Origin of the sequence: Streptomyces spinoverrucosus (assembly GCF_015712165.1) — a bacterium.
Lineage (GTDB): Bacteria > Actinomycetota > Actinomycetes > Streptomycetales > Streptomycetaceae > Streptomyces > Streptomyces spinoverrucosus_A.
Genome location: NZ_JADPZX010000001.1, coordinates 114,432 through 342,554, shown reverse-complemented (window position 1 = coordinate 342,554; position 228,123 = coordinate 114,432). Strand labels below are relative to the sequence as shown.

At 70.3% G+C, this 228,123-nt stretch carries 197 protein-coding genes and 14 pseudogenes (2 of these 211 running past the window's edge); 97 read left to right on the top strand and 114 right to left on the bottom strand.

Annotated features, from left to right (window positions below; genetic code table 11):
- Window positions 1-1,550: the 5' portion of a GMC oxidoreductase gene (locus tag I2W78_RS01580; RefSeq protein WP_196456248.1), read on the bottom strand. 94 nt of this gene lie to the left of the window's left edge; 1,550 of the gene's 1,644 nt are visible here — the first part of the coding sequence; its start codon is at window positions 1,548-1,550; its stop codon lies off the left edge, out of view.
- A 210-nt stretch (window positions 1,551-1,760) separates the two neighbouring features.
- On the opposite strand from I2W78_RS01580, the gene I2W78_RS01575 reads away from it, so the two are divergent.
- Complete coding sequence (locus I2W78_RS01575; RefSeq protein ID WP_196456246.1) at window positions 1,761-2,981, top strand: alginate lyase family protein; 1,221 nt, start codon at window positions 1,761-1,763, stop codon at window positions 2,979-2,981.
- A gap of 50 nt (window positions 2,982-3,031) precedes the next feature.
- Here I2W78_RS01575 and I2W78_RS01570 read toward each other — a convergent pair whose 3' ends face one another.
- Entirely contained in the window at window positions 3,032-3,796 is a 765-nt protein-coding gene (locus tag I2W78_RS01570) for a carbonic anhydrase (protein WP_196456244.1), read from the bottom strand.
- A gap of 297 nt (window positions 3,797-4,093) precedes the next feature.
- On the opposite strand from I2W78_RS01570, the gene I2W78_RS01565 reads away from it, so the two are divergent.
- Complete coding sequence (locus I2W78_RS01565; protein ID WP_196456242.1) at window positions 4,094-5,773, top strand: hypothetical protein; 1,680 nt, start codon at window positions 4,094-4,096, stop codon at window positions 5,771-5,773.
- A 1-nt stretch (window position 5,774) separates the two neighbouring features.
- On the opposite strand, the gene I2W78_RS01560 is transcribed toward I2W78_RS01565, so the two are convergent.
- The 5 genes from I2W78_RS01560 to I2W78_RS01540 are packed head-to-tail and all read right to left on the bottom strand — an operon-like array spanning window position 5,775 to window position 11,251.
- Window positions 5,775-7,580, bottom strand: coding sequence for a hypothetical protein (locus tag I2W78_RS01560; RefSeq protein ID WP_230885292.1), 1,806 nt, complete (start codon window positions 7,578-7,580; stop codon window positions 5,775-5,777).
- Window positions 7,577-8,173 carry a hypothetical protein gene (locus I2W78_RS01555; protein ID WP_196456240.1) on the bottom strand — a complete coding sequence of 199 codons (597 nt, stop codon included), beginning with the start codon at window positions 8,171-8,173 and terminating at the stop codon, window positions 7,577-7,579. Before I2W78_RS01555 ends, I2W78_RS01560 begins: the two co-directional genes overlap by 4 nt.
- Window positions 8,170-9,033: a carbohydrate ABC transporter permease gene (locus I2W78_RS01550; RefSeq protein ID WP_196456238.1), complete on the bottom strand. Its 864-nt coding sequence runs from the start codon at window positions 9,031-9,033 to the stop codon at window positions 8,170-8,172. The genes I2W78_RS01555 and I2W78_RS01550 overlap by 4 nt, the downstream gene beginning before the upstream one ends.
- Window positions 9,030-9,968: a carbohydrate ABC transporter permease gene (locus tag I2W78_RS01545; protein WP_196456236.1), complete on the bottom strand. Its 939-nt coding sequence runs from the start codon at window positions 9,966-9,968 to the stop codon at window positions 9,030-9,032. Before I2W78_RS01545 ends, I2W78_RS01550 begins: the two co-directional genes overlap by 4 nt.
- On the bottom strand, window positions 9,965-11,251 hold the full coding sequence (locus I2W78_RS01540; protein ID WP_196456234.1) for an ABC transporter substrate-binding protein: 1,287 nt from the start codon (window positions 11,249-11,251) through the stop codon (window positions 9,965-9,967). The genes I2W78_RS01545 and I2W78_RS01540 overlap by 4 nt, the downstream gene beginning before the upstream one ends.
- 114 nt (window positions 11,252-11,365) lie before the next feature.
- Between I2W78_RS01540 and I2W78_RS01535 the strand changes: the two genes are divergently transcribed.
- Window positions 11,366-12,673: a Gfo/Idh/MocA family protein gene (locus I2W78_RS01535; protein WP_196456232.1), complete on the top strand. Its 1,308-nt coding sequence runs from the start codon at window positions 11,366-11,368 to the stop codon at window positions 12,671-12,673.
- 150 nt (window positions 12,674-12,823) lie between these two features.
- Here the strand turns inward: I2W78_RS01535 and I2W78_RS01530 are convergent, their stop codons facing one another.
- Entirely contained in the window at window positions 12,824-13,711 is an 888-nt protein-coding gene (locus I2W78_RS01530; protein ID WP_196464356.1) for a LysR family transcriptional regulator, read from the bottom strand.
- A gap of 78 nt (window positions 13,712-13,789) precedes the next feature.
- On the opposite strand from I2W78_RS01530, the gene I2W78_RS01525 reads away from it, so the two are divergent.
- Genes I2W78_RS01525 through I2W78_RS01515 form a run of 3 tightly spaced genes read left to right on the top strand, consistent with a single transcriptional unit; the run spans window position 13,790 to window position 15,719 of the window.
- Window positions 13,790-14,752, top strand: a complete 963-nt coding sequence (locus tag I2W78_RS01525; protein WP_196456230.1) for an EamA family transporter — start codon at window positions 13,790-13,792, stop codon at window positions 14,750-14,752.
- A 35-nt stretch (window positions 14,753-14,787) separates the two neighbouring features.
- Window positions 14,788-15,498, top strand: coding sequence for an NAD(P)-dependent oxidoreductase (locus tag I2W78_RS01520; protein ID WP_196456228.1), 711 nt, complete (start codon window positions 14,788-14,790; stop codon window positions 15,496-15,498).
- Entirely contained in the window at window positions 15,495-15,719 is a 225-nt protein-coding gene (locus I2W78_RS01515; protein ID WP_196456226.1) for a hypothetical protein, read from the top strand. Before I2W78_RS01520 ends, I2W78_RS01515 begins: the two co-directional genes overlap by 4 nt.
- Here the strand turns inward: I2W78_RS01515 and I2W78_RS01510 are convergent.
- From I2W78_RS01510 to I2W78_RS01500, 3 genes are all read right to left on the bottom strand, one after another.
- Window positions 15,716-16,018: a hypothetical protein gene (locus I2W78_RS01510; protein ID WP_196456224.1), complete on the bottom strand. Its 303-nt coding sequence runs from the start codon at window positions 16,016-16,018 to the stop codon at window positions 15,716-15,718. The genes I2W78_RS01515 and I2W78_RS01510 overlap by 4 nt on opposite strands.
- 335 nt (window positions 16,019-16,353) lie before the next feature.
- Entirely contained in the window at window positions 16,354-16,962 is a 609-nt protein-coding gene (locus I2W78_RS01505; RefSeq protein WP_196456223.1) for a hypothetical protein, read from the bottom strand.
- A 130-nt stretch (window positions 16,963-17,092) separates the two neighbouring features.
- On the bottom strand, window positions 17,093-18,118 hold the full coding sequence (locus I2W78_RS01500) for a LacI family DNA-binding transcriptional regulator (RefSeq protein ID WP_196456222.1): 1,026 nt from the start codon (window positions 18,116-18,118) through the stop codon (window positions 17,093-17,095).
- 178 nt (window positions 18,119-18,296) lie between these two features.
- Here I2W78_RS01500 and I2W78_RS01495 point away from each other — a divergent pair, with 178 nt between their 5' ends.
- A complete protein-coding gene (locus I2W78_RS01495) occupies window positions 18,297-20,906 on the top strand; it encodes a PA14 domain-containing protein (protein ID WP_374222628.1) in 2,610 nt (869 codons plus the stop codon).
- A 59-nt stretch (window positions 20,907-20,965) separates the two neighbouring features.
- Here I2W78_RS01495 and I2W78_RS01490 read toward each other — a convergent pair whose 3' ends face one another.
- The gene (locus I2W78_RS01490) at window positions 20,966-22,126 is read right to left on the bottom strand and encodes a S1 family peptidase (protein WP_196456221.1); all 1,161 of its coding nucleotides are present in this window, start codon (window positions 22,124-22,126) and stop codon (window positions 20,966-20,968) included.
- Between the two features lie 176 nt (window positions 22,127-22,302).
- On the bottom strand, window positions 22,303-22,758 hold the full coding sequence (locus I2W78_RS01485) for a hypothetical protein (RefSeq protein ID WP_196456220.1): 456 nt from the start codon (window positions 22,756-22,758) through the stop codon (window positions 22,303-22,305).
- Window positions 22,759-23,005: 247 nt separating this feature from the next.
- Here I2W78_RS01485 and I2W78_RS01480 point away from each other — a divergent pair, with 247 nt between their 5' ends.
- The 3 genes from I2W78_RS01480 (at window position 23,006) to I2W78_RS01470 (ending at window position 24,972) form a co-directional block, all read left to right on the top strand.
- Window positions 23,006-24,400 carry a diacylglycerol/lipid kinase family protein gene (locus I2W78_RS01480; protein WP_307783575.1) on the top strand — a complete coding sequence of 465 codons (1,395 nt, stop codon included), beginning with the start codon at window positions 23,006-23,008 and terminating at the stop codon, window positions 24,398-24,400.
- Window positions 24,401-24,506: 106 nt separating this feature from the next.
- Window positions 24,507-24,758: a DUF6400 family protein gene (locus tag I2W78_RS01475; RefSeq protein ID WP_196456219.1), complete on the top strand. Its 252-nt coding sequence runs from the start codon at window positions 24,507-24,509 to the stop codon at window positions 24,756-24,758.
- The gene (locus I2W78_RS01470) at window positions 24,742-24,972 is read left to right on the top strand and encodes a hypothetical protein (protein ID WP_196456218.1); all 231 of its coding nucleotides are present in this window, start codon (window positions 24,742-24,744) and stop codon (window positions 24,970-24,972) included. The genes I2W78_RS01475 and I2W78_RS01470 overlap by 17 nt, the downstream gene beginning before the upstream one ends.
- A 22-nt stretch (window positions 24,973-24,994) precedes the next feature.
- Here the strand turns inward: I2W78_RS01470 and hypE are convergent, their stop codons facing one another.
- The 15 genes from hypE to I2W78_RS01400 all read right to left on the bottom strand — a co-directional run bounded on the left by hypE (window position 24,995) and on the right by I2W78_RS01400 (window position 39,767).
- Window positions 24,995-26,062 carry a hydrogenase expression/formation protein HypE gene (gene hypE / locus I2W78_RS01465; protein WP_307783574.1) on the bottom strand — a complete coding sequence of 356 codons (1,068 nt, stop codon included), beginning with the start codon at window positions 26,060-26,062 and terminating at the stop codon, window positions 24,995-24,997.
- Window positions 26,055-27,206, bottom strand: coding sequence for a hydrogenase formation protein HypD (hypD, locus tag I2W78_RS01460; RefSeq protein ID WP_196456217.1), 1,152 nt, complete (start codon window positions 27,204-27,206; stop codon window positions 26,055-26,057). Before hypD ends, hypE begins: the two co-directional genes overlap by 8 nt.
- A complete protein-coding gene (locus tag I2W78_RS01455) occupies window positions 27,203-27,502 on the bottom strand; it encodes a HypC/HybG/HupF family hydrogenase formation chaperone (protein ID WP_196456215.1) in 300 nt (99 codons plus the stop codon). The genes hypD and I2W78_RS01455 overlap by 4 nt, the downstream gene beginning before the upstream one ends.
- Window positions 27,503-27,520: 18 nt before the next feature.
- Window positions 27,521-29,881, bottom strand: coding sequence for a carbamoyltransferase HypF (gene hypF, locus I2W78_RS01450; RefSeq protein WP_196456213.1), 2,361 nt, complete (start codon window positions 29,879-29,881; stop codon window positions 27,521-27,523).
- Window positions 29,878-30,573 (bottom strand): hydrogenase nickel incorporation protein HypB, encoded by a 696-nt coding sequence (hypB, locus tag I2W78_RS01445; RefSeq protein ID WP_196456211.1) that lies wholly within the window; start codon window positions 30,571-30,573, stop codon window positions 29,878-29,880. Before hypB ends, hypF begins: the two co-directional genes overlap by 4 nt.
- Window positions 30,574-30,575: 2 nt before the next feature.
- Window positions 30,576-30,971, bottom strand: a complete 396-nt coding sequence (locus I2W78_RS01440) for a hydrogenase maturation nickel metallochaperone HypA/HybF (protein WP_196456209.1) — start codon at window positions 30,969-30,971, stop codon at window positions 30,576-30,578.
- Between the two features lie 129 nt (window positions 30,972-31,100).
- Complete coding sequence (locus tag I2W78_RS41570; RefSeq protein WP_374222627.1) at window positions 31,101-31,217, bottom strand: DUF6893 family small protein; 117 nt, start codon at window positions 31,215-31,217, stop codon at window positions 31,101-31,103.
- 43 nt (window positions 31,218-31,260) lie between these two features.
- Window positions 31,261-31,797, bottom strand: a complete 537-nt coding sequence (locus I2W78_RS01435; RefSeq protein ID WP_196456207.1) for a hydrogenase maturation protease — start codon at window positions 31,795-31,797, stop codon at window positions 31,261-31,263.
- Window positions 31,794-33,248 carry a hypothetical protein gene (locus tag I2W78_RS01430; RefSeq protein WP_196456205.1) on the bottom strand — a complete coding sequence of 485 codons (1,455 nt, stop codon included), beginning with the start codon at window positions 33,246-33,248 and terminating at the stop codon, window positions 31,794-31,796. The genes I2W78_RS01435 and I2W78_RS01430 overlap by 4 nt, the downstream gene beginning before the upstream one ends.
- Window positions 33,245-33,883: a DUF6084 family protein gene (locus I2W78_RS01425; protein ID WP_196456203.1), complete on the bottom strand. Its 639-nt coding sequence runs from the start codon at window positions 33,881-33,883 to the stop codon at window positions 33,245-33,247. Before I2W78_RS01425 ends, I2W78_RS01430 begins: the two co-directional genes overlap by 4 nt.
- Window positions 33,880-34,545, bottom strand: a complete 666-nt coding sequence (locus I2W78_RS01420; protein ID WP_196456201.1) for a DUF5947 family protein — start codon at window positions 34,543-34,545, stop codon at window positions 33,880-33,882. Before I2W78_RS01420 ends, I2W78_RS01425 begins: the two co-directional genes overlap by 4 nt.
- Window positions 34,542-35,102 (bottom strand): hypothetical protein, encoded by a 561-nt coding sequence (locus I2W78_RS01415; RefSeq protein WP_196456199.1) that lies wholly within the window; start codon window positions 35,100-35,102, stop codon window positions 34,542-34,544. Before I2W78_RS01415 ends, I2W78_RS01420 begins: the two co-directional genes overlap by 4 nt.
- On the bottom strand, window positions 35,099-36,877 hold the full coding sequence (locus I2W78_RS01410; protein ID WP_196456197.1) for a nickel-dependent hydrogenase large subunit: 1,779 nt from the start codon (window positions 36,875-36,877) through the stop codon (window positions 35,099-35,101). Before I2W78_RS01410 ends, I2W78_RS01415 begins: the two co-directional genes overlap by 4 nt.
- A gap of 63 nt (window positions 36,878-36,940) precedes the next feature.
- Complete coding sequence (locus tag I2W78_RS01405; RefSeq protein ID WP_196456195.1) at window positions 36,941-38,029, bottom strand: hydrogenase expression protein HypE; 1,089 nt, start codon at window positions 38,027-38,029, stop codon at window positions 36,941-36,943.
- 55 nt (window positions 38,030-38,084) lie between these two features.
- Window positions 38,085-39,767, bottom strand: a complete 1,683-nt coding sequence (locus tag I2W78_RS01400) for a hydrogenase maturation protein (protein WP_196464352.1) — start codon at window positions 39,765-39,767, stop codon at window positions 38,085-38,087.
- 227 nt (window positions 39,768-39,994) lie between these two features.
- Between I2W78_RS01400 and I2W78_RS01395 the strand changes: the two genes are divergently transcribed.
- The 5 genes from I2W78_RS01395 (at window position 39,995) to I2W78_RS01375 (ending at window position 45,136) form a co-directional block, all read left to right on the top strand.
- Window positions 39,995-40,381: a hypothetical protein gene (locus tag I2W78_RS01395; protein WP_196456193.1), complete on the top strand. Its 387-nt coding sequence runs from the start codon at window positions 39,995-39,997 to the stop codon at window positions 40,379-40,381.
- 184 nt (window positions 40,382-40,565) lie between these two features.
- The gene (locus I2W78_RS01390; RefSeq protein WP_196456191.1) at window positions 40,566-42,785 is read left to right on the top strand and encodes a hypothetical protein; all 2,220 of its coding nucleotides are present in this window, start codon (window positions 40,566-40,568) and stop codon (window positions 42,783-42,785) included.
- On the top strand, window positions 42,782-43,783 hold the full coding sequence (locus I2W78_RS01385) for a hypothetical protein (RefSeq protein WP_196456189.1): 1,002 nt from the start codon (window positions 42,782-42,784) through the stop codon (window positions 43,781-43,783). The genes I2W78_RS01390 and I2W78_RS01385 overlap by 4 nt, the downstream gene beginning before the upstream one ends.
- Entirely contained in the window at window positions 43,780-44,643 is an 864-nt protein-coding gene (locus tag I2W78_RS01380; RefSeq protein WP_196456187.1) for a hypothetical protein, read from the top strand. The genes I2W78_RS01385 and I2W78_RS01380 overlap by 4 nt, the downstream gene beginning before the upstream one ends.
- Before the next feature lie 112 nt (window positions 44,644-44,755).
- A complete protein-coding gene (locus I2W78_RS01375) occupies window positions 44,756-45,136 on the top strand; it encodes a winged helix-turn-helix transcriptional regulator (protein WP_196456185.1) in 381 nt (126 codons plus the stop codon).
- A gap of 24 nt (window positions 45,137-45,160) precedes the next feature.
- On the opposite strand, the gene I2W78_RS01370 is transcribed toward I2W78_RS01375, so the two are convergent.
- From I2W78_RS01370 to I2W78_RS01345, 6 genes are all read right to left on the bottom strand, one after another.
- Window positions 45,161-46,771, bottom strand: coding sequence for an alpha/beta hydrolase (locus I2W78_RS01370; RefSeq protein ID WP_196456183.1), 1,611 nt, complete (start codon window positions 46,769-46,771; stop codon window positions 45,161-45,163).
- 142 nt (window positions 46,772-46,913) lie between these two features.
- Window positions 46,914-47,588 (bottom strand): hypothetical protein, encoded by a 675-nt coding sequence (locus I2W78_RS01365; RefSeq protein WP_196456181.1) that lies wholly within the window; start codon window positions 47,586-47,588, stop codon window positions 46,914-46,916.
- Window positions 47,585-49,138 carry a hypothetical protein gene (locus tag I2W78_RS01360; RefSeq protein ID WP_196456179.1) on the bottom strand — a complete coding sequence of 518 codons (1,554 nt, stop codon included), beginning with the start codon at window positions 49,136-49,138 and terminating at the stop codon, window positions 47,585-47,587. The genes I2W78_RS01365 and I2W78_RS01360 overlap by 4 nt, the downstream gene beginning before the upstream one ends.
- A gap of 312 nt (window positions 49,139-49,450) precedes the next feature.
- Complete coding sequence (locus I2W78_RS01355; RefSeq protein WP_196456177.1) at window positions 49,451-50,203, bottom strand: DUF4142 domain-containing protein; 753 nt, start codon at window positions 50,201-50,203, stop codon at window positions 49,451-49,453.
- A gap of 148 nt (window positions 50,204-50,351) precedes the next feature.
- On the bottom strand, window positions 50,352-51,593 hold the full coding sequence (locus I2W78_RS01350; RefSeq protein WP_196456175.1) for a cation:proton antiporter: 1,242 nt from the start codon (window positions 51,591-51,593) through the stop codon (window positions 50,352-50,354).
- A gap of 6 nt (window positions 51,594-51,599) precedes the next feature.
- Entirely contained in the window at window positions 51,600-52,085 is a 486-nt protein-coding gene (locus I2W78_RS01345; protein WP_196456173.1) for a cation:proton antiporter regulatory subunit, read from the bottom strand.
- A gap of 158 nt (window positions 52,086-52,243) precedes the next feature.
- Here I2W78_RS01345 and I2W78_RS01340 point away from each other — a divergent pair.
- Window positions 52,244-52,357 (top strand): annotated as a pseudogene (locus I2W78_RS01340) (short-chain fatty acyl-CoA regulator family protein); the annotation flags it as partial.
- 33 nt (window positions 52,358-52,390) lie between these two features.
- Here the strand turns inward: I2W78_RS01340 and I2W78_RS01335 are convergent.
- Window positions 52,391-52,648 carry a twin-arginine translocase TatA/TatE family subunit gene (locus I2W78_RS01335; RefSeq protein ID WP_196456171.1) on the bottom strand — a complete coding sequence of 86 codons (258 nt, stop codon included), beginning with the start codon at window positions 52,646-52,648 and terminating at the stop codon, window positions 52,391-52,393.
- 107 nt (window positions 52,649-52,755) lie between these two features.
- Between I2W78_RS01335 and I2W78_RS01330 the strand changes: the two are divergent.
- Window positions 52,756-53,141 (top strand): annotated as a pseudogene (locus tag I2W78_RS01330) (BlaI/MecI/CopY family transcriptional regulator).
- A 78-nt stretch (window positions 53,142-53,219) separates the two neighbouring features.
- On the opposite strand, the gene I2W78_RS01325 reads toward I2W78_RS01330, so the two are convergent.
- Entirely contained in the window at window positions 53,220-54,152 is a 933-nt protein-coding gene (locus I2W78_RS01325; protein WP_196464351.1) for a sporulation protein, read from the bottom strand.
- A 339-nt stretch (window positions 54,153-54,491) separates the two neighbouring features.
- On the opposite strand from I2W78_RS01325, the gene I2W78_RS01320 reads away from it, so the two are divergent.
- Together I2W78_RS01320 and I2W78_RS01315 are read left to right on the top strand one after the other, a co-directional pair.
- A complete protein-coding gene (locus I2W78_RS01320) occupies window positions 54,492-55,850 on the top strand; it encodes a hemolysin family protein (protein ID WP_196456169.1) in 1,359 nt (452 codons plus the stop codon).
- A complete protein-coding gene (locus tag I2W78_RS01315; protein WP_196456167.1) occupies window positions 55,847-56,869 on the top strand; it encodes a hemolysin family protein in 1,023 nt (340 codons plus the stop codon). The genes I2W78_RS01320 and I2W78_RS01315 overlap by 4 nt, the downstream gene beginning before the upstream one ends.
- A 48-nt stretch (window positions 56,870-56,917) precedes the next feature.
- Here I2W78_RS01315 and I2W78_RS01310 read toward each other — a convergent pair whose 3' ends face one another.
- The 3 genes from I2W78_RS01310 to I2W78_RS01300 form a co-directional block, all read right to left on the bottom strand.
- A complete protein-coding gene (locus I2W78_RS01310) occupies window positions 56,918-57,442 on the bottom strand; it encodes a hypothetical protein (protein ID WP_196456165.1) in 525 nt (174 codons plus the stop codon).
- 173 nt (window positions 57,443-57,615) lie between these two features.
- Window positions 57,616-58,740, bottom strand: coding sequence for an amidinotransferase (locus I2W78_RS01305; protein ID WP_196456163.1), 1,125 nt, complete (start codon window positions 58,738-58,740; stop codon window positions 57,616-57,618).
- 112 nt (window positions 58,741-58,852) lie between these two features.
- Window positions 58,853-59,260 (bottom strand): RidA family protein, encoded by a 408-nt coding sequence (locus I2W78_RS01300; RefSeq protein WP_196456161.1) that lies wholly within the window; start codon window positions 59,258-59,260, stop codon window positions 58,853-58,855.
- 359 nt (window positions 59,261-59,619) lie between these two features.
- Between I2W78_RS01300 and I2W78_RS01295 the strand changes: the two genes are divergently transcribed.
- The 3 genes and pseudogenes from I2W78_RS01295 (at window position 59,620) to I2W78_RS40050 (ending at window position 61,336) form a co-directional block, all read left to right on the top strand.
- Window positions 59,620-60,291, top strand: a complete 672-nt coding sequence (locus tag I2W78_RS01295) for a dienelactone hydrolase family protein (RefSeq protein ID WP_196464350.1) — start codon at window positions 59,620-59,622, stop codon at window positions 60,289-60,291.
- A 62-nt stretch (window positions 60,292-60,353) separates the two neighbouring features.
- Window positions 60,354-60,779: pseudogene (locus I2W78_RS40055) on the top strand (SDR family NAD(P)-dependent oxidoreductase); the annotation flags it as partial.
- Between the two features lie 41 nt (window positions 60,780-60,820).
- The gene (locus I2W78_RS40050) at window positions 60,821-61,336 is read left to right on the top strand and encodes a hypothetical protein (RefSeq protein WP_230886976.1); all 516 of its coding nucleotides are present in this window, start codon (window positions 60,821-60,823) and stop codon (window positions 61,334-61,336) included.
- A 91-nt stretch (window positions 61,337-61,427) separates the two neighbouring features.
- Here the strand turns inward: I2W78_RS40050 and I2W78_RS01285 are convergent, their stop codons facing one another.
- The 3 genes and pseudogenes from I2W78_RS01285 to I2W78_RS01275 form a co-directional block, all read right to left on the bottom strand.
- Window positions 61,428-61,856 carry a DUF2267 domain-containing protein gene (locus tag I2W78_RS01285; protein ID WP_196456159.1) on the bottom strand — a complete coding sequence of 143 codons (429 nt, stop codon included), beginning with the start codon at window positions 61,854-61,856 and terminating at the stop codon, window positions 61,428-61,430.
- Window positions 61,857-61,895: 39 nt separating this feature from the next.
- The gene (locus tag I2W78_RS01280; RefSeq protein ID WP_196456157.1) at window positions 61,896-62,084 is read right to left on the bottom strand and encodes a hypothetical protein; all 189 of its coding nucleotides are present in this window, start codon (window positions 62,082-62,084) and stop codon (window positions 61,896-61,898) included.
- 158 nt (window positions 62,085-62,242) lie between these two features.
- Window positions 62,243-62,467: pseudogene (locus tag I2W78_RS01275) on the bottom strand (NAD(P)-dependent dehydrogenase); the annotation flags it as partial.
- A gap of 241 nt (window positions 62,468-62,708) precedes the next feature.
- On the opposite strand from I2W78_RS01275, the gene I2W78_RS01270 reads away from it, so the two are divergent.
- From I2W78_RS01270 to tpg, 3 genes are all read left to right on the top strand, one after another.
- Window positions 62,709-63,077: a low affinity iron permease family protein gene (locus tag I2W78_RS01270; protein ID WP_196456155.1), complete on the top strand. Its 369-nt coding sequence runs from the start codon at window positions 62,709-62,711 to the stop codon at window positions 63,075-63,077.
- Window positions 63,078-63,186: 109 nt separating this feature from the next.
- Window positions 63,187-65,400 (top strand): telomere-associated protein Tap, encoded by a 2,214-nt coding sequence (gene tap / locus I2W78_RS01265; protein WP_196464349.1) that lies wholly within the window; start codon window positions 63,187-63,189, stop codon window positions 65,398-65,400.
- 12 nt (window positions 65,401-65,412) lie between these two features.
- Entirely contained in the window at window positions 65,413-65,967 is a 555-nt protein-coding gene (gene tpg, locus I2W78_RS01260; protein ID WP_196456153.1) for a telomere-protecting terminal protein Tpg, read from the top strand.
- An 84-nt stretch (window positions 65,968-66,051) separates the two neighbouring features.
- Here tpg and I2W78_RS01255 read toward each other — a convergent pair whose 3' ends face one another.
- The 3 genes from I2W78_RS01255 to I2W78_RS01245 all read right to left on the bottom strand — a co-directional run bounded on the left by I2W78_RS01255 (window position 66,052) and on the right by I2W78_RS01245 (window position 70,966).
- Window positions 66,052-67,218: an amidase domain-containing protein gene (locus I2W78_RS01255; RefSeq protein ID WP_230885290.1), complete on the bottom strand. Its 1,167-nt coding sequence runs from the start codon at window positions 67,216-67,218 to the stop codon at window positions 66,052-66,054.
- 164 nt (window positions 67,219-67,382) lie between these two features.
- Window positions 67,383-68,669: a hypothetical protein gene (locus I2W78_RS01250; protein ID WP_196456149.1), complete on the bottom strand. Its 1,287-nt coding sequence runs from the start codon at window positions 68,667-68,669 to the stop codon at window positions 67,383-67,385.
- A 56-nt stretch (window positions 68,670-68,725) separates the two neighbouring features.
- Entirely contained in the window at window positions 68,726-70,966 is a 2,241-nt protein-coding gene (locus I2W78_RS01245) for a transglycosylase domain-containing protein (protein ID WP_196464348.1), read from the bottom strand.
- 578 nt (window positions 70,967-71,544) lie between these two features.
- On the opposite strand from I2W78_RS01245, the gene I2W78_RS01240 reads away from it, so the two are divergent.
- The 7 genes from I2W78_RS01240 to I2W78_RS01210 all read left to right on the top strand — a co-directional run bounded on the left by I2W78_RS01240 (window position 71,545) and on the right by I2W78_RS01210 (window position 80,937).
- Window positions 71,545-73,305 (top strand): ThuA domain-containing protein, encoded by a 1,761-nt coding sequence (locus tag I2W78_RS01240; protein WP_196456147.1) that lies wholly within the window; start codon window positions 71,545-71,547, stop codon window positions 73,303-73,305.
- Between the two features lie 296 nt (window positions 73,306-73,601).
- On the top strand, window positions 73,602-74,561 hold the full coding sequence (locus I2W78_RS01235) for an STM4015 family protein (protein ID WP_196456145.1): 960 nt from the start codon (window positions 73,602-73,604) through the stop codon (window positions 74,559-74,561).
- Entirely contained in the window at window positions 74,558-75,778 is a 1,221-nt protein-coding gene (locus I2W78_RS01230; RefSeq protein WP_196456143.1) for an STM4014 family protein, read from the top strand. The genes I2W78_RS01235 and I2W78_RS01230 overlap by 4 nt, the downstream gene beginning before the upstream one ends.
- A 40-nt stretch (window positions 75,779-75,818) precedes the next feature.
- Window positions 75,819-76,682 carry an STM4013/SEN3800 family hydrolase gene (locus I2W78_RS01225; protein ID WP_196464347.1) on the top strand — a complete coding sequence of 288 codons (864 nt, stop codon included), beginning with the start codon at window positions 75,819-75,821 and terminating at the stop codon, window positions 76,680-76,682.
- A gap of 332 nt (window positions 76,683-77,014) precedes the next feature.
- Window positions 77,015-78,511 (top strand): STM4012 family radical SAM protein, encoded by a 1,497-nt coding sequence (locus tag I2W78_RS01220; RefSeq protein ID WP_230885288.1) that lies wholly within the window; start codon window positions 77,015-77,017, stop codon window positions 78,509-78,511.
- Between the two features lie 9 nt (window positions 78,512-78,520).
- Complete coding sequence (locus I2W78_RS01215) at window positions 78,521-79,384, top strand: STM4011 family radical SAM protein (RefSeq protein ID WP_196456141.1); 864 nt, start codon at window positions 78,521-78,523, stop codon at window positions 79,382-79,384.
- Window positions 79,385-79,416: 32 nt separating this feature from the next.
- The gene (locus I2W78_RS01210; protein ID WP_196456139.1) at window positions 79,417-80,937 is read left to right on the top strand and encodes a carboxylesterase/lipase family protein; all 1,521 of its coding nucleotides are present in this window, start codon (window positions 79,417-79,419) and stop codon (window positions 80,935-80,937) included.
- Window positions 80,938-81,004: 67 nt separating this feature from the next.
- Here I2W78_RS01210 and I2W78_RS01205 read toward each other — a convergent pair whose 3' ends face one another.
- The 5 genes from I2W78_RS01205 to I2W78_RS01185 all read right to left on the bottom strand — a co-directional run bounded on the left by I2W78_RS01205 (window position 81,005) and on the right by I2W78_RS01185 (window position 86,263).
- Window positions 81,005-82,342: an aminobutyraldehyde dehydrogenase gene (locus tag I2W78_RS01205; protein ID WP_230885736.1), complete on the bottom strand. Its 1,338-nt coding sequence runs from the start codon at window positions 82,340-82,342 to the stop codon at window positions 81,005-81,007.
- A 64-nt stretch (window positions 82,343-82,406) separates the two neighbouring features.
- The gene (locus tag I2W78_RS01200) at window positions 82,407-83,738 is read right to left on the bottom strand and encodes a flavin monoamine oxidase family protein (protein ID WP_196456135.1); all 1,332 of its coding nucleotides are present in this window, start codon (window positions 83,736-83,738) and stop codon (window positions 82,407-82,409) included.
- A gap of 49 nt (window positions 83,739-83,787) precedes the next feature.
- On the bottom strand, window positions 83,788-84,900 hold the full coding sequence (locus tag I2W78_RS01195) for an ABC transporter ATP-binding protein (RefSeq protein WP_196456134.1): 1,113 nt from the start codon (window positions 84,898-84,900) through the stop codon (window positions 83,788-83,790).
- Between the two features lie 5 nt (window positions 84,901-84,905).
- A complete protein-coding gene (locus I2W78_RS01190; protein ID WP_196456132.1) occupies window positions 84,906-85,754 on the bottom strand; it encodes an ABC transporter permease in 849 nt (282 codons plus the stop codon).
- Complete coding sequence (locus tag I2W78_RS01185; RefSeq protein WP_307783573.1) at window positions 85,751-86,263, bottom strand: ABC transporter permease; 513 nt, start codon at window positions 86,261-86,263, stop codon at window positions 85,751-85,753. The genes I2W78_RS01190 and I2W78_RS01185 overlap by 4 nt, the downstream gene beginning before the upstream one ends.
- Between I2W78_RS01185 and I2W78_RS01180 the strand changes: the two genes are divergently transcribed.
- The 4 genes from I2W78_RS01180 (at window position 86,153) to I2W78_RS01165 (ending at window position 91,055) form a co-directional block, all read left to right on the top strand.
- The gene (locus tag I2W78_RS01180; protein WP_196456130.1) at window positions 86,153-88,240 is read left to right on the top strand and encodes an acetate--CoA ligase family protein; all 2,088 of its coding nucleotides are present in this window, start codon (window positions 86,153-86,155) and stop codon (window positions 88,238-88,240) included. The genes I2W78_RS01185 and I2W78_RS01180 overlap by 111 nt on opposite strands.
- Window positions 88,241-88,271: 31 nt before the next feature.
- Window positions 88,272-89,444, top strand: a complete 1,173-nt coding sequence (locus tag I2W78_RS01175; RefSeq protein ID WP_196456128.1) for an acyl-CoA dehydrogenase family protein — start codon at window positions 88,272-88,274, stop codon at window positions 89,442-89,444.
- Between the two features lie 37 nt (window positions 89,445-89,481).
- A complete protein-coding gene (locus tag I2W78_RS01170; protein WP_196456126.1) occupies window positions 89,482-90,348 on the top strand; it encodes a 3-hydroxybutyryl-CoA dehydrogenase in 867 nt (288 codons plus the stop codon).
- Between the two features lie 95 nt (window positions 90,349-90,443).
- Window positions 90,444-91,055, top strand: coding sequence for a TetR/AcrR family transcriptional regulator (locus I2W78_RS01165; RefSeq protein WP_196456124.1), 612 nt, complete (start codon window positions 90,444-90,446; stop codon window positions 91,053-91,055).
- Window positions 91,056-91,110: 55 nt separating this feature from the next.
- On the opposite strand, the gene I2W78_RS01160 is transcribed toward I2W78_RS01165, so the two are convergent.
- Window positions 91,111-91,905 carry a class I SAM-dependent methyltransferase gene (locus I2W78_RS01160; RefSeq protein ID WP_196456122.1) on the bottom strand — a complete coding sequence of 265 codons (795 nt, stop codon included), beginning with the start codon at window positions 91,903-91,905 and terminating at the stop codon, window positions 91,111-91,113.
- Window positions 91,906-92,112: 207 nt separating this feature from the next.
- On the opposite strand from I2W78_RS01160, the gene I2W78_RS01155 reads away from it, so the two are divergent.
- Both I2W78_RS01155 and I2W78_RS01150 read left to right on the top strand, forming a co-directional pair.
- Window positions 92,113-93,138 carry an alcohol dehydrogenase gene (locus tag I2W78_RS01155; RefSeq protein WP_196456120.1) on the top strand — a complete coding sequence of 342 codons (1,026 nt, stop codon included), beginning with the start codon at window positions 92,113-92,115 and terminating at the stop codon, window positions 93,136-93,138.
- Window positions 93,139-93,255: 117 nt separating this feature from the next.
- Window positions 93,256-94,932: a hypothetical protein gene (locus tag I2W78_RS01150; RefSeq protein ID WP_196456118.1), complete on the top strand. Its 1,677-nt coding sequence runs from the start codon at window positions 93,256-93,258 to the stop codon at window positions 94,930-94,932.
- Here the strand turns inward: I2W78_RS01150 and I2W78_RS01145 are convergent.
- Entirely contained in the window at window positions 94,910-96,154 is a 1,245-nt protein-coding gene (locus I2W78_RS01145; RefSeq protein WP_196464345.1) for a cytochrome P450 family protein, read from the bottom strand. The two genes, I2W78_RS01150 and I2W78_RS01145, sit on opposite strands and share 23 nt — an antisense overlap.
- Before the next feature lie 104 nt (window positions 96,155-96,258).
- Here I2W78_RS01145 and I2W78_RS01140 point away from each other — a divergent pair, with 104 nt between their 5' ends.
- Window positions 96,259-97,536, top strand: a complete 1,278-nt coding sequence (locus I2W78_RS01140) for an FAD-dependent oxidoreductase (protein WP_196456116.1) — start codon at window positions 96,259-96,261, stop codon at window positions 97,534-97,536.
- Window positions 97,537-97,551: 15 nt separating this feature from the next.
- Here I2W78_RS01140 and I2W78_RS01135 read toward each other — a convergent pair whose 3' ends face one another.
- On the bottom strand, window positions 97,552-98,562 hold the full coding sequence (locus I2W78_RS01135) for an Lrp/AsnC family transcriptional regulator (protein WP_196456114.1): 1,011 nt from the start codon (window positions 98,560-98,562) through the stop codon (window positions 97,552-97,554).
- A gap of 49 nt (window positions 98,563-98,611) precedes the next feature.
- Between I2W78_RS01135 and I2W78_RS01130 the strand changes: the two genes are divergently transcribed.
- Together I2W78_RS01130 and I2W78_RS01125 are read left to right on the top strand one after the other, a co-directional pair.
- Window positions 98,612-99,910, top strand: a complete 1,299-nt coding sequence (locus I2W78_RS01130; protein ID WP_196464344.1) for a metal-dependent hydrolase family protein — start codon at window positions 98,612-98,614, stop codon at window positions 99,908-99,910.
- An 11-nt stretch (window positions 99,911-99,921) separates the two neighbouring features.
- A complete protein-coding gene (locus tag I2W78_RS01125; RefSeq protein ID WP_196456111.1) occupies window positions 99,922-101,487 on the top strand; it encodes an AbgT family transporter in 1,566 nt (521 codons plus the stop codon).
- A gap of 62 nt (window positions 101,488-101,549) precedes the next feature.
- Here the strand turns inward: I2W78_RS01125 and I2W78_RS01120 are convergent, their stop codons facing one another.
- From I2W78_RS01120 to I2W78_RS01110, 3 genes are all read right to left on the bottom strand, one after another.
- Entirely contained in the window at window positions 101,550-102,407 is an 858-nt protein-coding gene (locus I2W78_RS01120) for an NmrA family NAD(P)-binding protein (protein ID WP_196456109.1), read from the bottom strand.
- Window positions 102,408-102,485: 78 nt separating this feature from the next.
- The gene (locus I2W78_RS01115; RefSeq protein ID WP_196456107.1) at window positions 102,486-103,163 is read right to left on the bottom strand and encodes a DNA alkylation repair protein; all 678 of its coding nucleotides are present in this window, start codon (window positions 103,161-103,163) and stop codon (window positions 102,486-102,488) included.
- A 72-nt stretch (window positions 103,164-103,235) separates the two neighbouring features.
- Entirely contained in the window at window positions 103,236-103,676 is a 441-nt protein-coding gene (locus I2W78_RS01110; RefSeq protein ID WP_196456105.1) for an OsmC family protein, read from the bottom strand.
- Between the two features lie 117 nt (window positions 103,677-103,793).
- Here I2W78_RS01110 and I2W78_RS01105 point away from each other — a divergent pair, with 117 nt between their 5' ends.
- The 5 genes from I2W78_RS01105 (at window position 103,794) to I2W78_RS01085 (ending at window position 107,425) form a co-directional block, all read left to right on the top strand.
- Window positions 103,794-105,002, top strand: coding sequence for a cation:proton antiporter (locus I2W78_RS01105; RefSeq protein ID WP_196456103.1), 1,209 nt, complete (start codon window positions 103,794-103,796; stop codon window positions 105,000-105,002).
- A 104-nt stretch (window positions 105,003-105,106) separates the two neighbouring features.
- Window positions 105,107-105,706: a sulfite oxidase-like oxidoreductase gene (locus tag I2W78_RS01100; protein ID WP_196456101.1), complete on the top strand. Its 600-nt coding sequence runs from the start codon at window positions 105,107-105,109 to the stop codon at window positions 105,704-105,706.
- Window positions 105,676-106,428 carry a ferredoxin reductase gene (locus I2W78_RS01095; RefSeq protein WP_196456099.1) on the top strand — a complete coding sequence of 251 codons (753 nt, stop codon included), beginning with the start codon at window positions 105,676-105,678 and terminating at the stop codon, window positions 106,426-106,428. The genes I2W78_RS01100 and I2W78_RS01095 overlap by 31 nt, the downstream gene beginning before the upstream one ends.
- 45 nt (window positions 106,429-106,473) lie before the next feature.
- Window positions 106,474-106,746, top strand: a complete 273-nt coding sequence (locus I2W78_RS01090; protein ID WP_196456097.1) for a DUF6510 family protein — start codon at window positions 106,474-106,476, stop codon at window positions 106,744-106,746.
- Between the two features lie 19 nt (window positions 106,747-106,765).
- Window positions 106,766-107,425: an RraA family protein gene (locus I2W78_RS01085; protein WP_196456095.1), complete on the top strand. Its 660-nt coding sequence runs from the start codon at window positions 106,766-106,768 to the stop codon at window positions 107,423-107,425.
- 24 nt (window positions 107,426-107,449) lie between these two features.
- Here I2W78_RS01085 and I2W78_RS01080 read toward each other — a convergent pair whose 3' ends face one another.
- The 5 genes from I2W78_RS01080 to I2W78_RS01060 form a co-directional block, all read right to left on the bottom strand.
- Window positions 107,450-108,919 (bottom strand): dihydrolipoyl dehydrogenase family protein, encoded by a 1,470-nt coding sequence (locus I2W78_RS01080; protein ID WP_196456093.1) that lies wholly within the window; start codon window positions 108,917-108,919, stop codon window positions 107,450-107,452.
- 65 nt (window positions 108,920-108,984) lie between these two features.
- A complete protein-coding gene (locus I2W78_RS01075; protein WP_196456092.1) occupies window positions 108,985-109,458 on the bottom strand; it encodes a VOC family protein in 474 nt (157 codons plus the stop codon).
- Between the two features lie 110 nt (window positions 109,459-109,568).
- On the bottom strand, window positions 109,569-110,486 hold the full coding sequence (locus I2W78_RS01070) for an NADP-dependent oxidoreductase (protein ID WP_196456091.1): 918 nt from the start codon (window positions 110,484-110,486) through the stop codon (window positions 109,569-109,571).
- A 31-nt stretch (window positions 110,487-110,517) separates the two neighbouring features.
- On the bottom strand, window positions 110,518-110,700 hold the full coding sequence (locus tag I2W78_RS01065; RefSeq protein ID WP_196456090.1) for a hypothetical protein: 183 nt from the start codon (window positions 110,698-110,700) through the stop codon (window positions 110,518-110,520).
- Between the two features lie 180 nt (window positions 110,701-110,880).
- Window positions 110,881-111,252, bottom strand: coding sequence for a winged helix-turn-helix transcriptional regulator (locus I2W78_RS01060; protein ID WP_196456089.1), 372 nt, complete (start codon window positions 111,250-111,252; stop codon window positions 110,881-110,883).
- 91 nt (window positions 111,253-111,343) lie between these two features.
- Here I2W78_RS01060 and I2W78_RS01055 point away from each other — a divergent pair, with 91 nt between their 5' ends.
- On the top strand, window positions 111,344-112,183 hold the full coding sequence (locus I2W78_RS01055) for an SDR family oxidoreductase (RefSeq protein WP_196456088.1): 840 nt from the start codon (window positions 111,344-111,346) through the stop codon (window positions 112,181-112,183).
- Between the two features lie 183 nt (window positions 112,184-112,366).
- On the opposite strand, the gene I2W78_RS01050 is transcribed toward I2W78_RS01055, so the two are convergent.
- The gene (locus tag I2W78_RS01050) at window positions 112,367-113,383 is read right to left on the bottom strand and encodes an NADP-dependent oxidoreductase (RefSeq protein WP_196456087.1); all 1,017 of its coding nucleotides are present in this window, start codon (window positions 113,381-113,383) and stop codon (window positions 112,367-112,369) included.
- Window positions 113,384-113,505: 122 nt separating this feature from the next.
- Between I2W78_RS01050 and I2W78_RS01045 the strand changes: the two genes are divergently transcribed.
- Window positions 113,506-114,099 (top strand): TetR/AcrR family transcriptional regulator, encoded by a 594-nt coding sequence (locus I2W78_RS01045; protein WP_196456085.1) that lies wholly within the window; start codon window positions 113,506-113,508, stop codon window positions 114,097-114,099.
- A gap of 97 nt (window positions 114,100-114,196) precedes the next feature.
- Here the strand turns inward: I2W78_RS01045 and I2W78_RS01040 are convergent, their stop codons facing one another.
- On the bottom strand, window positions 114,197-114,616 hold the full coding sequence (locus I2W78_RS01040; RefSeq protein WP_196456083.1) for an SRPBCC family protein: 420 nt from the start codon (window positions 114,614-114,616) through the stop codon (window positions 114,197-114,199).
- A 54-nt stretch (window positions 114,617-114,670) separates the two neighbouring features.
- The gene (locus I2W78_RS01035) at window positions 114,671-115,678 is read right to left on the bottom strand and encodes an aldo/keto reductase (protein WP_196456081.1); all 1,008 of its coding nucleotides are present in this window, start codon (window positions 115,676-115,678) and stop codon (window positions 114,671-114,673) included.
- A 145-nt stretch (window positions 115,679-115,823) separates the two neighbouring features.
- Between I2W78_RS01035 and I2W78_RS01030 the strand changes: the two genes are divergently transcribed.
- Together I2W78_RS01030 and I2W78_RS01025 are read left to right on the top strand one after the other, a co-directional pair.
- Window positions 115,824-116,783, top strand: a complete 960-nt coding sequence (locus I2W78_RS01030) for a LysR substrate-binding domain-containing protein (protein WP_196456079.1) — start codon at window positions 115,824-115,826, stop codon at window positions 116,781-116,783.
- 95 nt (window positions 116,784-116,878) lie between these two features.
- A complete protein-coding gene (locus tag I2W78_RS01025; protein WP_196456077.1) occupies window positions 116,879-117,022 on the top strand; it encodes a hypothetical protein in 144 nt (47 codons plus the stop codon).
- Between the two features lie 109 nt (window positions 117,023-117,131).
- Here the strand turns inward: I2W78_RS01025 and I2W78_RS01020 are convergent, their stop codons facing one another.
- The 4 genes from I2W78_RS01020 to I2W78_RS01005 form a co-directional block, all read right to left on the bottom strand.
- A complete protein-coding gene (locus tag I2W78_RS01020) occupies window positions 117,132-117,629 on the bottom strand; it encodes a winged helix-turn-helix transcriptional regulator (protein WP_196456075.1) in 498 nt (165 codons plus the stop codon).
- 147 nt (window positions 117,630-117,776) lie between these two features.
- Complete coding sequence (locus I2W78_RS01015; RefSeq protein WP_196456074.1) at window positions 117,777-118,838, bottom strand: LLM class flavin-dependent oxidoreductase; 1,062 nt, start codon at window positions 118,836-118,838, stop codon at window positions 117,777-117,779.
- On the bottom strand, window positions 118,838-119,362 hold the full coding sequence (locus I2W78_RS01010; protein ID WP_196456073.1) for an SRPBCC family protein: 525 nt from the start codon (window positions 119,360-119,362) through the stop codon (window positions 118,838-118,840). The genes I2W78_RS01015 and I2W78_RS01010 overlap by 1 nt, the downstream gene beginning before the upstream one ends.
- A gap of 85 nt (window positions 119,363-119,447) precedes the next feature.
- Window positions 119,448-120,545, bottom strand: a complete 1,098-nt coding sequence (locus I2W78_RS01005) for an acyl-CoA dehydrogenase family protein (protein ID WP_196456072.1) — start codon at window positions 120,543-120,545, stop codon at window positions 119,448-119,450.
- Window positions 120,546-120,655: 110 nt separating this feature from the next.
- Between I2W78_RS01005 and I2W78_RS01000 the strand changes: the two genes are divergently transcribed.
- The 3 genes and pseudogenes from I2W78_RS01000 to I2W78_RS00995 form a co-directional block, all read left to right on the top strand.
- On the top strand, window positions 120,656-121,339 hold the full coding sequence (locus I2W78_RS01000; RefSeq protein WP_196456071.1) for an acyl-CoA dehydrogenase family protein: 684 nt from the start codon (window positions 120,656-120,658) through the stop codon (window positions 121,337-121,339).
- Window positions 121,237-121,518, top strand: coding sequence for an acyl-CoA dehydrogenase family protein (locus tag I2W78_RS41565; RefSeq protein WP_374222626.1), 282 nt, complete (start codon window positions 121,237-121,239; stop codon window positions 121,516-121,518). Before I2W78_RS01000 ends, I2W78_RS41565 begins: the two co-directional genes overlap by 103 nt.
- Window positions 121,479-122,096 (top strand): annotated as a pseudogene (locus I2W78_RS00995) (helix-turn-helix transcriptional regulator); the annotation flags it as partial. The gene I2W78_RS41565 and the pseudogene I2W78_RS00995, both read left to right, overlap by 40 nt.
- A 190-nt stretch (window positions 122,097-122,286) precedes the next feature.
- Here the strand turns inward: I2W78_RS00995 and I2W78_RS00990 are convergent.
- From I2W78_RS00990 to I2W78_RS00980, 3 genes are all read right to left on the bottom strand, one after another.
- Entirely contained in the window at window positions 122,287-123,672 is a 1,386-nt protein-coding gene (locus I2W78_RS00990; protein WP_196456070.1) for an MFS transporter, read from the bottom strand.
- A gap of 263 nt (window positions 123,673-123,935) precedes the next feature.
- Window positions 123,936-124,391, bottom strand: coding sequence for an RpiB/LacA/LacB family sugar-phosphate isomerase (locus I2W78_RS00985; protein ID WP_196456069.1), 456 nt, complete (start codon window positions 124,389-124,391; stop codon window positions 123,936-123,938).
- 341 nt (window positions 124,392-124,732) lie between these two features.
- On the bottom strand, window positions 124,733-125,728 hold the full coding sequence (locus I2W78_RS00980) for a LacI family DNA-binding transcriptional regulator (RefSeq protein WP_196456068.1): 996 nt from the start codon (window positions 125,726-125,728) through the stop codon (window positions 124,733-124,735).
- Between the two features lie 213 nt (window positions 125,729-125,941).
- On the opposite strand from I2W78_RS00980, the gene I2W78_RS00975 reads away from it, so the two are divergent.
- Window positions 125,942-127,081, top strand: coding sequence for a methyltransferase (locus I2W78_RS00975; RefSeq protein ID WP_196456066.1), 1,140 nt, complete (start codon window positions 125,942-125,944; stop codon window positions 127,079-127,081).
- A gap of 267 nt (window positions 127,082-127,348) precedes the next feature.
- On the opposite strand, the gene wrbA is transcribed toward I2W78_RS00975, so the two are convergent.
- Window positions 127,349-127,951: an NAD(P)H:quinone oxidoreductase gene (gene wrbA / locus I2W78_RS00970; protein WP_196456063.1), complete on the bottom strand. Its 603-nt coding sequence runs from the start codon at window positions 127,949-127,951 to the stop codon at window positions 127,349-127,351.
- A gap of 372 nt (window positions 127,952-128,323) precedes the next feature.
- Complete coding sequence (locus tag I2W78_RS00965) at window positions 128,324-128,479, bottom strand: hypothetical protein (RefSeq protein ID WP_196456061.1); 156 nt, start codon at window positions 128,477-128,479, stop codon at window positions 128,324-128,326.
- Between the two features lie 605 nt (window positions 128,480-129,084).
- Between I2W78_RS00965 and I2W78_RS41560 the strand changes: the two genes are divergently transcribed.
- Window positions 129,085-129,276 (top strand): peptidoglycan-binding domain-containing protein, encoded by a 192-nt coding sequence (locus I2W78_RS41560; protein ID WP_196456059.1) that lies wholly within the window; start codon window positions 129,085-129,087, stop codon window positions 129,274-129,276.
- A gap of 186 nt (window positions 129,277-129,462) precedes the next feature.
- Here the strand turns inward: I2W78_RS41560 and I2W78_RS00955 are convergent, their stop codons facing one another.
- Window positions 129,463-130,218, bottom strand: coding sequence for an ASCH domain-containing protein (locus tag I2W78_RS00955; RefSeq protein WP_196456057.1), 756 nt, complete (start codon window positions 130,216-130,218; stop codon window positions 129,463-129,465).
- A 133-nt stretch (window positions 130,219-130,351) separates the two neighbouring features.
- Here I2W78_RS00955 and I2W78_RS41025 point away from each other — a divergent pair, with 133 nt between their 5' ends.
- On the top strand, window positions 130,352-130,477 hold the full coding sequence (locus I2W78_RS41025) for a hypothetical protein (RefSeq protein WP_269066289.1): 126 nt from the start codon (window positions 130,352-130,354) through the stop codon (window positions 130,475-130,477).
- A gap of 14 nt (window positions 130,478-130,491) precedes the next feature.
- A complete protein-coding gene (locus tag I2W78_RS00950) occupies window positions 130,492-130,899 on the top strand; it encodes a RacP protein (RefSeq protein ID WP_196456055.1) in 408 nt (135 codons plus the stop codon).
- Between the two features lie 190 nt (window positions 130,900-131,089).
- On the opposite strand, the gene I2W78_RS00945 is transcribed toward I2W78_RS00950, so the two are convergent.
- From I2W78_RS00945 to I2W78_RS00915, 7 genes are read right to left on the bottom strand one after another with little or no spacing between them, the layout of a single operon-like run.
- Window positions 131,090-133,951, bottom strand: coding sequence for a glycosyl hydrolase family 95 catalytic domain-containing protein (locus I2W78_RS00945; RefSeq protein ID WP_307783572.1), 2,862 nt, complete (start codon window positions 133,949-133,951; stop codon window positions 131,090-131,092).
- Between the two features lie 60 nt (window positions 133,952-134,011).
- A complete protein-coding gene (locus I2W78_RS00940) occupies window positions 134,012-134,962 on the bottom strand; it encodes an ROK family protein (protein WP_307783571.1) in 951 nt (316 codons plus the stop codon).
- Complete coding sequence (locus I2W78_RS00935; protein ID WP_196456053.1) at window positions 134,959-136,662, bottom strand: class I mannose-6-phosphate isomerase; 1,704 nt, start codon at window positions 136,660-136,662, stop codon at window positions 134,959-134,961. The genes I2W78_RS00940 and I2W78_RS00935 overlap by 4 nt, the downstream gene beginning before the upstream one ends.
- A 7-nt stretch (window positions 136,663-136,669) precedes the next feature.
- Window positions 136,670-139,330, bottom strand: a complete 2,661-nt coding sequence (locus tag I2W78_RS00930; protein ID WP_196456051.1) for a hypothetical protein — start codon at window positions 139,328-139,330, stop codon at window positions 136,670-136,672.
- Window positions 139,327-140,205 carry a carbohydrate ABC transporter permease gene (locus I2W78_RS00925; protein WP_307783570.1) on the bottom strand — a complete coding sequence of 293 codons (879 nt, stop codon included), beginning with the start codon at window positions 140,203-140,205 and terminating at the stop codon, window positions 139,327-139,329. Before I2W78_RS00925 ends, I2W78_RS00930 begins: the two co-directional genes overlap by 4 nt.
- A 35-nt stretch (window positions 140,206-140,240) precedes the next feature.
- Window positions 140,241-141,131, bottom strand: a complete 891-nt coding sequence (locus I2W78_RS00920; RefSeq protein WP_196456049.1) for a carbohydrate ABC transporter permease — start codon at window positions 141,129-141,131, stop codon at window positions 140,241-140,243.
- A gap of 15 nt (window positions 141,132-141,146) precedes the next feature.
- Window positions 141,147-142,418, bottom strand: coding sequence for an ABC transporter substrate-binding protein (locus I2W78_RS00915; RefSeq protein WP_196456047.1), 1,272 nt, complete (start codon window positions 142,416-142,418; stop codon window positions 141,147-141,149).
- Between the two features lie 167 nt (window positions 142,419-142,585).
- On the opposite strand from I2W78_RS00915, the gene I2W78_RS00910 reads away from it, so the two are divergent.
- Window positions 142,586-143,623, top strand: coding sequence for a LacI family DNA-binding transcriptional regulator (locus I2W78_RS00910; RefSeq protein WP_196456045.1), 1,038 nt, complete (start codon window positions 142,586-142,588; stop codon window positions 143,621-143,623).
- Window positions 143,624-143,807: 184 nt separating this feature from the next.
- On the opposite strand, the gene I2W78_RS00905 is transcribed toward I2W78_RS00910, so the two are convergent.
- On the bottom strand, window positions 143,808-147,458 hold the full coding sequence (locus tag I2W78_RS00905; RefSeq protein ID WP_196456043.1) for a LamG-like jellyroll fold domain-containing protein: 3,651 nt from the start codon (window positions 147,456-147,458) through the stop codon (window positions 143,808-143,810).
- 352 nt (window positions 147,459-147,810) lie between these two features.
- Between I2W78_RS00905 and I2W78_RS00900 the strand changes: the two genes are divergently transcribed.
- From I2W78_RS00900 to I2W78_RS00880, 5 genes are all read left to right on the top strand, one after another.
- Complete coding sequence (locus tag I2W78_RS00900) at window positions 147,811-148,833, top strand: LacI family DNA-binding transcriptional regulator (protein ID WP_196456041.1); 1,023 nt, start codon at window positions 147,811-147,813, stop codon at window positions 148,831-148,833.
- 115 nt (window positions 148,834-148,948) lie between these two features.
- On the top strand, window positions 148,949-150,190 hold the full coding sequence (locus tag I2W78_RS00895; RefSeq protein WP_196456039.1) for a sugar ABC transporter substrate-binding protein: 1,242 nt from the start codon (window positions 148,949-148,951) through the stop codon (window positions 150,188-150,190).
- A 10-nt stretch (window positions 150,191-150,200) separates the two neighbouring features.
- The gene (locus tag I2W78_RS00890; RefSeq protein WP_196456037.1) at window positions 150,201-151,184 is read left to right on the top strand and encodes a carbohydrate ABC transporter permease; all 984 of its coding nucleotides are present in this window, start codon (window positions 150,201-150,203) and stop codon (window positions 151,182-151,184) included.
- A complete protein-coding gene (locus tag I2W78_RS00885; RefSeq protein ID WP_196456035.1) occupies window positions 151,181-152,005 on the top strand; it encodes a carbohydrate ABC transporter permease in 825 nt (274 codons plus the stop codon). The genes I2W78_RS00890 and I2W78_RS00885 overlap by 4 nt, the downstream gene beginning before the upstream one ends.
- A 79-nt stretch (window positions 152,006-152,084) precedes the next feature.
- The gene (locus I2W78_RS00880) at window positions 152,085-153,821 is read left to right on the top strand and encodes an amylo-alpha-1,6-glucosidase (protein ID WP_196456033.1); all 1,737 of its coding nucleotides are present in this window, start codon (window positions 152,085-152,087) and stop codon (window positions 153,819-153,821) included.
- A gap of 310 nt (window positions 153,822-154,131) precedes the next feature.
- On the opposite strand, the gene I2W78_RS00875 is transcribed toward I2W78_RS00880, so the two are convergent.
- Both I2W78_RS00875 and I2W78_RS00870 read right to left on the bottom strand, forming a co-directional pair.
- Window positions 154,132-154,503 (bottom strand): thioesterase family protein, encoded by a 372-nt coding sequence (locus I2W78_RS00875; protein ID WP_196456031.1) that lies wholly within the window; start codon window positions 154,501-154,503, stop codon window positions 154,132-154,134.
- Between the two features lie 153 nt (window positions 154,504-154,656).
- Entirely contained in the window at window positions 154,657-155,202 is a 546-nt protein-coding gene (locus tag I2W78_RS00870; protein ID WP_196456029.1) for a hypothetical protein, read from the bottom strand.
- A gap of 347 nt (window positions 155,203-155,549) precedes the next feature.
- Here I2W78_RS00870 and I2W78_RS41825 point away from each other — a divergent pair, with 347 nt between their 5' ends.
- From I2W78_RS41825 to I2W78_RS00855, 4 genes and pseudogenes are all read left to right on the top strand, one after another.
- Complete coding sequence (locus I2W78_RS41825; protein WP_445330146.1) at window positions 155,550-157,718, top strand: protein kinase domain-containing protein; 2,169 nt, start codon at window positions 155,550-155,552, stop codon at window positions 157,716-157,718.
- A gap of 229 nt (window positions 157,719-157,947) precedes the next feature.
- Window positions 157,948-159,879 carry an FHA domain-containing protein gene (locus I2W78_RS00860; protein WP_196456027.1) on the top strand — a complete coding sequence of 644 codons (1,932 nt, stop codon included), beginning with the start codon at window positions 157,948-157,950 and terminating at the stop codon, window positions 159,877-159,879.
- Window positions 159,880-160,191: 312 nt separating this feature from the next.
- A pseudogene (locus I2W78_RS40040) lies at window positions 160,192-160,359 on the top strand (RNA polymerase subunit sigma-24); the annotation flags it as partial.
- Window positions 160,360-161,512: 1,153 nt separating this feature from the next.
- Window positions 161,513-162,029: pseudogene (locus tag I2W78_RS00855) on the top strand (transposase); the annotation flags it as partial.
- Between the two features lie 6 nt (window positions 162,030-162,035).
- Here the strand turns inward: I2W78_RS00855 and I2W78_RS00850 are convergent.
- Complete coding sequence (locus I2W78_RS00850) at window positions 162,036-162,470, bottom strand: VOC family protein (protein WP_196456025.1); 435 nt, start codon at window positions 162,468-162,470, stop codon at window positions 162,036-162,038.
- Window positions 162,471-162,623: 153 nt separating this feature from the next.
- On the opposite strand from I2W78_RS00850, the gene I2W78_RS00845 reads away from it, so the two are divergent.
- Window positions 162,624-163,292 (top strand): NAD(P)-dependent oxidoreductase, encoded by a 669-nt coding sequence (locus tag I2W78_RS00845; protein WP_230885286.1) that lies wholly within the window; start codon window positions 162,624-162,626, stop codon window positions 163,290-163,292.
- 8 nt (window positions 163,293-163,300) lie between these two features.
- On the opposite strand, the gene I2W78_RS00840 is transcribed toward I2W78_RS00845, so the two are convergent.
- The 3 genes from I2W78_RS00840 to I2W78_RS00830 all read right to left on the bottom strand — a co-directional run bounded on the left by I2W78_RS00840 (window position 163,301) and on the right by I2W78_RS00830 (window position 167,939).
- Window positions 163,301-164,560: an MFS transporter gene (locus tag I2W78_RS00840; protein WP_196456023.1), complete on the bottom strand. Its 1,260-nt coding sequence runs from the start codon at window positions 164,558-164,560 to the stop codon at window positions 163,301-163,303.
- 479 nt (window positions 164,561-165,039) lie between these two features.
- Window positions 165,040-166,563, bottom strand: coding sequence for an acetaldehyde dehydrogenase ExaC (gene exaC, locus I2W78_RS00835; protein ID WP_196456022.1), 1,524 nt, complete (start codon window positions 166,561-166,563; stop codon window positions 165,040-165,042).
- A gap of 107 nt (window positions 166,564-166,670) precedes the next feature.
- Complete coding sequence (locus tag I2W78_RS00830) at window positions 166,671-167,939, bottom strand: GAF domain-containing protein (protein ID WP_196456021.1); 1,269 nt, start codon at window positions 167,937-167,939, stop codon at window positions 166,671-166,673.
- A gap of 382 nt (window positions 167,940-168,321) precedes the next feature.
- Here I2W78_RS00830 and I2W78_RS00825 point away from each other — a divergent pair, with 382 nt between their 5' ends.
- Window positions 168,322-169,671 carry a M28 family metallopeptidase gene (locus I2W78_RS00825; RefSeq protein ID WP_196456020.1) on the top strand — a complete coding sequence of 450 codons (1,350 nt, stop codon included), beginning with the start codon at window positions 168,322-168,324 and terminating at the stop codon, window positions 169,669-169,671.
- 10 nt (window positions 169,672-169,681) lie between these two features.
- On the opposite strand, the gene I2W78_RS00820 is transcribed toward I2W78_RS00825, so the two are convergent.
- The 4 genes and pseudogenes from I2W78_RS00820 to I2W78_RS00810 all read right to left on the bottom strand — a co-directional run.
- Window positions 169,682-170,032 (bottom strand): hypothetical protein, encoded by a 351-nt coding sequence (locus I2W78_RS00820; RefSeq protein ID WP_196456019.1) that lies wholly within the window; start codon window positions 170,030-170,032, stop codon window positions 169,682-169,684.
- A 13-nt stretch (window positions 170,033-170,045) separates the two neighbouring features.
- Window positions 170,046-170,780 (bottom strand): hypothetical protein, encoded by a 735-nt coding sequence (locus I2W78_RS00815; RefSeq protein ID WP_196456018.1) that lies wholly within the window; start codon window positions 170,778-170,780, stop codon window positions 170,046-170,048.
- 807 nt (window positions 170,781-171,587) lie between these two features.
- Window positions 171,588-172,154 (bottom strand): annotated as a pseudogene (locus tag I2W78_RS40035) (bifunctional 3-(3-hydroxy-phenyl)propionate/3-hydroxycinnamic acid hydroxylase); the annotation flags it as partial.
- 33 nt (window positions 172,155-172,187) lie between these two features.
- A pseudogene (locus I2W78_RS00810) lies at window positions 172,188-172,504 on the bottom strand (VOC family protein); the annotation flags it as partial.
- 273 nt (window positions 172,505-172,777) lie between these two features.
- On the opposite strand from I2W78_RS00810, the gene I2W78_RS00805 reads away from it, so the two are divergent.
- From I2W78_RS00805 to I2W78_RS00795, 3 genes and pseudogenes are all read left to right on the top strand, one after another.
- Window positions 172,778-173,653, top strand: coding sequence for a sigma-70 family RNA polymerase sigma factor (locus I2W78_RS00805; protein ID WP_196456017.1), 876 nt, complete (start codon window positions 172,778-172,780; stop codon window positions 173,651-173,653).
- 946 nt (window positions 173,654-174,599) lie between these two features.
- On the top strand, window positions 174,600-175,196 hold the full coding sequence (locus tag I2W78_RS00800) for a hypothetical protein (protein ID WP_196456015.1): 597 nt from the start codon (window positions 174,600-174,602) through the stop codon (window positions 175,194-175,196).
- Between the two features lie 112 nt (window positions 175,197-175,308).
- A pseudogene (locus I2W78_RS00795) lies at window positions 175,309-175,976 on the top strand (class F sortase).
- Between the two features lie 72 nt (window positions 175,977-176,048).
- Here I2W78_RS00795 and I2W78_RS00790 read toward each other — a convergent pair.
- A pseudogene (locus I2W78_RS00790) lies at window positions 176,049-176,297 on the bottom strand (TetR family transcriptional regulator C-terminal domain-containing protein); the annotation flags it as partial.
- Between I2W78_RS00790 and I2W78_RS00785 the strand changes: the two are divergent.
- Window positions 176,298-177,134 (top strand): annotated as a pseudogene (locus I2W78_RS00785) (alpha/beta fold hydrolase); the annotation flags it as partial.
- A gap of 131 nt (window positions 177,135-177,265) precedes the next feature.
- Here I2W78_RS00785 and I2W78_RS00780 read toward each other — a convergent pair.
- A complete protein-coding gene (locus tag I2W78_RS00780; RefSeq protein ID WP_196456014.1) occupies window positions 177,266-177,919 on the bottom strand; it encodes a class I SAM-dependent methyltransferase in 654 nt (217 codons plus the stop codon).
- A 267-nt stretch (window positions 177,920-178,186) separates the two neighbouring features.
- Between I2W78_RS00780 and I2W78_RS00775 the strand changes: the two genes are divergently transcribed.
- Together I2W78_RS00775 and I2W78_RS00770 are read left to right on the top strand one after the other, a co-directional pair.
- Window positions 178,187-179,560 carry a TrkH family potassium uptake protein gene (locus I2W78_RS00775; RefSeq protein WP_196456013.1) on the top strand — a complete coding sequence of 458 codons (1,374 nt, stop codon included), beginning with the start codon at window positions 178,187-178,189 and terminating at the stop codon, window positions 179,558-179,560.
- Complete coding sequence (locus I2W78_RS00770) at window positions 179,553-180,290, top strand: potassium channel family protein (protein ID WP_196456012.1); 738 nt, start codon at window positions 179,553-179,555, stop codon at window positions 180,288-180,290. The genes I2W78_RS00775 and I2W78_RS00770 overlap by 8 nt, the downstream gene beginning before the upstream one ends.
- Here the strand turns inward: I2W78_RS00770 and I2W78_RS41320 are convergent.
- Window positions 180,176-181,027 carry an immunity 49 family protein gene (locus tag I2W78_RS41320; protein ID WP_307783569.1) on the bottom strand — a complete coding sequence of 284 codons (852 nt, stop codon included), beginning with the start codon at window positions 181,025-181,027 and terminating at the stop codon, window positions 180,176-180,178. The two genes, I2W78_RS00770 and I2W78_RS41320, sit on opposite strands and share 115 nt — an antisense overlap.
- A 142-nt stretch (window positions 181,028-181,169) precedes the next feature.
- Entirely contained in the window at window positions 181,170-181,463 is a 294-nt protein-coding gene (locus tag I2W78_RS00760) for a hypothetical protein (protein ID WP_196456011.1), read from the bottom strand.
- Window positions 181,464-181,783: 320 nt separating this feature from the next.
- Here I2W78_RS00760 and I2W78_RS00755 point away from each other — a divergent pair, with 320 nt between their 5' ends.
- A complete protein-coding gene (locus tag I2W78_RS00755; RefSeq protein ID WP_196456010.1) occupies window positions 181,784-185,002 on the top strand; it encodes a Tn3 family transposase in 3,219 nt (1,072 codons plus the stop codon).
- A gap of 18 nt (window positions 185,003-185,020) precedes the next feature.
- Window positions 185,021-185,143 carry a hypothetical protein gene (locus tag I2W78_RS41020; protein ID WP_269066282.1) on the top strand — a complete coding sequence of 41 codons (123 nt, stop codon included), beginning with the start codon at window positions 185,021-185,023 and terminating at the stop codon, window positions 185,141-185,143.
- 837 nt (window positions 185,144-185,980) lie between these two features.
- Here the strand turns inward: I2W78_RS41020 and I2W78_RS00750 are convergent.
- Window positions 185,981-187,057 carry an AraC family transcriptional regulator gene (locus I2W78_RS00750; RefSeq protein ID WP_196456009.1) on the bottom strand — a complete coding sequence of 359 codons (1,077 nt, stop codon included), beginning with the start codon at window positions 187,055-187,057 and terminating at the stop codon, window positions 185,981-185,983.
- A gap of 156 nt (window positions 187,058-187,213) precedes the next feature.
- Entirely contained in the window at window positions 187,214-187,453 is a 240-nt protein-coding gene (locus tag I2W78_RS00745) for a hypothetical protein (protein WP_196456007.1), read from the bottom strand.
- 553 nt (window positions 187,454-188,006) lie between these two features.
- Here I2W78_RS00745 and I2W78_RS40030 point away from each other — a divergent pair.
- The 3 genes from I2W78_RS40030 to I2W78_RS00725 all read left to right on the top strand — a co-directional run bounded on the left by I2W78_RS40030 (window position 188,007) and on the right by I2W78_RS00725 (window position 191,329).
- Complete coding sequence (locus I2W78_RS40030) at window positions 188,007-189,074, top strand: tyrosine-type recombinase/integrase (RefSeq protein WP_307783568.1); 1,068 nt, start codon at window positions 188,007-188,009, stop codon at window positions 189,072-189,074.
- A 1,410-nt stretch (window positions 189,075-190,484) separates the two neighbouring features.
- Window positions 190,485-190,847, top strand: coding sequence for a hypothetical protein (locus tag I2W78_RS00730; protein WP_196456005.1), 363 nt, complete (start codon window positions 190,485-190,487; stop codon window positions 190,845-190,847).
- Window positions 190,838-191,329 (top strand): PH domain-containing protein, encoded by a 492-nt coding sequence (locus I2W78_RS00725; protein WP_196456003.1) that lies wholly within the window; start codon window positions 190,838-190,840, stop codon window positions 191,327-191,329. Before I2W78_RS00730 ends, I2W78_RS00725 begins: the two co-directional genes overlap by 10 nt.
- A 185-nt stretch (window positions 191,330-191,514) precedes the next feature.
- On the opposite strand, the gene I2W78_RS40025 is transcribed toward I2W78_RS00725, so the two are convergent.
- The 4 genes and pseudogenes from I2W78_RS40025 to I2W78_RS00700 form a co-directional block, all read right to left on the bottom strand.
- Window positions 191,515-192,594: an alanine racemase gene (locus I2W78_RS40025; protein ID WP_230885284.1), complete on the bottom strand. Its 1,080-nt coding sequence runs from the start codon at window positions 192,592-192,594 to the stop codon at window positions 191,515-191,517.
- Window positions 192,595-192,950: 356 nt separating this feature from the next.
- Window positions 192,951-193,334: a VOC family protein gene (locus tag I2W78_RS00710; protein WP_196464337.1), complete on the bottom strand. Its 384-nt coding sequence runs from the start codon at window positions 193,332-193,334 to the stop codon at window positions 192,951-192,953.
- A gap of 131 nt (window positions 193,335-193,465) precedes the next feature.
- Window positions 193,466-194,469 (bottom strand): annotated as a pseudogene (locus tag I2W78_RS00705) (transposase); the annotation flags it as partial.
- Window positions 194,470-194,560: 91 nt separating this feature from the next.
- The gene (locus I2W78_RS00700; RefSeq protein ID WP_196456001.1) at window positions 194,561-194,914 is read right to left on the bottom strand and encodes an antibiotic biosynthesis monooxygenase family protein; all 354 of its coding nucleotides are present in this window, start codon (window positions 194,912-194,914) and stop codon (window positions 194,561-194,563) included.
- A gap of 291 nt (window positions 194,915-195,205) precedes the next feature.
- Between I2W78_RS00700 and ltnD the strand changes: the two genes are divergently transcribed.
- Genes ltnD through I2W78_RS00665 form a run of 7 tightly spaced genes read left to right on the top strand, consistent with a single transcriptional unit; the run spans window position 195,206 to window position 202,089 of the window.
- Window positions 195,206-196,129, top strand: a complete 924-nt coding sequence (gene ltnD, locus I2W78_RS00695; protein WP_269066281.1) for an L-threonate dehydrogenase — start codon at window positions 195,206-195,208, stop codon at window positions 196,127-196,129.
- A gap of 1 nt (window position 196,130) precedes the next feature.
- Entirely contained in the window at window positions 196,131-197,411 is a 1,281-nt protein-coding gene (otnK, locus tag I2W78_RS00690; RefSeq protein WP_196455997.1) for a 3-oxo-tetronate kinase, read from the top strand.
- Window positions 197,411-198,070, top strand: coding sequence for a class II aldolase/adducin family protein (locus tag I2W78_RS00685; RefSeq protein ID WP_196455995.1), 660 nt, complete (start codon window positions 197,411-197,413; stop codon window positions 198,068-198,070). Before otnK ends, I2W78_RS00685 begins: the two co-directional genes overlap by 1 nt.
- Window positions 198,071-198,122: 52 nt before the next feature.
- Window positions 198,123-199,430: an MFS transporter gene (locus I2W78_RS00680; protein WP_196455993.1), complete on the top strand. Its 1,308-nt coding sequence runs from the start codon at window positions 198,123-198,125 to the stop codon at window positions 199,428-199,430.
- A 36-nt stretch (window positions 199,431-199,466) separates the two neighbouring features.
- On the top strand, window positions 199,467-200,279 hold the full coding sequence (gene otnI, locus I2W78_RS00675) for a 2-oxo-tetronate isomerase (protein ID WP_196455992.1): 813 nt from the start codon (window positions 199,467-199,469) through the stop codon (window positions 200,277-200,279).
- Window positions 200,276-201,331, top strand: coding sequence for a D-erythronate dehydrogenase (gene denD / locus I2W78_RS00670; RefSeq protein ID WP_196455991.1), 1,056 nt, complete (start codon window positions 200,276-200,278; stop codon window positions 201,329-201,331). The genes otnI and denD overlap by 4 nt, the downstream gene beginning before the upstream one ends.
- 5 nt (window positions 201,332-201,336) lie before the next feature.
- Window positions 201,337-202,089: a FadR/GntR family transcriptional regulator gene (locus tag I2W78_RS00665; RefSeq protein WP_196455990.1), complete on the top strand. Its 753-nt coding sequence runs from the start codon at window positions 201,337-201,339 to the stop codon at window positions 202,087-202,089.
- Between the two features lie 124 nt (window positions 202,090-202,213).
- On the opposite strand, the gene I2W78_RS00660 is transcribed toward I2W78_RS00665, so the two are convergent.
- Window positions 202,214-204,901, bottom strand: a complete 2,688-nt coding sequence (locus tag I2W78_RS00660; RefSeq protein WP_196455989.1) for a LuxR C-terminal-related transcriptional regulator — start codon at window positions 204,899-204,901, stop codon at window positions 202,214-202,216.
- A gap of 130 nt (window positions 204,902-205,031) precedes the next feature.
- On the opposite strand from I2W78_RS00660, the gene I2W78_RS00655 reads away from it, so the two are divergent.
- Complete coding sequence (locus I2W78_RS00655; RefSeq protein ID WP_196455988.1) at window positions 205,032-206,090, top strand: MBL fold metallo-hydrolase; 1,059 nt, start codon at window positions 205,032-205,034, stop codon at window positions 206,088-206,090.
- Window positions 206,091-206,260: 170 nt separating this feature from the next.
- On the opposite strand, the gene I2W78_RS00650 is transcribed toward I2W78_RS00655, so the two are convergent.
- On the bottom strand, window positions 206,261-207,154 hold the full coding sequence (locus I2W78_RS00650) for an oxidoreductase (RefSeq protein ID WP_230885282.1): 894 nt from the start codon (window positions 207,152-207,154) through the stop codon (window positions 206,261-206,263).
- Between the two features lie 479 nt (window positions 207,155-207,633).
- Between I2W78_RS00650 and I2W78_RS00645 the strand changes: the two genes are divergently transcribed.
- The 3 genes from I2W78_RS00645 to I2W78_RS00635 are packed head-to-tail and all read left to right on the top strand — an operon-like array spanning window position 207,634 to window position 210,270.
- Window positions 207,634-208,296: an isochorismatase family protein gene (locus I2W78_RS00645; RefSeq protein ID WP_196455987.1), complete on the top strand. Its 663-nt coding sequence runs from the start codon at window positions 207,634-207,636 to the stop codon at window positions 208,294-208,296.
- A 1-nt stretch (window position 208,297) separates the two neighbouring features.
- A complete protein-coding gene (locus I2W78_RS00640; protein ID WP_196455985.1) occupies window positions 208,298-209,059 on the top strand; it encodes an SDR family NAD(P)-dependent oxidoreductase in 762 nt (253 codons plus the stop codon).
- Window positions 209,056-210,270, top strand: a complete 1,215-nt coding sequence (locus I2W78_RS00635; protein ID WP_196455983.1) for an MFS transporter — start codon at window positions 209,056-209,058, stop codon at window positions 210,268-210,270. Before I2W78_RS00640 ends, I2W78_RS00635 begins: the two co-directional genes overlap by 4 nt.
- A 49-nt stretch (window positions 210,271-210,319) precedes the next feature.
- On the opposite strand, the gene I2W78_RS00630 is transcribed toward I2W78_RS00635, so the two are convergent.
- Window positions 210,320-213,004 (bottom strand): LuxR C-terminal-related transcriptional regulator, encoded by a 2,685-nt coding sequence (locus I2W78_RS00630; RefSeq protein WP_307783567.1) that lies wholly within the window; start codon window positions 213,002-213,004, stop codon window positions 210,320-210,322.
- An 812-nt stretch (window positions 213,005-213,816) separates the two neighbouring features.
- Between I2W78_RS00630 and I2W78_RS00625 the strand changes: the two genes are divergently transcribed.
- Window positions 213,817-215,100, top strand: coding sequence for an epoxide hydrolase family protein (locus I2W78_RS00625; protein WP_230885281.1), 1,284 nt, complete (start codon window positions 213,817-213,819; stop codon window positions 215,098-215,100).
- 76 nt (window positions 215,101-215,176) lie between these two features.
- On the opposite strand, the gene I2W78_RS00620 is transcribed toward I2W78_RS00625, so the two are convergent.
- Both I2W78_RS00620 and I2W78_RS41555 read right to left on the bottom strand, forming a co-directional pair.
- Window positions 215,177-215,761 (bottom strand): ATP-binding protein, encoded by a 585-nt coding sequence (locus I2W78_RS00620; protein WP_307783566.1) that lies wholly within the window; start codon window positions 215,759-215,761, stop codon window positions 215,177-215,179.
- A 15-nt stretch (window positions 215,762-215,776) separates the two neighbouring features.
- Window positions 215,777-216,031, bottom strand: a pseudogene (locus tag I2W78_RS41555) (hypothetical protein); the annotation flags it as partial.
- Between the two features lie 823 nt (window positions 216,032-216,854).
- Between I2W78_RS41555 and I2W78_RS00610 the strand changes: the two are divergent.
- Complete coding sequence (locus tag I2W78_RS00610) at window positions 216,855-219,974, top strand: GH92 family glycosyl hydrolase (protein ID WP_307783565.1); 3,120 nt, start codon at window positions 216,855-216,857, stop codon at window positions 219,972-219,974.
- Window positions 219,975-220,136: 162 nt separating this feature from the next.
- Window positions 220,137-220,352 carry a hypothetical protein gene (locus I2W78_RS00605; protein WP_196455975.1) on the top strand — a complete coding sequence of 72 codons (216 nt, stop codon included), beginning with the start codon at window positions 220,137-220,139 and terminating at the stop codon, window positions 220,350-220,352.
- Window positions 220,353-220,467: 115 nt separating this feature from the next.
- Here I2W78_RS00605 and I2W78_RS00600 read toward each other — a convergent pair whose 3' ends face one another.
- On the bottom strand, window positions 220,468-220,971 hold the full coding sequence (locus I2W78_RS00600; protein ID WP_230885280.1) for a snapalysin family zinc-dependent metalloprotease: 504 nt from the start codon (window positions 220,969-220,971) through the stop codon (window positions 220,468-220,470).
- A gap of 253 nt (window positions 220,972-221,224) precedes the next feature.
- On the bottom strand, window positions 221,225-221,944 hold the full coding sequence (locus tag I2W78_RS00595) for a TetR/AcrR family transcriptional regulator (RefSeq protein ID WP_196455971.1): 720 nt from the start codon (window positions 221,942-221,944) through the stop codon (window positions 221,225-221,227).
- Between the two features lie 128 nt (window positions 221,945-222,072).
- Here I2W78_RS00595 and I2W78_RS00590 point away from each other — a divergent pair, with 128 nt between their 5' ends.
- Both I2W78_RS00590 and I2W78_RS00585 read left to right on the top strand, forming a co-directional pair.
- Window positions 222,073-223,293 (top strand): saccharopine dehydrogenase family protein, encoded by a 1,221-nt coding sequence (locus I2W78_RS00590; RefSeq protein ID WP_196455969.1) that lies wholly within the window; start codon window positions 222,073-222,075, stop codon window positions 223,291-223,293.
- A 364-nt stretch (window positions 223,294-223,657) separates the two neighbouring features.
- Window positions 223,658-223,903, top strand: coding sequence for a hypothetical protein (locus I2W78_RS00585; RefSeq protein ID WP_196455967.1), 246 nt, complete (start codon window positions 223,658-223,660; stop codon window positions 223,901-223,903).
- A 37-nt stretch (window positions 223,904-223,940) separates the two neighbouring features.
- Here the strand turns inward: I2W78_RS00585 and I2W78_RS00580 are convergent, their stop codons facing one another.
- The 5 genes from I2W78_RS00580 to I2W78_RS00560 form a co-directional block, all read right to left on the bottom strand.
- Complete coding sequence (locus I2W78_RS00580; protein ID WP_230885279.1) at window positions 223,941-224,240, bottom strand: hypothetical protein; 300 nt, start codon at window positions 224,238-224,240, stop codon at window positions 223,941-223,943.
- A 287-nt stretch (window positions 224,241-224,527) separates the two neighbouring features.
- The gene (locus tag I2W78_RS00575; RefSeq protein WP_196455966.1) at window positions 224,528-225,037 is read right to left on the bottom strand and encodes a DinB family protein; all 510 of its coding nucleotides are present in this window, start codon (window positions 225,035-225,037) and stop codon (window positions 224,528-224,530) included.
- Window positions 225,038-225,703: 666 nt separating this feature from the next.
- Window positions 225,704-226,246, bottom strand: coding sequence for a GNAT family N-acetyltransferase (locus I2W78_RS00570; RefSeq protein WP_196455964.1), 543 nt, complete (start codon window positions 226,244-226,246; stop codon window positions 225,704-225,706).
- A gap of 236 nt (window positions 226,247-226,482) precedes the next feature.
- Window positions 226,483-227,022: a GNAT family N-acetyltransferase gene (locus I2W78_RS00565; RefSeq protein ID WP_196455962.1), complete on the bottom strand. Its 540-nt coding sequence runs from the start codon at window positions 227,020-227,022 to the stop codon at window positions 226,483-226,485.
- 35 nt (window positions 227,023-227,057) lie between these two features.
- Window positions 227,058-227,489, bottom strand: coding sequence for a type II toxin-antitoxin system Phd/YefM family antitoxin (locus tag I2W78_RS00560; protein ID WP_196455960.1), 432 nt, complete (start codon window positions 227,487-227,489; stop codon window positions 227,058-227,060).
- 83 nt (window positions 227,490-227,572) lie between these two features.
- On the opposite strand from I2W78_RS00560, the gene I2W78_RS41550 reads away from it, so the two are divergent.
- A protein-coding gene (locus I2W78_RS41550) for an aldo/keto reductase (protein WP_374222625.1) crosses the window boundary here: on the top strand, window positions 227,573-228,123 show its 5' portion. It continues 469 nt past the right edge of the window; the window shows 551 of its 1,020 coding nt (coding positions 1-551); it begins with the start codon at window positions 227,573-227,575; its stop codon lies beyond the right edge, outside the window.

Sequence of the window (228,123 nt, the reverse complement as noted above, 5' to 3'; positions counted from 1 at the left end):
GCGCCGTCGATGGCATAGAGGCCGGAATGGCCGTGCAGGCGGCCGTAGTTGTCCGTCGCCTTGTTCAGTACCGCGCCTCCCAGGGGATGGTAGGTGAGGTGGTCGCCCCAGATCTTGTGGATGCCGAAGAGATCGGTGCGGTAGATCGTGCCCTCTTTCGCGTTGATCCGGTCGAATATCGACTTGGCCATGGTGATCGACGGCTGCTTCCAGGACGTCTGCCAGTTCAGTTCCACCTTTCCGTTCGCCGGGTTCCACGAGAACTCCGCGCGGTGCGGATTCTTGGTGATCGACAGATAGAACGAGGCGTACGTCTCGATTCCGGTGGGCAGCGGCGCGACTTCAGCGAAGGCTCCGCCGGCGGCCCAGTTGTCGATACCGGCGGTGGGAATCGCGGACTGCAGGGCACCGGTGGGATCCCACATGTGGTTGGCCCGCCCGCACATGACATTGCCGTTGTCGCCCCAGCCCTTTCCGACCTCGCCGTTCAGGCCGGGTAGTGCGCCGGTCGCCTTCAGCCGGACCAGGAGTTTGCTGGTGCCGACGCTGCCGGCGGCGAAGAACACGCGGTCCGCGGTGACCGTTTTCGTGGCCGTGACGGCGCCGCCGGTGTCGAGTTGCTCCATGCCGACCGTGTAGCCGCCCAGGGACGCGGGAGCGACGGAGACGACCCTGTGCAGCGGCGAGATGGTGACCTTCCCGGTGGCCCGGGCCCGGGCGAGATAGGTCTGCTGGAGTGACTTCTTGCCGTGGTTGTTGCCGTAGAGGATCTCACCGGCCAGCGCCGACTTCGGGACCGTGCCGGCGGCCTCCTGCTTCATGTAGTCCCAGTCGTAGACGTCCGGGACGAAGACGAAGGGGAACCCGGAACGCTGGGCGTGTTTGCGGCCCACCCGGGCGTACTGGTAGCACGCGGCCGTCTCGAACCAGGCCGGGTCGATGGTGCTGACGCCGAGTTCGGCGTTGGCGCGCGGGTAGTACACGTCGTACATCTCGTCCGCGTCGACGGAGGGCAGGACGGCACCGAAGTTCTCGCGCCTCGGTGTCACGGCCATGCCGCCGTTGACGAGTGATCCGCCGCCGACTCCGCGTCCCTGATAGACCGTGATCCCGCCCATTTCCTCGGCATCGAGAATGCCGGTGTAACGGGGCACGTCCTTGTCGAGCGGAAAGCCGAGGAAGTTGCTGAGGGGTTGTTTGGTTCTGGTGCGCAGCCAGAACGACCGATAGTCGGGAGTGGTGGTGTTGGCGAAGATCTTTCCGTCCGGACCCGGGGTGTCCCAGGCCATTCCCATGTCGACCATGTGCACTTCGACACCGGCCTGCGCGAGCCGGAGAGCGGCTACCGAGCCGCCGTATCCGGTGCCGATCACCAGGACCGGAATCCGCACGCCCGGTTTGATTACGGCGGTGTTCTGTTGCGGGGCCGCCAGGGCGTGAGAGTGGTGACCGCCGATCACCGCGGCGCCCGTAATGAAACTCGTTCCAGCGATGAATCGGCGGCGGGAGATTCCGCTTAGTGGGGGTCTGTTCTGGAGGTCAGCGCTCATACGGCACTCCTCGTTTTCGAGTGAATCGAAACGGGTTCTACTGCCGTCGGCATACGAAGTCACGACATACCTCTAGGTAACTTTCCGCGCGTCACCCCAACGCCTCTTCTTTCCTTGCGTCTTGACGGAAGGCTGGTCCGTACCTATGGTCACGGCCAACGCGCGCGTTCAGTCACTCACCCGTCGTTCACATACAAGAACGGACCCCCCATGGCAGACGCACCCGTTCGACCCCGCCGCAGGACTCGGCTCCCGCTCCTGGCCGCGACCACCGCCACCGCGGCCGCCCTGGTGGCCACCGTGCTCGCCGGACCCGGCGCACCCCGCGCCGACGCCGCCCCCGCCACCTTCGTCCACCCCGGAGTGACCGTCTCCAAGAGCCAGTTGGACTTCACGCGGAGCAAGGTTGGTGCCGGCGCCCAGCCCTGGAAGGGTGCCTTCGACCGGATGATGGCGAGCAAGTACGCCGACCTGAACCGCACACCCAAGCCCCGCGCGGTCGTCGAGTGCGGCTCCTACTCCAACCCCAACAACGGCTGCACCGACGAGCGCGAGGACGCGATCGCCGCGTACACCCACGCCCTCGCCTGGTACATCACCCGCGACGAGCGGCACGCCCGCAAGGCCATCGAACTGATGGACGCCTGGTCGGCCGTGATCCGCGATCACACCAACAGCAACGCCCCGCTGCAGACCGGCTGGGCCGGCTCCTCCTGGCCCAAGGCCGCCGAGATCATCAAGTACACCTACACCGGAAACTGGGCGAACTCCGGGCGCTTCGCCACCATGCTCCGCTCCGTCTACCTTCCCGAGATCATCAACGGCTCGAACTCCAACGGCAACTGGGAGCTGTCGATGATGGAGGCCGCGATCGGCATCTCCGTCTTCCTGGAGGACAAGGCCTCCTACGACAAGGCCATGGCGAAGTTCCGCACCCGCACCGCCGCCTTCGTCTACCTCGCCTCCGACGGCGACCTGCCGAAGACGGTGCCGAGCCAGAACCTCGACACCCGCGACAAGATCGTCAGGTACTGGCAGGGCCAGTCCACCTTCGTCACCGGCCTCACCCAGGAGACCTGCCGGGACCTCACCCACACCGGATACGGCATCTCCGCCATCTCCCACGTGGCGGAGACCAGCCGCATCCAGGGCCAGGACCTCTACGGCACCGACGTCGGCGAACGGCTCCGGCACGCCCTCGGCTTCCAGGCCAAGTACGAGATGGGCGCGGCCGTCCCGAGCTGGCTGTGCGGCGGCTCCCTGCACCTCGGGCTCGGGCCGGTCACCGAGGTCGGCTACAACGCCCTGCACAACCGGCTCGGCCATGCCATGACCAACACCCAGGCCCTGACCGAGCGCAACCGCCCGGCCGGCAGCAACAACCTCTTCGTGGCCTGGGAGACCCTCACGCACGGCGACAACCCGAACTGACCCGTGGGGGCGGGCGGATCGCGTGTCCGCCCGCCCCCGTGCGTGACGTGTCAGTCGATGCGGTGCACGCGCTGGGTCGTCAGCTCGTAGCGCGCGCCGACGACGGCGAGTTGCCCGGACGCCACCTTGGCGGCCAGGTCGGGTTCGGCGGCGAGGCGGGAACGGACGAGCCGTACGTTGGCGTCGACGCTCGCGTCGACGCGGGCGTCGCCCTCCTTGGTGTGGTCGATGGCCGGGCTTATCTCGTCGGCCAGGTACTGGATGTGGGCCGGCAGCCGCTGCCCGGACTCCTCCGCCTCGACGGCGGCCCGCACGGCGCCGCACGACTGGTGGCCGAGGACCAGGACGAGCGGTATGGCCAGTTCGAGGACCCCGTAGGCGACGCTGCCGAGCACGGCCTCGTCCAGGACCTCACCCGCGCTGCGCACCGTGAGCAGGTCACCGAGCCCCTGGTCGAAGACCAGCTCCGGGGGGACGCGGGAGTCGACGCAGCTGAGGATCACCGCGAACGGGTGCTGACCGGACGTCAGCGTCTGCCGGACGGCCGGTGACTCGTTGGGGTGCCGCTCACGGAAGGTGCGCCAGCGCAGATTGCCCGCCTCCAGCTCGCGCAGGGCCTGCGCGGGGGTGCTCGGGCGGTGGTGCGGCGCTGCGGTGACGGCGGACGCGGGGGAGGCGTCGAGGGCGAGGCCGGCACCGAGCGCCGCGGCGCCGGTCAGAGCGGCGCGCAGGAGGGCACGGCGGGCGGGCGCCGCCGTGGCGGACGAGGTCGGCTCAACGCCGGTGCCTCTGAGAGGGGTGTTGTCGAGGTTCACGTCCACGAACGTATGTCCGAGGCGAAGCTGTGGGGTTCATACTACTGAATCATGGCCTGGCATGGTGAATTCATGGCCAAGGGTTGAGTTGTGCTTGGGATGCCCGAGGGACGTACTTGGCCCAGCAGCCCACTCCTCCAAGGTCACCGGTACCGCACCCGTGATCCCTCTTTCGTGTCGTCGCTGCCCCCATCGCGTGCGTACGGCCCGCCAACGCCCCGACGGCACCTGAGAATTGCCCGGGTCGGGAGCCGGCGAGCCGGTGCCGCGACGCCCGCGCGATCACAGGAGACACGGATGGACTACTACGACCTCGGCACCCACACCCGCCCGGTGACGACCTCGTCGCCCGAAGCCCAGCTGTGGTTCGACCGCGGCCTGATCTGGACGTACGCCTTCCACCACGAGGAGGCCGTCTCCTGCTTCGAGGCCGCCGTGGCCGCCGACCCCGACTGCGCCATGGCCCACTGGGGCATCGCCTACGCCCTCGGCCCCAACTACAACAAGCCCTGGGACGCCTTCGACGAGCAGGAACTGGTCCGCAGCGTCGACCGCACCCACGCCGCCGTGGAACGCGCGCACGAGAAGTCGGCCGGCGCCACACCCGTGGAGCGCGCCCTGATCGAGGCCCTGCGCGCCCGTTACCCGCAGTCCGAGGCCGTCGAGGACTGCTCGGTGTGGAACGAGCCCTACGCCGACCGCATGCGCGCGGTGTACGAACTCGCCCCCGACGACCTCGACATCGCCACCCTGTACGCCGACGCCCTGATGAACCTCACCCCCTGGCAGCTGTGGGACATCCGCACCGGAGAGCCCGCCGAGGGGACCCGCACCCTTGAGGCCAAGGACGTCCTCGAACGCGCGATCGCCACCGAGGACGGGGCACGGCACCCCGGCGTGCTGCACATGTACATCCACCTGATGGAGATGTCCCCCACCCCCGAGGCGGCCCTGACCGTCGCCGACCGGCTGCGCCCCCTGGTGCCCGACGCCGGGCACCTCCTGCACATGCCCTCGCACCTGGACGTGCTGTGCGGCGACTACCGGCGTGTGGTCGCGGGCAACAGCGACGCGATCGCCGCCGACGAGAAGTTCCTCGCGCAGTCCGGCCCGATGAACTTCTACACCCTCTACCGCTCGCACAACTACCACTTCAAGATCTACGGCGCGATGTTCCTCGGCCAGTCCCGGACCGCGCTGGAAACGGCCGCCAAGCTTGAGGAGACCATCACGGAGGAGCTGCTGCGGGTGGAGAGCCCGCCCATGGCCGACTGGCTGGAGGGCTTCCTCGCCATGCGGGTCCACGTGCTGATCCGCTTCGGCCGCTGGGCGGACATCCTTCAGCTGCCCTTCCCCGAGGACGTGCGGCTCTACTGCGTGACCATCGCGATGCTGCACTACGCGCGCGGCGTCGCCCTCTCCGCGACCGGCCGGATCGACGAGGCCGAGGCCGAGCGGCGGCGGTTCCGCGAGGCCGTCGGCCGGGTCCCGCAGTCCCGCACCCTGTTCAACAACACCTGCGCCGACATCCTCGCCGTCGCCGCGGAGATGCTCGACGGCGAGCTGGAGTACCGCAAGGGCAACCACGCCGAGGCCTTCGCCGCGCTGGAACGGTCGATCGAGCTCGACGACAGCCTCCCCTACGACGAGCCCTGGGGCTGGATGCAGCCCACCCGCCACGCCTACGGCGCCCTGCTCCTCGAACAGGGCCGGGTCGCCGAGGCCGAGGCGGTCTACCGGGCCGACCTCGGACTCGACGCGACCCTGCCCCGCGCCCAACAGCACCCCGGCAACGTCTGGTCCCTGCACGGCTTCCACGAGTGCCTGACGCGGCTGGGCAGGCTCGGCGAGGCCGAGATCGTGGCGCAGCAACTGAAGATCGCCGCCGCCCTGGCGGACGTACCGATCGAGTCGTCCTGCTTCTGCCGCATGGGACAGCCCGCCGATCAGGACGGTTGCTGCGGCCCGGAGCAGTGAGTCACTCGATCGTGAGCCGGTACCGCAGCGGGGACCTCCCGGTGATCAGGACGCGGATGCCGTCCGGTGTGAGGGAGCCGTTCATCCACGAGTAGCGTTCCCCCACGTCGACGACCGGAGGCTGCTTGCCGCCCGCCCCGTTGCCCGGTCCGAACACGATCCGGTCGTCGCCGACGGTGTACACGGCATCGCCGCCGACCAGCTGATAGGTGTCGGCCTGCCCCGCGACGGGCGTGAGCCCGTCGCCGGTCAGCGAGCCGCCGCGCCGGAAGCACAGCTCCAGCGCGAGCGGCACCGCCGACTGCGACACGTCGAAGTCCAACTGCCAGCCACCGCCCTGCACTTGACGCACCAGTACCTCGGTGCGCAGGGTGCGCCACTCCTTGGGCCGGTGCGGGAAGTCCATCGCCGACCAGAACCGCCCGTCGTTGGACAGCGGATAGTCGCCGTCGGCCCGACGGTGCTGCGGCGGCAGCGGCTGGTGGAACGCGGCCCGCACCTCGGCATGCAGCCGCCAGCCGCCGTCCACCCGCCGCAGCCCCTCGGCCCGGAAGTGCCCCAGGGAGAAGAACTGCGGGGACAGCCGCAGCGAGTCCAGGATCGCCGCGCCCTTGCGCATCTTGAAGAACGTCGGATTGGTGGACAGCCCCGAGGAGATCGCCCGCACCTCGGGGAAGTCGGTGCCGCCGAAGATCGTCGCGGTGTCCGGGCCACGCCGCACCCGCACCAGGCGGCAGTCGGGGTCGTGATGCACGAAGTCCTCGGGAAGCGGGTCCGTCCCGGGCAGCGGACGGGCCAGCTCGGGCCGGTCCAGCACCTCCGCCAGCCGGTCGCCGAGCGGCGTCTCGCCGAACGTCTGCTCCGTGCCGCGCTCCTGCAGCAGCGCGGCCACCGCGGCGAACCGCCCGTCACCGTCACGGATCGCCATCTCCCGGTACTGGAGCCAGAATTCCGGCAGATAACGCAACGCCGTCTGGTCCTGACGCCGCGAATGCACGCTCTCCACCTCGCCGTTGGGCTCGATGACGAAGAGGGTCGCCTTGAGGTTGGCCCGCACGTGGTCGTACAGATCCTTACGACCGTAGTGGCGGGCCAGGGTCAGCAGCGCCGGGTTGGTGACCACGGCCGAGTAGGTGGGGCTGCGCTCGCTGTACTCACCGCCCGGGAGCCGGTCGATGCCCTCCGCCAGCCAGGCGTCGACGCGCCGCGCGTACGCCGGGTCGGGCCGGCGGCGGTGGATCCGCGCGAGCGCCGAACACACCAGCCAGCGGTGGTTGGCCGTGTGCACACCGCCGTGCGCCAGCCCCGGCCCCGCCTTGCGCAACACCCCCTCGACCGTCCTGCGCACGCCTTCGGTCGCCGGGTGCCCGTCCCGCTCCAGCAGCGCGTACGCCATGTTCAGATCGACGACGGAGAAGGCGGTGTCCGGCGGCGAGTGCACCGCCCCCTGGTCGTACAGACCGTCGTCGTACTGCTCCGCCGCGAGCACGTCGGCCAACTCGCCGAGCGGACCGAGCAGGTGGCGGGAGTGGTGGTACGCGGAGTCCTCGTGCACGTGGACGGAGGTGAACGTCCGCAGTGCCCGGGCGGCGGCCCGCGCCCGGCCCCGGTCGCGCAGGTCGGTGACCGTCTCGCCGTACGTAGTGAGCAGCCCGGCGACGCGCCGGTCGGCGGCCTCGGTCAGCAGCGCGAGGAAGGCGTCGTCGGTCCGCGTACCGGCCGCGGCGGGGGAGCCGCCGATCCCGGTGGCCGCGGCGGCCGTCGCGGTCGTGGCGGTCGTGGCGAGGAAGGTTCTACGGGCGATCACATGCTCTCCTGTCGTACGTCGACGGCGGTCAGAGCCAGGGCCAGCGGCCCCGGCGCGAGAAGGGCCAGCGGCAGCAGCATCCAGCCGCACAGCACGGCGGCCGCGAGAGCGAGCAGGACCAGACCGCTCCCGCCCGGATCCCGTACGGCGTCCCGGGCCGCCTCGCGCACGGCCGCGGGCCAGTCGGTGAGCGAGGCCGGCCGGGCGCACGCGCGCAGCCCCACGACTGCCGCGCCCGCCCCGATCACCCCCGCCAGCACGGCGAACGGCCGCGCCCCCGGAAGCCCGGCCGCCGCCAGCGCCAGATCCGCGACCAGCAGCAGCACCCCGGCGAGCACCACCGCACCGGCGGCCAGGTCCCCGCCCCGCAACCGCTGCCGCAGCAGGGCGAAGTACCGCCCGGCCGTGGCCGGCCGGTCCTCGCGTACGCCGCGCAGCACCGCGCACGCCGTGGACAGCGCCGCCGGTGCGGTCACCAGCGGCAGACACGCCACGGCGGTGGCGAGGCCCACGCTGAGCACGTCCGCGAACAGCGTCGCGCGGGGACCGAACAACTCGCCCGGCTCCCGGGGCGTATCTGTGGGGGCGCTCATCCCTTGACCCCCGAACTGGCCATGCCCTCCACCAGGAACCGCTGGAAGGCCAGGAAGAACAGCACGATCGGCAGCAGCGCGATCACCGACATCGCGAACATCGGCCCGAACGACGACTGGCTGGAGGCGTCCACGAACGCCCGCAGCGCCAGCGTCAGCGTGAACTTCTCCGGCGAGAAGAGATAGATCAGCTGGGTGAAGAAGTCGTTCCAGGTCCAGATGAAGGTGAAGATGGCCGTGGTGATCAGCGCGGGGCGGGTCAGCGGCAGGATCACCAGGAAGAAGCTGCGGAACGGGCCGCAGCCGTCGATGCGCGCCGCCTCCTCCAGTTCGCGTGGCAGCCCGCGCATGAACTGCACGATGAGGAAGACGAAGAACGCCTCCGTGGCCAGGAACTTGGGCAGGATCAGCGGCCAGTAGGTGTTCACCATGCCGAGCTGGTTGAAGATGATGTACTGCGGGATCAGCACCGCGTGGTGCGGCAGCATGATCGTGGCGATCATGAAGGCGAACAGCGGGCCCCGGAATCGGAACCGCAGCCGAGCGAAGGCGTACGCGGCCAGCGAGCAGGACAGCACGTTGCCGATGACCGCGCCGCCCGCGATCAGCAGCGAGTTGGTGAGCAGCCGGCCCACCGAGACGTCGTTGACGCCGTCCAGGGCCGTGGAGTAGTTCGACCACTCCAGACGGCTCGGCAGCAGCCTCAGGCTGGCGATCACCTCGTCGGCGGGCTTGAGCGAGGTCGCCAGCAGCCAGGCCAGCGGGTACAGCATCACCAGCAGCGCGGCCAGACAGCCGACGTGCAGCGCCACGCGCCGCCAGGGAACGGCCTTGCGGACAGCGGGAGTCGCCGTAGTCATCGGTCCCCCTCGGAGGCGTAGAAGACCCAGGAGCGTGAGGTGCGGAACAGCACGGCGGTCACCGCGCCGATCACGATCAGCAGCACCCAGGCCATGGCGGAGGCGTAGCCCATGTGGGAGGCGACGAAGCCGCGATCGTAGAGGTAGAGCGTGTAGAAGAGCGTCGAGTCGGCCGGACCACCCTTGCCCGCGCTGACCGCGAAGGCCGGAGTGAAGACCTGGAAGGCCTGGATGGTCTGCAACACGAGGTTGAAGAAGAGCACCGGCGACAGCATGGGGATCGTGATGTGCGCGAACTGCCGCCACCGGCTCGCCCCGTCGACGGCGGCGGCCTCGTACAACTCACCGGGTATCTGGAGCAGCCCGGCGAGGAAGATGACCATCGGCGCGCCGAACTGCCACACCGTCAGCAGCGCGACCGCGAACAGCGCCCAGCCCGGCTTGTTGACCCAGCCGCCGGTGCCGAACAGGTTGTCCACCGTGCCGCCGTCGTTGAAGACCGCCCGCCAGACCAGGGCGATCGACATCGAGGCGCCCAGCAGCGAGGGCGCGTAGAAGGCGGAGCGGTAGAAGGCCCGGCCGCGCCGCATCGACTTCAGCGCCAGCGCCACGGCCAGGGCGAGCGCGAGTTGCAGGGGGACGGCGATGACGACGTACGTCAGCGTCGCGACCACCGAACGCCAGTAGCGCGGGTCCTCGGTGAACATCTGCGTGTAGTTGCGCAGGCCGACCCAGCTCGGCGGGTTGAACAGGTCGTAGTCGGTGAACGACAGGTACAGCGAGACGGCCATCGGCAGCAGGGTCAGCACGCACGCGCCGAGCACCCAGGGGGACAGGAACACCCAGGCGGCGCCCTCGCGGCGGCGGCGCGCGGGCCTGCTGGGCGGGGCGACGCCCTTCGCGGGTGCGGCCGTCGGCACTTCCGTTGTGGTCATGACCTCAGCTCCGCCTTCGCCTCGGTGATGTAGTTCTCGGCCGCCTCGCGGGGCGACATCCGCTCGTACGAGACCTGGTCGTAGTCCCGCTGGAACGTCGTCTGCAGGGCGCTGTCCCCGGACGGCGGTGCCTGTGGCGGATCGTTGAGCTCGCCCTCGACGGTGGCGTGGTAGTCGTGGATGACCTTGTCGAAGTCCTTGAGGTCGGGGGCGATCTCCTCGCGCAGGGTCTCGTTGACCGGCATGCTGCGCGTGGCGCCGAGGACGCGTGCGGCGCCCGGGTCGTTGAGCATGAAGTCGATCAGCCGGGCGGCCTCCCGGGGATGTTCGGAGTTGGCGGCGATGCCCATGAACATCGACGGCTTGAAGTACTGGCCGGGCGTGCCGTCCTCACCGGACGGCATCGGCGCCAGCGTCACGCCCTCGCCGACCAGCGCGACGAAACCGCTCGCGGGCGCGTCCCAGTTGATGTCCACGACGGCCTTGCCGCGGCCGAGCGGGGTGTTCTCGACGGTGCCGTCGAGCTGGGTGGTCTGCTCGGCGGGGGAGACCACGCCGTCGCGGCGGAGCCGGTCGGTGAAGGTCCACCAGCGGGTCAGGTCGTCGGCGGTGAAGCCGAGTTCGCCGTCCTCGGTGTAGAGGTCCTTGCCCTGGCCGCGCAGCCACACCTCGAAGGCGTCCTCGCTCTGCCCCGGGTCGGTGGCCGCGGGCTCGCCGGTCTTCTCGGCGAGGGCGCGCATCGCGTCGGCCCACTCGCTCCACGTCCACGCGCCGCTCGGCAGGGGAACGCCGGTGGCCTTCCACCGCTCGGCGTCGTACACCACCGTCTCCGTGCCACGCCCCTGCGGAACGGCGTACTGCCTGCCGTCCAGCGCGCCGGTGGCGAGCAGGCCCGCGTCGATCTCGTCCGTCCGCAGCACGGACTTCTGCCGGCCGAGGTCGTGGAGCACACCGCCGGACGCGTACTGGTCGATCATGCGGTAGTCGAGCTGCATCACATCGGGGGCGTCACCGCCGGCGGCCTGTGTGGCCAGCTTCTGCTTGTAGGTGTCGTAGCCGGAGAACGACGTCTGCACCTCGATGCCGGGGTACTTCTTCTCGAAGAGCCCGATCGCCTCCTCGGTCCTGGCCGCCCGGTCCGGATTGCCCCACCAGGTGTAGCGCAGCACGACCTTGCCGCCCGTACTGCTCGACTCGGTCCCACCCGAGCAGCCGGACAGCACCGCGCACAGTGCGAGTACGACCGCCGTGACACAGGACCTCCTCGTCCTGTTTCCGGGCATGCGGGTCACCTCTCTCCAGACTCTAGAAAGCGCTTGCTCGCTTCTGGGACCCTAGGGACGTCCGGATGTCACGACAAGACCCGTGCACCGCATCATCGGAACGAAAGGCTCCGCATGCCCCTGGACTCCGCGCCCCGACGCCGCTGTGCCGTGGTGGGCCTCGGCGCCCGCGCCCGTCTCTACACCCAGGCCCTGACCGGCCCGCACGCCGACCGGGCCGAACTCGTGGCGTTCTGCGACGTCAACGCGCACCGCATGGCCGTGCACAACACATGGATCGCGCCCGCCGGGCCGGTCCCGGCGTACCGGGCCGAGGACTTCGACGAGATGCTGCGCCGCGAGCGGGTCGACCTCGTGGTGGTGTGCACGGTGGACCGCACGCACGACGAGTACATCGTGCGCGCCCTCCAGGCGGGCTGCGACGTGGTCACCGAGAAGCCCATGACGACCGACGCCGACCGCGCCCGCCGCATCCTGGACGCCCGCGCCCGCACCGGCCGCTCGGTGCGGGTGGCCTTCAACTACCGCTACAACCCCGTCCATTCGGCCGTACGGGAACTCCTCGCGAGCGGCGAGATAGGCGAGGTCGGCTCGGTGCACTTCGAGTGGCTCCTCGACCTGCGGCACGGCGCCGACTACTTCCGCCGCTGGCACCGCGACAAGGCCAACTCCGGCGGCCTCCTCGTCCACAAGTCCACCCACCACTTCGACCTCGTCAACTGGTGGCTCGACGCCCGCCCCGACACCGTCTTCGCCCAGGGCGGGCTCTTCTTCTACGGCGACGAAGCCGGCCGGCGCCGCGGCCTCGCCCGCGACTACACCCGCGCCCACGGCTCCCCGGCGGCCGAGGGCGACCCCTTCGCCCTGCGCCTCGCCGACGAGCCGCTGCTCAAGTCCCTCTACCTGGACGCCGAGCCGGAGGACGGCTACCACCGCGACCAGAACGTCTTCGCGCCGGGCGTGAGCATCGAGGACGACATGGCGGTCCTCGTCCGCTACGACTCCGGCGCCACCCTGACGTACCACCTCACCGCCTACGCGCCCTGGGAGGGCTACCGGATCGCCTTCAACGGCAGCGAGGGCCGTCTCGAACTCCTCGTCGAGGAGACGACCTGGTCCCGCCCCGGCACGCAGACCGCCCTGCACGGCGCCGCGACCGACGAGGACGCCGGGCGCACGGAACTGCTGCTGCGGCGGTTCTGGGAACGCCCGCGCGAGATCAAGGTGCCCACGGGGGAGGGCGGGCACGGGGGAGGGGATGTCCGGATGCTGCACGACCTGTTCGGGCCGGGCGCGTCCGATCCGCTGGGGCGGGCTGCCGACGCGACGGCGGGGGCGCGGTCGTTGGTGACGGGGCTGGCGGCCAACGAGTCGCTGGGCTCGGGGCGGGCGGTGCGGGCGGGGGAAGTGCTGGCGGTTTGAGGGGGTGGGGGAGCGCGCTGACGTCTGGGCGGTGTGGGTGGGGGAGGTGCTGGAGGTTTGAGGGTGGGGGGAGCGCGCTGACGTCCCTTCACCCGCCCAGCGCCCGGTGGTGCCGACAGCACGGAGTTCCGCGCGCCTGTCCGAGCGGATTCACGGTGATCCGACCCCGAGGACGCCGAGCATGGCGCGGGTCGCCGGGCTGGGGTTGAAACGGCTCCACGCCAGATACTCGACCCGGCGCGGGCCGTCGACCACCGGGACCAGCGCCAGTTCCGGATCGTCGGCGGCCAGTGGGCGGATGTACGCCGACGGCATCAGCGCGATGCCGAGCCCCCGCGCGACCAGCCGGGTCATCAGCTCCACGACGGCGGCCTCGTACGCCACGTCGCGGACCAGGCCGGCGGCGGTGAACGCCCGGTCGGACTGGGCCCGCGCGGGTGTCCCCGCCGCGAAGTCCACGAAGGTCTCCCCGGCGATCTCCTCCAGCGTGACCCGGGACGCGCCGGCGAGCCGGTGCCCGGCTTGCACCACCAGCACATGCCGGTCGTGATCGAGGACGACGCTCTCCACCCCGGACGGCCGTTCGCCCTCCGGCAGGCCGAGGAAGGCGATGTCCAGGTCGCCCTCGCGGATCGCCGTCACCAGGTCGTCGCTGCGTCCGGACCGCAGGGCGACGTGAACCTGCGGATGCTGGGCCCGGTACCGCTGGAGCAACTCGGGTACGTCGACGGCGGCCGCGGTCACGATCACACCGACGGCGAGCCGCCCGCGCACCACGCCGGTCGCCGCGGCGGCGTCGGCGGCCGCGCGGTCGGCGGCGGCCAGGCACTCACGGGCGCCGGCGACGAACGCCGCCCCGGCACTGGTCAGCTCGACGCGGCGGCTGGACCGGGCGAAGAGCTGTACCCCGAGCTCGCGTTCCAGACCGGCGATCCGGTGGCTGAGCGAGGACTGCACGACCGAGCAGCGCTCGGCGGCGCGGGTGAAGTTGCGGGTTTCGGCGAGGGCGACGACGTAACGCATCTGCTGGAGGTCCACGTATTCATCGTGTTCGTTCATGGCTGCCATGACAAGCATGCTTTGGAGTCATGGCCCGCGGGGCCGAGACTTCCCCGTATGGAGACTCTGACCGAGCGGCCACCGGGCCCGGCGCGGACCGTGTCCGCGCAGCGGGCGGTGACCGTCGCACTGACCGCCCTCGCACCGGCGGCCTGGGGCACCACGTACGCCGTGACCACGGAACTGCTCCCGCCCGGGCATCCGCTGTTCGCCGGGCTGATGCGCGCCCTGCCCGCCGGACTGGTCGGGCTGGCGCTCACCCGTGTGCTCCCGCGCGGGGACTGGTGGTGGAAGGCCGCCGTCCTCGGCGTGCTCAACATCGGCGCGCTGTTCCCGCTGTTGTTCCTGGCGGCCGAACGACTCCCCGGCGGAGTCGCCGCCACCCTCAGCGCCACCCAGCCGCTGCTGGTCGCCGGGCTGGCGATAGCGGTGCTCCACGACCGGCCGACGGCCTGGCGGTGGTCCTGGGGTGTGCTCGGCGTGCTCGGCGTCGGGCTCGTCGTGCTCGGACCGCAGGCACGGCTCGACGCCGTCGGGGTCCTCGCAGGCCTCGGCGGTACGGCCGCGATGGCCGGCGGGGTCGTCCTCACCAAGCGCTGGGGCCGCCCCGCCGGGGTGGGGCCCCTGACCCTGGCGGGCTGGCAACTGACCGCCGGCGGCCTGCTGTTGCTGCCGCTCGCCCTCGCGATCGACGGTGTGCCGCAGCGGATCGACGCCGGAGCCGTCGGCGGCTACCTGTGGCTCGGCAGCATGGGCGGGCTGATCGCGTACACACTGTGGTTCCGCGGGATCGGGCGGCTGCCGGTCGGCGCGTCCGCACCGCTGGTCCTGTTGTCCCCGCTGGTCGCGACCGTCGTCGGCCTCGGACTGGGCGAGTCGTTGAGTCTGCCGCAGTCCTTCGGTTTCGTCCTCGCCCTGGCCGCGTTGCTCGCCGCGCAGTTCAACGCCCCGCTCCCGCGCGCCGGAATCGCGCACGCAGGGCATGCGGAGCGCCGTGCCAGAGGGGAGCGGATCCCATGACGACAGACCGGATGGATCGAAGGGAGACGGGTGCGATGGGGACCCTTGGGACGATCGCGGTGCTCGGTGCCACCGGCATGGTGGGCAGCCGGGTGATCGACGAGGCCGCTGGACGCGGGCACCGGGTGCTCGCCCTGTCCCGGAAGCCCGCGAGCGAGCATCCGAACGTGACACCGGTCGCGGTCGACGCGAACGACCCGCAGGCCCTGCGCGAGGCGCTGGCAGGCTCCGCTCCTCACGGCGCCGTCCCGGACGCCGTCGTGGTGTCCGTCCGGACCTTTCCGGCCGACCAGGAGTTCCTGGTCGGCGCGACCCGTACCGTGCTGGACGTCGCCGCCCGGCGCGGGATGCGCGTCCTCGTGGTCGGAGGTGCCGGTGCCCTGCGCAGCCCCGGCGACCGGGAGCTGCTGGTCGCCGACAACCCCGCGTATGTGCCCGCCGAGTACCGGGCCGTCGCCGTCGCCGGTGTCGCCCAGTTGCGGGCCTGCCAGGCGCACGCCGGCGCGGAGTGGGTGTACCTGAGCCCGCCGGCCCTGCTCGAACCCGGTGAACGCACCGGCCGCTACCGGCGCGGCACCGACACCCTCCTCACCGCCGAGGACAGCCGCTCGTGGATCAGCGCCGAGGACCTGGCCGTCGCCGTGGTCGACGAACTCGAGAACCCGGGCCGCGAGCGCCACATCACGGTCGTCCACCGGTCTCCCCGGGAGGGGTCCCGGCCGGGCGATGCCAGCCTGTCCCCATGAAGCGTTGGCAGTCCGGAATCGGACTCGTGTTGTGCTTGTCGGCCGTGCAGCAGGCCAATGCGCCTGGCAGCACCCTGTCCTACCCGGCGTTCTGGAACGACATCGGCCTGCTCGGGTTCGTCTTCTTCCTCGTGATGTTGATCGTCGGCCCGAGAGGCCTGAGAAGGAAGCGGCGAGACGCTCCCGAGGAGGACGTCCGACGGCACCATGACGGGCCCTAGGTGTGTGGTCCGGAGAGGTGGGTGACGCTGGTCGGGCTGAGGGTCGTGGAGACAGCGGCAAGTGTCTCGTCCGCCCGGCCCGGAGCGTTTTCGACGACACCGCGCACGATCGCGGCACGAGGCGCGGGCGGCAGAGCGGGCAGCATCCTGCGAAGGTCGGTCAGAGTCTCCTCGGGAGTGCGGGAGGAACGGAAGGCGGCGAGCGCGGCGCTCAGTTCCTCCTCGCCGGTGTACTGCCACAGCGCCGGCATCGCGACCGTCTCCTCCAGGTGCAGATGTGCGAGATACGCGCTGATCACTTCGCCCAGTGCCAGATACAGCGCGTGCTGGGCGTCCGGCAGGGCGTCGGCGGAGGTGTGGGGCAGGGCCCGAGGGTTCGTTCAGCTCGCCTCTGCTCACGCTCACGACTCGCGGCGAGGAGGCGCTCGCCCGAGTGACCGACAGGCGGAGAAGCTGAACCGCACCCTCCTCGCGGCCTTGCCCGACAAGGAGATCCGCGCCACCAGGGCATCACTGCGCAACCTGCCGGCCGAGCTCGACCGCCATGAAAGGGCGCCCGGCAAGCGGTAGGCGCGCAGCGTCAGAAGTCACGGCCCCGGCATTCCTGCAAGCCGGGGCCGCGACGACCACACCTTCAGTGGAGCTTGTTCACGGCCTTCACGGTCGTGGCCTTGAAGTCGGCGACCTGGGCGTGCTGGAACGTGCCCATCTGCGCCCACTTGACGACCGTCACGGTCCTGCCGTCCCGGCCGACCGAGAACAGGGCGATGTCGGAGGCGCCCCACTCGTGCACCGTGTGGAGGCCGTAGACGTGGGCGCCCTCCTCGACGTTCAGCCGGCCGTAGTACTTCTCGGTCGCCGTCATGTCGGGGTCCTGCTCCATCAACTTCTCGGCGCAGTCGGCGAGATCCTTGCGCAGCAGCGCGGCGAACTCCTTGGCCCGCCGCTCGTTCCGCTCCACCACCGTGACCTGAAGGGCGTTGGTGTCGAACTCCGTCCAGTACGAGCGGTGCGTGGCGGTCGACGGCAGCGCCTCGCCCACGCAGATCGGCAGCGGGTCCGGCTGCCCGGCGGTGACGGGCCCGGCGTACCAGGCCGACGTCGGGTGCGGCGGCAGCTCGCCCGGTGCCAGGAACCGGGGTGTGCCGGAGGCGGCCGGGCCGGCGGCCGCCGGGACGGCGGTCAGGGTGACAGCGGCCCCGGCCGCCAGGGCGGCGATGCCAAGTCGGGTACGCGCATTCATGGTTCCCCCATCGTGTCGTGCGCTTTCGCGGCGTTACGTTTCATACGACCCGTTTCGACGGCCGTTCGTTGCCCTGCGCCGATGCCACGACTTCGTCCCGTATGTCATCAAGACGTAACAAGGGAAATGATCAACGCCGCCCCACCGTGCTCTCCCGCACCACCAACCGGAACCCAGGCGTGATGTCCCGCCTGCCGGAACCCTTCTGCTTTTCCGAGCCCCCCGTCAGCGCCCCCAGCACCGACGCCACCGCCAACCGCGCGACAGCCCCCTTGTCCGGCGACACAGTGGTCAGCGACACCGCCCCGAACCGCCCCTCGGCGATGTCGTCGAACCCCACCACGGCGACGTCCTCCGGCACCCGCAACCCCCGCTCGTGCAGCTCCCGCAGCACCCCGACGGCGATCAGGTCGTTGAACGCGAACACCGCGTCGGGCCGCACCCCCGAGTCCAGCAACCGGGCCATCGCCCGCGCCCCGCGCTCCCGTCCCCACCCCTTGCCGCGCACCACCAGGCTCTCCGGCGCAGGCACCCCGGCGGCCGCCAACTCCGCACGCCAGCCCGCGAGTCGCAGCTCGGCCGGACGGTTCGCCGAGTCCGCCCCGGCGCCGACATAGGCGATACGGGTACGGCCCAGCTCCAGCAGATGCCGTACCGCTGTGCGCGCCGCCGCCACGTTGTCGATCGCGATGTGGTCGTAGGGGGCGTCGTACTCCCGCTCGCCGAGCAGCACCAGCGGCACGTCGTCGGGCCGCCCGGCCAGGTCGGCGTCCTGAAGTTCCAGCGGGCTGAGGATGATTCCGTCGATCACCTTGGTCCGGAAGCCCTGGCTGGCCAGCACCTCCTGGTCCCGTCGCCCGCCGGTGCGGTCGAGCAGGACCGTGTACTCGTGCTCGGCCGCCGCGTCGATCACGGCTTCGGCGAGTTCGGCGAAGTAGGGGTTGGCGAGCTCGGGCACGGCCAGCGCGATGATGCCCGTACGCCCCCTGCGCAGATGGCGCGCGGTGGGGTTGGGCCGGTAGCCGAGCGCGTCGATGGCCTGCTGGACCCGGGCCCGGGTGGCGGGCGTGACGTGCGGATGGTCGTTCACGACGTTGGACACGGTCTTGATCGAGACGCCCGCGCGCTCCGCCACGTCCTTCAGGCTCACCGGCATCAGGCCTCCTCAACGGGGATCGCGACTCCGACAAGTAGAGCGCGTTTGTCATGAACCTGGACAGGCGTCGGGAGCCGTGCTGTCATGCCAACTGCTGTGTTTGCAACGTTGTACAGACCGACGCAGTGAGCCGCCACCCTTCCTGAGCCACAGCATCGGCCTCAGCCAAGGAGGATTCGTGCGCATCGGACACTTCAGAATCAGAGACCGCCTCGCACTGCTGTTAGCGGCCGTGCTGGGCACCGCGGGACTGGCCGCCACCCCCGCCGCGACCGCGGCCGAGGACCCCGTCGAGGCCCGCGGCCTCAAGGGCGAGTACTACACCCACTCGGCCCCCGGCACCTTCGACTTCCACGAGCTCAAAGCCACCGGTTTCGACCCCCAACTCGACTTCGACTCACTGGAGTCCCGCCTCAAGGCCGCCACCGGCCGGTCCGACGACGTCAGCGTCCGCTGGACCGGCCGTCTCGTGCCGGAGTGGACCGGACCCACCACCTTCTCGATCATCGGTGACAACGGTTTCCGGCTGTGGATCGACGGCGAGCCGGTCATCGACCACTGGGTGGACGACTGGGACCGCGAACAGACCAGCGCCCCCGTCGAGTTGACGGCGGGACGGTCGTACGACATCAAGGTCGAGTACTTCGAGCACTGGGGAGGCTCCAACCTCCACCTGCGCTGGACACCGCCGAACGGCGTCAAGACGGCGATCCCGCAGTCCGCCTTCCGCCTCCCCGAGGGCTACGACTACGACGGCGCCATCGCCACCACCGTGCTCCAGGACGGCCGTACGCTCCGCCTCGACTTCGCCCAGGAGCTCGCCGCGCCGCCCGCCGGTCTCACCGACCACCTCGACGCCGTGATCGGCGGCGCCACCTGGCCTGTGGGCGCGGCCCGGTTGGACCCAACAGCACCGAACTCGCTGCTCGTCGGCCTCGACGAACCCGTCGTCGGCAACAAGACCGGTACCGCGCCCGGCCTCGCGGACATCCGCTACGACGGCGAGGGCGGCCTCACCGCGCGGGACGGCAACGTTGTCAACGCCTTCTGGAGCAGCGGCCCGAACCGCTCCACCTACCAGCTGCGCACCCCCTGGGCCGACGACGTCACCCCGGCCAACGCCCACCGCGAGTACCCCCGCCCCCAGCTCACCCGGGACAGCTGGCGCAACCTCAACGGCACCTGGCAGTTCGCGGCCGCGAGCGCGGGGGAGGAGCCGCCGTTCGGCCGGAACCTCGACGAGCGGATCCTCGTCCCGTACCCGGTCGAGTCCCAGCTGTCGGGGATCGAACGGCACGAGGACCGCATGTGGTACCGCCGCACCTTCACCGTCCCGTCCGACTGGCGGATCGGCGGCGGAAAACGCCTCCAGCTGAACTTCGGCGCCGTCGACTGGCAGTCCGAGGTCTACGTCAACGGCACCAAGGTCGCCTCGCACCAGGGCGGTTACGACAAGTTCTCCGCCGACATCACCGACGCCCTCGTACCCGGCCGCACCCAGGAACTCGTCGTCGGCGTCTACGACCCCACGGACTCGGCGAACGGCGAGAACCCGCCCGTCGGCAAGCAGCGCCTCGACCCGAGCGGCATCTGGTACACCCCCTCGTCCGGCATCTGGCAGACGGTCTGGCTGGAACCGGTCGCCGCCGACCACGTCGACGGCCTCGAACTCACCCCCGACGTGGCCACCGGCACCCTCACCGTCGAACCCCAGGGCGCCCGCCCCGGCCTGCCGGTCACCGCCACCGCGTACGACGGCGACCGCCCCGTCGCCACGGCCCGCGGCCGCAGCGGCGAACCCCTCACCCTCCGCATCCCGCGCCCACGCTTGTGGTCACCCGACGACCCCTTCCTGTACGACCTGAAGGTGAGCGTCGGCCGCGACCGCGTCGGCAGCTACTTCGGGATGCGTTCCGTCGAGGTGCGGAAGATCAACGGCGTCCCGCGCACCCTCCTCAACGGCGAGCCCGTCTTCCTGATGGCCACCCTCGACCAGGGCTTCTGGCCGGACGGCCTGCACACCGCGCCCACCGACGAGGCCCTGGCGTACGACCTGAGGATGCACAAGAAGATGGGCTTCAACTCGGTCCGCAAGCACATCAAGGTCGAACCCGACCGCTGGTTCTACTGGGCCGACCGCCTCGGTCTCCTCGTCTGGCAGGACATGCCCGCGATGACGGCCGGCGTGAACCCGAGCGCCGCGGCCCGCGCGCAGTACGAGCGCGAGATGAAGGAGATGATCGACGAGCACATCAGCAGCCCGTCGATCGTCATGTGGGTCACCTTCAACGAGGGCTGGGGCCAGTACGACGTCGGCCGCATCGCCGCCCAGGCCAAGGCCTGGGACCCGAGCCGCCTGGTCAACAACCAGTCCGGCCTCAACCTCGGCGCGGACGGCGGCACCGGCGACATCATGGACGAACACGGCTATCCCAGCCCCGCCCTGCCGCCCCACCCCGACGGCGAACGGGCCCTGGTCAGCGGGGAGTACGGCGGCCTCGGGCTCGCGGTACCCGGCCACGCCTGGTCGGTGCAGCAGTCGTACGTCGACGTCGACCCGGCCACGTACACGGACGACTACCTCGGCAAGCTCGACGAGGTGCGCGCCCTGGTGTGCCGGGGGAGCAACGGCGCCGTCTACACGCAGATCTCGGACGTCGAGGGCGAGCTCAACGGCCTGCTGACGTACGACCGCAAGGTCGTCAAGCCGGATGTGCGGCGGCTCGCGGCGGCCCACGAGGCGCTGATCGAGGACGCGTCCCGGGCGACGCCGGCCGGTTGCGTCTGACGGAAACACAGGAGGGTTCCGCCGGGCGACCGGCGGAACCCTCGACTCTCTGTGGTGCCTCAGGCCGTGTGCAGTGTCAGCCCGTACCGGTTGAGGATCTCGTTGACCGGCTGGAACCAGGTCTCCCCGCCGCCGGAGCAGTTCCCCCAGCCGCCGGAGGTGACGCCCTGGGCCTGGTCACCGCTGATGAACGAGCCGCCGGAGTCGCCGGGTTCGGCGCAGACGCTGGTCTTCGTCATCTGATGCACCGCACCCTGGCTGTAGTTGACGGTCTCGTTCTTGGCCAGCACGGTGCCGCAGTGCCAGTGCGTGGTGGAGCCGGACCGGCAGATGGAGGTGCCGACGGGCGCCTCGGCCGAGCCGCGCACCAGCCGGTCGGGGATCTGGCCCCAGCCGAGGACGACCGGGACGGTCCACCAGCCGCTGCCGACGTTGACCCAGGCGTAGTCGTTGCCGGGGAACGAGGAGCCCTGGAACGAACCGATGTGCGTGCCGTCCCAGCCCCGGACGGCGGCGCCGGCCCCGCCGCAGTGCCCGGCGGTGACGAACCCGCCGTGCACCGAGAAGCCGATGGAACAGCGGACGTTGCCGGTGTAGTACGGGTCGCCGCCGACCGTGCCGGCCGCGAAGGTGCGCGGCGCGGCCGGCACCGTCTCCACGGTCACCGGACCGGTCTCCCGGGCGCGGGAGACGAACCGCCGGACATCGTTGTCGCCGCGCCGGCTGTCCACGACGTTCACCACGACCGTGTTGGCGGCCGGGTCGACATGCCAACTGCTCACGCCCTGGGGCGCGTTGAGCCGGTCGAGGCGCGCCAGCGTCGCGTCGAGCTCGCGCGCGCTGTGCTGCACGGTGCGGACGGCCGCGCCGGTGGAGCGGACCGCCCGTACGGTCGAGGCCGCGGCGTCCGAGGTGACGGCCACGGTCAGCCGCTCGGCTCCGGCGTCGAACCACGAACCGCCGTACGCGGCTCCGGCGGCCCGGCGCGCGGCGGGCGCGACGTCCCGGGCGTCGGCCTCGGCCGCGAGCCGCTTCTCGGCCCCGGCCTTCGTCAGGCCGAAGTCCCGCTGCATCGCCTGGATCAGTCCCGTGGAGGCCTGCGGTGCGTCGGCCGTGGGGGAGGAGTCGTTCGCCGAGGCGGGGAGGGTTCCAGCGGCGGTCCAGCTGCCCAGCATGAGGAGAGCGGCCAGACCGGCATGCATGAGTCTCTTGCGTCTCAAGGGAGTTGCCCTTCGTCGTTCCAGCAAGGTGGGGTGGAACAACCGCAGGGTGAGAGCGCTCTCACAGCGTTTGGGCAGAGCTTAGCCAGGCATGCCTATCAGGTCCATGCCAATGCACGCCGTATTGGCATGGACCTTACGTCCGCGGGCGTGTTATCGGGCGAGCCGACCTCGGCTCAGCTCCACAGGGGGTACGTGACCACCTTCGGGAACCCCTCCGGGCTGCCGTCCGTGTAGGTCAGGACGATCTTGCCGTACTGCCGCAGGTCCGGGTTCTTCTTCCACGGCTTCGGGTCGTCCAGCCGCACGGTCACGGCGTACGAGTGGAACCTGCCCGCCGCGCAGTACGGCTTGCAGTCGTTGACCCAGTTGACCCCCTTGGCCACCGCCGCGCCCCCGTCCCAGCGCGACCACTTCAGCGAGGCAAGACGACTGTTGCCGTCACCACAGGCCAGCATGAACTCGGCGGGGCGCACCTCGGGGCGCCAGAAGCAGTCCACCAGCACCGGATCCTGCGCATGCCGCTGCGCCGGGCGCGCCTTCGACGGGGCGCCGGAGGCGGTGCCCAAGGTCGCTACGAGCGCTGCCGCGGCACAGAGCGTGACGATCGCCCTCATGCTGTGCCTGATCATCTCTGCTCCCCGCCGTTGTCCTGCGTCTGCGCTGCGTCGGTGCGCGTCTGTTTCCGGGCCGACTCGTTCCGACGCTACGACCGCGCGCGGGAATGCACCACTCGAACGGAGCACAGGGGCCCCGGTGCGCCGGGATGCTGCGCCGCGCCCCCCGTCCCCTCTACGTCGTCCACCGCCCGCATGAGACCTTGGAACCGCACGGACGGCTGCGCCGACCGGCACCGACCGGCCGCGTGTGGAGGGACCTGTGGGATCGACATCGGTGGAATGGCGGCACGGCCGGCAGATATGGGCCGCCAGGGCAGCCCTCGCGGCGGCGGCCGTGGCGGTCCTGCTGCCGCTGGCGCAGGGCGGCGTGGGCGGCCTCGTCCTGCTCGTCGTGGGGCTCGCGGGCCTCGGCCTCACCTGCGCCGCGCTGTGGTGGACCCTCTCCCGACGCGGGCCCGTGCGGGTAGCCGCCGCGCTGCTGGCCGTCGCCGGCCCCGTCGGTGTCATCGCGCTGTTCGAGCGGGCGAACCTCCTGTGGGTGGTCACCGTCTCCGGGCTGCTGTGGTGCGCGGCCGTGTGGAGCGGCCGGTACGCGCTGCGCAGCACCGGCCTGCGCCAAGGGCGGCTCAAGGAGTACCGGACCCCGCCCCCGCAGCGGCCCTTCCTGCTGCTGAACCCGCGCTCGGGCGGCGGCAAGGTGGAGAGGTTCGCACTGCGGGAGAAGGCCGAGAGCCTCGGCGCCCAGGTTGTCCTGCTCGACCCCGAGCACCACCAGGACGTCGCCGCACTCGCGCGCCAGGCCGTGGCCGACGGCGCCGACCTCCTGGGCGTCGCGGGCGGCGACGGCACCCAGGCGCTGGTGGCGGCGGTGGCCGCGGAGCACGGACTGCCGTTCCTGGTGATCTCGGCCGGCACCCGCAACCACTTCGCGATGGACCTCGGCCTGGACCGCGACGACCCCGCCACCTGCCTCGACGCGCTCACCGACGGCGTCGAACTGCGGGTGGACCTGTGCTTCGCGGGCGACCGCCCGTTCGTCAACAACGCCTCCTTCGGGGTGTACGGCGCGGTCGTGCAGAGCCCCGGCTACCGCGACGACAAGGTCGGTACGGCACTGGAGCTGCTGCCCGACCTGCTCACCCGGCAGCGCGGCCCCCGCCTGACCGCCCACGCCGACGGCACGACGTTCACCGACCCGCAGGCCGTGCTGGTGAGCAACAACCCGTACCGCATCGACGACCCCCTCGGCTTCGGCCGGCGCCAGCGGCTGAACTCCGGCAGGCTCGGCGTGCTCTCCGTGAAGGTGGACAGCGCCATCGAGGCCGCCGAGCTGCTGCTCGACCCGCAGGGTTTCGGGGCGCGCACGGCCCACGAGGTGATCATCGAAGCCGACGAGCCGCAGCTGGAGGTCGGCCTCGACGGTGAGGCCGTGACCCTGAGCACCCCCGTGCGCTGCCGCATCGAACGCCGTGCGCTGCGCGTACGCGTCCCCCGCGACCGGCCGGGCGTCCCCGACCTGCCGCCCCGCCTGGACTGGCGCCGACTGCGCAAGCTGGCGGCCGCGGTGGGGCGTACGGCCGTACCCGCACGCCCTTGGCCGACGATCCGCCCGCACCGCGACGAGCCCGCGCACCGGGAGGACCGGGCGGCCTGACCTCCCGGGCCCCGGGCGATGGCATCCGTCACATCCGCTTCACAGGGCACATCACGCCTGGTAGACGTGGCTGGGCACATACGTTCCCCCGTGAAAGCACCATCCCATGGACGACAGCCCCACCCCCGACCACGTGCCCTTCACCATCGACCTCACGCGGGAGGAAGCCCGCCGGCGGGCCGAGGTGGTGGCGGCACTCGGGCCCGACTGGGACCCGGTGGCCGTGCTGCGGGAGGAGGAGGCCGCCCACGCCCTGCTCTACTCCGGCCTCAGCGAGGAGCAGGAGCGGACGTACGCCATGCTGGTGGCGGCCGGCGTACTGCCGGGACGGGACACGGGCGATGCGCCTTCCCATTGATCCGCACGCCGACCGGGCCCGCCGGGCCTGGGTGCCCTGCCCCCGCTGCGACGACGCCCGCGACTGCGTGACCTGCGCCGCGCGCCGCAACTGCCCGACGCACTGGCGCTACCTCATCGCCAACGAGGGCGCCCGCGTCCACCTCCAGTGCCCCGGCTGCACCCACACCTGGACCCTCGACACCCGCCCGGGCCGACGCGGCCTGACCAGCTGACCGAGCGGCCCCGCCCGGACTCTCAGCAGATGCGCGGCAGCTGTTCGCCCAGCGGCATGTCCACCACCCGCGTCCCGCCGAGCCCGGTGCGGGCCACGACCATGCCCGGATGGTCCGCGACGACCTCGCCGACGATCGCCGCCTCGGAGCCCCGCTCGTGCGCCCGCATCGCCGCGAGGACCGCGTCGGCGTGCTCCCGGGGGACGAAGGCGACGAGCTTGCCCTCGTTCGCCACGTACATCGGGTCCAGGCCCAGCATGGCGCAGGCACTGGCCACAGCAGGCGGCACCGGCACGGCACGTTCCTGGACGACGATCCCGGTCCCCGAGGCCGTGGCGATCTCGTTGAGCGAGGCGGCCAGGCCCCCGCGGGTCGGGTCCCGCAGCACACGCAGGTCCGGTGTGATGGCGAGCATCGCCTCGACGAGCCCACCGAGCGGCGCGCAGTCGCTCTCGATCTCCACCTCGAACCGCATGTTCTCGCGCACGCTCATGATGGCCACGCCGTGCACGCCGACGGCCCCGCTGACGATGACGACGTCCCCCGGGACGACCCGCTCCGGGCGCAGATCCACGCCGGCCGGGATCAGGCCGATGCCGGAGGTGTTGATGTAGACGCCGTCCCCGTGCCCGGCCTCGACGACCTTGGTGTCACCGGTCACGACCCGCACCCCGGCGGCCTGTGCGGCGGCACCGAGCGCCTCGGCCACCCTGGCGACGGTGTCGATCTCGACGCCCTCCTCCAGGATGAGCCCGCACGACAGGACGGCCGGACGGGCCCCGCTCATGGCGAGGTCGTTGACCGTGCCGTTGACGGCGAGGTCACCGATGCTCCCGCCGGGGAAGAACAGCGGCCGTACGACAAAGGAGTCGGTGGAGAAGGCGAGCCGCGCACCGCCGAGCTCGACGGTCGCGGAGTCGGTCAGCGGCGCCCGCTCCCGCCCGCCCAGCGCGGGCAGGACGACCTGCTCGATGAGCTCGGCCGACATGGCACCGCCCCCGCCGTGGCCCATCACCACGCGCGGCCGGTCCCGCAGGGGCGCCGGGCAGGTCCAGGAGAGCATGTCCGGCGCGGCGGTGGTCTCAGACAAGGGAGCTGTCCTCCTGGCTCGGGGTCGTCACCGTCACGGGCGTCGCACGGCCCGGCAGGTCCAGCCGCCGGTACAGGTAGTAGGCCGCGCAGGCCCCCTCGCTGGACACCATCGTCGCCCCCAGCGGCGTACGCGGAGTGCACGTCGTACCGAACGCCTCGCACTCGTGCGGCTTCAGCAGCCCCTGCAGCACCTCACCGCTGCGGCACTCGGCGGGCTCCCGCGTCGTGATGTCCCCCACCTGGAAGCGGTGCTCGGCGTCGTAGTCCCGGTAGCGTTCGGACAGCCGCCAGCCGCTGTCGGGGATGACCCCGATACCGCGCCAGGCCCGGTCGGTGACCTCGAAGACGTCGTCCAGCATGGCCCGCGCCGCCGGGTTGCCCTCGGGCCGCACCGCGCGCGGGTAGGCGTTGTCGACCGTGTGCTCGCCGCGCTCCAGCTGCCGCACGGTACGCCGTACGCCCTCCAGGATGTCCAGCGGCTCGAACCCGGTCACCACGATCGGCACCCGGAACCGCTCCGCGAGCGCGGGGTACTCCTCCATACCCATCACGCTGCACACATGGCCCGCCGCGAGGAAGGCCTGCACCCGGCAGTCCGGGGACTGCATGATCGCCTCGATGGCCGGCGGGACCCGGACATGGCTGACGAGCAGGCTGAAGTTGCCGATGCCGCGCTTTCGGGCCTGATACACCGTCATCGCGTTGGGCGGGGCGGTCGTCTCGAAGCCGATGCCGAAGAACACGACCTGCCGGTCCGGGTTCTCCTCGGCGATCCGCAGCGCGTCGAGCGGGGAGTACACCACCCGTACGTCACCGCCCTCGCCGCGCACCTGGAACAGGTCGCGCCCGGTGCCCGGAACCCGCAGCATGTCGCCGAAGGAGCAGAAGATCACGTCGGGCCGCGAGGCGATCTCCAGCGCCTTGTCGATCACCTCCAGCGGCGTCACACACACCGGACAGCCCGGCCCGTGGATCAACTCCACCTCGTCGGGCAGCAGTTGGTCGATGCCGTGCCGGATGATGGTGTGGGTCTGGCCGCCGCACACCTCCATCAGCGCCCACGGCCGGGTCACCGTGGCCCTGATGTCGTCGAGCAGCCGCGCCGCCAGCTCCGGGTCCTGGAACTCGTCGATGTACTTCACTGCCGCGCCTCCCCGGTCTGCGGCCCCGAAACCTGCTCGGCCTGCTCCCAGGGATCGCCGAACTCCTCCTGGAGCATGCCGAGGTTCTCGAACAGCTCCAGCGTCCGGCGGGCCGACTCCTCGTCCAGCCGTTGCAGGGCGAACCCGACATGGACGATGGCGTACTCACCGACCTGAAGGTCCGGCAGATACTCCAGGCACACCTCCTTGACCACTCCGCCGAAGTCGACGGTGGCCATGCGGGTGCCGTCCCGCTCCTCGACGTCCAGCACTCTGCCGGGTACCGCCAGGCACATACGTGTCTCCTTAGGTCCTCATCGTCGGTCCGCCGCGCGGGCGGCCACGACGAGCTGGCCGAGAGCCAGCCCGCCGTCGTTCGGCGGGACCGCGTGGTGCCGCAGGACGGTGAAGCCGTCCGCGCGCAGCCCCCGGGCACAGGCCGACGAGAGCAGCGCGTTGGCGAACACGCCGCCGCTCAGGGCCACGGTCCGAAGCCCCGTCGCCTCGCGGGCCAGGGCACACACCGCCCGCACCAGCCGGGCGACGGCGAGATGGAAACGCACGGCGATCACGGCCACGGGAACGCCGGCCCGTACGTCGTCGGCGACGGCGGCGAACAAGGGCCCCGGATCGGCCGTGACCGGCTCGACGCCCGCCAGCCGGAAGTCGTACCGAGGGTCCCTCTCCTCGAAGCCGCCGGCGGACACGGCGGCCCCCTCCAGCTCGATCGCCGCCTGTGCCTCGTAGCCGACGCGGTGGCACACCCCCGCCAGGGACGACACGGCGTCGAAGAGCCGGCCCATGCTGGACGTGGGAACGCAGTTCAGGCTCCGTTCCAACTGCCGCCGCAGCAGGGGCAGTTCATCGGCCGGACAAGCGGCGACGCACGGCAGGTCCGGGCCGGGCGGGAGGCCCGCCGCGTGCAGATGCGCCAGCGCCATGCGGTACGGCCGCCGCACCGCCGCGTCCCCGCCGGGCAGCGGTACATACGCCAGGTGCGCGAACCGCCGGAAACCGTCGTAGCCCGCGACCAGGAACTCACCGCCCCACACGGCCCCGTCGTCCCCGTGCCCGGTGCCGTCGAAGGCGACCCCGATCACCCTGCTGTCCGCCTCCAGGCCGTGCTCGGCCATGACGGCGGCGACGTGCGCGTGATGGTGCTGGACCGGGACCACAGCGCGCCCGCCCGCATGCCGCCGCGCCCACGCGCCCGACCGGTACGCCGGGTGCGTGTCGGTGACAAGGAGAGCCGGTCGGACTCCCGTGATCGACTCCAGCTGCCGCTCCGCCCGGTCGAACGCGTGCTGGGTGGCGAGGTCGTCCATGTCCCCGATGTGCGCGGACAGCCACGCCTTGTCGCCCTGGCCGAGGCAGAAGACGTTCTTCAGGTCGCCGCCGACCGCGAGCGCGGGGGACACCGGCACGGGCAGGGTGACCGGCAGCGGCGCGTACCCGCGCGAGCGGCGCAGCACCAAGGGCTCGCCGTCGCACACCCGCACGACGGAGTCGTCGCACGGGACGTGGATGGGCCGGTCGTGCGTGAGCCAGGCGTCGGCCAGACCTGCCAGCCGTTCAAGGGCTTCACCGTCGTCGGTGACGATGGGCTCGCCGGAGAGATTGCCGCTCGTCATCACCAGCAGCCGGGGAGCCTCCTCGCTCGCGAACAGCAGGTGGTGCACGGGCGTGTACGGCAGCATGACGCCCAGGTCCGGGCTGCCGGGCGCAACGGCCTCGGCGAGTACTGGAGGGGTGTGCCGCACGCCCGTGCGCCGCCGCATCAGGACGACCGGGCGCACCCGGCCGGTGAGCAACTCCCGTTCGACGGGCCCGAGACGGACGAGGTGCTCGACGTCCGTGACATCCCCGGCCATCAGGGCGAACGGCTTGTCCCCGCGTGCCTTGCGGCGACGCAGCTCGGCGACCGCGCGCGGATTCGTCGCGTCGCACGCCAGGTGGTATCCGCCGACGCCCTTGACCGCGAGGATCGCCCCCGCGGCGAGCAGGGCCCGCGCCGCCTCGACGGGGTCGCCGCCGGGGCTGTCGCCGTGCCCCACCCGCAGTCCCAGACGCGGGCCGCAGGACGGGCAGGCGACGGGCTGGGCGTGGAAGCGGCGGTCGACGGGGTCGTGGTACTCGCGGGTGCACTGGGGGCACAGGGGGAAGCCCGCCATCGTCGTGTGCTCACGGTCGTACGGCAGACCGGTCACGATGGTGAAGCGCGGTCCGCAGTGCGTGCACGTGATGAAGGGGTGGCGGTGGCGTCGGTCGGCCGGATCCGCGAGTTCGGCGAGGCAGTCGGCGCAGGTCGCGGTGTCGGGGGCGACCAGCGTGCGGACGGCGCCGGTCGTGCGCGAGGGGACGATGGTGAAGCCGCTGACGCCGGTCGGGGGCAGGTCGGTGGCCTCCACCGACTCCACCATCGCGAGCGGCGGGGCGTCGGGCGCGACGCGCGCACAGAACCGTTCGACCGTCTCCGACGCGCCCTCGACCTCGACGAGCACTCCGTCGCCGGTGTTGGTGACGTGACCGGCGAGCCGTAGCTCCGTGGCGAGGCCGTACACGTACGGCCGGAAACCCACGCCCTGCACCACACCCCGCACGACGACCCGGGCCCGCCGTACGACGGGGGCGGTGCGGACGTCCGGGACCGTGCCGACCTCCGGCGTCGTGCTCACGCCTCGGCCCGGGCCATCACCGGTGCGTGGACGCAGGCACCGTCGGCGGCCGCCAGCGCCCGGTCGACCAGCACACCGGCACCCTCGCCGCTTCGTACCGACGTCAGCACCACCTCGACGCCCGGGTTGACCTGCTGGACGTGCGCCCGGAAGACGGCCTCGTCGAACTCGGCCGGTCCGGCCAGGTCGGACTTGGTGACGAGCACCAGCTGGGCCAGCCCGAACGCCGTCGGGTACTTCAGCGGCTTGTCCTCGCCCTCCGTGACGGACGCCAGCACCACGCGCAGCGACTCGCCGAGGTCGTAGGAGGCCGGGCAGACCAGGTTGCCGACGTTCTCCACGAACAGCAGGCGGGTGTCCTCGGGCAGCCACTCGTGCAGATGCCCGGCGAGCATGTCCGCCTCCAGATGGCACAGCCCGTCGGTGAGCACCTGCTTGACCGGCACGCCCGAACGCGCCAGCCGCGCGGCGTCGTTCTCGGTGGCGAGGTCCGCGGTGAGGGCGGCGGTCGCGATGCCGCGCTCCCGCGCGAGCAGCAGCTCCCGCTCCAGCAGGGCAGTCTTGCCACTGCCCGGACTGGACAGCAGGTTGACCACCGTCGTGCCCCGGGCCGTCAGTTCGCTGCGCAGGACGCGGGCCGCCATCGTGTTCTTGGCGAGCACCGCCTGCCGGAGGTCCACTACGCGGCACATGGTCAGCTCTCCTTGAGGTGGGTGGCGCGGGTCGGTGCGGGCGGGTCGTTCCGATCGGCCCAGTGCACCTCGGTGATACGCAGTTCACGGCCCGCCACCAGCTCGGTGGCGGCGCCACCGCAGCCCGCGCAGACCATGTCGGGCGGCATCCCGGTGACCCAGGTCCGCCCGCACGGCGTGCACGACGCCCGGCCGGGCACGGACCGGGTGGTGAGTTCGGCGCCCTCCAGCACGGTCCCGGCACAGGCGAGTTCGAAGCAGAACCCGAGCGCGTCGGGCACCACACCGGACAGTTCACCGATGTCCAGGTGCACTTCGCGTACACCCGGCATGCCTTGGGAGCGTGCCGCTCGCTCGACCTGGTCCACGATCGACAGGGCGACGGACATCTCGTGCATCGGTCTCCGTCCCGGGCCCGCGGATGTCTCCTGGGCGCCCATTACACGGCGGGGGCCCGGTGGCGGGCCGAGTGGCGCGCCGGGGTCACACGGATGCCTGGCCCGTTCGGTGCACCCGCCCGGCCGCTGTCACATGCGACGAATACGCAGGTAGCGCGTGATGTCGGGCATGACGTGCGTGAGGAACGCGGCGAACGCGGTGGCGGCGGTCGCGGCGGCCGCACCGCCGATGAGGCGCTTGTTCATGATGCTCTCCACAGGGTGGGCGCCTCGGCGGGGCCTTCGGCGCTTATACGACGGTTTCATCGCTCTCCTTCACAGGTGCCGGCTCGCGGACCAGCCCGACGACCAGGCGCACCGCTTCCGGCAGCGCGGCGGCCACGGGTGGGCTCAGGCCGATGCCCTCCTCGACGGTGGCGGGTTCGCATCCCACCACCAGCGTGCGCCGCGGCGGCGCTGAGCCGGTGCCCGCGCACAGGGTGTCGAGCAGGGCCAGTACGGCGTCGGGCGACATCCGGTGACCGTCGAGCGGCATGCTCTCCGGCGGCCGGCGACTGCCCGGCTCCGCCGCGTCGATCACGTACAGCGTCCCGGGCTTCCCGCCGCGCGCGGTCGCGTCGAGGAGGACGAAAGTGTCGTACCCGTCGAGCAGTTGGTACGCCAGATGCATCCCGCGGATGCCGATGTCGGCGACCTCGACGCCGGGTGGCAGCTCCTGCCCGCACAGCAGACGTGCGGCCTCGACGCCGAAGCCGTCGTCGCCGAGGAAGATGTTGCCCACCCCGGCGACGAGGGTGCGCGGGCCGGGTGTGGTGGCGGTGTTCACGCGTCCTCCCGGATCTCGGCGAGGGCCACCTCGTCGGGCTGGAAGTACAGGTAACGCCCCTGCTCCCGGCGGATGTCGGCGCCCGGGTCGTCCTCCACGGTGACCGCGATGTGCACGCCGCCGTCGACGTCGTGCAGCACCGCTTCCACCAGGGCGTGCCGCCCGTCGAGGAACAGGTCCTGCGCGTCGGTGTGCCGCAGCCGGGGCCGCAGCACGACCCGGCTGCCCGCACGCACCGGCTCTCCGTCGACCAGGACGTGGTCGCGGGCCGGATCGACGGCGGTGTCCGCGCCCGGGTCCCACCACGGGGTGTCGGGGCGGACAACGCCGCTGTGGTGATCGGTCTCGCCGGGCGTGCGGAACGTCGGCACGCCCTCGACGGCACGTGTGCCCGGCGTGGTGACCTCCCGCAGACGGCGCACCGCGCCGTGCAGCCGCTCCAGCACCTCCGGCGGCATCGAGTCGGCCAGGTCGATCACCGCGGCCGCCCGGTCGTCCGTGCCCCTGGCCTCGCGCTTCTCCTCCTCGGTGAGGGCGGCGGTGCGCAGGGCGAGGATCTCGTCGATCTCCGTGGCGTCGTACAGGGCGCCGGGGCTCTCCGGGGCGATCGCCGGGTGGTCCTCCAGGATGATCGGCGAGGAGAGCACCAGGTCGGTGCGGCCCGGCTCACCGGCCAGCACCGGCCAGGTGTGCAGGTTGCGGCAGGCCGCGGCGGCGCCCCTGGCCCACTCCGGCGGGTCGGTCAGCGACAGGAACCGTCCGGCGTCCAGGCACAGCAGCGTGTGGCTCGCGACCAGCGAGCGGGGCAGGGCCGCGTCCCGGTCGGCGTCCTCGGCGGGCAGCCAGTCGCTGGTGTTCTCCACGACCACGCTCAGCCGCTGCGTCCGGTACGGCCCGTCCAGCTCGCTCACCGACAGGCGCAGGGTCCCGCTGATCTCCTCGCGGCGCCGCACCAGGCGGCCCACGGTCCGGCCCGCGCCGTCCCTCACGGGCTCGGTCTCCTCGCTCGCCGGCCGGGTGAACGGCACGACGGTGTCGCCGCCCGCCAGCTCCGCCACCGGCACGGCGAGCCGCACCTGCTCCTCGTGCCCCTCGTCCCAGGGCACCAGCACCCGGTCCTGAAGGGCCAGTTCGGGCACCGTCTCGAAGCCGCCGCCCGGGCAGGCCCGTTGCACGCGGCGCCGCTGGGCGTGCAGGAAGCGCACCTCCACGGCGAGCGTCGCGCCCGCCCTGGGCTCCATCAGCAGCTCGGTGTGCTGGAAGTCGTGCTCCTCGGTGGCCGCGCTCCACGCCGGGGGCACCAGCACCCCGAACTGCCAGCGCAGCCGGTTCTTCGCGGACGAGGCACGGTACGGGTAGAGCACGTACCCCTCGAAGAGGACGGCGTCGGCGACCTGCCGGGCGACGGCCAGGCGGGCCTCGGTCTCGGGGCGGAACGTCGTCGTGGTCACGGTGTCCTCTCCCCGGCCGCCGTCATCAGCGCCTCGACCGTCGCCTGCCACGAGGGCAGCGCGTGCCGCGACCGGTACGCCAGCAGGGCGTCCATGGTGTCCCTGGGCAGCCGGATCCAGCCGGAGCCCGGGAAGTGCTGTTCGACCATCTCCCGCCAGGTCTTCACCGGCATCCGGTATCCGGCCTCCTTGTCCCACGGGACCGGCTCGACCCGGAAGCCGCCCTCGCCGGTGAAGGCGGTGCCGGAGAACAGCATCAGCAGCGGTACCTCCCCTGACTCCAGGGCGTGGAAGTAGCGGGAGGACGCGATGTCCATGTCGTAGGTGCAGGGCACGGCGACGTCGGTCTCGACCTCGCCGGTGAACCCGGGCACCATCACCTGCACTTGGGCGAACTGCATCGCGTTGAGGCTGCTGCCCCACCGGGACCGTTCACCGAACAGGTCGGTCAGCGCGTCGGCCTCCGCGTCGGCGTAGCCGCGCCGGGCGGGCTCGATGCGGATCTGGCAGCGCAGCGCCAGCGCGTGCACCCGGGTCGGCGGCGAGGCCGTGACCCGCAGCCGGAACACCAGGGTGGGGCCCGCGGCGTACGGGTCGGCGCGCACCCCCGTGCACGCGAACGAGAAGTCGGTCACGACCGGCTCCCTCGCGGCGCGCGGGCCCGCTCGCGGACCTGGTCGAAAAACGCCTCCAGGTCGGCGCGGGCCTCCGCGCCGCCGTCGAAGCCCTGCCAGCGCAGCCGCATCCGTCCCACCAGTTCGTAGCAGATGTCGATCGGCACCAGATAGCACTCGACCCGGCCCTGGTGCCGGCGCAGCAGCAGCGCCTCGACATCGGGCGCGAGCAGCCCGGCCAGTTCGGTGCCGGCCAGCACGGACTGCCAGGACTCCGGGTCCAGTTCGCTCTCGGTCGCGCCGGCCGGGCTCGGGTACAGGGCGACCAGCCGGTCCAGCGCCGAGTTGCGGAAGAAGAAGGCCACGCCGACGGGGATGCCGAGCCGCTCCCAGGCCTGCTCGTCGAGCCGGTGGCCCGGGTCGCGCAGGTACCGGCCGGGCACGGTCAGGAAGCGGCCCCGCGTGCCCCCGGAGCGGTCCAGCAGCTGGGCGCACGGGTCGCAGGCGCAGGCCAGGGACCGCTTCTCGACGTCGACGAGGTGCCGGTGACGCGCCTCGGCGAGCGGCGCCGAGCACAGCTCGCAGCGCTCCTCGCGGGGCCGGCGCGGGGTGGTGAAGCGGCGCAGGCCCCGTGGCCCGGGGTCGTGCCGCAGGAGCCCCGGACCGGTCTGGGGCGCGCTCACCGCGCGGTGGCCGGCGAGCGGCCGCCCGTCCCGGCGCCCGGCGGCGCGGACCCGATCTGGAGCAGGACGGGCTCAGGCGCCGGGGCCTGAAGCTCCACGGACGTCACCTCCGGCGCGAAGCACGCCAGCGCGTCCCGCGCCGCCTGCTCCACTGCCTCGGTACCGCCGCAGCCACAGCCGCCCGAGCCGGTCGGCCGCAGCCGCAGCACGCCGGTCGCCGGGTCGAAGCCGGCGTTCTCGACGGGCTGGGGGAGGCCGTCCAGCGCGCGGGCGATCCGGCTGCGGGCGTCCTCCGGGTGCAGCCCGTGCAACACCAGCAGGCTCGCCACGAGTTCGTCGCCGAGCAGGGCATCGCGGGTGGCGGAGGCGCCCGGGTCGCGTTCGACGAGATCCATGACGCGGGCCAGGCCGGCGCCGTAGAACTCCATGAGGACCCGGACGAGTTCCTCGGCCGCCTCGCACGCCGTGCGGTCGCCGGAGGCGGCCAGCCGGTCGAGGACGTCCTCGACGAGCCGGCCGGCCGTCTCCGCGGTCACCGTGCCGTGCGTCCCGCTCATCCGGCCAGGCCGCTCAGTCCGGTGGGGACGTGCATCGACTTCGTCGTGCGGCCGTCACCGACGTACATGTGCACACCGCACGGCAGACACGGGTCGAAGCTGCGTACCGTGCGCATGATGTCGATGCCCTTGAAGTTCTCCGGGGAGTTCTCCTCGAAGATCGGCGTGTTCTGCACGGCGTCCTCGTACGGGCCGGGGGTGCCGTAGGTGTCGCGGGTGGAGGCGTTCCACGGAGTCGGCGGGTACGGGTGGTAGTTGGCGATCTTGCCGTCCCGGATGACCATGTGATGCGAGAGCACACCGCGCACCGCCTCGGTGAAGCCGACGCCGATCGACTCGTCCGGCACCTCGAACTTCTCCCACGTCTGCGTGCGTCCGGCGCGCACCTCTTCGAGGCCCATCTCCGCGCTGTGCAGCGCCACGGCGGCCGCGTACGCCTGGAAGTAGGTGCGGGCGCGGTTGCGCTCGATGGCGTTGCTCCACTGCGGGATCTTCCACTCGAAGGTGGTCTCCGGCTTGGTGAGGGTGCGCGGCAGGTTGATGATCACGCTGTGGCCGGTGGCCTTGACGTACCCGATGTCCACCAGGCCCGACAGCGCGGTCGACCACAGGCGGGCGATGGGGCCGCCGCCGGTGTCGAGTGGCAGGTAGTCCTTGCCGTCGAACCAGCGCGGGGACATCACCCAGCTGTACTTGTCGTTGAAGTCCCGCTTCTGCGGGGCCGGGATGGTGTGCTGGTTCCACGGGTGGCGCGGGTCGACCGGGTTGCCGAGCGGGTCGTGGGTGACGAACTGCTCCTGGCCGACCCAGTCCTCGTAGTACGAGCTGCCCAGCAGGATGCGGATGCCGAGGTTGATCTCGGTGAGGTCGCTGGTGACGAGCTTGCCGTCGACGATGATGCCGGGGGTGACGAACATCTTCCGCCCCCAGTCCGACATGTTGGCGTACGTGAAGTCGCAGTACTCGGGGTCGTTGAACGCGCCCCAGCAGCCGAGCAGCACCCGGCGGCGGCCGACCTCCTCGTACCCGGGCAGCGCCTCGTAGAAGAAGTCGAACAGGTCGTCGTGCAGCGGCACGACCCGCTTCATGAACTCCACGTACCGCATCAGCCGGGTCATGTAGTCCGTGAAGAGCTGCACGGAGGCGATGGTGCCGACGCCGCCCGGGTACAGCGTGGAGGGGTGCACGTGGCGGCCCTCCATCAGGCAGAACATCTCGCGTGTGTAGCGGCTGACGGACAGTGCCTCGCGGTAGAACTCGCCCTCCAGCGGGTTGAGGGCGCGCATGATGTCGGCGATGGTGCGGTAGCCGTGGTCGGCGGCGTGCGGGGCCTCGGTGCGTTCGGCGAGTTCGAGGACCCCGGGGTTGGTCTCGCGGACCATCTTCTCGCAGTAGTCGACCCCGACCAGGTTCTCCTGGAAGATGTTGTGGTCGAACATGAACTCCGCGGACTCACCGCAGTTGATGATCCACTCACCGAGGTGCGGCGGCTTCACGCCGTACGCCATGTTCTGCGTGTACACCGAGCAGGTGGCGTGGTTGTCACCGCAGATGCCGCAGATGCGGCTGGTGATGAAGTGCGCGTCGCGCGGGTCCTTGCCCCGCATGAAGACGCTGTAGCCGCGGAAGATCGACGAGGTGCTGTAGCACTCGGCGACCCGCTTCTGCTTGAAGTCGATCTTCGCGTGGATGCCGAGGCTGCCCACGATCCGGGTGATCGGGTCCCACGCCATCTCCACCAGGCCGGTGCCGTCACCGGTCGTCGTCGAGGTCATTGTGTCTGTGATGCCTTCCGGTCGGTCGGGTCTGCGGGTGGGGGAGTGGCCGGGGCAGCGCGGTCACCAGGGCGGCCGGTAGCCGGTGGTGATCTCCCGGCCGGTGTGCCGCCACTTGGGTTCCTTGTCCACGGTCTTGGCCGTGATGGACCGCAGCTTGCGGATCACGGCGCCGTAGGCACCGCTGGCGGTGCTGGAGAGCCTGCCGCCGGGCGGCTCGTCCATGAACGGCATGAACTTGTCGGGGAAGCCGGGCATGGTGCAGGCGATGCAGATGCCGCCCACGTTCGGGCAGCCGCCGATGCCGTTCATCCAGCCCCGCTTGGGCACGTTGCACTTCACGACCGGCCCCCAGCAGCCGATCTTCACCTGGCACTTGGGCGAGTCGTACGACATCGCGAACTGGCCCTGCTCGTAGTAGCCGGCCCGGTCGCAGCCCTCGTGCACGGTCGCGCCGAACAGCCAGGTCGGCCGGAGCTTGTCGTCGAGCGGGATCATCGGCGCCGACCCCGCCGCCTGGTACAGCAGATAGGTCAGCGTCTCGGCGAAGTTGTCCGGCTTGATCGGGCAGCCCGGCACGCACACGATCGGGATGCCCGCCTTCGACTTCCAGTCCCAGCCCAGATAGTCGGGCACCCCCATTGCGCCGGTCGGGTTGCCCGCCATGGCGTGGATACCGCCGTACGTGGCACAGGTGCCGATCGCGACGACGGCCAGGGCCTTCGGCGCGAGCCGGTCGATCCACTCGCTGGTGGTGATGGGCTGGCCGGTCTCCGGGTTGTCGCCGAAGCCGCACCAGTAGCCCTCCTGCTTGATCGCCTCGTTCGGAACGGACCCCTCGATCACGAGCACGAACGGGTCGATCTCCCCGCGCTCACCCTTGAAGAACCACTCGATGAACGTGTCCGCGCCGCCGACCGGACCGGACTCGAAGTCGATCAGCGGCCAGTGCACCGCGATCTTCGGCAGCCCGGGCAGGGCACCCAGGGCGATCTCCTCGATGCTGGGCTGCATGGCGGCCGTCAGGGCGACCGAGTCGCCGTCGCAACTCAGCCCGGCGTTGATCCAGAGGATGTGGATCGGTTGCTCGTCCGTGCCGGGTGAGCCGGCCGCGCCCGGCTCCTGAGCCGTGGTCGGCGATGCTGCGTTCATCAACTGCCTCCCGGGGAGGAAAACGGCAAAGCCGATGTATCGGCCCTTGTTGCTGCTAAGCGTCGGTCAGAGCGGCAGCCGTCGCATCCGTGACGGCCGGCGCCCGTTCCTTGCGTACGAAGGCCCTGCGCAGCGCGTGATACGGCGCGTGGGGGTCCCTGAAGATCTTCCGCATGCGGGCCAGTTCCCGCTCCCTGACCGCCGCCGGCGGGGTGACGGCCTCCCGGCGTTCGGACTCGGCCTTCTTCGCGGCGAGACGCGACTGGACGAGCGGGGACGCCGCCAGCCGGTGGGCCAGCAGAGTGACCTCGGCCGTGAACCGGGCCGGGGCGCACTCGACCACCCGGTCGATCAGCCCGATGTCCCGGGCCCTAGCGGCGCTGACCGGCAGCGCCTCCTGGGTGAGCCGCTCCGCCATGGCCGTACCGACCCGGCGGGGCAGGCTGTACGTCCAGTACTCGGAGCCGTACAGCCCCATGCGCCGGTAGTGCGGATTGAGCACCGAGCCCGAACGGCACCACACCTCGTCGGCGGCCAGCGCCAGCATCACGCCGCCGGCCGCGGCGTTGCCGCCCACTGCGCTGACGACCAGGCGGTCGGTGGTGGTGAGCACCGCCTCGACGAGGTCGTTCATCGCGTTGATGTTGGCCCAGGACTCCGCGGCCGGATCGGGGGCGGCCTCGATCACCCCGAGGTGGATCCCGTTGGAGAAGAAGTCGCGCCCGGCCCCCAGGAGCACCACGGACGTCGGCCGCTCGCACGCCGCCCGGTAGGCGGCCAGCAGGCGCCGGCACTGGTCGGTGGACATCGCCCCGCCCGGGAACGAGAACGACAGGACACCGACCGCTCCGTCCTCCCGGTAGCGGATGTCGGACCAGGTGGCGTCCTGTGCGACCGGCAGCGCGGGCAGCCGCCCGCCCAGCGCGGTCACGGCGGGCAGCTTGCACGCGCGCGGGGCACCGGCCGCCGTACGCTCCCGCAGCTCCGGGATCCACACCGCGCCGTCCGTGGTGGCCCGGCAGACGGCACCCGCCCGGGTCGCCAGCAGTTCCCCGGGCCGCCCCCGCAGCCGGTGCTCGGGATGACCGCCGTGCAGGAACCATTCCCCGCCCAGCAGCTCGTCGAGCACACCGGGCTGGGAGTCGGCGGCGCGCAGGGTGCGCAGCACGGTGTCGGTGGAGTCCTCGGCCCAGGAGATACGGCGGTCCCCCTGGCGCATCATCGGCCTGGTCCGCGCGCCGGGCGCCCTCGGCAGGCCGTCCTGCTCCAACGGCACGTACCGGCCGGAGGCGAACCGCTCCACGGCCAGAAGCACGGCCTCGACGGCCGCGTCGGACACCTCGTTGCGGTACAGGTCGCTCTTGCCCACGCGGGGGACGGGGCAGGCGGCCGTCGCCCACACCGGCCCGGCGTCCATCTCCTCGTCGGCCTGGAGCACCGTCACGCCCCACTCGTCGACGCCGTCGTGGATGGCCCAGTCCAGCGAGGAGGGCCCCCGGTCGCCGACGGGACCGGGGTGGACGATCAGGCAGGTGTGGCTCGACCACACCTCGCGCGGTACGACGGCCTTCAGCATCGGCGCCACGACCAGGTCGGGAGAGTGCCGTCGGACGGCCGTCCGCACGTCGTCGCCGCGAGGCGTCACCTCGACGGCGACCCTGTGCCCGCGCTCACGCAACTCGGCGTGCACGCGCTGGGTGAGGCTGTTGTAGGCGCTGCCGATGAGCAGGATGAGCATGCCTGCGATGGTCATACAGGCGTCTTCGCGGACGTCGGCGCGAATCCCGGCGGTCACTCGTAGGAGTCGGGGTTCCCGCCATCTGGGCGGCGGCCGGACCGAGTCCGTTGTAGGGTCGACGGCCGCAATGGACCCGGTATGCCCGATATGTCGATTGGTGGAAGAATCGCTACCGACCGGGCACCGAGGAACGTGCCCCCTCCCACAGTGGACAGGCAGGTCGGCGCATGCCCAAGGAACACAAGTCATCGAAGCCGTCTCGCGGCCGCGGGCCGAGCCGGCACGAGGGGACCGAACAGCACGGCTGGTCTCCCGACGTCGACGAGACGCGACAGCAGGACAACCCCAGCGCCCGGCGTTCCTTCCAGGCCGAGGAACACGCGCCCAAGCGTGGACCGGGCCGCAAGAAGTCCAAGGAGGAGCGCACGTCCGTCCCCGGCGACGTCGCCGGCAGTGAGGGGCGCGGCGGCGAGGACTACGCCGAGGAGTCCGAGAAGGGTATGCGGGGCACCGGCCGCAGGGGCCGCTCCGGCCGTCCCAGCGGAACCAGGGACGACGACGCCTTCACCGGTGTCGACCCGAACGACTCCGAGCCCGGGCACCGCCCGGGCTGACGCCCGGGTAGCCGCACAGGCGACCGGATCGCCTCCCGGGGCGGGGTGACGGTGGCGTCCCGGGCGAAATCGCTCGCATTCCGACACTTCTTGTCATCGCGGTCGCATCTACGGATTTTCCTGTCACCATCGGCGCACCCGGCGGTTCCGCCGCCGGGTTTCGTCGTGTGGTGAGGGGGGCCGCATGTCGCGTGCGGACAGAATCGGGGAGATCCGTCGGCGGCGCGCCCGGCAGGCAGAGGTGCTGGAGCGGGCCCACACCTGGGTGACGGAGGCCCTGGACCGACTCCGCGAACTGGAGGCGTTACGGACGGAACTGCTGGGGCGGGTGCCCGATGACGCCCGGACCCAGCTGGCGGCGCTCGGCGCCGAGGTGAGCGGGCTGCTGGAGGAGCTGCCGGTCGAGGCCGCCGCACTCGACGCCGCCGCGGCCCGGTTCCGGCGGCCGACGCTCAACGTGGGCGTGATCGGCAGGGCCCGGCAGGGCAAGAGCCGGCTCATCCAGAGCCTGACCGGGCTGACCGACCAGGAGGTGCCCACCAGCGACGGCGGCTTCTGCACGGGCGTCACCAGCGTGCTGCGCCACGAGGACGGCGCCCCCACCCAGGCGGAGGTCTACTTCCACAGCGAGCGGTCCTTCCTGCGCGAGGTGATCGCCCCGTACTACGCGGAGCTGGGACTGGGCCCCGCCCCCACGACCCTCGACCGGTTCGCCGGGCCGCTGCCCCCGGAGACCGCCGGGGAGCCGTCCGTCGAGGGCAGCAGGTACTCCCATCTGGCGCAGTACCACACCGCGCTGCCCGAATACCGCCGCCACCTGGGCATGCCGTCGCCGCACCGCGTCGGCCCGCACGAGATCCGCCGGTTCGTGGCCCAGTCCGACGAGCACGACCGTGAGCGGTACCACGCCTTCCGCGCGGTGCGGTACGTGCGGATCACCACGCACTTCACCCAGCAGGACTGGACGGGCCTGTCGTTGATCGACCTGCCCGGCCTCGGCGACACCAACCTCCAGGACGCGCAGCGCATCGTGGCCGCCCTGCGGGACGAGATCGACATCGTGGTCTTCGTCCGCCGCCCCGATCCGCTGGGCGACGGCATCGGCACGCCCGACCACCAGCTCTACGACCACGTACAGGAAGGGCTGCCCGCCACCGGGCTCGACCGGTGCTCGTTCCTGCTGATCAACAAGTGCGCCGTCCCGACGAGCGACAACAGCGCGAACTCCCGCAGGATGGCCGAACAGTGGCTGCCGGCCTCGCGGTTCACCGTGGCCGAGGCGCACATCGCGGACTGCTCCCGGCCGGACGACGTGGCCGCCGCGATGGACCGGGTGGTGGACTACCTGCTGGCCAACCTCGACGACCTGGACGACCGCCACCTCGCGGTGCGCGCCGAGAAGGCCTCCGAACTGCACGAGCGCCTCGGCCACCTGGCCACGCGGGCCGAGCGGCTGGCCGACCTGGCGCAGCCGACGGAGATCTGGTTCCTGCCGTTCACCGCGCTGTTCAAGCAGACGCACGGCCGGCTCGCCCATGGACTCGCCGCACTGGTGGGGGAGTTGCGCGACGAGCGGGACCTGACCGACGACCTGCTCGCCGACGCCGTGGAGACGGTGCTGGAGGCGGCGGAGCGCGACCCGGCCCATCCGACGGTGGACGAACTCGTCGCCCGCGCGGCGGCCGAGGACGGGCTCAGCATGGCGTACGGCAAGTACCTCAACGAGTCCCGGGCCAGACTCTCCAGACGTTTCCTGGAGTGCGACGTGGCCCTGCACGCGCGTACCGCCGACATGCGGCAGCGCGTCGCCCACGTGCTGCGCGGTCCCGCCGGTCTCGGCGGGCTCAGCGGCGCGCCGGACGGCCGGGAGTTCCTGCTGGAGGTGGCCGCGCGTGTGCCGCGGGTGCGGGAGAGCGGCGGCAGCGAGATCCGGTACGCCCTGCGACTCCTGGCCGACTTCCAGCTCACCTACCGGGGCATGCTCCAGCACCGGGTACGAGCCTGCCTGGACGGGCTCCACGCCGACACCCCCGCCATGCCCTTCCCGCACCGACCCGGCCCGACGGCCCAGCAGGTGCGGGAGATGCTCGAAGTGGCGTACGACGAGGCGCTGTACCTGTGCCGGAGCGAGCTGCACAAGGCGCTCGCGGACCCCAGCGCGGCCATCTTCGCGATCGTCGAGGAGTTCTACGACCGGGTCATCGCGTCGGCGGGCGCAGAGGAGGAGTGGCTGGTGTTCTACCAGGACGTCAGAGCCGAGATCTGGCCGGGGAAGTTCGCCGCCCTCGCCGAGGACGCCGCGCACCTGCGGCGCTGGTCCGAGGGCGTGGCCGCACTGGCGGCACTGGCCGTGCCGGGCGGCCCCGGACCGCTCGCACCGGCACGTGAGGAGGTCGCGGCATGAGCATGCCCGCCCGCTACGTCCTGGAGGTCACCATGCTCGGCCCGTCGGGGGCCGGCAAGACCTCGCTGCTGGCCTCGATGTACGTCCAGTACTCCTCGGTGATCGGCGGCACCGACCTCGACCTCACACCGGTGGGCGAGACGGCGGCCCGACTCACCGACGTCGTCGCCGTCCTCAAGTCCCTCTCCCGATCCGTGCAGGTCCGTGACAGGGTCGCCAACACGTCCGCGCTCGACCTGCACCGGTACGAGATCGGGGTCGGCCGCAAGAACAGGAAATCCCGGTTCGTCCTCAGGTTCACCGACTACGCCGGCGGACTCCTGCGCGACCCGAACGGCACCCCCGTCGCCCAGGGCGTCCGCAACGCCCTCGCCGACAGCCCGGTCGTCGTCCTGGCGGTCGACACCCCCTCGCTCATGGAACGCGACGGCCTCTACCACGAGCGCATCAACGCGCCCTACCTGATGTACGAGCAGGTCAAGGAGATCCTGCGGTCCGACGACAGACCGCGGCTGCTGCTCGTCGTCCCCCTCAAGTGCGAGAAGTACGTGGCCACGGAGCACGGCTCCGCCGAACTGCTGAGCCGGGTACGCACCGGATACCAGCCCCTGTTCGACCACATCGCGCACGCCGACGTGCGGCCCCGCGTCGGCTGCGTCGTCATCCCCGTGCAGACCACCGGCTCGATCGTGTTCTCGTCGATCACCGAGTCGCCGAACGGGGAACTCCGCTTCCACTTCCGCAGTCGCCGTGCCGGGGCCGAGTACCGGCCCGTCCATACCGACCAACCCCTGCGCTACGCGCTGCGCTTCGTGCTCAACGTCTATCTGCGTGAGCGGCGCGGCATCTGGCGCGAGACGCTCGACGGTGTGTTCGGGCACGACCAGGCGCTGGAGCGGGCCATCGCCCAGTTCGCCGACGGCACGGTCACCGGTCCCGGCATCGAGGTCGTACAGCACCACCCCCATCTGAGTTCATCCGTGGCGGGGAGGGCATGAGCATGACCACGGCCTGGTTCCTGCACTCCCGCGGCCGGCTCTCCGAGCAGGACTACTCGTGGGTGCCGGCCCAGCCGCGGCAGACCGGTGCGCCCGCACCGGAGGAGCTGCTGGCCAGGGGCTGCGGGGGGCGCTCCATCGGCGAACTCGTCGACGACTCCAAGTCCTCCCTGCTGCTGTATGCCCTGCCCGAGTTCGCCTACCGGCAACAGGTGTGGATCCTGCTGCTGACCGGCCTCGCCCCGGAGAACACCGCCGAGCGCGACCACATGGATCGCGACATCCGCGTCACCGTCCTGGGCGTCGGCACCGGCCCCGTGCCGCCGCGCGCCCTGACCGACGTCGCCGCGCACTTCCTCACCGGCGGCCTGCGGACCGTGCCCCTCTTCCACGGACTTGAGGGCGCCACGGGGTATGGAGTGGACGCCGGGGCGTGGGACGCCGTCGTGGCGCGGGCCGCCGAATTCGAGGCACCACGGTCCGACCGGGTGTCCGGCAAGCACATGGTGGTGGTCGACACGGACTCCCCGGCCAACCGGGAGCGGGCCGCCGGAATGATCGCCCATGCGACCCGCTGCTTCGCGCAGGGAACGTTGTCGGCGAGCGAGGCCCGTCTGGTGGGGTCCCAGGCCCGACCGTTTCTCGTCGTCACGACTCTGCTGGGCACGGAGTCGCTCAAGAGCCTCAGGCCCTGGTACGGCCTCAGCCGGCACGTCGTGCGGCAGGAGGTGGTCGGTGTGCGGCGCGCCCTGGGGGACTCCCTCAAGGACCGTCTCATGGGCATGGGTTCTGCCCTCGCGGTGTGCGCCGTGCTCACCGTGCTGGCCGTGGCCGGCACCATGGCAGCGCTGCTGCGGTGACGCGCCCGCGCCCGCGGTACGGGCCTCCTGGCTCTCTTGCGGTTACTCGGAAACCGTAGGAGAGTGAGCGCTGAACTGGACGAACGCACCCTTTTCGCGACTGAGGAACCTGATGGAGACCAAGCAGCTCAAGGGTTTGCCCGAGAACGCGGACCTGAGGCGCGCGGACTCGCTGGCGCGGGAGATCTTCTCGGACGTCGCCAACAAGTGGGCGCTCCTGATCATCGAGGCCCTCGGTGAACGCACCCTGCGCTTCAGCGAGTTGCGCGACGAGGTCGAGGGCGTCAGCCACAAGATGCTCACGCAGAACCTGCGCATGCTGGAGCGCAACGGCCTGGTCGACCGGAAGGTGCACCCCACCGTGCCGCCGCGGGTCGAGTACACCCTCACCGAGCCGGGCCGAGCCCTGCGGGCCACGGTCGACGGGATGTGCGGCTGGACCAACCAGTACCTCGGCCACATCGAGGCCGCCCGCCGCCGCTTCGGCGACTGACGCGGCGGGCGCCTCGGTTCAGTCCTACCTCCGCGTCCCGCCCGCGCCCGCGTCGACGGCGCCGCGCGGGTGCCGCGCCGAGAAGGGCGGTGTGTCCTGCTCGCACGTCGTACCCGGCGGCGGGAGGGCACCGTCCAGGAGGTAGCGGCTCACGTGGTCGTTGACGCACCCGCTCGGGTTGAGCAGCGCGGTGTGTCCATATCCGCGGTTGGTGAGCAGCCGGGCGTCGGCCAGCGTCTCGGACATCGCCTCGGCGCTCTCGTAGGGAGTGGCCGGGTCGTAGCTGGTGCCGACCACCAGCAGCGGGTGCGCCGTCCGCTTGTTCCAGGGCCCGGTGTACGGGTCGGCGGCCGTCGCCGGCCAGGTGGCGCACGGCTCCGCGGCCCATGTCCAGTGGCGCGCCGCGTCGCCCGAACGCGCGGCGGCGGCCTCCTCCGTCGCGTGGAAGACGCCGGGATCACGCGGACTGGGGCTGTCGCCGCAGAGCACGGCGGCCGCCTGCTCGTCGCCCCCATACGGTGTCGGGACCGGGGGCGTCGTGGCGGGAGCGGCGGGCGCCGCCGGGGCCTGTCCCTGCCACAGGTCCTGAAGCCGGGCCGCCAGGTCCGCCCATCCGGGGTGGACGACGTACAGCGCGCTCACCACGTCCGAGACGGTCCGGGCGTAGGTCCACGACTCCACCGGACGCTCCCTCAGTCGCTCGGTCAGCTCCTTGAACTTGTCCAGGGTGGCCTGCGCGCTGCCGGCCGAGAACGCGCACTCCGCGACGGTGGCCGCCCCGCACAGGGACAGGAACCGGTCCAGGGTGGCGGCCGCCGAACGGTCCGACCCCAGGCGCTGGAAGTAGGGGAGCAGGGCCTGCTCCGACCCGCCGTTCGTCCACGCCGACGGGTCGACGTTGCTGTCGAGCACCATGGCACGGACCTTGTCCGGATAGAGATTGGCGTACGTGGCGCCGAGGAACGTGCCGTAGGAGATTCCGATGTAGGTGAGCAGCGACTCTCCCACCGACCGGCGGAGCTGTTCGAGGTCGCGTGCGGTGTCGGCCGTCGAGACGTGGCGCAGCAGCTCCGGGTCACGCCGCTCGCAGGCCCGGCCCAACTCCCGGTAGGAGTCGACCCACTTCTTCCGCTCCCGCTCGCCCACCGGGAACCCGGCCGGATGGCTCGCGGTCCAGGCCTCGGCCTCCTTGGTGCTCTCGAAGCAGTTCACCGCTGTGCTGTTGCCGATCCCCCGTGGATCCCAGCTGACGATGTCGAAACGCTCCCGCACCTCGTCAGGGAAGGACTCGTAGATCTGCGGCATCTGGACCGAGCCGGGCCCGCCGGGGCCGCCGGGGTTGAAAAAGAGGGTGCCGACGCGGCGCCCCGGACCGGTCGCCTTCCGCTTCACCACGCTGAGTTCGATGGTGCGGCCACGGGGATTCGCGTAGTCCAGCGGCACCGTCGCCGTCGCGCAGTCGTAGTGTCTGTCCTGGGCGCAGGGCTTCCACTCCAGCTGCGGCGCGAGCGCCGTGGAGGCCGTTCCCGCGCCCGTCGCGGCGAGGTGGGGCCCAGTCAGAGCCGTCGTGCAGGCCAGCACCGCGGCGACGACCGCGGCGGTCCTTCTGCGACGGCCGGCTATCGGACCAGTCATACGCAGGCCACGTCCTTTCACGGCCGAGCGCCCGACGCCGCACGGGAACGGGTCGCCGGCACGCATCCGTGACCATCAGACAGCGCCCTGCTCCCACCCACCAGCCGGACGCACCCGAACGGGCGGCCCGGCACGACAGTCCCTAGTCCGGCCACCGGTGTTCGAGGCACGCGCGCAGCACGCGGACGCATGGATCGTCCTCGTAGTCGCGCAGTGCTCGCACCGTGTCCAGGTCGGTGCGCCGCATCTCCCGCATGGGCCGGTCGAGGAGCGCGAGGGCGGCGCCGCGCCGCAGGTCGTACAGGGCCAGGTCGGGGCCGTCGGGCGGGAACTTGGCCAGGAGAGAGGTGCCGGGGACCACGGCCGGGTGGGTTCGGTGGGTGCCGGGGATCGAGGGGAGCCGCTCTCGCTGAGAGGAACGGAAGTCGACGAGCGTCAGCTCGCCCGCGTCTGCCATCACCAGCAGGCGTGCGGGAAAGGACGGGAGTTCGTGCAGCGACAGGTGATGGTGCACGCCCCGCGGAGTTCCCCGGGTGCCGGGGTTCAGGTGGTCCCTGTGTTCCACCTGGGGGCCCCAGACGACCTCCGCGCGGGGCGGGCGCCATGAGTGGGAGTCGGCGTCCTCCTCGTAGGTCTCCGTGTGACCGGGGCCGAAGGCCTGACCGGCACGGGTGAGGTGGCCGTCGGGAGAGACCGTCCAGCGGACCAGCGTCCAGTTGACGGTGACTGTGACGTCGTCCCAGGCCCAGATCTGGTCATGGGTGCTGTCGACACGGCGTCTGCGGTCCTCGCTCCACCCCCGGTGCGCGGTGATCAACGCGTCGCCGAGGAAGCCAATGGACCGCAGGGGGTGGGTCCTCTCGGGGTCCGTCTCGTGGAGGGTCGTCGCGCCGAGGAGCCCGCCTTCCTGGTCCAGGACCACGCGCGCCGGTGGTCGGCGACGGCCAGGCGCGTGCCGTCCGCCGACACGGCGAAGAGGCCGGCGCTCGACCGGAGGCCGAGGCCGGTCAGCCCGACGCGTCGCCAGGAGCGGCCATGTGCCGTGCTGATCAGGAGTTGGGAGGCCGAGAGCGCGGCCCAGCCCTCGGCGGTGGCCACCAAGTCCCGTACGGGCGACGGGTCGAGCAGGATCCGGTCCTCGGGCGTGAAATGCCACAGCCCCGCCTCGCCGCCCGCGACCACGGTGGCCTCCTCGTCCCCGCAGGGCACGGCGAGGCCCGGAACCGTGTCGTCCTCGTACGTGCGATGGCTGAGGAGTTCTCCGCCGGGCAGGGCGTACACGTCGAGGGCCGGCGCGGCGCGCTGATCGGCGGTGCGGCTGAAGACGGCGGCCCGCGCCCTGCCGAGGCCCAGCCGCAGGACGTCGTACTCGAAACGGATGGTTCCGAGCAGGAGCGGGTCGGCCGCCGCCGCGGCGATCAACTCGACGGACACTGAGCGCAGTTCGGTGTACAGCCGGTGATCGGCCTCGGATCCTGGCCGCCAGTGCTCCGGGAACCGCCGGGCCTGCACGACCGCCTCGACGACCGGCGCCTCGGTGACCAGCTCCCACAGCCGTCCCCAGCGTCCGTGCCGGGCGAGGCCCGCGCTCAGCTCGGCGAACTGCTCGCCCCGCAGCAGGTCCACGAACTCGCCCTGGCTCTGAGCCATCCGGCGCACCAGACCGAAGAGACCGCCCTCGATCGCCGCGCTCCTGAAACGGGCGCGAGCGGTGCTGTCGAGCAGCGCGTAGGCCCGTACCGTCAGTGAACCGTCCGGGTCGGCGGCCCGGTAGCGCTCGTAGTGACCGGTCAGCAGCCAGAACGTCGCGAGCCGCACCGGGTTGGTCGGACTCAGCTCGTGCCGCATGCAGAAGTCGGCCAGTTCAGGGACACCGCACGCCAGCAGGCACACGTCCTCGATGACGCCCTGGTCGCCGGAGGCGAGGATCTTGCGCCGGGCGATGTCCGCCAGCGGATGACCGCCCAGCGCAGCGGCCACGGCGAGGACCGGGCGCATGTCCTCGGTCAGGTCGTCCTCGCCGGGCCGCAACACGAGGAGGGCCAAGTCGTCGCTCAGGTGGGAGCCCTGCCGGTTCACCGGGTACCCGAGGCTTCTGAACAGGTGATCGAACAGGGCGGCGGACGTGTCGCGCCGGGCGCCGACGAGGTCGTGCCACACCTGGTTGAACCGGCGGTCGGGACGCGGCCCCGGTCCCGCCAGCGCGCGGAGAGCCGCCATGTCGCCGGCCAGGGCGGACTCCCGCAACTCCCGCTCCGCCGCCTTCCCTTGCCTGGCCACAGCGGGCACGACGAACCACCGGCGTCCCCGTTTCGCCCGCCTCAGCAGCAGGCGCGCCCGGGCCTCGTTCTCGGTCGCGTCCGCCATGCCCCCGCTTTTCCCTCCAGGCCGGGTTGTCGCTCCTGCGGACAGTTTCCTCCGACCGTCTCGGGTGGGGACCCGGACCTGCGGTGCTACCGGCGGGCGCTGCCGGTCGACGTGGGATGAGCGGCGTGGCACGCCGGTTGGGGGTCAGCCGGACGCCGAGGAGGCCTCTGGCTCCGGGCACACCAGGACACGCCGTTGCCCCCTTCGGCGCTGCGGTACGGCGCCTGGAGCCGCGCGCGCCAGGCTGCTGGTCCCCGGCTGTGAGGTACGGCGCCGGTACGCGCGCCGTACCTCAAGCTGCCGATCCCCGGCTCATCCCCCCTGTCCCGCGGCCGACGGGCTCGGCGTCGGCGACGTGGTGTTCACGTCGAGGTCCGGGCGGGGCTTGAGGGCCAGCACCGGAGAGCCCGGCGGCGGCGGCGGCGGGGTCAGCTGGTCCTGGGGCAGCTTCGGCGGCGTGGTCTGCTGGAGAAGGACCTGCTCGTAGTTGACCATGCCGGTCTTCTCCAGCACGGTGATGTGGTCGAGAACGGTGTCGTTGGTCTGGTCGGCCAGCGCACGGACCAGGGAGTTCTTGGTGCTGGCCCGGATCTTGGCGATGGTCGGGAAGATCCCGCCGTGCGCCGCGCGCATGATGTTGACCGCCGTGATGTCGAACTGCTGGCCCGTCTCGGAGTCCACCGTCGCCACGAACTGCTGCTGCTGCGGCGTCGGCTGGTTCGGCAGGGTGATGCCGAGTTCGGGGGCGATCCTGCGACAGGTGGCGTCGAGGGCGGCGTGCCCGACGAGGAGGTGAGCGGCCGCCTCCTTCATCTCCGGCGTCGTGCCGCGCTCCATGGCCATCTCCCCGATCGGGTACTCCCACAGCCCCGCCGAGCGCACCCTGACGACGAAATCGCGGTCGGACTCGGTCAGCGGGCCGTAGGGGGTGTTGGCGACGATGCGGTCCTGCGAGCTGGCGGTGTTCTCGATCCCGAGCATGGCCGGGTAGGCGAGGGTGGCGAGGGTCAGACCCAGCGCGCCGAACACGAAGATGCTCCCCAACTTGCTGGGTGAGACGGGCATGGAGCCTCCTGACGCGAGCGGTTGGTACGTCAGGAGGTACGGATGAGCCGCGCCGATCCATCATCGAGACGGTCAAATTTTGCCCTCCCGCACGTGTTCTGCGTCACACGGCCGAAGATCGGCCGGGGAGGGCGCACGGCGCCGTGGGTCATGCCCGGCCGACGGTGTCCTGGTCGTCCAGGCGCGCGGGACTGGGGTCCTTCCCGGCCTCGGCCGTCGAGGCGGCCTTGCGGCGCCGACGCGATAGGCGGGTGGCGACGGGTTCCGTGCAGCGGGCGGTGAGCGGGCCGAGGAGGACCAGGATCAGCACGTACGCGGTGGCCAGGGGGCCGAGGGAGGGCTCGATCCCGGCGGTGACGGCGAGTCCGGCGATGACGATGGAGAACTCGCCGCGCGCCACGAGCGTGCCGCCCGCCCGCCAGCGGCCCTTCGGCGCGATGCCCCCCTGTCTGGCGGCCCAGTAGCCGGTGGCGATCTTCGTCAGCGTGGTGACGGCGGCCAGGGCCAGGGCGGGCAGCAGGACGGGCGGGATGCTCGCCGGGTCGGTGTTGAGGCCGAAGAAGACGAAGAAGACGGCGGCGAACAGGTCCCGCAACGGGGCGAGCAGACTGTGCGCACCTTCGGCGACCTCGCCGGACAGCGCGATGCCGACGAGGAAGGCACCCACGGCCGCGGACACCTGCACCTGCTGGGCGAGCCCGGCGATCAGCAGGGTCAGCCCGAGGACGACCAGCAGCAGCTTCTCCGGGTCGTCACTGGAGACGACCCGGGAGATGAGGCGGCCGTACCGCACCGCGAGGACGAGCACCAGGGCGGCGGCTCCGAGCGCGATGGCCAGGGTGACACTGCCTGCCGCGAGGCCGATGCCGGCCAGCAGGGCGGTGAGGATGGGCAGGTAGACGGCCATGGAGAGGTCTTCGAGGACCAGGATGCTCAGCACGACCGGGGTCTCGCGGTTGCCGAGCCGGCCCAGGTCGCCGAGGATCTTGGCGATCACACCGGACGACGAGATCCACGTGATGCCCGCCAGTACGACGGCTGCGACCGGACCCCAGCCGAGCAGCAGCGCCAGGGCGGCGCCCGGCAGGGCGTTGAGGGCGGCGTCGACCAGCCCGGCCGGGTAGTGCGCCCTGAGGTTGGAGACCAGGTCGCTGGCCGTGTACTCCAGGCCGAGCATGAGCAGCAGCAGAATGACGCCGATCTCGGCGCCGACGGCGACGAACTCCTCGCTGGCGCCCAGCGGGAGCAGTCCGCCCTCCCCGAAGGCCAGCCCGGCCAGCAGGTACAGCGGTATCGGCGACATCCGCAGCCGCCCGGCGAACCGGCCCAGCAGTCCCAGGGCCAGGATGATCGCCCCGAACTCGATCAGGAACACGGCCGAGGAGTGCACGGCGGCTCACTCCCGCCCAAGGATCTCGGCGGCCGCCTCCACGCCCTCGCGGGTACCGATCACGATCAGGGTGTCGCCGCCGGCCAGCCGGAAGGCCGGCGTGGGGGAGGGGATCGCCTCGGCCCGGCGCAGGACCGCCACGATCGAGGCGCCGGTCGCGGCGCGCATCCGGGTCTCGCCGAGCAGCCGCCCGTTCCAGTGCGAACTTCCGGACAGCTCGATCCGCTCGGCCACCAGTCCCAGGTCGGTCGTGGACAGCAGGTTCGGCGTGTGGTGCGCGGGCAACAGCGCGTCGATGAGCGTGGCCGACTCCTCCGCCGTCAGCCGCACGGACAGGGCGCAGTCGTCCGGGTCGTCCTTGCGGTACGCGCTCAGGGTGCGCTCGCCGTCGCGGTGCGCGACCACCGACAGGTGCCGGTGCTCGTGAGTGGTCAGGTCGTAACGGACGCCGATCCCCGGCAGCGGCGTACTGCTCAGGCGTGGAGCGCCCATGGCGACCCCCTCTCTTACGGGGCACCTACGGCGGCAACCGCGGGGACACGCCGTGGCACCCCGGTCCGGGCCTGTGAGAACCATCGTAGGTGCCACGGCCGGGACCGCACGGCGGCCCGACCCCGGTCGGCGGGCCTCAGCGGGCCCATGGGGTGGGCGCAGCCCGCCGTATCCACGTCCGGATCGCCGAAATTCCGGACGGCCAGCGCTACTTGTGGGCGGCTCGCGCGGTCACCCGCCACCGTGGCGGCCGGGGCGAGCCCGGACGGACGTGAACACGGGGCGCCCCAGTGAAGGGCCTCGCGTCAGCCCCGCGGTCGCGGCTGCTCGTCGCTGTGCGGCTGAGCCGAATCCCGGCCGGTGCGGGTGATCGTCTCGCCCTGGATCACCCGAGGCGCGGCCTGTTCCCCGGCCGGTGTCCGCGGCTCCTTCATCGCGCCTGCCTCCGCCTTGAGGATGCGCGCCGACTTGCCCGCCGAGCGGGCCAGTTCGGGCAGCTTCTTGGCGGCGAGGACCGCTATGACGACGATGAGGACGACGGCGAGTTCACTCAGTCCGAACATGCCCCGCAACCTACAGCCCTGTAGAAGCCTGGAGGGCGTGGGAGACAGCTGGGTGTCCGTACGATGGACCGCCCGTGAAGTGCGCGGCAGCGGAAGGGAGACAGGGCGTGACGGATCACCGACGTCCCCGGCGACGCGGGCAGGGCGAGCTGGAGGTGCAGGTCCTGGCCGCGCTGCGGGAGGCGGACGGGCCCGTGACCGGCGGCTGGGTGCGGGGGCGGCTCGGCGGCGACCTCGCCTGTACGACGGTGATCACGATCCTGACCCGGCTGCCGGCCAAGGGCGCGGTGACCCGGGAGCGCGCCGGGCGGTCGTTCGTCTGGACCCCGGCCTCGGACGCGGCGGGCCTCGCGGCCCGGAGGATGCGCAAGGTGCTGGACGCCGAGCAGGACCGCGAGGCGGTCCTCACCAGCTCGTCACCGCCCTCGAACCGGAGGACGAGCGCCTGCTGCGCGAGCTGCTGGGCCGTGCCAAGGGCGAAGGCGAGGCCTGAAGCCGCATGGGGTGTTCGCCGTGGTCCTCGTCCCGCACCCGGCGACACCGTTCTGAACCCGTGAAGGTCGACTCGCGGTCAGCCCTCTTCTTCCTCGCCCTCGAAGAAGTCGCCGATCTCGTCGACGACTTCGGCCGCGACCATGCCCCCGACGACCCCGGCCGCGACCCCCGCCGCGCCTGCGGCGACAGCGGTGCCCATGCCGGGGCGGCCGGAGTGGTGGTGCCCGCCCTGGCCGTACGCCGTCCGGTGCTCGGCCAACTGCCGGATCCAGCCGTCCACTTCGGCGTTCCAGTCCCGTACGTCGTGATGGCCGACGGTGAAGCGGGTGAGAGCGTCACGGCCGGAGGAGAACAGGCCGCCGCGCCGGTCGGCCTCCAGGACCACCTCCATGCCGCCCGGCGAGGCCAGGAAGGTCAGTTCGATCTGATTGACCTGGTGGGCGTACTGCGGGGCCGGGGTGAGCTCGATCTCCTGGTAGAAGGGCAACTGCTGGCCGGTGCCGCCGATGCGGCCGTACTCCAGGTCGGCGGACCGGAAGCCGACCCCGAGCTGACCGAGCGCTTCGAGGATCGCCTCCTGGACGGGCAGCGGCGCCACGGTCAGCTGGTCGAGGTCGCCCTTGTCCTTCGCGCCGGCCACCGCCAGCTCGGTGCGCACGCCGAGCACGATGCCCAGCGGCTGGCCGTACAGCTCGGTGATCGGGGTCTCCCAGGGCAGCGTCACGTTGAACGGCACGCCGCGCTGCTCGCCCGCCGCGAGCCGGAAGCCCCCGCCGACGGTGAAGCGCTCGAAGACCACGACGCCCTCGCTCTCCCCGCCGTCGTGCTCGGCCTCCACCCGGGCCACCAGCTCCAGGGTGATGTGCTCGATGTCGAAGTCGGCGTCACCGCCCTTGAGGTGGACCTGCCCCGCAAGACTGCCGCCCGGCCGGGCGGGGCCCGGGTCGAGGACCGTGTCCACCGTGGGGCCGCCCACGCCGAGCGAACCGAGCAGCCGTTTGAACACCATCGCGGCGTTCACTCCTTTACGCGCGTCCGTCACGTGGAACATCCGGGAACTCCCGGACGTTCTCTACAGGCGAGTAGAAGCATCGGGCTGCCGGACGCGGCGGACGCGGTGTCACGGGCCCTCGGCGCGGGAAAGTCCGAAAAGGGCCCCGAACTCGCTGCCGACGGGGACTTGACCAGTGTGCTTTGCTTGTCCTTTACCATAGGTGAGGGCTGAACCGATGCCCTCACATCCCGACGTACCGAAAAGGAGCCAGAGTCCCGCAATGGGTGAGCCTCCCAGTACCAGCCGTGCCATTCCCCACCCGCCGCATGTGAGTGAGGGAACGGGGGTTGCACGGTGACCGAGGTCCTGCTGCTCCTGCTGGCCCTCCTGCTCACAATGGCCTGTGCGGTGTTCGTCGCCGCCGAATTCTCCCTGACCACCGTCGAGCGCGGTGACCTGGAGCGGGCCGCCGCCGCGGGCGAGCGCGGCGCCGACGGCGCGCTGAAGGCCGTACGCCGCCTGACCGTCCAGTTGTCCGGCGCGCAGCTCGGTATCACTGTCACCTCGCTGGTGATCGGCATGCTCGCCGAGCCGTCGCTCGCGGCGCTGCTGCGCGGACCGCTGGCGGCGGTCGGCCTCGGCGGCGCGGCGTCCCCCGTCGCGACCGTGCTGGGCGTCGCCGTGTCCACGGTGGTGCTGATGGTGGTCGGCGAGCTGGTGCCCAAGAACTGGGCGATCTCCCGACCGCTGGCCGTCGCCAAGGTGGTGGCCGGCCCGCAGCGCGGCTTCACGGCCGCCTTCGGCCCGTTCATCCGCCACCTGAACAACACGGCGAACCGTTTCGTACGCCGCTTCGGCCTGGAGCCCGCCGAGGAGCTGGCCTCCGCCCGCAGCCCCGAGGAACTGGTCGCGCTCGCCCAGCACTCCGCCGCCGAGGGCGCCCTGGAAGCCGACTCCGCCGAACTCTTCGTACGCACCCTGCACCTCGGCGAGCTGACCGCCGAGAACGTCATGACCCCGCGGGTCGACGTCAAGGCCCTCGAAGCGCACGCCACGGCCGCCGACGCCGCGAACCTCACCCACGCCACCGGCCTGTCCCGCTTCCCCGTCTACCGCGACAGCCTGGACGACGTCATCGGCACCGTCCACATCCGCGACGTCCTCGCGCTGCCGCCGGAGAAGCGCGCGGTCACACCGGTCACCGAGCTCGCCACCGCTCCCCTGCTGGTGCCCGACAGCCTCACCGCCGACCGCCTGCTGGAGCGCCTGCGCGCCGGCCGCACCATGGCCGTGGTCATCGACGAGTACGGCGGTACGGCGGGCGTGGCGACGATGGAGGACATCGTCGAGGAGGTCGTCGGCGAGGTCCGCGACGAACACGACCCCGTCGAGGTGCCCGACCTGCTGCCCACCCCGGCCGCCGCGGACGGGCGCCCGGCATGGGAGGCGGACGGCTCCGTCCGCATCGATCAGCTCGCCGGCATAGGACTGACGGCCCCCGAGGGCCCGTACGAGACCGTGGCCGGTCTGGTCGCCACCCGTCTCGCGCGGATCCCCGTCAAGGGGGACGTCCTGGACCTGGACGACGGCTGGCGGTTGGACGTTCTCGACGTCGACCACCACCGCGCCGACCGCGTCCGCATCACCGCGGCCGCCCGGCTCCCGGTCCAGGCGGGCGCGACGGCCGAACCGATCGGGGAGGCCTCCCGATGACCGTCCTGCAGCTCGCCATCGGCGCCCTGACCCTGCTGACCAACGCCTTCTTCGTAGGCGCCGAGTTCGCCCTGATCTCCGTACGCCGCAGCCAGATCGAACCCCGGGCCAAGTCGGGCAACACGCGCGCCCGGATGACGATGTGGGCCCTGAAGCACCTCTCCGCGATGATGGCCACCGCCCAGCTGGGCATCACCGTCTCCTCGCTGGTGCTGGGCGCGGTCGCCGAACCGGCCATCGCGCATCTGCTGGAGCCCGCCTTCGAGGCGGCCCACATCCCGCACGGCCTGGTGCATCCGATCGCGTTCGTGATCGCGCTCACCGTGGCGACGTATCTGCACATGCTGATCGGCGAGATGGTCCCGAAGAACATCGCCCTCGCGGCACCCGTCCCGACCGCCCTGCTGCTCGGCCCGCCGCTCGTCGCCCTCACCCGCGCCCTGCGTCCGGTGGTGTTCGGCATCAACGCCTTCGCCAACACCCTGCTGAAGCTGCTGCGGGTCGAGCCGAAGGACGAGGTCGAGTCGGTCTTCACCGACGACCAGCTGGCCCGCATGGTCGTGGACTCCAGCGAGGCCGGGCTGCTGTCGCCCGCCGACGGGGAGCGGCTGCGGGACGCGCTGGAGCTGGGCACCCGCCCGGTGGGCGAGATCCTGGTCCCCGTGCACCGGATGCGCACCGTCGGCCACACGGTCACCCCGGCCGAGCTGGAGCGGATCGCGGCCGAGGCGGGCTTCTCCCGCTTCCCGGTCACCGGCCCGAACGGCAGCCTGCTGGGCTATCTGCACATCAAGGACACCCTCGGCGTCACCGACCGCGACCGGCCGTTCCCGCGCGAGGCCCTGCACCGCGTCACCCGGGTCCGTATCGACACCCCGCTGGACGACACCCTCACCGCCCTGCGCGCCGACGGCGGCCACCTGGCGGCGGTCACCGGCGCGACGGGCACGGTCCTGGGCTTCGTGACCATGGAGGACGTGCTGTCCGAGCTGGTCGGCCCGGCACCGGCGAGGGGCTGAGCGGGGCGGCCGTCCGACGGCGGCCGCCCCGGCACAGCGGTGGACGGCTCAGCAGCCGCCGCAGTTGTAGTAGGTGACGTCCCAGTGGTTGCCCTCGTCGGCGTAGATGTTGCCGGAGCCGGAACGCCACTGGAGGGCGCCGTCGCCCCGCGGGCCGATGTAGGTGAAGTTGTTCTTGATGTAGTTACCGATGCAGGAGTACTTGCTGTAGTCGAGCTTGTAGCCGTTCCAGTGCGAGTACGTGCCCGAGGCGTGCCCGGTCTCGGTGCCGCCGGTGATGTTCAGCGCGCAGCCGCTCGCCTGCTTGAGCGTCTGGGCGCCCTGGGCGCTGGCCAGGTTGAGCTGCTCGAACGACGTACAGGTCGGGTTGTTGCGGTTGGAGCAGTTTCCGGAGGACGACCAGGTGATGCCGACCTGCCGGAACATCGAGGTCGCGGTGGCGTGACTGATCTTGGTGGCGGCGTGCGCCGTACCGGCGGTCCCGACGACGGCGGCGCCGGGCGCCACGACGAGCGCGAGAGCGGTCAGCACGGAACGGACCTTGAGAGCCTTCGTGGCCTTGAGGACCTGCATGGGGAACCTTCCTGCGGGGGCCATGCTTCCTGTGGGGGTGGCTGTGCGGGTGGAGCGGCTCGATCGTGCCCGAGGTCTACGCGCGTGCACCAGAGGGCAAAGCGGAACGAACAAGGGCGCCCGCGTGAAGAGTTGAGCCGCCGAGGAGGCCTACGCCCCAAGGCCCGGCCCGATCAAGGGAAGTACGACTCGAGGGTGCCCCGGCGTCGGACGTCGAGCGTCGCGCAGTGGAATGAGCCGCCGAACGGCGCGTAGTGCAGCAGGTCGCAGGGGATCGGCTCGAAGCCCCACTCCTCGAGCGCGCGCAGCATGTCCGTGTGGTGCCGCTCCGCGATGACCCGCTTCTCGTCGACCATGAGCACGTTCATGCTGAGCCACTTGCCGCACATCGACGTGATTTTCAGCAGGCGCTCGTCGATCGGCCTGGGCTCGGGGGCGACCAGGATGTCCCACGAGCTGAGGACGTCCGGCAACCGGTCGACATCGATGTACTCCGGGTTGACCAGCGCCTTGCCGGGCGCGAGCAGCACGAACGTCGTGTCGATGTGCATGGGTGTACGGCAGCGGCTCTCGATCTCGTGGATGCGATAGCCGGGCCCGAGGTGGCGGCGCAACCAGTCGATGCCCATCCGGTTGGTGACATTGCTCGGGGTGACGAACAGGTCGCGTCCCGCGCGCACGAAATCCGCCGCGTCGAAGACGGGCTCGAACTCGGTGAGGATGTAGCGCATGGGCTCACCGGACTTGGGGATGCGGAAGTCCGGCTCGAACAGTTCGTCGGTGAGCTGTGGCTTCGGCGCCGCCGTCCAGCGCGCGCCGCGCCGGAAGTAGTCCTTGAGGATCGGGCGATAGGAGTGGGTCTCGAAATACCGGCACGGCCATGCCATCGGTGTTTCGATGATCTCGTCGCCGATCACCAGCATGCTGTCACGCGGGCAGGTGTTGCAGAAGCCGCGTGACGACCAGTCGGGGGTGCCGTAGCGCCGCTTGTGGTCGACCGCGTCCGGGCGCCTGACCGTGACGTCGAGCGACTCCAGGAGAGTGATGAACTGATCGAGTTCCTGCTGGGCCCGCTCGATCAGGATGTCCGGATACTTGAAACCGGCGGCAAGCCTCTGCAGTCGCGCCGCCCACGGTGGGATGTTGCAGGTCACGACGGGATGCCCGGAAGGGATCGTCGCGCCTTCGAGACGCCCGACGATGATCTCCTCCAGCGGATCCCACTCGTTGTGTGAATTCACCGGCGAAACGAGCGGTTCCTCCGCGGCGTTGGCAGCCACGGCCGACGGCGCCGACATCAGACTGAGCCCTCACAGGATTGTAGTAACTCAATACATTCACCATGTTACCCAAGGTGAAGGAAACTAGCCTGTCTCCGGGTGACCGCCGACCGCGGCTGCAAACGTCTGTTCAGTCGATGACCGCCGTGGCTTCCACTTCCACCAGATGCTCGGGTACGTCCAGTGCCGCAACCCCCAGCAGCGTGCCCGGCGGAACCGGCGTCCCTCCCAGCTTCGCGGCGGCCCGGGCGATCCCCTCCAGGAGCAGAGGCATCTTGTCGGGCGTCCAGTCGACGACGTAGAGGGTCATTTTCGCCACGTCGTCGAAGGACGCGCCGACCTCCGTCAGGGCGGTGCCGATGTTGAGGTAGCACTGCTCGACCTGAGCGCTGAGGTCTCCTTCGCCGACCGTGACTCCGTCGGCGTCCCAGGCGACCTGGCCGGCGATGAAGACCAGCTTCGATCCGGTCGCGATCGACACCTGCCGGTAGGCGTCGATTTCCGGCAGCCCGTTGGGGTTCACCAAGGTGATGGCCATAGTGCCCGCCTCCTCGTCATGAGAGCGCGCCGCTCTCCGATGGTTACTCGGGAACCGTAGGAGAGTGGCCGCTGACATGGAAGAACGCACTTTTTGGTGACTGGGGAACCTGTTGGTGACCCACGGGCGGAGTCGCCTTCGCGTTCGAGTGCGGCGTCCGCCGCGTCTGCAGGAAGTCGTCGAGCGAGTCGGTGTCCAGCAGCCACTGGGCCACGCCACTCCTGCCATTCAGGAACCCCGCGGGGCGATCGTCGGACGTCGGTGCGGGTACGCGGTCGGAGAGAAGTGGACGCACCGATGCGGAAGGCCGGCGGGCCGGGAGCCAAGGCCCGGGCGGGCCGGGGAAGAAGTTGATGTCGATGATTTCCGACATGGTTCTGGTGCCCACCGACGAGGCGATGCTCCCGGGCGATCTCGTCGTGCCGGCGCCCGCGCGGGCGGTGGTGTTGTTCGCACACGGAAGCGGCAGTTCCCGGCACAGCCCGCGCAACCGGATGGTCGCCGCCGAGCTGCGCACCGCCCAGATGGGCACGCTGCTGATGGACCTGCTCAGTGAGCGGGAGGAGCGGCATGACGCGCTGACGGGCGAGCACCGCTTCGACATTCCGTTCCTGGGCCGCCGTCTGGTCGCCGCGATCGACTGGCTGGACACGCAGCCCGACACCCGAGGGCTCCCGATCGTCGTCTTCGGCGCCAGCACCGGTGCCGCCGCGGCCCTGGTCGCCGCCGGCCAACGCCCGGACCGGGTGCTGACCGTCGTGTCGCGGGGCGGACGGCCCGACCTGGCCGACGACGCCCTGGACGCCGTACGGGCGCCGGTGCTGCTGATCGTCGGGGGCGAGGATCAGGAGGTGCTGCGGCTCAACGAGGAGGCGGCCCGACGACTGCGCGCCCCGCACTCACTGCACGTGGTGCCGGGCGCCACTCACCTGTTCGAAGAGCCCGGAGCGCTCGAGGACGTCGCGCACACCGCCCGGCGCTGGTGCGACGAGCGTCTGCGCGCGCAGCGGGAGTCGGTGCGGGGCGAGTGAAGGCGGGCGTGCGGTGCTTCTACGAGGTGCTGCCGGCCGGTCATCCCTGAGGAGGCGGCAGGATGCGGGTGCGCGAATCGGTAGTGGTGATCACCGGGGCGTCGAGCGGTATCGGACGGGCGACCGCGGAGGCGTTCGCCCGCAAGGGCTGTGCCGTGGTGCTGGCCGCCCGGGGTGAGGAGGCCCTCGAAGCGGCCACACGGGAGTGCGAGCGGCACCGGGGCGCTCAGACGCTCGTCGTGCCGACCGATGTCACGGACGTCGCGGCGGTCGACGCTCTCGCCCGGCGCGCGGTCGAGCGGTTCGGACGGATCGACGTATGGGTCAACGCGGCGGCCGTCAGCGTCTTCGGACCGTTCGAGGAGGTGCCGCTGGAGGACTTCCGCAGGGTCATCGACGTCAACGTCATGGGGTACGTGCACGGGGCCCGGGCAGCGCTGCGCACCATGCGGAAGCAGGGCAGCGGCACCCTCGTCGACGTCTCGTCCGTCGCCGGGCGGTCAGCCAGCCGTACACCCACGCGTACGTCATGTCGAAGCACGCCGTCCGGGCGCTCGGCGCGAGCCTGCGGCAGGAGCTGCGGATCAGGGGCGAGGCCGGGAGGATCCACGTGTGCACGGTGCTGCCGGCCAGCATCGACACCCCGCTGTTCCAGCACGCGGCCAACTACACGGGCCGCAAGGTCGTGGCCATGCCGCCCGTGTACAGCGCCGAGCGGGTCGCCCACGCCATCGTGGACGTGGTCCGCGTACCACGGCGTGAGGTGGTGGTCGGTCCCATGGGGCGGGCCATCGCGTTGCAGTCGCGCACGACTCCCGGACTGCTGGAGCGGGCGGCGGCCCGTCAGGTGGACCGGGCTCACCTCGCCGAGGAGCCGGCCCCGGCGACACACGGGAACCTGCACGTACCGGCACCGGGGGCCGGTTCGGTCGACGGCGGCTGGGGCGGGCGGCGTAAGACAGCGTTCCGCCGGCTGGCCCTCGCGGCCACCGTCGTGGGCGTGGGCGTGGCCGTGGGCGCGGGACGACGAGTCGCCTCCCGGTGAGCGACTGGGGCCGTACTGGTCGGCGGTCCAGGCCGCCAGGTCCTCGCCGCTCACTCGGCGCGACCGGTGCCTACTCCGCGGGCTCGTCTGCCTACTCCGCGGGCTCGTCGGCCCGTGCCGTGGGGAGCAGTTCGCGGATGTCGGCAGGGAGGGCGTCGGTCAGCTTCCGCATCTCCTCCGGTGAGACAGCGGCGTCGAGAACCTCCAGAACGGCGGCGGAGTACCCCAAGGCCTTGTCCTCCGTGGTGCCGGCCCGGACCGCGACCCGGCCCGCGAAGGCCGTCAGGTCGAACCGCTCTCCCGCCCCGCTCGACCGCCCGTCCGAGGTGGCCGAGGCGGTCACCTCATGGATGCAGGCCGCCAGATCCCGTGGCAGCTGGGCGGCCACGTGGTCGGCGAGCCCGGTCGGCACCCGTTCCGCCAGCGTCTGCAGCACGGACCGGGTCGCGAGTTCGGTGGACCCACGATCCGGGAGGTGAGCCAGGGCCTGCACCTTGCCGATCATTTCGTCGTGCCGCATGGTGGTACCTCCTTTCCCTGCTTCACGTGGGTCCCCGCTTCAGGTGGGCCTTTCCTTCTCGACGCCGGGCAGCGACCGGTCGTCTTCGTCGTCGCGTTCTCCCTCCGCCTGGGAGGGGGTGGTCCGGGGCGGCTCGGTGGCTCGGTGGCCCGGGTCGCGCAGCAGGGCTTCGATGCCCATGTCGTCGTCCCGCTCGCCTTCGGCCTGGGACGGTGTCTGCTCGGTCATCGGTTGCCTCCCGGTATTCGTCCAGTGCCATTCCTTCGTTGTCAGCCCAGGGCCCTATGGCAGGGGCGTGCCACCGGTCGCGTTGAGGATCGCCGCCGCTCGGCGGGCTGTGCCGGACGGCCCAGCGGGCTCTGCTGGCCGAACCGCACGGTGTCGGGAGCGAGCGCCACGGCCCGGCCGATGCCGGAGTCCCCGTCCGTGATGACGGTTCTGCGATCCGTCAGGCGACCGGCGCCGCGGTAGGACTTCTCACCATGGTCCGGTGGCGGGTCCATGGGACCGGTCCAGCCGGGGTGGGGCCGGTCCTGTGCCGGAAACTCGGGCGTCGGGTGCTGGGTCACCGGGTTCTGGGGGCTGCGCTGCGGGTCGTGCGGGTCGGTCACGTCGGCCTCCTGCGTCCCGTACGAGTCCGGACGAGCGCACGAGTTCCCACCCGGGACCCTTCGGAAAACGCCGTGCCACACAGACCACCCGCTCTCGGTGGAGCGCTCGTCAGTGGCCGACCGCGCTCGGCGCCGAACGAGGGGAACGTGGCCCGATTGCCGCGCTGGGTACCCGGGGGCACGGTGCACACCAGGCGCTCGGAGGGGGCGCCTGCGTTCTTGAGGGCCAGTAGGAGGCGACATGGCGCTGCAGCATCCCGCCGATCGTGGCGGCGGCAAACGCGGCCGGTTCGAACGATTCGCCGAGGCGGCGTCGCTGTTCACCAGCTCTCCGGTCTTCTACGTCCTCTGCCTCGCCCTCGTCGTCGGAGTGGCCTGCGTCCATCTGTCGGGCGTCCCACTGGAGTGGAAGGTCTTCGCCGGTGAGTGCATGACGGCCGTGACCCTGCTGCTTCTCGCCCTGTTGAAGAATTCCGAGCAACGCGCCGAGCGAGCGATTCAGCGCAAGCTGGACGCCATCGCCACCGCGCTCATCGAATCGAGCGTCGGCGACCGCGAGAAGGCGTTCGAGGACCTCAGGTCGGCGATCCGGATGGAGGAGGAGACGTGACAGCCGACCACTCCGCCGCCGACAGCTCGCCCGCGCTGAACGCCATCCGTACGCGTTCGGTACGCGAAAGATGCGCTTCGCGCTAGGGTGACGCCACAGGAGGTGCATGATGTCCGAGCTGTTCAGCGCGGTCGACGCCCTGGTCGCGTCCCGCTCCCCGCTACCGTCCCCCGCGGAGCGCAGGCGGTTGCGCCAGGCGCACGGGCTGACGCTGGACGAGGTGGCCGCCGCGCTCCAGGTTCGACGGGCGACGGTGAGCGGCTGGGAGGCGGGCAGGACGGAGCCGCGCCCGCCGGAGCGGGAGGCCTACGCCCGCCTGCTGAAGCAGCTCGGGGAGCTCTACCCCGCCGACACCAACGCCACGGCCCCCGCGCCGGACACGACCACCGCCACCGCGCCCGCGCCGGACACGACCACCGCACGGCCGGCCTCCACCGCGCCCGCGCCGGACACGACCACCGCACGGCCGGCCCGTACCGCCCCGGCCCCGGCAGCCGCCGCCCCGACGGAGCCGTCGCCGCCGTCGCCTCACCAGGGCGCGAAGAAGGCCTCCCCCAGGAAGGCGGCCCCTGCCCCGGCGGCCGACGCCGACAAACGGTTCGCCAACGGCCCGCTCGCCGTCATCGACGCCGACGCCGGACGGCAGGTCACGGCGTACTGCGTCGGAGGACTGGTCCTGGACGTACCCGCCAAGTCGCTTCCCGCACTGCTGGAGTGGACGCTGACGGAGGCGCTGCTCGGCGCGGAGAAGCTGCACGGTTCCGGCAAGGACTCCGACCCGCTCCTCGTGCTGACCGAGGCCGCCTGCAAGCGGTACGGGCTGCCCGTGACGCTGGCGGAGAGCGAGCGGCTCGCCGGGCGGCTCCCGGACGGGCACAAGATCCTCAGGCAACTGCAGCGCGCGGACTGGCAGCTGACCAAGCGCGGGTTCGGGCCCTGGGCGCGGATCTACCGCCCGGCCCAGGGCCGCCGGCGGCAGTGCGTGCAGTTGTGCATCCCGTCCTGGAACGCCCTCGACACACGCACCTGGGGCAACGCCGCGCAGCTGCCGCCGGCCGAACTCGCCCGGCTGCTCGGCACATACGCGCGGCGGGTGATGACACCGCGCGGCTCCACCGCCGTAACGGGTCTGGAGCTGATGACCGCCCTGAACCCGCCGACCCGCGCGAGCGAGCCGGACGAGACGGGCCGGCGGCACAAGGAACACCGGCCCGGCTCGCTGGGCGAGCACCCGATCGACTGCGCGCCGTGCGAGGCACCCGACGGGCACCCGCTGCTCGCCGATCTGCCCCGCTTCCACCAGCGCGGCCCCGCGGAGATGCTGTTCGAGGAGGCCTACGACTGGGCACGCGAACTCACCGACGCCGAGTGCATGCGGCGCCACCTGGTCGGCATCGACGTCAACCTCGCCTTCGGCGCCGCCGCGAACGGCGTGGTCGTCGGCCTCTCCCAGCCGCCGGCGCACGTCACCAACCCGGAGTTCGATCCGGCGTTGCCCGGTGCGTGGCTGGTCGACCTCTCCCACGTCGACCTCTCCCGTGTCCTGGTCGGCAAGCAGTGGCGGCACCTCGAAGGCGACCTGCTGCCCAGCCCGTTCACACCGACCGGTGAGCGGCCGACGGGCCCGGCCTGGTACGCGACCCCGACCGTGGCGTACGCCGTGGAACTCGGCTACGACGTCGCACCGGTCGCGGCCTGGGTGCGGCGGGAGAAGGGCAAGTACCTGGACGCCTGGTACAAGCGGCTCCGCAACGCCTACGTCGACACCATGGCGGACCTGGGCGTGGGCGAGAAGCTGCCGCCGGGAGAGTTCCTGCGGGCGATGGACGGCTACAAGCAGCGCGACCCGGAGATGGCGATCGTCCTGGACGCGATCAAGTCCACGGTGAAGGGCGGCATCGGCAAGCTGCGTGAGCGGGCGCGCGGCGGCGGCTGGAAGCCGGGCCAGGCGTGGCCGGCCCTGTCCCGGCCCACGTGGCGGCCCGACATCCGCGCGGCCGTCATCTCCCGGGCCCGCGTCAACATGCACCGCAAGATGCTCGCGCTCGCCGCCGCCACCGGCCGCTACCCGGTGGCGGTCCTGTCGGACTGCGCCGTGTACGCCGCCGACGGACCCGGCCCGCTGGATGTCCTGCCGTACGACGCCGAAGGCAGGACCGCGCCCGGCAGCTTCCGGCTCGGGGTGTCGCCCGGCATGGTCAAGCACGAGGGCACCCAGACCACCCTGTGGGCCGAGGAAGTGCGCGAGAGGCACGGCCAGTTGCTCAACCTCGCCCGGTACATCAAGACGGGCGAGGTCACCGCCAAGGACGACGGAGAGTAGGGCGAGGACCCAATGGACACGGTCGGGGACGGCCTCGACGCCGCGCTGCAGAAGGCGTTCACCCGCCCCATCCCGAAGAGCGCGGGTGCGCAAGTGCGGTACCTCGTCAAGCAACTCAAGGGCACGAGGCGGGTGGCCGAGCTGCTCGGGATCACCCAGCGCACCGTCGAACGGTACGTGAAGGACCAGATCAAAAGGCCCCGCAAGGAACTCGCCGACCGGCTGGAGCGCGAGGTGAGGCAGCGGTGGCAGCCGCAGATCCGCGCCAAGGCCCGGCAGACGGCGGCCACCACCGGCGGCATCGTCATCGACACCCGCGCCCGCTTCGGCTACACCGCCGCACCCGGCACGACCGACGACGCCAGACTGCGCCACCTCACCGTGGCGCTGCCCCCGGAGTACGCGGCCCGCCTCTTCGAGGCGCAGCAGCAGGGAGCCACCGAACAACAGCTGCGTCACATCGCGGCCGAGGGTCTGGGTGAGATCTACTTCCGCGACCGCAACCGGCGCGCCCACGGCCTCGACGTGGAGTTCACCGACGTGGAGCACATCGACTTCGACCTCTAGACCGGCCTCGTACCCGGCGGGTCGTACAAGCCGCCGCCCCGGCCTGGCGGGGCCGGAGCGGCGGGGTCGGCCGGGGGAGGCCGGTCAGGTGCGGTAGGCGTAGTACGCGGCGTTCGGGTACGACGCGATGATGCTCGCCACCGACCGGCGGTAGGTGTTGGTGGAGTGGTACGTCAGGTACGGCACGCCCTGCCGGCTGCGGTACGTGACGATCATCGTGTGGTCCTTGGACCCGTCCTTGTCGAAGTCGATCTGGAGCACATCGCCGACGTCCATCTGGTAGACGTTGGCGAGGCTGGTGACGCGCTTGGAGTTCAGCGCGAACCACGACCACTCGTTGACGCCGACGAACGAGTGCGACTGGATGTCGGCGTTGCCGAACCACCGGGTGTAGTCGTACACATAGCCGGGCACGTGCTTCCAGCCGCCCGCCTTCAGGGACTGGCTGACGAAGTTGGTGCAGTCGCCGCCCGCGCCCTGCCCGTTGAAGTCGGGGTAGTCCGGGTTGTAGTTGGTCCAGTACTTCTCCGCGTAGGCGGCCATCGCCTTGTAGTCGTAGCCGCCGGCGGTGAGGTTCTTCGGGTTGGACGGCGCGGGCCGGGTGATGGCCGCGCGCGGGGCCGACGGCATGGTGTCGGTCTTGGCCTTGGTGGCTGCCGCGACCTTCGGCTTGGCCGTCTGGTTGACCGCGAGATAGCCGTCGTCGGTCTCACGGATGTCGGTCAGCCGCCAGTTGCCCTGCCGGTCCGCCTGGAAGGTCAGCCTGTGGTGGGCCTGGAATCCGGTAGTCCGCGGCTCGTCGCCGCGGACCTTCTCGTACGTCAGCGTCGTGGTCTCGGTGACCTTGACGACGGCCTTGCGGCCTCTGACGCTGGTGTGGTCCAGGGTGACGGAGGTGTTCGCCGCGCTGTACTTCTCACCGAGCCGCGCGAGCCCTTCCTTGCGGTCGCCGAGCCGGTCCACGGCGTCGTCCTCGGTGCGGGCGGCACCGGAGGAGACCGCGACCTCCCCGGAGAAGCCGTCGATCAGCGGCTTCTTCCCGTTGTCGCCCGGCTTGTCGACCAGGGCGTTGGTGCGGTCGGTGAAGACCGCGTCGGCCAGGCGCTGAAACGTGGCCTTGGTCCGGGCGTCCACCTCGGGCTCGGCCGGCGCGGACGCGCCCGCGCTCCAGTTGGGCAGCAGCGCCACGCCGGCGACGACCGAGGCGGCGGCTGCCGTGACTATCGTCGCGCGACGCCGCGTACGGCTCAATTTCCTTGACTTCACTGAAGTTCCCCTCTTTCCTCGGCGCAGGACTGCCGAGGCAAGCGGAATCTTTGCATGCCATGTGTGGCTGGTGTGAAGGGGGTTGCACCCCTGAATGCGCGGGAGTTATCGGACCGTCACCGACTCCCGCCGCGCCGGGCGGCGGGCGGTCACTGCACGACCGTCGACCAGTCCGGGGACTGCGCCGGGTCCAGGCTGCGCAGCCGCTCCAGGGTGGCCGGCTTCTGGACGTCCATCCAGTCGGCGAGCTCCTTGAACGACACGCACTTGACGTCCTTCTTGGTGCACACGGTCCTGATCATGTCGTCGACGGCCTTCATGTAGATGCCGCCGTTCCACTGCTCGAAGTGGTTGCCGATGAACAGCGGGGCCCGGCTGCCGTAGTAGACGCGGTTGAACCCGGCCATGTAGGCGTCGAAGGTCTCCTGCTGCCACTGCGGGTACATCGCCGGGTCGCCGTCGGTCTCGCCGTCGGACTGGTTGTAGAGGAAGTTGAAGTCCATGGACAGGCCCTGGTACTTGCCGCCCTCGTACGGGAGCATCTGGAGTGGGAAGTCCCAGATGCCGTTCTTCTTCGTCGGCCAGATCTGGAAGTCGCCGGCGGAGCTGGCGTCGTAGCGCCAGCCGTAGCTCTTGGCCGCCTTCAGCAGGTTGGCCTGGCCCTCCAGACAGGGGGCGCGGCCGCCGGTGACCGCCTTCCTGATGTCGAAGGGCAGCGGGTCGATGTCGGTGTAGCCCGTGGTGGTCTTCCATTTCTCCACGAACTCGTAGAACTGGTCGATCTCGCTCTTCCACTCCTCGACGCTCCAGTCGCCGCCGCCCTTGGCGCCGCAGAAGTGGCCGTTGAAGTGGGTGCCGATCTCGTTGCCGTCCTTCCAGGCGCCGGCGAGCTGCTCCAAGGTGGTGCGTATGTGCTCGTCGGTGGGGAAGCTGATCGCCGCGGTGCCCTTGGGGTGCTGCGGTGGGGAGTAGAGGTCGCTCTTGCTCTTGGGCAGCAGGTAGATACCCGTGAGGAAGAAGGTCATATGGGCGTTGTACCGCTTGGCCATCTCCCGGTAGTGGGAGAAGAGCTCGTCGTCTCCCTGGAGGGCGCCGTCCCAGGAGAAGACGACGAACTGGGGCGGCTTCTGACCGGGTTTGAGGGGCTCCGGCTTCAACTGGTCCTTCTGCGGGCCGGTGTAGGACGTCGAGCCGTCGCCGAGCACCTTGGTCTTGCCGTCCCACTCCGGCTCCTCGGTCGCCCGCGAGGCCGGATGCTGCCCTGAACGGTCCTTGGCGGACGCGGTCGAGGCGGTGTTGCCGGTGCGGGAGAGCACCAGGTAACCGGCGACGAGGGAGGTGACGACCAGGAACGCCGCCAGGGTGATGAACCCCGGACGGGCGGCGGGACGGCGGGGTACGCGGGCCTTGCGGCGGCGGCCCGACGGCTGTTTCATCTTGCGGCTCAATCTCTTGGGGACAGGGGCTGGGGCGATGCCGGTCGCGTCGGTGATCAGCCGAGGGGACTCATGGCACCTGACCAGATGCCGTACGGGACACTGTTGGTTGCGGTGCCGCCCAGGCCCTGGAGCGGTAGGGGTTCGAGGCTCTTGTTCAGGTCGATGCGGTAGACCACGACCGCGGTGGCCACCTTCTTGGCGGTGCCGACGTACCACGCGGCCGTGTCGTCCTCGGTGGTGCCCAGCTTCCCCGCGACCTCCGCGGAGGTGGTCGCGGCGTCCGGGTGGGCGGTGCGGAAGGCGTCGGTGAGGGCGGACTGGACCTCACGGGCGGCCTCGGCGCCCATCGCGCGGCGGGTGGGCGGTGCGTCGAGGGCGACCTTGTGACCGTTGAGGGTGATGCGCCGCACCGAGTAGGGCTCGACGTGCACCCCGTCGGCGGCGAAGGTGGCGTAGCCGCTGGCCATGCGGATGGCGCTCGGTGTGGAGCTGCCGGTGGACAGGGTCGGCACCTGGGCGCCGATGCTGGAGGGCAGCAGCCCCGCGGCCTCGGCGGTGGCGCGCACCTTCTCCAGCCCGGTGTCCATGCCGAGCTGCATGAACGGGGTGTTGACGGACAGGGCGAGGGCCTGGTGCAGGGAGATCTGGCCGTAGGACCTGCCGCCGTCGTTGCGTGCGGCGACCTTGCGGCCGCTGCGGTCCCAGTACGGGCCCTCGGGCGTGGTGACGGGCACCTCGTCGTCGCCGTTGTAGAGGGACTCCCCGGTCACCGGCGTGCGGTCGCCGTCGCGGGTCTTGCGCACGCCGTGCTCCAGTCCGGCCGCGTAGACGAACGGCAGGAACGCCGAACCGGCCGGCACGGTGGTCGCGTTGGACTCGTTGTAGCCCTGCGTACGGTGGTCGGGGCCGCCGTAGACAGCGAGGATCCGGCCGTCGGTGGCGATGGAGGCCGCGCCGTAGTGGGCGGCCTTGGCGGCCTTCGGATCGTCCTTCTTGGCCTCGTTGCGGGCCTTGGTGACGGCCTCGGTGAGCTGCGCCTCGCGATCCTTGTCGAACGTCGTGTAGATCTGGTAGCCGCCGAGGTCGAAGTCCTTGTCCGAGAGGTGCGCGTTCTTCTTGGCGTACTGCGCGGCGAGTTCCACCAGGTAGTCGCTCTGCTCGCCGGTGTCGTACAGCGGGTTGCTCTTCAGCGGCGCGGGGAACGTCCGGTACTTGGCGCGCTCCTGCGGCGACAGCTTGCCGATGGCCACCATCCGGTCCAGGATCCACGACCAGCGCTCCACGGCCCGCTCCTGGTTCGCCTTGCTGAGCGTGGGGTCGTACAGGCCGGCGCCCTTGAGCAGGGAGGCGAGGAAGGCGGCCTCGCTGACGTTGAGTTCGTTGACGTCCTTGCCGTAGTAGGCCTGGGCGGCGCGCTGGATGCCGTAGGTGCCGCGGCCGAACCAGCTGGTGTTGAGATAGCTCTCCAGGATCTCGTCCTTGCTCATCCTGTTGTCGAGCTTGAGGGCGATCATGGCCTCGGTGAACTTGCGGCTGAGCGTCTGGTCCTGGTTGAGGTAGACGTTCTTGACGTACTGCTGGGTGATGGTCGAGCCGCCCTGGGTGTCGCCCGCGCCGAGCGTGCGGAACAGGGCGCGGGTGATGCCCTTGAAGGAGACGCCGGGGTCGCTGTAGAAGCTCGCGTTCTCGGCGGCGAGCACCGCCCAGCGGACGTCCTCCGGTACGTCGTCCAGCGGCATCGCCTGCCGCTGCACCCAGCCCGTACGGGCCATCGGGGTGCCGTCGGCCCAGAAGTACACGTTGTCCTGCTGAGTGGCGTAGGTGTTGAGATTGTCCGGGATGTCGGTGGCGGCGTAGGCGACGACCAGGAAGAGGGTGCTCAGTCCGAGGGAGGCGAGGAAGCCGCCGAGGGTCTGCCGCCAGGAGGGGATCCAGCGGCGCCAACCGGTGCGGCCCGGCCGGGGGTACAGCGGGCGCAGCCGGCGGACGTAGGGGCCGAGGAAGGCGACGACGGGGGCGAGGACGGGGGTCAGCCGAGGGCCGAGGGCCGCGGTGAGGCGGGCGGCGGGGGAGGGGCGGGGGGCTTTGCGGCGGCGACGGGAGGGCGTACGGGAATTCTCGGATGCGGGGGAGGCGGCGTCGGGCGCCTCGGGTATGTCGGATATCCCGGATATCCCGGAGGCGTTGGAATCAGCGGATATGTCGAATCCGGTGGGTATGCCGCCCTCGGGTATGCGCAGCTGCATGGTCTCGTCCGCGGCCGCAGTCGGCTGCGCCGGGACCTTCAACTGCATGGTGACGTCCGGCTCCAGAGGCACCTCGTCGCCACTTTGACGGCGGCGTCCCCCCTGCCCTCCCTGGGCCACGACTGTGCCTCCCTCCGCACTACGTGTTGCTCGCGCAGGCAGACCGTACAGACGTACGAGGTTTGATGTTGTTGCCGCAGCAGCGGCCGCAAATCATGACTCCCCCTCCCCGGCTTCGCGGGGCATCGCGGCGCTCTCAAATTACCAGCGTCCTTCGCAAAGTCTCCACACAGAACCGGGCCGAAAAGGTCACATCTGAAATGAGAAAACGGTAAGCGGGCGCGGGTGCGGCGGAAGGGTGGACACAGCGCCACCGATCTGTCCCCCGCGCGCACTTTGTCCCCACCCGGGAAGAAGTAACGAGATCTTGCGCAAAAGGACTTACGTCCTCGAACGAACGCCGCTAACTTCCTTCTGACACGCCCGCCTGCCGCTACCCCCACACCCGGGAGGCACCTGTGCGCACAAGTCCGTTAAGTCGCAGACCTCTTCGATGGCTCGTACCGACGGTGGCAGGCGCCGTCGGTGTCGTTTTGCCCGCCGCACCCGCGGGAGCCGCCGAGGAAGTGCGCAACAAACTGAGAGCGGCCACGGCCCTCCTCGGAGCCGCCCTGCTGGCCGGAACACCTCAGGCCATCGCCCTGACCGGCGCCGCGGACCACGCCACCGGGGCCGACGCGGCGTTCTCGTCGCCGGTATCAGCGGCGGACCCCGCGTACGAGGTGCTCGTCTTCTCCAAGACGGCCGGTTTCCGGCACTCCTCGATCGACGACGGCATCACGGCCCTGCGGGACCTGGGCGCCGAGCACAACTTCACCGTGGACGCCACCGAGGACGCCGGTGCCTTCACCGGCGCCAACCTCGCCCGGTACGAAGCCGTCGTCTTCCTGTCCACCACGGGCGACGTCCTGAACGGCGCCCAGCAGACCGCCTTCGAGCAGTACATCCAGGGCGGTGGCGGATACGTCGGCATCCATGCCGCGGCCGACACCGAGTACGACTGGCCCTTCTACGAGGGGCTGGCCGGAGCCCTGTTCCACTCGCACCCGGCGATCCAGTCCGCCACCGTCAAGGTCGAGGACCGGGCCCACGACGCCACAGCTCACCTGGGCACGTCCTGGCAGCGCACGGACGAGTGGTACAACTACCGCTCGAATCCGCGCACCACCGCCCGCGTCCTGGCCTCCCTGGACGAGTCGAGCTACAGCGGCGGCAACATGTCGGGCGATCACCCGATCAGCTGGTGCAAGGACTACCAGGGCGGCCGGGCCTTCTACACGGGCGGTGGGCACACCGACGAGTCCTACGCCGAGCCCGCCTTCCGCCGCCACCTCCTCGGTGGCCTCCGCTGGGCGGCGGACCGCACACAGGCCGACTGCCGACCGGAGACGGGCTACCAGACGCTCTTCGACGGATCCAGCACCAACGGCTGGAAGCAGGCGGGCCCGGGCGGCTTCACGCTCGCCGACTCCACCCTGACCTCGTACGGAGGCCTGGGCATGCTGTGGTACTCCGCGCAGGAGTTCAAGGGGGACTATTCCCTGAAGCTCGACTGGAAGATGGCCGGGGACGACAACTCCGGCGTCTTCGTGGGCTTCCCGGCCTCCGACGACCCCTGGTCCGCGGTGAACAACGGCTACGAGATCCAGATCGACGCCACCGACGTTCCCGAACGCACCACCGGGGCGGTCTACGGGTACAAGTCGGCGGACATCGCCGCACGTGACGCGGCGCTGAACCCTCCGGGCGAGTGGAACACGTACGAGATCCGGGTCACGGGGGAGCGGCTGGAGGTCTTCCTCAACGGCCAGAAGATCAACGACTTCACCAACACGGATCCGGCACGAAGCCTCGCCCAGGGGCACATCGGCATCCAGAACCACGGCGACGGCGACGACGTGTCCTTCCGCAACGTCCGCATCAAGCACTCGGGTTCCACTCCTGGGCCGCGTTCGGGCGAGGTGAAGGGCGTCAACGGCAAGTGCCTGGACGTCGACGGATCGCAGACCGCCGACGGTACGAAGATCCAGCTGTGGACGTGCAGCGGCTCCGACGCGCAGAAGTGGACCGTCGCGGACGGCACCATGAGGGCCCTGGGCAAGTGTCTGGACGTCTCCGGCGGCGGCAGCGCCGACGGTACGAGGATCCAGTTGTGGAGCTGCAACGGCACCGGCGCCCAGCAATGGTCTCCGCAGGCCGACGGCTCCGTCCGTAATCCGCAGACCGGCAAATGCCTCGACGCGTCCGGCGGCACCTGGAACGACGGCACGCCAGTGCATCTGTGGTCCTGCCACACCGGACCCAACCAGAAGTGGACGCTCCCCTGATCGACGGGAAAGTGACGGGGAATGACGAGAGGGCCGGGACGCGTTCCCGGCCCTCGAGTATTCGGCGCCCCTGTTGCCGGAGGTCGTCTCCTCATGGCCGCGGCCGCCGCTCAGCTCGTGGAGTGGGCCGGGACGTCCGCGAGGCTGGGCCGCCCCGGTCAGGTCTCGTGCACCGGCGCGTCCCCCCCCCCGGCGCAACGGCCGGAACCACGGCCCCCCGACGGGCTTTGTCAGTGCCTGTTGGTAGAACAGCGGTCGCCACGGAACACCCGTTCTCTCTTCACAGGAGCAGCCGCATGACCATCGGTGACCACCTCGACGCGCTGTACCGGCTGCCCGCCTACACCTTCCCGGGCCCCGATCACCGGCCGGACGACCTGCCCGACGCGGACTCCTCCGCCTGGCGCATCGGCAGCGGCGTGTACGACGCCGAGGAGGACTGGACCGACGCCTTCGCCCGGTTCTGCGCCGCCGTCGACACCACCCGCGTCCGCGCCCTGATCGTCGGTGCCTGGCAGGAGGCCTACGACACCGACCCGTCCGCCGTCATCGAGGCGCTGGTGGCCGCCCGGGACCGTCTCCCGGCGCTGCGGGCGCTGTTCGTAGGCGACATGGTGATGGAGGAGTGTGAGATCTCCTGGATCAACCAGACCGACGTCACCCCCCTTCTCACCGCCTTCCCCGACCTGGAGGAGTTCGGCGTCCGCGGCGGATCCGGGCTGCGTTTCCCCGCCCTGCGCCACACCGGCCTGCGCAAACTCACCATGGAGTCCGGCGGGCTGCCCGCCGACGTCGTGCGCGGTGTCGCGGGCAGCGACCTGCCCGCCCTCGAAGAACTCGACCTGTGGCTGGGCACGCCAGACTACGGCGGCGACAGCGAAGTCGCCGACCTGGAGCCGATCCTGTCCGGCGCCCGCCTGCCGCGCCTGCGCCACCTGGCCCTGCGCAACAGCGAGATGCAGGACGCCGTCGCCGCGGCCGTCGCCGCCGCTCCCGTGGTCGCCCGCCTGGAGGTGCTGGACCTGTCCATGGGCGTCCTGACCGACGACGGCGCCGCCGCTCTCCTCGCCGGCCAGCCGCTCACTCACCTCAAGCAACTCGACCTGCACCACCACTACATGACCGAGCCCCTCCAGGAGCGCCTGCGGCAGACCCTCGAACCCGCCGGCGTCGCCCTGGACCTGGACCACGGCGACGCCGACGAGGACCACGACCACAACGGCACGGTGTGGCGATACGTCGCCGTGGGCGAATGAGCGCGCCGACCATGCGACCGGCCCGTGTCCCCAGCGCCCGTTTCGCCGTCGTGGGCAACCCCGAGAACCGCCGGGTCACCCTCTTCGCCGAGGCGGTGCGCGCGGCCGGCCTGCCCGCCCCGCGTGTCGTCGCCTGGTCGGACGTACTGCGCGCGGGCGGAGCCGAGTTCGACGCGGCGGAACTCGTCCGCGTCGACTCGCCGGGCGAGAACGCCGACGTCGACCGGCTGCTGCGCGGCACCCAGGACCCCACCCGGGTGGAGGGCTCGGCCCGCTGGTACGCGGGGTTCACGGCGGCGCTGCGCTCCCTGCGCGGCGGAATCCGGCTCGACGACCCCGACGACCTGGCAGTGCTGTTCGACAAGCGGCGCTGCCACGCCGTCCTCGACGCGGCGGGCGTGCCGGTCCCCGCCTCGCCCACATCGGGGCCGGGAGCCGCGCCGATACGTGGCTGGGACGACGTACGGGCGCTGATGCGGGAGCACCGGATGCCCCGGCTGTTCGTCAAGCCCGCGCACGGCTCGTCCGCGTCGGGTGTGCTGGCCGTGGAGTCGGGCGGGGGCGGGCGCCTCCGGGCCACCACCTCGGTCGAACTCGCCGCGGACGGGCGTCTGTTCAACTCCCTCAGGGTGCGCCGCTACGAGCGCGAGCGGGACATCGCGGCCATCGTCGACGCGCTCGCCCCCGACGGCCTGCACCTGGAACGCTGGCTGCCGAAAGCCTCGCAGCAGGGCCGGGCCGCGGACCTGAGAGTCGTGGTGGTCGCCGGCCGAGCCACCCACGCGGTGGTCCGCACCAGCCGCTGGCCCCTGACCAACCTCCACCTCGGCGGCAGCCGCGGCGACCTCGACACGGCCCGGCGGGCCGTCGAGGCGGCGGGCGCCCGCTGGGCCGACCTGCTCGACGTGTGCGAGCGGGCCGCGGCCTGCTTCCCGGGCACCCTGTGCGTGGGCGTCGACCTGCTGCCGGCCGTCGGGTGGCGCAGCGCCGCCGTCGGCGAGGTCAACGCCTTCGGCGATCTGCTGCCCCGGCTCACCGGCCTGCCCGGCAGCGGAGCCGAAGGCCTCGACACCTACGCCGCCCAGGTCACGGCCGCACTGCGCACGTATGACGGTCGGCCCGACGAGGACCACGGACCCCACGGGCCCCCACAGCACCACCCGCACGGCAAGAGAACAGGAACACGCGCCCATGCCCTCGCCCGCCCCCATCAGTGAGCCGATTCCGCCCACCCCGTCGGCAGCGGGCGAGCCGGACATGAACGAGATCGTCGGCAGCCACGACCTCCTCCTCGTCACCCTCGACACCCTGCGCTACGACGTAGCCGCCGAACTCGCCGCCGCGGGCCGCATACCGAACCTGACCCGCCACCTGCCCGGCGGCCGCTGGGAGAAGCGGCACGCCCCGGGCAGTTTCACCTACGCGTCCCACCAGGCCATGTTCGCCGGCTTCCTGCCCACCCCGGCCGCCCCCGGACCGCACCCACGGCTGTTCGCGGCGAGCTTCGCGGGCAGCGAGACCACCGCACCGAAGACCTTCGTCTACGACACCCCCGACCTTGTCTCCGGCTTGGCCGAGGTGGGCTACCACACCGTGTGCGTCGGCGGAGTGGGCTTCTTCAACAAGCAGGGTCCGCTCGGCTCGGTGCTGCCCGGCCTCTTCCACGAGTCGTACTGGGAACCGGACTTCGGTGTCACCTCGCCCGCGTCCTTCGAGAACCAGGTGGCCCGCGCCGAACGCGTGATCAGTGAACTGCCCGCCGAGCAGCGGCTGTTCCTCTTCGTCAACGTGTCCGCCCTGCACCAGCCGAACTGGTTCCATCTGCCGGGTGCGACCCGAGAGGACGGCGACACACGCGAGACGCACGCCGCCGCGCTGGAGTACGTCGACCGGCACATCGGTCGGCTGTTCGCCGCGGTGAGCAGCAGACGCCGCTGCTTCGCGATCGTCTGCTCCGACCACGGCACCGCCTACGGCGAGGGGGGCTACACCGGCCACCGCCTCGGTCACGACTGCGTCTGGACCGTGCCCTACGGCCACTTCTTCCTCGAACCCGCACCCCCCACGACCACACCCGCGACGCTCCCCGAAGCCACCCCGACGGAGGCCACCCGACGATGACCACCGCCGAAGCCTCGACAACCCGCGCCGAGCCCCTGATGACTGCTGGCGAAGTCTCGGCGGCTCGCGTCGAGACTCTGATGACTGCTGGCGAGGTCTCGGCGGCTCGCGTCGAGACTCTGATGGCTGCTGGCGAGGTCTCGGCGGCTCGCGTCGAGACTCTGATGGCTGCTGGCGAGGTCTCGGCGGCTCGCGTCGAGACTCTGATGACTGCTGCCGAAGCCCCGACAACCCGCGTCGAAGCCCCGACAACCCGCGCCGAAGCCCCGACAACCCGCGCCGAAGCCCCGATGACCACCGCTGAAGCCCCGATGACCACCGTTGAAGCCCCGATGACCACCGCTGAAGCCCCGACGACCGCCGCTAAAGCCCCTACCACCCGCGCCGAAGCCCCGACGACCACCGTTAAGGCCCCCACGACCCCCGCCGAAACCTCGGCAACCCCCGCCGGATCCCTGCTGACCGCCGCCGTATCGGCCGCGCCCTCGGGTGCCACCACCGCACCGGACGCGCTCGAGGGCGGTCCCTACCAGCACTACGTCTACGCCTACCCCCACAAGACGGCCTACCGCCCGCTTCCCCACCGCCCCACGCTCGCCTCCCTGTGGGCCGCCGAGCCGAAGGACGCCCTCTCCCTCTACCTGCACATCCCCTTCTGCGAGGTCCGCTGCGGCTTCTGCAACCTGTTCACCCGCATCGGCGCCCCGGACGGACTGACCGGGGCATACCTGGACGCGCTGGACCGCCAGGCGGCCACCGTACGCGAGGCTCTCGGGGACACCGACGAGGTCCGCTTCGCCACGGCGGCCTTCGGCGGCGGCACCCCCACCTTCCTCACCGCCGGCGAACTGGACCGCCTCTGCGACATCGCCGAGCACCGCATGGGCGCCGACCTGCGTGCCGTCCCGCTGTCGGTCGAGGCGTCACCCGCCACGGCCACCGCCGACCGGCTGGCGGTCCTGGCCGCCCGCGGCGCCACCCGCCTCAGCCTGGGCGTGCAGAGCTTCGTCGACTCCGAGGCGCGGGCCGCCGTACGCCCGCAACGCCGCGCCGACGTGGAGTCCGCGCTCGGACGCGTCCGCGACGCCCGCATCCCGGTGCTCAACATCGACCTCATCTACGGCATCAACGGCCAGACGGAGGACACCTGGCGCCACTCCCTGGACGCCGCCCTGTCCTGGCGACCCGAGGAGCTGTACCTCTACCCCCTGTACGTCCGCCCCCTCACCGGCCTCGACCGCCGCGGCACCGGCCCGGACCCGGCGTGGGACGAGCAGCGGCTGCGGCTGTACCGCGTCGGCCGCGACCACCTCCTCGCCCACGGCTACACCCAGCAGTCCATGCGCATGTTCCGCCGGACCGACGCCCCGCCGCAGGGTGCCGACGACTACGCCTGCCAGACGGACGGCATGATCGGCCTCGGCTGCGGCGCCCGCTCCTACACGGCCGGGCTGCACTACTCCTTCGACTACGCCGTCGGCATGCACGAGATCCGCGCCATCATCGACGACTACGTCCACACCACCGACTTCTCCCACGCCGAGGTCGGCTACGAGATGGACACCCACGAGGCGCGGCGCCGTCACCTGCTGCAGTCGCTCCTTCAGGCCGAGGGACTGCCACTCGACGCCTACCGGGCCCGCTTCGGCGTCGCCCCCGCCGACGACTTCGGCCCCGCACTGGAACGATTCGCCGACCGCGGCTGGCTGGCCGACGACTCCACGACCCTCCGCCTCACCCCCGAGGGCCTCGCCCACTCCGACGCGATCGGCCCCGCCCTGTTCTCCCCGGCCGTGCGGGCCGCGATGGCCGCCTACGAGAGGAAGTGACCGGCCCTCATGGACCTCACCCTGCTCTACCGTGGCCCACTCGCCTCCTGCGACTACGACTGCCCCTACTGTCCGTTCGCCAAGCGTCGCGACAGCGGCGCCGAGCTGCGCGCCGACCGCGCCGCTCTGGAACGCTTCGCCGCCTGGGCCGCGGACCGTGGCGAGGACCGTCTGTCGATCCTGTTCACCCCGTGGGGCGAGGGCCTGGTCCGTTCCTGGTACCGGCGCACCCTCGCGGACCTCTCCCACCTCCCGCACATCCGGCGGGTGGCGATCCAGACCAACCTCAGCTGCCGCACCGACTGGCTCGCCGACGCGGACGCCGACACCCTCGCCCTGTGGTGCACCTACCACCCGGGCCAGACCCCCTACGACCGTTTCCTCTCCAAGTGCCGCGAACTGGCCGCGCGCGGCGTCCGGTTCAGCGTCGGCGTCGTCGGACTGCCCGACCACCTCGAAGCGGCCCGCCGCCTGCGCGCCGACCTGCCGGACCACGTCTACCTGTGGATCAACGCCGCCGAGGGCCACACCTACACGGACGCCGACGCCGACCTGTGGACGGCCCTGGACCCGCTGTTCCCCTACAGCCGTCACCCCCACACCAGCGCCGGTCTGCCGTGCCGTACCGGCGACTCCGTGATCTCGGTCGACGGCGACGGCACCGTCCGCCGCTGCCACTTCGTGCGCACCCCCCTGGGCAACCTCTACGACGGCTCGTACCGAGATGCCCTGCGCCCGCGCCCCTGCCCGCTGGCCACCTGCGACTGCCACATCGGCTACGTACACCTCGAGACGCTGCCTCTGTACGACGTCTTCGCCGGTGGGGTGCTGGAACGCATCCCCGCGGGCCGTACCCTGATCAGCACGAGTTGACTTCCGTTTCGCCCTCCCGTGAGGAGCCATCGATGCGCGGACACGAATCTGCCCAGGTCACAACGGATTCCGGCGTGGTCCGCGGTCGCCTTGAGGGCGGTTTGACGGTCTTCCGGGGCATCCCCTACGCACAGCCGCCCGTGGGTGAGGCGCGCTTCGCGGCCCCGCGGCCGGTGGAGCGTTGGGACGGCGTCCGGGAGGCGTTCGCGTTCGGTCCGCCGCCTCCGCAGGAGCCCATGGGTCCCGACATGGCTCCTGCCGGGGATCTCCCGGCCGGTGACGACTGGCTGACCGTGAACGTCTGGACGCCGGACGCGGATCCGGCGGCGCGGCGCCCCGTCATGGTGTGGATCTACGGCGGCGCCTACAAGTTCGGCTCCTCCGCCGACCCCGCCTACGACGGCAGCCGCCTCGCGCGCGAGGGCGACCTCGTCGTGGTCACGCTCAACTACCGGGTCGGGATGGAAGGCTTCGCGTGGATCGAGGGCGCGCCGGCGAACCGGGGACTGCTCGACCAGGTCGCGGCCCTGGAATGGGTGCGTGAGAACATCACCGCCTTCGGAGGCGACCCCGACCGGGTCACCGTCTTCGGTGAATCCGCCGGCGCGGGATCCATCGCCTCGCTGATGGTCATGCCGCGCGCCCGGGGCCTGTTCCGGCGGGCCATCGCGCAGAGCGTGCCCGGCACGTTCTTCTCCGGCGCGCTGGCCGCGGACATCGCGGCCGCCCTGGCCGGTGAGCTCGGCCTGCGTCCCACGGTGGCCGACCTCGCCGGCGTGGACCCGCGCGAACTCCCCGGGGCGGGAGCCGCGTTGACCGCCCGGATGCGCGAGTACGCGCACCGCTGGGGCGCCGTCGCCCTCACCCCGACCCCGTTCTCGCCCGTCGTCGACGGTGAGGTGCTGCCCACCACGCCGTGGGAAGCCCTCGCGAGCGGTGCCGCACGGGATCTGGACCTGGTCGTCGGGCACAACCAGGACGAGTACCGGCTGTTCCTGCTGCTCGGCGGGCTGCTCGGCCGGGTCGACGAGGGCCTGGCCGCGACGGCGCTGGGCCTGTTCGGGCCGACGCCGGACGCCGAGAAGGACTATCGCGCCGCGTTCCCGGACGCCTCGGCGGAGTACCTGTTCGAACTGGTGCAGTCGGACTGGCTGTTCCGCATGCCCTCACTGCACCTCGCAGAGGCCCAGGTGGCCGGTGGTGGCCGGGCGCACCTGTACGACCTCACCTGGTCCGCGCCGGTGAACGAGGGCGCGCTGGGCGCCTGCCACGGCCTCGACGTACCGCTGACCTTCGGCGTGTACGACGGCATCGGCGCCATGCTGATCGGGCCCGAGCCCTCACCCGAGACCGAGACGCTCTCCGCCCACGTCCGCTCCGCCTGGACCGCGTTCGCCACCACCGGCGACCCGGGCTGGCCGGCGTACGACACCGAGCGCCGCCTCGCCCAACTCCTCGACACCGAACCCACCGTCGCCGCCTACCCGGAAGAGGCCTCCCGTCGCCTCTGGGAACAGCACGTCTTCACCGCCCTGCCGCTGCCGACCGCGTAAGGCGGCATGTTGCGCGGACTCTTCCACGACACTCCGGCCGGCCGCGCCACGTCCAGAAGGTGCGGCGTCACAGCATCACGTGCTTGACCTGTGTGTAGTCCAGCAGGCCCGCCATCGACAGGTCGCTGCCGTAGCCGGAGTGCTTCACGCCCCCGTGTGGCATCTCCGACACCGTCGTGCCATGGGTGTTCACCCATACGATGCCGGCGTGGAGCGCCCGGGTCGCCCGCATGGCCCGGTCGTGATTCGCCGTCCAGACTCCGGCGGCCAGCCCGTACCGCGCGTCGTTCGCCAGCCGCAGCGCCTCACTGTCGTCCGTGAACGACTGGACGGTCACGACCGGACCGAAGATCTCCTCCTGCACGAGCTCGTCCCGCTGGCGCAGCCCGGTCACCACCGTGGGCTCGTGGAAGAAGCCCGGCCCGCCGGTCGCCGCGCCGCCCAGCACGATCTTCGCGTGCCCCGGCAGCCGGTCCAGCAGCCCCTTTACGGTGGCCAGCTGACCGGCGTTGTTCAGCGGCCCGAAGTCGCTGCCCGCGCGCAGCGCCTCGGCATGCCCGACGAACGCGTCGACGAACGCGTCGTGGACGTCCGCCTGCACCAGCAGCCGCGTCGGTGCGGTGCAGTCCTGACCGGCGTTGTAGTAGGCGATCGCGGCCAGCCGCGCCGCCGCCTCCTCGACATCGGCGTCGTCATGGACCAGGACCGGGGCGTTGCCGCCCAGTTCGAGGTGCACCCGCTTCAGGTCCGTGGCGGCGGCCGTGGCGATCTCACGGCCCGCCCGCACACTGCCGGTCAGCGCGATCAGCCGGGTCGCCGGATGGCCGACCAGCGCGCGGCCGGTGTCGCGGTCGCCGCACACCACGTTCAGCACGCCCGGCGGCAGGTGCTCCGCCGCGATCCGGGCGAGCAGCACGGCCGAAGTGGGCGTGCTGTCGGCCGGTTTCAGCACGCTGGTGTTTCCCGCGGCCAGCGCCGGGGCGATCTTCCACACCGCCATCATCAGCGGGTAGTTCCACGGCGTGATCTGCGCGCACACGCCGACCGGCTCCCGCCGCAGCATCGACGTGCGCCCCTCGGTGTACTCCCCGGCCGCCGTGCCGGGCAGGTTCCGCGCGGCGCCCGCGAAGAAGCGCAGGGTGTCGGTGATCGCGGGCAGTTCGTCGGCGCGGAACAGCCGCTCCGGTTTGCCGGTGTCGGCCGTCTCCGCCGCTACCAGTTCCGCCGCGCGCGTCTCCAGCGCGTCGGCGATGCGCAGCAGCGCCCGCTGCCGCTCGGCGGGCGTGGTCACCGACCAGCGCTCGTACGCCGTCTCCGCCGCCGCGCAGGCCGCGTCGGTGTCGGCGCGGCCGGACAGCGGCGCGGTCCGGTGGGAGACGCCGGTCACCGGGTCGACGAGCCGCATCGTCGCGCCCGTCGCGGCGGGGACGTCCCGCCCGCCGATGTGGTTGAGCACGTCCGGACGTCGTTCAGCCACGGCGCAGCGCCTCCTTCGCGGCGGCGCGCCCGGTGCGCACCGCGCCTTCCATGTATCCGGCGACCCACTGGTCGGAACCGCACACGTAGAACGGCGGTTCGTGGGTGCCGTGCAGCGGCCCGACCGCCGTCACGTCGCCGGGCGTCCAGTGCGTCACGTAGCCCTGGGTCCACGGGTCGGTGCCCCACAACCGCGTCCAGCAGCGGACGGGGTCGTGGGCCTCGTCGCCGTACAGACGGGCGACCTCGCCGAGCAGTTCGCCCTCGCGCAGGCCGGCGGGCATGCCCAGCAGCGCGCCGTAGCGCTCGGGCGGGACGAGCGCGGAGAGCACGCCCTCGTTCTGCGGCCAGGTGCTGCCCAGCACGCCCTCGCACTCGGACAGGCCGCTGAGCCCCGACGCACGCCAGAACGGCTTGTCGTACGCCGCCACGAACTTCGCGGCGACCGCCTGGCGCTGCCGGTGCAGCGAGGCGAGCCGCTCGGCGGAGACGCCGGTGACCCGGACGGACCGCAGCGGTCCCACCGGCAGGGCGCTCACCACCGCGTCGGCGCGCAGCGTCTCGCCGTTCGCGAGGAGCACCGCGCACCCGCCGGGGCGTACGTCGACTGCCCGGACCGGCTCGCCGAGCCGGATCCGTCCGTCCAGTGCGGCGGCCATGCGCAGCGCGACCGTCGCGGAGCCCTCGGCGACCCGCAGGCCCTCCCAGTCGTCGTAGTCGTAGTGCTCACTCGCACCGGCGCCCGGGTCGCCGGGCACCGCCGCGTGCTTGCGCAGGGCGGACAGCAGGGAGGTCCGCTCGTACGAACCGCTCGCCAGCGCGAGTTGCCCGATCTCCCACAGCCGTACGACGCCGGGCGACGCGCCCTCGGCGCGCAGCCAGTCGCCGACGGAGACGCTGTCGAGGGCGTCGGCCTCCGGATGGCTCCAGGGGTCGTCCGGCTCGACGGTACGGGCCAGGGCGTCGAACGCCTCGGTGACCCGACGGTGGCAGGCGTCGTCGCCCGGAGCGAACCAGTGCGGCGGGTCACCGGCCGAGAGGCCCTCCGGCGTGGCCCGGGCGATGACGCCGGGCTCGGCGACATAGCTGGGGACGAGGATGAGGCCGAGTTCGGCGGCCAGCGCCAGGTAGGCGGTGTGGGCCCGGCCCACCACCTCGCCGCCGAGCTGGACGATACGGCCGTCGGGGAGGGCGGTCTGCTCGACCCGGCCACCGACCCGGTCGCGGGCCTCGACGACGAGGACGTCGGCGCCGCCCGCCGCGAGGTCCCGCGCGGCGGCGAGACCGGCGAGGCCGGCGCCGAGCACGATCACGTCATGATGCATGAGAAACGTTCCTTCTCTGGAGGACGCGGGCGTCGGTCAAGAAGTCACGTCAGTCGAGAACCAGGCAGTGCTCCGGACGCCAGCCGATCTCGACGCTCTCGCCGCCGCACCACCGGTCCTCCATCCGGGACCGGTAGGTGTTCTGCTCCAGCACCGATACCGTGACGCCCGGGGCGAGTTCGATCAGGTAGGTGGTCGTCGGGCCGGAGTACACCGTCTCCCGCACCACACCCGTGACGCGTGCCATGTCCGGGGTGAGTTCGGAGAGCCAGATCTTCTCGGGACGGATCGCGACGCTCACCCGGCTGCCGTCCGCGACCCCTTGCTGCGGGCCCACCGGCAGCGCCGGACCGGCGTCCATGACGACCTCTCCGGCACGGTAGGTGCCCGGGACGAGGTTCGAGGTGCCCATGAACGAGGCGACGAAGCTGTTCGCGGGCCGCTCGTAGACGTCCTCGGGGGTTCCGCACTGCCGCACATGGCCGTCGTTCATCACGCACACCCGGTCCGACATCGTCAGCGCCTCGTCCTGGTCGTGGGTGACGAACACGAACGTGATGCCGATCTCCCGCTGGATCTGCTTCAGTTCGACCTGCATCTGCCGACGCAGCTTCAGGTCCAACGCCGCCAGCGGCTCGTCAAGCAGCAGCACCTGCGGCCGGTTGACCAGGGCACGGGCCAGGGCGACGCGTTGGCGCTGGCCGCCGGAGAGCGTGGCCGGCCTGCGCCCGGCCAGCCCGCCGAGCTGCACCCGCTCCAGCATCGTGCCCACCCGCTCGCGGATCTCGGCCCGCGCCACGCCCTTGCGCTTCAGCCCGAACGCCACGTTGTCGGCGACGGAGAGATGGTCGAAGAGGGCGTAGCTCTGGAACACGGTGTTCACATCGCGCCTGTTCGGCGGCAGCCCGGTGACGTCCTCGCCGCCGAGCAGGATCCGCCCCTGCGTCGGATCGGTGAAACCGCCGATCATCCGCAGCGAGGTCGTCTTGCCGCAGCCGGACGGTCCGAGCAGCGAGAAGAACTCGCCCGCACCGATGTCCAGGGACAGGTCCCGCACGGCGTGGGAGTCGCCGTAGCACTTGCGGATCCCGTCGAGTCGGACGGCGGGCGTGCCGCCCGTGCCGGTCTCCGCGGTCGTGATGGTGGTAGTCGTCGTGGTCACGGGTCTCACTTCCCGGAGAGGAGGTCGATACCGCCGCGCCGGCCGAACAGTCGCGGGATGAACAGCGCGAGGGCGATGAGGGCGATCGAGCCGAACAGCATCAGCGTGCCCACCGCGTTGATCGTCGGCTGGACACCGAAGCGGATGGCCGAGTAGATCCGGACGGACAGCGGCTGCGGATCGACGCCGGTGGTGAAGTAGGCGAGCACGAAGTCGTCGAAGACCAGGGCGAAGATCAGTACGGCACAGGCGAGGATGCTCGGCAGCAGCGCCGGCAGCGTCACCAGCCGCAGCGACTGCCAGCGGGTGGCGCCCAGGTCCATCGCCGCCTCCTCCACCTCCGGGTTCAGCGCGGCGATCCGCGAGCGCAGGATGACGGTCACGTAGGAGATCGAGAAGGTGATCTCCGCCAGCATCACCGTGCCCGTGGACAACGGCACGTTCATGCCCTTGAAGAGGAGCATCGCCGCGACGCCGGTGACGATCTCCGGCGTGATCAGCGGAACGAGCATGATCAGTCCGGCGAGCGAGCCGAGCCGGTTGCGGCAGCGGACCAGGCCGAGCGCCAGCGCGACACCGAGGACCAGCGAGCCGGCCGTCGCCACGAGCGAGACCCGCAGGCTCATGCCGAGCGAGTCCAGCAGCAACTGGTCCCGGAAGAAGGCGGAGTACCAGCGGAGGCTGAAGTCCTTGAACACGGTCAGCGACTTCTGCGAGTTGAACGAGAACAGCACCACCACGCCGATCGGCAGGTACAGCAGCGCGAAGAAGACGGCGGTGACGCCGATCGCGAACCGCGGCCTGCGGTCGGTGCCGCGGCGAGCACGGCGGGCGGGCACGGGACGGAGTGTCATCGGACCGCCTCCGCCTCGTCCTTGCGGGCGCGCCGAAGGTAGCCCAGCATCCCCAGGAACAGCACCGCCATCATCAGCATCGTCAGCGCCGAGCCGAGGGGCCAGTTCTGGCCCTGGAAGAACTTGTCCTGGATCAGGTTGCCGATCATGATCTGGTCGGGACCGCCCATCAGTTGCGCGCTGACGAAGTCGCCCATGGCGGGCAGGAAGACGAGGACGCAGCCGGCCGCCGCCCCCTGCCGGGTCGCCGGGAGCGTGACGTGGACGAAGGTCCGCAACGGCCCGCCGTACAGGTCGCGTCCGGCCTCGATCAGGGAGACGTCCATCCGTTCCAGCGCCGACCGCCCGCGCCTGCGCCGACAGCTGCCCCAACTCCGCGCTCCGGCTGGTGAAGTGACATGGCCCCTGCCCCCTTCGGCCCGGCGGCCGGACGCGACCTCACCCCGCTCTTCGACCCCAAGTCGGTCGCCGTCGTCGGCGCCAGCGACGACCCCGCCAAGTACGGCCACGCGATAGCCGCCCAGATGCTGCGCGCCCCCGACCGCCGCCCGGTCCACCTCGTCAACCGCCGTGGCGGCACGGTCCTCGGCCGCCCGGCCGCCACCAGTCTCGCCGCCGTCGGCGAGCCCGTCGACCTCGTCGTGGTCTCCGTACCGGGGGCCGGATTCGAGGCCGCCGTCGACGAGGCACTGGCCTGCGGCGCCCGCGCGATCGTCGCCATCACCGCCGGCTTCGCCGAGACCGGGGCGGCCGGCCTCGCCCGGCAGCGGGCCGTCACCGCCCGCGTCCGCGAGGCCGGGGCCGCCCTCGTCGGCCCCAACTGCCTCGGGATCGCCGACAACACCACCGAGCTGTACCTCGCCTCCGACACGTTCGCACCCGGCGGCATCGCCCTGCTCAGCCAGAGCGGCAACCTCGCCCTCGAACTCCAGCTCCGCCTCACCCCCCACGGCGCCGGCTTCTCCCGCTTCGTCTCCCTCGGCAACCAGGCCGACGTCACTCTCGTCGACCTGATCGACGACTGCGCACGCCACGACGGCACCTGCGCCATCGCCGTCTACGCCGAGGACTTCGGCGACGGCCGGGCCTTCGCCGAGGCCGCGGCAGCGTCCGGCAAGCCCGTGGTGCTGCTCACCGCCGGCCGGGGCACCGCCTCGGCGCGCAGCGCCCAGTCCCACACCGGCGCCCTCACCACGTCCGCCGACGTCGTGGCCGCCGCCTGCCGCGACGCGGGCGTCCACCTCGTCGCCACGCCACGGGAGATGACGGTCGTACTGGCCGCCCTCGGCGCCAGGAACCGTGGCGCGGGCCGGCGTACCGCCGTCTTCACCGACGGAGGCGGTCACGGCGCCATCGCCGCCGACGCCGCCGAGTCCGCCGGGCTCGACGTCCCCGAACTCGGCACCGACACCCAGGCCCGGCTGCGTACCGTGCTCTGGGACCAGTCAGCCGTCGGCAACCCCGTCGACCTCGCCGGAATGGGGGAGCAGGACCCGGGATCGTACGCCGCTACGGTCGGCGCGCTGCTGGCCACCGACGACGTCGACTCCGTCCTGATGACCGGCTACTTCGGCGGCTACGCGGCCTCCACCGGCGGCCTCGGCGGCGGCGGAACGGCCCTGGCCGAGGGCGAGCTCCGGGCCGCCCAGGACATCGCCCGCGACTACGCCGGCCGGCGCAAGCCCCTGGTCGTGCAGTCCATGTACCCGGCCTCGCCGAGCTGCCGCGTCCTCGCCGACGCCGGCATACCCGTCTTCGGCGCCACCGAGGACGCCGCCCGAGCCCTCGCCGCCCTCACCGTCACCGACGCGGCGGGTCCTGTCGGCGTACCACCCCTCCCGGAACCGGCAGCGCCCCTGACCGACCCCGGCTACCACTCCGTGCGCGCCCTGCTCGCCGCCGCCGGCGTCCGCTTCCCGGCCGCCCGTGAAGTGACCGACGAGGCCGAACTGCTCGCCGCCGCAGCCGAGTTCGACGGTCCCTACGTGCTCAAGGCCCTGCACCTGTTGCACAAGTCGGACGCCGGCGGCGTCGCCCTGAGGCTGCCGCACCGGGCCGCGCTGCTCACCGCCCACCGGGAGATGCACGCCCGGCTCGGCGCCCCGGCGTACTCCGTCGAGGCCATGGCCGACCCCACCGACGGCGTCGAACTGATCGTCGGCGTCAACCGCGACCCCCGCTTCGGGCCCGTCGCCATGGTCGGGCTCGGCGGCGTCCTCACCGAGACCCTGCATGACGTCGCGTTCTCCCTGGCGCCCGTACCCGCACCGCGCGCCGAGCGACTGCTGCGCGGCCTGCGCACCGCCGGACTGCTCGCCGGCGTCCGCGGCCGTCCGGCCGTCGACGTGGCCGCCGCGGCGGAAGCCGTCGCCCGCATCACCGAGGTCGCCGCGGCCCACCCCGAGATCGCCGAGATCGAGGTCAACCCCCTGCTGGTCCGGCCGGACGGCGCGCTCGCGCTGGACGCCCGCGCCGTACTCGCCTGATCAACCAGCCGAAGAACACACAAGGACACTCATGGACTTCCGCTACAGCCCCGAGCAAGCCGACCTCAAGGCCCGGGCCGCCGCCTACGCGCAGCGACTGATGCGGTTCGAGGACGCCTCCGAGGAGGCCGGCGGCCCGCTCCCCGCCGACACCGTCCGCGAACTGACCCGCGAGGCCATCGACGCCGGCGTGTTCGCCATCAACATGCCCGCCGAGTGGGGCGGCGCCGGCCTCAGCCTGCTCGACCAGGTCATCGTCGAGGAGGAGTTCGGCAAGGTCACCAACTGCCTGTGGGACATCCCGTGGCGCCCGGCGAACGTCCTGGCGTACGGCACCGAGGCCCAGCGCGAGAAGTACCTGCTGCCCGTGATCCGGGGCGAGCGGTTCGACGCGTTCGCCGTCACCGAGCCCGGCGCCGGATCCGACCCGGCCTCCGGCACCAGCACCGCCGACCGGGTCGACGGCGGCTGGCTGATCAACGGCGAGAAGTGGTTCGTCACCTGCGGCGACGTCGCCGACTTCCTGCTCGTGCAGGCCGACGCGGGCCCGGAGCGGCAGCCGACGCTGTTCTTCGTCGACAAGCAGGCACCCGGCGTCACCATGACCCGCGAACCCCGCTTCATGCACACCGCGGTCAACGGCCACCCCGAGTTCGTCTTCCGAGACGTGTTCGTCGCCGACGAGGACGTCGTCGGCGGCGTCGGCAACGGCTACGAGCTGACCAAGGAATGGTTCACCGACGAACGCCTCATGATCGCCGCCCGCACCACCGGCGCCGCCGAACGCGCCCTCCAACTCGCCCGCGACTGGGCCCTGGAACGACGCCAGTTCGGCAGCCGCATCGCCGACTTCCAGCTCATCCAGGGCATGCTCGCCGACTGCGCCGTCGACATCGCCGTCAATCGCGCCTACACCCACCAGGTCGCCTGGGAGGTCACCGAGGGCACCTGCGACCGCAAGACCCTGCACGCCAAGGCCGCCATCGCCAAACTCGCGGCCGGCGAGGCGTCGGGCCGGGTGATCGACCGCTGCGTGCAGATCTTCGGCGGCCGCGGCTACGACCGCTCCTACCCCGTCGAGCGCCTCTACCGCGAGCTGCGCGTCGACCGCATCTGGGAGGGCACCTCCGAGATCCAGCGCCTCATCGTCGCCGGCGAACTGATCAAGCGCGGCACCGGCGTCCTGCGACTGCCCACCACCTGACACCACACCCAGCCGCACCCACCCCGAAGGAGCAGACATGACCGGTACGACCGTCGCCCGCGTCGGCGTGGTGGGCTGCGGCCTGATGGGCTCCGGCATCGCCGAGGTGTGCGCCCGGGCCGGCCTCGACGTCGTCGTCGCCGAGGCCGGCCGGGCCGCCGCCGACGCGGGCCGGGCCCGCATCACCGCCTCGCTCGACCGGGCCACCGCCGCGGGCAAGCTGACCGGCGACGACCGGGACGCCGCCCTGGCCCGCATCACCGTCACCACCGGCCTGGAACCGCTCGCCGACCGGGACCTCGTCGTGGAGGCCGTCGCCGAGGACGAGACGGCCAAGGTGGACGTGTTCACCCGACTCGACGCCGTCGTACGCGACACCGACGCGATCCTCGCGACGAACACCTCCTCCATCCCCGTCATTCGCCTCGCCGCCGCCACCTCCCGGCCCCAGCAGGTCGTCGGCCTGCACTTCTTCAACCCCGTACCGGTCCTGCCGCTGGTCGAGCTCGTGCCGTCGCTGCTCACCGCCGACACCACCGTCGAACGCGCCGAGACCTTCGCCGCCGGCACCCTCGGCAAGCAGGTGGTGCGGGCCCGTGACCGGTCCGGCTTCATCGTCAACGCCCTGCTCGTGCCGTACCTCCTCGCCGCCGTTCGCATGGTCGAGTCGGGGACGGCGTCGGTCGAGGACATCGACCGTGCGATGACCCTCGGCTGCGCCCACCCCCTCGGCCCGCTGGCCCTCGCCGACCTGATCGGACTCGACACCGCCCAGGCCATCGCCGAGTCGATGTACGAGGAGTTCCGCGAACCCCTCTACGCCCCGCCGCCGCTGCTGGCCCGCATGGTCGACGCGGGCCTGCTCGGCCGCAAGTCCGGCCGGGGTTTCCACACCCACCGATGACCACCACCCGCATCCGTGCAGGAAGATGGAGACCGCGAGGCCGGGTCCCGCACCGGCCACCGCGCCGACCGCCGACAGAACAGGGGAGCCACGAGTTGTCCAGCGCCGAACGCACGCGTGAGACCCGCGAGCGGATCCTCGAAGCCGCCTGCGAAGTGATCGCCGACGTCGGGTTCGAGAAGATCCGCATGCGCATGGTCGCCGAGCACGCCGGGGTGTCGACGGCTCTGCTCCACTACCACTTCGACACCCGGGAGAAGCTCTTCGCCGAGGCGATGACGCACTCCTTCGCCCACACCGGCACCGAACTCGAACGCGACGCCGACTCCGTCCCCGCCTCCGTCATCCTCGCCCGCATCCTGCACAGCCTGCTGCCCACCGACCCCGAGCTGCGCCAGGACTGGCGCCTGTGGCAGGAACTGTGGGTCCGCGCCCTGCGCGACGGCACCGCCCAGGGTCTGGCCATCGACCTCTACGACCAGCTGCACGCCTGGGTGGGCCAGGCCATCACCCGTGGTATCGACTCCGGTGAGTTCGCCGACTGCGACGTGGACGCGACGAGCACCACCCTCCTCGTCCTGTGCGACGGTTTCGGCATCCGCCTGATGCTCGGCGACCCGCGTGTGACGCTCGCATCGGCACTGGCGGTGATCTGGGGCACGGCGGCGCGGGAACTGAAGATCGCCCCCGAGTTCCCCCGGCTCTGACGAGAACCGCTCGCGCCTCCCCGACCAATTCACGCGCGCGCGGCGGTCCCGGCCGTCAGCGCGGCGCGCGGCCCCACGCCGTCAGCATGCCGGGGGACAGCCCTGTGAACGCGGGGGAGTCGAGGCAGCGGACGGCCTCGTCCACACCGGCGTCGTCCACCAGCCCCGTCGCCACCATCGCCCCTCGCGCCCGCTGCCACGTCTCGGCCCAGAACCGGCTGATGGGGGTGCCGGGCACCAGTGGCGGCACGTGGATCTCGGCGGCGACGGACTCCAGCCCGGCGTCCTGAAGCAGTTGCGGGCAGCGCGGAACCCACGTGATGTCCGTGCCGATCGTGTCCCGCAGCCCCTGCCACATGGCCCGCATCGCGGCCGCGTACGGGCCGTCCGGGGCGTGTGCGGTCGTCAGGTCCACCGCGTCGCTGACCACCTGGATCCCGCCCGGCGTGAGCAGACCCGCCAGCCGGGAGACCACTCGTGCCCGGTCGGGCAGGTGCATCAGCAGGAAACGCGCGTGCACCAGGTCGAAGCGGCCCGGCGCGAACTTCTCGGACGCGACGTCCGCCTCGTACGGCGTCAGCCCCGGCAGCGGCTCGGCGCTCAGGAACCGGACGTCCCGGTCCGCCGCCACGACCTGCGCCACCCCGGCCTCCCGCAGCAGCCGCCGGGCCACACTGCCCGTTCCGGCTCCCACGTCGAGACACCGCCATCCGGGACCGACGCCCAACTGCCGCAGCCGATCCATGGTGACCACGTCGTAGGCGAGCGCCCCCAGGTCGATCCGGTCGTCCTCGCCCCTGTCCTCCGGCCGGAACACCTGCTCGCCGTAGCGCGAGGCGTGCTGTGCCATACGCCCATTGTCCCGCCGGCCTTCGGCCCGGCAACCGAACGGGCAGGCTGCCCGGCCGGAAACCGGCATCTGTTGCCGGTCCGACCGGGCAGTGGTGGGATGGGAGGTGGCCGCCAGGCGATGAGTGCGTGCGCCGGACTTAACAGCACCTGATTCGACGGCCGTAGTCGTGGTTCGGCGCCGCAGAGGCCCGCCCCGGAGAGACACATGGACACCTATCGAGTCGCGCAGGTCGCCGCCGCGAGCGGGCCCTTTGAGATCGTCGAGCGTGAGGTACCCCGTCCCGGCCCCGGCCACGTACGGCTGGCCGTTGAGGCCTGCGGCATCTGCCACAGCGACGACTTCTTCGTGAGTGGCGCCATGCCCGGCGTACGGTTCCCGGTGGTTCCCGGTCACGAAGTCGCCGGGCGCATCGATGAACTCGGCGAAGGAGCCCAGAACAGCCACTGGAACCTGGGGGACCGGGTCGCGGTGGGCTGGTTCGGTGGCAGCTGCGGTCACTGCACTCCGTGCAGGCAGGGCGACTTCATGGTCTGCGACAACGTCAAGATTCCCGGCTGGGTCTACGACGGGGGCTTCGCCGAGGCGATGGTCGCGCCCGTCGACGCCCTGGCCCGGATTCCCGACGCCCTGTCGGCGACCGACGCGGGGCCCATGGCGTGCGCGGGCGTCACGACCTACAACGGGCTGCGGCGCAGCTCCGCCCGGCCCGGCGATCTGGTGGCCGTTCTGGGCATCGGAGGCCTTGGCCACCTGGGAGTGCGGTACGCGGTGGCCATGGGCTTCGAGACGGTGGCCATCGCCCGGGGACCCGAGAAAGCCGACATCGCGAAGCAACTCGGCGCTCATCACTACATCGACAGCACGGCAGCCACCTCGGTCGCGGAATCCCTGCAGTCCCTGGGAGGCGCCAAGGCCGTACTGGCCACCGCCGGCAGCTCCGACGCCATCGCGGCAACGGTCGACGGCATGTCGCACCGTGGTGAACTCGTGGTCATCGGAGCGACTCCCGAACCTCTGGGAATCAGCCCGTTCCAGCTGATCACGCGCGCCAGGACCGTGCGCGGCCACCCGTCCGGTACCGCACAGGACGTGCAGGACACCATGGCGTTCAGCGCTCTGCACGGAATCCGCCCCATGGTGGAGGCGGTGCCGCTGACCGAGGCGAACACGGCTTATCAGAAGATGCTGTCCGGCACCGCCCGCTTCCGCATGGTGCTCACTACCGGCTGACCCATCTACGTCTGGCTGACCCTCATCTACGTCTGGGTGACCATCAGGTGACCACTCCGTATACTCCGCCGGAGCATCGCCCACCCGAACGCCCGGCCAGAGAGTCCGCCTGCCCCCATGAAGAATCTTCTGCCTCCGCTGTCGCCCAACTACGCAACACAAAAAAACCGCGCCTACAAGGAGAGCGTGGAGGTGCATGGGAAGTGGCCGGTCGAATTCCAGTTCCGCCCGGCCCAGGGTGACCACCGCCACCTGCTGGTCGTGTTTTCGTCCGTGGGCAGCAAGTACGGATTCGGTAACGCGCTGGAGAGCGTCAAGTGCAACATCCTCAGAATTCGTGACCACTTCGACGGTGGGGCCTCCTACTATGTGGCCAGAAACATGGACTTCAGTGTCACGGATTCCATACAGGCCCTCATAGCGGACCACATGCGACGGCTGCGGGTGACCCGGGACGAGGTGACTCTCCTGGGTGCGTCCAAGGGCGGAAGCGCCGCGCTCTACTACGGCCTGAAGTACGACTACAAGAACATCGTGGCGTCAACACCCCAGTACTTCCTCGGAAGTTACTCGAAGGGCCACGCTCAGCTCGGAGACGCCGTCCTCGGTGAGGGGCAGTCCGACGAGAACGTGGCCGTCATGGACGCCGTCATGAAGGACCTCCTCAAGAAGGAAGCGGACCTCAAGAGGAACATATACGTGGTCTCCTCGCCCGGGGATTACCAGTACGAGCAGGAAGTCAAGCACTATCTCCCCGCGCTGCGGGAGTACGAGAACTTCAACTTCCTGTTCGTGGAATCTCCCACGGTGCGACGGCACGACGAGGTGGTCCGGCAGGCGCTGCCGTCGATTCTGAGCATCGTGTACTCCCTGACCGAGGGCGCCGCACCGCGATGGGGCGAGGTCCGGATCGGGACCGATCCCGGGGACCCGGAGGTGGCTTCGGACTACCTCGCCGAGCTCCGCAAGCGCGACACCGCCCTGGCCACGCTGACTCGTGCCGAGTTCGCGGACGGGCAGCTGCGGCTGAAGGGGCACGCCTTCCTGCCGGGCGAGTCGGCCGACGGTCCGACTGCCGAGACCAAGCGGCTCGTCCTGGAGAAGGACGGCGAAACCCGGGCGTACCCGCTGGAGACGACCAAGGAGATCAGGCTCTACCGGGACTACTTCGACGAGTACTTCTGCGAGTACGCCATGGGTGGGTTCGCCTCTCAGGGCGACCTGGCCTTCACCGAACTGCCCAGGGGCACCTATGACGTTTCCGTCTGCGTCACGAGCGAGGACGAGGGCATCGAGCGGCGAACCCGGCTCATCTCACAGAACGCCGTTGACCGACGCCAGAACTGCGGTGACTCGGAGCTTCTCCTCCGAGGCGGCAAGGGCGGCCTCAAGCTGGTCAAGAGGGACATCGTCGGAATCGACTCCGACGGGGTGTGCTTCTCTGCTGTGAAGGCGGAGCTGCGCGACCGCACGGTCCATGCGGAAGGTGTCTTCTTCCTGCCCGGAAGGAACGCCGACCGGGACACGCACGCCGTCTATTACCTCGTACTCCAGGGCAGGTCCGGATGCCACTCGTTTCCACTGGCCGTGAAGAAGAACCCCGGCGCCGTGCGGCCGCACAAACAGCCCGGGGACCTCGGTAACTACGACTCCGGATACTTCAGCACGGGAGCAGCGGGAGTCGACGTCTCGGCGATTCCGGCCGGAAAGTACAGCGTGCTGGTCTCCATGAGCGTCGGTGGTGCCCTGTTCACCAAGAAAGCCGGGAAGGTCACCCTGAAGAACGTGCGCTGACGCTGCCGCCGGGCGTGAACGTGACGGGCAGCCGCACCGGGCCGCGAAGCCCGCCGGGTCGCCAGTTCAGCTCGCTCGGCGGCACGGCCAGGGCCAGGTCAGGAAGGCGGCGCAGCACCGTGCCGATGGCGATCTGGCCCTCCAGCCGGGCGAGGGGCGCGCCCAGGCAGTAGTGGATGCCGTGCCCGAATGCCAGATGGCCGTTGTCCTGCCGGGTGACGTCCAGCCGGTCGGGATCGGGGAACCGGTCCGGATCGCGATCGGCGATCGCGGACGCGATCAGCACGGTCGCGCCACGCGGGACGGTCACGCCCGCGATCTCGACGTCCTCGCGCGCGAACCGGACGATACCGGGGCTGACCGGGCCGTCGTAGCGGAGGAACTCCTCGATCGCGCCGGGCAGCAGTTCGGGATCGTCCCGCAGCAGCTCCAGCTGGTCGGGGTGGGCCAGCAGCGCGGCGATGCCGCCGCCGATCAGGTTGACCGTCGTGATGTACCCGGCCACCAGCAGCAGGAACGTCATGGAGATCAGCTCGTCCTCGTTCAGCCGCTGCTCCTCGTCGCGGGCGCTGATCAGCGCGCTCAGCAGATCGTCCCCGGGCCGGGCGCGCTTGGACTCCAGCAGCTTCGTGAGGTACCCGCGCATCCGCTGCCACGACTCGTTCACGACCGCCGGGTCGGGCATCTGCTCCCCGCGCAGCAGCATGTCGTCGGTCCACCGCTGGAAGTCGTACCGGTCGTCCACCGGCACACCGAGCAGTTCGCTGATCACGGTGACCGGGAGCGGCAGCGCGAAGTCCGCGACGAGCTCCGCACGGCCCGCCGGCACCACCGCGTCCAGCAGCCGGTCGGTGATCTCCTGGACACGCGGCCGCAGCTCGGCGATCCTGCGCGCGGTGAACGCCTTCGAGACCAGGCGACGCAGCCGGGTGTGGTCGGGCGGGTCGGCGCGCAGCATGTTGCTGATCATCGACTCGCGCTCGAACTCCGGCAGTTGCTCCATGAGGCGGGGATCCGATGCGTCCCGGATGTCACTGCTCAGCCGGGGATCGGACAGGGCCGCGAGACCGTCCTCGTAGCGCGTGACCAACCAGGCGTCCAGACCGCCCGCGATGACCGCGCGCCGGACCGGACCGTCCTCGCGCAGCTGTCGGTACAGCGGAAAGGGATCCGTCACGAAGGCGGGGTCGGAGTAGGGGAGAAGGACGGGCTGCTGGCTCATCATGCCTCCCGGGCACGTGGCAACCATGCGCGAAGGTTTGCCATTACTTGTGGGTATGTATACCAGTGTGACCGATCGGTGGCGCGACGAAGGGACGAAGCGCGATGGACGCGAAGGACGCCCACGGGGCGAGGGAGCGGACCACGTGCTGTGTGGTGGGCGGCGGGCCCGCCGGAATGGTCCTCGCGCTGCTGCTGGCCCGGGCCGGGGTCCAGGTGACGGTCCTGGAGAAGCACGGTGACTTCCTGCGTGACTTCCGCGGCGACACCGTGCATCCGACCACCCTCGCCCTCCTGGACGAGCTCGGCCTCAGCGAGCGGTTCGCCCGGCTGCCGCAGCGCCGGGTCACGACGATCCAGCTGCCGCTCGGCCCCGACCGGTCACTGGTCACCGTCGGGAACATCGCCGCGCTGCGGCGCCAGTACAACTACATCGCGATGGTGCCCCAGTGGGACCTGCTCGACCTCCTCGCCGACGAGGCCGGGCGGGAGCCCGCCTTCTCCCTGCGCATGAACACCGAGGCGACCTCGTTCCTGGTGGAACGGGGCCGTGTCACCGGCGTGTCGTACCGCACCTCCGACGGCCGCACCGGCGAGCTGCGGGCCACCCTCACGGTGGCCTGCGACGGCCGGGGCTCGCTGGCCCGCTCGATGCCCGAGCTGGGGCTGCGCACGTTCCCCTGCCCGATGGACGCCTGGTGGTTCCGGCTGCCGCGGCGTGACAGCGACCCGCACGGACTCGTGGGAGGGGTCGGCGACCGGTTCCTCAGCGCCATGATCGACCGCGGGGACTACTGGCAGTGCGCCGGAATCATCCCCAAGGGCAGCGACGCCCGACTGCGCGCGGCCGGTCTCGACCGGTTCAGGGACATGTACGGCGCCGCCGTCCCGTGGATCGCGGACCGGATGCACACCCTCGCGTCCTGGGACGAGGTGAAACTGCTCGACGTACGGCTCGACCGGCTCCGGCGCTGGCACCGGCCCGGGCTGCTGTGCATCGGCGACGCGGCCCACGCCATGTCCCCGGTCTTCGGCATCGGCATCAACCTCGCCGTCCAGGACGCCGTGGCCGCCGCCCGGCACCTCGTGGGACCGCTGAGCGACGGTGCGGCCGGCCTGCCGGCGGCCGTACGCCGCGTCCAGCGCCGCCGCTGGCCCACCACGGCCCTCACCCAGGGCCTGCAGCGCTTCGCCCACACTAACGTCATCGAGCCGCTCCTGCTGGGCCGACCGCCCCTCGGCGACCCCAAGCGGGCCAAGCGCCTGACCGAGCTGGTCACCACCTCGCGCTGGGTGAACCGGGTGCCGGCCTACTTCCTGGCCTACGGGGCCCTGCGCGAACGCCCTCCGGCAGCGTCCGTGCGCCGTGGACAGAACACCTAGCGCTCCTGCGGCTCGTCAGGCGAGCCGTTCCAGTGGAACCGCCGCCACGCTGTGGCCGCGCCGGTCGAGGATGCGGCCGACGTTCTTGTCCGTGCGCAGGACCACCGCGCGGTCGCCGACCCGGAAGCCGAGGTGGGCCATCTCGTGCTCCAGGTGCGCCTCGAGGCGGTGCACGTCGTGGACGCCGCGCAGCCACGCGTCGAGGATCAGATTGTGCGGCCCGGCGGTGACGGTGCACAGCCGCAGTTCCGGCAGGGTCCGCAGCGCCGCCTCCGCCGCCTGAAGGTGCTCCGCCGGTACGGAGGCGAAGTAGACGGCGGTGACGGGCCAGCCGGTGAGCGGGCGGGCGAGGCTGCAGCGCAGGACCAGCCCCCCCGAGCCGAGCAGCTGGCTCAGCCTGCGGCGGGCGGTGGCCACGCTCGTGCCGGCGCGTTCGGCGAGTTCGCTCAGCGGCATGCGGCCGTCCTCGCCGAGGGCCACCACGATGCGGCGGTCGAGCGGGCGCAGCGGCTCGGCAGGCACGGGCGGCCGCTCCGGCGGGCGCAGCTGGGCGCGCTGCTCCGCGGAGAGACTGCGCAGCCGCCAGCGGCTTCCCTCGTACGGCGCGTCGGTGACGACGTGCGAGCGGGTGGCGCGGACCCCGGGGCAGCGGGCGATGCGCTCGCCGATGTAGTCGGCGAGTTCGTCGAGGCTGTACGCCCAGACGATCGCCAGGATGTCCCGGGCGCCGGAGGTCTGCTTGACGCTCAGGGTGGAGATGTCGCGGGCGAGGATCTCGGCCACCCGGCCGGTCTGAGCTGCCGCCGTGACGATCTCGACCTGGGCCATCACCCGGTCGTCGGTCCCCGGTGCCATGTGGCCGCTCACCCAGGCGGCCCCGCTGTCGCTGAGCCGCTTCCAGCGGCGGGCGACGGTGACGGCGTCCACGCCCAGCACCCGGCCCACCAGGGACCAGGGGGCGCGGGGCTGGATCTGCAGGGCGTTGACGATCGCCAGATCCAGCTCGCTGAGTTCCTGATCCTGCATTTCGGGCGCTCCGATGAACGAATCCTGCAATCCGGCGTCCGTGCTGCCGATGGACCTGAGGCTACCGCGACATCCGACAGCACGAGGAGCGGTAGCAGTGGCCCTGAAGATCATCAACGCCCGGATCGTCGACGGCACCGGCCGCGCGCCCGTGGCCGACGGCGTGGTCGTCACGGACGAGCACGGTGACCTCGTCCATGTCGGCCGATCCGAGGACGCCCCGGCCACCGCGCCGGACATCCGCGTCCTGGACGTGGCGGGCCGCACCGTACTGCCCGGTTTCATCGACTGCCATGTGCACCTGAGCGCCGAGAACGCCAAGGCACTGTCCGGGCGCTACGCCCTGGACGACACGGTGGAGACCTTCCGCACCGCCCGCCGGCTGCGCCGCACCCTCGACGCCGGCGTCACCACCGCCCGCGACCTCGGCGGCCTGCCCGCCGGGTTCCGGACCGCGGTCGCCGAGGGCCTGATCGAGGGCCCCCGCCTGCACACCGCGGTCCGCATCATCGGCCACACCGGCGGCCACGCCGACTTCACCACCCCCTCGGGGTTCGACCCCAGCGGTGGCGTCGGCGAGATCGCGGACGATCCGTACGAGGTCCGCAAGGCGGTACGGCGGCTGCTGCGCGAGGGCGCCGACGTCATCAAGCTCTGCGCGACCGGCGGCATGGGCAGCCCGCACGACCAGCCCGAGGACGAGGGGCTGATGGAGGAGGAGATCCGCGCCGTCGTGGACGAGGTGCGCCGGCACGGAGGGCGCCCGGTGGCGGCGCACGCGCAGGGCACCGCGGGCATCCTCAACGCGATCCGGGGCGGCGTCACCAGCATCGAGCACGGCTACGGCCTGGACGCCGAGGCCCGTGAACTGGCCGGGGAGCGCGGCGTGTTCGTCGTCCCCACCCTCTCCACGGTCTTCGACGGCATCGACCGGGCGACGATGGCGCCGTACCACTACGAGAAGAAGATGCGCTGGTCCGGCATCACGAAGGAGAACATCTCCGCCGCGATCGCGGACGGGCTGCGGATCGCCATGGGCACCGACGCCGCGATCAGCCCGCACGGCCAGAACCTGCGCGAACTGATGCATCTCGTCTCCCTCGGGATGTCCCCGACGGACGCGATCGCCGCCGGCACCAGGGTCGCCGCCGAACTGCTCGGGCTCAGCGAGCGGCTCGGCACCCTGGAGGCCGGCAAGGCCGCGGACCTCGTCGTGTGCGAGGGCGATCCGCTGGCCGACATCTCGGTGCTCGCCGACCCCGCGCACATCCGCTGTGTGATCCAGCAGGGCGTCGTACGCAAGAACACCCTCACCCAGCAGATCAAGCCAACCCACGGCACCGACTGAGAGGCGACGCCATGCAGGACACCCTCGCATCGCCATCCCCGACCAAGGGCGACGGCGGATACGGCAGCGGCCGGCTCGACCGGCTCATGGCCGCCCTGGAGCGCCTGGGCAACAAGCTGCCGCACCCCTTCTATCTCTTCACGGCCCTCTTCGTCCTGCTCGCCGTGGTCTCCACCGCGCTGGCCTGGGCCAACGTCGGGGTGACGGTGCCGGGAAGCGACGAGCGCCTCGAGATCCAGGGGCTGTTCACCTCAGGCGGCATCAGCTGGTTCCTGGAGAACGCGCTCACCAACTTCACCGGCTTCCCGCCCCTGGGCACCGTCCTGCTGATGATGATGGCCGTCGGAGTCGCCGAGCGGACCGGACTGCTGGAGACGGCGGTCCGGGCGACCATCGCCAAGGCGCCGGCGTGGCTGCTGCCGTACGTGGTGGCCTTCGTGGCCTGCCAGGGCCACGTGATGAGCGACATCGCGGTGCTGGTGATCCCGCCGCTGGCCGCGCTGGTGTTCAAGGCCGCAGGCCGGCACCCGGTCGCCGGACTCGTCGGGGCCTTCGCCTGTGTCTGCGCCGGCTATTCGGCGGGCTTCACGGTGGGCGCCCTGGACGCGCTGTACGCGGGCATCACCGAGAAGGTCGCGGCCGTGCTGCCGACCGGGCCGGACGCGCCCACGCACCTCCTGGTCAACTACTTCTTCACCGCCTCGGCCAGCGTGGTGCTCGCCCTCATCGGCGGATTCCTCACGGCCCGGGTGCTGGAGCCGAGGCTGCCCGCCCCGGTCACGGCCGAGTCGTCCGAGGACGAGTCCGCCGGGATCAGCGCGGAGCAGCGGCGCGGACTGCTGTGGGCCACGGTGGCGACCGGTGCGTACGCGGCGGTCGTGCTGGTCGCCTGGCTGCTGCCCGGCAGCCCGCTGCGCGGCGAGGGCGGCGCGCTCGTGCCGTCGCCGGCGCTCAGCGGCATCGTGCCGCTCCTGTTCGGTGCCTTCGTGATCGCGGGCGCGGTGTACGGGGTGAAGGCCCGCACGGTGACGCATCGCAACGACATCCCGAAGATGATGGGCGAGTCGGTCACCTCGATGGCCGGCTACATCGTGCTCATCCTCGTCATCGCGCAGTTCATCGCGGTCTTCACCTGGTCCAACCTGGGCACCCTGCTCGCCGTGGAGGGCGCGGAACTGCTGAAGTCCGCGGGGCTGACCGGCTTCACCGCCCTGGTGCTCTTCGTCCTGGTGGTCAGCGCGCTGAACATGCTGATCACCTCCGGGTCGGCGCTGTGGTCACTGATGGCCCCGGTCTTCGTACCGACCTTCATGCTCATCGGGATGTCCCCGGCACTGACCCTCGCGGCCTTCCGGATCGCGGACTCGGCGACCCAGATGATCTCGCCGCTCAACCCCTATCTCTTCCTCTCCCTGGCGCTGGTCCGCCGCTACGAACCGGGCGCGCAGCTGGGCACCTTGATGTCCCGGCTCGCGATCTACGTACTGCCCTTCATCGGGGCATGGCTGGCCGTGCTCGGCGTGTTCTACGCCTTCGACCTGCCGCTGGGACCGGGAGCCGGGATCCACCTGCCGTGATCGACCAGGAGCCGCGGGTACGCCCGCGGCTCCCGCCGTAACACCTCGGCGCGGGCGCCGGGTTACGCCGTGGCGGCGGGCCGTTCCGCCGTGAAGGCGTCCGCGTGCTCCGCAACCCACTGACCGAAGGTGCGGGCCGGGCGGCCGGTGACCTTCTCGACGGTGTCGATGACCGTGCGGCCCACCTCCGGGGTGTTGCCGTACACATCGAGCAGGAAGTCGATCAGGTCCTGGGGTTGGCCCGCCGCCCGCCACTCCTCGGCGGCCTGTTCCTCGGTCAGCTCGACGAGGGTGATCTCCCGGCCGCGGGCGGCGGCGATCGCCGCGACCTTGTCGCCGACGGTCAGCACCTCGGGACCGGTGATCAGGTACTCCTGGCCCCCATGGCCCGCCTCAGTGAGCGCGACCGCCGCGACAGCGCCGATGTCGCCCTCGTGGACCATGGCGCTCAACCGGGAGACGAACGGCTCGCGGACCTCGTCCGAGGCCATGATCCGGTCCGCCCACTCCAGGGCGTTGGCCATGAACTCGACCGGCATGACCACGGTCCAGTCCACGGCGTCGTCGGCACGCACCGCGTCTTCCAGCGGGGACGGCCCGCCGCCGTTCAGCACGGTGACCCGGCGTACGCCGGCCGCGCGGGCCAGCTTCAGGATCCGCGGGCCGGTCTCGAGGGGGGCGAAGTAGGGCCCGCCGAAGGTGATCAGATGGAGGCCGGTGACACCCTCCAGGGCCGGGACCAGGCTGTCGGGGTCGGTCAGGTCGCCCTGGACGACCTCGACTGATGCCGGGAACGCGGCCCTCGCCGCATCCCGGGTGAGGGCGCGCACCGCGTGGCCGCGAGCGAGGAGTTCGGCGACGACCTGGCGGCCGACGGTTCCGGTGGCGCCGGTGACAAGAATCTTCTGCGTCTGCGTCATGACACGACCGTAGGGAGACTTGCGGTCAGCTTCTGTCCGCAAGTCCGGCGACCGAGGGACAACCCTGCTGAGGGCTTCCTACCGTTCGTGCTGTCGGCGGACCATCTCGTTGATCCAGATGGGCGCGAAGGGAGACGTGCAGCCCCGGGGAGTCGGGTAGTCCTTGAGCACCTCCAGGCGCTCACCGATGTCGATCGCGCGGGTGCGGTGCTCGGCGTGCTCGATCCCGATCTGGGCCAGGCAGTTGTTCATCGCCCACTGCAGGCGGTCCGGGGCGTCCTTCATCTCCGCCTCGATGACGTCGAGCAGTCCCGCGAGGTCGAGGCCCTGGGGCTTCTTCGCCACGCGTTCGGCGGTCAGCGCCCAGCCGGCACTCGCGATCACGGGATCCGGATCGGCGGACCAGGCCAGGCGCAGCTCTTCGGAGTGCGGGTTCTTCTTCACCACGTAGTTCACGAGCCAGTCGTGCACCTTGGGTGTGCGCGCCTGACGCAACATGGCGTCCAACTGGTCACGCTCGAACGCCTTCGGGCGGCAGATCAGGAGCGCCAGCAGTCTCGCCGCGGTGTCATCCGTCTCCCAGAGCCGGCACGCGAGGTCCTGCTGCGTCTTCAACCGCTTCGCGAGCGCGCGCAGCTTGCCGAGGTTCACGCCGTGATCGTCACCGTGTTTCTCGTTCACCTCGCGGATCTTCGGGTCCTCGAGTTCGGCCAGTTCGGCCATCACCTCGGCCACCGTCGTCCCGGTCAACGTCATGCCGGTCACCTCGGCCTCCTGTCCTTCACGTGCGAGAGGCACCCTACGACGGAAGTCGGCCCCTGTCGTTTTTCAGACATCCTTGATCGTCGCGGTCACGGGCGTGCCGATCTCGATCGTGCGGCTGACCGTGCAGAGACGGTCATGGGACGACTTGACCGCCCGGGGAAGAATCGCGCGGGCGCGCTCGGCGCCGTCGCCGTCCGGGAAGGTGACGGTGAAGGTGGCCGCCATGTTGATCATGCGGTTGCCGAGTTCGTCGTTGATCTTGTCGCCGGTCACCGCGACGGAGAACTCGCTCGGCTCCGCGTGGCGGCTGGTGGCGGCATCGACGTCCGCGGCCGTGCAGCCCCCGATCGCGGCGAGGAGCAGCTCGACCGGGGTGAACTCGGTGTCGCCGTCGGCACCGGAGGCCGTACCGAAACTGATCGTTCCGCCACGGGCGTTGGTTGCGACGAAGTGGCCACTGCTGGTGCGCTCGACGACAACGGAACGCTTGGAGTTCTCGCTCATGCCGTCGACGGTAATGCCGCGCCGATCAGTCGGGAATGGCCGGCAGCACATAGTGTCGCGAAATAGGGCAACGTTGGTCATAGCCAGTGCACCGCACGTCGTGCCGCCGGAGTCGCGATGTCGTACGACAATCTGGTCATCGTTCTCGCGGTAGCCGCCTGCGTCCCGTTCCTCCTCGCCCTGGTACCCCGTGTACGTCTCCCGGGCCCGGTCCTGGAGATCCTGGCCGGCGTGGTCCTCGGTCCGGCGGTGCTGGATCTCGTGCAACCGGACGCCACCGTCGAGGCGTTGTCGATCATTGGACTGAGTTTCCTGCTGTTCCTCGCCGGGCTCGAAATCGATGTCCAGCAACTGCGCGGGCCACGGGGACGGCTGGTCGCCCTCGGCCTGGCGGGCACGCTCGCACTGGCCGGGGTCGTCGGCTGGGTGCTGGACCTCGCCGGACTGGTCGAGAGCCCGTTGCTGATCGGCACCGCGTTGGTGGCCACGTCCCTGGGGCTGCTGATCCCGATCCTGAAGGACGCCGACGCGGTCGACCGGCCGGTCGGTCAACTGACCATCGGAGGGGCCTCCGCAGGTGAGATCAGCGCTGTGCTGCTGCTGTCGCTGTTCTTCTCCGAACATGCGTCGGGCCCGGCCTCCAGAGTCCTTCTCTTGCTCGGCCTTGCCTGCCTGACGGTGTTCATCGCGGTGACGTCGATACGTGCGGGGCGCACGATGTGGCTGTCCGAGGCAGTGATGAATCTGGCTGACACGAGCGCTCAAGTACGGGTCCGTTTGACCATGGTTCTGGTCGTCGGCCTGTCCGCGGTCGCCATGCATTTCGGGTTCGAGGCGATTCTGGGCGCCTTCATCGCGGGGGCCGTGCTGCGGCTGGTCGACCCCGCCGCGGAACGGACGCATCCGCAGTTCCACGTCAAACTGGAGGGCCTCGGCTATGGATTCCTCGTCCCGGTCTTCTTCGTGACCAGCGGTATCCAGTTCGACCTCGGGGCGCTGTTCGCGGACGCCGGGGCGGTGCTGCGGGTGCCGATGTTCCTTGCCGCGCTTCTTCTCGTTCGTGGACTGCCCGCTGTGGTCTACCGCAGGGCGGGTCTCTCCAGGTCGGAGGTCATGGCCAGTGGACTCCTGCAGGCCACGTCCCTGCCCGTGATCGTGGCGGCGACAACGATCGGGCTGGAGTTGGACGCGATCCGACCGGCCAACGCGGCAGCACTGGTGGCAGCGGGCCTCTTGTCCGTGATCGTGTTTCCTTTGATCGCGCTGCCCTTGCTGAACCGCTCACGGGCATCCGTAGGACCGGGGCCGGGGGAGAAGCCGGACTGAGGCGTTTCCCGCGGCTCTGCGGCCCCGCAGGCGGTGCCGAGATGCTGTGGCGTGCGATGTCCTGAAGAATGGGAACTGCCAGTGCGGAGAAATGGGGGCACACCATGCCCATAGTTTCACGCGGATTCCACGGCCGAGCGCGGGACACTCGGCACAAACTGCCTCCCGGGCAGTACGAGACCGCCGACTTCCCCGTTCTGTCCGCGGGACCCACCCCCAGGGTGGACCTGGACGAATGGGAGTTCACGATCCGCACCGAGACAGGCGCACGGCACAGTTGGAGTTGGGCGCAGCTCATGGCGTTGCCCAGCCAGACGCCGACCGTGGACCTGCACTGTGTCACCAAGTGGTCGAAGTTCGACACGGAGTGGCAGGGAGTGTCGTTGGACGTCCTCCTGGAGGACGTGGAGACCAGTGCCGAGTACACGCTCGTTCACTCCTACGGCGACTACTCCACCAACGTGCCTCTGGAGGACCTCCTCGACGGGCAGGCCTGGATCGCGTACCGGTACGACGGCGAGGAACTCGCCCCGGCCCACGGCGGCCCCGCCCGACTACTGGTCCCGCACCTGTACTTCTGGAAGTCCGCCAAGTGGGTGCGCGGCATCCAACTGCTCCACGAAGAGGAGCGGGGCTTCTGGGAGAACATCGGCTATCACGACTACGGGGACCCATGGCGCGAGCAGCGGTACCAAGGCGACTAGGCGACCGGCTGCGTTGGCGGCCCGCCCGTTTGACCGACCGGCGCGCCGAGTCCGAAGCCGCGCGCACCCTCGTCCTCGAGGTGCCCGGCTGGCCGGGGCATGTGGCAGGGCAGCATGTCGATGTGCGGCTCACGGCGGAGGACGGCTACAGCACACAGCGCAGTTACTCACTGGCGTCGGCACCCGACGGCGACAGCGTCGAGTTGACCGTTCAGCGTGTGGACGACGGCGAGGTCTCCCCGTACCTGACGGACGTACTGGCCGTGGGCGACCTCGTGGAACTGCGCGGACCGGTGGGCGGCTGGTTCGTGTGGCGTCCCGAGCAGAAGGAGCCGATTCTGCTCGTGGCCGGTGGCTCCGGCATGGCGCCACTGATGGCGATGATCCGCACGCGTCGCGCCGTCGGCAGTCGTACGCCTTTCCGGTTGGTGTACTCCGTGCGCAGCCCCGAGTACCAGCTCTTCGTACCCGAGCTGAGACGGGACGAGCCGGGCCTCGACAAGACGTACGTCTACAGCCGCTCGACCCCACCACAATGGCCGCGGCCCCCAGGGCGGTTCACCGCTTCCGACCTGTCGAGCGCCGGGTGGCCGCCGGACTTCGAACCCACCTGCTACATCTGCGGCTCCACCGGTTTCGTCGAGACGGCCGCCGGTCTGCTGGTGGCCATCGGCCACCACCCTGGCCGTATCAGAACCGAGCGTTTCGGCCCCGGCGGGTAGTGCGACGACGCGGCCGCAACGGTTCTCCACGGGAGGTGAATCCCCATGACTGTGCCGCCCGACTTCCTTGACGGCAACGCTGCCGCCGGTGACCTGGAGGCGCTGTTCGGAACCGACATGACGACAGCTTCCGGACGGTGCCACGGATGCGGCGCGCAGATGGTGCTGGCCCAGACGCACGCCTATCTCGGTGGTCCCGGGATGGTGCTGCGCTGTCCGGACTGCGACAGCGTTCTGCTCCGCCTCGTCCGTTCGCCCACCCGGATGTGGCTCGACGCCGGCGGGCTGGACTACGTCGCGATCCCCGCACCGGCGTGACTCCGGCTCGGGAGACCTGATGGCAGAGAAGAACGACCGCCTGCACGATCTGGCGGCGCGAGTGCGTACCCCTGACGTCGTCGATGCCATGGGACGGACGCACCGGCACCGATGTCACATCAACGATCTGGTGAGCCCGACTCCTGGCCGTGTCCTTCTGGGCCCGGCGGTGACCATCTCGTTCCTCCCTGCATGCGAGGAGGCGCTCCCGCCTGAGCAGTACAACTTCTTCCGGCTGTTCGACGACGCCATAGGAAACGGCGCACAGGGGCGGGTGTTGGTCCTGGCCGGCCACGGGCACACCGGCGTATCGCTCGGAGGCGGGTCAAAGCTCTCGATAGTGGCAGCGCGTGGTCTGGCGGGCGTTCTGGCCGACGGGCGCCTGAGGGACTTCACCGAGCTCGCGACGTACGACTTCGCCGTCTACTGCCTGGGCGAGACGACCAAGTGGGGCGGCGATGTCGTGACGCCGTTCGAGGCCAACCGGCCGGTCGTCGTGTCCGGCGTGACCGTCCGCCCGGGGGACTGCGTGTTCGCGGACGCGGACGGCGCTGCCGTCATCCCCGCCGCACAGGTTCCGAGCGTGTTCGAAGAAGCCGACCGCATCGCACAGACCGAGGCGGCCTTCGTCGAGAGAGTCCGTCACGAAGGCGCGGCCGATCACAGAACGGTGCGGTGACACCCACGGAGTTCGCCGGCGCCGCTATGACGGGCCGGGCTGGTGCCGGTCCCGGTAGGTCTCCAGCAGCCTCAGCCATACCTCGCTGATCGTTGGGAAGGCCGGAACGGCGTGCCAGAGCCGTTCCAGCGGCGCCTCGCTCACCACCGCGACGGTGGCCGAGTACAGCAGTTCACCGACGCCGGGACCCACGAAGGTGACGCCCACGACGGTGCCACGGTCCGGGTCGACCAGCATGCGGGCCTTGCCGCGGTAACCGTCGGCGTACTGGTGAGCGCCCGCGACGTTGCCGATGTCGTAGTCCACCACCTCGACCCGGCGCCCCGCCCGCTCTGCCTCGCGCGTGGTCAGACCGACGGCCGCGACCTCCGGGTCGGTGAAGACGACCTGCGGTACGGCCGCGACGTCGGCGGTCGCGACATGCGCGCCCCACGTCGTCTCGTCGGCCTGCTCTCCCTTGGCCCTGGCCCCTATGGCGGCGCCGGCGATTCGGCCCTGGTACTTGCCCTGGTGGGTCATCAACGCCCGGTGGTTGACATCGCCCACCGCGTAGAGCCAGCCGTCCTCGACGGCGGTCACGCGGCATGTGTCGTCGACCGTCAGCCAGGTGCCCGGCGTGAGACCGATGGTCTCCAGGCCGAGATCGGCGGTCCGCGGGACACGACCGGTCGCGAAGAGGATCTCGTCCACGGCCAGTTCACCACCGTCCTTCAGCGTGGTGCGCACCTCGCCGTTCTCGCGTGCCAGGGACGCCACGGAGGCCCCCAACCGGACGTCGACGCCAGCTTCGCGTAGCGCGTCCGCGACCAGTTGACCGGCGAACGGCTCCATTCTGGCGAGCAGTCCGGCGTCGCCGCGGACCAGCATGGTCACCTGAGAGCCGAGCGCCTGCCAGGCGGTGGCCATCTCGACGGCCACCACACCGCCGCCGACCACGGCCAGGCGGCCCGGTACGCGGTCGGCGCTGGTGGCCTCGCGGCTGGTCCAGGGGCGTACGGCGTCGATACCGGGTATGTCGGGTACGGCCGCGCCGGTCCCGGTGCAGACGGCGACAACGTGTCGCGCGGCCAGCGGCACCGTGTCGCCGTCCGGCGTCCGCACCGTCACCTGACGGGGGCCGTCGAGCCGTCCGTGGCCGCGGACCAGATCGACGGCGACCGAATCGAGCCAGTCCACCTGGTTGTCGTCCTGCCAGTGGAAAACGATCTCGTCGCGGTGGTCGAGGACCGTGGCGACGTCCAGTGGCCCCTTCACCGCCTGGCGCAAGCCGGGCACGCGGCGTGCGTCGGCCCGGGCCAGCACTGGCCGCAGCAGCGCCTTGCTGGGCTCGCAGGCCCAGTACGAGCACTCGCCCCCGAGCAGTTCGCTTTCCACGATGACGGTGCTGAGCCCGGCGGCGCGGGTGCGTTCGGCCACGTTCTCACCGGTCGGGCCCGCGCCGAGGACGATCACGTCGTAGGTGCGCCGGTCCTCGTTCGTCGTTGCTTGGTTCATCACTGTTCCTGTGACTCGGTGAAATGTTCCGCACTTCGGCGGGAGCGGGTTTGCCTGAAGCGGTGTCAGCGACCGGGAGCCCGCTGCGTGACCTCCTGGAGCACCCAGCCGTTGCCGTCGGGGTCGCTGAAGGTGGCGTAGGAGCCGTAGGAGGCGCGCTCGGGGTGCGGACCGGCCGCCCGCCCCTGGCCCTTGCCGTCATGGACGATCGCTCCGGCCTCGTGGCCGTGGTGGAAGACCCCTCCGGCGTCGTGGAACACCTCGCTCACCTCGATGCCCCGGCCGACGAGCTCCGCGCGGGCCTCCTCGATGTCGAAGACGATGAGGTACAGGCCCTGGAGCGAGCCCGGCGCGGCCGACGTGAGGCCCTTGCCGAAGATGATCGAGCACTCCGATCCTGGTGGCGTGAAGTGCACCGCGCGCCAGTCCTCGCCCACGTCGGCATCCAGATCCAGGCGGAAACCGGCGGCCTCGTAGAAGGCCTTCGCCCGGTCGACCTCGGAGACGGGCAGCACGATGAGTTCGAGCTTGAGGTCCATGAGGGTCCAACTTCTTCCTTCTCGTCGGGAACAGCAGCCGGTGCCGCCTTACACAGCGACCTGCGGACAGGGCATGGTGACGGCAGGACGCGGATCAGGTCGTGCGGCGCTCACGCGACCTGGATGACGGTCTTGCCCACGGTTCCCTTCTTCGCGCGGAACGCCTCCGGCGCACGGTCCAGAGGGTGGACGGCGCCCACCAAGGGCCGCAGCCGGCCCTCCCGGTGCCTGCCGATGATCTCCAGGAGGTGACCACGGTCGGGTTCGACGATGAAATACAGGGCCCGGCCGTCCTCGGGCCGCACGGTCGGGGGTTGGGCGATGGTCACCAGGGTGCCGCCGGGCCTCAGCACGGCGGCCGAGCGTGCGAGTACCTCCCCGCCGACGGCGTCGAAGACAAGGTCGACATGGCCCACGGCCTCCTCCCACGCGGGCTGTCCCAGATCGAGGAACACCTCTGCGCCGAGTTCGAGCACGAGATCCCGGCTTCTCCCGCGCCCCGTGCCGATCACGCGCGCCCCGGCATCGCGGGCCAGCTGGGTAGCGGCCATGCCCACGCCCCCTCCCGCGCCGTGCACCAGCACGCTCTGCCCGGCCTCGAGCCTGCCGTGGACGAACAGACCCTGCCAGGCGGTCAGGCCCGGCATCGGCAGCGCGGCCGCCTGCACGTGGTCGATGCCCGCGGGCAGCGGCGCCAGATTGCGCGCCTCCACCGCCACGTACTCCGCGAGCGTGCCGTCCCGGCTCCAGTCCGTCAGCCCGACGACGCGCTGACCGACGGACAGCCCGGTCGTGCCGACCGCCACCTCGGCCACCTCACCCGACACCTCATGGCCGGGAATGACGGGAGCACGGTCCCGGCCACCCCGGTCGACCCAGGTGCCCGGCCAGGTCAGCTCGTCCGGGGTGAAGCAGGCCGCACGCACCCTGACGACGACGTCACCCTCGCCCGCGTACGGATACGGCGCATCCTCCACGACCAGGCTGTCCGCCGACGCGTCACGATCGTGGGCTCGTACGGCCTTCATCACCCCTCCTTCAGACAGCGAGGAGAGTCGCCTACTGTTCCAGGATGACGGCGTGACGCCCTCGGGGCGATCCGGGACGGCCACCCATGCCTGCGGCACGAGCACGCAGTCGGCACCTGGTGACGATGTGCTGCTCGATGCGCCGCGGCAGCCCCACCCGGGCGAACACCTCGGTGCGCCACTGGTCCAGGGGCACATCCGCGTAGGTGATCATCGAGGGCAACGAGTGATGCCTCGACTGAGGGGCCGCGAACCTGCCCTCGTTCTGTCCCCATGGGCCAAGACGAAGAACCGCCCACGAGTTGGTGGCCGCACCGCGCGATGTCGGACTCTGCCACCGAGCGGCCGCCTCGACGCGGACCGAGCGTGGCTCAAGCCCTCGGCCGCTACGACGCTATCCCGCGTCGCGCGGCGACAGCCGCCGTGTGATCCGGTCGAACAACTCCGTCAGCGGCTCGCCGACATCCCGACCGAACTCGGTCAGCCCGTAGGTGACCTGAGGCGGCGTCGTCGGCTCGACCTCCCGCCAGACCAGGCCGTCTTGGACCAGCGCGCGCAAGGTCTGGGCGAGCATCTTCTCGCTGATGCCCTGAATGCTCTCGCGCAGCTCGTAGAACCGAAGGTCGTTGCTCCGCAAGGAGATCAACACCCAGACGCCCCACCTGCTGGTCACGTGGTCGACCACATCGCGCGCGAGGCAGTCGGTGTGAAACACCTCATACCGCTGCCCCGCCCCGCCCTGTGTGTGCTGCGCGCCTCCCGCCACGTGGGGAGCTTACCTCTGGGTATGTCCTAACCAAAAGTTAGCCCGGCTCCTAACGTCATGGCCACAGAGGACATCGGACAAGGAGCTGATCATGATCGTGGTGACCGGGGCTACCGGAAATGTGGGCCGGCCGTTGACGCAGGCGCTGGCCGAGGCGGGCCAGCAGGTGATCGCGGTGTCACGGCACGCGGCGGCCGTGCCGGACGGCGTCCGCCACGTGACGGCCGACCTGGGCGACCCGGCCGGCCTTGAGCCCGTGCTGGCCGGGGCGAAGGCGCTGTTCCTGCTGCTGTCCGGCGACCTGCACGCCGCCGGAGCCGGCCCGGCCGACATCATCGACCAAGCCGCGGCCGGCGGGGTTCGCCGGGTCGTCCTGCTCTCCACACAGGGCGTGGCGACCAGGCCCTTCGGCCCAACGCGGATCGCGATGCGCGCGGTGGAGGACGCGCTGCGGGAGTCCGGCCTGGACTGGTCCATCCTGCGGCCGGGCGGCTTCGCCTCCAACGCCCTGTGGTGGGCCGAGTCCATCCGCGCGCGGCGCGTCGTCGCCGCCCCCTTCGGCGACGTCGGGGTGCCGATCATCGACCCGGCGGACATCGCCGAGACCGCGGCGGCCTGCCTGCTGGATGACCGGCACACCGGCGGCGTGTACGAGCTGACCGGCCCGGCGGTGATCACGCCGCGCCGGCAGGCGGAGGCCATCGCCGCCGCGCTGGGCTCGCCCGTGCGGTTTCACGACCTCACCCGCGACGAGGCCAAGGCCGCGATGGCCCAGAACATGCCGACGGAACTCGCCGAGGACACCCTGGACATCCTCGGTTCCCCGAGCCCGGCCGAACTGCGTGTCAGCCCGGACGTCCAGCGGGTCCTCGGCCGCGCCCCGCGCACATTCGCCGACTGGGCCGCCCGCAATATCGCCGCTTTTCGCTGAGACTGGCCGGTGTTGCGTCGGTCCCCGTGACCATGCGGACGAGGGGGTCGACGAGCCAGTCGGAGGTGGTGTGCAACTCGTCTGTGTCGAGGTGGCCGCTGACCTCCATGTCCGCGATGCCGTCGGCGCTTGTCAGCAGCAGGGCGCCGTAGTGCCGTGCGTTCTGCTTCGGGAGGCGGCTCGTTACTGAGGGACCGTGAGTACGATCTTGCCCTGGATGTGCCCTCGGGCGGCGCGTTCGTGCGCTGCTCGGGCTTCCGGGAGCGCGAACGTGCTGTCGATCGCGACGCGGACCGTGCCCGCGTCGAGCAGACGCCCCAGTTCAGCGAGCTGCCTGCCGTTCGAGCGGACCTGGGCGGTCGAGACAGTGACGCCCAGCTCCGCGGTCTCTTCTTCGTCGAAGTCCCCCGGAAACACGGGGAATTGGGAGCCGCCGCGCTTGAGCGTGCGCAGGAAGCGCCGGCTGTCGGGGCCACCGACGGTGTCGAGAACGAGGTCGACGCCCTGCACCAGCTCCTCGGGACGGCTCTTGGTGTAGTCGATGAACTGGTCGGCGCCGAGCTCGCGCAGGAACGATTCATGGGCGCCCGATGCCACCGCGATGACGCGTGCGCCTTTCCACTTCGCCAGCTGTAGCGCGAAGTGCCCCACGCCGCCCGCGGCGCCATTGATGAGCACTGTCGTGCCGGCGTCGAGCGCCGTCGGGTGATGCGGTGCCTCCTGGAAGGGCGAGGGCTGATCGTGTCCGAGCTCGATCAGGAACTGCCACGCGGTGAGCCCGGCCATGGGCGCCCCGGCGGCGCGCACGTGGTCGATGCCGGCCGGCTTGCGCGCGAGGTCCGACGCGGGCGCGGCCACGTACTCGGCGTATGCGCTGCCGTCGAAGCTGGGAAAGCGCAGAAGGCCGAAGACTTCATCGCCTACGGCGAGGTCGTCCACGTCCGCGGCGACGGCCTCGACGACGCCCGACACGTCCGTCCCCGGAATCACGGGCAGGCTGACCGTCGATTCCGTCTCCCCGGGCATCCTGGTCAGCCCGCCGCGCAGATACCAGTCCGGAGGATTGACGCCGACCGCGTGAACGCGAACGAGCACCTCGCCCGGCCCGGGCTCGGGAATCGGCACTTCGTCGTCGTAACGCAGAACTTCAGGGCCGCCGTGCTCATGGAGCCGGGCCGCCCCCATCGTGTGTGTCGGCATCGTTTTCTCCTGCTCCTGCCAGCAGATACGCTTATCCGGATCAGCGGTCCACATAAATGGACCACTGATCCGAATATATGGATCACTGATCCGGATAGTCAAGAGGGACACAAGAGGGGCAGATGCGGGCCGACGCCAGGAAGAACCGCGACCACCTGCTCGCCGTAGCGGGCACCGCCATCACCGAGCAAGGTGTCGACGTGTCACTGCGCGACATCGCGCGCAGGGCGGATGTCGGACTCGCGACGCTGCTGCGGCACTTCCCGACGCGCGAGGCGCTGCTCGAAGCCCTGCTCCGCACGAGCTTCGACGAACTGACGGCAAGCGCAGGCGAGTTGGAGACGTCGAGCTCGCCCGAAGACGCGCTGGTTTCATGGCTGCGCGACTGCGTCGCGTGGACAACCGAGTACCGGGGCGTGACCGTGCTGATGGCAGCCGCCATCGAGGACACCGAATCCGCACTCCATGCTTCGTGCGTCACCCTGCGCGCAGCCGGTGCGCGGCTCCTCACCCGTGCCCAGGCCGCAGGCGTGGCGCGCAGCGATATCGACGGCGCCGACCTGTTCGCGCTGATTGCCATGCTCGCCTGGCTCGGCGATCAACCCTCGCTCGCGCCACGCGCCGATCGCCTCTTCGAGGTGGTCGCGAGCGCGATTCTGACCAGCGCGGGGAGCAGTCAGGCCAAGGGGGAACGCCGCCCTCAGACCCGTATCTGACATGGCCACACGCTGATCAGCGGACTCGGCCGCGGCGTGGAGTATCGCCGAGCACCGCCGGCGGGAACCGGCGGTGCTCAGCAGACCATGTCGTGCTTCAGGCGCTCACGGTCTTCAGAAGCGCGGCGAGGCCGTCGGTGTAGATGCCGTGGAAGAGGTCCTCGGCCTCGGCGTCGCTGACACCGACGGGGGTGAAGCTGCCGGACCACTCGACGCGCGAGGCGTCGGGGCGGCCGGGCACGGCATGCACGGTCAGGGTGGAGAGGTAGCCGGTCACCGGGAACGGCGCCTGCTCGATGGCGTAGGAGTAGCTGCGCGTCTCCTGGTCGAAGGCCTGGAGGCGTTCGACGATGGTGCCGCCGTCCTCGTTGGTCAGCGTCCGCACGCGGCCGCCTTCGCTCAGTTCGCTCGCGGGGATGTAGGGGAGCCAGTCGGGCAGGGATCCGAAGCCGCCGATCAGTTGCCAGACGCGGTCGGGGCTCTGCGGGATGTCGAGGGATGCGGTGGTGGTGGCCATTGCGGGTCCTTCTTCGGTACGGCGGGAGTGTTGGGCGACAGGGGCGTTGATGTGTCAGGCGGTAGGGGCGGAGGCGTCGGTGGCGATGAGCTCCTGGTCCCGCAGGTCTGCCCAGAAGGCGGCCGGGATGGTCTCCTCCAGTGCGGCGACGTCTTCGGCGATGCGGCTGGGCCGCGAGGCACCGGGGATGACGGCTGCGACGGCGGGGTGGGCCAGGGAGTGGAGTGCGGCGGCCTTGATGCTCACGCCGTGCTTGGCGGCGAGTGCCTTGATCCGCTCGACCTTGGCAACGATCTCCGCCGGGGCCTTCTGGTACTCGAAGTGCTGCCCACCGGCGAGAATCCCGGAACTGTAGGGGCCACCGACGACGATGTCGACACCCTGCTCGGTGGCATCCGGCAGCAGCCGCTGAAGGGCCCGGCCGTGGTCGAGGAGGGTGTAACGGCCGGCCAGCAGGAACGCGTCCGGCTTGGGCTCGTCCAGGTCCAGCGTCAGTTCAAGAGGCTCCACACGGTTGACACCGAGGCCCCAGGCCTTGATGACACCCTGGTCACGGAGCTCCTGCAGGACGCGGAAAGCACCGGTGCGGGCGGACTCGTACGCGGCCAGCCACTCGTCACCGTAGAAGTCCTGGGCGACGTCGTGCACCCACACGATGTCCAGGCGGTCGGTCTTCAGACGCTCAAGACTGTCCTCGATGGAACGCCTCGTGGCGTCCGCCGTGTAGTCGTTGACCATCTTGTTCGGACGGCCGTGCTCGAACAGGCCGCCCTTCTCGCCCAGATCCCGGGAAGCAGGGTCCTCCACCTCATTGAGGATGACGCGGCCGACCTTGGTGCTCAGGACGAACTCGTCACGGGGCCGGCCCGCCAGAGCGTCACCGAGACGGATCTCCGACAGCCCCGCCCCGTAGAAGGGGGCGCTGTCGAAGTAGCGGATGTCGTGATCCCAGGCCGCGTCGACGGTGGCGGCGGCCTCCTCGTCGGGGATGGCACGGAACATATTGCCCAGCGGCGCGGTGCCGAAGCCGAGGGAACCGGTCAGAAGTGACTTGATGCCCATGAGGAAGATCCTTCGCTCTCTATGGCGTAACGCGAAGTTTGAGAGGTTTCACCTACTCCGCGGCTCTTGCTCTGTCGAGGTTAGGATCGATACATGAGACGGTCCAAGACTTGCTTGGACACACTTGAGTCCCGAGAGGTCTCACATGCTTGACCTGCGTCAATTGCGCTATTTCGTGGTCGTCGCCGAGGAGGAGCACGTCGGCCGGGCGGCCGACCGCCTGCACATCTCACAGTCGCCGCTGAGCCGCCAGATCGCGCAGCTGGAGAAGAACCTGGGGCTGACGCTGTTCGAGCGCAGCCAGCAGCGCATCCGGCTCACCTCGGACGGCCGCGTGTTCCTGAGCGAGGCCACGGCCCTGCTGCGGCACGCGGACCGCCTGGAGAACCTGGGCCGGCGCCTCGGCCGGGGCGAGGAGGGCGGGCTGTGCGTGGGGTACGTGGGCGATGCCATGCACACCGGCCTGCTGCCCCGGGCCCTGCGCGCCCTGCACTCCGAGCGTCCCGGGATCCACGTGGCGCTCTACGACCTCCCCGCACCCCAGCAGTTCGAGGGACTGCGCCAACGCAGCCTGGACATCGCCCTGGTTCCGGAGGCGCCGCCGGAGACGGACCCCGACCTGCGCAGCACCCTCCTTCTCGAGGACCCGCTGCTGCTGGCCATGCCGAGTGGCCACCCCCTCGCCGACGGCGCTGAGATCCTGCCGGCGGATCTGGACGCGCAGCCGTGGATCGCCATCGAGGACAGTCAGGATCCCGCCTGGCGTGACAGCTTCGTCGCGTCCTGCGCGGCCGCGGGGTTCACGCCCGACATGCGGCTCGAGGCCCCGGAGTCCTTCACGGCGCTCGGTCTCGTCGCCTCCGGGCTCGGGATGGCGTTCGTCCAGAAGAGCGTGCTACGCGGTCGCACGCAGGGCATTACGGTGCGTGAACTCCCCTGGTTCCACGGGTCCGTGCGCTTGTGGGCGGCCTGGCATCGGATCGATCTCCGACCCATCGTCGCTTCCTTCCGCGCGACCGTCCTGGACACCGGGAGTGAGGAGCAGAGCGCACCGGACGAGGCGGTTGCCGGCGACGTCCCTCTTCCTGCAGTGCCGGGGAACTGACGTATGTGAACGGCCCGGCGCGGATACGTATCCTTTCCTTGCCCGCACCATGGTCTACGCACCCCTGCCCGCCCAGTACTGCGAGCAGTCTGTGGATGGTGATCGGTTTCGTGATCGTGACGACGCTGATCGCGATGCCGGCGATCGCGTTCGCCCCCGACTGCCGCGACCGCGAGCTGGATGAGATCGGTGCCCTCCTGACGTCCAAGGACGGCGCACTGGCTGTGTCATCACGCTGATGCGCATGCCGGAGACAGTGCCGCCTGCTCCAGCGGCTGTCGTTCCGGCGCCGACGGTCGACCGGGCGGGCCGGGGAGAGGCCCGCGCTGTCGATGAGGGTCACGCCTCTCAGGCGGTAAAGCGACTCCGGATGTCCGGGCGCTCGGCGAGGTGCTGGGGATAGCCGGGGCCGAGGCGAGGATGGGTGTCGTCGGCCGTCATCGGTTCCTTGCAAGAGGCGCACACCACCTCGGCGTTGCTCTCGTGGCCGCAGCGGTCGTGGTGGAAGACCACCGGCGGTCCCTGCTCGCCGCTGAGCCAGCGGTTGCCCCAGGTGTTCATGGCAGCCAACACGCCGAAGAAGTCGCGCCCCTTCTCCGTGAGCACGTAGTCGTAGCGCACCGGCTCGTGCTGGTAGGCCTGCTTCTCCATGAGGCCCTCATCGACCAGGCGGCGCAGACGGTCCGTCAAGGTGTTGCGAGCGATGCCGAGCTCCCGCTGGAAGGCGTCGAACCGCTTGATCCCGTAGAAGGCCTCCCGCAGGACCAGCGGCGTCCACCAGTCCCCGAGCATGTCCATGGTGCGCGCGACGGAACAAGGCCAGTTCGCGAAAGAGGTCCGCCTCATGACCCTCAGCATATAGGTCTCACCATAGGACTCAGCATTTCGGACGTGTGGAATCGGCAAGCCGAGCGGCAAGCAGCCGCAGTGGTGGGTGCCGCCCCCGGTCCGGTGCCCTCGCCGGACCGGGGGCGGTGTCTTCGCGCGCCCGGGTTACCGGCCCGGCTCGCGCTCCATGTCACGGACCAGGTCGAGGGCCCGGCCCAGGGTGGTGAGCCGGGCGTCCAGCGTCTCCCCGGCGGGGTAGAAGCGGACGGTGTCGACGCCGGCGTCGCGCCACACCCGCAGCCGGTCCCGCACCATGTCCTCGGTGCCGATGAGCGTGGTGCCCAGCACCATCTCGTCGGTGACCAGGTCTGCCGCGCCGTCCCGGTCGCCGGCCTGCCAGCGCATCCGGACCTCGGCGGCCACGTCGGCCCAGCCCTGGCGGCTGTAGGCGTTGTTGTAGAAGTTGGTGCTCGTGGAGCCCATGCCGCCCAGGCTGAAGGCCAGTTCCTTCTTCCGGCCCGCCACCATCGCCCGCAGCGCGTCCTCGTCCTCGGCGAAGGCCACCTCGGCGCCCTGGCAGATGTCGAAGTCCGCGCGTGAGCGGCCGGAGGCGGTGAGGCCCGCGTCCAGGTGGTCGAAGTAGGCCTCCTTGGCGCCCTCGGGAACGAAGCTGGTGCCGAGCCAGCCGTCGGCTACTTCGCCGGTCAGGTGCAGCATCTTCGGCGAGAGGGTCGCCAGGTAGACCGGGATGTCGTGCTCGGCGCGCATCGACAGACGCATGGGCTTGGCGTCCCCACCGGGCAGCGGGATCCGGAACTCCCGCCCGGCGTAGGAGACTTTCTCACCCGCGACAGCCTGCCGCACGATCTCGACGGTTTCCCGCATCCGTGACAACGGTCGGCCGAAGGGGACGCCGTGCAGTCCCTCGATCACCTGCGGGCCGGACGGGCCGAGTCCCAACAGGAAGCGCCCCTGGGAGATCTGCGACAGGGTGATCGCCGCTCGGGCGATGGCCATCGGCGTGCGCGTGGCGAGCTGGATGATCCCGGAGCCGAGCAGCATGCGCTCCGTCCGCGCGGCGAGATACCCCAGCGGCGAAGGCGCCTCGGAGCCCCAGGCCTCCGCCACCCAGCAGATGTCCAGGCCCAGCTTCTCCGCCTCGGTGACGAAGTCCACCGTCTCCGGCCAACTGCCCCCGGATGCCTCGATCGTGGTCGACGTACGCATCACACACTCGCCTTTCCGGACTCTTCCGCAAGCTTCTTGATTGCTGTGAGGGTGACGCCGATGTTGCTCTCGAACTCCCTCATCCGCACGAAGACGATCTTCTGTTCCTTCTCCGGCATGCGGTCGATGGCGAAGGAGAGACCGGAGCGGCCCGGACCCAGCTGCATCCACTGCCGCAACAGCGTCCCGCCGTCCTTGGGGTCGAGGGTGAATCGCCAGATCGCCGACGGCTGCTCGGGGTCCTCGACCGCCCAGGCGAACACCCTGGGCGGCTCGTACTCCACAACGTGGGAGGTGGTGGCCCACTCACCGAACGCCTCGTGCTTGCTCCGGCCCACGAAGCGGGCCCCTGGCGCGGGTCCTGTTCCCCCGTCCAGCCACTCCACCGACTGCAACTCCGCGCTCATGCGCGGCATCAGCTCGATGTCGGTCACCAGCCCCCACACCCGTTCCGGCGGGGCGGCGATCCAGATCGGCACCTCGACCGTCGGCTTGTCCGCGTAGCGCGCGCCTGTCCACTCCATGGCCTGCGGCCTCCTCGTTCAGTAGCGAAGATCTCGTAACAAAGTGCTCTAAAGATGCACGGATTCGACTCATTGGTCGGGGCAGTTACGCCGACCCGAGGAGACGGTCGGCGAGTACGTCGAGCCGGTGGGCCGAGGGGCCGAGAAGCGAGCGCCGCGCACGGGCCCGCCTGAGCAGTACGTGGGACGGGTGCTCCCAGGTGAAGCCGATGCCCCCATGGGTCTGCAGGGCGTCGGCCGTCACGGACTCGACCGCGTCGGCCGCCGCCGCGAGCGCGGTACGAGCCGCCACCTCGGCGTCGGCGCGCTCGCTGTCGACGGCCTGGGCCGCCCCCTGGACCAGCATCCAGGCGGCGTCGAGCTGGACAGCCCGGTCCGCGAGGACGTGCTTGATGGCCTGGAACGATCCGATCGGCCGACCGAACTGCCGCCGCTGCCCGGCATACTCAACGGCGCCCTCCAGCGCGCGTCGCCCGGTGCCGATGAGCTCGGCTGCCAGCACGGTGAGCAAGCGGGCGACCGTATGCGCGCCGAGCGGTCCAAGGGGTACGGCGGGCGCACCGGTCAGCCGCAGGCTCGCCATCGGCTCGGTGACGTCCAGCGACTCCACGGAGGTCCGTGCGGTGGCCGGTTCGGCGAGTTCCACGAAGGCCGCCCGCGCCGGGGCGTCGCCCTCGTCGGCGAAGACCAGCAACAGTTCGGCGTCGAGGCCGAACGGCACCGCTGCCAGTACGCCGTCCGCCGCCGCGCCGTTCAACGTCAGCGATCCCGCTCGCCGGCCGGGCACCATGTCGGCGGGGAAGGTCTCCCAGGCCGGTACGGCGACGGCGGAGCCGCCCATGACGTCGGCCAGCGCGGCCCGCGCGCCCGGACTGTCGGCGTGCTCGACCAGCACCGCGGCGACGGTCGCGGTGGCGGCGAACGGGAGGGTCGGCAAGGCCGATCCCATCCGCTCGGCCAGGACACACAGGTCCGCGACACCGCCACCCGAGCCACCCAGTTCCTCGGGCACGCCCAGGCCGAGCAGCCCGAGGTCGGCGAGCGAGGCCCACAACTCACGGCTGAGGGTCTGGGGGATGGCGCCCCAGGGCGGAGGCAGGGCATTCCTGCGGGCATGGGCGGCGAGCAACCGCTTGGCGGTTTGGCCCAGTTCGAGCTGTTCGTCGGTCGGTGTGAAGCGCATCGGGGCCCTCCTCACGTCGGGGGGAAATCCACGGCGCCCAGCATTGACTAGTGAGTCTATCTACGCAACTGTTCTGGTCGTCCGCTTACCGAAGACACCAGGAGGCCGCGGTGGAACCGCACAGCAGCGAACCGGCCGAGCGCTTCCGCGCTTCGGTCCAGGCGTTCGTGGCGGACCTGGTCCCGCCGGACTGGCGGGGCATCGGCGCCCTCGACCCGCTCGAGCGCGAGACGTTCCAGGAGGACACACGGGCCGCGCTCGCCGGGCGCGGCTGGGTTGCCCCGGCATGGCCCCGGGAGTACGGCGGCGCCGGCCTCGGGCCGACCGAACTGGCTGTCCTCATCGAGGAGTTGACCGCTGCCGGGATTCCGTTCGGCTCGGACAACGACGAGTTCGGCATCACCATGCTGGGCAACACCATGCTGCGCTGGAGCGACCCGAGCCTGCTGCGCCGGTTTCTGCCAAGGATCGCCTCCGGCGAGTACGTCTTCGCGCAGGGCTTCTCCGAGCCGGGCGCCGGCTCGGACCTGGCCTCGCTGTCCCTGCGGGCCGAGCGGTCCGGCGACCAGTGGGTACTGAACGGGCAGAAGCTGTGGTCGTCCGGCGCACACAAGGCGAACTGGGCGTTCGTCCTGGCCCGGACCAACCCCGACGCCCCGGCGCACCGCGGCATCAGCATGCTCCTGGTCCCTTGGACCAACCCGGCATCGACATCCGCCCGATCCGCAACCTCACCGGCGAGGCGGACTTCAACGAGATCTTCTTCGACGACGCGACGACCGAACTCGGCCTGATCGTGGGAGAGGTCGACCGCGGCTGGACGGTTGCCATGACGCTGCTGGGCTTCGAGCGCGGCGCGACCGCGCTCAAGGCGCCGATCCGCTTCCGCAACGAGCTGGACCGGTTGATCGAGCTGGTCCGCGAGCGCGGGCGCGCACTTGGGCCACCGGCGACCCCGACGGGGCAGCAGTGATGCTGATCGGCAAGTACCAGATGAGCGGCGAGATCAGTCACCGGCTCCTGCGCACCCTGCCGCCCCATCTCGTCCTCCCACACGACGCTCAGCCCTCCTCCCTGCTGATCGGCATGCTCATCGAAGAAGTCACCAAGGAGGAAGCCGGCCAACAGGTCGTCCTGGACCGACTACTGGACCTCCTGCTCGTCACCACTCTCCGGACATGGTTCGCGCGCCCCGAGGCCGAGGCCCCGGCCTGGTACCGCGCGCTCGCCGATCCCGTGATCGGCCCTACGCTCCGGCTCCTCCACAGTGACCCCGCCCACCCGTGGACCGTCGCCACGCTGGCGGCCAGGGCCGGTGTCTCCCGCGCGGGTCTGGCTCGCCGGTTCACCGACCTGGTTGGCGAGCCCCCGATGGCCTATCTCGCCGGCTGGCGGCTGGACACCGCCGCGGACCTGCTCCAGGAACCGGACACCACCATCGCCGCCGTGGCCCGCCAGGTCGGCTACGCGAGCGCCTCCGCACTGAGCACCGCGTTCAAACGAGAACGCGGGAGCAGCCCCCAGCAGTACCGGCGCAGTCGGGAACTTTGATCAACTTCAACGCCGAGCAGCTGAGTCAGATGCACGGCCGAGCCGGATTCCCGAGCGCTGCGAGCCGCACCTGCGGACGCCCGCGAGCTGTTCAACGCGATGGGTGCAGCGGCATGGTGGGACCGGACCGATCAGGAGCTGTCGGTGTCGGGCGAACGGTCCCAGGGCCCCGCACCAACCGGTCGCGAACTCACCGAGAGCCGGGCGAGGGCGGCAGTACGGCACTCACCGGCGTGCCTGCCGCGGTCTGGGCACGGCCTTCTTCTGCGACGAGGCGGAGCACGCGCTCCCGCTCATGGCGGCCCCAGGTCTCCTTGGTTGCGAGGATGCCGACGAGACCGATCAAGGCCGCGCCGAGATAGAGCAGCGCCGCGCCCGGCCATCCGAAGGCGCCTACCAGGGCGGCGGCAAGCAGCGGCGCGAAGCCGCCGATGGCCGCGGCGACTTGGTAGCCCAGCGAGGCACCCGAGGTGCGAGTGGCGGTGCGGAACTGCTCGGTGAGCAGAGAGCCCTGGGTTCCTGTCAGTGATGCGTGGATGAGGCCGATGCCGATGATGAACACCGTGACTACCAGGGCGGGTTGGGCGGAGTTGGTGAGCAGATACATCGGGAAGGCGAAGAGGATCGCCGCCGTACAGGCCGCTATGTAGATGGGGCGGCGTCCGATGCGGTCGGTGAGTGCGCCGGCGAGGAAGGTGACCGCGATGGCGAGGACGCTGGCGGCGGTGATCGCGCCGAGGGCCACGGGCCGCAGGTGGGGGTGGCGTTCGGTGATGTAGTTGAGCAGGTAGGTCGCGGTGGAGTAGTAGGCGAAGGATTCCACGACGCGCAAGGCGATGACGCGCAGGATGCCGCGCCAGTCGCCGGCCAGGGTCGCGAGGAGGGGGTTCTTCTCGGTCTTGCCGCTGGCCTGGGCCTCCTGGAACTCGGGGGACTCCGAGAGGCGGGAACGTACGATCAGCGCGACGATCACAAGGACGGCGCTGAGCAGGAAGGGGGTCCTCCACTGCCAGGAGCCGTCGAGGGTGTCACTCCACGCGAACACGCCGCTGGCCAGGGCAATGCCCAGGGGGTTGCCGGACTGGGGGATCGCGGCGAACATGCCGCGGCGGTGCCACGGCGCGTGTTCGTAGGCCATGGTGATCGCACCGCCCCATTCGGCACCGAACGCAAGGCCCTGAAGCATGCGGAGGACCACGAGCAGGATCGGTGCGAGCACACCGACCTGTTCATACGTCGGCAGCGCGCCGATGAGGAAGGTTGCGGCACCCATGACGAGCATCGCCGTGACGAGGACGGGTTTGCGGCCGACCTTGTCGGCGAAGTAGCCGCCGATGGCCCCTCCGAGCGGACGCATGACGAAACCGACGGCGAGGGTGGCGAAGGAGAGCAGGGTGCCGACGAACCGGTCGCTCTCGGGGAAGAAGACCGCTCCGAAGTAGAGCGCGGAGGCGGTGCCGTATGCGATGAAGTCGTAGTTCTCGACGCTGGTGCCGAGGCCCGCGGCGACTGCTGTCTTGACGCGGTCCTTGGAGCCGAGCACGCTTCGCCGTCCGGCGAGGTCGCTGGTGGACATGGGGATCTCCTTGGTGGGTCGCCGGGGGGAAGCCGGCGTCTACGGAGTGAGGAGGATGGGGCCGTACAAGGGGGAGGCCGGATCCTGTGACTGGGTGCTTCTGGGCATGACGAGGAGGCGCCCGGCGCGTCGTCCGCGAGCGGGGCGTTCGGCGTCAGCGAGAGAGTCAGAGAAAGAGTCAGCGAGAGAGTTCAGAGAAAGAGTCAGCGAGAGAGTCAGAGAAAGAGAGAGTTCACCCGCTCAAGGGGTGCGCGGGCGGCTTGTCAGGGAGCCGGGGTCAGGGCGTCGAGCGCGTTGAGCTTGGCGACCCGGCGGCGGGTCTCTTCGTCGTCGTCGAAGACGGCACCGAGGAACTCACGGACGATGTCGGGCACGAGTGCGTGCGGGACCAGCCAGGCCCCGATGGCGATGGCGTTGGCGTCGTCGTGCTCCACTGCCTGGTGGGCGGAGTACGGCTCGTGGGCGAGGCCGCAGCGGACGCCGGGCAGTTTGTTGGCGGCCATGACGGCGCCCTGACCGGTGCCGCATACGAGCACCGCCCGATCGGCGGAGCCGGAGAGCACAACCTCGCAGGTGCTGCGGGTGATGTCCGGGAAGTCGACAGGGTCGCGGCTGTGGGTGCCGCAATCGATCACCTCGTGACCGAGAGCCTCAATGGCCTGGCGGACGGCATCTTTGAGCGGATATCCAGCGTGGTCCGCGCCGAGGGCGACCTTCAATTTCGGTTTTTCCTTTCAGGAAGGGCGCACTGCCTCCCGCCGGACTGGGGACGGAGGTCGCAGTGCTGGGTCGGGTGTGACAACGGCGATGAGCGCGCCGTGCGGCCGTTGGTCGCACGCCGCACGATCGCGTAAGCGCCGGCGACGGCCCTTCCGGGCATTGCACGCTCGCCAGTGCAGACGCCGGGATCGCGAGCGAGGTAAGGGGCAGTGCAGGGCGGCATCAACGTCGACCGCGCCGGCCTCGGCCGAGTGGACTGCGACAGACACACCTTGACGACGCCGATGGCTGAGGGAGTCGGCGTCCTGGGTGACGGCGGCGCCGAGGGCGATCCGCGTGCTCATCCGACGTTCTGCGCGGACCGGTCGACGAAGGTCGTGGACACGCGCTGTCCGAGTGCGGCGCGACCGGCGATGACGTCGACGAGCCCGCGTACACCGAGCCGGCCGATCGACGACGCGTCGTTGCGCACCGCGCTGATGGGCGGCGAGACGAACTCGAACCAGTCGAGATCGTCGAAGGAGACGACTTCGATGCGCGCGGCCTGTTCGGCGCCGAGCCGCTCACGCAGTGCGCGCACGGCTCCCAGGGTGGTCAGGCCGTTCGCACCGAACACGGCCGTGAACGTGACGCCACGGTCGAGGATGCGGCCCATTGCCTCGGCCGCTCCGCCGGCCAGGAAGTCACCGGCGTCGACCAGCCTGTCGTCGGTGCTGATGCCGTGCGCCTGGCGCCCGGCGAGGTAGGCGGCTCGGCGCTCGGCGCCGGTGGAGATCGAGTCCGGGCCGCCGATGAAGGCGACGTCGCGGTGGCCCCGGCGCTGCAGCCAGGCGAGCACCTGCTGTACGCCCTGAGCGTTGTCCGTGCCGTACAGCGGGGCGTCGACGCCCTCGATCGTGCGGTTGAGGAACACCACCGGCAGTCCGGACGCGAGCATGGCGGCGACCTGCGGCGAGACGGTGCCCTGCGGTGAGAACAGCAGGCCGTCGATGCGCTGAGCGGCGAAGGTCCGAAGGTAGGCGTCGGCCTGCTCGGCATCCTCGTTCGCGTTGGCCAGCAGCACGGTGTACCCGTGGCGGCGCGCCTCCTGCTCGGCGGCGTGCGCCAGCTCGGAGAAGAACGGGTTACGGATGTCCGAGACGAGCAAACCCAGCACGTCGGTCCGGGCACGCCGCAGCGAACGGGCGGGGCCGTTGGCGATGTATCCCAGCTCGGCCGCGGCCGCGAGCACACGGGCACGGGAGTCGGCCGAAGTCTGACTGCTGCCGCTGAGCACACGGGATGCGGTACCGAGCGCGACCCCGGCCCGTGCCGCGACATCCTTGATCGTGGCCATCCGCCCCACCTCCTCGTGGAAACGTTTCCATGAACGGAATGAAACTAAGATCGCACATCGATCGCGAAGTGGGCAAGGGTCGAAACAAACGCAGCACCGCAGGACCTGCCGCCGCGCGTAAGACCACCGGGGCAGGGCATCCGCCACCGCGACGTCGGCCGGTGACCGTCCCGGCCCGGTCGAAGTCGGCAGCGGCGCGGGGATGATGAAGAGGTGAACAAGGAACAGACCATTCGCTGGCCGGAGAGTTCGGGAGAGGAGCGCCGCGCCCTGTGGCGGTCGGAGAGTGGCGCGCCGCCGCCGAAGCGGGTGTTGGTCGCCGATGACCGGATGAACGCCGACACCGCGTTCCGCCTGGCGTGCGAGGGAACCTCGCTGTTATGGCGCGGTGACTTCCCCAACGCCCGTCAGCTGCTGCGGGCGATGGCACGCCGCGTCGACCGTAAGCCGCCGAAGGCCGGGGCGTCACCGGAGCAGAGCTTCCATCTGTACCGTCAAGCGCAGTCGAGGCGTGCGCGGATCCTGGGCATGCTGCTCGTGCCGGTCGAAGGGGCGCATGTGATCCCCCTGCGCCGGGCCCCGGACGTGCGACTGGCTTGCGAGCAGGCGTACGGACAGTGCCACGAATCTTATGTCGTGTCACTGCGCGAGCTTCAGGGGGTACTTGGGGCCGGAGAATGGCGCAGGAAGGGAGTCCGCGTGCCGGCGCTCGGCGAGTCGATCACGCCGCACTACGGTGTGTTCTCTCCGGTGCGGGGCGAGTACGTCGACCTGGTGGCCGAGGCGCCGCTGCCGTCCCAGGGCACGGCCTTCGACATCGGCACCGGCACGGGGGTACTCGCCGCCGTCCTCGCCCGGCGCGGCGTCCGGCGGGTGGTGGCCACGGACTTCGACGCGCGTTCGCTCGCCTGCGCGCGGGAGAACATCGACCGCCTGGGCCTGACCTCCACCGTGGACATCCAGCAGGCCGACCTGTTCCCCGCCGGCCGGGCATCCCTGATCGTCTGCAACCCCCCGTGGCTTCCCGGCCGGGCCCGGACGCCGCTCGAACACGCGGTGTACGACCCGGGAAGCCGGATGCTCCGCGGCTTCCTCGACGGGCTGTCCGTCCATCTGGAACCCGGTGGTCAGGGATGGCTCGTCATCTCCGACCTCGCCGAGCGCCTGGGGCTGCGCTCCCGCACCGAGCTGACCGAACTCTTCGCCCAGGCCGGCCTGACGGTGGTGGGGCGCCTCGACGCCCGGCCGCTGCATCCCCGCGCCCACGACACCGCCGATCCGCTGCACTCCGCCCGGAAGGCGGAAGTGACGTCGCTGTGGCGGCTGACGGCGAGTCCGGGCGCCGTCGGCTGAACATGCCGGTACAGGCCGCATCGGGGCCTGACGGTCCGTCAAGCTCTCGCGGGAGAGCCTGGGGGCCTGCGCCTTCAGATCACGCCCGGCCCCTCACCGTACGGCCCGGTCAACGCACCGGATCGGGGTCAAGGGGGAAGCGGTCCTGCACCCTTGAGACCGAGGCAGGCGCGACGACAGCCGGATCCCGGTGCCCCTCCCACGCAGCGACCGTGTGCCGACGACAGCCCCCGCCGCCGGCACACGGATCGTCTGCGCCGCCGCCGGTTACGCGGCCTTGAACTGCGCGGTGACGGCGGTCACCCGCTTGCCCTGGTACACGGCGGCGTTGCGGGCCGTGTCGTCGACGGGGATCGCTCCCTGGCCGTTGACGTGGCTGGTGCCGTACGGGTTGCCGTCGATGAACTTGATCGGGTCCGTGTAGCCCGGGGTGACGATGATGCCGCCGAAGTGGTGCACGGAGTTGTACAGCGCGAGCAGCGTGGACTCCTGGCCGCCGTGCGCGGAGGCGGTGGCCGTGAATCCGCTGTAGACCTTGTCGGCCAGCTTGCCCTGCGCCCACAGCCCGCCGAGGGTGTCGATGAACTGCTTCAGCTGGCTGGCGATGTTGCCGAACCGGGTGGGGCTGCCGAAGATGACCGCGTCGGCCCACTCGATGTCGGCAGGGGTCGCCACCGGAATGTCCTGGGTGGCCGCGGCGTGCGCCGCCCAGGCGTCGTTCGAGGCGATGGCCTCGGCGGGCGCCAGTTCGGCCACGCGCAGCAACCGCACCTCCGCACCCTCCTTGCGGGCGCCGTCGGCGACGGACTCCGCGAGCTCGTGAACGGTGCCGGTGGACGAGTAGTAGACAACCGCGATTTTGGGAGCCATGGAAAATACCTCTCGCTGTTCTGTGATGTCGGTGGCGGAAGCCGCCGTGGTCTCGACGGCCTGAGCCGTCGCGGCGGGGTCGGTATGAGGGTGGGCGACGGCGGACAGGGAGAGCCGCAGCAGGCGGGCCGCGAGTCCCTTCGCCGCGGTGAGGCCATGGCGGTACCGGTCGACGGTCGCCGAGGCCGAAATCCTCAGTGAGCCGTTCTCGACGGACAGGGAGTACCGCGTTGCCGCGCAGCGTCGCGCCCGAGGTCTGCACGGCCCAGACCTGGCGCTCCCAGAACTGGTAGCCGCAGGCCACCGCCAGGTCCAGCCCCTCCAGCCGGGTCGGGGTGTCCGGCGTCTGCCCCGACTCGGCCAACCGATGGTTCATCTGGTCCGGTTGGCCGCGGTCGTGGCGGCGAGGAAAGCGGCCTCGACCAAACGGTGGGACCGGTCGACCGGGTGCGGACTGAGTTCACCGGCGCGCATGAGCGCCGTGACCACGGCGGACGAGGCGATCCGCCGGGCGGAGATCAGCGCCACGATCGGTGGCGATAGGTCGGCGGGGGCACGGGTGCCGCTCCGTCAGGTGGTCAGCGCCGCCTCGTCCAGCGCTCGCGCCACCGATTCGTCGGGCCCGGCGGCGCCCTCCGTGAGATGCCGGGAGGAAACGGCGATGCCTTGATGGAACGTACGAGCACGCCCAGGGCGCCGGTCCCGGTGCGGTCGGCGGATCGACGCAGGAAACACTCGTGGACGGCCCCATCGCGGGCTACCCCACGGGCAGTAGCCCGCCGAGGACCGTCGCCACGCCTGGATGGTTGCGGCGGGCGCCTACCGCTTCCGGGGTTGGAGGAGCGTGGCGGTGAGCGTGTCGGTCAGCCACTGTTCGTACGTCTTGGCGGACCAGCCCCGGCCTGCCGTGAGCTGGGTGTACAACTTTGGGCCAGCCAGGGCCCAGAGAGCGTCCGTCAGCTGGGCAGGATCCGCCTCTGGGCGCAGCAGTCCGGCCGCGTCGAGGTGGGTGACGAACTCGGCGACGCCGATGAGCCGTTGTCGACGTTCAGTCGCGGTGCCTGGTCTGGCGGCGGACCACCGCCAACTACACGGGCCTGACGGCGGGTTACAGCTGGGCGTGGAACGTCCACTTGGGCGCGGGCGATTCGGGCGACCGCGTCCGCGAGGTCCAGTGGCTGCTCGACTGGTGGGGCTACTACGGCGATCCTCTCGACGGCCGTTACGGCCCGGTGACGTCTACCGCGGTCGAGAACTTCCAGTGGGAGTACGGCATCGTCGACTCCGCTACATGGCGGTGCCTCCGAGACGGCGGGGAAGTCTGAATCCTGCTCGCCGTGATGCGCCGCCTGCACATCGTGTGCTCCCGGCTGAAGAGGTGAGGTGGGCCCTCCCGGAGAACGCGGGAGGGCCCTCATTGTACTGGCCCGTCAGGGGTAGGCCGTCGGGTGTTTCTCCCGTGCTGCCCGGACTGGGTGGTTGTGGCTGTCAGCCGTACGGTGGCCGCAGGTTCAAGCGGCGCCCGTCTTGTCGTTGATCTGGAAGGTGATGACGTCGACTTCGTCGGTTCCCGCCAGATCTGGGTAGTGGCCCTCGAGGGCTTCCCGGAGTTCGGCTGCGGTCGTCAGCCCCTCAGCTTGGGCGTCCTGGTTGGTGAGGTCGCTGACCAGGCAGTGCCTGATACCGGTCACCTCTGCCGGCAGGACGACTTCGGGGTCGCTCTCAAACACCAGCCGTGCCGGGCCGAGCTGCGCCGGGTCCCGGAAGCGGGTGGTCTTGGACTTGGCGCCGGAGCGGACGACTTCGAGGTAGCGGGGGTTGAACCGAATGATCGGGGGACCGGCCGTCTCGGGGTCTTGGTAGAGCGATGGGTCGAGACCGTTCGTGCCCGACTCCGGGGTCCATCGCTGCGCCAGCGGCATCAGGTCGGCGGCGAGCACGGACCTGAGCCCCGCGGGGGTGGGCACGATGACGCGCATGGTGGGGTAGTAGTCCACGAAGACCTGCCGATCGCGCCCGCACGGGCCGACGACCCCGCGCCCGTGGTTTCCCACGGCGACGATGCAGCGCATCTGGCGGGCGCCCTGGGCTCGCGCGGCTCCCAGAGCCACGAGTTCGGCGCAGGGTCCGCCGGTGAAGTGGTAGAGGTTCACGCCGGCGAACATCCGGTAGTCGGCGGCCATGACCGCGGCGCCCATCGTGTGGATCCCGTCTTCGTCGGGCCCGGCGTCGGTATGCGCGTCTATGGTGCGGCGTGCCAGCTCCACGAGCTCACGCTCATCAGCATCGAGAGCTCGTGCAGATGACGGGACGTACACCTTTGTGACCTTCCCTTCCTTCAGCAGTCGCCCAAGAGCATTCCACGTCACGCAGGCGGGCTCCACAGGGTTTCGGCTTACTTTGGCTGGACCCCCATGGTGGTCCCGTGGGCGGGGATGCAGCGCCCAGGCCGAGAACGCGGTCACCCGCGGCGAGGTCGACCTGGACGAGCAGCTTCAGAAGCTGCTGAAGGGCTCGGGCGAGTAGCCATGGGGCGGGGCGTGCCCGCTCACGTCCACGCCGAAGCCGTCCTGTCCGCCCTGCTGGAGGCCCGTCCTGCCGGCCTGACGATCGTCCAGCTGATGGCGGCCACCGAGCGCACCCGCGCTCAGGTCCACACCGGGCTCGCTCACCTGCGCCAGGTCGCCGCCGCGAAGGGGCTTCCACCGGTGACCTGGGACAAGGCGTGGGGCTACCGGATGCTGGAGGACGCGCCGGAGGTCTGGGTCGGCTACGAGCGGGCGTTCTTCGAGACTGTCCATCACCGGGTGGAGTACTTCATCGCCGGGATCCTCCTGCCGCACCAGAAGGAGAAGCGGAAGAAGCCCGACGACCCCTACATCCGCACGGTCATGGCGCAGATGGGCGCGATCGAGTCCACCCTGCACCTCCTCGCAAGCCTGGAGTGAAGCCCCGGAAACGCAACGGGCCGCGAGCGCCCGGCAGTTGACTCGCCTTCAGGTCGCGGCCCGGCACCCCGTCATGCCGCTGCCCCGCTACCGCTAGACCTCGTGACCTGCGGAAAGAGGATGTGACACAGGTACTTGGCGGGGGTGGGCCGGCAGCAGGTGCCGGCCCACCGGTCGGGTGTTGTGGGTGTCAGCCGATGCTGACGTCGTCGATGTAGCCTCGGTAGCCGCCGGTGGCCCCCGGCCGGTCGTAGCCGACGAGGATCTTGCTGATCGTCTGTCCGGCCTTGACCTCGCCGATGTTCACGGTGACGTGGTTCCAGGTGTCCAGCTCCAGTCGGCCGCACTGCCGGACCGGATGGATGCTGGTGCCGGACTGGTCGACGGCGCCGGAGTCCCGCAGGTTACTGCCGTCGGTGAAGATCAGGTCGACGGCGACGCAGGTACTGTCGTCGGAGCCCTCGGCCACCCAAGGAGTGGTGGCGTTTGATTGCGGGAAGATCCAGTAGCTCAGCGTCGTGTCGTCGCGGACGGTGAGCGGGGCGCCGTTGAAACCGTAGACCTGCATGTACGCGTGGTCGTAGGGACCGCCGCCTGCATAGCCCGAGTACATCAATGTCGCTTCGCCCGTGTGGGCCCGCTCACCGATGCGCACGGCCGCCTGGGGGCCCAGGAGACCGCAGCACAGGCCGGTGACGCCGTAGGAGCCGCCGCCCTTGGTGTCGACGGTGTCGGTCCAGGTCGGCTGGGTCTGTCCGGCTTCGAAGCCCGTGGCGAACGATTCGGTGGTCGAGGACTCGGCGGGCTGGGCCAGCTCATGGCGGATGGTGGCCAGGCTGGTTCCGGCCGGGGCGAGCTCGATCGTCTGGCCCACGGAGGTGTTCAGCTTGATCGTGGTGCCCGAGAGGGTGCCCTTGCGGACGCCGCCCGCGTAGTACTCCATGGAGCGTCCCGGCCAGGGGTTGGTGAAGGTGAGCTTCCCGCCGGACTGGCTCTTGATCCGGACGTATTCCACGGTGTTGTCCCGGATGCTGCTGGAGACCAGGAAGTTGCCGTAGGCCAGCAGGTCGCCGAACTTGGCGTTGGAGTTGGCGGGCCAGTTCGGGAAGACCTTGATGTCCTTCTGGAACGACTGGAGCAGCATTTCGTCGAGCCCCGAGGTGATGACGTTGAGGTTCTCGACACCGCCGCCGAAGTGGTGCACCGCCATGTTCGGATAGGAGTACGTGGTGGCCTCGGCGTGCAGTTCGTCCATCAGCGTGCTCGGGTTGTAGCCGACCATCGCCGCGGCGGCGTACAGGGTGGCCGGCGAGTTGTCGCTGTGCCAGTTGTTGAGCTGCGTGATGGTGTTCCGCGCGATCTGGAGCAGCTCGTCAGAACTGTTCAGGCCGACCTGTAGGCCGGGGTAGACGGCCTGAATGGCGATGTCGTTGCCGTCGCTGACCCAGCCGGCGCCCTCGGAGGTCTGCCGGAAGACGGTCTGCCCGTTCCTCGTCATCGTGGGCAGCGGCGCGAGTTTGCTGTCGATGTTCTGCCAGACGGGGATGAGCGAGTCGTTGACACCGAGGTCCTTGCTCATGTCGACGAGGCCCTGGAACAACAGGTGCACCAGGCCGAGCGAGAGAATGCTGTTGGTCTGCGGGTAGACCCCGCCCTCCTGCGGCGCGTCGTTGTGGATGTTGTACGTGCCCGAGGCCTCGTCCCAGGTCAGATAGTTCTCCCAGAAGAGCGCGACCTGCTTCAGGTAGGGAAGGACCTTGCGCGCGTAGTCGGCACTGCGGGTGTACTGGTACCGCATGACCATGACGCTGGCCAGGTTCACGGCGTTGGACTTCTGGTTGTAGAGGTCGTCGGCCGCGCTGGTGCCGTGGGGCGAGATGCCCACCGGGTAGAGCACGCCCTTGTAGCCGTGGGCCGCCGCCTTCGCCTTGCCCCGTTCCATCCAGTCCAGAACGGGCTTGTCGTAGGGCTCCATCTGCGCGATGCGGTTGGTCGACAGCGCCGGGTAGAAGCCCGCTTCGTAGTTGTAGTTGGTGTGGTAGTCGCCGTACCAGTTCATGTTCCCGGTGATCCAGTTGCCCCACAGGCCCGGCGCGTACTTCCCGGCCCGTGAGACCGAGCCGAGCAGGTAGAGCGAGCCGTACCAGCCCTTCTCGACGGCCTGGTCGGGGATCTGGACGAACGACCGGGACCAGTAGTCCCGCCACCAGGAGGCGTGTGCCGTGCGCAGCTTCGTCAGCGCGCCGCCGGTCAGCGAGGCGGCCATGGAGTGGGCGACGGACTGGTAGCGGGGGGTGTCACGGCTGCTCTGTATCGCGGCGGCGACGGTGTAGGTCACGCCCGGTTCCAGGGTCAGGCTGATCCGGTTGCCCGACGGTCTCGCGGATCCGTCCAGCACGGTCGCCGCGATACGCGCGTGGGGATTGCCGGGGGCGTCGGTGGTACCGGCCTGTACGTCGGCGTCGAGTACCCCACCCTTGACGGAAGTCGCCGGGGTCTGGCCGCGCCCGTCCTGCACAGTGACGGTGGCGGCCTGCGCGCGCGATCCGGACAGACGCAGGGTCGTCACGAACAGGTTCCGGGTCGCCGAGACCCAGCTCGTCGCCGAGAGCGTCTCGTCGCCGAGGGTGTAGGTGCCCTCGACCTGCGCCTTGGCGATGTTCTGTACGACGTGATGGCTGGAGCCCGCCAGGCCCGGCACGGACAGCCCGATCCGGCCCAGCGGCTCGATGCCGTTGGTGGCGGTGGAGAAGAAGTCGTTCTTGCCGAGATAGAACGTCTGGTCGTCGATGGAGCCGCCGACCGCGACGCCGACATCGCCGTTGCCCAGCAGCGGGGCGTCGACGGTGCCGCCGTTGTGCAACGTGGTGGGCGGGGAGTCCCACTCACCCTGGAACTGCGCCACGGTGCGCAGAGCCTGAGCGGCGGTGGGATTGCTGACGGTCTGTACGGCGGCGGAGGAGCCGCTGGGAACGGCGGTCAGGCCGACGGCCACGAGGGCCGAGGCCAGCAGGGTGCCGACCCGCCGCCGGTGGCGAAGTTTGAATGTCACTGCGGTGTGACCTTTCTTCTCATCCGGTGGTGCCTTGTCCCGCCTGATCGAGCGGGCGTTTCAGAGCGGCCCGGTACGGCCGTACGGCCCACCGGACGCCGTGGCGACCGCGGCCGTGGCCAGGTACGCCGCGCCGAGCAGCGCGGCGTCGGCCGGGCGCCGCGCCGGTGTGATGACGATGCGTCCGGTGCGGGCCGGATCGGTCTCGGTGAGGCCCGTGCGCAGGGGCTCGGCCACCAGGTCCCACGCCCCCGCGATGGCACCCCCGACCACGACAACCGTCGGCTCGAAGGCCGCGAGCGACGGCCCGAGCACCCTCCCCAGGACCCCGAACGTCTCGAAGAACACGCCGGCCGCGGCCCGGTCCCCCTGTCGCGCTCGCCGCGCGATCTCCCGGACATCGGGCGGCACTTCGCCGGTGACCTGGGCGTAGGCCCGCCGCAGGGCACGTCTGGACACCGTCTCCTCAAGGGGCTTGTCCGCGTACCGCACGGCGTGCACCCGCCCTTCGGGCGGTACTCCGGGGCCGTGCCGCACGATGCGGCCGTCGCGCAGGAAGCAGGAGCCCACACCGGTGCCGAGGGTGATCCCGACGGCCGAGCGGTGCCCACGTGCCGCCCCGGCCCACCATTCGCCGAGCGCGAAGGCGTCCGCGTCGTTGCAGAAGCCGATGGAGCGGGCGTCGGGCAGCGAGGCGGTCAGAGCGGCTCGGAGATCGAAACCGCGCAGTGCGTCGAACTTGCCCACCCCTTCGTACCGGCCTATGCCGCGTTCGTAGTCGAAGGGGCCGGGCAGCGCGACGGCCCACCGGCCCGCGGGCTGCGCGGGCAGCCGGGCGGCGCACCACACGAGGGCCGACACGATGTCCTCGGCGCTGCCGTCGCCGTCCAGCGGCTCACGGAACGACAGACCGGAGCGGAGCCCGCGGGTCCCGGTGTCCACGCTCGCCGCGGTCACATGGGTGCCGCCGACCTCCAGCACCGATACGACGGTCCCGCTGCCGACGGTCACCGCACCAGCGCCTTGACATAGCGGACCGGGCCCGTGCCCAGGGCCCGCACACGGTAGGCACCCACCGAGGCGGGCACGGTCAGCGTCTCGGCGTAGGCCAGCTCGTAGCGGTGTCCGCCGCTCGTCTCCAGCAGGATCCCGTCGCCCGCCACCACGTTGACGACGTGGAACCGGTGATCCGTCGCGTCGTCCACGGCTGCGTCCGCCACCAGTTCGACGCGCCGGACCTCGAAGAACATCTCCGGGAGGCGGCCGATGACGTCCTCGCGCCAGCCGTCGCCCGAGCGCAGCGTCCGCGGCTTCTGGACCAGGTCCCTCGCCACGGCCTCCCCCGACCGGGCGGCATCGAGGTTCTCGAACGCGTGGCCGACATGGACGGGCCGCTGCCGGCCGTCGCGGTCGGTGCGCAGCCAGTCGTAGAAACGAAGGCTGTACAGGTAGGGCGTCGCGCTGATTTCGAGTACGACATTGCCCTCGCCGCTGCCGTGCGGGGTGCCGCCCGGGATCAGGAAGAGCTGGTGCGGCTCGGCGGGGAAGGTCTGGACGTAGCGTTCGATGTCGAACGGCACCCCGTCGTGGACCGCCCGGTCCGCCTCGCGTCGGAAGGACACCAGATCGGCGTCCTCGCGCAGGCCCAGGAACACCTGACGGCCGGGTCCGCCGACCATCATGTAGTACGTCTCGTGCTGGGTGTAGGGCCACCCGAAGACCCGCCGCATGTAGTCGGACTGCGGGTGGCAGTGGACGGACAGGTTTCCGCCGCCGACGGTGTCGAGGTAGTCGAAGCGGATCGGGAACGACGTGCCGAACATCGCGTGCACGGGTTCTCCGAGGACCTCCTCGGGGTGCAGTGCGACCAGCGCCTGCAGCGGGACCTCGACGCGAGGGCCGTCGGGAGCGCCGACGAGGATTCCGCTCTCCGGCGCGATGAGTTCGTAGCCGAGGGCCGTGTTGGGTGCCTCGCGGTTGAAGCCGAGCTGCTCCTGGGCCCAATGGCCGCCCCAGGACGTGGTGTTGAAGGTGGGGCGGGTGCGGAAGGGCCGTCCGGCCAGGTCGGCCATGGCTGCGCGCAGGGCGGGGCCCGTCAACCAGGCCGGAGCCCCGGGGTCCTGGGTGTCCAGCCACAGGTCGACGCCGGTGACGAGAGTGTCGCGGTGCCGGTCCAGGACGGGCCAGTCGATGTAGAACAGGCGGCGGGTCGTGCCCGGTCCGGTGCCGGCCGGCTGCCCCAGATTGCGGCCCGTGCCGCCGGTGATCTGCGCCTCGGCGTACCGCTTGGGCAGATCCGCGTACCAGAGCCTGTCGGGGGCGACCAGGGCCGCCCCCGGTCCGAAGACGACGGTGACGCAGTGCACGGCCGCCTCGGGCTCCGGCACCTCGGTGAAGAAGTCGGCCAGACCGGCCCGGGACAACGGGGCGAAGTCCGGGTCGTGCTCCAGCTCCGCGGACGCGGTGCGGGCGAGGATCTCCTCCCAGGGGGCGGAGTACTCGCGCATGTCGAGCTGCTTCGCCACGATGTCATGGGCGGCCAGCGCCTCGTGGATCCCGGCGGTCACCGTCTCCCAGTCGACGGCCACCGGGCCGTCCACGGCGAGGACCAGCCCCGGTGCGAGGCCGGCGACCGCGTCCTGGTAACCGGTGCCGACCTCTCCTGTGATGCTGTGGCAGGGTTCGGCTTCGTAGCCACGAACGGGCGGCATGGCGATGTCAGTCCTTCTGTGAGTACGGGTCGGTCGGGCTGAGAGGCGTGAGCCTCCCGACCCCCTCGACGGACAAGGCGGCGGGCAGCCCGCCGGACGCGAAGGTCGGGTTGATTCCGAACAGGGCCGAGAGCACCGCCTCGGCTCCGGCCGCGCCCGCGATGTTGTCGCGCGTGGCCACACCGCGCTCGGCCACCCGGGCCCGGTACCGTCCGTCCGGGCCGTTGACGATCTCCATGGCCTGGCCCCACAGACCGCCCGAGGCGGCGGACGACAGATCACGCAGGAGGTCGACCGCCCGGTCGCGGTATCCGAGGCCGGCCAGGCCGTGGGCGGTGACCCCGGGCCAGGCGGCGAAGGCGCCGGCCGCGCCATGGTCGGGGCGGTCGGAGGCGGCGGCGATCGGATCGTCGGGACTCAGCGCCCGCATCCAACCGCCCACCAGCAGACGGTCGGTGACGAAATCGGCCATCTCGCGCCGGGTCTCCTGGGGGAGTTCGCGGTGGAGGGCGGCCGCGACGAGGCCGAAGTCCAGGCAGTGCCCGATCGTGTCGGTGCCGTCCGGGCGGCGCACCTGCCAGCGGCCCGCCCCGGCATACAGGTCCAGGACCGCTTCGGCCAGTTCACCGGCCTCGGTGTCGGCCCGGTCGGCGTCCGCGTGGCGGCCGAGCCGCCGGTACAGCCCGGCCAGCGAACGCGTCGAGGCGACATAGGCGGCGTTGAAGGAGGCGACGACCCCGGTGTAGGTGGGAACGCACTCCAGCAGGTGCCACGGATCGGCACCGAAGTCGGCGAGCACACCACCGGTGGCCGGGCTGCGCCGATCGCGCCACCCGAGCCCGAGCCGCTCCAGATGGTCGAGGACGGTCGCTCCACCGGTCGACTCGTCGAGGAAGGCGAAGTCGCCGGTGAGACAGACGTAGTGCTCGATGAGCCGGAACAGGGCGTAGTCGTTGGCGCTGTAGGCGTTGCCCAGGGGACCGCCGCCGAGGTTCTCGACACCGAAGGAGTCGTGGTAGGGCCCGGCCAGGACGCGCAGCAGCCAGGAACGCAGGCCGGCCGGCTCCAGCAGGGCGTACATCCGGCTCCACTCGGCGTGGTCCCAGAAGTAGGTGGTGGTCGGCCCGAGCCGGGGGCCGCCGGTGAGGAACACCGGTTCGCCGGGCCGGATGCGGGTGTTGCGCAGGTACAGCGCCTGCAACGCCCCCATGTAGTAGGTGCGCGCGAGTCCGGAGTCATCGGTGGTGAAGGTCGGCAGGTGCCCGGAGAAGTCGGGGTTGCCCGGCGTGAACATGCTCGTCCACAGCCGTCGCCAGCCGTCTTCCCCCGCACGCAGGGTCGCCTCGAAGTCCTCCGCGGCGGCGCGGGCCTCCGCCGATACGGCGCCCGGGTCGGTTCCGTACGCGCAACTGATCCCGATGGTCACACTCTGACCGGGCTCGATCCGGCAGGTCCAGGTGGCGCGACCGCCGGCGCCCTCGGTCCGCAGCTCGGCCGACGGGCCGGCGAAGGCGTAGGCGGCGTGGGCCGGCGACCGGGAGTCGGCGAACGTGACCGTGCCGTCCTCGACGCGGGACGTCCAGCGGCGCGACTCGGTCCAGTGCCGGGTACGCGCGATCTCGGCTTCCGCGAGACGCAGTACGACGTGGTCGGCTTCGACGTCCACGCGTACGCGGTGCCAGTCCCCGTCGGTGAGTTCGACGTCGGCGAACTCCCGCTCGCCCGTGATGCCGAGCCACAGGCGGCCGTCGTCGAGGCCGATCTGGAGGGAGTCGGGATGGTTGCCGTGGGTGAGGACGGTCCCGGACTGCCCCGCCCCGTCCAGCCGCAACTCGAAGGCGATCGTCAGACCGGGGGAGAGGGCGAAGGCGTCCAGACCGGCCTCGTCGTCCGGCGTCAGCGTGATCGGACCGTCGGCCCGCAGGGTCAGCGTGCCGTCGGCGGCCTCGACCCGGAGCCCGCGTACGGTCCCCGCCACGCCGGTCCGCGGCTGCGGCTCCTTGTCATGGCTGACGTGCGCCGGGAGCGCGTCGTCCAGGAGCATCGGACCGTCGTCCTCGTCGCGCTGGATCCCGGGGATACGAGGCCTGCCCAGACGCAGCCGCCGCGGCGCCGGCGAGAGCAGATAGTGCCGGGCGCGTCCGCCGGTGGTGGCCCGGATGCGTTCCAGTGCCATGAAATCGTGGTGCATGCCGTGGTTCCACGGGCAGTCGTACAGCCAGCCGTAACCGACCTCGCAGTGGGCGACCAGCGCGAACAGGTCCTGGGCCAGCTCGACCGTCCTGGCCTCGCCGGTCTCGTTCGTGACGGTGAGGTGCCACAGCAGCAGGTCACGGGAGAGCGCCATCCGGGTTTCGGTGGTCAGCAGCAGCCCAGCGCCGCGGTGCTCGCGGGTCACGCCCCACTGTTTCCACCGGAAGCGCTGCGCGGCGGGCGTCGTACCGTCCACACGCAATTCGCCGGTGTGGTAGCCGAAGGTGAACGGCGGGGCGGCAAGCCAGGACAGGGAGGTCAGGTCGTGGTTGACGTGGCCCTGGCCCTGCTGGTTGCGCAGCGAGGGCAGATGGGCGATGTCGTCGAGGGCGACCCAGTGCCCGGCCACGTCGTCCAGGTCCGGGACGCCGGCCCGGCCGATGCCCACGGGGCCGGCGGCGGTCTGTGCGGTCACTTGGTGGCTCCCGAGGTGAGACCGGCGATGAACTGCTTCTGCAGTGCGAGGTAGCCGGCGACGGGGACGACCGCCGCCAGGAGCATCACGCCGAACAGTTGGGCGTAGTTGGTCGAGTACTGGCCGACCGACAGATACAGCCCCGTGGTGATGGTCTGGCCGTGCAGCGGTCCGAGGATGAACTGCGGGTTCATGAAGTCGTTCCAGATCCACAGGGACAGGAAGATCGCCACGGTCGCCGTGGCCGGGCGCAGCAGCGGCATGACGATCGTCCGCCAGATCCGCAGCGTTCCGGCGCCGTCCACGGTCGCGGCCTCGATGATCTCGCCGGGGATCGAGCGCAGGAATCCGGAGTAGACGAAGACCGCGAACGACAGGTAGCCGCCCCCGACGTTGGACAGGATCAGCCCTGCATAGCTGTGGTCCAGGTGCAGGAAGGTCAGAATGCGGAGGGTCGGCAGGAGGATCACCGCGGGCGGGATCATCAACCCGGCCGCGAAGCCCGCGAGGATGATCCGGCGCAGCCGGGCCGGGCGGCGGGACAGCCAGAAGCTGAGGGCCGCGCCCAGCGGGATGATCAGCAGCACCGAGACGACGACGGTGACCGCCGAGTTGGTCAGGCCGATCTGGACGATCCGGTCGGGTCGGGCCAGGGCGTCCGTCAGATTCTGTGTGGTCGGCGGAACGGGGGGAGCCGCCGGGTCGCGGATGATCTGGTCCTGCGTCTTGAAGGCGTTGACAATCGTGAGGTAGATCGGGCTGACGAAGGCCAGGATGATCAGTCCGGCCGAGACGAGATGCCCCTTCCTGGTCCAGGCACGGCGGTTCCTGGGCGGTGCGGGTGCCACCTGCGGGGCGATCCGGCTCCGGGACACCGGCCTTTGCGTCGGCCGGTGCGATGTCGATGCGCTCACAGGTCGACCTCCCGGCGACGCAGCAGGGCGGTCACGGACAGTGCGATGACGATGGAGACGACGAGAAGGAGCATCGCGACCGCCGAGGCGTAGCCGTAGCGGTTGTCCGTGAAGGCCAGCTGGATGATGTACAGGGCCGTGGACTGGGTGGAGTTGGCCGGACCGCCCGAGGTCAGCACCGCGATGATGTCGTACAGCTTCAGCATCGTGATCAGTGAGATCGTGACGCTGATGGTGGTGCCCGGTGCCAGCATCGGGAACGTGATCCGCCTGAACCGCTGCCAGCGGCCGGCCCCGTCCACCAGCGCGGCCTGGTACAGCTCCACGGGGATCGACTGAAGCGCGGCCAGATGCACGACCGTGGTGAACCCCGTCAGGACCCACGCCGCGACGATCCCCACGGAGAACATGGCCAGGCGCGGGCTGCCGAGCCAGGTGATCGGTTCACCGATGATCCCCAGGGAGACCAGGACGTTGTTGAGGATGCCGTCCCGGGCCAGGATGTAACGCCATACGTAGCCGACGACGACACCGGACAGCACCTGCGGCAGGAACGCGACGGTACGCATCATCCGGTAGCTCAGCGACGTCCTGTTGAGCAGCATCGCGAAGCCGATGCCGACCACGTTGGCCACGATCGTCACCGCGCCGGCCAGGAGCAGCGTGAAGCTCAGGCTGGCGGCCAGGTCACTGTCGCGCGTCATCTCCGTGTAGTTGGAGAGGCCGACGAAGTCCGCTTGGGCGAGGAGCGGGTTCTCGTTCGTCAGGCTCTTCCAGCCGCTCATGATCACGGGGATGACGATGAACAGGACGTACAGGCCCAGCGCGACAAGCGCGATCGACCCCAGGGCGGGGTCGCCACGGCGCGGGCGGACTCGGGTGGTCATGCGTCTCCCTCGGGATTACTTGGTCGCCGCGTCCCAGGCGGCGTCCAGCTTGGCCAGCTCCCCGTCGATGTCGTCCGACGAGAAGAGCGCCTGACTGGCCGCGTAGAAGGCGTTGTTGAGCCCGGAGGGCATGGAGTCGTCGTTGGTCGCCCAGCCGAACGCCGAGACCTTCTCGTTCTGCGCGGTGACGTAGGAGTACGAGTCCTTGAAGACCTTGGTGACGCTGACGCCGTAGTCGTCCAGGGTCTTGTCCTTGAGCATCGGGAACGCGCCGTCGCCCTCGATCAGGGTCTTGTAGTTGGCCGGGTCCAGCGACCAGGCCTGCGCGAACGCCGTCGCCTTGGCCGGGTCGGCCGCCTTGGCGCTGACCGCCATGGAGCCGCCCACCGAGAACGGCACGACGAGCGAACCGTCGTCGGTGGGGGTGAGGAAGGCCCCGAAGTCATCGGCGCGGTCCTTGGGCACCGCACCGAGGAACCAGCTGCCCATGATGTACATCGCGGCCTTGCCGGAGGTGAAGTTGGTGATCGAGTCGGCGTACTTGACCCCCAGGGCGCCGTCGTTGAAGTAGCCCTTCTCGACCATCGTCCGGTACTTGGTCACCGCGGCCTTGACGTTGGCGTCGGTGAACTTGACCTTCCCGGCGTAGCGTTCCTTCAGCCAGTTCGGGTTCTCGCCGAGCACGTCGGCGGAGAGGATCCCGACCAGCGGCATCGACGCCGAGAACGGATCGCCGCCGCCCAGCTCGACGGGGGTGATACCCGCGTCCTTGAGCTTGGCGCACACGGCCATGAACTGCGACCACGTCTTCGGAGGCGCGCTGATGCCGGCCTCGGCGAACAGCTTCTTGTTGTAGAAGACCTCGGGGATGATCTGCGAGTTGGTCGGCGGGATGTAGACCTTGCCCTTGTAGGCGTTGCCCATGGGCAGCAGGAATTTGGCGTCCACCCACGTCTGGTCGTACGGCTTGAGCAGCCCGGCCGTCGCGAACGTCGACGGGGTGATCGACTGGAGCAGATCCGGGAACTGCCCCGACGCCTGCAACTGCTTGGCATACGCGTCCCGGTCCGTACTCGGCGCGACGATCTTGTTCACCTTGACGCCCGGGACCTTCTTCTCGGCGTTCGCGATCGAGGTGTCCCAGAACTTCGCGGTCAGGCTGGGAGTCTCGAAGGTGAGGTAGGTCAGGGCGCTGTCGCCCTCCCCACCTCCGGTCGACGCGGCAGAGCATCCGGTGAGGGCGAGCGCCGCGGCGAGGCAGACAACGGTCGGACGTTTGCGCCTCATGGCAGTCTCCTGGAGGGACGATGCGGCCCGAGGGACTGGGCGGACGGGACAGGATCGACGCCGCGGCATCCTTCGAGATAACGTTATCGCGAGGATAGAAGCGCGTTGCGGGAATGTGTCAAGAGTCGGTCTGATATCGGTCCGATGTTTCGAGGAGGAGCTGCCGGATGACGCGAGCACGGCGTGGGAACGGGGGACGGCCCAAGCGCCCGACGATGGTCGACGTCGCACGCGAGGCCGGGGTGGCCCTGCGCACCGTGTCACGGGTGGTCAACAAGGACCCCACGGTGGGCCCGGAGTACGTCACCAAGGTCGAGGCCGCGATCGCCGCGCTCAACTACCGCCCCGACGAACGCGCCCGGCAACTGCGCACCGGTGTCACCGGAACCATCGGCGCCGCCGTCCGCCGTATCGCCGAGGTCAACCCGGAACTGGCCGCCATCGAACGAACGGCCCGCGACGCCGGCCTGACGCTCCTGGCCGCTTCCACGGACTTCGACGAGACCAGGGAGCACGACATCCTGATCTCCATGTGCCGCCAGCGCCTCGACGGCATCATCGTCGAGCCCTTCGGCGAGAACCACGCCTACCTTCAGCCCGAACTGGACGCCGGCATGCCCCTGGTGGCCATGGACCGCCCGATGAGCGGCATCTCCGTGGACTGCGTCATGTCCGACAACGCCTCCGGCATCGGCATGGCCTTCCACCACCTCCACCAGCACGGCCATCGCCGCATCGCCTACGTCGGCGACAGCGAACGCGTCTTCTCCGGCCGCGAACGCGCCGCCGCCTTCCGCGCGGCCCTGCGCGCCCACGGCGAAGCCGTCGAAGGCCTGGTCCACCCCGGCGAGGTCACCCCCGAACGCGTCGCCGCCGCCCTCGACACCGCCCTGAACGGCCCGGAACCGGCAACCGCCCTGGTCACCGGCAACATGGACACCACCCTCACCGTCCTGCGACACCTGGGCCCCCAGGCGGCCTCCCGCCTGGCCCTCGTCGCCTTCGACGAAGTCCCGCTCGCCGACCTCCTGCAACCCGCCCTCACGGTCATCGCCCAGGAGACCGCCGAGATCGGCCGCACAGCCGTCGAACTCCTCCGCGCCCGCATGGCCGACCCCACCCGCCCGGTCCAGACCGTGATCGTCCCGGTCACCCTGAAGGTCCGCGGCTCCGGCGAGGTGCGCGTCCGTGGTGCGGGAGAGTAGGGGAGGGATGTGCGATAACGTTATTCGAAACTAGCCGAAGCCCTGAGGTTGTCGTACGTCGACCGGCGAGGGCGCTGCCGCGTCCTCGCCGGTTGTGCTTCATGCTCCTGCCGCGGAGGTCAGTTGAGGGTCCACTTCTGGTTGTTCTGGCCGTCGCAGGTCCACGCGGTAGGCGGCGGTTGTCTCACCGCACCTCCTGGGCGTACGGCGCCACGGTGATCCTGTCGATCAGCGGCGCGTAACGGGAGCGGAGCAGGACGCCGGGGAAAGTATCCGAAGCGTAAGTGGTGCCGTCGAAGTTGGGCAGTTCCTGGGAGCGGAAGACGATCGTGTTCTGCCCCTTCTTGAGATGGAACGGGACGGTCAGCTCCCAGAAGTTGTTCTGGTGGAAGCTGTGCGGGAAGTTGACGCGCCGCGTCTCGCCGCCGTTGACGGCAATGTCGGCGTGGCGGGCGAGTGGGTCCGGGTTGTAGTGAGTGGCTTCGGACTGCTCGGGGTTGGAGTAGCGGATACGCAGCGCGTAGAGGCCTGCCCGGTCCGCGGCGACCGTGAACGTGGCGGTGTTGTCGTTGCCGGGGTCGCCGCCGACGCCGGTGATCGCCGTGCCGTCGGTGGCCAGGGAGAGCGGAGTGAGCGTGGCCGAGCCGGCGAGCTCGGCGTCGCCGGCCTCGTATGCGCGGGTCGGAAGCCTGCCCTCGCCAGGTGTGACCGTGATGCGGTCGACGAGAGTGGGCGACGATCCTCCGGTCACCGTCACCTTGTTGACGCCACCGGACAGGGAGACCGCCGCACTGCTGCGGCCCTTGACCAGACGCAGGACGTCATGCCCGTTGACGGAGAGCCGGGCGTTCGTGCCGCCGAGGGTGTCGACCCTCAGGGTGGCCTCGCGCTCGGCAGGGGAGTACACCCAGAACGTCGCGGTCTGGCCCTTCTTGAGCTGGGCGGCCCCCGATCCCGTGACCGCCCGCTTCGGCAGGTCGTACACGGGCGTTGCCCCTCCGCCCAGCCAGGCCAGTTCGCCCTCGTACACCTGAGTGTCGGCCGACGCATCCGGCAACGACAAGGTGAGGCGGTCGACAATGGCGTCGCCCTTGGTGGCGCGCCTGCCGTCGAGGCTCTTCGCGGCGAGTGTCAGGGTGTGCCTGCCCTTGGTGAGCTTCACCTTGGTGTCGGTGTGGTCCCACACCACCCACTTGTAGCCGAGTGGCAGGTGCAGCTCCTGCTCGCTGTCGGCCTTGCCGTCGACGCGCAGGAAGACGTTGGTGGGGCCCTGCTCCTTCACCCTGTCGAAGGTGTTGAGGGAGTTGGCGAAGACGCTCAGGTCGTAGGTGCCGTCCTGGGGTACGTCCACGGTGAAGTCGAGAGCGACATCCGAGCCGGTGCGCAGACCGCCCACGTCGTAACCGCCGGAGGTGTAGAACTTCGACACATCACGCGGCGAACCCTCCGGGCCGTTCTTCGAGTACCCGGACCCGCTGTGGGCGGCGTCCTCCGCTTCGTAGGAGCCCTGCCAGCGCACGGGCGGAGACTGGGTGCCCTTCGCCTTGCCGGCCGGGCTGAGGACGATCTCGTAGGCCGAGGACTCCTTCAGCGTCGGAAGCACGCCGTCGCCGAAGTCGACGACCACCGTGCCGTCGGCACCGACCTTCAGGTTCTGCTCGGCGAGCAGCTTCGGGCCGGTGCTGTCACCGACCTGTCCGCTCCACTCGACCTCCTTCACCCACGCGTGCACCCGCTCCCCGAAGACCTTCTTGGGGACCTTGGCGAAGGTGATGTGCCCCTTGCCGGTGGAGCCGCCGAAGATCAGCCGCGCCTGCTTCTTCTTCTCGTCGAGCGTGGCGACGCCCTGCATGGTGTAGTTCTCGCCGGGGAACGGCGGATTCACCTTCACCGTGTGGCCGCTCATCGAGGCGTACGAGTTCAGCAGCCACCACTGGCCGTTGCCGCGGCCCGACTGCACCGCCGAGTCGGAGAGGTTGCCGTCGATGTTCCAGTACGCGATGTCGGCGTCGACCTTGGACTCCTCGATCGCGGACACCCACTGGATCATCTGGCCGGGGACGGAGGTGTGGTAGTTGAAGGCGTACTCGTTGATGTTGACGGGGAGTTGGGTGCCCTCGCGGTCGGTGCCCTTGAACAGGTCCTGCTCCCACGCCCGGTACTTGGCGACGCTCTGCCGCACCGCCTCCGGGTGGCTCAGCTCGTGCCAGGTGATGACCTCCGGGAGGGTACCGGCGGCCAGGGCGTGTGTGAGGAAGCCCTTCACCTGGTTGTAGAGGACGCTGGTGTTGGGGCCGGCGATGCGAGCGTCCGGCATCCTGCCCTTTATGAGCCTGTACACGTCGTCCCAGGCGGCGAAGAAGTCGTCCGGGTCGTCGAGCCAGCTGGTCTTGTTGTAGCTCCACTCGCCGGTGCCGAACATGTTGCCCTCGGGCTCGTTGAACGGCACGAAGACGATGTTGTCCTGGTACTGCTTCGGCAGCTTCAGGACCTGGTCGACCTGCTGTGCGATCTTCTCCTTGTAGAGCTTGACCTTCTCCTCGGGCGTGTCGCCCGGCCACTGGTAGGGGAAGCCGCGGTGGATGTCGGTCATGTAGATGTACACGTCGCCGTCGGTGGAGTCGGCCAGCGGCTTCACCACCTCCAGGGCGTCGGCGCCGGGGTGCTGCGGACCGTCCTGCGCCTTGGTGGAGACCGTGCGCAGCCCCATGCCCTCGATGAGGTTGTTCGTCGGGACGTCCGGTCCGTACACGCCGTAGAGAGTGCCGGAGGCGCCACCGTGGAACGCGCCGGTGTCCGAGCCCAGGTCGACGGTGAGCTGCCCCTCCCGGACCACGGTGACGGTGGCCTCGACCGCGCGTCCGGCCGCGGTACCGGCGACCGTGAACGTCCCCGGCTTCGCGTACTTCTCGGACGGTACGGGCTCCCAGGTGACGGGCGTGTCGCGGTCGTAGCCGTCGGAGAAGGAGGAGCGGACGGCGGCGGGCAGGGACGGGGCGGTCCCGGTGGTGGTACGGACCTCGAAGGACGTCCGTGAGAGCTCCTGGACGGTCGGCACGGCATCGACCGTACCGGCCACCTGCTCGGGGCTGAGCGCCGCGTGCCACACGGTGAAGTCGTCTATCGCGCCCTTGAACAGCGGATCCGGATAGAAGGACTTGCCGATGTATCCGGCGGCCGTGGCCGAACCGTCCAGCAGTTCCCTGGCCTTGACGCCGGTCGCGGCGGAGGAGACCGCAACGCCGTCGAGATAGGTGGTGACTTGGCCGGCGGAGCTGTCGAGGGTGACGGTGACCGTGCGCCACTCGTCCGCGGGAAGCGGCGCGTACCCGGAGACCTGTGCTTCCGCACCCCCGCCTCCGGTGGTGACGGCGGTACGCAGCACGCTTCCGTTGTACGGCGTGGTGAACAGGTACTTGGTGCTGTTGGTGCCCAGGTCGAAGATCCGCTGCCAGGAGGACTTGTCTCCGCTCCATTTCACCCGGGCGGAGATCGTCAAGTCGCTCGCGTCGCCGAGCACTTCGCGGGGCAGGCGGACATACGCGCCGTTGGAGGTGGGTGCCCCGCCGGGCAGAGCCAGGGCCTTGCCTCCGTTCGTGCCCGCGACGGACTGGGCGGTGGAGCCGTTCACCAGCGTGGCCGTCACGCCGTTGCCGGAACTGTCGGTGATCCTCCCGGAGGCGAGGTCGTCCTGGTCGAAGCTGTAGCGGGCGGCGGGCTGGGGCGCCTCGGCCGCTTGGGCGGGGGCGGCCGGCGCGCCCAGCAGGCCGGCGCCGAGGGTCAGCGCCACGGCGGCCGCGGCTCGGCGCCGTGTGGATCTGTCGGCGGATGGCATGGATTGCGTCCTCAGTCCTTGAGTGGCGGAGAGTCGAATCGGTTCGAATCGCGCGTCCCCGGAACGCAGGGCGTTCTCGGGGTACGGGTCGGCTGCCGCGCACCTGAGCGGGGAGGCCGAATGCGCGTCCCCGGTTGCCGGAAGGATCGCCTCATCGAACCGGTTCGGCGAAGCTAGCACCGGGGCACTCGGCCAGCAATCCCTCTGACGCCAGGTTGTCGCGGCCTGTTTTCGGGCCGTGGGAAATGTGGACAGGGGTGTTGACAGGCTCCGAGAAGGATTCCTACCTTCGCTTCACGCGAACCGGTTCGACGACCGGCTCGCTATCGAACCGGTTCGACGAAGGAGTGCCGTGAACATCGGTGAGATCGCCCGGCGGGCCGGTGTCTCGCGGAGCACCGTGTCCTACGCGCTGAGCGGCAAGCGCCCCGTTTCGGACGGGACACGCCGGAAGATCCAGGAGGTCATCGACGAGCTGGGCTACCGGCCCAACGCGAGCGCCCGCGCCCTGGCCAACGGCCGGACCAGCACGATCGGCCTCGTCTTCCCGCCGGCCGGCAACCACTACACCGGCATGCAGCTGGACTTCATCGGCAGCGTCGTGGAGGCCGCCGCGGCCCACGACTACGACGTGCTGCTGTCGCCGAGCGGCGTGGACAGCGACCGCTCGTTCCAGCGGCTGCTGGGGGAGCGGCGGGTCGACGGCGCCATCCTGATGGAGATCCGGCTGGCGGACGACCGGGCCGATCACCTGGCCGCGCTGGACTTCCCCTTCGTCGCCATCGGCCGCACCGCACACCCCGAGGACGGCTGGTGGGTCGCCCTGGACCACACCGCACTGGCGGCGGCGTGCGTCCACCACCTCGCTGACCTGGGCCACCGCAGGGTCGCCTTCGTCAACCGTCCCGAGCAGCTGCTGCGGGCCGGGTACGAGTCCGCGCACCGCGGACTGGACGGGTTCACCAAGGCCGCGGCCGAGCGCGGGCTGACGGTGCGGACGTACTGCTGCGGGGACGACGCCGCTTCGGGCCAGGCCTGCCTGGAACAGATCCTCCATGACGACCCGGCCACCACGGCGCTGGTCACGTTGAACGAGGCCGCCCTGGGAGGCCTGTACCGAGGGCTGGCCCGGGCGGGCCGCCATGTGCCGCGTGACTTCTCCGTCACCGGAGTCGTGGCAGCCCGCTGGGCGGAGACGGTGACCCCGCAGCTCACCGCGGCGGATGTGCCGGCCGAGGAGATGGGCCGGCGTGCCGTGGAGCTGCTGGTGGAGCGGCTGGGCCAGCCCGACCTCCCTGTCCGGCACCATCTGCTGGCACCCCCGATCTCCCTGCGGGCCAGCACCGGTCCCGCCTCCGGCGCCTCGCAGCCCTGACCCCAACCGCCTTCCTCCGGTACGCCGGCCCGCTCACTGCCTCCGTTCGGTGTACCCGTCATCCCCACGTCGCCCCTGCCTCGGCACCTCCATGCCAAGAACGAAGGAACCCGCGATGCACAGCAGCTCCAGACGGCGCCTCGCCGCCGTGGCCCTGTCGACCGTCCTCGCCGCCGCCGGCACCGCCTGCTCCTCCGGCTCGGGCAGCACCGGAGCGAAGGGCGCGGACAGCGGAACGTACACCATCTGGGACCCCTATCCGCAGTTCGCCAAGGGCTCGGCGTGGACCGAACTGCTGGACAAGTGCGGCACCGAGGCCGGCGTGAAGATCAAGCGGACCGGGTTCGACACCAGCGACCTGGCCAACAAGACGCTGCTGGCGGCACAGCAGGGCAACTCCCCGGACGTCCTCATTGTCGACAACCCGGTCGTGTCGACCCTGGCCGAGGCGGGGGTGCTCACCACGACCGACGACAACAAGCTGGACACCTCCAAGGTGGACACCAACCTGCTCGCGGCCGGTCAGGTGGGGGGAGAGACCTACGGCACTCCCATCGGCGCCAACACCCTCGCCCTCTACTACAACAAGAAGGTCCTGAAGGAAGCCGGGGTGGACATCGCGTCGGTCAAGGACTGGAAGTCGCTGACGGCGGCCCTGGAAAAGGTCAAGAAGGCCGGCAAGAAGGGCATCACGTTCTCCGCCATCGGGACCGAGGAAGGCAGTTTCCAGTTCCTTCCCTGGTTCTGGGGCGCCGGCGCCGAGCTGACCGAACTCGGCTCCGTCCAGGGCGTCTCGGCCCTCACCCTGTGGAAGGACTGGCTGGAGCAGGGCTATGCCCCGAACTCCGTACTCAACAACACCCAGACGACCAGCTGGCAGGAGTTCACGAGCGGCGACTACGCGTTCGCGGAAAACGGCACCTGGCAGCTGGCAGGCGCCGAGAAGGCCGGATTCGACTACGGCGTCCTGCCCATACCGGCCGCTGACGGAGGCAACGCGGCCGCCCCGACCGGCGGCGAGTTCGTCACGCTCCCGGTCCAGGAGGACACCGGCCGCTACACCACCGCCCAGAAGCTGGCGGCCTGCCTGACCAGCACTCAGAACCTGTACGACACCGACACCACCCTGTCCTACGTGGCCCCCACCAGCGAGGTGCAGGACAAGCAGGTGGCGGCGAACCCCGAGTTGAAGCCCTGGGTCGACGCGGTGAAGGCAGCCAAGGGGCGCACCAGTGACGACCTGGGCACCGAGTACCCGAAGATCTCCGAGCAGATGTGGAAGGCGGTCCAGTCGGCCCTCAGCGGGACCGAGTCGCCCAAGGACGCGTTGACTTCGGCCCAGGCAGCGGTCAAGTGACATGGGCCCGATGAAGCCGACGACACATCCGCCGGACCGCTCAGCCGTCCGTACCCGGAACGGGGCGGCAACCGTCGCCCCGCCCCCGGCCCGCGGCGCGAAACCAGGCCGCCCCGCCTCGACGCAGTGGGCCGCCTGGGCCTTCCTCGCCCCGGTGACGCTCTATCTCGCCCTCTTCTACGCCTATCCGCTCTACCGCAACATCGACCTCAGCCTGCGCAACTACACCGTCCGCTCCTTCGTTCAGGGCAACGCACCGTTCACCGGTCTGGAGAACTACCGCACGGTCCTCGACGACCCGACCTTCGGCCCGGCGCTCACCCACACCGTGGTGTTCACCGCCGTCTGCCTGTTCTTCCAGTACGCCATCGGCCTGGCCCTCGCGGTCTTCTTCAACCAGCACTTCCGGCTCTCCGCGACCCTGCGCGCCCTGTTCCTCGTACCGTGGCTGCTGCCGCTGATCGTGTCGGCGTCCACCTGGTCGTGGATGCTCAACAGCGAATCCGGTGTGGTGAACGCCTTGTTGAGCGCGGTCGGCATCGACCCGGTGAACTGGCTGACCTCGCCCTCCTGGTCGCTGACCTCGGTAATCATCGCCAACATCTGGATCGGCGTCCCGTTCAACCTGGTCGTGCTCTACAGCGGACTGCAGTCCATCCCCGCCGGCCTGTACGAGGCGGCGGCACTCGACGGGGCGAACGCCTGGCAGCGGTTCTGGCGCATCACGTTCCCGTTGCTGCGCCCGGTGTCCGCGATCACCCTTCTGCTGGGCCTGGTGTACACGCTCAAGGTCTTCGACATCATCTGGATCATGACCAAGGGCGGCCCGGCCGACTCGTCCACCACCTTTGCCACCTGGTCCTACCAGCTCGGCTTCGGCAACCTCCTGCCCGCCTTCGGCCCCGGCGCGGCGGTCGGCAACCTGCTGGTCGTAGCCGCCCTGGTGTTCGGCCTCGTCTACGTGCGGGTCCAGCGAAAGCAGGCGCTGTCATGAACCGAAGCTCCAGCCGTACACCGTGGAAGACAGCCGTCGCTCTGCTGCTGACCGCGATCATGCTCTTCCCGGTCTACTGGATGCTCAACGTGTCCCTCACCCGCGACCAGAACATGCGCAAGAGCCCGCCTGACCTGCTGCCGATCCATGGCACCCTCGACGGCTACCGCACGGTCCTCGACGAGCAGCTGCCCTACCTCGGCACCAGCCTCGTCATCGGCCTCGGGACCGTCGTCCTGACCGTGGCCCTGTCCGCCCCGGCCGGCTACGCGCTGGCGAAACTACGACCACGCGGCGGGGGACTGCTCGGCTTTCTCCTCCTGGTCGCCCAGATGATCCCCGGCATCATCATGGCAATGGGCTTCTACGCCATCTACCTCCAGCTCGGCATGCTCCAGTCCGTCCCCGGGCTGATCGTCGCCGACTCCACCCTGGCCGTCCCCTTCGCGGTGCTCATCTTCACCGCGTTCATGTCCGGCATCCCCGGCGAACTGCTCCAGGCCGCGAAGACCGACGGAGCCGGCGCCCTGCGCACGTTCTGGTCGATCGTCATGCCGATGAGCCGCAACGCCGTCGTCACGGTGTCCTTGTTCGCCTTCCTGTGGTCCTGGTCCGACTTCGTCTTCGCCAGCACCTTGGTCAACGGCGGCAGCCACGAGCCGATCACGCTCGGCATCTACCACTACATCGGCAACAACAACCAGGAGTGGAACGCCATCATGGCCACCGCTGTCGTGGCATCGCTGCCCGCCGCGGTGATCCTCGTCCTCGCCCAGCGTTACGTCGCCGCCGGCGTGACCGCCGGTGCCGTCAAGGACTGAGCCCGTACGACCCGTCACGACCGACCCGGCTGCGCGCCAGCCGGCCGGTGCCCCCTGCTCGAGAAACGAGTCACGCTCCATGACCGCCGCCCGATCCGGCCCGGCTTTCTCCGTCCACGACATCCCGTTCAGCACATACGGCTCCTGGTTCGACGTCTCGCCGGTGGTGGGGGAGAAGACGTACGCCGAAGACCTCCACCTGGTCTCGCACCAGAACGGCATGCACGCCGTCCTACGCCTGGTCCCCCTGGACCGAACCACGGGCCACCGCGTCGACACCCGCTTCGAGGCGACAGCGGCCCTCCTCAGCTGGATCGGTTCGGCCGGGCGCATCGACCTCGCCTACGAGTCACCCGACACCGTGCGCCTGCGGGGCACCGGCCTCGGTATCAGCGTCTCCGCGGCCGCCGAGACGCTCACCCCGTTCAGCGGAACGTACTTCTTCCAGGACCCGGCAACCGACGCGTACGTGTTCACGTCGTACGAGACCGGACGCCGATACCGCGTCACCGTGCTGTCCGGCTTCCTCGCCGACACAGCCGGTGTCCAGGGACTGGGCACCCGCGACCGCGGCCTTGTCGTGACACCGGAGGCGGGCGGAGCCTGGGAGATCGTGATCGAGGAACTCGACACCTCCCGCCCTCCGTACACGTCCTCGGCGACCTTCGGTGAAATCGTGCAGGCCGCTGAGCAGTCCTTCGCGGATTTCCTTGAAACGGTGGCCCCGTGGCGTTCGCCCGCCACCCCGGCCGCCGAACTTGCCGCCTACGTCATCTGGTCGGCGACCGTAAGCCCGACGGGCCTCGTCACCCGGCCCGCCGTGCTGATGTCCAAGCACTGGATGGACAAGGTCTGGAGCTGGGACCACTGCTTCAACGCCCTTGCTCTGGCACCTGGTTGCCCCGAACTGGCCCTGGACCAGTTCACCCTTCCCTTCGACCACCAGGATGACACCGGCGCCCTGCCGGACTCCGTCACCCACTCCGAGGTCCTCTACAACTTCGTCAAACCCCCCATCCACGGCTGGGCATACGGCCATCTGCGCCGCCGCCTGCCGACGCCTCCCGACCAGGCCGAACTGGCCGAGGCCTATGACCGGCTGGTCCGCTGGACGCACTTCTGGCTCACCGCCCGGCGCGCACCCGGCGCTGCCCTGCCCCACTACCAGCACGGCAACGACAGCGGCTGGGACAACGCCACCACCTTCGACCCCGAGCGGGTTGTCGTCACCGCCGACCTGGCCGCGTTCCTCGTCCTCCAGTTGCATGAACTCGCCGACCTCGCATCGGAGTTGAGCAGGCCGGACGAGGCACGCCGGTGGCAGCGAACGGCCGAGGAGATCCGGACGGCGCTGCTGGACGAGCTCTGGACCGGCGAGCGCTTCGTCGCCCGGGGCTCAGCCACCGGGAACACGTGGAGCAGCGCCGGCCTCCTCGACCTGATGCCCATCGTGCTGGGCGAGTATCTGCCCGACGGCGTCAGCAGCGCACTGGCCGGCCACATCAAGTCTCATCTCACCCCGTACGGCCTCGCCACCGAACTGACCACCTCACCCCACTACCTCGCCGACGGCTACTGGCGCGGCCCCATCTGGGCCCCGGCCACCGTCCTCGTCGAAGACGGCCTGCGGCGCGCCGGCCACCGCTGTCTGGCGGACGACATCAGCGCCCGCTTCCGCGCCCTGTGCGAGACCCACGGCTTCGCCGAGAACTTCGACGCCCTCACCGGCACGGGACTGCGCGACCGCGCCTACACCTGGACCGCCAGCAGCTACCTCCTCCTCGCCGAAGCACACGCACACCGAGCCAGGCACTGATCCAGGCCCGAACTACTACCGGCGGCGAACGTTCCTCCCGTGCGGTCCTGCGAGGCCTGACGTGCCGCAGGCCTGTCGGATGGTGGTAGCGAAATGGGCCCGTCCCGGTCGTCCTCGCGGCGGACAACCTCCCAGGCGCCGCAGCTTGCCCCATAGACCTGGGTGCGCGGCCACCGGTGACCTCCAGCGGCAGGGTGCGTGGGGCTGCCCACCGGCCCCGGAACCGTCCGAGGTCGTTCGCGCCTATCTGCTGGGCACCGACCCGTATGCGCGACGCGCAGCCGCGGTCGGGGTGGGCGGCCCATGCCGCTCAGCGATCCGTCGTCTTGCCGGACACCGCCGCGACGAACCGGTCCCGGTCCACGATGGCACGGTCGATCTCGCCCGTCGCCACGAGTTCGCCCGCGCCGTCGACCGCCTGAACCTTGAACGTGAGACGTCGGGCGGCTGGGCCAGCAGGGCCCTGGGCGGACACCTCCACCACACCGCCCACCCCCGTGGCGCGCAGATGCCGGACCCGGACCGCGGTTCCCACCGTCGTCAGGCCGGTCGCGACGAGCGGTCGGGCCGCTCGCGTGGTCGCCGCCTCCAGCCACTCGATCAGTCGCGGGGTGGCCAGGACGGGCACGTCACCGCTGCCTACCCTGACGGCGGTGTCGGCTTCGGTCACTTCATGGCGCATGCCTCCACGCTATGGCCGTACGCCTACGCCTACGCCTACGCCTCGCGCCGACCGGTGCCGGGCCGTCAGTCCGATGCGGTCCTCCGAACCCGTCACTATCACCACAGACGGGAATCCCATGACGTTCGAACTCTGGCGCAACAGCAACAACCGTTACGCGTCCCTCATGGGCCATTTCCCGCCTTCGGCATGATGGTCTGGCGCCGACCGCCTCGGGGTCGTCTTCGAGAGCCTCCCGTTCGTCGTCGATGAGGTCGAGCTGTTCGAGCATTTGGTCGATGCCGTCCTTGACGGCCAGGAGTTGGCCGCGGGTGGACTGTTTGGGACGTAGAACGGGCAGTGTGCGCAGGCCAGTCGGTGGGGGCACTTGGCGAAGAAGTCGTAGCCGCAGTAGCCATCGCCCAGGTCGTAGTACTTCCAGGGCTGTTCGCCGCCGGTGGCAGCGCCGGTGCGGATGGACTCGCGGTCGATGAGGACCTGGATGGTGCCGAGCCACTGCTGGAGATTGACCAGGGTTAACGGCTCCCGGGCGTTGAGGAGTTGGGTGGCGATGGTGGCACGGGCCCGGTGGCTGGTCAGGGCGTCGTGCGAATCGGAATGGGGCACTTCGGACTTGCGGCAGAGTGCGGGAAGGATCTTGTTGTTGAGGTAGTCCTTGCCGACGAGCCGCCCGCGGTGGCAGAAGCAGTGCTCCCGCATCTGGTCAGTCTTCGCCGAGCACCCTGGACCCGGCCCTGCGGGAACTCCAAGCCACTTTGACCGGTGCGGAGTGGGCCGAGGTCGCTCACCGTCTCGCCGGTGCTAGCCCTTCCCCCGGTTCGCACTTCACGAACATCAGGTGTGTGATCATACTCTCAAGGGCTGTGTCCTTCGCCGCCGGCCGCGTGACGCGTCGCCGGTCCTTCCGTGCCGTACAGGGGGACGGGAGGTCCGGAGGGACGTCCGGCCGTGGCCGAACCGAAGGGACCCCGCCCCGGCAGGCCACGGATCGGACGGGGGCGTCGCCACTCCTCGGCCGCTCGCAAAGGACAGGGAGTAGGGCCCTCATGCCACAACAGGACGCGGCGTCGCCGAACGCGGGAGCCGAACGACTGGTCGCCGGTCGTTACCGCCTGCTATCCGTTCTCGGCGAGGGCGGTATGGGCATCGTGTGGCGCGCCCGCGACGAGGTACTGCACCGCGAGGTCGCCATCAAGGAGGTACGCGCTCCCGTCGGACTGCCCGTGGAACGGGTCGAGCGGATGTACACCCGCTTGGAGCGGGAAGCTTGGGCGGCGGCGCGCATCAGTGCGCGTGGTGTGGTGACCGTCCACGACGTCGCCACCGACGACGGCCGACCCTGGATCGTGATGGAGTTCGTCCGCGGCCGGTCGCTGGCCGACGTGATCGGTTCCCAGGGTGCCCTGACGCCGCGGGAGACCGCGCGCATAGGTGCCGAGGTGCTGGCCGCGCTGCGCGCGGCGCATGGCGCCGGAGTTCTGCACCGCGACGTGAAACCCGCCAACGTCCTGCTCGCAGACGACGGCAGGGTGGTACTCACCGACTTCGGCATCGCCACCATCGAGGGGGACTCCGCGCTGACGATGACCGGCGAGGTCATCGGCTCTCCCGAGTATCTGGCGCCGGAACGGGCACTGGGCCGGACTCCCGGCCCGGCGTCGGACCTGTGGTCTCTCGGAGCGCTGCTCTACACGGCCGTCCAGGGCCGTTCGCCCTTCCGCCGGACCACCCCGCTGGCCACTCTGCGCGCCGTCGTCGACGACGAGTTGCCCCCGCCGCACCGGGCCGGACCGCTCGTGTCCGTCATCGAAGGCCTGTTGCGCAAGGACCCCGACGATCGAATGCCGGCCGAACAGGCCGAGCAGGAGCTGAGCCTGGCTGGTGCTGATGGCACCTCCCGCGCCGATACGGCCACGCTGTCGGCCCCGCTCCCCGCAGCGGTCACCGAAGAGCTGCCCACCGCCGAGTCCCCGCTCGGGGGGAGCGCACCCACGGCCACGGCCGGGGCGTCGACCGTCTCGGCGTCACCGCCTGTCCCTGAAAACGCCACGGACACCAGGGACCTGGCGGGGACCGCCGATGCCCCCACAGCAAAGGGACCTGCGGCTTCCGGGGCGTCGGCGAAGACCGCCTCCGCCCCCTCCGCACCAGAAACGGGGACGACGGCCACGGTCGACGTACCCACGGTCGACACACCCACCGCCCCGGCTGACCTACGCACGGGGGCCGATACACCTATCGCCCCGGCTGACCTACGCACGGGGGCCGATACACCTATCGCCCCGGCCGGCCTACCCACGGGGGCCGACACACCCACCGCCCCGGCTGACCTGTCTACGGCCGCGGCACAACCCGGCGCCCCCGCCGCCCCGGCACAGCCCACGCTTCCCGGTACCGTACCGGCGGTCACCGCCGAGACTGCTGCCCCGGCGCCCCGCTCGTCCGGCGACGCGGTCGGTCTGCCCACCGTGGACAGCCCCGCCATCCCTGGCGTTCCCGCTGCGCCCGCCCCGCCACCTTCCTTGCCGGAGGCCGCCTCGGCTTCGGGTATCGCAGAGTCGCCCACCGGATCGGCAGGCCCGGCATCAGAGCCCGTACCCACGGCCGTTTCTGCGGTACCCCCCTCGTCGGCGGCGCTCGAGCCCGAGGGCGCCGAAGCGGGTCACGGCCCTACCCGGCGGAGGCGGCGCATCGGGTACCTGACCGCGGCGGGAACGGTCGTGCTCGCGCTGCTCGTCGGCGGCCTGGGCTATGCGCTCGGCGGCGGCGACGGTGAGGGCAACAAGGGCACCGGCTCACCCACGGGGCAGGCACAGGCCTCCGCCTCCGGTGCTGCGAGCAGCGGGTCGGATGACACCGCCGCACAGCCCGTCTCGGTCACCGTGACGGGAGGCGCGACCACGTACGTCGGAGACTGCCCCCCGGCGGAATCCAAGGCTCCCCGATTTACCGCGACCTTCACGGTGTCCGAGTTGCCCGTCCAGTTCTCGTACCGGTGGGTCTCGACGAACGGGTCCGTGATCGACCGGCAGTGGAGGACGCTGGCGTTCCCGGAAGGCGGCCCTCGCACCCATCAGGAGACGGTGCGGCTGTCGACGTATGCGCAGACCGGAACGCTCCACAGCCAGATGGCCGTGGAGATCCGCTCACCGTTCGAGGCGGTGTCCAATTCGGTGCCGTTCCTGGTGACATGCGCCTCGACGGCGGGCGGCTAGTCAACCGGCCATCAAGGCAACGCCATGCATCCGAGTCAGCCCCGCGCATACGCCATACTTCAACGAGTACGAGTTGGACCGCTGCCGGGCCGACTCGTACATCGTCTGTCAAGTCACACTCGATGGGCCGGAGTTCAGTGGGAGTGACGTACGACTCTCTCCCTCACAGCGGATCAACCGCAGGGTGCGGTGCCTCTGCCCGCACCCGAGACTTTCGCAAGGAGTTTCTGTGTCGTCGGTCATCGTGGGACGCACGGGTCCCTTCGCCGGTCAGAGCGTGGTTCTGGGCAACTCTCCGCTGCGATTCGGGCGCAAGAGCGACAACGACGTGATCATCGTCAGCGTCAGTGCCTCCCGCCTGCACACCGAGATCGTGGCGGAGGACGGCGCGTTCGTCCTCTACGACCGCAGCAAGAACGGAACCTTCGTGAACGACCGGCGCGTCACCCGTCATGTGCTCGTGCCCGGCGACTCCATACGCATCGGCGACGAGACCTTCCTGTTCGAAACGCAGGAGGCCGTTGAGACGGTCATGGACCTCTCCCAGTTCGACCTGCCCCGTGCCGATGCCTCGGCGAATCCGGGCGTGCTGCGGGTCACGGTGACCGGAGGTGGCCCGGTCGGCCTCGCCTTCGCCCTGCTGCTGGAGAACGCCCTGCCGGGGAGGGTGGCCATCACCGTCTACGACGGCCGGTGGACCAGAAACGGCTCCACTGTGGTCTGGAAGGGCGAGGACCAGGGCAACGTCCGCCGCCAGCAGGTCGTCACCGTCCAGAGCCGGCAGTATCTCGCGCTCACCGAGGAGATGCAGTCGACGCTGTTCGACGTGGGCGGATACTCCGAGATGTGGCCCCTGGGACCGGACTCCGTGGACGGCCGTCCGCCCCGCAACATCCGGATCGCCTACATCGAGGACAAGCTGCTGGAGCTGGCCAACACCAAGTCGGCGATCCACCTGGTGCCGAAGCGATTCGATGCGTCGGAGCAGCAGCACCTGCTCTCCCAGGAACACGTCCTGGTGGTCTGCGAGGGCGGCCGTTCGCGCACCCGGGAGCACTTCGGGGACCGCTTCGGCACGGCCGATTCCTCGATCTACTCCCTCAACGGGGAGCACCTTCAGGACGTGGTGCTGGGACTGCGGGTCAAGTCCCAGCTCCCGGACCCCATGAGCGTCCTGCTGACCGTGGCGCAGAACCGGTTCCTGCTCAACTCACTGCGTGGCGAGGGGTTCCTCAACATGAGGCTGACCCGCAAGGAGGCCCGCAACGTGATCGGCATCGACCCGGTCCGGCAGGTCTTCGAGGAGTGCATCGCGGCCCGGCCCTGCCTGATGAGCCGCCACGAGGACAACGAGTTCGTCTGCCCGACCCATGGCACTCTGTTCCTGCCCGCGCTGCTGCGCAGCTCGCCGCTGTGGAAGCAGATCCAGGAGGGTCTGAGGCTGTTCGGCGTCCCCGAGGACGATCTCAGCGCCATCACCTCGTTCCGGCTGGACATGGTGCAGCGCCCCCGGTTCACGGCCCAGCTCACCCGCCCCACGGCCACGAGCCCCGGAACCTACGGCTTCCTGCTGGGCGACGCGGCCAACGCCATCCACTTCTGGCCCGGACGCGGGCTCAACAGTGGCCTCGCCTCAGCCGTTTCCCTCTCCCGCTCCCTCAGCCGGGTCTGGCAGGGCCGTCCGCTGCGCGACGCCGACTTCATCCGGCACGAGGCGGCGATGTCCATGCTCCAGTACCGGCACAAGAGCCGGGCCTGGAACGCGATGGTCACCACCGACGAACGAGGCGTGACCCGCGCCATCAAGGACATCATCGCCGACAGCGTGGAAGGGGACCGGGGCGTCGCCGAACCCGCCGCCGAGCGGTCCGATCTCGACGTCTTGCTGGACCGTATGGGCTCGATCCGCGAGCGCCTTGCCCCCCGCCTGCCCGGAATGCCCAGTGACGAGGAACTGCGCAGCCACCTGTCCATGCTCGCTCCGTCGACCCTGCGGACCCTGCAAGAGAGCGGTGCCTGGGACACGCTGATCGTCGGCGGCGAGGAGGCCGACATCGACATCTTCTACCAGTCGGACGCCCCGGTCTTCGTCGCCCGCCCCATCGATCCGCGCATCCAGGCGGCAGGACCGCTGCAGCCGGGGGCGCTCGACCCGGCGTGATGCGGGCACTCCGTCCCTGAGGCCGAAGGTTCACACCCTGTCCCCGCCACCAGAAGAAGGGGCCCGGCGCGGCTGGGCCCCTTCCGCGATCCGCCGCTGGGGGCACGGCTGTCAAGCCAGGTGCTGGCTTCCGCCACCGCATCCCCGACGCCCCAGGCGGCCAGCTGACGGGCCACGTGGTCGCGGGCCTCGGCGACGACGGAGGGATCGGTGGGCAGATCTCAGGACTGGCCGACCCCTGCCCAAGCTCTTCGAGCAGGGGATACCCCATGCGGGACACGAAGGGCCGGCTGGTCACCGTGGCTGGGCGGGCGACAGTTCCTCTACGCGACCCGGGCGGACGCCGCCCGCCGCCGGCCTGAGGACCTCGTCGACGAGGAGCCCTGGCCCGGGCGCCCGCGGTGGACGACACGCTCCGGCTCTACTTCCGGTGCGCCCATCCGTCGCTGACGCCGTCGTCGGCGGTCGCGCTCCCGCTGCACGAAACTCACGCGCCTGACCGGCAGGCCGGTCGTCCGGCTCGACCCCCGCCGGTGTCGCTGACAGGTCGTGCTCCGCTCGATCCGACTGGCCGTCAGGTGTCAACGTGCGGGTGTGCGGGCCTCCTCTTCGGCTGCTGGACCTTCCCGGCGGTGACGACGAGTGCCCGACCATGCAGGCATCGGCCGTCGACCAGGTGTTGAGGATAGGGTGCCGAGATCTCGTCGGGCGGGGTAACCGCCCTGCGTGGGTGCTGTGACAAGACCGCGACGAGGCAGTTGGCCCCCGCGCGGCCCGCCGTTCCGGAACCGGCGGGCCAGCGCCTCGAAAGGCACCGTCGCGGGGTAAGCGGAACGTACCCCTCCGCTGTCCAAAACGGAAGCCCCTTGTTTCCCGCGGCGGTCAGGCCGCCGGTGCGCGTGAGGCCGGGCCGGGGCCTCCTCAGCGCAGTTCTCCGGGCTCGTACGCCCCACCAGGACGACGCCGGGCAGCGCACGGCCGATGCCTGAGCTTGATCTTTAATCCCGTGGCGCTTTCGTGGAAGTGCCTCTCCGCAGTGCGAAACTTCATGGAACGCCCTGTCACGGTCACGACAGAGTGACCGTAGGGGTGTGCCTCCCCGGGGGAAACGGCGCGGGAAACGAGGTAATCGTCCGCCTGAGCACATTAGGCAGACGTCTCCGGGCGTTAACGGTGGGAGTCGCGGCCGTGGCTGTCGCGGTGGTAGCGGCCGGCCCGACGCCAGCGGTGGCGGCCCCGCGATGGGGCAGCGTACGAAGGCGCGGAAGTGACCTTCGCCGTCGCCGGTGCGAGCTGTACCGCCACGACCGCAAGCAACGGCTCGGCGTCCTGTGTGGTCGCGCCGTAGAGCGCACCTGGCTGGTGCGGCCTGAGCGTCAAGGCTCTGATCGACGGCTGAGACATTGCCAACGCCGACCCCGCTGTGCTCAAGGCCAGTTGCAGGACGCCGCCGACCAGGCTGTGGTCGGACGAGCCGTCGAACTTGAGCTGGGCGTAGGGGCGTCCGCGCAGAAATGTCGCGCCACTACGGATCGTTTCGGGCGTCGCCACGTGCACGGTGAACGAAGTGGACCAGCCGCTGAACGAGGACGGCAGGGTTCCGGTGACCGCGGCCTTCGCCGGGGACGACTACATGCGGAGCGAAGGTGCGGACCAGGTACGCAAGGGGCGACCGTGGAGCTTGACTCCGGCGGACCGGATCCTGCTGGTAGCGGCTTACTGGCGTACGAACTTGACGCTGAGGCAGCTCGCCCCGCTGTTCGGGGTGTCGAAGTCGGCCGCTAACCGCATCATCGGCGCAGTCGAAGAACTACCGGTATTCGACCAACCACCAGGTCGTCATCGACGCCGACTCCCAACTCATTGTCGCCGTCGGCCGACCGGTCACGGGCAACCGCAACGATTGCAAGGCGTGGGACCTTTCCGGTGCGAAGGCCGCCGTCGGCCGGGCCACGGTCATCGCGGACGGCGGCTATCGGGGTACCGGCCTGCTCATCCCGCACCGCCGTGAACGCGGCCAGACCGAACTGCCGACTTGGAAAGAGGAGCACAACGCCTCCCACCGCAAGGTCCGGGCCCGCGTCGAGCACGTCTTCGCGCGGAGACCAGAGAGGCCCAGGGGAGACGGCTCCCCGCCTCCCCGGCTCGGAGAGCGCTCAGTCGATACAGAATTCGTTGCCCTCGATGTCCAGCATTGGGATGCAGGACTCGTTTTCCTCATCGGCATACAGCGTTTGCACGTGGGTGGCGCCGAGCGCGACCAGTCGTGCGCACTCGGCTTCGAGCGTGGCGAGGCGCTCGTCCCCCACGAGCCCGGTGCCGACCCGGACGTCGAGATGCACCCGATTCTTGACGATCTTGCCTTCGGGGACGCGCTGGAAGTACAGACGCGGGCCCACGCCTGAGGGATCACTGCAGGCGAACCATGATCCCTGCTTCTCGGGAGGCAGGGTGCTGTTGAAATCGTCCCAGGTGGCGAACCCCGCCGGTGGCGGCGGTATGACGTACCCCAACACCTCGCACCAGAAGCGAGCGAGGCGCTCAGGGTCTGCGCAGTCAAAGGTGACTTGGAACTTCTTGATCGCTGACATCGGCGCACCGTACCGCGTACCACGGGGACCATGCCGCTCATTTCCACAGGCGGTTCCGCCCGCCACTCGTCGCATCCTGGGCCGCCGTGGATACCAAGTGATCAAACCGGACAGTCCACCAGAACGACGCGACCGTGGCGGCGGAGCGCCCCAATGGTTTTGCCTGAGCAGTTCAGGCTCAGACCTGAGGACATCCCGGACGACCCCGAAGACACCGAGGCGGGCCGCGACCTCCTGGCGGACTTCACCGATTTCGACTGCTGGAGCGCACCGGCTGCCCCCGCCGTGGAGTTGTCAGAACTGACGTTGGGAATCGTCGGGTTGGGCCGGATCGGCCTGGCGCTGGCCGAACGGGCTACCGCCCCGGGCATGGCGGTCCAAGGCCTCGCGCGGCGCCCGACCGAGACTTCGGTGCCCCGGGCCAAGTCCCTCAAGGCTCTGCTCGCCACCAGTGACGTGGTCTCCCTGCACCTTCCGTTCACGCCGCAGACCCGGGGAATGATCGGGCGCGCGGAGCCGGCGGTGACGCGGCCGGGGTCGATCCTGCTGAACACCGCCCGGGGCGGATTCGTCGACGAACAGGCGCCGGCCGATGCGCTGCGTGACGCGGTACACCCGCTCGCGGCGGCAGCTGTCGACACGTTCGGGCACGAGCACGCCGCCGTCGCCTCGCCGCTCTTCGGTCTGTCGAACGCCCTGCTGACCCCTCATGTCGCCGGGATGACCAAGGGCGCCATGGCCACGGCGGCCACCCGGCGCGCGGACCACATCGCGGCCTGGCTCGCCGGCTGCCCGGACGGTGTGCCCGTGGTGACCGCCTGACGCCCCGGTCAACGCTCTGAGAGGGCGGTCTGCGACTGTTTGACAGGCTCTCGGGGCGCACGGTTCTTGGCCGGTGCACAGTCGACGATCCAGATGTTGCGACCCCGGTCGGCGAGGCATGCCCAGAGCGCGAGCAGGAGTGCGCCTGCTGCCACGACGAGAGCCACCAGCAGGGCGCCCTCGACGCCGTGACCTTCTGCGAGGTTGCCGGACACGGCCTGTCCGCCAGCCGTTCCCAGGGGACCACCGGCGCACAGGATCGTCATGGCGACCGCTGCACGTTCCGTGGGGGCAAGTCGTTCGGTCAATGCGTACAGGCTGATCATGTACGGCGCGACGGTGAAGCTCGCCAGCGCGACGGCGACGGGAAGGGACACTAGCTGGGCTCCGGCGAAGAGGATCAGCATGCCGGCGCAGAGCGTTGCGGCGAACGAGACGTAGCGGGCGCGCAGGGAGAACCGCGGCGGGAGCCAGGCACAGGCGGCACCCACCAGGGCACTGCCGATGCCGAACTCGGCGTACACGAGCCCCGAGGCGCCGGGTTCGTCGATCGTGTCGGCATACACGGTGACAGCTGTCTGGATCGCTCCGAAAACCGCCCCCATCGCGGCCATCGCCAGGAACATGACGGCCAGCGGACGACGCGGCAAGTACGGCTTCCCACGGTCGCCCGAAGCGGGCTGCTGCGTGGCGCGGTGGGAGTAGAGGAGAGCGAAGGGGAGGGTGCTTGCTGCGATCAGAGACATGGTCGCCACGGCGGGCGCAAGCGGACTGACCGACGCGAGCAGCCCGACGAGCGCTGGTCCGGCGACGAAGCTCATCTCGTCGGCGGATGCCTCATAGGACAGAGCCGCGGACAACAGGTGGTGTTCGTTGTGCGAGCGCACCAGACGCGACCAGTGCACGCGTACGAGCGGGCCGACTTGGGGTTGGGTCAGGCCCACCAGGGTGGCCGCAGCGAGCATGCTTTCCTGTGTTCCCCGGCTCGCGGCCAGCAGTGCGGCCCAGGCAGCGAAGTTGGCGATAGCGGCGGCGGCTCCGACGGATCGGTGGCCGTAGCGGTCGGCCAAGGCCCCGACCAGGGGGCCGCCGATGGCGATGGCGATGCTTTGGGCCGCACTGGCGAGGCCGGCGAAGGCGTAGCTGTGGGTCGATGCCTGGACCAGGATGAGCGTGGAGAGAGCCGAGGCGGCGTATGGCAGGCGGGCGAGGAATCCCAGAGGGAAGAAGCCGACGCCGGCGAGGCGCAGCAGGGAGCGGTACGACACTGATGTCTCCATCGGGCACGTCGACGAGACGCGCCACCCAGCCACCAACGCGTCGACGAGCCCGATTCTGACCGTCAACGTAGTGCTGGCTGCTGATGGCTGTACAGGTCCCTCGACCGAAGTGAATCGACGCCCCGGCAAGGCCCGAACGGCTGACCTCCCCCGATCTGGCGACAACACCACACCTGTCGCGATGGACAAGCGCAACAGGCTGAACCCCCGGAGAACGTACGTTTTCCAGTTGGGCTTGACGCCTTGTGCCGCAAGGTCGACGGGAGTGCCGCCGTCGAGAAGGGGTACTTCGGGCAGAAACCACTTGCAGGCCTCCGCTGAACCGCTCCCGAAGTTGCCGATGAAGTTGATCCGGAATGTGTGCCGAACCCCGTGGTCCGCATCTGTACGCCTTCTTCGGTTGCATGTACTACGCCGCGATGCGTCCCGCCGAGGCCATCCACCTGCAGAAGCCCCGTTTTTTGCGTCTAGAAGAAGCCCAGCTTCTTCGGCGAGTACGACACCAGCAGATTCTTCGTCTGCTGGTAGTGGTCGAGCATCATCTTGTGTGTCTCCCGCCCGATCCCGGACTGCTTGTACCCGCCGAACGCCGCGTGTGCGGGGTAGGCGTGGTAGCAGTTCGTCCAGACGCGGCCTGCCTGGATGGCCCGGCCGGCGCGGTAGGCGGTGTTGATGTCGCGGGTCCACACGCCCGCGCCAAGGCCGTACGACGTGTCGTTGGCGATCTTGATCGCGTCGTCGAAGTCGTCGAACGAGGCCACCGAGACGACCGGACCGAAGATCTCCTCCTGGAAGACGCGCATGCGGTTGTCGCCCTCGAAGATCGTCGGCCGCACGTAGTAGCCGCCCTTCAGGTCACCGTCCAGGTCGGCGCGTTCGCCGCCCGTGAGCACTTTGGCGCCTTCCTGCCTGCCGATGTCGATGTAGGACAGGATCTTGGTCAGCTGCTCGCTGGACGCCTGCGCGCCGATCATCGTGTCGGTGTCGAGGGGATGGCCGGGTTTGATCAGCTCGGTGCGGGCGATGGCCGCTGACAGGAAGTCGGGGTAGTTGCCGCGCTGGATCAGCCCGCGGGAGGGGCAGGTGCACACCTCGCCCTGGTTCAGCGCGAACATCGTGAACCCTTCGAGGGCCTTGTCGCGCAGCTCGTCGTCCTTCTCCCACACGTCGTCGAAGAAGATGTTCGGCGACTTGCCGCCCAGCTCCAGCGTGACGGGTTTCAGGTTCTCCGCCGCGTACTGCAGGATCAGTCGACCCGTGGACGTCTCGCCGGTGAAGGCGACCTTCGCCACCCGGGGACTGGAGGCGAGCGGCTTTCCGGCCTCAGGACCGAAGCCGTTGACGATGTTCAGCACACCCGGCGGGAGCAGGTCGGAGACGATGCTGAGCCAGTAGTGGATGGAGACCGGGGTCTGTTCGGCGGGCTTGAGGACGACCGCGTTGCCCGCGGCGAGGGCGGGCGCGAGCTTCCATGTCGCCATCAGAATGGGGAAGTTCCACGGGATGATCTGGGCGACGACGCCCAGCGGCTCGTGGAAGTGGTAGGCGACCGTGTCCTCGTCGACCTCGCTGAGCGAGCCCTCCTGGGCGCGTACCGCGCCGGCGAAGTAGCGGAAGTGGTCGATGGCCAGCGGGATGTCGGCCGCGAGGGTCTCGCGTACCGGCTTGCCGTTCTCCCAGCTCTCCGCGACCGCCAGTGGCTCCAGGTGCGCCTCCATACGGTCGGCGATCTTCAGCAGAATGTCGGACCGCTCGGTCGCCGACCTGCGCCCCCAGCCCGGTGCGGCCGCGTGCGCCGCGTCGAGCGCCGCCTCGACGTCCTCCGCCGTGCCACGGGCCACCTCGGTGAAGGGCTGCCCGTTCACCGGACTCGGGTTCTCGAAGTACTGCCCCCTCACCGGGGGCACGTACGCGCCGCCGATGAAGTGGTCGTAGCGGGACTGGTAGGAGACGATCGCGCCCTCGCTTCCGGGCGCCGCGTATCGGGTCATGCGGAACTGGCCTCCTTCGGGCAGCGTTCCCCGCCGCCTGGCAGGTTGTGCGCCGGAGGCTAGAAAGGCGGACGTTGCATCCACGTTGCGACTGCCCGTCTCAAGACCTAGACGTCTGACCAGCCGCCCGGGCCGGCCAGCTCCGACTCGAGTGCGGCCAGGCGAGCACGGATCGCTGCCGTCGGCCGGGCCGCGGCCAGTGACCGCCACACCTCCAGGTCGTCCTCGCCCCACGGCGCGTGCGCCCAGTCGGCCAGCAGGTCGGCATCCCCGCGGGCGATCAGTGCCGCGCGCACGGTGTCCGCGAGACGGCGCCTGAGCCGTACCACCGCCGGTGCCTGGGAGGCGGGCAGCAGCGGGCCCGCATACGCCGCCAGGGCCGCGGTCACCGCGCCGGCCGCCAGCTGACGTTCCACGACGGCGACGTCCGAAGCGACGGGTGCCGTGAGCCGGTACGGACGCGAGGCGAGCAGATGGGGGCCGAGCACCTGACGCAGCCGCGCGACTTCCGCGCGCAGAGTCACCGGCGTCACCGACTCGTCCTCGTACAGCGCACACAGCAGCTCGTCGCCGCTGAGGCCGTCGGGGTGGCGGGAGAGCAGGACGAGGATCTCGCTGTGCCGGCGGCTGAGCCGGATGCTGCGGCCGCCCGTCGTCAGCAGCGCCTGGTCGCGGCCCAGCGCCGCCAGTTCGGGCCCGCCCACGTCGGGGCGGCTGGGGGTGAGCAGCGCCAGCTGGGACTCCGCCGCCCGTGCCACGGCCGTAACGAAGCCCAGGCTGTGCGGGTGCGCGAGGCCGTCGCCACCGGTGATGTCCACGGCACCCAGCACCCGCCCCGTGCGGGGATCGTGTACGGGGGCCGCCGCGCAGGTCCACCGCTGCACGCGCCGGGCGAAGTGCTCGGCGGCGAACACCTGTACAGGGCGGTTCACGGCGATGGCGGTGCCAGGCGCGTTCGTCCCGACCGCGCTCTCCGCCCACCGCGCACCCGGCACGAAGTTCATCCGCCCCGCCCGCCGCAGTGTCGTTGCGTGGCCCTCGACCCACAGCAGCCTGCCATGCGCGTCGCACACCGCCATGAGGTGCCGGCCGTCGAAGGCGAACGTCCCCATCAGCTCGCGGAGCAGCGGCATCACGGGAGCCAGGGGATGCTCGGCGCGGTGGACGCCGAGGTCACCGCCGGTCAACTCGATGTCGGCGGTGCCCTCCGGGCGGACGCCGGCCCGCGCCGAGCGCCGCCACGAGTCGGCGACCACGCCTCGCACCCGCCGCGGCACCGTGCCGGCCTCGGTGAAGGTCTCGTACGCGGCGTGCAGCACTCGTACGCGCTCGGCAGGGTCGGCCCCCGACTCCAGAGCCACCCAGGGATCGGTCAACACGGCCTCCCACAGGGCGATGTGCTGAGGACATCGTCACTCGCGGCGTGCGCGGCGACAACCGTTCCGACGGGGGTCGGCGACGGCGTGTGCCTGCTGGGCGGCACCGCGGAGCCATCCGCGAAGACCGATGACAGCCCCCGTCCCGGTGTCCGCTGAGCGGACAGTCGTGACCGGAAATAGCTCTTGACGGAGCATCAATACCTGACTGAGCATCAGGCCCACACAGCACCCGCAGCACGGAGCACCCGCAGCACACAGCACCCGCAACACACAGCACCCACACCACGCAAAGCACCCCACCGCACCCGCACAGCTCTGGCACCACCGATCCAGGCATCGCTCGACTCCCCTTCATCGACGAGAAAGTGCGGCTCCCCACATGACCCATCAGAGATCCCGCCTGCCCAGGACCATCTCCAGACGCCTGGCAGCCGTTGCCCTCGCGGCCACGGCGGGCCTGCTCGCCGCCCCGCCCGCGTCCTCGGCCACCCCCGACCGGATCCAGGCGGCCACCGGCGTCGGGACCCTGGCGGCACCCGACATCCCGATCAGCAACGTCAAGGCGCACCTCGCGCAGTTCCAGTCCATCGCCGGCGCCAACGGCGGCAACCGGGCTCACGGCCGTCCCGGCTACCGGGCCTCGCTCGACTATGTGAAGGCCAAACTCGACGCGGCCGGATTCACCACCACCGTCCAGCAGTTCACCTCCTCCGGCAGCACGGGGTACAACCTGATCGCCGACTGGCCCGGCGGCGATGCCAACCAGGTCCTCATGGTCGGCGCGCACCTCGACTCGGTCTCCTCCGGCGCCGGGATCAACGACAACGGCTCCGGCTCCGCGGCCGTACTCGAGACCGCCCTCGCCGTGTCCCGCGCCCACCTTCAGCCCACGAAGCACCTGCGGTTCGCGTGGTGGGGCGCCGAGGAACTGGGGCTGGTCGGCAGCAGGTACTACGTGAACAACCTGGCGGCCGGCGACCGCGCCAGAGTGTCGGGATACATCAACCTCGACATGGTCGGCTCACCGAACCCCGGTTACTTCGTCTACGACGACGATCCGGCGATCGAGAAGGTCTTCAAGGACTGGTACGCGGGCATCGGCGTAGCCACCGAAATCGAGACGGAGGGAGACGGCCGATCCGACCACGCGTCCTTCAAGAACGTCGGCATACCGGTCGGCGGACTGTTCACCGGCGCCAGTCGTACGAAGACGGCGGCGCAGGCCGCCAAATGGGGCGGCACCTCGGGCCAGGCGTTCGACCGGTGCTACCACTCCTCCTGCGACACGTCGACCAACATCAACGACACCGCACTCGACCGCAACAGCGACGCCCTCGCCCACGCTGTCTGGACGCTGGGAACGACGGAGCCGATGCCGCCCGGCGAGTCCTACGAGAACGCCACCGACGTGGCCATCCCGGACAACGCGGCCGCGGTGACCTCGGCCCTGGCCGTCTCCGGCCGCACGGGAAACGCGTCGGCGGCGCTCCGGGTCGGGGTGGACATCAAGCACACCTGGCGCGGTGACCTGGTCGTCGACCTGGTGGCGCCGGACGGGACGGCCTACCGGCTGAAGAACTCCAGCAGCTCCGACTCCGCGGACAATGTCATCACCACCTACACCGTCGACGCCTCCAGCGAGGCAGCGAACGGGACCTGGCGGTTGCGGGTGCAGGACGTCGCCTCGCAGGACACGGGCTATGTCGACAGCTGGAAGCTGACCTTCTGACCTACCGCGGTCAGAACCAGTCGCGGGCGTCGACGATCAGCGCACCGCCCTCACCGGTCCCGGTGACCGTGTTGTGGTTGATTCCGTCGGTCAGGACGAATTCGAGGACCTCCATGGCGGGGTCCTCGTAGGCCGGGCCGTCCGCGTTGGAGAGTGCCGTCACGATGGTGACCGGCTGCTCGGGCCAGTGCAGCAGCGCGGCGACGCCGACGGGGGGCCGGCGGAAGCGGAGCGTCGTATGGACGGTCTCCGAGTCCGCACGGCTCACCCGCAGCACGGTGAAGATCTCGTTGTCCAGCTGGGAAACCAGCCGCGCGAAGCGCTCGAACCCCGACTCCGAAGACTCCTCACCCGTGGTCATGCGTCGCCCGTTGTCACAGACCGAATTCGTTCATGGCGGAGGGGCACAGCGTCTTTCCCTTGCACCAGGCGGTGATCACGCCCACCGGGAGACCGTCGGGGCTGTTCTGCTGGAGCGAGTGGGAGAAGGGTTGCGCATTGGTCCCGATGACCGTGTTCTCATTCACGTACTGGCCGCTGCGGCTGTATCCGACGACGAAGCCGGAGAAGGTCGGGCCGCCGAAATTGCCCGGGGGAATCTTGTCGCCGCGCTCGATCGCGACCTGAATGATGCTGACGCTGCGGAAGTTGTGCTTCTCCGAGTACTTCAGATATCCGAACCCCTTCTTGAAGTTGGTTCCCTCCCCGCGGATTCCGTCGCGCACCGGCCACGGCAGCCCCTCACGGTCCTTCGGCGTTGCCAGCGTGAACCAGGGGTTCATGCTCACCGTCCGGGGTCCTGCCGCGTTGTTGACCACATCGGCGGTCCTCGCCTGAACCGTCGTCAGGGCCTGCTCGGCCGCGTCCGTGGGGGCCATGCCGCGTTCCTGGTTTTCCGCGCGCAGCGTCTGGTACTTGTGGTGCGTCGCCTTGTTCATGAAGACGAGCCCGGTGTCCTGCGCGGCTGGAGCACTGTCCTGCGCCTGAGCGGCGGTGGCGGGAAACGCCAGCACAACTGCTGCCGCGCCGGCCACGATCTTTGCAGCCTTCGCGGCAGCCCGTGTGCGGGGTGCGCTCGCGGTCCGGGGCAGCCTGGCGGTCTTCCTCATGATTCCCCATTTCTCAGCGTGTGCCCGTGCGTTCGGCAGACCGGCTCTCCCGGCCGCGGGATCTGCAAGGTCTGGGGAAGGCTTGCTCGAAATCGATCGGAATCGGCACGAGAACCATCAGTCTTTCCAAGGGGTTGCCACGACAGCGGCCGCTCTTACCACTGCGTGGGCATGCGCACAGCATGCCTTGACGCTAGGGGGTGGTCAGCGGCCGGTGGTGTTCTCGGTGTAGGCGGCTCAAAACGATGACGTGAGGCATCAGTTACGAGTGCGGCGCAACCGGACGACAGGGCTCAAGGCGGTGCGCGCAGGCACGACACGCCGCTCCGGTTTTGCCCAGTCGCTCCCGTTACGGCGTCTCACCGGGTTGAGGACTTGCTCGGTGGGCGCGCCCTGGCGCCGGTGCAAGCCCATGGCGCGGACGGCCGACAGATCGTGCACGGACGGGTCGATGCCGAACTTGGCCATGCCGAGCAGGTACTGAGGACTGGTGCCAGCTCCCACAGAGGTCGGGCCGTGGGAAGGGGGCTGGGCTGCCGTCGTACGTGCACGAACCCTTCAAGGTCGGTGACGGACCAGCGCTGGGGGGCTTGGTAGTCGGTGGGGTCGCGGACGGTGGACGCCGTCGGCGTCTCGGCGTCGGGCGGCCCACCGGGCGAAGTCGGCGATGCGGCAGCCGGCGGCCGCCTCCGGGTCGGGGGTGAAAAAGGGCTCCGGTGCGGCCTGGGCTGTGGACTCGTCACGTCTGGCGGGGTGGCCATGGTGTGGTGGTGCTCCTCGGCAGGGTGACCGGGGTCGGACATCGGCCGGACGGCGGGCCGTGTGCAGCAGCGGTGCCCAGGCGGCGGCGTCCGTGAAGTCGCCGGCGCCGACGGGGACGGTGTCCATCACGACGCGGTCGGGCCGCAGCAGGACGGCGTCCGCCCGGCAACGTGCCGGCCAGGCGGCCAGGGTGCCGTCGTCATGGAGGTCGTCGACGTGGAACATGCGGGCGCCCAGTGCCGCGGCCACGACCGTCATCCGCGGGGTGGGCGGGGCAGTGGTCAGGACGGTGAAGGAGTCCCCGAGGACGTCGTCGAGCCGTACACGCTCGCCGTCGACGATCACCCAGGGCTGCGGGCAGCAGGTGCCGGCCGGATCGCGGCCGGTCAGCCGGGGGCGCCGCCGTACCAGTGGGCCGGTGGTGAGGGCGGGGCTGAGGTCGCGGCCCACCGCCGCGGTCAGGCCGGGGATGCGGCAGGCCGCGCCCGCGACGGCTCGGCGGATGGCCGCGGCGCGGTCCTGGCCGCCGGTCACGGCCCAGCCGAGGGCGACCGCGGTGCGGATCATGTGGCGGGCGTGGGGCCTGCGTTCGCGCTCGTAGGTGTCCAGCAGTCCGTCGCCCGGGTCGAGGATCTGGAAGCGGGTGAGCGGCTGCTGTTCGGGCAGCGCGGGCAACTGCTCGGCCACGTGCACGACACGGACCGGGACGCCGGAGGGGTCGAGCAGGGCGACCGGCTGTCCGCCACCGGGTACGTCGATGTCCCGGACGGTGTTGCCGTGGCGCGGGCCAGCCGGTCTAGGTCACCCCGCTCGGCGGCGCGGAACGCCGGACCGATGAACCGGGACGCCTGCCCCTGCCGGATGACCATGCACGGTGAGCCCGCGAAGGTGCCGCGCAACCACAGCTCCCGCTCGGTGCGGGCGGCGACCGCGAACCCGAAATCACGCGCGAACACCTCCGATGGGGCTCGACCAAAGAATTGACGAAGTCATCAGGATTGGCGCTCGCTGCGGCCGCGCACCCCCGAGGACAGACCGGCGGCGTTCCCGGGGCGATGAGCCGTCTCCCGACGAGCTCAGTCAGTGGGTAGGAGCCACGCTGGGCTCAGCCCCAGTTCTGCGAGTTCTTGCTCTTGAGTCGGTTTTCCATGGGGAGTGCTCTCCTTCATCGGGTTACGTTGCGGGGCTTGTGCCCGTCACCCCTATGACGGAGCAGCTTCAGGGGAGGTAACAACATGCCCGGTACCGATCCCACGGATCCGATCGTCGAGGCCTTCGAGTCCCAGCGTGACCGGCTCCGAGCCATTGCCTATCGCGTGCTCGGATCACACGCCGACGCGGAAGACGTGGTCCAGGAGGCGTGGCTGCGTCTGTCCCGTCAGGACGCTGACACCATCAACAACCTCGGCGGCTGGCTGACCACCGTGGTCGGCCGCATCAGCCTCGACTACCTGCGGTCGGGCCGGACCCGCCCTGAAGTCTCCCTCGACGACAAGCTGCCCGAATTCACGGTGACGCTCGACGACGCTCCCGCTCCGGAAGAGCTCGTCGCACTCGGGGACTCCGTCGGCCTCGCGCTCCTGACGGTCCTTGACTCGCTGCGCCCGGACGAACGACTGGCGTTCGTGCTGCACGACGTGTTCGCCGTGCCCTTCGCGGAGATCGGCACCATCCTCGGCAAGTCCGCCGACGCGACCAAGATGCTCGCCAGCCGCGCCCGCAGGAAAGTACAGGCCGCCCAGCAGCCGGCGAGCGCTGGACGGCACCAACGCGAGGTGGTCCAGGCCTTCCTGGCCGCGGCCCGCGACGGTCAGTTCGAGCAGTTGCTGCAGGTTCTCCACCCCGAAGTGAAGTTCACCGTCCACACCCCGAACGGCCGGTTCGTCACGCTCGGAGCCACCGAAGTCGCCACCCGCGCGCGCGTGGCCGGCAGCGCGGCACGAGGACATGCGGCGACCGTCAACGGCCGGCCCGGCGTCATCTCCTGGAGCGAGGACGGCACCCCGCTCTCCCTCCTCGTCTTCACCGTCGCCGACGGCCACATCACCGAGATCTCCGCCGTGATCGACCCGGACAGGCTCGCGCTCATGGACCTGCCGGACCCGGTGTGACTCCCTGCCGGCTCCCGCCGAGACGGTGAACGCAGCCATCAGGTGGGCGAAGCGTGCGGGGCGGTCCTGGGATTGTCCTGAGCGCCCCGCACCGATCGGCGGGGCCGGTGCCGGGCGGTCAGCATCCCATCGTCGTGGTCGACCGCCCGGCAAAACCTCGTCCTGGACGAGGCCGGGCTCGACTCGACGACCCCGTCCTCTGCGAGGAGGCGGCCAGCACCTCCAGCCGCTCCAGCGCCCGAAGCTCGGCGAACTGCTCACCTACGCCCGGCCGGGCGACCCCGCGCACATCTCCGAGATGTTCTCCCGTGGCCGCCTCACTCCCGGCCGCGACCTGATGGAGATTTGCTACGGCGGCGGGCCCGCGGCTCTCACCCAGGACCGCGACCAAGTGACCGTGCGCCCGACCGACGGCTCCGTGGAGAGCACGGCCCTGGTCATCGGCGCCGACGGCATCCACTCCACCGTCCGCTCCCTGTCCTCTTCGACCAGGTCAGTCAGATTCCCTGACCCTGCACTCCGGGCAAGGTTCCGGCACGGGCATCGCGGGTGGCGAACTACTGGCCCGGTTGCTCACCGAACACGACCGCCTGCCCGCCGCCCTCAGAGTGTGGGAGCAGCGGCTGCCCCCCTCATCACCCGCCACCAGAAGGAGGCCCCGCGCACGCAGCACTTCTTCATGCCCGTCCACCGCTTCGGATACCCGGAGGCCCGTGAGGCGGGCGGCGGCGCGGCCGGCGGACTGGCATGCCGTCGGGTGACGCCGGATTCACCCCTACGGGAGGCGTATGCGCGTGTTGCTGGGACAGACGGGTGGAGCGATGACACGGCTGGGCGGCCCGGATGGTGCGTCGCGAGGGCCTGACTGACGGTGGTTCATGTCGAGGCCGGGTTCATTCCAGCTGATGCCCTGTCCGCTGCCCGGCCACGGCGGAAGGACACCGATATGTGCTCTGCCCGCATTCTTCTCGCCACGGCGGCCGCCTCCGCCGCGCTCGCCTTCGCCGCGCCCGGCGCCGCGTTCGCCGTACCTGCGGGGGACGACGGAGGCCGCGACGACTCCTCGTACAGCAAGGAGTACGACAGCGATTCCGGCCGCGACCACGACAAGGGCTCCGACAAGGAACACGACAAGGACTACGACAAGGACTACGACAAGGGCTACGACAAGGACTCCGAGAAGGACTACGACAAGGACTACGGCAAGGACTGGGACAAGGACAGCAGCCACGACGGACCGCGCGGCGGAATGCACACGGGTGGCGGTGCGCTCGCCGCGGTGCGGGGTGACGACTGGAGCTCGGACCACGACGGCGGCAAGTACGAAGACGATTCCTACAAGGACAAGGGCGGCAAGGACGGCGGGCACGGCAAGGAGGGGTGGGGCGGTGACGACCACGACAAGCCGCGCGGCGGTATGCACACCGGCGGTGGCGGCCTCGCCTCGCCCGGGGTCACCACGGGCGGACTGGCCATGCTCGCCGTAGGTGCCACCGGCGTGTACGCGCTGCGCCGCAAGAAGGCTGCCGAGTCGGCGTCCTGACCGGTGTCCCGCGCTCCAGGGATGCGGCCGCCGCCGGCGCACACCGTGGTGGCGGCCCGCGCTCCCGAAACACCGAAGCCCGTGCTGCCGTACCCGAGTGAGGTGGTGCCCGATGGCAGCAGATCCCTCCTCCACGCCTCCCGCCGAGCGGGCGATGGACGGGCACCAGGCCGGCAACGGCGGGCGGCTGACCCTGTGGGGCGTGGCCATCGTCATCCTCGCCGTCAGCGTGTTCGGCGGTCACGAAGAGTCGGCCAGCACCCCGAAAACCTCCCCTTCCCCGCGCCCGACCGTCGCTCTCACGGACACGCGCGAGGCCGCGCGGCCGCTGCCCCGCTCCGAACCGACCCGACTGCTCATCCCGAAGATCTCCGTGGACGCCCCCTTCATCCCCCTCTCCGTTGGAGCCTCCGGCCAGCTCGAGCCGCCGCCGGCGGCTGACACCAATCTCGTCGGCTGGTACGCCGAGGGCGCCTCGCCCGGCGAGCCCGGCACCTCGATCATCGCCGGGCACGTCGACACGGCCACCTCGGCGGCCGTCTTCGTCGGCCTCTACGAACTCCGGCGCGGCGACCGGTTCTCCGTCGAACGGGCCGACGGGCGCAACGCGGAGTTCGTCGTGGACGCCGCGGAGACCTTCCCGAAGGACGCCTTCCCCAGCAAGCGCGTGTACGCCGACACGGCGCGCCCCGAGGTTCGGCTCATCACCTGCGCGGGGACTACGACCACTCGGTGAAGGACTACACCGAGAACCTGGTGGTCTTCGCCCACCTCGTGTGAGGCCGCTGGTGTGATGCGGCCGCCGGCCGGTATGGGCCGGCGGCCGCGCGGCGACGCTGCTTCGCGGTCAGGTCACGTCGACTTCCGTGTCTGCCGAACCGGGGACCGGCGTCCACCGGGGGAGAAGATCCGGTCCAGGTGGTACTCCAGGACCGCGGCGGCGGACTCCGCGCTGCGCTGGCCGACGAGGATGCTGGTGCCGAGTCCTGCGGACATGGCCAGCAGGCTGACCGCCTCCGACCGGGTGTCCACACCGGGCCGCAGCAGACCGGCCTCCTGTGCCTGGCGGAGGAGACCGGTCACGGTGGTCTCGGCGGCCTCGCGGCCTGCGACGCGGTCTACGCGCTGGGTGCCCCCGCATTGGCGGAACAGGACGTGGAGACGTCCTTCGGCACCACGCACGTCTACCGCTACGGCCCCGCGGACCCGGCCGCTCGCGACCGAACCCCCGTCGTCCTGGTGCACGGAGCGGGCTCCTGCTCGGCCATGTGGTACCCGAACACCCCCACCCTCAGCGCCGAGCGCCCCGTCTACGCGATCGACACCCCGGGCGACCCCGGCCGCAGCGTGCAGCGCGAACCCATTCACCAACCCGAACGCGCCGCACAGTGGCTGGACGAGACGCTTGCCGGGCTCGGGCTCGACCGCGTACACCTCGTCGGAACCTCGTACGGTGGCTGGCTCGTCCTGAACCAAGCGCACCGCAGGCCCGGCCGCCTCGCCTCGGTCACGCTGCTCGACCCCGGCGGTCTGGAAAAGGTGGGGCTTCGCTTCTTCGTCTGGATATTCGCCGGCCTCTTCGCGACCTTCGCCCCCAAGGCGCTCCGCCCACGACTGGCGGCCTTGCTGGAACAACCGGTCCTGGTCATGCCGGAGCTGCGCACGATGATCAGAACAGCCGTCCGCGCCTACCGCATACGCCGTCCGGCTCCACAGCCCCTGTCCGAGGTCGAGCTGTCGACCATCAGCACCCCGCTCTACCTGGTTCTCGGCAAGCGCAGCCTGCTGGTGCACCCGGAGCGGCAGGTGGAGCGTGTACCCCGCCTGGTGCCGGGCGCCCGAGCCGAAATCATCTCGAACACCGGCCACGGACCGCAGATCGACCACGCGGAGGAGATCAACCGCCGGATGCTGGACTTCATGAACTCCGTCGACTGACGCGAGGCTTGACGAGGGTACTGCTCGTCACGCTGTACGAGCAGTACGGTCACCAGGGCTTGCGCCGGCGGGCAGTTGCGACGCCTGTGCCGGGACCGCCCGGTTGCCGCAGCGACCGCGGGTGCTGCTTCTCAGCCCGCGAAGGTCGGCGGTTCCGCTACACCGACGAAGTTTCCGGCGACCGGCCGGATACGCGCTGACCACCCCAGGGCCGTGAGGTCGTCGGTCAGGGTCCGCGGATCGTGGAAAACCTTCACGATGCGGTACCGACTGCCGTCGTCGAGCCGACGCACCGCCGCGGGGACGGGATGATCCGCCAGGACCTCCTCTCCCCGTGCCCCGGCAGGACCGTCGTCGACAAAGACCGCCCTACCACCAGGCCCGAGCGCGGCGGCGACGGTCTGCCAGAAGTCGGGCAACCGCGTCGGCGGGACATGGGAGAGCCAGAAAGCGAAGAACACCGTGTCGTAGCGCCGCTGCGGCCGCCACTCGAACAGGTCGGCCCGAACGAAGCGAACCTTGGCGGACGTGGCACGCACCCGAGCGATGGCCAACACTTCGGCGGACGCGTCGACCGCCGTCACCGAACGCGCCCGCGTGGCAAGCAGCGGTGTCCACTGGCCCGTCCCACAGGCCAACTCCAGCACGTCCCCGGCAATAGGGAGGTCATCGACGACGGCCAGCAACTCCCGCAGGTCTTCGCGCTCCGCGTAGGGCCGGTCGTATTCGGCCGCGCCGTCCCTGTAGTAGGCCATCTGCTCCGCCAGAAGGGCGTCGTCATCCATGCAGGCTCCTCCCATACCGCTACCGCCATGACGACCGTGCCGTTGCCTCTGTCGTCTGCGACGACCCGCCGGCCGCCGCCGGTTCCCTGCGGTCTCGGGTCGGCTCCCGCCTGGCCCGCGCCCGCGCCTGCCCGGCTTCTTTTGCCGATTCCCGTCAGCCCTCGACGCCGTGCCGCGTTCCATGCGCTCCCGTCGGCAGGGATGCTGTCCACACCGCGGCGATCATGGGCGCCGCTGAGCATGGCGTCGGGTAACGGGAGGTGAGTGATGGTCAGTGGTACGGCTTCGGGCTGGTGGTTTCGGCTGGTCGCCCACCCCACCCGCGGTGTCGTCCTCGCCTTCGCGTTCGTCATCGTCGTCGGCGCGGCTCTGCTGACGCTGCCCGGTGCCGCCGAGTACGGCAGCCGCACCAGTGTGCTGACCGCCCTGTTCACGTCCACGGGAGCGTTCAGCGGCGGTCTCGCGATCGTCGGCACCGGCAGTCACTGGAGTACGTTCGGTGAGGTCGTGGTCCTTGTTCTGATCCAGGTCGGCGGGTTCGGCATCATGACGCTCGCCTCGCTGCTGGGTCTGGTCGTCGTCGGCCGGCTCCGGCTGCGTACGCAGCTGACCATGCAGGCGGAGACCGGGGGCGTCGGCGTCGGTGACACGCGCCGCGTCGTGCTGGGCATCGCGGGCACCACCCTCGCCATCGAGCTGGCCGTGGCCGCGCTCCTCGCGCTGCGCTTCCGTTTCGGATACGGCCAGGCAGTGGGGGAGGCGGTCTACCACGGCGTCTTCCACGGGATCTCAGCGTTCAACAACGCCGGGTTCGGGCTGCGCGACGACAACCTCGTCCGCTACGCGCACGATCCCTGGATCGTGCTGCCCGTCACCGTCGCCTGCGTGCTCGGCGCCCTTGGCTTTCCCGTGCTCCTCGAGTTGTCGCGGGGTGGGCGTAAGCGTGCACACGGCAGGGCGGGGCACCGCTGGTCCCTGCACACCCGGCTCACCCTCGCGACGTCCGCCGTCCTTCTCACCGCCGGCACGCTGATGACCTGCGCCCTGGAATGGGGCAATCGCGCGACGCTGGGCCCCATGGCGTGGGGGACCAAGGTGATGAACGGGTTCTTCTACGCCGCGAGTGCGCGTACCGCGGGCTTCTTCACCGTCGACACCGGCGCCATGGAACCGGCCACCCTGCTGGGCACCTGCGTGCTGATGTTCATCGGCGGCGGCAGCGCGGGCACCGCCGGTGGCATCAAGGTGACCACGTTCGCCGTGCTGGGGGCCGCGATCCTGGCCGAGGTCCGTGGTCGTACCGCCGTGGACTTCCTGGGCCGCCGGATTCCCGAAGCGGCGTTGCGCCAGGCACTGACCGTGGCGCTCCTGGGCGTGGCGCTCGTCATGTCGGGGGCACTGGTCCTGCTCGTCGTGACCGAGGAATCGGCCGAAGCGGTCCTGTTCGAGAGCGTCTCCGCGTTCGGCACGGTGGGGTTGACCACCGGCATCACCGGTGATCTTCCCGCGGTAGGCCAACTCACCGTCATAGCCCTGATGTTCGCCGGACGCCTCGGCCCGATCACGCTCGCTTCCGCGCTCGCCCTGCGCCAGCGCGACCGCCGGTACACACTGCCCGAGGAGCGACCCGTCATTGGCTGACTACCTCAAGACCCTGCGCCGACGCCGCCGGCACCGCGCCGAGGAACCACGCCCGGTCAGCGACTCCAAGGTCGCCGTGCTCGGGCTCGGCCGCTTCGGCCACTCTCTGGCTCTTGAGCTGGTGCGACGTGGGTGGGACGTGCTCGGCATCGATGTCGACCCCGCAGTCGTGCAGAAGGTCGGCGACGAGCTCACCCATGTCGCCGCGGCCGACTGCACCGACGCCCAGGCGCTGGAGCAGCTCGGCATCCGACAGTTCACCCGGGCCGTGGTCGGCATCAGCACCGACCTGGAGGCCAGCATCCTGAGCACCTCCAACCTCGTCGAGGCGGGCGTCCCCAACATCTGGGCACGGGGGACCACCCGCCAACACGGTCTGATCCTCGAACGCGTCGGCGCCCACCACGTCGTACTGCCCGAGCACGAGATGGGCGAGCGCGTGGCCCACCTGGTCACCGGTCGCATGCTCGACTTCATCGCGTTCGACAGCGACTACGCCCTGATCAAGACCCTCGCCCCGGCGGTCGTCGGCGGCGTCCCGCTCGGCGAGAGCCGGGTGCGCAGCAGGTACGGCGTGACCGTCGTCGGTATCAAACGCCCCGGCGCCGACTTCACCTACGCGACCGCCGAAACGGTCGTCCACCCCGGTGACGTCATCGTCGTCACCGGCAGGACTCGGGCGGTGGAGACGTTCGCGGAGCTGGAGCCCGCCGCGCCAGTCAGGGGATGACCGGCCGGCCGACCCGGCGAATGCCTGCCCTTGCTGTGGGGGAGTGGGGCCGGGCGTGGGAATGAGTGACCGTGGTCCGCCCGCTCCTGCCAGTCTGGTCGGCGCTGGCCGGCCTCGCGGCCGTGCTTGACCGTTCCTGCGGCATCGGTACGCTGAGCATCGGCCTGGCGCCGCGCGGGCACCGCGTCACCGGGACCGACCTGAGCCCCGTGCCACCACCCGCGCTGCCGGTGAGGCCGCCGGCGGGAGCCTGAGCCTGCGCGCGGCCGCCGCCGACATGCGAGCCCGCTGCTTCCCGACGGCGGATTTGACGTCGTCGCCTGCGTCGGCAACGACGACACCGGTCCAACTGTGCGGCGCCGTGCCCGCTGTCCATGGCGCACTACCGAGGCTCGGCCGCCTGCAGAAGCCGGTGGGGCAGGTATCCGGTGGGGCAGGTATGGGGAGCTGACTCGGATCCGCCAGCCCCTGCGGCGGGCGTGGCAGGTCAGAGCCAGGATGCCCACGTCGATCGCGGCATCGGCGTCGTTGCCGCGGTCGGCCACGGAGAAGTGGTCGCGGTGGGCCTCCAGGGCGTCGACGAGGGCGAGGTTGAAGCTTTCCTCGTCGCCCTCGACGAGTGGGGAGAGCAGAATGGCGGGTGGTAGCTGAAAGCCCCACCTGGCCACCTTGTCCAGGTCCGCCAGAGCGCGATCCATGGCGGGCTCGGGATCGTCGGCGCGCAGGTAGGCGTGCACCGCCTGGTAGTACGACGCGTAGGCGGAGCCGTCCGCGAGGGCGCCGGGGGCTCACCCTAGATCAATGTGCGAGGTCACGGCCTTGGGCCTGAACGGCTGCGTACAGCTCCTGGCCATACCGGGTGAGGAAGCGGCAAGTTGCTCAGCCGATGCGGCTGATCTTGATCGTCGCACGGGTCCCGTCGGTGTGTACGGTCTCGATGCGGAGTCCGTGATTGATCTCGATCACACCGTACGCCGTCGTCGTCATGCCCGAGGACAGCGCCAGGGTAGGGCCCTCGGCATCGACGCTCACCACGAACAGGCTGTCGACCCGCGGCTCGGTCGTGACCTGGCTTCCGAAGCTGATGGCGTCACCCGCCTCGATCTCGACCTCACAGGCACCATCAGTACAGGCATCGAGATTCCTGCCATCCGCCGCCTTCTTCTTCGGCACCGGCGCCTTTGAGGACGGCGAGGGCGGAGGGGAGGACGAGTGCGATGCGGTGGTGCCGACCGACGGAGGTGCGCTGGAGGCGGGCTTGTTCCCCGCTGAGGTGTCCGACTCGCCGTCGCCGCCGCAGCCGGCGAGCAGTGCGGTGGCTGAGAGCAGCGCTACGACGACAGCATGGCGGTGAGCAAATGGGGGGATCGCCGAGATAAGCCCAAAAGGGGCCATGAAAGGATCTTGAAGCGTTGAGCGCGTACCCCGTCACCCGTTCGGCCCGGCTTCGTTGGTGTGATGTTGGGCTTGTCGTCTGGGGCCGGGGCGGGATTGTGACCTCGATCGAGCGGACCGCGTATCCGCGGTTCAAGCGGCTGATCACCGCGCATGAGCTGCATCTGTTCTTCGCTCCGACCCGGGACGAGGTCGAGTGGGCGTCCGGCGCCACGGACTGCGACGAGCATTTGCTGGCCCTGCTGCTGATGCTGAAGTCGTACCAGCGCATGGGGTGTTTCCCGAAACTGGAGGACGTCCCGGAGATGGTGGTGGACTTCGTACGGCGGGCGGTGGAGCTGCCGGAGGGCACGCTGCCGCTGTACCGGGCGGTGAAGACCGCGAAGAACCACCGGGGCCTGGTGCGGCAGCGGGTCGGGGTGGTCTACGACCAGGCGGAGGCCCGCCGGATCGCCGAGGTGTCGATCCGGAAGGAGGCCGCGGCGAAGAACCGCCCGGCCGATCTGATCAACATCGCGCTGGAGAAGGTGGTGGGGGCCGGCCTGGAGTTGCCGGCGTTCTCCACCCTCGATGCGATGGCCTCGACGGTTCGCAAAGAGGTGAACGCGTCGATCTACACGGGCATCCACGACCGTATGAGCGCGGTGGAACGTGCGGGGCTGCCGCGGCTGCTGGAGGAGCGCGACGCGGACGGCACCACGCAGTACAACCGGCTGAAGAAGTCGGCGCAGAGTCCGACCTGGTCGCACTTCAAGCGGCTGATCACGCACTTGGATTGGGTGGATGCCCTAGGCGACACCGGGGTGTGGATGGACGGTGTCGCCTCGCGGAAGGTCACGGACTTCGCGGGGGAAGCGGACGCGGCGGATGCCTCTGAGCTGAAGGCGTACGTGCCCGTCAAGCGGGTCGCGCTGATGGCGTGTCTCGCACACAAGGCCCGGATGCGGGTCCGCGACGAGCTGGCGCTGATGTTCTGCAAGCGCATGGGGACGAAGGTCAAGAGAGCGAAGGAGGAGCTGGAGGAGATCCGGCTCGCTGAGCGGGAGATGACCGAGGCTCTGATCGGCAACTACCGCAGTGTGCTCAAGGACATCGACGACGGCGGCCCGGCCCAGGCCGCGCTCGCGAAGGCCGCCGAGATGACCGCCGGGGCCGTGGCCGCCCTTGAAGGGCTGGACGAACAGGCGTCGGCCGAGGAGGTGGCCCGGCGCCTGGGCGGCGAGGTCTCCCCGGCCGTCCTGGCGCTGATGAAGGCCCTGCTGGTGCTGGCCGGCGGGCTCGGCACGGTCACGAAGACCGTGGAGGGCTTCGGCGGGTTCGCCAAGCAGTACGAGCAGATCGAGAAGGTCTCCGCCCACCACGGCAACTTCTGGGAGGTGCTGCTGTACGGGCAGATCGGCCGGGACCGGGCGCTGATGTTCGACCTGGCCGAGAAGCTGGAGTTCACCGCCACCTCGGAGGACGGGCGGGTGCTGGACGCGCTCGCGCACGCGCGGCGCAACGAGGCGGCCCGCGGCGAGTACATCAGCGCGATCGGCGAGGACGGCAGGCGCATCGACATCTCGTTCGCCACGCACAACTGGCAGAAGGCCGTGGTCGACAAGAGTCGGCCGGGGCAGTTCGTCCGCCGGCACTTCGAGGCGATGGTCTTCACCTACCTCGCCGAGGAACTCCGCTGCGGCGACATCGCCGTGTCCGGCTCGGAGGAGTACGTCGACTGGTCGGGGCAGCTGCTGCTGTGGGAGGCCGTCGAGGAGAAGCTGCCCGCCTACCTGGTGGAGGTCGGGCTGGCCGAGGACGAGGACCAGGCCGCCGCCTTCGACGACGCCTCCTTCCGCCGCCAGCTGGAGGACCGGCTGCGGGCCGCCGCCGCGGCGGCGGACGCCGGATACCCGGACAACGAGAGCCTGGTGATCGACCCGGTCACCGGCATCCCCTCGCTCAAGCAGCACCGCTCGGAGGGGCAACGGCCGTCGGCGAAGCGGCTGGAGCAGGAGATCAAAGCTCGGATGCCGGAGCGCACGCTGATCGGGATCTGTGCCCGGACCGCGTACTGGGTGGAGTGGTGGCGCCGCTTCGGCCCGCCCTCGGGCAACGACCCGAAACTCACCGACCCGTTCGGCCGGTACGTGCTCACCACCTTTGTCAAGGGCACCAACATGGGCCCCTACGAGGCGGCCCGCCACATGCCCGGCGTGAGCGGGCACGAGCTGGCGTACACGGCGAACCGGCACTTCTCCCTCGTGCTGCTGAACGAGGCCATCGCCGACCTGGTCAACGCCCACGCCCGCCTGGACATCTCGCAGGCGTGGGGCGACGGCACCGCCGTGGCCGCCGACGGCACCCACATGGACACCTACCTCGACAACCTGCTCGCCGAGACGTCCGTCCGGTACGGCAAGCCGGGAGGCATCGCCTACCACCACATCTCCGACACCTACATCGCGCTGTTCACGCACTTCATCCCGTGCGGGGTGTGGGAGGCCGTCTACATCATCGAGAGCCTGCTCAAGAACGCCTCCGAGGTCAAGCCCACCACCGTGCACGCCGACACCCAAGGCCAGTCCCTGCCCGTCTTCACCCTCGCGCACCTGCTGGGCTTCGACCTCATGCCCAGGATCAGGAACTGGAAGGGCCTGACCTTCTACAGGCCCAGCAAGACCACCGAGTACGTCCACATCGACGCCCTGTTCGGCGAGCCCGGCAAGAACACCATCGACTTCGACCTGATCGAGTCCCAGTTCCGGCACCTGATGCGGGTGGCGGTCTCCGTCCGCGAAGGCGTCATCTCCTCGGCGACACTGCTCAAGCGCCTGCGCTCCGGGTCGCACAAGAACGCCACGTACGTTGCTTTCCGCGAGGTCGGCCGCGTGATCAGGACCGTGCAGCTGCTGCGGTACCTGACGGACGCACCACTGCGCCGGCGGGTGACGGCGGCGACGAACAAGGTCGAGTCGTTCAACCGGTTCTCCCAGTGGGTCGGCTTCGGCAACCAGGGCGTCATCGCCGACAACGACCCCGTCGAGCAAGAGAAGACGATGAAGTTCAACTCTTTGCTCACGAACGCCGTGATCTTCCACAACGCCCTGGACATCGCCGAGATCGTCCGCCAACTGCTGAAAGAAGGATGGGAGATCGACCCCGAGGACCTGGCGCACATCTCGCCGTACCTGACCGAGCACATCAAACGGTTCGGCGAGTACAGCACACACGAACTCGGCATCGAACCCGAGGCGTACGACCCGAAGCTCGACGTCGACTTCACTCCGCTGCGCGAGCAGGACCTGACCACCGCCAGCCTTGGCCGCGCAGCCTGAATGCCGAGGGACTCCGCCATGTACGCCACCGTACGCACCGGCCGATGCCTCTACAGCGCCGAGCGCTCCTACGTCGGCGAGGACGGCACGACCGACGTCATGGCCAGGCTGCTCGCACAGGCCCAGGATGAAGGCGCGTGACGTCCCCACCCAGCCCCGCTCAACGAACAGCCCGACCACCCGTCACATCAACTGCGGCCGCGGTATCAGCCTGCCCTCTTCGCGATTCCCGCACTCGCACCGTCGGACATAGGGGGGCAGAAGATGTAGGAGGTGACGCCGCTGCCAGCATTCCTCCATACTGGCGCTTCACGCCAAATCAGGGGTCCCCCGGCCCAGGGGTCGCAGATTACCACCGCTTTGTACTGCCCTGAGCCTGAATCGCACTGCGCTGCAGCGCCTTGTCCCCTCAGCTCGTACCAGCAGTCCTCCGGCCATGCAGCGGCCGTGCCCGCAGCAGCCGCGGACGGAAATGCTGCGACAATTCCGGCTGTCAGTGCGGTAGTGCAGAACAGCGACAAGAATCGCTTCTTCATGAAGAAACTCCTCACCTTACCGGCGCAGAAAAATCTCAGACCCGGGTTTCGAAACCGGCGCTCGTAGCTCGGCTGTCGCCATTGCAGTAGGCGATCGAAACCGCCCCGTCCCAGTTCCGCCATGGGCCGTATCCCCACGTAACGTCTCCATCAGACGGGCTGGTGCACACGGCGATGGCTCGAAAGGATCCCCCGTTGGCTTTGTCGCAGGTGGCTTGCGCCCCCCAGTCGCCCCATACGGCGGACTTACAGCCGGTGGGCCGACTCATAGCCCCAACATCCGTCGCCTCAGACGAGGCTGCGGCGTTCACGGAGATGTGTTGGCCGGCCAGCGCAGGAGCTGCGGCTCCTGCCACGAGTGCCGCGGTCAACATACCCGCAGCCCATAAATGTCCTGCATGCACGCTTTCGCCCCTTCTGTGTTGGTCAGGGCTTCAGGCTGTCAGGTCCGGGTCTGCTGAGTCGTTGACTTGGAGTGGCCGGTTTCTTGACGATCCGTTGCCAGCGGCGCAGGCGACGCATTCCGGGCGAGCTGCGCGAGTTCCAGGTGACGGTAGTCACGAGGCGGGATGCCGTAGGCCGCGCGGAAGGCGCGGGTGAAGACGACATGGTGGGTGAAGCCCCAGCGGTGCGCGATCTCGCCGACCGGCCGGGTCCGCAGCGCCGGGTCCGCGAGGTCGCGCCGGGCGCGTTCCAGGCGCTGTGCGCGGATGTAGCCCATCACCGTGCTCGGCCCGCCCTCCGCCAGAGCCCTCTCGCGGAAGATCCGGTGCAGTTGGCTGACGGAGATGTGGTGCACGGCGGCGATGGCGGTCGGCGTCAGCCCGGGGTCGTGGAGGTGCTGTCGGATGAAGGCGCGGACGCGGAGCAGGAGCGTGCGGTGGTGGGTCTCCGGCGGCAGGGTTTCGACGACGTCCAGCTCGTGCGCGAAGAGGGAGGCTAGAAGATCCAGCAGAATCGGTTCCAGGCGGGCGGCGTCGGCCGGGGTGTAGGAACCTGGTTGTGAGGTCAAGGTGTTGAGGAAAGCAGCCAGAAGGGCGCCGGTCCCTTCCATGGCGGTCATCGGGCGGCCGATCACCCGTTCCATCCGGGCCGGGGGGAGCGGGAACGCGGCGCGGGATATCTCCATGCTGACGCATTCCACCTCGGTCCCGTCCGCGCCCAGATTCACTTCGATGGGGCGGTAAGTGAGGTTGGTGCGTAACGCGCAAGGGCCGTACACAGCTTCCTGATCGTCTATCGTCGCGACCACGGTGCCCCGCCTGATGAGGGAGAGGTGGTAGCGGTCGGGGTCCGAGAGATGGATCAGGGCCTGGTTCCTGCGGGCGAAGGCGGGCTGCCACTGCATCGTGTGCACGGTCAGCTCATTGAACTGCAGGAGATGTTGTGTGCCGCGATATCCCGCCTGGTGGGCACTGGTCAGGTCCGACGGCGCGTGAGTCAGGGCCAAACGTTCGCACCAGGCGTCGAAGCGGTCGGCCGACGGTAAGTCCTCGGTGCGGAACATGGTCTCGATCATGGGGCTCCCCGTGGGTGGACAGCTGAGGAGTCCAGTCTGCGGGGAGGCCAAGTCGTGGTAAACAGGGGCCTGTTGGGAGTGGACCTGGTTCCCGGGCTACGGCCCGGGAACCAGACGTGCGCGGCGCGCCGTAGGACGCGTGAGGCGTCGAAGGAGTCAGGCGGCGCCCCAGACGCTGCCGAGGGGGACGACAGTGCCGTAGCTGTCGCCCTGCGGCGAGACGGTGATCCAGTCGTCGAGCGGTGCGACGGTACCGTAGTTGTTGCCTTGCGGCGTAGCACTGACGGGCTGGCTGGTGCTCCAGTTGTCGACGAGCGCCGGGGTTGCCGCTCCCATGACGAGGGCGGCGGCCACCACGGCGACGCCGAGTACGCCGCGCGAACGGGAAGTCCTCATTCGCGGTCATCTCCTTTCCCTGACGCTGCGTGATGTCCTGAGGATTCCCGCAGAATCCTGATGTACTCCAGCCTGCCGGGACTTTCCGCGTATCGCTTTGTCCCTCGCTCGCCGATGGCTTGACCCTCCGTGCACAGAGGAGAGGGACACGCCTCTCCAGCCTCGACACTTTGCCCCGCGACCCGTGTCGCCGAAGCGGCGATTGCCGAGTACGTTGCCGCAGTCATGCCGGGCCTGACCCTGGACGGCCTCGCCAGAACCTGTAGCGAGCTGCGCACGTACGGCAAGGCGACAGGCATCGTCACCGAAGAGCGCGGAGGGGTACTCGTGTATAACCCCCGACAAGTAGCTGCCGATAATCACCGCTGCGATCTGCGACGTCCATACACGCCTTCGGAGCACTGCCGCAGTAAATACCGGATTTACTGCGGCAGTGCCGGTACGGTCCCCTCGGCGCTCCATCGATGGCCTCGCGTGTTCGACCGAGCATGATCACGAGGGCTGGGCGCGAGGTGTACGCATTTACTGCGACAGAGCTGGAAGGGGTGGACGGGTGGCAATCGAACGGGCGGCCGTGCCGGAGAACGGGGGCGCGTTGCGGGTGCCGCACGCCCGGGTCGTACCGCTGTCCGCCCCGCCGCCGTCGTACGCCGCGGCGGTCGAGCGCTACCTCACCGGCGCGGGCATCGCGAAGTCCTCCGCCCGGATCTACCGCATCTCGCTAACCACCTGGGGGTGGATGCTGCGCGGAGAGTCGGCGCCGACCGGCCCGGCCCGCCGCGGCGCCAAGCCCGACCCCTTCGACCTCGCAGCCATCGACGACCCCGGCCTGCCGCCGGTGCTCGCCGAGCTCGCCGCGGCCCGCGCGGACGAGATGGACGCCGACACCGTCAACCGCGAACTGTCCATCGCGCGCAAGGCGATCGGCTGGTGGCAGCCCCAGGGCTGGATCATCGGCGACCCGACGATCGGGATCGAGCGCCGCCCGGCACCCCCGGACCGCACGAAGGCGTTGTCCAAGCCCCAGATCACCACCCTGTGGCAACTGGAGGCGTCCGTACGGGAGAAGACGTTCTGGAAGCTCCTCTACGAGAGCGCCGCGCGGGCCGAGGAGATCCTGTGCCTGAACATCGAGGAGCTGTTCCCCGCCGACAAGCGGGGCCGGGTCGCCTCCAAGGGCGGCGCCGTGGAGTGGATTCACTGGCAGTCCGGTACCGCCCAGCTCCTGCCGCGGCTCATCGCCGGCCGCACCCACGGCCCGCTGTTCCTGACTGACCGCAAGGCCCCCGCCCGCACGCCGACCCTGGACACCTGCCCGGTCACCGGCCGCGCGCGGCTGTCCTACCGGCGGGCGGAAGAGATCTTCGAGGAGAGTACCCGGCTGCTGGCCAACCCCCTCGCCAGCCCCGACGACTTCGACGACCTGGAGGGCTGGACGCTCCACCGGCTCCGGCATTCTGCGTTGACACAAGACGCGGAGGACGGCACCTCAACACCGTTGCTGCTGGCCCGCTCCCGCCACGCCTCCGTACGGTCCCTGGAGCGGTACGCCCGCCCCGGGGTGGACGCGGTCGCGGCGCACGTCGCCGCGAGCGCCCCGGCCGCCCGGCGCCGCGGCTGACTGTGGTCAGCCGTCCGGCTGTAGCTGACTCAGTCGTAGGGCTGGCTCCCATGGCCCAGACGCGAAGCGCAAAGGCCGTATGGAGGGCTGGGGTCGGTGGTGCGGGCTCCGCAGCCCAGCAATGCCCGTGGTCGCGAGCGGTGCACGAGTCGGGACACTCGTCAGGATCGGGCTTCCCGATCACCGGGTTCCGGGTGTCTCGGCCGTCTCGTTCCACGGCACCAGTCTGCGCCGATCTGCAACCACCCGCACCGTCTCAGGGCTTCAAGATCATTCTATGGCCCCTTTTGGGCTTATCTCGGCGATCCCCCAATGTGTTCCGGCGCATGGTCCCCCCGTTTCCGTACGCATTCCAAGACAATCCCTTGGCCCAGTTGTACCGGCCCTGCACCCCACATCGGCCGAACCTGCCATCACTTCAACCTCATTGAGCGAATCTCCACACTCCGGCTACGTGCTCGTGATCCCAACTCCCGGGCCGGCAGCAGGACTCCGACGAGCGCGCTGGTATCGATCGCCTCACCGTGGCGGCCTGCGTCCCGGTCCACCGTGGGCCGGAGGGCGAAACGGCGGTAGGCGGGGGCGAAACGGCGGTCACGCACCGCAGATGCGCTGTGCCTGGGATGCCGTCCTGTCACGATCGGCCTTGGCGTCGGCCACTGCCTGCCCCCCGACGATGCCCGGGTGCCCGCCTTGAACGATGAGGTCCTTGTACGACTTCAACGAACAGGCGTAGGGACACCACGGGAAAACTCCGGAAGGGGAGGGCGTCGAGACTACGACGTAAGTTCGACCCACTGGTTCGGGTCGGCGGTGGCTACGCACCTGTCGATGGGGTTGGGGTCGCCCTGTTGCTCCTGGCAGCGCCAAGTGGCCTCGCCGACGTGGACGGTGACGGGGGAGCTGTTTGAGCCGTGTGCTTGGTAGGCGTTGGCGATCTGAAGAGCGGTGGAGCATGACGTGTTGGCGCTGCCGTACACGGCGAGTCCGTGGATACTGTCCGATCCGCAGTACCCTTCGGGCGCCGCGTCCGCGCTCCCCGAGAGTGCAGTCAGGGCCGAGACCGTCAACATTGCGACGACCGCCAGACCGGCCCTTGCGGCTCCTTTGAACGAATCCATGCTGAAGTCGTCCTTCCTCGGTATCGGCGGCTACGACATGAGCGAAGCCGCGTCTGTGCCAGGCCGAGCGAAGTACCAACTGGGCATCAGCGCCGGGACCGTGGCCGGCCAGCCGCCCCGGCCTGCACGAGCGCACCTCCACCACCATCACTCACTCGGACCATCCCTGCCACTCGGACAGAGTCCGCAGTGGAGGAGCGGAAGCGGACGATTACTGTCAGCTGCAGCCCTTCGCTATTCCTTCCGGCCGAGTGTTTTTCCAAGACGCAGCCCATGTGAGACTTGACGGATGGATCCGAGTGAAGGACCGGCAGGGCCGAATCTCTCGGTGGCGCGCATCGCCGTGGTCGGCGCGGTCGCAGCAGCGGTGACCTGCGTCGTGGCTGTGTGTACCGTTCCGCAGCCGTCGACTGGGGTCATTGTGGTCGGATTATGCTTGCCGACATCTGTGGGGGTAGTGATGCTCTGGCAGGCATCGGTCTACACCTGGCGGCGGGGCGCTATGCGTCCACGGGCATTCGTCGTCGATGAGGGCCGCGCATTCGTCCTGCTGCCGGACCATGCGACGACACGCGCCATCGGCCTTGTACTGATGTGTACCTTCGCGGTGGGCTACCCCATCATCGAGGCGCGGGAAGCCTCGTGGGGCTGACCGGGTGGGCGGTTCTGGGACTGGCCCTGATCATCGTGTCCAACGCTGCCCTGCATGTCGTGTTCCTCTGCAGGGGCACCCCCCGCCCGCTCGTGGATGTGACGCCCGCCGGTGTCACAGCTCGCGGATTCTTCGGATCGGTGCATGTGGCATGGGAATCGTTCAAGCCCAACTACGCTATTTGGCCCAACCGGCAGATGCGTGTGGGACTGCCGGTCTACTCACGAAGAGCCGTATTGCAGCGCGGGCCGCGACCGTACGGCGTCCGACTCCCGGCGAAGCGGGAACCGTTCTACGACCCGTTCGAACTGTCCGGGGCATGGGCGACTAACCCCTGGTGGGCCGGCCAGGCCATTGCGTGGTATTGCAGGTTCGGTCACAGCCGCAGCCAGATCGGCACCGCTGTCGAGCACGATCTGCTCGTCTCCCGGCTGCGCGTGCACCGGCGCGAGATCGATGAGCAGCTGAGCAGCTACCAATGAGCGCTCAGTGGCAATCGGCCCATGTTCGCTGCCGGAGAGCGCTGCGTTAGTTGATGTCCGTTCCGCTCTTTCGGGAGGGGTAAGTGGGCCGGCCACGGTGTCGCCGGGAGGCTGGGGCTGCGGCTGGACGAACAAGCCCTGCTCGGTCTCAGTCAGGATTCCGCACTCGACGCGCCGCTGGAGTTTCAGGCTGGTGTTGTTGACGGTATTGGGCGCGATCTCCAGATCCATCGCCTCGCACACCTGCCGCGCCCGCAGTGAGGCCACGGCCGCGGCGAACACCGCCCTGAACTGCTGGTGGGCCGGGTGGTCCGGCAGCTTCGGGGTCGGCGGCGTGGACGGCTGCGGATCGGGCAGCTCCAGCAGTGTCTTGCCTTGATCCGGATCTCCTCGGCGGCCCGGCCAAGTTCGTCCAGCCGTGCTGTCAGCTGCGCGATCTGCTCTCGCGTCGTCCCGGCCTGGGCGGCGATCTCCCGTTCCCGCTCCTCCAGGTGTGCCGGCACCGCGCCTAGGGTGTGCTGATCGCCGGTCATGTGCTGTGCCAGGCCGGTGCGGTGGTCCCGGTCAGCCCGCGCACTATCACCGCGGTCATCGCCCAGTACACCCGCGACTCGGAGGTGCGGGGCTGGTGCTCGTAGCCGCGCACCAGCCCCAAGATCCCGCAGCATCTCCGCGGCCTCACCCAGCGTGCGATCCTCATCCCGCGCGGCGCGCTCGCGCGCCTGCCCGTCGTGACCGTAGCCGTGTCCCGGGAACGTGAACACACCCACGACATCCAGGCCCGCGTCGGCCGTCGCCTTACCGACTTCGCCAACAGCGGCAGGCTGCACTCCCGTGCGACGGCTGCCGCTGTCGACCTCGACGAGCACCTCGACCCGCCGGGCGCTGTCGCGCACCGCCTTCCCCAACCGCTGCGCGCCTTCGACTGATTCAACGCCGACTTTCAGGGACACCTCGTCCGCCAACCGGCGCAGCCGCTGCGCCTTGCCGGCATCGAGCCACACCGGGTACGTGATGAACAGGTCATCCACGCCGGCCCGGACGAATGCCTCGGCCTCGCCGATCGTGGCCACCGACAGCCCGCGGGCACCTGCCCGAAGCTGTCGGTTCGCGATCTGCGCACACTTGTGGGCCTTGGCGTGCGGACGAAGCGAGAACCCTTGAGACTGCGAAGTCTCAGCCATCCGCGAGATGTTCCTGTCCAGAATCTCCGGATCGGCCACGAGTACTGGGGTCGCCAGCCCATCAGGCAGCGGTATCGCCATCTCGTGCCTCCCACCATGAAACATGTCGCGATGATCATGGCAGGTCGGCGAAACGGGCCAGCAGGGTCATCGCGGACGACGGGATCCACTGCACCATCCCGGACAAGGCCGATCACGTCCGCAACCACAAGAGGCCCGGCCCCGCGGCGGCCCCCCGCCGGCCATCGACAAGCCCGACAACCGTCGGGGTCACGCGGCCGAGTGGGGCATCAACCGCCTCAAAAGGCACCGGGCCGTGGCCACGAACGGTACGGCAAACTCGTGTTCCGCAAGGAGGCGACCGTTCGCATTCGCGGCCATCAACGAGTGGCTGTGACCAGCTGTCATACGAAACCGGCCTGGATGGCGCGTGAGCCTCAGGAAGTCATCGCGGCTCGGTCGGACTCGCTGCGCAGAACGCAGAATTCGTTGCCTTCGGGGTCGGCAAGGACTGCCCAGCCAGAGCCATCGGGATTCCGGTGATCGGCGACGAAGGTGGCACCGATCTCCAGCAGCCGTGCCACCTCCTGCTCACGCGAGGTCTCAGGGCGCAAGCACAGATGGATCCGGTTCTTGATCTTCTTCGGCTCGGGCACCTGGTTGAAGTGCAGCACTGGGCCCTCCGTCAGAAGCACTTGAGTCTCCTGATCACCCGGTTTGTCCTCGGGGTGCAGTGGACGGCCGGTCACCCTGCTCCAGAACCGGGCCAGCTCGTAGGCATCCGCACAGTCAATCGCCACGTTCTGCAATACCGAAACCATGCGCGCCAGCCTCCCTGATTTCCACTCCAGAAACCAACGAGTCGCGCTCATCGTTCGCGCACACATCTTGGTGACGGGCCAGTGCTTTACGAGCCGGAGGGTGCGTCGGCGGCCGGTGTTGAGCAACTGGGGGCGGTGTGGTCCAGGGGGAGGTTACGCAGGCCGGTGGTGCGGGCGGCGCGTATGTGGTCCTCGGCCCGCGCGCCGGCGGTGCCGCAGTTCAAGCGCGGCGATGGAGACGTCCTTGGTGTTGATGGCGAACGCCGTGAGGCGCATGCCGTCGGCGTCGGTGAGGCCCAACTGGGCGCTGGGCTGCGGGCGTTCCTCGCGGACGATCAACCGCGTCTCCTTGGGCCGGTCCGTCAGGCAGTCACCGCCGAGTTCGGCGACCCATGCCACGTCGCGGATCTCGCCGTCCGGCTCGACGGCTGGCGTCCAGGCCGATGCCGGGACCTTCGGAACGGCCTGCTGGATGGCATCGGGGATGGTCATACCGACCGAGTCGGTCAGCCACCGGCCGCGGGCGGACAGCAAGTCGACGAACTCGTGGATCCCCCCGCCCGAATCGGTACGGATGAGCGTCTGACGTCCCCGTCGGTATTACTTCGGCAGCTGCTTCAGGGCGAGCCGGGAGGCCACGATATGGTCCGCGGCGGTATTGCTTCCCGCGTTCCCGGGCCCGAGCAGGGCGGCAACCGGCTCCCCGGATCCGCCCCGGCCGTGGTCGACGAACTTCATCAGCAGATGGTGGCCGAAGCTCTTCTTCCGGCTCGCGGCGGGCATCCTGCTTCTCGGAATGAGCGATCACGAGCACTCCGTCCAAGTCCACGACCACTGCCCGCTCGCGTCCGATGCAGGGTCACCGGCCAACGTCCATGCATCTGCCCGGACTTGAGCGCGAGCCTGCCGCGGCGCGGGCGGGCCGGCGCACGCTTCCCGCCCGCTGCCGGCGTGTCGACCAGCCGGGACACCGTCGGATCGGAGGCCACCGGACCGAACACCGACGGCGCGCCCCGCAGCATGCCAACGTCCGCCGGACCGTCCCCGCCCAGCGCGACCGCGAGCGCCACATCCACCAGAACCTCGCCTGGATCATGCACCGCCCGCGGCCGCGCCACGGCGCCAACGCCGCCGATGACGATCTGGACCCAGACAAGTCTCATCGTTGCAGGTCAGAAGCGCTCTTCGCGTTTCTGATCATCCACCGGACGGGCCGACACGGGCTCTTACGTGCGCTTGAACCCTCGGCTCCGCTCCACCTTCGCGACATGCAGCGTGTAGCTCTGGTACCACTCGACTCGCCCGCGCTTCTGTGCCGCGCGGTGCTCGGCGTTGTTCCTCCACTCCGTGAGGGCGTCGGCGTCGCGGAAGTACCCGACCGTGATGGACAACCCACCAGGCGTGTGCGCGTGGTCCATCCCCAGGAACCCAGGGACGTCCTTCACCAGCTCCTCCATGCGGGCGGCAGTCTCGCCGTAGCCGCTCTGGTCCTCGGCATGCACCGAAGTGAAGACAGCGGCGTAGTAGGGGGGTTCAAAGGCTTCAACCGGTGTGACAGGCGCTTTGGAGTGATCGCTCATGTTGCCACTTTGAGGCAGGACGCGGCCAAGGATCCAGGGCTTTGCCCGGACGGGATGCACAAGGGGTCCAGCTGTTGAGACTCATCGGCACTCAAAAAAACGGACTTCTCTCCCTTCGCCAGTCCCCGCCCGACGCCGCGAGTTGCCCGCCTCCTACTGATCACTCACCACCCGGCCTCGCGAATGTGATGTACCTCACAGGGTGACATCCTCCATCCTCAGGTCATCATATGACCTGACCACTCACAGCCGAGTGTGGGCCGCAGCCCTGCCCGGCGCAGCAGGACGAGGATGGGCATGAACGACCAGGACAGGCCGGCGCGGCCGCGCGTGGGTGTAGTGGGTCTCGGGGCCATGGGGCTCGGCATGGCGCGTAGCCTGCGCGGAGCGGGCTTCGACGTGGGGGTTCACGATCTGCGTCCGGAGGTGGCCGCGGACTTCGCCCTTGACGGCGGGACGGCGTTCGCCTCCCCGGGCGAGCTGGCGGCCACGGTGGATGTGCTGGTCGGCGTGGTGGTCAACGCGGCCCAGGTCGAGGCGGTGCTGTACGGCGCCGCCGGGGCGGCCGGGCGGCTGCGTCCCGGTGCTGTCTTCGTGATGTGCTCCACCGTCGATCCCGGCTGGTCCGCGGCGCTCGAAGGGCGTCTGGCCGAGCAGGGCGTGCTGTACCTGGACGCGCCCATCTCCGGCGGCGCCGCCCGGGCCGCGACCGGCGAGCTCACCATGATGACGTCGGGCTCCGACGCGGCGTACGCGGTCGCGGACCCGGTGCTCGAGGCGATGAGCAGTACCGTCTACCGTCTCGGCGAGCAGGCGGGGCTCGGCTCGAAGGTCAAGATCGTGAACCAGCTGCTCGCGGGCGTGCACATCGCCGCGGCGGCCGAGGCGATGGCGCTGGGCATCAAGGCCGGCGTACCGGCGGAGGCGCTCTACGAGGTCATCACGCACAGCGCCGGCAACTCCTGGATGTTCGAGAACCGCATGGCGCATGTGCTCGCCGGTGACTACACCCCGCTGTCCGCGGTGGACATCTTCGTCAAGGACCTGGGCCTGGTGCTCGACGCCGCTCGGCCGGAGCGGTTCCCGCTGCCTCTCGCCGCCACCGCCCATCAGATGTTCCTCCAGGCGTCGGCCTCGGGCCTGGGAGCGCAGGACGACAGCGCGGTCATCAAGATCTTCCCGGGCGTGGACCTGCCCGAGCCGAAGGAGGGCTGACATGGGAATCCGACTCGGCTGCATCGCCGACGACTTCACCGGCGCCACCGACCTCGCCAACAACCTGGTGCGCGCGGGTATGCGCGTGATCCAGCTGATCGACGTACCGGCGACCGGCCCCGAGCAGGCGGTGGACGCGGACGCAGTCGTCATCGCGCTCAAGTCGCGGACCGTCCCCGCCGCCGACGCCGTGGACTCCTCGCTTCGCGCGCTTGAGTGGCTGCGGTCGGCGGGGGCCGAGCAGATCTACTTCAAGTACTGCTCCACCTTCGACTCCACGCCCGCCGGAAACATCGGACCGGTCACCGAGGCCCTGATGGACGCGCTGGGCACCGACTTCACCATCGCGACGCCCGCGTTCCCCGACAACGGGCGCACCGTCTTCAAGGGACATCTCTTCGTCGGCGACGTGCTGCTCAGCGAGAGCGGTATGCGCCATCATCCGCTCACGCCGATGACCGACTCCAATCTGGTCTCGGTTCTCGCGGCGCAGACGAGCAGGGCGGTCGGCCTCATCGATCACAGGGCGGTGGCCGAAGGCGCCGAGGCGATCCGGGGGCGGGTCGGCGCCCTGCGCGAGGAGGGTGTCGGGGTGGCCGTCGTCGACGCCGTGTCCAACGACGACCTGGTGCGGCTGGGCGCGGCGGTCCGGGGGATGCCCCTGGTGACCGCGGGTTCGGGACTGGCGATCGGCCTGCCCGCGAACTGGGGGTTCAAGCCGTCCCCCGCCGCGGCGCACCTTCCGCCGGCCGACGGTCACGCGGCCGTCGTATCGGGATCGGTGTCCGTGGCCACCAACCGGCAGGTGCTCGCATTCCTGCGCAGCGGGCGGCCCGCCTTCAGCGTGGATCCGCTGCGGATCGCGGGCGGCGAGGACGTGGCCGGCCAGGCCCTCGCCTTCGCCGAGTCGCACCTGGCCGACGGACCGGTCCTTGTCTACTCCACTGAGGAACCGGACGCCGTCCGTACGGTCCAGGGACGGCTCGGGGCCGCTGAGGCCGGTGAGCTCGTCGAGCGGACCCTGGCCACGGTCGCGCAGGGGCTCGTGGAGCGTGGCGTCCGCCGTCTCGTCGTCGCGGGCGGCGAGACCTCGGGGGCGGTCGTGCAGGAGCTCGGTCTCACCGGGCTGCGGATCGGGCCCCAGATCGACCCCGGCGTGCCCTGGTGCGCGGCACCCCTTCCCGACGGCAGCACGCTCCACATCACGCTCAAGTCCGGCAACTTCGGGGGCCCCGACTTCTTCAGCTCCTCCTTCGCCCTCCTCGAGGAGGAGACGCCGTGATGGATCCTGTCGAGCACGCCCGCCACGAGATCGTCCGCGTCGGAACCAGCCTGTTCACCCGAGGCTACGTCCACGCCAGCGCCGGCAACATCAGCGCCAAGGTCGGCGACAGCCACCTGATCACGCCCACGGACGCCGCCCTCGGCTTCCTCGAACCCGACCGTCTCGCCCTGGTCGACGCGCGGGGCGAGCAGACCACCGGCGACCGCGCCAGCAAGACCCTGACGCTCCACCGGCGGATCTACGAGGCCGACCCCACGGCCCGGTACGTCGTCCACACCCACTCCACGCACCTGGTCGCGCTCACGCTCGCCGGCGTGTGGAGCCCGGACGACGTACTCCCGCCCATCACGCCGTACTACGTCATGAAGGTCGGGCACGTCCCGCTCATCCCCTACCACCGGCCCGGCGACCCGCGTGTGGCCGACCTGGTGACCGACCGGATCGCCGCCCACGCGGCCGACGGCACGCCGATCAGGGCCGTGCTGCTCGACCGGCTGGGCCCCGTCGTCTGGGGCCCCGACGCGGCCACCGCCCTCGCCGTACTCGAAGAACTCGAGGAGACGGCCCGCCTGTGGCTCCTGACCGACCGTCGCCCCGAGCCGCTCCCCGCCCACGCCGTCGACGAACTGAGGAACGTGTTCGGCGCCACGTGGTGACCAGCTCCACCCCTGTCAGAGAATCCCCTGAGCCGCACGAAGGATTCCGCTCATGTCCATGCCCACAACGGCGGCCGGCGTCCCCGATCTCGCTCAAGAGAGCGCCGTCTTCCGCAAGGTCGTCCGCCGCATCGTCCCGTTTCTCATCCTCTGCTACGTCGTCTCCTACCTGGACCGGGTCAACGTCGGCTTCGCCAAGCTGCAGATGTCCGACGACCTGGGGTTCAGCGAGGCGGCGTACGGTCTGGGTGCCGGCCTGTTCTTCATCGGCTACTTCTTCTTCGAGGTCCCCTCGAACCTGATACTCCAGCGCGTCGGCGCCCGCAGGTGGATAGCCCGGATCATGATCAGTTGGGGCCTGGTCTCCGCGTCGTTCATGTTCGTCACCAACGAGGCCACCTTCTACGTGCTGCGTTTCCTGCTCGGCGCCGCGGAGGCGGGCTTCTACCCCGGCGTGATCCTGTACTGCACCTACTGGTTCCCCTCGCAGCGCCGGGCCCGGGTGATCGCGATGTTCATGTCCGCCATCCCGGTCGCGGGGATCTTCGGCAACCCGCTCTCCGGCTGGATCATGGACCGCTTCCAGGGCGTCAACGGCTGGCACGGCTGGCAGTGGATGTTCCTGCTCGAGGCGATCCCCGCGGTCCTCATCGGCGTGGCCACGCTGTTCTACCTCGACGACGGTGTGCGCAGCGCGAAGTGGCTCAGCGACGAGGAGAAGGCCGTCGTCGAGCGGGCGATCGCCGAGGACACCGCGCACCAGACGGTGCACGGCCGGGTCTGGGACGCGTTCCGCGAGCCCAGGGTGTGGCTGATGTGCTTCATCTACTTCTGCTTCGTGATGGGCCAGTACGCGCTGACGTTCTGGATGCCCACGTTCGTCGAATCAACGGGCATCGAGGGACCGCTCGCGATCGGCGTGCTCAGCGCGGTGCCGTATCTGGCCGCCCTGGTGGCGATGAACCTCTTCGGCCGCTCGGCGGACAAGCGGCGCGAACGCCGCTGGCACCTGGTCGTACCGTCCCTCATGGGCGCCGTCGGCTTCTCGCTGGCCGCCGGCTGGTCCGGCTCGACCGCACTCTCGCTCGTGGCCCTGTCCTGCGCCGCCGCCGGAGTGCTGACCTGCGCGCCGCTGTTCTGGTCGCTGCCCACCGCGTTCCTCGGCGGTACGGCCGCCGCGGCCGGCCTCGCCGCGATCAACTCGGTGGGCAACCTCGCGGGGTTCGTCAGCCCGTACATGATCGGCGCGCTCAAGGACTCGACCGGCTCGACGTCCCTGCCGATGTACGTCCTGGCCCTCAGTCTCGTCCTTGGTGCCGCCGCCGTGCTCAGCACCGACAAGCAGACCGTCAACCGCTGACGGACCCCCTGAGGGTCCTCGATCAGGAGAGCCGGCATGCCGAGGTTCGCCGCGAACCTGTCCATGATGTACACCGAACACGATTTCCCCGACCGCTTCGCCGCGGCCTCGGCGGACGGCTTCGAGGCCGTCGAGTACCTCTTCCCCTACACCTACGACGCCGCAGAGTTGCGCCGCCGGCTCGACGACCACGGCCTGCGGCAGGTGCTCTTCAACGCGCCCCCCGGAGACTGGAACTCCGGGGAGCGCGGCGTGGCGGCGCTGCCCGGACGTGAGGCGGAGCTGCGCTCCGGGTTCGACCGGGCGCTGGAGTACGCCGCCGCGCTGGGCTGCCCCCGGCTGCATGTGATGGCCGGGCTCGTACGACCGGACGCGACCGCGGGGGAGCGGGCCAAGCACCGGGACACCTACCTGGCCAACCTCGCCTGGGCGGCGGGACGGGCGGCCGACGCCGGCGTCGACGTCCTGATCGAGCCGATCAACGGCCGCGACATGCCCGGATACTTCCTCACCACGCAGGGCGAGGCGCACCGCCTGGTCCAGGAGGTCGGGGCCCCGAATCTCAAGGTGCAGCTCGACCTCTACCACTGCCAGATCGTCGAGGGCGACCTCACCACCACGCTGCGCCGTGACGTGCCGACCGGCCGGGTCGGCCATCTGCAGATCGCCGGCGTGCCCGACCGCCACGAACCCGACCGCGGGGAACTCGACATCCGGCACCTGTTCGACGTCGTCGACGAACTGGGCTTCGACGGATGGATCGGCTGCGAATACCACCCCGAGTCCGGCACGAGCGAGGGGCTCGGCTGGCTGAACGACTACCGAAGCAACCGGAGGGACCAGGCATGAGGATCGTCATCACGGGCGGCTTCGGCTTCCTGGGGCGGCAGCTGGCCGCCGCACTGCTCCAGGCCCGGACATTCGAGGGTGCGCCGATCGACCGGCTCGTGCTCGCCGACCGATTCGTGCCCGCGGGGTCGCCGGAGGCGGACGATCCCCTCGTGAACGTCGTACCGGGCGACCTCCGCGACAGTCTCGACGAGGTGTTCGCCAAGCCGGTGGATGTGCTGATCCACCTCGCCTCCGCGGTCTCGGCCGAGTGCGAGGCCGACTTCGACCTCGGCATGAGCGCCAACCTGGACACCACCCGCGCTCTGCTCGAAGCCGCCCGGACGCAGTCCGCCGCGGGCGGGGCGACGGTGCGCGTGGTGTTCTCCAGCAGCGTCGCGGTCTACGGTTCCGACCCGATGCTGCCGCTGCCGCAGGTGGTCAGCGAGTCGACCCTGCCCACACCACGGTCGAGCTACGGCACCCAGAAACTCGTCTGCGAGCAGCTGATCGCCGACTACACCCGCCGTGGATTCGTCGACGGACGCGTCGCCCGCCTGATGACCGTGGCCGTGCGGCCGGGCAAGCCGAACGCGGCCGCCTCCGGTTTCCTGTCCGGCATCATCCGCGAACCTCTCTCCGGCCTGCCGGCCACCTGCCCGGTCGACCCCGGCCTGCGGGTGGCCCTGGCCTCGCCACGGCGCACAGTGGAGGGCATCCTCCGCATCGCCGAGGCCGTACGAGGAGCCGGGCCGGGTCGGCTGGACGGTGGCGTGCCGGTCAACCTTCCCGCGCTGACGGTATCGGTCGCCGAGATGCTGGCCACGCTGCGGCGGGTGGCAGGCGACCCGGTGGCCGACCTCGTGACGGTCACGCCCGACCCCGGGGTCGAGGCCATCGTCGGCTCGTGGCCCGCCGTCTTCGACAACGCGCGCGCCGCGGCACTGGGGCTGAAGCCCGACCCGAGCTTCGAATCGGTGCTGCGCCAGTACATGGAGGACCACGCCAAGGCGGTGGTCATCGATGCGTCGGCCCACTCCGCCCGGGTGGAACGGTCCGTGCCGATAGACTGAAAACCATGTTTTCCAAGGTGAGCGGTCCCGTGCGGCTCGCGGACCAGGTCGCCGCGGTACTCGCGGACGAGATCGAGTCCGGGCGGCTGGCCGAGGGCGACAAGCTGCCGACCGAGGTGGAACTGGTCAAGCAGCTGGGCGTCAGCCGTACGGTCGTACGAGAGGCCGTGTCGCGGCTGCGCAACGCGGGCCTGGTCGAACCACGGCAGGGCCGCGGCGTGTTCGTCCTGCCCCGCCGCACCAGGCCGCTCGACCTCGAGGCCGAGGCCGCCGACACCAAGGCCAAGGTGCTGCAGATCGTGGAGGTACGCCGCCCCATCGAGGGCGAGGCGGCGTACCTCGCGGCCGCCCGAGCCACCCCGGACGACCTGGCCCGGATGAGCCGGGCCCTCGACGCGATCGACGCGGCCGTGGCGGCCGGCGGTGACGGCGTGGACGAGGACCTCGCCTTCCACCAGTCCATCGCCGAGTCGACCGGCAACGCCGTGATGGTCTCGACCGTCCGCTACCTGGGCGAGGTGCTGCGCGGCGGCATCCGCGTCACCCGCGCGAACGAGGCGCGGCGCCAGGACTTCATAGAAGCCGTCCGCCACGAACACCACGCCATCTTCGCCGCCATCGAGGCCCGCGCCGCCGAGTCGGCCCGCGCCGCCGCACGCCTCCATCTGAAGCACGCCGCGTTGCGGCTCCAGGACGCCGACGACGGATTCTGGAACGACAGCCCGGACCTCGCCGTGGACCTCGACACAGCGCCCTGACCGCGGGCAGGTCCGGGGAGGGGCTGAGTCGGCAGTGCCACACCATGACCTACGTACGTCCGCCACTGCGCCCTGGTGAGTCCTGTGCCGGTCCGGTCGCACAGGCTGCGGGCAAGGGACCTGATCAAGCCGAACCAGGGGCGAGCAGCCCGACCTCCCGTGCCCGTCGGACCGCCGAGGAACGGTCGGTGGCGCCGAGCTTGGCGTAGATCCTGCGTATGTGGGTGTTGACGGTGTTCGGTGAGACCGACAGCTCGTTCGCGATCTCGGGCCGGGTGAGGTTGGTGGGCAGGTAGCGGAGCACGCGGAGTTCGCTGGGGCTGAGCTCCTCGGCGGGGAGCGGGGACGCCCACTCCGCGGGGCCGAGTGTGCCGTCCTGGACGGCGTCGAGGATGTCGGCGATCAGAGCGGCGTGCGATGTTCCGTGGGCGGGCAGGGTTGGCAGCAGCCTCCAGGCGCCGGTCATAGCGAAGGGGAGGATCAGCCTTTCGGGTTCGGCCAGATTCAGCGCCTGTGCCAGGGCCAGGTCTACGGCGGCCTCGTCGCCCAGTTCGCGGCTGGCGAGCGAGTCCAGGAGATGCGCCTCGAGCCGGGTGAGGGCGTGGTTGACCGGCGCGGTTCCGTCCAGGATCGTCTGAAGCTCGCGGCGGGCGCGGTCGGGGTCGTGCTCCGCAAGGCTGATGGCTGCGGCGGCGTTGCGGACCTCACCGAGGGCGGCCTGCTGGGCGTCGAGCGCGGCAAAGGTGCTGCGGGCCTCGTCGATCATGCCGAGGCGTGCCTGGGTGGCGATCGTCCAAGCGGTCACCCGGGTGGACAGCGCGTGCCGTCCCGGCATCGACGCCTGGACTTCGCGGGCGGCGGCGAACTCCGCCAGGGCCTCGTGGTGTTGGCCGCGCGCGGCCGGCAGGACGGCGGCGATCAGGCGGAGGAGCAGCCGCAGGCCGGGTTCGCTGTCCGGCGAGGTGACGCGTCGGGCGCGCTCGAGCCACCCTTCGCCGTGATCGAACGCGCCCGTCCAGATCAATGTGCCGGCGAGGGTCACCAGCGCCGGTGCGATCACCGGTTCGGTGTCCCAGCCGTGGCGTGCGGCCCGGGTGATCGCCTCTTCGCAGCGATGGCGGGCGAGGGTGAGGGAGCGAGTTGTCGAGGTGAACCCGAGGTGAGCGAGGCACGCCACCTCCAGGTACGGCCGGCCGATGTCGCGGGCGAGGGCGGCGCCCTCCAGCAGGTGCCGCTCGCTGTCGGCCAGCCGCATGGACCACGCCTCTGTCACGCCGAGGTTCAGTAGCGCGACGGCTCGCAGATCGCTGCCGAGCGCCACCTCGGCGCCGGAGTGGCCGGCCACCACGGCGGGCACGGCGCCGACCTGCTCGAAGACGCTGTCGAAGTCGCCGCGCAGCCGCGCGTACAGCAGGTTCAGGGACGCGAGGGCCAGGAACAGCCTCTGTCGGCGGTCCTGCGCCGCCGTGTCGGCGGAGGAGCGGGCGACCTTCAAGTGTGCGTGCGCCTCCTCCAGGCGGAGGTGGGTGAGGTCGGCGATCGCATGGACCAGTGCCAGGTCCGGGAAGTCCTCACCGGGCTGGGCGGGGAAGGAGCGCAACAGCTCCGCGACGGTTCCGGCCTGGCCGTCCAAGGTGAGGCTGAGAGCGTGCTCGGCGAGAAGACCGGCGGCATCCCTCCAGTCTCCGGCGGCCTGCAGGTGGCGAATCGCGTCAGCGGTCTCGGCATGCTCGACGCACCAGCGCGCGGCGACCCGGTGCAGGTCCGGGATGTCCGCGGCGGCCGTTCGACGCAACTCCAGCCGCAGAAGGCCGTTGAACAGACGGTGGTAGCGAAACCAGGTCCGGTTCACGTCGAGCGATACGACGAAGGCGTTGGCGTCCTCCAGGTCGAGCAGGATCCGCTCCGATCCCGTGGCGCCGGTGAGGAGGTCCGCCAGTTCGCCGTTGACCCGGTCCAGCACGGAGGTCCGCAGCAGCAACCGCTGGACCTCGGGCGGCTGGCGCTCCAGCATCTCCGCCATCAGGTACTCGCCGACAGCACGGTCACTGCCGGAGAAGCCGGCGACGAACCCTTCGGGGTCGGGGTGACCGGCCAGCGACAAGGCCGCGAGACGCAACCCGGCCGCCCAACCCTCGGTCCGTTGATGCAGCGTGACGACCGCCTCGTCGGACAGCGTGATTCCGGCGACGGTCAGCAGCTCGCGGGTCTCGTCCACGGTGAAGGGCAGCTGCGCGGCGCGGATCTCCGCCAGCTCCCCGGCAAGCCGCAGCCGGTGCAGACGCAACGGCGGGTCGTGGCGCGTGGCCACGACGGCGTGTACGCCGGACGGGAGTCGCATCAGCAGCGCCGCGAGCTGATCGACGGCCGCGGACGAGGTGAGTTCGTGCAGATCGTCGATGACGAAGACGAACGGCCGCTCAGCCGCAGCCAGTTCAGACAGCACCTTGTCCACCATCGCGTCGGCGTTGAAGCCGGGTGCCACCGGGGGCGGTTCCGTGGGCCCGTCGGCGCCGGCGGCCGCACGGATGGAACTCAGCAGGGCCAGCCAGAACAACTGCGCGTCCGCCTGTCCGGGCCGCACGGTCATCAGGGCGATCCGGCGATCCCGGCCCGCCGCGTCGGCCCAGCCGCGCAGCAGCGAGGTCTTCCCGCTGCCCGCGGGCGCCGAGACGACCGTCACCTGGTGCTCGGCGGCGCGGTCCAGCGCGTCGAGCAGGCTGTGGCGGCTGATCAGACTTTGCAGGACCGGAGCGCCGCCCGAGTCCGCGGCAGGCGCCAAGCGGCGGATTGCGCCCTCTCGTTCAGGCATGAGGCCAGCGTAACCCCCGGCGATCACCGCAATCAGGTGATGTGCGCTCACCTTTCCGCCGGGGAGCCTGAGCACATCTCGCGCCATTTGCTGACGAGTCCCCAGCTCTGCTCAGGTGAAAGGATCTCCGATGTCATCCCACTCCGCTACCGACCGCCGCACCTTCCTGGCCAAGGGGGCGGCGCTCGCGGCCGTCCCGGCGGCCGCTGCCCTGACCGGCGGACCCCTCGCCCAACCGGCGTTCGCCGACGATCTGCCCGACTACGCGCCCATCCCGCAGGCGGCGCTCGGCCCGGCGGTCAACGAGCAGGGCTACTACGTCGGCAGAGTGCGCAAGAACCTGTACTACGTCACCGACAGCGCCTACCAGGCCGCGTTCCTGACCACCCGCGACGGCGTCGTGCTCTTCGACGCGCCCCCGACCATCGGGCACAACCTGCAGCGGGCCATCGACCAGGTCACCGCCGCCAACGGCGTGTCCAACAAGGTGACCCACATCGTTCACTCCCACCACCACGCCGACCACCTCGGTGCCTCGTCGCTGTTCGGCAAGGACGTGACGCGGCTCGGTCACACCGAGAACAAGCGGCTGCTGATACGCGACAACGACCCGACCCGCCCCGTGCCCGACATCACCTTCGACAAGCACTACACGCTGCGCGTCGGCGGGGAGCGCATCAAGCTGACCTGGCACGGCACCAATCACACCGCCGACAACATCTACATCCACCTGCCGGACCACGAAACCCTCATGCTGGTTGACGTGAACCTGCCAGGCTGGGTGCCGTTCGACACGTTCAACATCAACGAGGACGTCCCCGGCTCCCTTGCCGCCCCGGGCAAGGCGCTGGCCTACCCGTGGAAGCACTACATCGGCGGACACATGGGGCGGCTCGGCACCCGCGACGACATGGTCGTCTACCAGCAGTACCTGAACGACATCGTCGCCAACGTCAAGAAGGCCCTGGGCGCGGTCGACCCGACACCGTTCTTCGTCAAGTACGGCAACAACACCTGGGCCGCGGTCAAGCACTATCAGGCCGCTCAGGTCGACTACGCCGCCGCACCGGTGATCAAGAAGTACACCGGGGTCCTCGCCGCCGCCGACGTCTACACCGCCAGCACCACCTTCCTCATCCTCGAGTCCATCCGCCTGGATCTGGGCGTGGGCTCGCAGGTCCACGCCTGACCGGACACAGCATTCCGGGCCGGTGCCCGACTCCCGCAAGGCGTCGGGCACCGGCCCGGTCGAGGCCACCGGACGCCGAAGCCGCCCCGGTAGCCGGCGCCGAACAGACAGGTGGTTGGCGAGTTCGCGGAACTCATGACCGCGAAGCTGCGCAGGCGACGTCGTACGGGTCAGCGGGCCGGGAATCGTGCGGCCAGTTCCGCCCGCGCGGCCTCGTCGAGTCGGACCTCGGCGGCGCCGAGGTTCTCGGCGAGATGTGCGCGGGTACGGGTGCCGGGGATGAGGAGGATGTTCGGCGCGAGGTCGAGCAACCAGGCCAGGGCGATCTGCGCCGGCGTGGCACCGAGCTTCTCGCCGACGGCGGCAAGCGCGGGGCTGGTGAGGATCTGGTTCTGAACACCCCGCGGCCATCCCAGCGGGCAGAAGGGAACGAACGCGATGCCTCGCGTCGCGCACTCCTTGAGCACGTCCAGAGACCGCTGATCCGCCAGGTTGAAGAGGTTCTGCACGCAGACGATGTCCGTCTGTGCGAGTGCGCGCAGCAGTTGCCGTCGGGAGACGTTGCTCAGGCCCACCCCGTCTGTCAGGCCCTCGTCCCGGGCCCGGATCAGGGCTGCCAACTGGGCGTCGAACCGTTCGCCGTCCTCGGACGGGTCCATCATGCGCAGATTGACGGCCGCCAGGCGGCTGATGCCGAGCGTGACCAGGTTCTCCTCGATCCCCCGGCGCAACTGGTCGGGCGCGTCATAGCGCAGGACCGCGCCGGTGTCGTCGCGACGGGCGGCGACCTTGCTCACGATCGCCAGGTCGGCCGGGTAGGGGTACAGGGCCTCGCGGATGAGTTCGTTGACCACGCCCGGTCCGTAGTACTGCGCGGTGTCAATGTGGTCGACCCCGCGGTCGACCGCCATCCGCAGCACCCGCAGGGCTTCGTCCCGGTCGCGGGGCGGGCCGAAGACGTTGTCGCCGGCCAGTTGCATCGCGCCGTACCCGACGCGGCGGACCTGCCGGCGGCCGAGGGCGCCCGTCCCGACGGAGCCAGGGTCGGGCATGCGGTACGTCATGCTGCCTCCGATGGTGTGACGCGACGCCGAGCACCGGGCAGCTCCAGCGGGCCGGTGTGAGTGCCCTGCGGCGAGAGCTGGACGATGACGGTGTCCTCGATGGTCATGCCGAGCTCGGCCGACCGTGGTAGGTGCGCGGGATCGACTCGTCGGTGAAGGTTCCGTCCTCGGTGAACATCGCGAACCAGCCGACGACGTCCTGTGCCCCTCGTCAGCGCCCATCCTCGCGCGCGGCCAGGTGAGGGGCCATCGCCAGAATCCGGTGAGCGCGTGCGCCGCCCCGCCGGCTGCCCGTGGGAGCCGCGGGGAGGGTTCGGGATCGACGCGGCCACGGGTCCGCTCCGTGCACTCCGGCCGAATCACCGGGTTCAGGTGATGTCCGCTCACCTGCCCCAGCCAGACCCTGTGGCCGCAGCACACGCCATGCAACTCGCCCCGCGGGCCACCCCCTGCGGCTGACCGAGACAGAGGAGAACTCGATGACGAAGGACTTGGGCGTCTGGACCGCCGAGGACAGCGCCTTGGTGCTGATCGACTACCAGAACGAGATGTTCGAGGTCATCCGCTCGGAGACCGACGCCGACCTCGTCGAACTGAACGTCCGGCTGCTGGCCAGGGCGGCCAGGGCATTCGACATGCCGATCGTCCTGTCGACCGTGGGAGTGCGGTTCGGCATCAACGGGCCGACCCTCCCGTCGATCGTCTCCGAGCTCGACGGCATCAAGCCGATCGACCGCTCGTCGATGAACGCCTTCGAGGACCACGCCTTTCGCGAGGCCGTCGAAGCGACCGGGCGCAAGAGGCTGATCATCGGCGGACTCCACACGGAGATCTGCCTGACGTTCGCAGCCGTCCAGGCGCTGAAGGACGACTACGAGGTCATGTACGTGACCGACGCCGTCGGCGGGCGCTCGCAGACCGCGCACCGCACCGCCATCGACCGGCTGGCGCACGCCGGCGCGGTTCCCACCACGGCGCTCGCGGTCACCACCGAACTGTTCCGCGACTGGGCGTCGCCGTTGGCCGGCCCGGCTCGTGACGTCATCTTCTGGTACTTCAACGAGGTTCCCCAGCTGACCGCCGACATCGGCGTCGCGGAAGCGGAGAAAAGCGCCGCAGCCGCGTCCCAGCAGGGAGCCTGACATGACGGGCCGACTCGCCGGCAAGGTCTGCGTCATCACGGGCACCGGCGGAAGCGTGGGCCGCGCCACCGCTCTGGCCTTCGCCCGCGAGGGCGCCCTGGTCATCGGCTGCGATGTGGCGGTCGAATCGGCAGAGGAGACCGTCAAGATGGTTCATGCCGAGGGTGGCCGGATGGAGTCGCTCCAGCCGTGCCACCTCGACGATCCCGCCGAAAGCAGCCGGCTCGTCGAGTTCGCCGTGAGCCGGTTCGGCCGCATCGACGTCCTGTTCAACCTCGCCGCCAGAGCCCACTTCAACTGGCTGGAGGACGTCACCGACGACGACTGGGACGACGCACGCCGCGACGAAGTCGACCTGGTCTTCTACCTCACCCGTGCGGCATGGCCGCACCTGAAGGCCAGCCGCGGAGTCGTGGTGAACATGGCTTCCCTGAACGGATCCCTCAGCTTCAAACAGCTTCCAGCCCTGTCCCACACGACCAACAAGGCCGCGATCATCGGTATGACGCGCCAGCTCGCCCTGGAGGGAAGCCGGCACGGGATACGCGTCAACTCGATCTCGCCGGGGCTGATCGAGAGCAACGCCACCCGAGGGGAGCTGGCGGACGGCGAATGGGCCCGCCAGATGGTCGACCGCACTCTCCTGGGCCGGTTCGGCCAGCCGGAGGACGTGGCGAACGTCGCCCTGTTCCTCGCATCCGACGACAGCTCCTACGTGACCGGAATCGACCTCGTCGTCGACGGCGGCATGAGGGTCTGGTGACCGATGCGGTCTCCCGGAGAGGGAGGTTCGACGGCTTCTGGACCGTCGCGTTCGCGTTCCTGATCGTGATGGCCTTCGCGACCCTGCCCAGCCCGCTCTACGGCCTCTACCGTGCACGAGAAGACCTCTCGGCCTTCACGATCACCGTGGTCTACGCGGTCTTCGCCGCCGGTACGATCGCCACCCTGCGGGTCGTCGACGCCGTGGCCAGGCGCATCGGGCGGCGGGGCGTGATGCTCGGCGCCGTGGCGACGATGATGGTGGCGTCGGGCCTGCTCGCAGCCTGGAAGGACCTGCCCGGGCTCCTCGGCGGGCGCCTGCTCACCGGGGTGTCCGTCGGCCTGGCCGCCGGCACCGCGATCACCTACCTCGTCGAGCTGCGGGTGCGCGCGGATCCCACGGCCTCGGTGGCCCGGGCACGGACCATCGGCACGTCGGTGAACGTGGGCGCACTCGGCGTCGGGCCACTGATCGCCGGCTGTCTCGCGCAGTGGGCGAGATGGCCACTGACTCTGTCCTACCTCCTGTTCGTCGTGCTGGGGGCAGTCGCCCTCATCGGCCTGGCCGGTACGCCCGAGACGGGTGCGCCGCCCCCCGGGCCGGTCGCCGACCGCGGTGCGGCTGATTCGCCCGGCTCGGTCCGGCTCCCCGTTCCGGCCGCGGCCGCAGCCCTGGCGGCCTTCTCCGCGATGGGCTTGTTCGCCGGGCTGTCGGGACTCTTCCTCGCCACCACCCTGCACCGACCGTCACCCGCGCTGTCCGGCGCGACACTGTTCCTGGTGTTCACCTGCGGGGTGGCTTCCCAGCTGGCAACGGCCAGGATGCGAGCCCCACAGGTGCTCGCTTCCGGGACGGCCTCCATGCTCGCCGGTCTCGTCCTGCTTGTGGTCTCTGTTCGTCTGTCGACGCCCAGCCTCACGCTCTTCCTGCTCGGGGGTGCGCTGATCGGCGCGGGCGCCGGTGCGGTCTTCAGGGGGACCACCGGTATCGTCCTCGAGGCCACCGCGCCCGAAAACCGTCTCGCGATGACATCAGCTCTGCTCATCGCACTCTTCGTGGGACTGTCCGTACCTGTGATCGGCGCGGGAGTCGCCCTGAACCAGGGGGCGAGTCCGCCCGATACCGTCCTGTGGTTCGCCATCCTTGTCGGGCTGGGCATCTCCCTGTCGGGGTGGGTGTTGTTGGGACGCCGGCCCTCCGCCGAGCGCTGAGCGGCCCGCGACAGGTGTCCCGTCATCGCCGGGATCCGATGACAGTCGGCTACCGCGGGACTTCCCCGTCAAGCAGCTGCAGTTCCCGCGCACGGCGCACCGCCGAGGAACGTTCGGTGGCCTGAAGCTTGGCGTAGATGTTGCGCACGTGGGTGTTGACGGTATGGACGGACATGGACAGCTCGCCTGCGATCTCGGGCCGGGAGAGGTTTGTCGGGAGGTAGCGCAGGACCCGCCGTTCCGTGGGACTGAGTTCCCGGATCGGCGGCGCCGGGGGCATCGCGGCCAGGGACGATCCCTGGATGACATCGAGGATGTCGCTGCGCAGAGCGGCATGGGCCGACCGGCCGCGCGGCATCGCTGCGAGGAGGTCGCCTGCGCCGCTCATCACGAAGGGCAGGACGAGCCGTTCGGGCTCGGCGAGCGCGAGGGCCTGTTCGACGGCTTCGTGGGCTTGCTTGTGCTCTCCGAGTTCGCGGTGCGCGAGCGCCGCCAGTATCCGCGCCTCCACGACGGTGGCGACATGGACGACGGAGGCGCTTGCGTCGATGACGGATGCGGTCGCGGCGAGTGCCCCGGCCGGGTCGCCTTCGGCCAGGCAGATCGACGCCCGGGCGTTGCAGATCTCACCCGAGTCCATCAGTGGGCTGCCGAGCGTCTCCAGAGCGATGCGGGCGTCAGCGGATGCTCCGAGGCGGGCCCGGGTGGCCAGCAGCCACCCGGTCACATACCCCGCCAGGGCGTGCGGGTGTGACAACTGCGCTTGCAGATCCTGCGCCCGGGCGAACTCCCGCGCGGCCTCGCGTCGCCGGCCGCGACCGGCATGGAGCATGCCCTTCACGAGGTGGAGCAGGGTTCCGACGTCCGCTCCGCTGTCCGCCTGCAGAGCCACATCGGCACGCGGCAGGGTGCGCTCTGCGTCGTCGAACTCACCCATCCAGATCATCGAGCAGACCAGGGTGATCAAGGCCGGCGCGACAATCGAGGCCGTGCCCCAGCCGTGCTCCTCGGCCAGGGCGATCGCCTCCTGGCAGCGCCGCCGCGCGTACACGAAGTTGGTCAGCTTCGAGGCGAAACCCAACTGGGCCAGGCAGGCCACCTCGAGGTACGGTCGGCCGATCACGCGGGCCAAGTCGGCGCCTTCGCGAAGACGGCGCTCGCCGTCGGAGGCCCCCAGCGCCCAGGCTTCGACGGTTCCGAGGTTCATCAGGGCCACGACCCGCAGGTCTCCGGCCAGCGCGATCTCTTCGTCGGATTCGCCGTCCGGCGGGGAGATGAGGGACTCCGCGTGACGTATGACTTCCGCGAGGTCTCCGCGCCGCCTGGCCAGGGACAGGCTGAGCGCGGCGATCACAGCCCGGAGCCCTTGTTGGTCGACTTCAGCCGCGGATGCGACGCAGGCGTCGGCTGCTGCCAGGTGAGTGGCGGCCTCGTGGAGGCGTCCGTGGACCAGGCCGATCATGGTGCGGACGACGCTCAGTTCCGGCAAGCCTGCCCCGGTGCGCGCCGGGAAAGCGTCCAACAGCGCCTGCATGGTTTCTTCCTGGCCGTCGAGCATCAGGCCGAACGAGTGTTTAGCGAGTAGTGCCGCGGCCTCGGGCCAGTCTCCGGCGGCCTGCAGGTGCCGGACGGCCTCGATGGTCTGCCCGTGTTCCGTGAGCCACTCGGCGGCCCGTTGGTGCAGGGCGGGCACTTCGTCCGGCAGGAGCCGGCGCAGCTCCAACCGCAACAGGTCGGCGAACATCTGGTGATAGCGGAACCAGGTCCGCTCCGGGTCGAGCGAGACGACGAACGCGTTCGCGTCTTCCAGGCCGAGCAGGATGCGTTCGGAGCCGGGCCGGCCGGTGAGCCTGTCGGCCAGCTCGCCGTTGACGCGCTGCAGGATCGAGGTCCGCAGCAGCAGGTTCTGCACCTCGTGCGGCTGCCGCTCGAGCATCTCGGCGAGCAGGTACTCGGCGACCGTGCGGCTGCTGCCGGTGAACTCGGCGACGAAGCGCTCGGGGTCGGGGTGGCCGGTGAGTGAGAGCGTGGCGAGTCGCAGACCCGCGGCCCAGCCTTCGGTGCGCGCGTGCAGCCGAGCCACGGCGGTGTCCGACAACGCGATTCCCGTCACGCCGAGCAGCGCTCGGGTCTCGTCCTTGCTGAAACGCAGGTCCGCCGCCCGCAGCTCCGCCAACTGGCCGGCCAGGCGCAGGCGGTGCAGTCGTAGCGGCAGATCCCGGCGAGTCGCCAGGATCGCGTGGACGTCCCCGGGGAGGTTGGTCAGCAGCCGGCTCAGGTGGACGAAGGTCTCCGGGGAGATCAGTTCATGGACATCGTCGATCACCAGGCAGATGCGACCGGTCTGCGCGGCGAGCTCCGACAGGATGCGGTCCACCACCGCCGCCCCGCTGAAGTCGGGTGATGCCGTCGATGGCTCGGCACTGACGGGATCTTCCGACAGGCCGCGTACCGCGTTCAGCAACGCCGGCCAGAAGATCTGGGCGTCCTGCTGGTCGCGCTGCACCTGAACGAAGACCAGCCGGTGCTGCTGCCCTCGGTGATCGGCCCAGGCCCGCAACAGCGACGACTTCCCGCTGCCGGCCGGCGCCGTGAGGACGGCCACCTTGCTGGACGCGGCGCGGTCGAGGGCAGCCACAAGATGCTTCCGATCGATGTGCCGCAGCCGACCGGACGCTCCTGCCGAGCCGCGGCGACCGGGTTTGTGCTGTGGCTCTCCTGTGGGGACCGACACGGGCCACTGGGTAGCAGCCGCGTGATCGGCCTGTCAACCAAACGACCCGGTTGTCCAGGCAGGAATACTCGCCGTCAATGTGGCCTGCTGGTTGGGGCGAGTGACGCCCTCGCCCCAACGGGGAGAGGGATGGGGACCGTAGGCAATGGTCCGAACCGGCCGCGGGCCGTCGTCGTCGGCGGCGTCCTGACGTGCTCCTCGTTCGGCGAAGGAACCTAGATGTTCAACGTTCAACCTCTAGGATACATGTGGATGACGTGAATGCTCAAGTGATTGGTCTGGGGTCGTGGTGCTCGCGAAATGGCCGCCCCTGACGCGTCGCGGCAGGTCGACGAGCGCGTCGACCCGTGGCTCACGTCGGCGGAGTCGGCCTCCTGGATGTCGGTGGTGCGCCTGGTCGCCCGGCTCTGCGAGTCATCGACGCCCAGCTGCAGCGGGACGCGAAGCTGGGCATTGTCGAATGCATGGCCTTGGACACGCTGTCCGGGGTCTCCGGTGGACCCTGGGGGTGAGCGTGTCGGCCGAGCGCACCGGTTTGTCGCCGTCCGGCTTTCCCGCATGCCGAGCGCATGCGGTGGTGGATCGGCCCGCCCGTGCGCCGAGAGCTCCGCGCCGATTGCTCGCGCTGGGGGTCTTGCGCGCCTGGATTACTTGAGTGTTAAAGTGATTGAGTCTGAGGGACCTGCGGGGCCTGGCTCATCGCCAGCCGCCCGGGGCCCGGTCAGGAGCCGTTCCGCCAGTGACACCCGGCCTCACCCGGTAATGAGCCCTCACCTCTGTATCCCGTTCAACGATTCTCAGGAGCAGCAGTCATGACCAAGCCCTTCGCGCGCCGCAGCGTGCTGCTGGCGACAGGAGCCGCGACCCTGGCAGTCTCAGCCGGGGTCGGGCAAGCCGCTGCGGCGACCTCCGCCGGTCTGCGAGATCTCGTCGAGGCCCTGCCCACCCCGTCAGGCGACGAGATCGTCCCGTTCAAGGTCCGCGTTCCGCAAAGTGCCATTGACGACCTGCGCAGCAGGTTGGCCGCCACCCGCCTGCCGGACCGGGAGACCGCCCCCGGATGGGTACAGGGCGCCCCGCTGTCCCGGGTTCGGGACCTGATCGGATACTGGCACGACCACTATGACTGGCGGCGGCTGGAGCGCCGGTTGAACGGCCTCCCGCAGTTCCGCACCACGATCGACGGCCTCCCGATCCACTTCATCCACGTTCGCTCGCGCCATCGCGGTGCTCTGCCGCTCCTCCTCACCCATGGGTGGCCGGGCTCCATCGTGGAGTTCCTCGACGTCATCGGCCCGCTCACCGATCCCGTCGCGTACGGCGGCAAGGCCTCCGACGCCTTCGACGTGGTCATCCCGGCGCTGCCCGGCTACGGCTTCTCCGGCAAACCGACGGAGACGGGCTGGGGGCTGCCCAGGATCGCCACCGCCTGGGACACCCTCATGACGCGGCTGGGGTATTCGAGGTACGTCGCGCAGGGTGGAGACTGGGGTGCCGGTGTCACCACCTGGATGGCCAAGCAGCAGCCGGCCGCCCTTGCCGCCGTCCACCTCAACCTTCCCATCCTGTTCGGCCCGCCGCCCCTGGAGGGCGACCCCACCCCCGCCGAACAGGAAGCGCTGAAGCAGCTCACCGCCTACTCCACGGACGGCTCCGCCTACGCGCTGCTGCAGGGGACCCGGCCGCAGACGATCGGGTACGGTCTGGCCGACTCTCCCGCCGGCCAGGCGGCTTGGATCTACGAGAAGCTCGGTCAATGGTCCGACAGCGACCTGGACCCCGACCGGCTCTTCGGCCGTGACCGGATTCTGGACAACATCAGCCTCTACTGGCACACGAACACGGCCGCATCTTCGGCCAGGCTGTACGCCGAGAGCTTCAGCACCGACTTCCGTACCCTCAACGTGGACGTGCCCGTCGGGGTCAGCGTGTTCCCCAAGGAGCTCTACCAGGCGCCGAAGGTATGGGCCGAGCGGACTTACAGCCACTTGTTCTACTGGAACGACGACATCCCCAAGGGCGGCCATTTCGCGGCCTTCGAGCAGCCGGATCTTTTCGTAACCGAGCTGCGCAACTGCTTCCGTTCCATGCGATAGCCGGTCCGCCTCTCGGCGACCACGGGGTTGGGAAAGAGCGGATAGCGGTCGCTGGGCGCCCGGTCGCTCGTCAGGATCAGGGACCGGCCCTGCCGCTCGCTGACCCGTTCGTTGAGGTCGTCGGCCTGGGCGGCGGTGAGTCGGCGCGTCGCGAAGTCGGCGAGGATGAGCACGTTGGGACGTACCAACTCGCGCAGTCGGCGAGGATGAGCACGTTGGGACGTACCAACTCGCGCAGTCGGCGGTCCCAGGCGCGGTCCGCGTGGCCGCCGGCCAGGTCCGCCAGGACCTGACTGGTCTTGGCGAAGCGGAGGTTGGCGCCCTGACGGATCGCGAGATGCCCGAGCGCCTGGGCGACGTGTGTCTTCCCGACGCCGACCGGCCCGAACGGAATGACGGACTCTCCAGTGCGCAGCCAACGCAGTGCGGCGAGGTCGCGGATCCGGGCGGCAGGCAGCCTCGGGGAGGCTGCGAAGTCGAACTCCTCCAGGGTGACCTGCTGCTCGAACTCCGCCGGGTGCAGGCGGGGTTGAAGGCGACGGTGTCGCGGCGGGCGTCCAGGGTCTCCAGCATGCCGGACAGCTTCAGCGCGCGCAGTGCGTCGCGCAGGGCGGTGTCCATGATGGTCATCACGCCACTCCTTCGTCGTGACGGTGGTCATCACGGTCGTCGTTCGTCATGTCGGCGGTCGCGGCGGTCGCGGCGGTCGCGAAGAGCCGCGCGGGGCCGTGCAGGAAGGCGGCGGCGGCTCGCCGTTGCCCGCGGTCTCGGGTGGGGGTTCGGTCTCGGTGCCGGCGACGAGGACGCGCTTGATGGTGCGGTAGGAGGGGTTGTCGACGAGGGTGGCCTTGGCGCAGGCGGCCTCCAGCCGCTCGTCGCGGTACTTCTTGCGCACACCGAGGACGCCCTGGCGTGCTGCGAGCTCCGCGATGTCTCGCTGCTGGGGAGTGAGTGGGAATCCGGTGGCGCCCGAGTCGCTCTCCCGGTGGGCGCCGGTGGCCCGCGGTTCCTGGGTCGCTCGACGAGCCCAGGGCATGGCGCCCAGCTGCTGGAAGGTGTCCACCGCGGGGGCCAGGTGATGCCGGGCCTGGGTGGTCGCTTTGGCACGGCGCAGGTGCTCGCCGGGGTAGAAGTGGATCCGGGCCAGGTCGAACCAGCCACCGCTCTGCGGACCCTCGGCAGCGAGCGCCGTGGAGGCGAGGAGCAGCATCTTCAACCTCGGGGAGGTCACATCGAGGCCGGCCGTGCGGGCGGCAGCGATGTGGGCGCGGGCTTCGGCGCGCCGGCCGGCATGCACGGCGGCTTCCGTGAAATCCACCGGACGGCGCCAAGGCGCCCGTGTCCTCGTCTGAGAGGCAGGGCCCAGGCAGCCGCCTGCCCTGGTTACCGCCCTCATTGCCCCGTTTGCCTCACTGGCATCCGCATGCACCACATCTCCACCACATACTCCTGGATAGCGGGACAGCCTGAAAGGCAATTTGATCAAGGAGTGTCTCCATGACCGGGTCGAGCCGCCTGCGTGACCAGCGAGGTGGAGGTCCAGTGCCGCTGGTGGCGCGGAGTGAGCAGCTCGGGCTGAAGATCAGAGGCCATGTCCGCAGCCACCCCCGGCCCTGCCGGACCGCAGACATACTCGGGGGCTTCTGGGACTTCGCATGCCGGTGACGGCGGGAGCGAGACGATGGGGTCCGTTACTCCTGGCCCTGGCCGCCGCTGCGGGAATACCGGCAGCCGCGGCCAGGGGCCCCGTCGGGGTGATACCGGATGGCGGTACCAGCCCCCCGCAGGACCTCACCCAGTACGTCAACCCGTTCATCGGCACACGACCCGCCTCGAAGCACGGCGCGGGCAACACCTTCCCGGGCGCCGACGCGCCCTTCGGCATGGTGCAGTGGAGCCCCGACACCCACAGGTCGCAGCCCGGCGGCTATGCCCACACCGACGACAAGATCCGCGGCTTCAGCCTGACCCACCTCTCCGGCGCCGGCTGCGACGGCGCCCAGGACCTGCCGTTCATGCCCTACGCGGGCACAGTCACCACATCGCCGGCCACCGAGCCCGACACCTACCTGGACGGTTTCTCGCACGACGCCGAGTCGGCGCGCCCCGGCTACTACGGAGTCGAGCTCGCCTCCGGCACCAAGGTCGAGCTGACCGCGACACAGCGCTCCGGCGCCGGGCGCTTCACCTACCCCTCCGGCAGCACGGCGTCCCTTCTCATCAACGTCTCCGGCTCGATCGGCGGGGCGTCCGACGCCCAGGTGACCATTGACGAGGACCGCCGCACCATCACCGGCTACGTCGCCAGCGGCCACTTCTGCCGCAGTGACAACCGCTACCGCGTCTACTTCTCGGCCACCTTCGACCAGCCCTTCGCCACCGTCGGCACCTGGCACAACGACATCGTGACGCCCGGCGGCAAGGGCGACAGGAAGAGGCACGAGAAGGTCAGCGTCTCGGGGACCGGCTCCGGCGCCTACGTCACCTTCGACAACGCCCGGTCGAGGCCGGTGGGCGTCAAGGTCGGGCTGTCGTACGTGAGCATCGCCGGCGCCGCCGAGAACGCGAAGAAGGAGCAGGGACCGGCATCGTTCGACGCGATCGCCGAAGAGACCCGGATGAAGTGGAACTCCCGTCTCCGCCAGATCGAGGTCAGCGGCGGCACCGACGCCCAGCGGACCACGTTCTACACGGCCCTCTACCACTCGCTCCTCCAGCCCAACGTCTTCGACGACGTGAACGGCGAGTACATCGGCTTCGACGGCAGGATCCACAAGGTCGCCCACGGCCACCACCAGTACGCCAACTTCTCCGGCTGGGACATCTACCGCTCCCAGGTGCAGCTGCTCGCGCTGCTGGCGCCGGACGTGGCGTCGGACATCGCCCGCTCCATGTACAACCAGGCCCACCAGGCCGGTGACGTGTGGGACCGGTGGTCGGTCAACAACGACTTCGCGGGCGTCATGAACGGCGACCCGTACCACTCGATCCTCGCAAGCATGTACGCCTTCGGGGCCACCGACTTCCCTGCCAAGGCAGCCCTGGCTTCCATGGTCAAGGGTGCCACCACCCTCCAGAAGTCCAGCGCCCGTTACGTCGAGCGGCCCGGTCTCGCCGACTACCAGTCGCTCGGCTACGTACCCGGCGACGTGTCGACCACCCTGGAGTACACCACCGCCGACTTCGGCATCGCGCAACTGGCCGGACGGCTCGGCGACACCAGGACCCGGGCGAGGTTCATGAAGCGGGCGCAGAACTGGCAGAACCTGTTCAACCCCGCCAACTCCTGGCTCCAGCCCCGCAACCGCGACCGCTCCTTCGTCACGCCTTTCGACCCGGCCGATGCCAGTCGATATGTCGAGGGCAACGGCGCCCAGTACCACTGGATGGTGCCGTACGACCTCGCCGGGCTGTTCACGGCGATGGGCGGCAGCGACAGGACTGTCGCCCGCCTCGACGAGTTCTTCACCGAGCTCAACGCCGGGCCGCACAAGCCACATGCCTTCCTCGGCAACCAGCCGTCCCTGAACTCCCCCTGGACCTACGTCTACGCGGGCGCCCCCTATCGCACCCAGGACGTGGTCCGCCGCGCCGTCAACACCCTGTACGGTCCCGGCCCCGACGGCGAGGCGGGCAACGACGACCTGGGCACCATGTCGTCCTGGTACGTCTGGTCGGCGCTCGGCATGTACCCGCAGGTGCCCGGCCGCGCCGAACTGGTGCTGGCCAGCCCCCTTTTCCCGGCTGTCACCGTGCACCGCGACGGCGGCCGGTCAATAACGATCAAGGCACCCGGGGCGGACACGGACACGCGCTATGTGCACGCCTTGAAGGTCAACGGCACCCCATCCTCCAGGGCTTGGCTCCCGGAATCCTTCGTCCGGGACGGCGGCACCCTCGACTACACGCTCGGGGACACACCCGACAGGACCTGGGGCGCGGCACCGGAGGACGCCCCGCCGTCCTTCCGCGCCGGCGAGACCTCGTACTTCACCAGCACCGGCCCCGGACACGTGAAACTCCGGCCGGGTGGCGACGCCCAGCGCGCCAAGGTCACCGTGCGGTCCCTGAAGGACACCGGTACCACCGTGCACTGGAAGGCGGTCCCGCCGGACGGCGTCACCGTCACCCCGGTCGAGGGCGACATCACCGTCCCGCCACGCGGTACGGGCACGGCGAGCGTCCGACTGGCGGCGGCCGCGGGTACGACGGAGGGCTTCACCTCAGTACCGCTCACCCTCACCGGCCAGGACGGCACCGCGTTGCCCAGGACGGTGCTCGACGTCGTCGCCGGCAACCCGGGCAGCGTGCTGTGGAACCTCAACAACAACGGAATCTCGCCGGACGTCGCCAACCCGACCGGCGACTTCGACGGCGGCGGCGTCAGTTACTCCGCCAAGGCGCTGGCGGACGCGGGGGTCAGACCGGGCGGCAAGGTCACAGCCGGCGACTTCACCTTCACCTGGCCCGACGTCGGCCCCGGCGACCTGGACAACATCGTCGCCGGAAGTCCCCGCCAGACCCTCAACGTCAACCAGGGCAGCGGCACCCGGCTCAGCCTCCTCGGCGCCGCGAGCAACGGCTCCGCCACCGGCACGCTGACCCTTACTTTCTCCGACGGAACCGTCCAGAAGGAGCGGATCGGTTTCAGCGACTGGACCCTCGGAGGCGGCAGGCAGCAGCCCGAACACGACAACACGGTCGCCGTCACCACGGCCTACCGCATCGGAGCCGACGGCAGGGACGAGGTCGACACCCACGTCTTCGCCACCGCACCGATCACCCTCCCCAGCGGCAAGCGACTCGTCAGCGTCACCCTCCCGGAGAAGGCGGAGGGCGGGGCGATGCACATCTTCGCGGTCGCGACCGGCTAGCAGCGCGGCGTACGGCCGCGGGCCGATCCAACTCCGTGTGAGCGAAGCCAGGAACGGAGGGCCATCAGGGTGGTCGCAGGCCGTGTCGGGCGTCCGGCGCGGGCTTGGTTGCCCATGCTGGCCAGGAGCGGCGGCACTCAGTCCAGCGACAAGGAGCACGGCATGCCGGCAGATTCGGTCGGACGATTCCTGATGGCTCTGGACCCGGATCACCGGGAGGCTGTCAGGGCCAGGCCTCGCGAGGAACAGGAACGCCTCGCGGCCGCCTGGGAGCGGGAGCTCGAAGCGGACGACGAGCTCGACACCCTGGACGAGTTGTCGCCTCCGGCGGCGGAAGCCGAGGCCGCCCGCCGCGTCATGGAGCGCGGGACCGACTGAGGGCTTCTCAAAGAGAACGCTTCAGAACTTCAGGATCCCGCCTCCACCGATGCGTTGTGCCAGCTCATTCGGCGAAGTGCGCGGGGACGGCCGACCCGCCCCGCACCTCGGTGTGTCAGTCGACCACCACATCGCCCACGACGCCTGCCGGATGCGCGAGTGCGAGACCGAAGTTGTCCTCGACCTCCGCCCTCTCGGCCGCGTCGGGATACGGGTTGGTGCACGACACGCCCGCGCTGGAACCGGACATGAGGCTGGTGCAGGGGCCGGGCTTGCGGTCGGGCAGGCCCAGGATGTGGCCGAGTTCGTGCGCCGATATCCGGACCGTGTCATAGCCCTGGTCGACGGCCTGCCGACCCATGTAGACGGTTCCGTTGCCGAGCGAGGTGGTCACGGCCCGGGGCCAGCCGTTGTCGGCCAGGATCCTGATGTTGGCGCGCTGTCCGGCCGCGGCGGGGCGCAGCTCGACACTGTCCACGCTCTCGTTCCAGACAGCCGCACCCCGGTCGACGGCGGCCCTGAACTCCGCCGACGCACTGGCGTCGTACGTGACGACGCGGGCCGCGAGGGCCGACGCATCGGCGTCCGTCGGCGCGGCGTGCGCCTGACCGGCGGTCATCAGGGCCGCTGCTAAGGCTGCGGTGAGGATGGGGACGAACGTGCGTGCGTGCAAGGTCGGCCTCCTGTGGGGGAAGGTGGGCGTGTTCATGTCACGTTCTGCCGTGCTGCCTGCCCATGCCCGGCGAGCACCAATCCCTCAATCGGCCCGCCCGGCGCGGAGTCGACGCAGCTCCGCGGAGACGCTCACCGCGGGACCGACGAGCCCGGCGACCGTGGTGGCAGGCCGACAGAACGGACTCGGCGACGGCCGCTCACCGGCCGTCCCTGCCTCGCAGCCGCTCCCGCTGAGTGGCCACGCCGTCCAGGAGCATCCGCAGGGCGGTCGGGAACGCACTGGTGATCATGCGGGAGGCAAGGAGGGGCGCCGCCTCGGCGATACGGGGGTACGCGCTGGCGGGCAGTGTCGCGTACGTCGAACGCCACATGTCCTCGTCCGCGCGCAACGACTGCTTCGGCAGGGCCAGCGACGCGGCGTCGAGGGCGGCGAAGGCCAGCGTCTGGTCGATGAACGCGTGGTAGATGCGCACGGTGTCCGGCATGGGGAAGCCCGCCGTGCGGAGGACGTCAAGGACCGCCTCGTCGGCGGCCAGCTCGTTGGCCCGCCCCGAGACACGGCTCGCGGTCAGCTGGGCCGCCTGAGGATGGGCGACGTACGCGGCGTGGATGCGCAGGCCCACGTCGTACAGATCCGGCCGCCACTTCCCCGTGGGCTGCCAGCCGTCCAGCGCCTGCCCGATGAGTCGGTCGCCGATGGCGAGGATCAGATCGTCCATTCCCCGGAAGTAGCGGTACAGCGTGCTGGGGTCGCAGTCGAGGACCAGGCCCAGGCGACGGGCGGTGAGCCCTGCGCTGCCGTGCTCCCGCAGCAGACGCAGGGCCGCCTCGACGAACAGTTCCTCGGACAGGACGGTGCCGCTCCTGGTGGGGCGGCGGCGCCGCCGGAGTTCCTCGGGGACGACGGGCTTCGGCAACTTCAGGCTCCTCAAACGCGGGCGCGTCTTATGCCAACGCGATTGACCTTAAACGAGCGGGACGCCTTTGATTCCGTTCAGGTCCCGCTCAACTCCGATCGACACACAACTGAGAGGCGATACCGACCATGCGCGTACTTCTCGTGGGAGCCGGTGGCGTGGGCACGGCGATCACCCGGATCGCGGCCCGCCGGCCGTTCCTCGACACCATGATCGTGGCCGACTACGACCCGGCACGGGCCGAGGCGGCCGTCGCGTCCCTGGGGGACCGCGGCGACCGCTTCCGGGCGGAGCAGGTGGATGCCGGAGACGAGCAGGCGGTCGCGTCACTGCTGCGTCGCCACTCGTGCGACGTCCTGCTCAACGCCACCGACCCGCGCTTCGTGATGCCCCTGTTCCAGGCGGCGCGCACCGCGGGCGTCACGTACCTGGACATGGCCATGTCGCTGTCCCGGCCGCATCCCGAGCGCCCGTACGAGGAGTGCGGGGTGAAGCTCGGCGACGCGCAGTTCGCGCAGGCGGCCCAGTGGGAGGAGAGCGGCGCCCTGGCGCTGGTCGGCATGGGCGTGGAACCGGGCCTGTCCGACGTCTTCGCCCGCCACGCGGCCGACGAACTCTTCGACCGGATCGACGAGATCGGCATTCGCGACGGAGCCGATCTCACCGTCGACGGCCTCGCCTTCGCGCCGTCCTTCAGCATCTGGACGACGATCGAAGAATGCCTCAACCCGCCGGTGATCTACGAGGCGGAGCGCGGCTGGTTCACCACCGCGCCCTTCAGCGAACCCGAGGTCTTCGACTTCCCCGAGGGCATCGGCCCGGTCGAGTGCGTGAACGTCGAGCACGAGGAGGTCCTGCTCGTGCCACGGTGGATCGACGCGCGGCGGGTCACCTTCAAGTACGGCCTGGGCACCGAATTCATCGACACCCTGAAGACCCTGCATCTGCTGGGACTCGACCGCACGGAACCCGTCACCGTACCCGGCCCCGACGGCACGGTCGCCGTCTCGCCCCGTGACGTCGTCGCAGCATGCCTCCCCGACCCCGCCACACTGGGCGAACGCATGCGGGGCAAGACCTGCGCCGGCACCCTGGTGCGCGGCCTCAAGGACGGGAAGCGGCGCGAGGTGTACCTGTACCACGTCGTCGACAACCAGTGGTCCATGGCGGAGTACGGCTGCCAGGCCGTGGTGTGGCAGACCGCGATCAACCCCGTCATCGCCCTGGAACTCCTGGCGTCGGGCAACTGGACCGGCAAGGGCGTGCTGGGCCCGGAGGCCTTCCCGGCCCGCCCCTTCCTGGACCTGCTCACTGAGTACGGGTCTCCTTGGGGCATGCGGGAGCAGTGAGGGGAGCGCACCGAGGCCAAGGACTGACGGGGGACCACTTGTCGGTGGCGGCTTGCGACCGCGCCACCGGCTTCGGGCGCCCGGCTCAGCGCGTGGTCGATGAACCGTTGCGGGGCGGGGGCCGGGGGCCGGGAACGGGGAGCCGGGCGCGGGAGGTCAGCCTGCCGATTGCATCCGGCGTAGCTGGGATCAGGTCACGTTCCGCACGGCAGCCGGCGCGATCCGGACGACTGTTGGGGGGTCCGGACGTCGAAGTGATGCGCCCCCTGAAGTAGAGGAGCGTCGGCCCCTTCAGCCGCGTCCCCGCCGGTCACGTCGGGGGCTCGGCCGCTGGGTCGATCGGCTGAGACATGGTCGCTGACTGGTGGACACTGTGTTGCGGGCCGCCGGAGTAGCCGTTGGGCTGGGCGTTGCTGTGTTCCTGGCGGATCGGGTTCTGCTGGCGGTAGAGGCTCGGGGCTGGATCTACTGGCGCAAGACCAAGGGCCTGTCGTCCATCGGTGTCGACCTCATCCAGGAGGGTGACCCCGGAGCCCAGGCCGTCAAACGCGCCATGGAACAGGAACGCGTGCGCAAGAACGTCAGGCCGGCGGAAGACCCGCCCTTGTGAAAGACGCTGGGTCGTCGGAGTCTGCCCCGATCGAGGTCTACTCGCCCATGCGTTGCACCAGCTCGCGGGCCGGGATCGCGAACACGTCCAGCCCCCGAAAGATGACTCGGTCTGTCTGAGTCGACGGCCTCCCGAGCTCAATGGCTTCGAGCATGTCTCGCGTGCAGTGGATGCTGATCATCAGTCCACTGGGACGGAAAACGTGCTGACCCGGCCGGTCGGACTCCGAGACCGCGGAGAGATCGCGGAGCGAGTCCAACGCCGTGTTGGCTGATTGCCGAGTCATACCGATCCGCAACGGGCCAACGCCGATTGGTGGGGCGAGCTCGAAGTCCATGCGGGCATGATCCCAAACAGGTCTGTCAACGAGTCACGAAGCTCCATCCAATCCCGAGATGTTGCAGAGCGTGAGAGCTCCACAGAAGTTGGACCAGAACCAGATTCCACGTGCAAAGCCAATCCGAGCATTGCCCGCACCATGGCGAGCGTGACCAGCTTGGCCTCGGTGAGCCGCGGCGATGCCCACTGCGGGCCGCCACGAAGCGAGATGCGGTGCGTCCTTCAGCAGGTCGTCGGTCTTCGGTGATCCTCCTGAAGGGAACGGCTTTTGAAATCGGAGGCCGTTCAGGCGCCCACCGTCCCGTCGATACCCTCACGCAGAAAGTCCGCGTGCCCGTTGTGACGGCCATACTCCAGGAGCACGTGCAGCATCACCATCCGCAGTGACACCTCCTTGCCCCATCTGGGCTGGTAGCCGGCACGGTCCAGGGACTCGGCCGCCCGCTCGATACGTCGTGAGTTCTCCACCTCGGCCTCCCAGACCGCGAACGCCTCCTCCCTGGTCGACGCGCTCGCGTCGTACGCCGCCTGAAAATCGATCTTGTCGGACCAGACCATGGGCGCGTCGTTGTCCTCGAACACTCGACGGAACCAAGCACGTTCCACCTCCGCCATGTGCCGCACCAGACCGAGCAACGAAAGCGTCGAAGGCGGCATCGACCGCTTCCGCAGCTCCCCGGTGGTAAGCCCTTCGCACTTCATGGCGAGGGTTGCACGGTGGTAGTCGAGGTAAGCCCGCAGCATGTCGCGTTCGCTGCCACAACTGGGCGGCCCTATGCGGTTGTCGCTGGTCACCGGTCGTGCTCCTCGTCCGCGCCTGCATTCGGGACCAGTATCCACTCCCGTCGACTGCCTTCAGACGACAGCCACTCCATGGAATCGATGATCTGAGCCAGTCAACCCCGACGATGCCGTGCAGGTCGACGGCGGAGATGCAGTGAAGCGCCGCCCCGACGGCGAGAACCTGAACAGATCGCAGAGCCAGGGGGCGCCGTCAGAGGCTTCACTCGCGGAGGAGGCGGACTTCGCTGAGCCGCCTTGGGAGCATGCTGAGCGCGTCGTTGCCAAGACATAGTTGACCGGTTTCACGCCGCAGGCGCTGCTCTTCGAACCGACGAGGACTACGCCCGGGCCGAACACCGGGTCTCGCGCCAGGCGGATGAACGTGACGTAGGTACCGATGAGCGCCTTGAGCAGCGGCTGGTGTTCGGGCTTTGGCCCGAGCTGCGCGCAAGGGCCGCCCGCCTGCGGTGATGTAGCTGGCCATGGTGCGCTCGACCACCAAGTGGAGGCGGCCCGTCAAGGGACGCCATGGCTTGGAAGAGGGCTGCCGCCCTGGGCGTATCGCTTGTTGGTCGGCTGACAGGGCCCACGGCCCGCGCGGGCACAACGACGCCGTCCGACCCTCGGTCGTCCATGTCGGCTCGCCGGCCTGCCCTTGACCGTCGGGTGGCAGGCAGCCTAGCCCTTCGAGTCCGGCTTCCAGTCATGGACTAGGAGCCCGAGCAGCACCTCGTCCAGGAACTCGCCCATCACCCAGGCCGCGGAGCGCAGCACGCCCTCGCGGACGAAGCCGTTGCGCTCGGCGGAGCGCAGCATGGCGAAGTTGTCCGACAGCGTCTCGATCTGCAGCCGTTGCAGGCCGCGTACGACGAAACCGTAGTGGCACAGCACCGCGACCACGTCGGTGCCGTAGCCCTTGCCGCGGGATGACGGCAGCAGCCCGAGTCCGATGTGCGCGGACCGGTTGTGGTTGTCGATGCCCCACAGCGTCGCGGTGCCGACCAGCGTGCCGCCGTCCAGCTCCACCACGGAGAACGGGACGTGCGCCTGCTCCTTGTCGTCCACCACGAGCCGCGAGTCCTTCGAGCCAGGCGTGATCGGCCGCCACGGCCGGCCTTCGGACCGGGAGGCGTTGACCACGTCGTCGTAGAGCTCGGCCCGCAGGATCGGAATGTCGTCCTCGTGCCGGGCCCTGAGTCCGACCTTGTTGCCTCTTAGCATGCAGGCTTCCTATCCACACAGGCTGGTCGGCGGCAAACCAATAAAGAGGTCGCCTCAGTTGATGCATGCGGCGGTAACAGAAGAGGGCGCCGGCGATGCCGACGAAGGCCAGGAAGTGCTCGCCCCGCACAGTCGTCGCACCGCCGCCGTCCCCCGCCCCGCGGGCGCGTCGGCGCCTCCGACGCCAGGTCCTGGAACAACTGCCACAGCTCGTCATAAGCCGTTCGGCATGAAGGTCACAGGCCGGCGCGGAGGTCTTTGCGCTGCGTGGAGTACATCGTCTGCGGAGCATCCCACTCGATGAAACTGCCGATCGGGCGCATGCCGATGGCTTCAAGAAGGCGCCGTGAGCGGCTGTTGGCCTCCTGGGTGACCGCGATGATGGAGGGATCGTCCGAGGGGATGTGGTCGAAGGCCCAGCTGACTACGGCCGTTACAGCCTCACGGGCATAGCCCTGTCCCCAGTGTTCCGGAAGAAAGGAGTATGACACCTCTCGTCGGCCGTCGAACCGGGACTTCGGATCGATCGACACCGAGCCCAGCGTGACTGCGTCTTGCCGCGTGACCACGGTGAAGAGATTGGGACGGCTCGCGAACTTCTGCTGATAGGTGGCGAGTTGGTCTTCGGCGACAGGCCCGCCCAGGAAGCGCCGGACATCGTCGTCGGTCCACAGCCGGGTGAAGGCGGGCACGTCGGTGAGTTGGGCGGGACGCAGGATCAGTCTGGGGGTCTCGATGACGCATGGCCAGACCGCAGCGGCGGACAGTGAGGACATGAGAGTGAGGCAGCCGATCGAATCAGCCCTCTTCACTACTCCCCGACCGGGGGCTGACGGGCGAGGAACTCGGCGAACGCCTTGGACTGCTTGGGGTCCATGTATGTCTGGCGTCCGTACATGGCCCGTTCCTCCAGCCACTCGACCCAGCCCGCGGTCCGCAGCTCGGCCACGACCACCCGGTCCCGTGTGAACGTCATACGCTCGCCGTCCGCGTGCACGTACCGGGTGTATGGGCCATGCTGCTCCGGGCCCGGTGGGCGTTCCTCGGCCGCGTCCGGCACCGGTATCGGCGCCCTGTCAGCGCGCTGCGCGAAGTGCTCCAGCTCGGCCAGCTCGGCCGCCGGGAAAAGCACGCTCACTGGCTGGCCGTCCGTAGTGAGGGTCACGCGCTCGCCGGTCTGCTCCACCAGGGCGACCAGATGCCCGAAGTCCTCGACGGTGCCTGTCATTTCAACGCTGCTCATGCGCCTGGACACTATCGTCCGCGCTTTGGCTGCGTTGTGCCCAGTAGGCGGTAGGCGGTAGGCGGTAGGGGAGGGGAGCGGGAATGGCGATTCCCAGGTCCTGTGCGGCGGGTGGCGACGACGATTCGGTCAGGCGGGCGCGCGGCCTACCTTCCGGGCGATCCGAATCCTGCATCACGCCGGGTCGGCCTGTGCGGCATGGGGGACGTAGCTGCCTGAGGCGCAGATGCCCTGCCCCCGATGAGCCGCGGATCGATGTCGCTACGGGTGGTGAGGTACGACGCCGCGGCGGGGACGTCCTCGGCGCGCTGGAAGGGATCCCCCAGGCCGCGCGGCTCGCCCTCGCTCTCACCCTGGTAGGCCGCGTCATAAGCCAGAGCGGCGAAGCCGTGCCGGGAGAGCTCCACGGCGTAGCGGTCGGCGGTTTGCCCCTTCACACCGCCGGCCGGGTGGCCCACCACGACGGCCGCGAGCTGTCGTGCTCGCTGTGGACCCGCGACATGGAGGAGCGGGTCCTGCCCGCGCTGCGCGAACTCGGCATCGGATTTTCGTACCGCACTCGCCGCTCGCCCACGGCTTCCTTCCTGACCGGCACGCTCCGCTCTCCCGAGCAGTTCGACGAGGGCGACTGGCG

Excerpts from the sequence above, each read along its gene's own strand:
- I2W78_RS00640 (WP_196455985.1), top strand. The coding sequence starts at position 208,298 with ATGACGGGCCGACTCGCCGGCAAGGTCTGCGTCATCACGGGCACCGGC.
- I2W78_RS00685 (WP_196455995.1), top strand. The coding sequence starts at position 197,411 with ATGGATCCTGTCGAGCACGCCCGCCACGAGATCGTCCGCGTCGGAACC.
- I2W78_RS01065 (WP_196456090.1), bottom strand. The coding sequence starts at position 110,700 with ATGATCACCTACGCGGATGTGCCCCTGGACCAGTGGCGCACCGAGGTG.
- I2W78_RS01125 (WP_196456111.1), top strand. The coding sequence starts at position 99,922 with ATGCAGGACACCCTCGCATCGCCATCCCCGACCAAGGGCGACGGCGGA.
- I2W78_RS01015 (WP_196456074.1), bottom strand. The coding sequence starts at position 118,838 with ATGCGTACGTCGACCACGATCGAGGCATCCGGGGGCAGTTGGCCGGAG.
- I2W78_RS00990 (WP_196456070.1), bottom strand. The coding sequence starts at position 123,672 with ATGTCCACCAGCGACCTCGCCGGACGGCGAAGCGTGCTCGGCTCCAAG.
- I2W78_RS00805 (WP_196456017.1), top strand. The coding sequence starts at position 172,778 with ATGCCCGGTACCGATCCCACGGATCCGATCGTCGAGGCCTTCGAGTCC.
- I2W78_RS01360 (WP_196456179.1), bottom strand. The coding sequence starts at position 49,138 with ATGGCGGACGCGACCGAGAACGAGGCCCGGGCGCGCCTGCTGCTGAGG.
- I2W78_RS01105 (WP_196456103.1), top strand. The coding sequence starts at position 103,794 with ATGTCGTACGACAATCTGGTCATCGTTCTCGCGGTAGCCGCCTGCGTC.
- I2W78_RS00905 (WP_196456043.1), bottom strand. The coding sequence starts at position 147,458 with ATGCCATCCGCCGACAGATCCACACGGCGCCGAGCCGCGGCCGCCGTG.
- I2W78_RS00590 (WP_196455969.1), top strand. The coding sequence starts at position 222,073 with ATGCGCGTACTTCTCGTGGGAGCCGGTGGCGTGGGCACGGCGATCACC.
- I2W78_RS00745 (WP_196456007.1), bottom strand. The coding sequence starts at position 187,453 with ATGAGGACTTCCCGTTCGCGCGGCGTACTCGGCGTCGCCGTGGTGGCC.
- I2W78_RS40025 (WP_230885284.1), bottom strand. The coding sequence starts at position 192,594 with ATGGCGATACCGCTGCCTGATGGGCTGGCGACCCCAGTACTCGTGGCC.
- I2W78_RS01525 (WP_196456230.1), top strand. The coding sequence starts at position 13,790 with ATGGAGACTCTGACCGAGCGGCCACCGGGCCCGGCGCGGACCGTGTCC.
- I2W78_RS00935 (WP_196456053.1), bottom strand. The coding sequence starts at position 136,662 with ATGCCGCCCGTTCGTGGCTACGAAGCCGAACCCTGCCACAGCATCACA.
- I2W78_RS01025 (WP_196456077.1), top strand. The coding sequence starts at position 116,879 with ATGGTGATCGGTTTCGTGATCGTGACGACGCTGATCGCGATGCCGGCG.
- I2W78_RS01335 (WP_196456171.1), bottom strand. The coding sequence starts at position 52,648 with ATGTTCGGACTGAGTGAACTCGCCGTCGTCCTCATCGTCGTCATAGCG.
- I2W78_RS01040 (WP_196456083.1), bottom strand. The coding sequence starts at position 114,616 with ATGGCCACCACCACCGCATCCCTCGACATCCCGCAGAGCCCCGACCGC.
- I2W78_RS01280 (WP_196456157.1), bottom strand. The coding sequence starts at position 62,084 with ATGACCGAGCAGACACCGTCCCAGGCCGAAGGCGAGCGGGACGACGAC.
- I2W78_RS01150 (WP_196456118.1), top strand. The coding sequence starts at position 93,256 with ATGAAGAATCTTCTGCCTCCGCTGTCGCCCAACTACGCAACACAAAAA.
- hypB (WP_196456211.1), bottom strand. The coding sequence starts at position 30,573 with ATGTGCCGCGTAGTGGACCTCCGGCAGGCGGTGCTCGCCAAGAACACG.
- I2W78_RS01515 (WP_196456226.1), top strand. The coding sequence starts at position 15,495 with ATGAAGCGTTGGCAGTCCGGAATCGGACTCGTGTTGTGCTTGTCGGCC.
- I2W78_RS01035 (WP_196456081.1), bottom strand. The coding sequence starts at position 115,678 with ATGGGCATCAAGTCACTTCTGACCGGTTCCCTCGGCTTCGGCACCGCG.
- tpg (WP_196456153.1), top strand. The coding sequence starts at position 65,413 with ATGGACACGGTCGGGGACGGCCTCGACGCCGCGCTGCAGAAGGCGTTC.
- I2W78_RS00815 (WP_196456018.1), bottom strand. The coding sequence starts at position 170,780 with ATGAGGAAGACCGCCAGGCTGCCCCGGACCGCGAGCGCACCCCGCACA.
- I2W78_RS00845 (WP_230885286.1), top strand. The coding sequence starts at position 162,624 with ATGGTTTTGCCTGAGCAGTTCAGGCTCAGACCTGAGGACATCCCGGAC.
- I2W78_RS01405 (WP_196456195.1), bottom strand. The coding sequence starts at position 38,029 with ATGAACGCAGCATCGCCGACCACGGCTCAGGAGCCGGGCGCGGCCGGC.
- I2W78_RS01395 (WP_196456193.1), top strand. The coding sequence starts at position 39,995 with ATGCCCAAGGAACACAAGTCATCGAAGCCGTCTCGCGGCCGCGGGCCG.
- I2W78_RS00980 (WP_196456068.1), bottom strand. The coding sequence starts at position 125,728 with ATGGCCACGATCAAGGATGTCGCGGCACGGGCCGGGGTCGCGCTCGGT.
- I2W78_RS01050 (WP_196456087.1), bottom strand. The coding sequence starts at position 113,383 with ATGCCGACACACACGATGGGGGCGGCCCGGCTCCATGAGCACGGCGGC.
- I2W78_RS01485 (WP_196456220.1), bottom strand. The coding sequence starts at position 22,758 with ATGATCAGGCACAGCATGAGGGCGATCGTCACGCTCTGTGCCGCGGCA.
- I2W78_RS01455 (WP_196456215.1), bottom strand. The coding sequence starts at position 27,502 with ATGTGCCTGGCGGTACCCGGCAGAGTGCTGGACGTCGAGGAGCGGGAC.
- I2W78_RS01520 (WP_196456228.1), top strand. The coding sequence starts at position 14,788 with ATGGGGACCCTTGGGACGATCGCGGTGCTCGGTGCCACCGGCATGGTG.
- I2W78_RS00880 (WP_196456033.1), top strand. The coding sequence starts at position 152,085 with ATGACCGCCGCCCGATCCGGCCCGGCTTTCTCCGTCCACGACATCCCG.
- I2W78_RS00915 (WP_196456047.1), bottom strand. The coding sequence starts at position 142,418 with ATGAGGCGCAAACGTCCGACCGTTGTCTGCCTCGCCGCGGCGCTCGCC.
- I2W78_RS01270 (WP_196456155.1), top strand. The coding sequence starts at position 62,709 with ATGGCGCTGCAGCATCCCGCCGATCGTGGCGGCGGCAAACGCGGCCGG.
- I2W78_RS00775 (WP_196456013.1), top strand. The coding sequence starts at position 178,187 with ATGGTCAGTGGTACGGCTTCGGGCTGGTGGTTTCGGCTGGTCGCCCAC.
- I2W78_RS01010 (WP_196456073.1), bottom strand. The coding sequence starts at position 119,362 with ATGGAGTGGACAGGCGCGCGCTACGCGGACAAGCCGACGGTCGAGGTG.
- I2W78_RS01140 (WP_196456116.1), top strand. The coding sequence starts at position 96,259 with ATGGACGCGAAGGACGCCCACGGGGCGAGGGAGCGGACCACGTGCTGT.
- I2W78_RS01565 (WP_196456242.1), top strand. The coding sequence starts at position 4,094 with ATGGACTACTACGACCTCGGCACCCACACCCGCCCGGTGACGACCTCG.
- I2W78_RS00800 (WP_196456015.1), top strand. The coding sequence starts at position 174,600 with ATGTGCTCTGCCCGCATTCTTCTCGCCACGGCGGCCGCCTCCGCCGCG.
- I2W78_RS00665 (WP_196455990.1), top strand. The coding sequence starts at position 201,337 with ATGTTTTCCAAGGTGAGCGGTCCCGTGCGGCTCGCGGACCAGGTCGCC.
- I2W78_RS00620 (WP_307783566.1), bottom strand. The coding sequence starts at position 215,761 with ATGACCACCGTCACGACGAAGGAGTGGCGTGATGACCATCATGGACAC.
- I2W78_RS01300 (WP_196456161.1), bottom strand. The coding sequence starts at position 59,260 with ATGGCCATCACCTTGGTGAACCCCAACGGGCTGCCGGAAATCGACGCC.
- I2W78_RS00560 (WP_196455960.1), bottom strand. The coding sequence starts at position 227,489 with ATGAGCAGCGTTGAAATGACAGGCACCGTCGAGGACTTCGGGCATCTG.
- I2W78_RS01390 (WP_196456191.1), top strand. The coding sequence starts at position 40,566 with ATGTCGCGTGCGGACAGAATCGGGGAGATCCGTCGGCGGCGCGCCCGG.
- I2W78_RS01295 (WP_196464350.1), top strand. The coding sequence starts at position 59,620 with ATGATTTCCGACATGGTTCTGGTGCCCACCGACGAGGCGATGCTCCCG.
- otnI (WP_196455992.1), top strand. The coding sequence starts at position 199,467 with ATGCCGAGGTTCGCCGCGAACCTGTCCATGATGTACACCGAACACGAT.
- I2W78_RS00850 (WP_196456025.1), bottom strand. The coding sequence starts at position 162,470 with ATGTCAGCGATCAAGAAGTTCCAAGTCACCTTTGACTGCGCAGACCCT.
- I2W78_RS01205 (WP_230885736.1), bottom strand. The coding sequence starts at position 82,342 with ATGCGGCTCGTCGACCCGGTGACCGGCGTCTCCCACCGGACCGCGCCG.
- I2W78_RS01385 (WP_196456189.1), top strand. The coding sequence starts at position 42,782 with ATGAGCATGCCCGCCCGCTACGTCCTGGAGGTCACCATGCTCGGCCCG.
- I2W78_RS00600 (WP_230885280.1), bottom strand. The coding sequence starts at position 220,971 with ATGACCGCCGGTCAGGCGCACGCCGCGCCGACGGACGCCGATGCGTCG.
- I2W78_RS01175 (WP_196456128.1), top strand. The coding sequence starts at position 88,272 with ATGGACTTCCGCTACAGCCCCGAGCAAGCCGACCTCAAGGCCCGGGCC.
- I2W78_RS01030 (WP_196456079.1), top strand. The coding sequence starts at position 115,824 with ATGCTTGACCTGCGTCAATTGCGCTATTTCGTGGTCGTCGCCGAGGAG.
- I2W78_RS01145 (WP_196464345.1), bottom strand. The coding sequence starts at position 96,154 with ATGAGCCAGCAGCCCGTCCTTCTCCCCTACTCCGACCCCGCCTTCGTG.
- I2W78_RS00910 (WP_196456045.1), top strand. The coding sequence starts at position 142,586 with ATGACGCGAGCACGGCGTGGGAACGGGGGACGGCCCAAGCGCCCGACG.
- I2W78_RS41570 (WP_374222627.1), bottom strand. The coding sequence starts at position 31,217 with ATGAACAAGCGCCTCATCGGCGGTGCGGCCGCCGCGACCGCCGCCACC.
- I2W78_RS01245 (WP_196464348.1), bottom strand. The coding sequence starts at position 70,966 with ATGCAGTTGAAGGTCCCGGCGCAGCCGACTGCGGCCGCGGACGAGACC.
- I2W78_RS00890 (WP_196456037.1), top strand. The coding sequence starts at position 150,201 with ATGAAGCCGACGACACATCCGCCGGACCGCTCAGCCGTCCGTACCCGG.
- I2W78_RS01155 (WP_196456120.1), top strand. The coding sequence starts at position 92,113 with ATGGACACCTATCGAGTCGCGCAGGTCGCCGCCGCGAGCGGGCCCTTT.
- I2W78_RS01380 (WP_196456187.1), top strand. The coding sequence starts at position 43,780 with ATGAGCATGACCACGGCCTGGTTCCTGCACTCCCGCGGCCGGCTCTCC.
- I2W78_RS01545 (WP_196456236.1), bottom strand. The coding sequence starts at position 9,968 with ATGACCACAACGGAAGTGCCGACGGCCGCACCCGCGAAGGGCGTCGCC.
- I2W78_RS00655 (WP_196455988.1), top strand. The coding sequence starts at position 205,032 with ATGTCATCCCACTCCGCTACCGACCGCCGCACCTTCCTGGCCAAGGGG.
- I2W78_RS00820 (WP_196456019.1), bottom strand. The coding sequence starts at position 170,032 with ATGACCACGGGTGAGGAGTCTTCGGAGTCGGGGTTCGAGCGCTTCGCG.
- I2W78_RS00700 (WP_196456001.1), bottom strand. The coding sequence starts at position 194,914 with ATGAGCGATCACTCCAAAGCGCCTGTCACACCGGTTGAAGCCTTTGAA.
- I2W78_RS01470 (WP_196456218.1), top strand. The coding sequence starts at position 24,742 with ATGCGCCTTCCCATTGATCCGCACGCCGACCGGGCCCGCCGGGCCTGG.
- I2W78_RS00625 (WP_230885281.1), top strand. The coding sequence starts at position 213,817 with ATGACCAAGCCCTTCGCGCGCCGCAGCGTGCTGCTGGCGACAGGAGCC.
- I2W78_RS01090 (WP_196456097.1), top strand. The coding sequence starts at position 106,474 with ATGACTGTGCCGCCCGACTTCCTTGACGGCAACGCTGCCGCCGGTGAC.
- I2W78_RS01075 (WP_196456092.1), bottom strand. The coding sequence starts at position 109,458 with ATGGACCTCAAGCTCGAACTCATCGTGCTGCCCGTCTCCGAGGTCGAC.
- I2W78_RS01115 (WP_196456107.1), bottom strand. The coding sequence starts at position 103,163 with ATGACGTTGACCGGGACGACGGTGGCCGAGGTGATGGCCGAACTGGCC.
- wrbA (WP_196456063.1), bottom strand. The coding sequence starts at position 127,951 with ATGGCTCCCAAAATCGCGGTTGTCTACTACTCGTCCACCGGCACCGTT.
- I2W78_RS01285 (WP_196456159.1), bottom strand. The coding sequence starts at position 61,856 with ATGCGGCACGACGAAATGATCGGCAAGGTGCAGGCCCTGGCTCACCTC.
- I2W78_RS01070 (WP_196456091.1), bottom strand. The coding sequence starts at position 110,486 with ATGAAGGCCGTACGAGCCCACGATCGTGACGCGTCGGCGGACAGCCTG.
- I2W78_RS01080 (WP_196456093.1), bottom strand. The coding sequence starts at position 108,919 with ATGAACCAAGCAACGACGAACGAGGACCGGCGCACCTACGACGTGATC.
- I2W78_RS01135 (WP_196456114.1), bottom strand. The coding sequence starts at position 98,562 with ATGCAGGATCAGGAACTCAGCGAGCTGGATCTGGCGATCGTCAACGCC.
- I2W78_RS01550 (WP_196456238.1), bottom strand. The coding sequence starts at position 9,033 with ATGACTACGGCGACTCCCGCTGTCCGCAAGGCCGTTCCCTGGCGGCGC.
- I2W78_RS00825 (WP_196456020.1), top strand. The coding sequence starts at position 168,322 with ATGACCCATCAGAGATCCCGCCTGCCCAGGACCATCTCCAGACGCCTG.
- tap (WP_196464349.1), top strand. The coding sequence starts at position 63,187 with ATGTCCGAGCTGTTCAGCGCGGTCGACGCCCTGGTCGCGTCCCGCTCC.
- I2W78_RS01345 (WP_196456173.1), bottom strand. The coding sequence starts at position 52,085 with ATGGGCGCTCCACGCCTGAGCAGTACGCCGCTGCCGGGGATCGGCGTC.
- I2W78_RS00710 (WP_196464337.1), bottom strand. The coding sequence starts at position 193,334 with ATGGTTTCGGTATTGCAGAACGTGGCGATTGACTGTGCGGATGCCTAC.
- I2W78_RS01180 (WP_196456130.1), top strand. The coding sequence starts at position 86,153 with ATGGCCCCTGCCCCCTTCGGCCCGGCGGCCGGACGCGACCTCACCCCG.
- I2W78_RS01325 (WP_196464351.1), bottom strand. The coding sequence starts at position 54,152 with ATGGTGTTCAAACGGCTGCTCGGTTCGCTCGGCGTGGGCGGCCCCACG.
- I2W78_RS00605 (WP_196455975.1), top strand. The coding sequence starts at position 220,137 with ATGCCGGCAGATTCGGTCGGACGATTCCTGATGGCTCTGGACCCGGAT.
- I2W78_RS01310 (WP_196456165.1), bottom strand. The coding sequence starts at position 57,442 with ATGCAGGTCCTCAAGGCCACGAAGGCTCTCAAGGTCCGTTCCGTGCTG.
- I2W78_RS01215 (WP_196456141.1), top strand. The coding sequence starts at position 78,521 with ATGGACCTCACCCTGCTCTACCGTGGCCCACTCGCCTCCTGCGACTAC.
- I2W78_RS01540 (WP_196456234.1), bottom strand. The coding sequence starts at position 11,251 with ATGCCCGGAAACAGGACGAGGAGGTCCTGTGTCACGGCGGTCGTACTC.
- I2W78_RS01100 (WP_196456101.1), top strand. The coding sequence starts at position 105,107 with ATGCCCATAGTTTCACGCGGATTCCACGGCCGAGCGCGGGACACTCGG.
- I2W78_RS01095 (WP_196456099.1), top strand. The coding sequence starts at position 105,676 with ATGGCGCGAGCAGCGGTACCAAGGCGACTAGGCGACCGGCTGCGTTGG.
- ltnD (WP_269066281.1), top strand. The coding sequence starts at position 195,206 with ATGGGCATGAACGACCAGGACAGGCCGGCGCGGCCGCGCGTGGGTGTA.
- I2W78_RS01020 (WP_196456075.1), bottom strand. The coding sequence starts at position 117,629 with ATGAGGCGGACCTCTTTCGCGAACTGGCCTTGTTCCGTCGCGCGCACC.
- I2W78_RS01085 (WP_196456095.1), top strand. The coding sequence starts at position 106,766 with ATGGCAGAGAAGAACGACCGCCTGCACGATCTGGCGGCGCGAGTGCGT.
- I2W78_RS01555 (WP_196456240.1), bottom strand. The coding sequence starts at position 8,173 with ATGAGCGCCCCCACAGATACGCCCCGGGAGCCGGGCGAGTTGTTCGGT.
- I2W78_RS00780 (WP_196456014.1), bottom strand. The coding sequence starts at position 177,919 with ATGGATGACGACGCCCTTCTGGCGGAGCAGATGGCCTACTACAGGGAC.
- I2W78_RS00680 (WP_196455993.1), top strand. The coding sequence starts at position 198,123 with ATGTCCATGCCCACAACGGCGGCCGGCGTCCCCGATCTCGCTCAAGAG.
- I2W78_RS00660 (WP_196455989.1), bottom strand. The coding sequence starts at position 204,901 with ATGCCTGAACGAGAGGGCGCAATCCGCCGCTTGGCGCCTGCCGCGGAC.
- I2W78_RS00645 (WP_196455987.1), top strand. The coding sequence starts at position 207,634 with ATGACGAAGGACTTGGGCGTCTGGACCGCCGAGGACAGCGCCTTGGTG.
- I2W78_RS01440 (WP_196456209.1), bottom strand. The coding sequence starts at position 30,971 with ATGCACGAGATGTCCGTCGCCCTGTCGATCGTGGACCAGGTCGAGCGA.
- I2W78_RS00565 (WP_196455962.1), bottom strand. The coding sequence starts at position 227,022 with ATGTCCTCACTGTCCGCCGCTGCGGTCTGGCCATGCGTCATCGAGACC.
- denD (WP_196455991.1), top strand. The coding sequence starts at position 200,276 with ATGAGGATCGTCATCACGGGCGGCTTCGGCTTCCTGGGGCGGCAGCTG.
- I2W78_RS01160 (WP_196456122.1), bottom strand. The coding sequence starts at position 91,905 with ATGGCACAGCACGCCTCGCGCTACGGCGAGCAGGTGTTCCGGCCGGAG.
- I2W78_RS00875 (WP_196456031.1), bottom strand. The coding sequence starts at position 154,503 with ATGCGCCATGAAGTGACCGAAGCCGACACCGCCGTCAGGGTAGGCAGC.
- I2W78_RS01375 (WP_196456185.1), top strand. The coding sequence starts at position 44,756 with ATGGAGACCAAGCAGCTCAAGGGTTTGCCCGAGAACGCGGACCTGAGG.
- exaC (WP_196456022.1), bottom strand. The coding sequence starts at position 166,563 with ATGACCCGATACGCGGCGCCCGGAAGCGAGGGCGCGATCGTCTCCTAC.
- otnK (WP_196455997.1), top strand. The coding sequence starts at position 196,131 with ATGGGAATCCGACTCGGCTGCATCGCCGACGACTTCACCGGCGCCACC.
- I2W78_RS41020 (WP_269066282.1), top strand. The coding sequence starts at position 185,021 with ATGTACGCCACCGTACGCACCGGCCGATGCCTCTACAGCGCCGAGCGC.
- I2W78_RS01110 (WP_196456105.1), bottom strand. The coding sequence starts at position 103,676 with ATGAGCGAGAACTCCAAGCGTTCCGTTGTCGTCGAGCGCACCAGCAGT.
- I2W78_RS01235 (WP_196456145.1), top strand. The coding sequence starts at position 73,602 with ATGACCATCGGTGACCACCTCGACGCGCTGTACCGGCTGCCCGCCTAC.
- I2W78_RS01415 (WP_196456199.1), bottom strand. The coding sequence starts at position 35,102 with ATGAGCGGGACGCACGGCACGGTGACCGCGGAGACGGCCGGCCGGCTC.
- I2W78_RS01475 (WP_196456219.1), top strand. The coding sequence starts at position 24,507 with ATGGACGACAGCCCCACCCCCGACCACGTGCCCTTCACCATCGACCTC.
- I2W78_RS01220 (WP_230885288.1), top strand. The coding sequence starts at position 77,015 with ATGACCACCGCTGAAGCCCCGACGACCGCCGCTAAAGCCCCTACCACC.
- I2W78_RS00870 (WP_196456029.1), bottom strand. The coding sequence starts at position 155,202 with ATGCGGGAGCACTGCTTCTGCCACCGCGGGCGGCTCGTCGGCAAGGAC.
- I2W78_RS01355 (WP_196456177.1), bottom strand. The coding sequence starts at position 50,203 with ATGCCCGTCTCACCCAGCAAGTTGGGGAGCATCTTCGTGTTCGGCGCG.
- I2W78_RS01170 (WP_196456126.1), top strand. The coding sequence starts at position 89,482 with ATGACCGGTACGACCGTCGCCCGCGTCGGCGTGGTGGGCTGCGGCCTG.
- I2W78_RS40050 (WP_230886976.1), top strand. The coding sequence starts at position 60,821 with ATGTCGAAGCACGCCGTCCGGGCGCTCGGCGCGAGCCTGCGGCAGGAG.
- I2W78_RS01250 (WP_196456149.1), bottom strand. The coding sequence starts at position 68,669 with ATGAAACAGCCGTCGGGCCGCCGCCGCAAGGCCCGCGTACCCCGCCGT.
- I2W78_RS01370 (WP_196456183.1), bottom strand. The coding sequence starts at position 46,771 with ATGACTGGTCCGATAGCCGGCCGTCGCAGAAGGACCGCCGCGGTCGTC.
- I2W78_RS01230 (WP_196456143.1), top strand. The coding sequence starts at position 74,558 with ATGAGCGCGCCGACCATGCGACCGGCCCGTGTCCCCAGCGCCCGTTTC.
- I2W78_RS01210 (WP_196456139.1), top strand. The coding sequence starts at position 79,417 with ATGCGCGGACACGAATCTGCCCAGGTCACAACGGATTCCGGCGTGGTC.
- I2W78_RS01505 (WP_196456223.1), bottom strand. The coding sequence starts at position 16,962 with ATGAATGCGCGTACCCGACTTGGCATCGCCGCCCTGGCGGCCGGGGCC.
- I2W78_RS41825 (WP_445330146.1), top strand. The coding sequence starts at position 155,550 with ATGCCACAACAGGACGCGGCGTCGCCGAACGCGGGAGCCGAACGACTG.
- I2W78_RS00895 (WP_196456039.1), top strand. The coding sequence starts at position 148,949 with ATGCACAGCAGCTCCAGACGGCGCCTCGCCGCCGTGGCCCTGTCGACC.
- I2W78_RS00580 (WP_230885279.1), bottom strand. The coding sequence starts at position 224,240 with ATGGACTTCGAGCTCGCCCCACCAATCGGCGTTGGCCCGTTGCGGATC.
- I2W78_RS00750 (WP_196456009.1), bottom strand. The coding sequence starts at position 187,057 with ATGATCGAGACCATGTTCCGCACCGAGGACTTACCGTCGGCCGACCGC.
- I2W78_RS01400 (WP_196464352.1), bottom strand. The coding sequence starts at position 39,767 with ATGCTCATCCTGCTCATCGGCAGCGCCTACAACAGCCTCACCCAGCGC.
- I2W78_RS00730 (WP_196456005.1), top strand. The coding sequence starts at position 190,485 with ATGGATCCGAGTGAAGGACCGGCAGGGCCGAATCTCTCGGTGGCGCGC.
- I2W78_RS01045 (WP_196456085.1), top strand. The coding sequence starts at position 113,506 with ATGCGGGCCGACGCCAGGAAGAACCGCGACCACCTGCTCGCCGTAGCG.
- I2W78_RS01120 (WP_196456109.1), bottom strand. The coding sequence starts at position 102,407 with ATGACGCAGACGCAGAAGATTCTTGTCACCGGCGCCACCGGAACCGTC.
- I2W78_RS01410 (WP_196456197.1), bottom strand. The coding sequence starts at position 36,877 with ATGACCTCGACGACGACCGGTGACGGCACCGGCCTGGTGGAGATGGCG.
- I2W78_RS00570 (WP_196455964.1), bottom strand. The coding sequence starts at position 226,246 with ATGCTAAGAGGCAACAAGGTCGGACTCAGGGCCCGGCACGAGGACGAC.
- I2W78_RS00650 (WP_230885282.1), bottom strand. The coding sequence starts at position 207,154 with ATGACGTACCGCATGCCCGACCCTGGCTCCGTCGGGACGGGCGCCCTC.
- I2W78_RS01005 (WP_196456072.1), bottom strand. The coding sequence starts at position 120,545 with ATGCGCTTCACACCGACCGACGAACAGCTCGAACTGGGCCAAACCGCC.
- I2W78_RS01200 (WP_196456135.1), bottom strand. The coding sequence starts at position 83,738 with ATGCATCATGACGTGATCGTGCTCGGCGCCGGCCTCGCCGGTCTCGCC.
- I2W78_RS01535 (WP_196456232.1), top strand. The coding sequence starts at position 11,366 with ATGCCCCTGGACTCCGCGCCCCGACGCCGCTGTGCCGTGGTGGGCCTC.
- I2W78_RS01500 (WP_196456222.1), bottom strand. The coding sequence starts at position 18,118 with ATGCCGGTGAGCCTGAAGGACGTGGCGGAGCGCGCGGGCGTCTCGATC.
- I2W78_RS01315 (WP_196456167.1), top strand. The coding sequence starts at position 55,847 with ATGACCGTCCTGCAGCTCGCCATCGGCGCCCTGACCCTGCTGACCAAC.
- I2W78_RS01055 (WP_196456088.1), top strand. The coding sequence starts at position 111,344 with ATGATCGTGGTGACCGGGGCTACCGGAAATGTGGGCCGGCCGTTGACG.
- I2W78_RS01225 (WP_196464347.1), top strand. The coding sequence starts at position 75,819 with ATGAACGAGATCGTCGGCAGCCACGACCTCCTCCTCGTCACCCTCGAC.
- I2W78_RS01575 (WP_196456246.1), top strand. The coding sequence starts at position 1,761 with ATGGCAGACGCACCCGTTCGACCCCGCCGCAGGACTCGGCTCCCGCTC.
- I2W78_RS01130 (WP_196464344.1), top strand. The coding sequence starts at position 98,612 with ATGGACCTGAGGCTACCGCGACATCCGACAGCACGAGGAGCGGTAGCA.
- I2W78_RS01305 (WP_196456163.1), bottom strand. The coding sequence starts at position 58,740 with ATGTCGGCGCCGTCGGCCGTGGCTGCCAACGCCGCGGAGGAACCGCTC.
- I2W78_RS00885 (WP_196456035.1), top strand. The coding sequence starts at position 151,181 with ATGAACCGAAGCTCCAGCCGTACACCGTGGAAGACAGCCGTCGCTCTG.
- I2W78_RS00920 (WP_196456049.1), bottom strand. The coding sequence starts at position 141,131 with ATGACCACCCGAGTCCGCCCGCGCCGTGGCGACCCCGCCCTGGGGTCG.
- I2W78_RS01190 (WP_196456132.1), bottom strand. The coding sequence starts at position 85,754 with ATGACACTCCGTCCCGTGCCCGCCCGCCGTGCTCGCCGCGGCACCGAC.